Here is a 196,100-nt window from a genome sequence, read left to right on the forward strand (position 1 = left end):
CAGCGAGTAGCGGAGGCGACGCTCCGCTCCGTCGGCGTCGGGCACGGGTGCGGCGTCGACCAGGCCCCACCGGACCAGGACACCCAGCCGGGCGTGGAACGATTTGCGCGGCTGGGACAGGGCGTCCTCCAGGTCGTCGACGCCGACACCACGCTCGCCCGCCCGAGCGATCACACCGATCAGCTCGCGCGCCGTGAGCCACTGCTCCGGCACCGCCCGGGAGAGGCTGATCGGCCTCTCCCGGACGCGTCGCAGCGGGCTGCCCTCGAGAGTCCGCAGCCGGGCCAGCGAGGCCGACATCTCCGCGGACGTCCCGTCGCGGGAGGCCGGCACCCGCCCGAGCACGCCTGCGAGGACGGCGAGCTCCCGCCGGTAGGCCGGCTCGTCGACGTCGTCGACGCCGGCGAGATCGCCGAGCAGCTGCCGTACCTGCGCCGGCACGCGGTACGGCCGGTCGCCCGGCCCGTGGCGAGCGAGCAGCCCCGCCTCGTGGAGAACCCTGATGACCGCCGGGGCGACACCGCTCGCGTCGTCGGCCCCCACACCCGACGGCGTGGCCGCGAGGGTGTGCAGCGCGTCCAGGTAGGTCTGCGCACCACGGTCGACCAGACCGGGCACGGGCAGCCGGGCGAGCAGGCCCAGCAGCGGGCGCACCCGCTCGAGGAGCTGCCCTTCCCAGAGCCCGGGATGCGTCGTCAGCACCCCGTCCAGCACCGCCCGCACGTCGCCGGGCATCTCCTCGCGGGGGACCGACAGCGCGGTCACCCGCTGGACCGGCGCGACAGCGTCCCCGTCGCGTCCGACCCGGACCAGCCCGGACCCGGCCAACACATGCACGACGGCCCGAGCCTGCTCGGCCGGTACGGACAGCACCGCTGCCCGCAACTGCTCGAGCGTGATGCCGGGGTTTCGCGCCACCTGCGCCAGCAGTGCCCGGAGGCTGCCCGTCCCGGCCGCCGTCGGCGCGTCCCGCTCACGCCGCCGCGCGATCTCGTCCCGGCGGATCCGAGCGACGGTCAGCAGGGCCTCGACGGCCGCCTGCCGGGCCGGGTCGGCGCCCGCGGACTCGAGGAGCCGGTCGAAGTCCTCGGTCAGGAGGTTCGCGTGGATCAGGCCGTCCAGCTCGGCGCGGGTGTGGCGGAACATCGCGGTCCAGCGGCGGCCGTGCACGTCGACGACCGTGAACGTGATCATGTCGGTGCGCAGGCGGTCCAGGCCGAGCTGCTCGAACCTGCTCCAGGAGCGCCAGTCGATCGCCACCTTCCCGCCCTCCTGGGAGTCGGGCAGGCGGCCGAGGCCACCGGCGAACAGGACGGCGGCCCGCCGATGGTCCGCCTCGGGCATCGAGCCGACCACCAGCCCCGCGCCGAGTTCGGGCCGCACGAGCGCGTGCAGCGCCGCCGACGGCGGCAGGGGCATCCGCTGGACCCGGTCCTCGTCGACGTCGCGGAGCCGGGCCAGCTCCCGCTCCGCCAGCTGCGCGCGCTGCCGTTCGGTCAGCAGCGGCATCCGCACCAGCACCCGGGCGTCGACGAACACCGCGAGCCGCCCGGGCCGGTCTGGGTCCGGGGCCGTGTACAGCACCACCGCGAACGGCTCGTCACGCAGGTGCCCGTTCAGGCCGGTGACGGCGTGCAGGGTCGGCCGGTACTCGTGCTCCGCCCACACCGCGTGCGGGTCGACGAGCCCGTGGGCCCGCGAGGCGACCGGCACCGGCTGCCGGGGCAGCGTCCTCAGCAGGTCCTGCACGTGACGGTTCTGCGCGTCGGAGAGGCGGGCCCCCTCGCCCCCGTCCCGCAGCACCGCGACGGCTCCGCCGCGTGGCCTGCGCGCGTGGCGTTTCTGCGCCTCCCACACCTCGCCGGTGATCGCGCCGCGGCGGCGGATCTCCTCCAGCCGCTCCACCGCCATCTCGACCTCGTCGTCGCCCAGGCCACTCGAGGCCGCCGCCCGGGTGGCGATCGTCTGCAGGTCCGCCGCGCGGAACAGCTCGAGCGCGTCGGCCTCCCACGTCACCCCGCGATGAGCACGCACGAACGGTGAGCGGATGTCGACGGGCGCCCCCGTCGCCAACTCCCGGCGGCCGGGGAAGGCGTCGCCGTTGTCGTACAACCGCGGCCGCAGCTCGCCCCCGGCCCCGGCCCCGGTGGCGAAGAAGTTCGTGTAGGTGGCGGTGGCGCGATCGGTCGCGGCGATGCCGTAGTCCAGACCGGCGGCCACCTGCTGGACGACGAGGCGGAAGTCCTGGACCGACGGGTTGCGCACCGACGGGGCGACCCAGCGCTGTGCCGAGCCACCACGCCACCGGATCGTCACCGGGACCAGCCCCGTGCCGAGCCCGTCGGAGAACACGTACGCGGCGATCTCCCGGGCCGGTTCGTTCGGCAGCAGCGGGGTCGCCAGCTTGTGGATCGCGACGATCCGGCCGTCGGCCTCGACCTGGTACATGGCGCCCCTGAGGTCGAGCCGCGGCATCGCGTGGAGTCGCGGCTCGACGTCGAGCTCTCGCAGCAGGGCGAGGCCGTCCGGGCCGGCGTGCGCCCACGACCGCAGGTCCGCCAGCTCGGTCAGGAGGGCGGCGGCGTCCTCGTCGTGCCGCCTCCCGCTCCCCGTGCCCCACGCGAACGTGAGGTGGCCGCGTTCGTGGTCGGCCACCCCGCGCCACCACCACTCGACCGGCAACCCGCGGGCGTCCAGATCCCGGAGCTCGAGGAGGACGTGCCGGAACACCACGGCCACGCTGCCGCCGCGCTCGAGGCTCCACCGGGGGAACGTGACCATCCGGTCGGGGAGGTCCTCCAGCCCCGCCCGCCTCAGCCACGGCAGTGCCCGGTCGCGGTCGAGGACCATCAGCGGCAGGTCGTCGGACAGGTAGGGCAGCGGGAGGTCGCCGTCCACGACCGCGTTCTCCTCCAGATCGGGCAGGATCGACCGGAAGCTCGACGCGTCCGACCTGCAGATCCCGCACTCGTCCGGGGTGTTCACCGCCGGCCTGCCGAGCGGGGGGAGGAGGATCGCGGCACCGCCGGACGACGCGGCAAGGGCCGCCTCCACCGCGGTTCCGAAGCCGTGCACGGCCGTGAGCACGGCAGCCGCGACGACCAGCACGCCGATCGTGAGCAGGGCCCACGCCCGGCCGCGCGGCGTGCGCGGGTCATTCCGCGCCGTTCGCTCGGGCGCGGCTGCGGAGCGCCCGCGCGCTTCTGCGGTGCTCCCGGCAGCAGTAGCGGACCGTGACCTCGTTCCCGGGGTGATCGGGAAGGGGCGCGTCGCATCCGGGGAGCTCGCAGCGGGCCCGGGCGTGCCCGGGTGCCTGGAAGACCGGCCGGACGGGAAGCGGGCGCGATTCACCCATTCGTTTCCTCCTGTGGACGGGTGGCCGTCGGCGACGGGCCACGACGAGGCAGGCGGGACCACCCCGCGCTGCCGGCTTGCGGGGGTCCCTGAGGCCGGGCCACTGCCCGGTGGGGGAGCCCGGGCACGGGTCTCGGCGCGAGCGGCGGGACGTTCCCGGTCCGGCGCGATCGCGGCCGGGTCCGGGCCGCCGTCGCGCCGGATCACGCCGAAGGCGAGGACCCCGGCCACTCCGGCGGCGGCGTCCAGGCCGGCCACCGCTACCGCGACGACGACCCCCAGCAGCACGACGCCGGCCCACAGGCGATGACCACCGAGAGCCCGGTGCCACCACCTCGCGGCGCGAGCGGATCCCGCGACAGCCGGGTCGTCACCGATCGCGGCGCGCCAGTCGTCGCCGAGGGCCAGCGCGCGCGCGACCACGGACCGCACCGCAGCGATCTCGTCCGGCGTCGCCACGCGGAGCAGGTCGTCGACGTCGCGCATGTCCTCCTGGCGCGCGCTCAGGAGCTTGCTGACGATGAGGCCCGGCACCGTGGCCACCGGCACGGGCACACCGGCGGCCCCGGCGGGGGCCGCGCCCCGGACCAGCAGCGCTTCGATTCCCAGCTCGTCGAAGGCGACGTCGAAGGTCACCGGCCGTCCACCCGGGGCGGAGGTCCGGAAACCCGCACCGGTCAGGGGCTTCGCGGGATCGGGACCGCTGATCTCCTCGAACTCCGCACCATCGGCGCCGGGGTGGAACCGCCCCGTCACCGTCGAGACGACGACGAATCCTGCCGCCTCCAGCGCACCCACGAGGCGCCAGCGGTCAGCGGGCTCCAGCAGGACGGCGACGTCGACGTCCTTCGGTCTGCGCGGTGCACCCGTACGCGCCCGCACCGCCAGGCCGCCGATGATCGCGAAACGCGATTCGTCCACGCCCGTCTGGCGCAGCGCGGTGACGAACCGGAGCAGGGCGGCCTCGGCCCGGACCTCCCGCAGCGCTCCATGGACCGGGGTGAACGCTTCCTGCGGGCCGAAGCCGGTGGCAGCAGCCCGCTCCGCTGCGTCGAGCAGCGCGTCCGCTGCGGCGGGATCGCCTGCCTGGAGCTCGGCACGCGCGGCCGCGATGGTGCGGGCGATCTCTGCGTCCCGGGGCTCATCGCGCCGGTACCGGGCCGGGAAGGCGCCGTGGAGGTACGCCAGCTGCGGTGCATCCGCATCTGCCGCCGAGACGGCTCCGCGCAGGTGTCCCGGCACCTCATCGAGCAGGATCTGCCGGGCGCGCTCCCTGACGTGCTGCAGTGCCCCGGCCAGGTCGCCCGGGTAGTGGCCCGGCCGCGTCACCGACGCCCAGAGGCTGTTGCGCAGCGCCCACCCGTCACCCAGCTCCGGCTGCTCGGGCCCCATCAGCGCCGCGACGACGCTCGCCAGGACGTGCCGATCCACGTCCATGCGCCGCAAGACGGCCACGACCCCGGCCCGCTCGCGAACGGTCAGCGTTCCGGCGGACTCGATCACCCTGGTCAGCTCGTCCAGCAGTGCCCGGACGGTGCGCCGGTCGACCAGGCCCCGCCCTCGGCCCAGGAGCGCCGTCCCGGCTCGCGGGTCTGCCGTGCTCGTCGCCTTGCGCACCGCGAGGACGGCCACCACCGACGCGGTGAGCGTCACGGCGCCGAGCGCCACCCAGACCGGCGCCCCCGGCACGGAGACCGCCAAGCCGGACCCACCACCGGGTACGGCCGCGGCGGCCGAACCGACCGTCGCGAAGTGGATCGCGACGAGCACGGCGACCACGACGCCGGCCCTGATCACCATGCGGGCCCAGGGCGGGCCGTGCGTCCACACCTGGTGCGCCAGCAGCGCCAGGACCGGGCTCACCAGCACGGCCATGACGGCCGCCGGCACGGTTCCGGTCAGGACGCCCTGCCCGAACACGGCAGCCCAGGCGAGGACGGCGGCGCCGAACCCGACAGCGATCCGGCCCCACTTCCGCGCCGGACGTCCGGTCCCGTGGCCGGGAGCGGGGTTCGCGGGCAGCGCCCGGTGCACCATCCACAGCGCCACCACCGTGACGTGGGCCGCGACAGCCGTGATCGTGCCGGCTGTTCCCAGGTCGAGGCCCGCCAGGAAGCGGGCCCCGAGCCAGGCGGCGAGAAGGCCCGGTACGCCCACGTTGATCAGCACCGGGGTCCACGACGGGTCCCCGGGCGGACCGCGGATCATCCTGGCCCGCCAGGCGGCGTCCTTCGTCAGGCCCCACACCAACCCGGCGACCACTCCCGGGCCCACCAACACCGCCCACTGAGCGGGCCAGATCGCCAGCACCCCCCAGTACAACAAGGTGATGCTGCCGACGGCACCCATCGCCCGCAGGTACGTCCCGGTGAACCGGTGCGGCCGCAGCGTGGCCGCGATCCCCAGCACAGCCGCGTGGGCGAACGCGACCCCCAGCACCACCGTCACCGCGAGCATCACGGGGTCGAACGCCACCCAGCCGTACTTGATCGTGAGCAACACGTTGCCGACGTTCGAGGTGATCGGGTAGGCGACCCAGGTCACCAGCCCCTGCACCACGCGGTGCACCGGCTCGCTGCGGCCGCGCGCCAGGTCGTACGCCACGGTCACCGCGCTCATCCCGAAGATCGCGACCGTCACGGCGTACAACCCGGAGACCACGCGGTCCAACCAGGGACCGGTGGTAGCCGCGGGCACCAGCGTGAGGACGCCCACCACGAACGTGCCGATCAGCGGCGCAGCCAGCAGTGCACCCAGCGGGCCCGGCCTGGGCTCGGCCAAGGTCAGCATGCCGCGCAGCGCGAACGCCGCGTTGCCCTCCACCGCACGCCAGGCCGGGAACGCCACCACCAGCACGACCGGTCCGACCACCGCGACCAGCACACCGATCACGCCGACCGCCACCCACTGCCCGCGGTTGCCGAACGCCCCGACGATCGCGCCGCCGACCGCGACCGCCGCGAGGAGCGCCGCGCCCCCCGGGACCGCCACCTCGACCGGAGCGGCCGCCACCCCGACCGCCAGCCCTGCGGCACCCGCGAGCAGCCACCGCGCGCCACGGCCTGCTCGGCCGGTCGGCAGGAACCGGTCGTCCAACTGGGCGGTCGGGGGCGCCGCCCGCGCCCCGCCGGTCCGCAGCGCCGTCAGCGCAGCGCCCGCAGCCCGGACCAACAGGCTCACGATGCGCCGTGGCGGAGCCCGCGGCCGTGCATCGTGGCGGCCGTCCGACCTCCGCGAGGGGTCGACCTCGGGAGCCCGGTCGGCACCGGCCTCGGGCCCACCGTCGCGTCGGGAAGGGTTCTCCCCGTCCGAGCCGTTCGGGCCGGACCCGGTTCCCCGCCCGCCGCCGGCCGCCCGCCCCGCACGGAGCGCCTTCCACGCCCGGCCGAGCAGCACCGCCGTCAGCCCGGGCGCCACCAGGGCTGCGACCACGCCGAGCGCCACGAGGATCGCCGGCCCGACGCCGCCGAGCGCGACCGCCAGCACGGATACCAGGGCCACCAACGCGGCGAAGACCGCCGCGGGCGCCGTGTGGAGACCGCCTGCGGAGCCCTTCGGCGCGCCGTCACCAGGCTGGTGATCGCCGGTGTTCTCGGGTCCGTCGAGCGCCACCACCACGGTGGTCCGGTCGTCCGCTGCGCCCCGGGACGCCGCCGCGTCGTCCACCTGACGGGCCGCGGTGAACGGCTCGTTCAGGCCCGAGTCGAAGTCGACGGCAGCGGCGAGGTCCTCCGGGGTGGCGAAGCGGTCCGACACCCCATCGGTCACGAGCACCAGCAACGCCGGTTCGTGGACCGTCCGCTCCACCACGTGGGGCTCGGGTGCCGGACGTGCACCCAGCCACCGGGTGCTCGCGGAATGGGGGTCCGAGTGGACCGGGCCTTCCGCCGACTCCTCGGTCGCCATGCTGTCGTCGATCGTCAGCAACTCGGCGCCGGTGCGGCGGATCAGGTAGGCCCTGCCGTCGCCGACCCCGACGAGCACGACCTCGGTGCCCGAGTCGGTGTGGGTGACGACGGCACCCAGCAGGGCGGTCGAGGGGGCGTCGAGGGCGTCGGCGGCGGGTGTGGTCGCCTCGGCCGCGCTGTCGTACATCGCCCGCGCCAGTTGCGCACCCGTCGTCGACGACGGCCGCTTCGTCGCCGCGTCCTTCGCTGCTCCGACCGCCTTCGCCGACGCCGGCGTGGCGGAGCCGAAGCCGCCCTGCTCGTCGGCGATCACAGCCACCACCCGGGCCTGCGAGGCGGCCGCCCACGCGGAGTCCCCGTTCGCTCCCGACCGTCCCGGCTCGCTGATCGCACCGAGCACGCCTGTCATCCGCATCTGCGACCCCACCGCGGAGCGCGTGCTGCCCTGGGTGGCAGACCCGTCGACGTCCCACAGCACGGTCAGCGACTCCTGGATCGCCCTGATCGACTGCTGGTCCGTGCGGATCGCATCGATGAGCTTCGACCGCAGCTTCTCCAGGCGATCCCGTCGGGCGGCGATCAGGTCGTCCACCCTCACCGGTGCACCGGTGAGGGTGAAGAAGGCGACGTCCCGCGGCCGCGGACCCGGTGACCTCACGCCGTCACCGAGTTGCTCCAGCGCCTTCTCGACCTCACCCAGCAGGTCTCGCTTCCGACCCAGGTCGGCGTTGATCCGCGTCAGCCCTCGCCGCTTGATCTTCAGCTCGTAGTGGACCCGACGCGTCCGGAACCGCGCCGGGACTGCCGCGAGGCGCCGCAGGAACGCGGCCGGCAGGATCCGGCCGACCGCCCGTGCCGACGCCAGGACGACGGCGCGTACCGCCTTCGCCGGAGCAGCGATGAGACTGATCGTCCGCACGACCTTGCCGTCGCGGACGACCTCCACCTTGAGCGGCGCGAATCGCAGTTCCGCCCAGGCCGGCTGGTAGGGGTCCGGCGGGCCGACGCCGATCAGGAAGTGCACCTGCGAGATGTAGGAGAAGACCTGCCACGTCACCAGCGCCCAGTCATGGCCTGCCACCCAGTTGACGAGGCGCCGGACCGGGTGGAACCCGACGACGGCCGGGCTCGGCACCTTGCGCTCGATCTTCTTCCCCGGAACCTCGAAGTGCACCAACCCCACCCTGAGGGCGAACAGCCGTGCGACCACGAGAACGGCGTCGAGGCGCAGCAGCGGGAACATCCCGACGACGCGATTCCTCATCTTCGTCCGGAAGTTGAGGTTGTCGGCCTGGTCCAGCACGCTGACGACGCCGTAGTTCCCACCGCTGCCGCCGAGCCAGAGCTCGAAGAGCTCGTCCCACCAGCGCGGCAGGGGGACCTGCGCGTACAGGCTCTCCCTGAACTGCGGGCCGACCGTCGCGGCGCGGTTCCACACCTTCGACTTCACGAGCTGCCAGAGCCCCCGGACACACTCCCGGAACGTCTGCGGCTTCGAACCCGGCACCTTCTTCTTCAGCGCGAGCTTCACGTGCAGCAGCTGGAACACCCAGTCGCCGACCGGTCCGAGGAGGGGCTGCAGCCCCGTCGGGTAGAGGCGGCCCTCACCCGACGGCTTCAGCGTCCGCAGGAACGTCGCCGCCCCGGACAGGATCCGCGCCGGCCAGGCCAATGGTGCCTTCGCCCAGTCGCCCCCCCACAGCAGCCACAGCTGGATGCCGGGCGGCCAGGCCGCCACCCGGGACCGCAGTGCTCCCCAGGCCCGAGCGGGTGACGAGAGAGCTGCCCGGACCGCATCGCGTCCCCACAGCAGCCACACCTGCACCTCGACCGGCAGGTTCCGCGCCCACCAGTGCACGCGGGGGGCGAGCCGCCGCTGCCACAGTGCGAACACCGCCAGCGCGACGACCGCGCCGCCGAGGATCTTCCTGGCGACGTCGATGGTGATCCGGACGTAGGCCGGTGGCTGCGGGCCCTCATCGACCGGCGGCGTGGTGTCGGCCGGGCCGGGTCCACCATCGGGCGAGACGTGGCTGCTCCGGGGCGGCAGCGGTGCCTCTTCCGTGCCCGGTCCGGGGCCCTGCGCAGGCGGCAACAGGATCCGCAGCTGCTCACCTGCGAAGATCAGGTCTGGGTTCGCCTCGATCTCCGCAGCACGCACCGGGTCGTCGGACGTGACCCGGTCGTAGCCGGACAACCCGTACCGGCGCGTGAGGCCGAAGATCGTGTCGCCGGGCACTACCCGCACGACCACCGAGTCGTCCCGCGCGGCCTCAGGGGCGACCGCGCCCACGGGCCCGCGCTCGGGTACGACCGACTCGATCGCGGCGTCCCCGCGTCCCGGCTCGATCGCCGCTGCGGCGGCCGTCGCCGGTCCGCCCAGCATCGCGCCCAGGAGAGCACCGGCCAGCGCGGTTCCGGCAGCCGCCGCGCCCAGCCGGACGCCCAGCACCCGGACCCGCAGCGCCGTGAGTGCGCGCACGAGCCGTGAAAGCACCTCCGTCGCGCGCGGTGGCCCGCGCGCACGCACGTCCCGAACGAGCTTCACCCCGGCGAACACGACCGCCGCCGCCGCGCGGCCCAGTAGGCCGAACCAGGCCACGCCCTCCACGAACGGCGGAACGCCGTCCGCACCGGAACCGCGCCCGCCCGGGAGGCTCCCGAGCGTCGTCCCCGACGGGGGCCCGCCGGCCGGGCCGACGGGACTGCCGCCCGCTCCTCGGTCCGCACCCTCGACCGGCGGCAGGACCGCCTCGCGCCGGTCGGAGTCGATCTGCGCGTGGCGGGCGAGCACCTCCTTGATCGCCTCGCGCTCGAGCGCCTTGCGGATCGCCGTGGTGGCCGAGCCCCCCAGCCCCATCGCGGCCAGGGCGCCGTCGTCCAGGGCCGCCACCTGCGTGATGGTGGTGATCCCGTTGTCGAGGAAGGCGCGATAGGCCGGGGCCCGGTGGCGTCCGTCGCCGTTGCCCGGGTTGCGGATGTGTGCGATCAGCTCCTCGACCCGGTTGTCGCCGTCCCAGTCCACCTGCTCGGCGGGGTGCAGGCCGGACTGGACGGCGCGCAGGTGGTTGCGCACGAACCACCACTGCTTGTCACCGTTCCCGCCGGAGCGATCGGCGAGGGCCTGCGCCCGGACGTCGGCCTCGGTGACCACGGGGCGGGAAGCAGGGCCGGCGAGCCAGTCGATCGCCATGTCGAGCCACTCGTCGACCTGCGTGGTGCCGATCCCGAGCTCCGCCGCGATGTCCTCGACGGCAGCACCGCGCGCCCACGCCACGAAGACGTGCAGCTCGCGGGTCACCATGAGCTCCAGAGCCGACGGTTCGTCCCCGCCCTCGGACCAGTTGCCGCCGAGCCGTTCGTCGAGCAGGCGCACCCCGACCCGGACCGTGGCCGCCACCTGGCCCGGGCTCGTCCCCAGGCGGTCCGCGAGCTCGGCCTCCCGGGTGAGGCGGCGCAGCTGCCGCATGAGCTCGGCTTCCAACTCGCGCGCGGTGACGTCCACGGCGACGTCGCCGGGAAGCTTCGCGACGAGGGCGAGCAGGTGGGCGAACACGACGTGCACGTCGGCGCCGGTCTCATCGGCCCGCCGCACCGTGATCGCGGCGAGGTGTGCGGCCTGGGCGGTGGGCCCGGCCCCCACCCAGGTGCCACCGTTGCGGTGGACCGTGAGCGCGGCCTCGGCCGCAGCAGCGGTCAGGATCGCTGCGGCCTCGTCGTGCTTGCCGTCCAGGGCCAGCGAGTATGCCCGCCCGACCTCCTCCAGGGTGAGCGTGGCCGCCGGCGCCGTGACCCGGTCGCTGTCGTCCTCGGTGGCGGGGGTCGCACCCAGCAGCTCGCGGTAGCGCTGCAAGGCTCCGGCCATCGCGATCTCCGCCCGGATGAAGTCCACCGTGGCCTGGAACACCGGGTGTGCGGTGGCGTCGCCCTGCCATGGGGCGCGCCATGCCTCGGCGAGAGCGGCGCGGGCCCGGGCCGCCGCGGTGCCGGCGGTGGCAACCTCAGCACCAGCAGCCCCCCGCTGGGCCGCCACGGCCGGGTCGAGGTCGGTGGCCCGCGCGGTCGTCGGGTGCGGATCGGCAGCCGGCTCGGCTGCGTGGACGAGCGAGTCGGGCCCGTCCTCGCCGTCGAACACGCGGTCCAGCGCGACGCGGTGCCTCTGCTCGGCGGTGCGCACGGCCTGCTCGAACAAGGCGTCGACAGCCGGGTCGACGATCCGGCCGGAGTGCCCCCGGTACTTCTCGCGCAGCTCGCGCAGGCGACGCGGGTTGGCGTACTCGTCGAGGGCGGGGTCCCCGAGCGATCTGACCACGAAGACGAAGCCCGGGTCACCGTGCCTGCCCACGCGCGTCTTCAGCTGGCTTCCCGAGGCTTGCGAGGGGTTGGTGACGCGCACCACGAGCACGGCGCCGCCCCGCTCGTTGATCGCATCGTGCTGTGCCTTGTCGCCGGCACCGAGCCTGACGTCGATACCCAGGCCGAAGCCCGGGTCGTGGACGCTGCCCACCCCGGCCTCGCCCGCGTGACCGAGCACCTCCGTCTCCCAGTGCGGCAACGACTCGCCGTTGACGACGAACGGGGTGCCGTACCGCTCGCCGCCGGCCTCGGACTCGGCGATCCCGCGCTCGGCGACGAACACGGGCCGGACGTCCGCGATCCCGTGGGCGTACACGTGGGCGGCGAACTCGTCGGCCTGCGACTCCGTGGCGAACGTGTGCGTCGACTCCTCCAGGAACGAGGTCTTCGACCTGGGGACCTCCACCACACGCATCCCGTAGTGCTTCTCGAACACGCGCGCCGCATAGCGCGCGGTCCCGGTGGTACCGCTCCTGCGCTCGTAGAGCCCGTAGAACTCACGGGCGTCGGTCGAGGCGACGGTCCTCTGCTCGGGGCGGACCGGGACCCCTTCCTTCGCCTCCACGAAGTGGTGGAACGCCCACCGGTGACCGGGTTGGGGCCGCTTGCTGAACTTGCCGAGGATGACGACTTCACCGTTGTCGACGATGTAGTGCCTGCGCCTGCTGGCCTGCAGCGCAGCCAGCGCCTTCTCGATGTCGACGGCGGTCCAGTCGTCGACGTGGCCGCTCAGTGCGTCGGCGACCAGGCGTTCGCCCTCGCGGGTCAGCTCGAACTGCTTGCGCAGTCGGTTGCGCGGCCGGTAGTGCTTCCTGTCGAGCGTCGCGGCGGCTTCGAGGATCTTGCCGAGCGCCTCGGCGTCGGGAGCCGGACCCGGAACGGGCACAGCGATGATCTTCCGAGAAGCCGCCTCCTCGTAGCCGAGGCGGTCGGCCTCGGTCACGTGCAGTGCCCTCCGGCGCGGAGCAAGCTCGCGGTGACCCTCGTCGAGGGACGAACGCCGGTGCTTCTCGTGGGCGTAGTGGTGCTGGAACTGGCTGTCGGTGCCGAGCGTGATCCCCGGGCCCTCGCTGAGCCGGTACGTGGCGAGCGCGCTGCCGGCATCGCCGCTGTGGGAGGGCAGCTCGTGGACGGGCACGCCCAGCTCGCCGGCGAGCCGGTGCAGCACATCGCGGGTGCCGGCGAGGAGCTTCGGGGTGGCGAACAGCATGTCCACCGGTCGGCCTTCGAGCGCGTTGACCAGGCCCGCGAGCGCATCGACCAACGTCTTGCCCTCGCTCTGGGCGAGCTGCACCACGTGGTTGCCGCTCAACGCGAGCCGCAGAGCCGCCTGCTGACTCGTCGTCAGCACGATCGGCTGCCCGTCGCTCTCCTCCGTGCGGTGCACGAGCTCGATGAGCAGCGGGAAACGCTCGTCCCTGCCGGCTGCCTCCTGGATCTTCCGCGCGAGCTCGCTGTTGCTCAGCCCCGCGAAGCCCGCTGTCCGCTGCCTGGCCCACTCCTCGTTGTCGTCGATCGCTTCCCGCAGTGCGGCGTCGACGATGCGCCGTTCCCGCGCAGGGAGGTGAGCGGTGTCCGGAACCGCGTTCGGCCCGGCCGGCAGTGCCCCGGCCGCTGCCTCCTGCAGCTTGGCCTCCTGGAGCTTGCGGGATTCCAGGTACGCGACTTCGGCTGCCTCGGCGATCCAGTTCGCCTCGGTGTCGGGAACCGGGGCCTGCTGACCGTGGTGCGCAGGCGCGGCGGCGCCACCGGGCGGCGGCAGCGCGCTCTCCCAGTTCGACGTCGCCGTCTGCGGTGCGTGACCCTCGGGGTCGGGACGCGTCGTCGCGGCCGGACCGCTGGGTGCCGGCAGGCCGGTGGCGATCGTCGCGCTGTCCGGCGTGCCTGGCCCGGCCCCGCCGGATCCACCAGCGGCCGGCCCCGCACCGCGTGCGCCGCCGGAGGGAGGCAACGGGTGCCCCGCGGGACCGGTGCCGCGGTCGGGGCCCGGCTCGTGCCGCTCCGGGACCGCGCTTCCGTCGATCGCACCGACCGGCGCCACACCCCTCACGTCGAGGTCGCGCCCGCTCCCGGGGAAGCCCCGCCGGAGCACGAGCCTGGTGTCGGCCAGTTCGGCGCGCGCCTCCTCGTCGGTGAGCCGGCCGCGCTGGTCGTAGAACTCCATCTGGCCGCCGGCGGCGCGCCCGTAGACCATGTGCGAGGTTGAGCCGCCGTCCTCCCACGTCCACATCACGTACTCGGCGCCGTCCGGAGCCCCGGCGAACTCCCATTCGAGCTGCTCGTACGAGCCCGGGACGAACCGGCCGCGGAACACGCCCTGCACCCCGTCCCGGGCCGCGGTCGGGTCCGTCAGCGTCCCCTTCGGCAACGCGGTCAGGTCGACCGCGTCCGGGCTCGGCAGAGCACCGTAGGCGCACATCGCCTCGAAACAGCCGCCCACGGGCCTGGTCGGCGCTGCCGAAGGCGGCGTCTGCGGACTTCTCGTCCCACCGCTCGGCGGGTTCGGCCTCGGCCGGCGGACGCTGTTGGGGACCTTCCACGCAGCGTGCTCGGGGCCCTGATCGAGAGAGGGGCTGACGCGGGTGAGATCCACGCCCCGTTCTTGCAGCACCCGCTCCAGTTGGTCGCGGTTCCCGAAATCGGACTTCCCCCGATGCCGGTCGGGGAACCCGCCGCTGTGGGTGTTCATGTGGGCCACCTGGCCCGGCCTGCCCGGCACGATCGCCAGGAGTCCAGCGGCGGCTACGCGCCCGTTGTCACCGAGCACACCTCGATGGCCGACAACGGGCTCGACGACGTAGATGTTGCCGTGCTCGTCCAGCACGTAGGACCAGATCGAACTCGGCTCTTCGAGGAGTTGCCGGGTGCCGGCCCGGTAGAACAGGCCGTCCCGCACGTACAGCCGTTCCGACTCCGGCGGAACCCGGGTCGAGCGGGCCTTCTCGGGATCCAGGTGCGGCGCCAGGGGCAACGGCTGGTCACGGTGCAACGGCCGATCCGGGTCTTCGTGACGGGCGCCGAACAGTTCGCCGACGATCGGGAAGAGCCCGGTGCCGGCGCCGTCCAGGTTCTCGCCGTCGATCGGCACGACGCCGACGATGTTCTTGACCTCGGGGCTGTCCGGCGCGAGGTTCCCCTGCTTGTCCCGGAAGGCGGCCTCGCCGTCCTCGACGACGAGGGTGAACATGTGGTCCCGGCTTCCGTCGCTCCGATGGGACCAGACCAGGTAGAACCCGTCCTCCAGCTGCGGGATCTGGTCGGCGGACATCACCTGCGGCTGCCGCCCGTACCGCTGCTCGAGCTCCGCGAGCACATCGCCGGCCGCCCGCTCCGGGAAGAACGTGGCGGGCCCTGGTACTCCGGGAACCGGCTTGCCGGCCCGCCACAGGTGGTCGTCCGCGGCGCGGACGCACCACTGCACGCAGTCGTTGAGGTCCGGGGCGTACGAGGGGTCGATCCGAATGTCCGCCACGGCGTCGTGCTGCTGCCGCTCGAGCGGGAGATCCCGTCGCTCGGGGAGGTCCAGCGCTTCGCGCAGCCATCGAGCCGGTCCCCCGGTCGGGATCAGCTCCAGCACCGAACCGACCGGATGGCTCGGGATCGCCACCGCGTCGGCGTAGCGGTTGAGATCGAGGGCTCGGCCGGCCGCGACCTCGACCTGGTGGTCCAGGTCCGCGATGCGCCACGAGTCCCACTGGCGGTAGGACCCCAGCCCTCCCGCGTCGGAGAGATCGAACTCCTTCCCGTGGATCCGGATCTTCGTCAGCCCACGCGCCGCGAGGCGCCCGACCTGCGAGGACTCCGCGCGGGCGACCATCGCGACCCGGGCTGCCGCCCGCGCGGCGGACGTCGCCGCCACGGCGGGGATCCGCAGGCCGAGGGACGCGGCACCACCGAGCACCGTGAAGGGGGTCAAATCCTCCATGAGGCTGAGGACCGGGTGCTCGCGGTAGCCCATCACCCCGTTCTCCGGATCACCGTTGATCACGGTGGAGAAGTCCTGCTTGATCACCGCAGGTCCCCACCTGCGGACCATGTTCATCGTCGGCGTGACGAACAGGTTCCCCAGGAACGGGTCCTTGCGGGTGTAGGCCTTGTCCCAGGTGTCACCGGGCCGGGTCCGGATCCGCCCGGACGTCGCGGCGTCGAAGTGGCGGCCACCGGGGAGGACCACCTCCCGCCACGCGCCCACGGAGTACTGCACGGACTCGATGCCCCACTCCACGGCCTGCGCCGCACCGACTGGCGCATTGATGACGATCGTCCCGATGTCCCGCACCGCGTTGCCGGCGACCTCCGCACCCTCATCCGACGCACCGACGACGGCGAGTACGTATCGGGCTCCCTCCGCGATGTTGTCGAGCTTGTTGGTCGCGGCCCTGTTGAAGATCAGCGTTCCTTGCATGCCGGGAGCGGGTCGGGCGTCGTCGAGCTGCGCTCGGACCTCGTCCGACAGGAACCTGGTGACGCGGTCGAAGTCATCGATGTCGACCTCGCCGCTCTCCACCGCCTGCACGAAGGCGTCGAAACGCGCAGCCCTCTCCGCCGGTGTCGCGGTCTCCGGCAGCTCCTCGATGTACATGTCCATGAACGTCTCGGCGTCGCGGATGTGCTCCCGCTCGAACCTGGCCGGCGTGAAGTGAGCGGCGAAGCCCGCCTGCTCCTCGGCGCTCATGTCCTCGAAGATCTCGCGGACCCGGTTGCCCGGATCCGAGGAGATCCCACCGGCGTACGTGGGAAGCCGGACGACCGACGTCGCCGCCAACCGGGCGTCCGGGGCACCGCTCGACGGCAGCAGCATTCCACCGAGCAGGCCGACCGTGGCCGAGGAGTCCCGGACGTCGGCGTAACCGCGCTCGGCGAGCGAGTACAGCTTGTTCACGAGGCTCGTGACCTCGTTGCGCTCCTCCGAGGTGGCAGTCCGCGGCAACGCGGGGTCAACCGAGAGGATCTTGTCCAGGTTCGCGCTCGCCGCCCGCAGGTTCTGCGCCGCCGTGGTGTTCCCGATCGCCTCCGTGATGGCGATGTCGACGGGGATCAGGCGGTCCATCTGCTCGACGACAGCCGTTTGCCTCTTGCCGATCTCGCTGTTGAGCCGATCCTCCTCCGCGAGGATCTGCCGGTACTGGACCCCCAGCAGGAGTTCCTCCTGCCGGCTCAGCGGCCGGCCCTCGGTCGCCTCGAACTTCTCGGTGTAGTCGCCCACGAACGCGGCGAGGTCGTCGATCTCGGGTTCGAGGGCCTGCTGGTGCGCCCGTGCGCCGTCGAGGCGCTGCTCGCGGGTACGGAGCTCGTCGAGGGCGTGCTCCGGTCGCAGGACGACGAAGCCCGCCGCGTTGACGTCCTCCTCCGGGACGAGGGTCTCGACGACCCGGGAGTCCGCCATCGCGTCGGCGCGCTGATCTGCGTGACGAGCCACCGGACCGCGCGGGATGTGGGGCGCCAGCGCCGCGAGCGGGTTCGACGCCCCGGCCAGGCTGTCCGACGCCGCCTCGTAGGCCTCGCTGAGAGCGTCCACCTCGTCCGGGCTCACCTTGCCGTCGGCGAGCGCGGGGTGGGCGGCGACCGCGGCCATCCCGGGTTCGACCGCGCCCGTTCCGCTGAGCTCGTCGACCACGTAACCCGGAGCCGTACCGTCCTTGCCGATCTCGGTGCCCAGGGCCGCCAGGTACTCCTCGGCTGCCTGGAATCGCGCGTTCTCGACCTCGTCGGCGTTCTTGCCGCGAAGCCGTGCCTCCTGAGCGGCGAGGTCGCCCGCTCGGTCCATCCCGTCAGCGACGAGCCCGGGCGCTTCCCGCGCAGCGTCGCCTGCGAGGTTCTCGAGCTGGTTGTCGAGGAGGCCGGGCTCGAAGCCGACCCCGGCACCGCGCCACACGTCGGCCGCGGCCGCCGCGATCTCGCGCTTGTTCCGCGTCTGCCCCTCCTCGATCCCGAGGACCGTGGTGAGGTGCCCCGCCGGCGTGCTCGGGTCGCCCGGTTCGAGCAGGTACCCCGGCAGCCCCGTCTCCGAGTGCGTCGGACCGGGCACACCGTGCTCCCGCACCGTCGCACCGATGTCCTGGCTGTAGTCGTACTTCGCGTCCGCCCGGGTCTTCGCGATCACGTCGGGCCGAGAACCCCAGGTGGCGCGGGACGTCCACGCGCCGGGGCCGCCCTTCCTGAGCTTCAGGGGATCGCCGGCGAAGCGGATGCCGAACTCGGCGGCGTCGGCGGCCGCGTCCTGTCCCTCGGCGATGGCCGGGCTGCGCCGCCAGTGCCCGTACGCCGCTTTCAGGACGTTGTCCGGTGCGCCGTTGGCGGCGGCGCGGGCCGGTGCCAGCGCGTCCCGGGCAGCCTGGGGGAGCGCGGACTTCGCGCGCTGGTTCGCATCCCACTGCCCCCGCACCGCCGCCGGCATCCCGTTGACCACCGTGAGGTAGTCGGTCCGGAGCTGGTTCCCGGCCTTGGCGGCGAGGTCCTTGGACGCGCCGTGGCGCGCGGCGTTCTCGCGTCCCAGCTTCTGCGCCTCGGCCGCGAGATCCAACGCGGCCTGCATGCGGGCGTCCGCGTGCGCGTTCGCACTGGCGACCGTCGGGGCCGACCTGTCCTCGCTCAGCCCGGCCCGGAGCTTGCTGCGGAGAGCTTCAGCAGCTTGGTCGGCGGCCTCGTGGAGCGCATCGAACCGGGCCTTGTGGTCCGCCGCGGCCTTGAGCTCGCTCATCGGCCCGCCCGTGGCGCCGGCGACGGGAGCAGGAGGCTTCCGGCCGTAGGCCGTGAGGGCTCCGGCAACGGCGTCGAAGTAGCTGGCCCGGTAGTTCTGGGCGATGCTCTTCGCCTCGGCCGCGCTGGCCCCCTCGGCCACGGCGTCCTCGTAGGCGGTGTCCGCGGTCTGGTCGGCCTCGGCCGCCAGCTGCTCCTTGTCCTCCTTCTCGTTCGCGTACGCACGCGCGATGTGGTTGTCCGTGGCGCCCTGCTTCACGAGCCGGTCGCCCAGACCCGCGTCCTGCAGGTCGCGGCCGGTCTGTTCGGCCTTGCGCTGCGTCTCGGGATCGAGCTCGGCCTGGACGTACACGGCGGTCTTCTTGAGAGCCGGCGCGAGCATCGTGAAGGTCGGCGTGGACATGCTCTGGCGGAAGTTCGAGCAGTCGCCCGTGCACTCGACGTCGTTCCCGTTGCGGTAGAGGCCGCAACCGGCTCCCGACGATCCCGAGCAGTCGCCGAACCGGCGGGCGTTCCAGATGCCACCGTCCTGATCCCAGTTCTGTTGCTGGGCCCAGCTGATGTCGAACTCGACGTGCGCGGCGTACGACTTCGTGCACCGGGCCTCGTTCGAGCAGGCGACGCTGGTCATGGCGTACCCGTCGCCTGCATCGGCCTGCACGAACACCCAGCCGCCGCCGGAGCCCGCACCCCCGGAACCGGCGTCGCGGGCGGATGCCCGTGCCCACGAGCCGGACGGGTGCGACTGGTGCACCGACGCGTGCACCGACCAGCTGTGGCGACAGCTCGAGCCCGCCGACGCCGTGCACGACGCGCCGGCCAGGGCGTACCCCGCGCTCGCCCCGACCTGGCTCGAGCCCGCGCACCGGCCGTTGTCCGCTGCGGTGCAGTCGGACCGGGCGACGGCGGTGCCGTGCCCGCCGGGGAACGCGGCCCGCGCCTCTCCTGCGGTGTGCGTCCGGCAGCCGGTGCCGTCGCAGCTCGCGGTGGCCTCGGCGAGCGCCTCTCCGGCCGAACCGCCGGTGGCGACGGTGCAGCCTCCGGCGGCTGCGCAGGTGGCACTCGCAGTGGCACGGACCTGAGCACCGCCCGTCGCCGTGGTGCTCGACGCCGCGCGCGTCCCGCAGCCACCGGCGCTACCGTCGTCGCACGCGACCGCGATCATGGCGTTCGTCCGCGGAGCGGTGGCGGCGGTCGAGGTCGTGGTCGAGACACTGATCTGGGCCCGGCACGCGGCTGTCCCGGCGCAGCGGGTGTCCCCGCTCGCGGTGCTGGTGCTGCGCAGGCCGCTCGCGCTCGCGGTGGCGGACGCGCTCGCGGTCACCGCGCCCGTGCAGCCGGCATCGGGGCAGACGATGCTGGAGCCGGCCCGCCCGCTCCCGGAGATCCCCGCGATCGGTGCGCCGTCCGTTCCGGTCTCGCCGGAGTCGCGCCTGGTGGAGGTGCCCGCGTCGCTCGCGGTCACGCATCCCGCGGCGGCCGCGGTGCAAGTGGCGTTCGTGGTGGACGTGCCCGGCACGCCGGAGGTGGCACCTGTCGTGCCTGCCGTGCAGCCGGGGCCTGCGCACTGCGCGATGGCGGACGAATCCGCCACGGTGGCCGGGGCGCCGGTCACCGGCTTGCTCGCCAGCGCTGCGGCCCCGGTGGCGGCGGCGCGCGCCTGCTTCGCGGCCGTCGCCGCGGCGCTCGCGGCCTTCTTCTGTTCTGCGGTCGCCCCCTCGCGGGCGGCGATCTCCGCTGCCTGCGCGGCGAGCTGCTCGGCCTCAACAGCCTGCTGCTCAGCCTGCTCGGCGGCGTCGTTGTTCTGTTCGGCGACGATGTCGGCCACGACCTGGCCGCTCGCCGCGGTGGAGCTGGTCTGCGCCCGGCAGCCGGACTCACTGGTGGTGCACGTGGCGCTGGTGCCTGCCCGGCCCTCCGGTGGCCCGCGGGCCCCGTTCGCCCCCTTCACGGCGATCGGGCCGTCGCTGCCTGCGGCGGAGGTCCGCGCCGTGCCGGAGCAGGCGACGCCGTCCGCGCAGTCCAGCGTCGCGCTCGCCATCGTCCAGCTCGATGCGCCGGGCACCGTGGGGGCGCCGGAGTTCGCGCTCGAGCCCGGCGCGGTGGGCGCAGGCAGGGTCGCCGGCTGCTGCTCGTCGGACGGCTGCCCGGCCGGAGGTTCGTCGCCGGTGGTGCCCGAGGTGACGGTCGCGTTCGCCGTGGACCGCTCCGCCACCAGCGGCGTGATCACGTTCGCGTCCGGGCCGGACGAGGCGCCGGAGTTCGTCACCGCCTGGCACACCCCGCCCGGCACGCCCTCGCACGACCCCTCGGAGTGCGAACCGCGCGGGTCCGGCGACACCACTGGGTCGGTGGCGGTCGCGGCGCTCGTGACCTTGCCGGTGCACGGGGTGTCACCCGCGCACGTCATCGCCGCGCCGGCCGCGGACGCCGCCGACGGGCCCGTAGGCAGCCGGGCCGCGTTCACCGGCTGCCCGTCGCCTGCCAGGGCCAGCGCGGCACCGGGGCCGCTGGACGCGGTCGAGACCGAACGGACCTCGCAGCCCCCGGTCGCGCCCGTGCACGACGCCTTGCCCTCCGAGGTACGCGGCGTTCCGTTCGCCACCGCGCCGTCCCACGCCGTGGTGCTCGTGCGCACCGAACCGGAGCACGTCGTGCCCGCCTCGCACACCAGGCCCGCGGTCGACGACGCGGTCGACGACGGCCCCGCCGCGGCCTGACCCGCCACCGGCAGTCCGGTCGCCGGGTCGGTCACCACGAAATCGGGAGCGCTGGAGGCGGCGGAGCTCGTCTCGCCGGAGCACCCGCCACCGGTCACCGTGCACTCCGCCGTGGCTGACGTGCCCCGGGCGGGCGGGGTGACCCCGGTGTCGCGCGCGCTCGTCGACGACGCCGCCGTGCCGCCGCACCCGCCGGCACCACCGGCGCACTCCACGGACGCACCCACGGTCGACACGCTCACCGGGCCGGACACGGCGGCGTCCGTTCCGTCCTGCGCACGGTCGGCGACCCTCGTGCCGGACCCGCCCGAGCAGGTGCCGCCCGCGCCGTGCACCGTGCAGGACGACGCGCCCGTGCTGCTGCGTACGCCGGCGACGTCACCCGATGCGGCGCCCGAGGTCGTGTTCCACCCGCGGCCGGTGCAGCCTGCGATCGCGCACACGGTTTGCGAGGAGGCCTCGCTGACGGCCGTGAGCACCCGGTCGACGGCGCCCACCAGGGACACGTCACGGGAGGACGCCTCGTCGTCCGCCCGGGAGGACGCGTTGCTCACGCAGTCGCCGTCGGTGGCGGCGCAGGTCGACGCCGCGCTGGTCTCCCGCACCGGCGCTGCCGCGCCCGCGACCGCCGGAACCCCGGTCACCTTGCCGTCCGCCTTCGCGCCGGCCTCACCCGAGCAGCCCGGGACGTCGTCGCAGCGCACGCTCGCGGCCACCGTGCTGACGGCCTGCCCCTCGTCGTCGACGCGGGTCTCGCTGGAGCCCCCGCACGCCCCGCCGCGGGCCACGCAGCTCGCCGCGCCATCGCTCGTGCGCTGCGCGCCGCCGGTGCCGCTGGTGATAGCGGTGCCCTTGCCTTCGCAGGCACCGGTGCAGTCGACCTCGACCGCGGCGTCCGCCGACTCCTCATCGGCCTCGCTGCGCGCCGCGCAGCTCCCACCGGTCACCGTGCAGCCCGCCTTGCCGTCGGTGGCCGACTCGGTGGCGGCGCCACGCTCGACGGTGCGGCTGCTCGCCTCACCGGTGGTGCTCGCAGACCCGGAGCACCCGTCCTCGCAGTCGACCTCCGCCTCGGCGACGACGGTCTCGTCGACCTCCACATCGCTCGACGTGCGGCAGCTGCCCGTGCACACGGACGCGCCGCCGCCCTCGACCCGGCGCTCGTCCTCGGCCGTTCCCGCCTTGCGCACACCGGACCGGTCGGCGCCCGAACCCTTGCTGCGGCTGTCGCACGACCCACCCGCGGCGTCACAGGACGCCTCAGCGCCGTCCTCGTCCGCGCGGGTGCGCACCTCGCACTCCCCGGTGCACCGCGCCGACGCGTTCTTCGCCGTGCCGTCGGCGCCGCGACTGGACGCGCTGCTGCGGCAGCCGGAGTCGTCGCACGACGCCTCGGACTTCGATCCACCCGACTTCGACGACGCCCCGCACCCGGACGTCACCCCGGACAGGCACAGCTTCCGCTCGGAGTCCCGCTCGCCGTCCGCGGACTCGCTCACCGACCCGCAGGCCGTGAACGCACCGTCCGAGTCACAGCCGGCGGTCGACCCCTCACCGTCGAGGTCGTCCTCGGACACCTCCCGCACCTCGCGATCGGAGGCCTCCATTAGCTCGTCGGTGGCCTCGTAGACCTCTTCACGCCGCTCCTCGAACTCGGCGACGTTCTCCTCGTGCGTGTCGCGGTCGACCGCGCCCGAGGCGACCCGCTTCTCCTCGGCGTCGAGCTCCTTCTCCCGCTCGCTCAACTCCCGGTGGCCGTCCACGACCTCGTCGACCAGCTCGACCTCGTCGTCCGAAACCTTCTCGCGGTTCTCCCGCGCCCGCTTCTCCAGCTCCGCGTGCTTCGCGGCCTTCTCGGCGTACTCGGCCTGCGACGTGCTGCCGGCCGCGGCGTTCTTCTTCTCGCGCTCCAGCTCGTCCTTGCGCTCGTCGGACTCGATCCGGTCCTCGAGCACCCGCTCGATCCGCTCGGCCGAGTCCTCGTCGTCGTCCTCGTCGTCCTCGTCGGACTTGCGGCTCGTGTCCTCGTCCGGAGGACCGCGCTCGCTGAACAAGGAGACCTGCTGCTGTTCCTCCGACTCCGAGCCGTCGCAGCCCTCGCCGTCGTCGCACAGCTGCTCCTCGCGGTCGGACGCATCCGGCGCCCCGCTGAGCTGCTTCGCCTCGCCGCCGTCCGAGTCGAGCTTCCGGCTCGCGGCCTCGACGAGGCGCTCGAGGTCGTCCTCGGACACCTCGTCCTCGTCGGCCACCGACCGCACCGCGTCCTCGACGAGGTCCCGGACGTCCTCGCTCACGTCCTCGCGATCGCGGTCGCGATCGTCCTCGGAGTCGGAGTCGGAGTCGGAGTCGGCGCGCTTCCGATCGTCGGCGTCGAGCCCGTCGAGCGCCGCGCGCACGGCCTTCTCGGCCCGGTCCCGATCATCGTCGCCCTCGCCGGAGGACCGCAGGGCGCTGAGCGACTTCCTGTCCTCGGCCCGCTCCCCGTCCTTCGCGTCGTCCTCCTCGTCGTCCGCGGCGGTCGCGCGCAGGCTCACCGCGTCCTCGTCGCGCCCTTCGGCGTCGTCGTCCCGCTCGCGCGCCTTCTTCTTCTCGGCGTCGCGGTCGGCGGTCGTCACGCGGGCGCGCCCGGAGTTGTCGTCGGCGTTGTCGTCGGAGTCGTCGTCCGCGTCGGCGCCGTCCCGGCTGCGCGTGGTCGTCGCCGACTCGTCGTCGTCCTCTTCCGAGACGGCCGAGCCCTGCTCGTCACCGTCACGGTCACGGGACCCGCCGCTCACGGCCCGGACCCGGTCGGCGCGCTCGGCGTCCTCGTCGGAGTCGTCCTCGTGCCGCTGCGTCTTCTTCCCGGCCTCGTCGGCGGGGGTCGGGCGGTCGTCGCCGGCGTCGTCCGCCGACGCCGTCTTCCTGGAGTCGGCCTTCGCCTTCTTCCGGTCGGCGTCCTTCTTCACGGGCTTCTCGTCGGACTCCTTCTCGGCGCCGTCCTTCTCGGCCGAGTCCTTCTTGCCGGGGTCCTTCTTGCCGGACTCCTTCCCGCTCGAGCCCTTCTCCGCAGCGGCCTTCTCGGCGGGCTCCGACTCGTCGTCGGTCTTCTTCTCCGACTTCTCGTCGTCGGAATCCTTCTTCTCGGACTTCTTCTCGGACTTCTTCTCGTCGGCTTCCTTCTTGCCGGACTTCTCCTTATCGGACTTCTTCTTGTCCGACTCCTTCTTGTCCGACTTCTTGTCGTCCGTCTTCTTGTCGTCCGAGTCCTTCTTCTTCGACTTCTTCTCGTCGGACCCCTTCGACTCCTTCTTGTCGGAGTCCTTCTTCCTCGAGTCCTTCTTGTCCTTCTTGTCAGAGTCCTTCTTGTCGGACTTCTTCTCGCCGTCCGACTCCTTCTTGTCGGACTTCCTGCCGTCCGACTCGCCGTCGTCGCCGCCACCACTCGCGGGCCTGATGACACCTCCCTTCGCCAGGCCCTGTTGCGCCGCCACCGGAACGACGACCGCTGCGGCCGCCGGCGCGGCGGCGAGGAACGCCGTCCCCAGCCACAGCACCACGACGACGCCGGCCAGGCCGAGCGTCCACCGCAGCACTCCCAGGACCCGGTCCCGCAGCGACAGCCGCAACCGCACGGAGGCACCAGCGCACGCGGGGAGGCGCGAGGCCTCACCGTCGTGAGCAGACCGGTGCCACATGTCGGACCAACTTCCTGGATCGGAGAGCATCAACAGCTGGGGGAATCCCGCGCATCGCGGGAAGGGAGATCCGCCGTGCGAACGACATCGCACAGGCCGGAATCGAACGCGCCGTGAAGGCGCCGTTCCGTCGCGACTGGGTCGAGCAACGGAAGGTGCTCCCCCCACTCACGTTGCGACCGAGTCAGCAACGCTTCGAGTGGAGCTGACAGCGAAGCTACCCGCGGGCCGGGCGCACGTGAAGCCAGGATCTTGACACGCAGCGCCTGATTACGGACACCGCGCCGGCCCGTCCCACGCCGTGATGCACCCGGATCTCCGCGGCGGAGCGGCTGTTCGGGGCCCGCGACGCCGAACTCGCGAGAACACCAACACTTTCGGCAACAGCGCGTCGGCCGGATGTCGTGGCTCGAATGATGTCGTCGTATGCGGAACGTCGCCGGATGGTCCGGGTAGCGGCTGCCGCGCGCGCCGCCGTGCCGATGCGGCGCTGTACCGGCCGTTTCCCGCGGACGCTCACCACCCGCGCCAGGTGGCCGGTGCGCACCGCCTCCGGAGGCCGCAGCCCGGTCCCGTGGAGGTGCGCGACGGCGGCGATGTGACGATGTCGCCATGACCACCGATCCCGAGGCTCGTACCGTCGCGGGGAGCGTCCGCGGAATCCGGCAGGACACCGTCGCAGCGTTTCGCGGCATCCCCTACGCCCAGCCCCCCGTCGGAGCGTTGCGGTTCCGGGCCCCGGTTCCGGCCCAGCCCTGGGACGGGATTCGCGAGGCCTCCGCGTTCGGCCCGCCGGTTCCGCAGCCGTCGTCCCCGCCCGACGCCTCGGACGAATGGCTGACGCTCAACGTCTGGACCCCGGATCCCGGCGGGCGTGGCCTCCCGGTCATGGTCTGGATCCACGGGGGCGCATATCTGCACGGCAGCTCCGCCAACCCGCATTACGACGGGGCCGCGATCGCCGCCGGGGGTGCGGTCGTCGTCAGCCTGAATTACCGCATGGGCGTGGAGGGTTTCGCCCATCTCGCGGATGCGCCGGACAATCGCGGGATCCTCGACCAGGTTCTCGCCCTGCGGTGGGTGCAGGACAACGTCGCGGCGTTCGGCGGCGACCCCGGCAACGTCACGGTGTTCGGCCAGTCGGCCGGGGCGGGCTCGGTCGCGGCGCTGCTCGCCATGCCGGACGCGGCGGGTCTGTTCCGGCGGGCGGTCGCGCAGAGCGTGCCGGGCACGTTCTTCACCACACGGCTGGCGGGTGACGTCTCGGCGGCGATCGCGTCGAGCGTGGGCGCCGAGCCCACCGCGGCGGGTCTGGCTCGCATCCCGTCGTACGAGCTGGTGCGGGCGACCCAGTCCGTGGTCCGTTCGCTGCCGCGCCGGGTCCGGACCTGGGGGCCCATGGCGACGACTCCCACCCCGTTCTCCCCGGTGGTCGACGGCGACGTGCTGCCGCGGGCGCCGTGGGCGGCCCTCGCCGACGGCGCCGCGCGCGACGTCGATCTGATCGTGGGGCACACGCGCGACGAGTACCGGTTGATCGCGGCGGAGCGCGGCCGTGAGGTCACCGACGAGCAGGCGACGGCCACGCTCGACAAGCTGCTGCCCGGCGGCAACGCCGCGTACCGGGCCGCCTACCCGGACGCGGGGCCGGCGCTGCTGCACGAGCTGGCCAACGCCGACTGGCTGATGCGCATGCCCAGCCTGCAACTCGCCGACGCCCAGCACGCCGGCGGCGGCCGCACCTGGACCTACGAGCTCTGCTGGGGCCCGGGCCCCAACGGCGCCTCCCACGGCCTGGACGTCCTGCTCGTCTTCGGCTCGATCGACGTCGAGGCGCTCCGCGCGGCGTTCGGCCCCGCCGTCGCCGACGAGGCGGTGCACCTGTCCGGCGTGATGCGCACCGAGTGGCTCCGCTTCGCGGCCACCGGGGACCCGGGCTGGCCGCACTACGGCCCGGCGGACCGGCTCACCCGCGTGTACGACGCCGAGCCCACCGTCCAGCCGTACCCGGAGGAGCGGTCCCGCCAGATCTGGGAGGAGCACCGCGTCGACACGCAGGACCTCGTGGCGTCGAGGAGCCCGCTGCTCAGGTGAGCACCCGCCGAGATCAGCCGGTCAGCGATTCCGGGTCGAACCACGTGGGCTGGTGCCCGGCCTTCGTGCACTCGACGGCGAGCCCGGTGAACGCCGTGAGCAGCGACGTGACCTCCGCGTGCGCGTAGAGGTCGAATGCGCCGGCTGATCTCGCGGTCTGCTCGGCCTCGTCCTGGACCGCCTGACTGGCCCGGCCCCGGGCCGTCCCGCCGACGTCGACCAGCGACCCGACGGCGTTCTCCATCGCCACGATGTCGACATCGATCGACTTCCGGCCGCTCGGGCCGGGGCCGAGCATCGGGACCACGACCGTCGTGTAGAACCCGCCTCCCTTCGCGTCGAGGTCCCGGCAGACCTCGCGATCGGCCCCGATCGACGGATCCTCGGCGGGAAGCGGCCTGCCCGGGGGCTGCACGACCGTCGTGCAGGACACGACGACGGGCAGGACGAGCGCGAGGAGGGCGAGCGTGATCCTCACCGGTACTCCGATCTCCGACGGTGGCTCAGGGCGGAGCCGACCACCGGCGATCGCGCTGCGGGTCTGCTCGGGTGACCACGTCGTACAGCGGCGCCGGCGTGTTAATGGGTGTCCCGCTGGTCGCGCCGCCTGCGGGCGTTGTGGTGCTTGCGCACGGCGAACGCGTGGGCCGCGTCGAGGAGCTCGCGGACGGCGGGCCACGTCGAGTCCGGGTTGAGCACGCAGACCCAGTGGTAGCCGGCGTAGACCGGGTGCGGCATCACGACGTCGAACGCCGTGGGGTCGGGTGCCTCGTCGGTGGCGAACAGTTCGGCGAACCGGGCCTTCGGCAGGCCGATGTTGAGCTGGAACACCCCGGGCCGGTCGAGGTCGGAGGCGGTGTCGTTGACGTCGGAGTTGACGATCGTGGCCCAGCCCTGCCGGTGCCGCTGCTCGTAGTCGCCGTCGGGGTCGTAGATCGCGAACACGTCCCCGTTGCCCTCGACGAGGCGGGTGGCGGGATACGCGGCGAGAACCGCTCGAACCTGATCAGAACGCATGGATTCAACAGAGCAGATTTCCATGATCGCTCGCCCAAGACAAGTGGCGCACATCACTCATGCGTGAGGGCAAAAAAGAACTGGCAGGCTGGGCGGGTCAGCCGCGGATCGCCTCGATCGCACTGATGATGGCGAGGACCACGAGCAGTGCCGCCGTGGCCCGCGTGACCCAGTGGACCGGCACCACCCGGCGAAGGCGGTAGCCGAGGAAGACCGCGAGTGCGGACACCAGCCACAACGCGACGATCGCGCCGATCGCGACGGCGAGGGGTTCCTGGTACCGCGCGGTGAGCGTGACGACGACGATCTGCGTCGGGTCGCCCAGCTCGGAGAGCATCGTGACCCCGAAGCTGGTGGCCACCACCCGCCAGCGGGTCGGTGTCGTCGGTACGGCCACCTCGTCGTCGTCATCGTCGTCGTCCTCGCGCAGCAGCAGCACCGCGCCGACGAGGAAGATCACGGCGACGAGGGCCGAGAGGGGCCGCTCCGGGAGCAGCGCGACGACGCTCCCGAGGGCGACCGCGACCCCCACCTGCACGAGGAAGGCGGCGCAGACGCCCACGAGCACCAGGGGCGCGGAGAAGCGGACGGCGAGGGCGAACGTCGCAAGAGCGCTGGTGTCCGCCAGCTCGGCGAGGGCGACGATGCCGAAGGTGACGGCGAGCGCTACGAGCACCCCGATCGACTACTCCCTGTGCGTGCCGCCCACAACCCCGCTGCGCCGAAAGGGCGGGTGAACCTGTGCGAGAGCAGAGGTCGGCTGGGCCCGGACACCGTTGGGAGCTCCTACGGGCACGGCCGGAGCAGGGCAGCCCGGAGGGCCGAGCCGATGTCGGGGTGGTCGAAGGTGAAGCCGGCCTTCACGAGGCGTTCGGGGAGGACGCGGAGACTGCCGAGCACCTCGGGGGCGATCTGGCCCATGGCGATGTGCAGTGGCCAGACGGGGAGGCGGAGAAGGGCCGGCCGGTCTGTGCGCGGCCCGCCGGACCAGGCGTGTGACGGCGTGACCGTCGCCCTCCAGGCTGCGGCGCAGGGCGGTGCCGATCAGGCCGCTCGCGCCGGCGATCACCACGATCATCCGACGCTCGCGACCGACGTCGTCAGGAAGGCGGCACCGACGAGCGCCGTCATCGTCCACGCGATCCGCCGGAGGCGGCGTTGGAACCCCGGCAGCTCCTCGGGTAGGGCGAACACCCGCGCCGGCCAGTGCCGCCAGGACACGTGGACGAACAGTGCACCGGCGAGCAGGTACGCCACCAGGGCGATCGTGTAGCCGAGCCGCAGCTCCGGTCGGAACAGCAGCACGACGAGGTCGGTGAGCAGCAGCGCCGCGATCAACGCGACCACCGGACGGCGGTTGCCCTGCGCCAGTGCCAGGAGGAACTCCTCCCGGCGTTCCGGGTCGGGGAAGAACCGGTCGACCCGGGGCTGCACGACCGCGAGGCTGTAGACCATCGAGCCGAGCCATACCGCTGCCAGCGCCAGGTGTGCGACCACGGCGAGCCGTGCGACACCGGCCAGATCGCTCATGCACCCATGATCGAACCGATGGGCATGCACTCGGCGAGCAGGTCGACGACGTCACGCCAGGCCCGCTCGGCGTGGCGCGGGTGGTAACCGACGCCGGGGAGCAGCTTCTGGTCGGTCCGCGTGATCGGGTGGTGGAAGGCGTGCAGCGCGCCGCCGTAGGTCACGAGGCGCCAGTCGACGCCTGCGGCCTGCATCTCGGCGGTGAACGCCTCCCGTTGCGCGGGCGGCTGGATCGGGTCCTCCGACCCGACCCCGGCCCACACCGGGCAGTGGATGTTCTTCGCCTCGCCCGGCCGGCCCGTGAACAGACCGTTGACCGTCGCGATCGCACGCAGCTCGACGCCGGCGCGCCCGAGCTCCACCGCGATCGCGCCGCCGGTGCCGTAGCCGATGGCGGCGATCCGGTCGGGGTCGGTGCGCGGTTCGGCGCGCAGCACGTCGAGCGCTGCGAAGCCGATGTCCCGCATCCGGTCGGGGTCGGCGAGCAGCGGCATGCAGCGCGCCAGCATCTCCTCCGGGTCGGTGAACCAGCGACCGCCGTGGATGTCGAACGCCAGCGCCACGTAGCCCAGCTCGGCGAGGGCGTCGGCCCGCCGGCGCGGGACGTCGTCGACCCCCGGCCCCTCGGGCCCGATCAGGACCGCCGGCCTGCGGTCGGCGCCCGCGGGGAGCGCGAGGTGCCCGACCATCGTCAGGCCGTCTGCCGGGTATTCGACCGTGCGCGTCGTGACCGCCGTCATGGAACCGGACGCTAGTGAGCGTCGGGCCCGGCCGGGCCCGTGTTCACGGCCGGCAGAACGGTGACGGTCCAGCTGATCGCGTGTGGTTCGAGGAAGGTGAGGAAGCCGGCCGGGTCGAATGCCTGGGCCGGAGCGAGGACGCCCGGTTCGGTGCCGTCGGCGACCAGCCGGCGGGCGGCCTCGACGGCGATCACCGCGGTGGTGCCGTAGCTGTCGCGGCCCCGCACGACGCCGCGGGCCGCCCGGCCGTCGGGGCCGACTGCGTCGAGGAGGCAGGTGAACCGTTGGGCACGGCGTTCCTCCTCGGTCGGCCCCTCGGGCAGGCCGTCGATGATCTGCGGGGTGAGCGGGGTGCTCAGCCGGGCGCCGATCGCCGCGTCGACGAGGCCCTCGACGTGCCGGACCGGCACGTGGCGGGGGATGGTGACCACCTCCGACAACGGGAGTTTCACCACCTCGGTCGGATGCGGGGCGTCGGGAAGGGTGACGGAGGTATGACGGGCGGGCACCCCGGTACGCCAGTCGCCCTCGTCGTAGCTGAGGCCGCCTGCCGTGAGCGCGTCGAACGTGTCGGCCGCCGAGCGGAGTGTGCCGCGGGAGATTCCGCCGCCGACGACGAAGTGGCTGACGGTGATCTCCTCGATCGGCTCGACGTGCTCGGCGAGCAGATGGGCGACCAGGTCTCCGGGCACGCACCCGTCGTTCGTGGCCGGCACGACGGTGACCCCGGCGCGCGTCGCCTCGTCGGCGAAGGTGTCGAAGACCCCCTTGACGTAGAGCTGCTCACCGGAGGTGTCGACGTAGTGGCAGCCGGCGGCGAGGGCCGCCACCGACGCCGACCTGGTCTCGATCAACGCCCGGGCCCGGCAGCTGCTGGCCGAGATGCCGCCCAGCGGCCGGGCTCCCCACCCGGTTCGGCATCGACGTGCCCGCACGGGTTTGAGCACCGCCCTGTCGGCCCGGACGTCGGCGGACTCCCGCATCCGGGTCCGCTCACGGACCGGTGGCTGGCTGATCTGCCACGGAACGTGCCTGCGCGACCCGGACGGCCGGGTCACCTCGACGGGGATGGTGATCGAACCCGCCAAGGCGTCGGAGATCGCGACGCTCGTGATCGCCGCCTACGAACTGTCCCCGCGCGAGGCCGACATCACGCGGCTGATCGCAGGCGGCCTCGCCACCGGCGACAAGGTCGGTGTCACCAGCCGCGGTGAGCTCGTGGCCAAGCTCTTCGTCGAGTACACCGAACCCGCGACGGCCGAGAACACGGTTCGCGTCCTCGGTTAGCCGGGGTCGGGGCGGGCGAGGTCGCGCAGGAGGGCCCGGAACCGGGCCACTTCCGCACCGGCCTCGGCCTGACCGCGCTGCAGGCAGGGCTCGCGTTCCTCCTCCCCACCGGTGCGTCACGATCGGCAACCTCGCCGGTGAGCGGCTCCTGGAGCGTCACGGGCCGAGGGTCGTGCTCACCGCCGGCCCGGTCGTCGGCGCCGCCGGAGCCGCCGTGCTCGTCCCGGCCGTCGCGACCGGTGCCGGCTTCCTCGCCATGACTCCCGGCCTCATCGTGGCCGGTCTCGGCATGGGCCTGGTGTTCCCCGCGATGTTCACCGCCGCGACCAGCGGCGTCCCCGCCGAGCACAGCGGCGTCGCCTCCGGTGCCGCGTCCAGCGCGCTCCAGTTCGGCACCGCGATCGGCCTCGCCGTCGTCAGCGGGCTCCTCGCCCGTCCGGCAGCCGGGCTCGCCGTCATCGCGGTCGGCGCTCTGGCCGCGATCGCTCCCGCCGTGCTCGTTCCGCGGGTTGCCACGGAGGAACGGCCGTAGAGCAGCCGGAGGTTCAGCAGTTCACTTCACGTCGACCTGCCGCACCACGCCCGTCTGGCGACGAGTCGGGGCGGCGGTCGGGTTGCCGGTCTCGCAGCTTCCGCACCGCACGCTGGTACTGCGGATTCGCTTCGATCGTGGACAGTTCGTCGGCGCTGGGCAGTCGCAATCGGAGCCCGGCCGGGCCGTTCTCGTAGACGGCGGGGCGGAAGCAGCCTATGCAGAGCGACACGTTCCCCGGCGTCGGTGGGCCGGCGCCGGCGCGGACAGCCATGTGGTGGCGGTTGCGGCGGCCGCAGTGCGGGCAGGTCGTCTCGAGCATCACGGCTGCTCGAAGTCGATGGCGTGCCCGTTACCCGGCCGCCGCGTGTCGCGGGGCGGTCCTGCACCGCGTGTTCGAAGATCACCAGGTACGTGACGACCGCGGTCGGCGCGTCACGCAGGGGCGGCGAGCGGCGGGTGCTCGAGCACGCGCGGCTTGTACTCGACCATCAGGATGCGGCCGTCGAAGGTGCGCTGGTCGATCATCTCGAGGGCGACGTCCGGGTAGCCGTCGTAGATGCGCTCTGCGCCCGTGGCCCCGGTGATCACCGGGAACATTCCCACCCGGAAGCGGTCGACGAGTCCCGCCCGCAGCAGGGACCGGCACAGGGTGAGGCTGCCGACCGTGGTGAGGATCCCCGACTCGTTCTCCTTCATGGCGCGGACCGCCTCCACCGGGTCGTCGCGCACGAGCGTGGAGTTGGCCCACGTCAGCGGATCCTCGAGCGTGGAGGAGAACACCACCTTGGACGCTCGCGTGAGCTCGTCGACGGACTCCTCTTCCTCGGCCCGGAGCTCGGCCTCGCCATCCGGGACCTGGCCGGCGGCGAAGCCCGACATCAGGCGGTAGGTCTTCGCTCCCATCAGGTAGGTGACCTTGGGCTGCTCCCCGAGCCACGCGAGGTACTCCGGGCCCTCGAGGCCCCAGAACCCGGGCCAGCCCTCTCCCGATGCGTAGCCGTCCAGGGAGGTGATGAAGTCGACGAGCAGCTCTGCCATGGCGCGGTCCTTTCCTTCGGTTGTCACGAGCTTGGACCGGCCGCGGGTCAGGAACTCATCGGTTCCGTTGACGGGAGGGAGTCCCACCGTCGCGCGGCTGCTTCCGGTTCCGCTGAACCGCGGCCGCGGGGAGCCGAAGCCTTCTGCTGCACGCGGACCTGTCGGGCCGCGTCGGCGAGCGTCCACATCGGGCTAGCAGGCGCACGCAGCCTGGCGTCCGAGCCGCAGGGGGATCGCGGTGTCGGTGTCCGCGCCCCTGCACGCCCGCCTGCATGGCGTCGACGAACGGAGTTGACTGTCGCCGACACCGGAATCGGAGGGATGTTCACGTGAGCACCGACTACGTCGCCGTGGTCACAGGGGCGGCGAGCGGGATCGGCCGAGCCCTCGCCGACGCACTCCACGCGAGGGGTGCCCGGCTGCTGCTGGCCGACATCGACGCGGACGCCCTCACCACCACCGCCGACCGGCTCGGTGCAACCGCCGTCACGGCCGACGTCGCCGACCCCGCCGCCATGGAGACGCTCGCGGCACGAGCCCAGGGAGTCAGCCTCGTCTGCCTCAACGCGGGCATCGTCGGCCCGTCCTTGGGTGCTGTGTGGGACGTGCCGCCCGACGAGTGGGACCGCGTGTTCGCCGTGAACGTCAACGGCATCGTCAACGGGTTGCGCGCGTTCGTCCCCCGCCTGCTCGCCGCGAACGCGCGAGCCCACGTGCTGATCACCGCGTCCCTCGCCGGGCTGGCGGTCTTCCCCGCTGGTGGCGCGTACGGACCGTCGAAGCACGCGGTCACCGCGATCGCCCAGCACGCCGCCATGGCGCTCGCGGACACACCGGTCACGGTGAGCATGATCTGCCCAGCACTGGTCGCGACCGGGATGTCGAACGAAGGGATCCCGCCGTCCGTGGTCGCCGAGGATGCGCTCAAGGCGGTCGACGACGGCAACTTCGCGCTCGTCCCCCACGAGTGGCACCGAGCGGTGACCGCGCAGGCCGAACGCATCGTGTCCGGCCGGGCACCGACGCCCCCGATGCCGGCCTGACGCGGTGGCCATTCAGAGGCGACTGGGAGCGGGCCGGACCCGGGCCTCGCACGAGGTATACGAAGCGCGGCCTGTGAGAGCTACGCCCGGGGGGCAGGGTCCAAAGTGCGCCACGAGCCCGTCGATACCGACTAGAACAAGAAGCCTGAACACGTTGAACAGGCCATCCAGTCGGCTGTGGCGGCCTACCGTGAGGTGGTGCCCGACGGACCAGCCCCGAAGGGGCTGTGGACCACCGCCCGGGTAGCGGCCTACCTGGGTGTCTCGGCGCGCCTGATCCAGCGGTACCGGGCAGAGGGGCACCCTGACCCCCACGTGGGAGACCTCGAAGGGTCATGCCCGCTGGGACATCGAGGATGTGCAGCGACAGCTCAGGGAGCTTCGGAAGCGCGACCGGTAGACGCACCCTCCTCGACGGCCACTTCCCCCGGCCCGCGACGTACGAGACGGTCAGGAGGCAGTTGGCGTCTGACCACGAGGGGGATCGCGGTGGCGGTGTGGAACCCGTTTCTCGGAACGCGCACGGCTGAGGCGTACGCCCGTGCGCGACCCGACTACCACCCGGCCGCCGTGGCAGCCATGGTTCGTCTCCTTCACCTGTCGTCGCCCGTCGGGCTCGCGCTCGACCTGGGCTGCGGGACGGGCATGTCGACCCGGGCGGTGAAGTCGATCGCCGAGCAGGTCGTCGCGGTGGACGCGTCGCGTCCGATGCTGGAGCAGGCTGCTCCATCGCCGGGTGTGGCCTACATCCAGGCAAAGGCCGAGCGGCTGCCGGTGCGCGGCGACGTTGCCGAGCTCGTCGTGACCGCCGCCGCGTTCCACTGGTTCGACCAGGACGCCGTGCTCGCCGAGGTCGGGCGGGTCCTCCGACCCGGGGGCGCGTTCGTGACCTACACCGACTTCTTCAGCGGGAACCCGCGAGATGCGACCGCGTGCACGGAGTGGCTCGCCGAGACCTACCGGGCGCGGTTCCCCGCGCCTGCTAGGCGGAGCCACTTCGACCAGCGGGCCTCCGAGGCAGCAGGTCTCGGGTTCGTCGGGCACGAGGAACTGGGGCACGACGTGCCGATGACGGCGGCCGGGTTGACGGATTACCTGATGACCCAGAGCAACGCGACCAGCGCGATCGACGCGGGCCGCGTGAGCCACGAGGAACTGAGGCGATGGCTCGTGGACGAGATCGGGAGCAGGCTCCCGGAGCCGTCGGTCATGGCCGAGTTCACGGGCGACGTGTGGTGCTGCCGGAAGCAGATTCCGTGATGGTGGGCAGGATCGGTCGCTCCGCGTGCGCAGTCAGGCGCGCGCCACGCCGTTCAGCGGTCCCATATCTGTTCCAGGCTGGCGGCGAGCTCTCGCACCGCCGCGTCGGCGTGCAACCGGACGCGGCTCATCGCCAACTCGAACGCCTCGTTGTCGGCGCGCTTCGCGATCACCCAGACCACGACCACGGTGCCGTCCGGCTCGATCCGATAGATGATCCGGTAGTCGCGGTTGCCGACGACGAGCTTCCGAAAGGTCGTCAGGTCCCCACCTGCGCGGTTCCCCAACGGCTGACCGCGCACGTGGGGGTCGGTCCTCAGCTTGCCCAGCGCCTTGGCGACGACCCGTCGAGAGGCCCCGTCAAGATCGAGGAAATCCTCGCGGGCCTCTTCGGTCAGCTTCACCTCGGCCATGACGGCGTTCGTGTCCTACTCGTCGTCCAGGCTGTCGGGATCGATCCCGGCCTCCGCCAGGACCTCGTCGAGGTCGTAGCGACGACCACTGTCCGCGGCAGCACGGACGAGCGCGATGCTCAGGAGTCTCAGGTCGTCCTCCAGTTCGTCGAGCCGCTGGAGACGTTCGATACTGCTGATGTCGACGACGGCCGCGACTGCCTTGTTGTTGCGCAGCAGCACCTGCGGACGGCCGGCCTCGGCGTCCGTCACCAGCTTCGAGACGCCCTTGCTGCTCGCTTCGGTGATGCTGATCAGGTCTCTGGTGTCTACCTTCATGAGCGCACTCCTCGTCCGCTGCTAGGTAGAATCCTACCCAGGAGCTGCATCGGTGCGCCAGCTCGATGTCCCGGCTGCGCAAACCAGTCGTGGACCGGAATCCCGGTGATCATTGCTTTCGTCGGCCATGACAGGTGACCGAGACGCGGTCTGACCCTGTGGTGAAGCGTGGAGCCGCCTTGGGGAGTCGAACCCCAGACCTACGCATTACGAGTGCGTCGCTCTAACCGACTGAGCTAAGGCGGCGGGTGGTGCGCGCCCAGTGTAGCGACCCGCTCGGGGCGCCCCGCCGCCCGGGCCGGTGGGGCGCTGACCGGCGGTTACAGTGGCCCGGCCCGTCCCGAGCGCTGGAGGCCGTCCCTTGGAGAAGATCGACCTCGCGTACGTCTGCGCGCTGTACCGCGAGTACGCGGGCGATCTGGCCGCGGTGGGGAAGCAGCAGCGGGCGTTCGCGGAGTCGATGGGGTCGCGGATGACCCCGCAGCTCGACGACCTCGAAGCGGAGATCACGTACCTGCTGCTGCGGGCCACCCGGCCCGCGGTGGTGATGGAGCTGGGGACGTTCCACGGGTGGTCGACGTCGTGGATCCTCAGCGCCCTGCGCGACAACGGGACGGGGGAGCTGCACAGCTTCGACCGGATCGACAACGTCGTGCGCAACGTCCCCGACGACCTGGCGCGCGGGCGGTGGACGTTCGTGCGGGGGGACATCCAGGAGACGCTGGACCGGGTGCCCGCCGACACCGGCTACCTGTTCGTCGACGCCGCGCACAGCGGCCGGTTCGCCCGCTGGTACCTGGAGCACCTGTTCCCGCGCGTGCCGTCCGGGATCCCGGTGAGCGTGCACGACGTCTACCACTTCCGCGTCACGCTGCCGCTGCACGAGGGCCGCGTGGTGGTGCGCTGGCTGGGCGAACGCGGCGTGCCGTTCTTCACCCCGGCACGCGCGAGAGCCCGGGACGTCTACACGACGCTCACCGGGCTGCGCGAGGAGCTGGGGTTGTCGCCGGTGCGCGGGCCCGGCGACAACCCCATGATCTTCTTCCGGATGCCTCAGGAGTAGAAGGCGCGGATCTCCTCGACGAGGTCCTGCGGCACCTCCATCGAGGCGAAGTGGCCGCCGCGCGGGCGCTCGGTCCAGGACACGATGTTCGTGTTGTCCCGCTCGGCGAACGGGCGGATCGACTTGAAGTCGTCCGCGAACACCGTGACGCCGATCGGGCCGTCGTTGACCACGGGATCCGCGTTCCGCTCGGCGTGGTGGTAGCGCACGGCCGTCGCCGAGGTGTTCGTGAGCCAGTAGAGCGTCACCTGCGTCAGCACCTGGTCCCGGCTGACCAGGCTGGTGCCGTTGCCGAAGTTCTCGAACAGCTCGTTGTAGGCGAGCTGACCCACCGGCGAGTCCGACAGCGCGGCCGCGATCGTCTGCGGGCGGGAGGCGTTCATCTGCGCGTACCCGTTGACGGTCTGGAACCAGCCCGCGAACTGCAGCGCCGCGTAGTCGGCGGGGCTCATCTTCTCGAACTCCGCGGGGTCACCCGACGGGAACGAGAACAGCTGGAGGACGTGGGCACCGAGGAACCCGGGCGGGTTCAGGATCGCGAGCTCGCGGGAGACCATCGCGCCGCCGTCGCTCCCGTGGGCGCCGTACGACTCGTACCCGAGCCCACGCATGAGCGCGTCCCAGGTGCGGGCGACCCGCGCCATCGTCCAGTCGCCCTCGGAGAGCGGGGTGCTGAACCCGAAGCCTGGGATCGAGGGGATCACCACGTGGAAGGCGTCCTCGGCGCGGCCGCCGTGCGCCACCGGGTCGGTGAGGGGGCCGATCACGTCGAGGAAGTCGGCGAACGAGCCCGGGTAGGTGTGGGTGAGCACGATCGGGGTCGCGCCCTCGACGGCCGACCGGACGTGCACGAAGTGGACGGTCTGGCCGTCGATCTCGGTGAGGAAGTGCGGGAACTCGTTCATCCGCTCCTCCTGCGCCCGCCAGTCGAACGCGGTACGCCAGTGCTCCACCGTCTCCCGCAGGTAGGAGACCGGGGTGCCGTAGCTCCAGTCGTCGCCGGGTGCCGGCTCCGGGAACCGCGTGATCTCGAGCCGGTGCTGCAGGTCGTCGAGGTCGGCCTGGGGGACCGCGATCTCGAAGGGGCGGACGGAGAGCGTCTGGGTGCTGGTCATGGTGGCTACGCTAGAGGCAGTACCGGCACAGTTCGTTCCTGTATTCGGAGGAGATGTGCTCGAAACTTCGCGCCGTCTGCTGGCGCTGCTCGGGCTGCTCCAGAAACCCGGCACGTGGCCGGGTGAGGTGCTGGCCGCGCGGCTCGGCGTGGGCGAGCGGACGGTGCGCAAGGACGTCGAGCGGCTCCGGGAGCTCGACTACCCGATCGACACGATCCGCGGGCCACGCGGCGGGTACCGGCTCGGCGACCAGGGCAAGCTGCCGCCCCTCCTGCTCGACGACGACGAGGCCGTGGCGATCGCGGTGGGGTTGCAGGCGGTGACGGCCGTGCGCGGCATCGAGGAGTCGAGCGCCCTCGCGCTGGCGAAGCTCGAGCACGTGCTGCCGTCCCGGCTGCGTCGCCGCGTCCGCGCCCTGCACGACAGCACGTCCACCGGCCCGGCGAACACCGCGACGAACGTGGACGACCCTCCGGTCGACCCGGCACTGCTCACCGAGCTCGCGGTGGCGGTGCGCGACCACACGGGCATCCGGTTCGTCTACCGCGACGACGAGCACGTGGAGGCCGAGCCCTACCGGCTCGTGAGCTGGCAGCAGCGGTGGTACGCCGTGGCGCGGGAACGGCGCACGCGCGAGTGGCGCAGCTACCGCGTCGACTGGATGCGCCTCAAGGTGCCCGGCGGCCCTCGGTTCACCCCCGACCCGCTGCCCGGCGGGGACTACACCGCGTTCGTGCTGCGCGAGGTGGCGTTCACCGGCTGGGCGGTGCACGCCCGCATCGAGGTCGACGCACCCGCCGACGAGGTGCTCGCCCGCATCAACCCGACGGTCGGCGTGGTCGAGACCGTGGACGAGCACCGCAGCGTGCTCGTGACCGGCGGCGACAGCCTCGAGATGGTGGCCGTCTGGATCGGGATGCTCGGCCTCGACTTCCACGTGGCCGAACCCCCCGAGCTCGTCGACCACGTCCGCACGCTCGCGACGCGCTACGCAGGTGCGCTGCCGCAGGTCTGAACGCGCTGAGCGCGACGCAGCCGCAGGAACGGGAGCCAGGCGCGCCGGGCGTGGCGAGCGGGCCGGGCCACGCGGGCGAGCCGGTGGGCATCGGCCTCCGCCAGCAGGGTGCGGCGGTGGTCGGCGGCGATGTCAGCGGCGGTGTGGAGCTGGTTCAGCATGGGGAGAACGATCGTCCGCCGCGGCCCCCGTGCCATCCGTGCGGAGCACGGAACCACCACGGAACCGCGCTCCGTGGTGAGCACTCAGACGACCACGGCACCCATCGCTGCCAGCGCGGACGCGCCCCGCTCCCGCTCCGGGCCGCCCGCGAGGAGCAGGCTGCGGGCCCACTGGTAGCGACACCCCGCCGCCTCCAGCGCCTCCGCCGCCGCCAGGACGCCGGCGCGCTGGCCCGATGCGAGCGCGGCGGCCCGGTCGACGAGCGCCGCGGTGACGGCGTTCTCCGCGGTGGTGGCCCGCACGGCGGCGATGCGCTCGCCGGCGTCCGGCTCCCCGGCGAGCACCCCCGCCTCGGCCCACGCCGCGGCGTACCAGGGGCGCCAGATGCCCTCGTACCAGCGGCGCAGCTCGTGGGGGTGGATCGACAAACAGTCGACCGCCTCGCGGTGCCGCCCGAGGTGCAGCAGCAGGAGCGACTCGAGGTACGCGCTGCTGTGCCGGTCGTGCGTCTGGCGCAGGGACGGCACGAGCGCGCTGAAGATGCGCATCCACTCAGCGCGGGCGGCCTCGTCGCCCCGCATGCCGTGGACCGTGGCCATCGCCCGGGCCGCCCGGCGCAGGGTGGGCACCCGCGGGTTGCCTGCGCGCTCCCAGCCCTCGCGGAACTGGTCGCCCGCGGCGATGGCGCGCTCCCAGTCGCCCTCCAGGGCGCAGACCAGGATCAGCCGCGCCACCCGGACGTGGCCGTCCTCGCGGTGCAACGGGAGGTCGAGGATGCCCTCCGCGAGCCGGCGCGCCTCGGGGAGCCGGCCCGCCGCGATCGCCGACTCGACGGCCATCACGTGCGCGTCGGACAGGTCGAAGCCCACGCCGGGATCGAGGGCGAGCGGCGTGAGCAGCTCGATCCGGTACCGCGCCCCGGCCAGGGCCGCCCGGCACTCTCCCCGCGAGAGCTGAATGGTGGTGAGCCGGTCGAGGGCCGTGCTCTCCGCCATCGGGTCGCCCGCACGCCGCGCGGCCTCCAGCGCGACGCGCACGGCCTCGGCGCAGGCCTCCTCCGTCTCCGGCACGGCGAACGACTCAGCAGCGGCGACGCGCGCCTGCGCGACCGGGTCGTCGCCCGCCAGCTCCCGCGCCTCCTCGATCAGGACGCTCGGCGCGAGTTCGTCCGGACGCGCCGCGATGGTGCCGGACGCGCGGTTCCACAGCTCCGCCGCCCGCGCGAGGTTGCGGGCCGCTGCGGCGGGATCACCGGCGCGGCGGTGGTGCTCGGCCGCCGCCCGGTGCAGCCGGATCGCGTCGTCGCCCGCCAGCCGGCTTGCGGCCACGTCGGCGGCGAGGCGCAGTGCCCCGGCAGCACCCGACTCGTCGGGCGCCACGGCGGCCGCCTGCTCGAAACGCCACTGCGCCTCGCTCGCGATGCCGCGGCGGTGGCACAGCGTGGCCAGCAGCACCTTGCCGTCGTAGGCGTGCTTCGACCCGGCGCCTTCGGCCCAACCGAGCCCGGCCCGCAGCTCGTCGGCGAGCCGGTCGAATCGGGACCGCCACCCCGGGGAGTCGACCTCGTCGTCGGCGAGCAGGTCGGCCGCCGTGCGCAGCGCCCACTCCAGGTGGCGCGTGCGGCAGTCGGCGAGCTCGCCGTCCTGCTCCAGCAGCTCCACACCGTACTGGCGGACGGTCTCCAGCGCCCGGTAGCGCGTGCCGTCGGACGCCGCGACGGACACCAGGAGGCTGTGGTCGGTGAGCGCCGCGAGGTGGGCGGCCACCTCCCGCTCGGCCACCGGCTGCGCCCCCGCCACCGCCACCGCGCTCTCCACGCGGAACGGCCCCGCGAACACCGCAACCCGCCGCAGCACCGCTCTGACCTGCGGATCCAGTAGCGCGTAGCTCCAGTCGAGCGTGGAGCGCAGCGAGCGGTGCCTGCTGTCGACGCGCCGCGCACCGGTGAGCAGCTGCAACCGGTCGGCCAGCCCGGCCTCCAGCCCGTCGAGGCCGAGCGCGGGCAGCCGGGCGGCCGCCAGCTCGATGGCGAGCGGGACGCCGTCGAGCCCGCGGCAGACCCGGGCGATGCGGGGCCGGTCGTCCGGCTGCAGCGCCACACCAGCGGCCGCGGCGCGTTCCTCGAACAGCGCGACGGCGTCGCCCTCCGTGCGGTCGACCGACATCCCGGCCACCGGGAACACCCGCTCGAACGGCAGCAGCAGCCGGGCCCTGCTGGTGGCCAGCACGGTGGTGCCGGGGCTGTGGGCGAGCAGCCGCTCCACCAGGTCGGCGACGCCGTCGACGAGGTGCTCGCAGTTGTCGAGCAGGAGCAGGGCGCTGCGGTGGCCGGCCCAGTCGAGCACGGTCTGCAGCCGGGTGCGGCCCTGCTGCTCACCGAGCCCCAGCGCGGCGGCCACGGTGGGAGCGATCATCGAGGCGTCGGTGACGGGGACGAGGTCGACGTACCGCACGCCGTCGGCGAACCGGTCGGCGACGTCGGCGGCCACCGCCAGCGCGAGGCGCGTCTTGCCCACGCCACCCGGCCCGACCGCGGTGACGAGGCGCTGGCTCTGCAGCGCCGCCGCCAGCTCGGCCCGCTCCCGGGCCCGGCCCACGAACGGGGTGAGCGCGGGCGGCAACGCGGGGGTGGACGCCGGTGCGGGTGCGGCCGCCCGCTCGCCCGCGATGAGGGTGAGCGCCCTGCGGTCCTCCGCCCCGAGCTTGCGCAGCAGCGAGGAGACGTGGCTCTCCACGGTGCGGACGGAGATGAACAGCCGCGTGGCGATCTCGGAATTCGTGAGGTGCTCGCCGACGGCCGCCAGCACCTCGGCCTCCCGCGCCGAGATCAGCGTGTGCGCCGTGTCCCCCACACCAGTGGATTCTGCCCGACGACTCCGACGAGCAAATGGAGTTCGCCGTCGGCTGACCTCTAGGCCGTGTTGAGGAAGTCCGGGTCGATGGGCTTCGTGATCCAGGCGGCGCTAGCCGCGCTGCAGCGCTGTCATCATCGCCTCGACGGCGATGTCGGGCTTGACGTTCTGGTCGAGCGCGGTGCGGCACGCCAGCACCGCCTCCAGCCTGCGCAGCACCGACTCGGGCGACCAGTCCGTGGCGGCCCGCCGCACGTCGGACTCGCGGTCGGGGTGGGTGAGGGGCACCTGCGCGCCGCTGCCCACCACCAGCGCGTCGCGGAGGAACCCGGCGAGGTCGGTGAGCGCCCGGTCGAGCGCGTCGCGCTGGGTGCGCGTGTTGCGCGACTTCTGCTGCCGCTCCAGGTCGCGCTCGGCGGCCTTGGCGCCGCGGGCGGCCGCAGCGGCCCCCTTGCCGGTGCCGCCCGCCCCCATCGCGACGGCGAGCTCCTCGCGCTCGGCGGCGTCGCGGCTCTCGCTGAGCTCGGTGGCCTCGGCCTTGGCGTCGCGCACCAGGTCGCTCGCGTAGGTGAATGCGTCGCCGAGGTTGCGCACGCGCAGCGGCAGGCCCAGCACCAGCTCCCGGTGGGCCCGGGCGGCCGGGTCGCGGGCGAGCCTGCGCGCCCGCCCGACGTGCCCGGCCGCCACGGACGCCGCCCAGCTCGCGGTCTCCTGGTCGATGCCGTCGCGGCGCACCAGCACGTCGGCGATGGCCGGGGCCGACGGCGTGCGCAGCGGGATCGGCCGGCACCGCGACCGGATGGTGACGGCGACGTCCTCCGGGTGGTCCGACGGCGCGCAGAGCAGGAAGATCGTCTGGTCGGGTGGTTCCTCGACGGCCTTGAGCAGCGCGTTGGCGGCGTTCTCGGTGAGCCGGTCGGCGTCGGTGATGATGAGGATCTGGTAGCGCCCGGTGGCCGGGCGGCGGGCGGCGGACTGCACGAGCTGGCGCATCGAGCGCACCGAGATCGACAACCCCTCCGGCACCACCTCGCGCACGTCGGAGTGGGTGCCCGCGAGGACGGTGTGGCAGGCCGTGCACTCGCCGCACCCGTGCCGCGGGCACTGCAGCGCGGCCGCGAACGCGCGCGCCGCCACCGACCGCCCGGATCCGGGCGGGCCGGTGAAGAGCCACGCGTGGGTCATGGCGGTGGGATCGGACGCCGCGGCGGACAGCTCGGCCACGGCGGCCGGCTGCCCGACCACCTCGTCCCAGACCGTCATCGCCCGATCACCGCCGTGTCCTCCTCCCGGGACGGTGCGGGGGGCAGCAGCGGCTCCACCCCGCGGAAGACTCGCTCCGCCACCTCGTCGCGCGTGCCGTCGGCGTCGACCACCACGTAGCGGTGCGGCTCCGCTGCGGCCATCCGCGTGAGCAGGCGCTGGACGCGCACGTGCTCCTCACCGGCCACGCCACCGGCCGGCGGCGGCGCCTCCACCGGCGCGCGGTCGAGCAGCACCGACGCGTCGGGCCGCAGCCGGCCGGTGGCCCAGGCGGCGATGCTCTCCAGCTCGTGCGGGTCGAGCTGGGGCTCGCCGGACCCGTGGTGGGCGGCCACCCCGAACTGCACCAGCGGGCTCACGAGGAACCGGTCGACGACCACCACGGCACCCTGCGCCAGCGCCGGGCGGATCACGCGTTCCACCTGGTCGGCCCGTACGGCGGCCGCGGCGAGCGCCCGGGCCCGCGCCCCGGACAGGGCCGCCTCGCGCGTGGCGGCGCTCCACCGCTCCCGGTCGCGCTCGCCGCCGTCGGGCTCCACGACGAAGTGGCCCGCCGCCCGCAGCCGCTGGGCCAGCCGCGCCGCCTGCTCGGTGGTCTCCTCGGCCGGAGCCCCCTCCACGGCTATCAGCACGCCACCGCCGTGGCGCGGCTCGCCGCGGCGCAGGGCCGCCAGCAGGTCGGGCAGGATCGGCTCGGTGCGCCGGTCGTCCATCTGCCGGTACGCGAGCATGCCGACCACGGCGGCCACCAGGCCGCCCGCGAGCATCACCACGCGGGTGCCGTCGACGAGGAACGGGTAGCCGAACAGCTCGACCCGCCGGGCGCTGACGAGGCCGACGATCACCGGGACCAGCGCCATGGAGCCGAGCAGCGTGAGCCGCACGATCGACTGCACGAACGCGACGATGCGCCCGCGCACCTCGTCGGCCACCTGCGAGCCGATGATCGTGAGCCCGGTGAGGAACGCGATGCCCGCGAAACCCCCCACCAGCATGACGGCCCCGATCGCCACGAACAGGTGCGGGGCGAGCGACACCAGCACCAGCGCGATCCCGGCCGCGACGATCGCGGCGCCGAAGAGCCGGTTGTGCGGGATGCGGCGCGCCATCCGCGGCGCGGCACCCATGCCGAGGGCCAGCCCGACGAACACCGACGCGAACAGCACGCCGTACGCGGCGTTGCCACCCCCGAGGCTGGCGGCGTAGAGGGTGGCCGACCCCACCACCGTGCCGCCCGCCGCGAAGGCTCCGACGATGCCGGTGACGAGCCCGCGGATCAGCGGCGTGCGCACGACGAACGACGCGCCGTCGCGCAGCATGCCGACGACGCTGGGACCCGCCGCCCTGCGCTCGGTGGCGCGCCCGGAGATCTCCGGGATGCGGAACCAGACCGTGAGCGCGATGACGAGGTAGGCGGCACCGCTCAGGAAGAGCGCGACGAACACCGTGTGCAGTGCCGAGCCAGTCCCGCCGAGCATCCCGCCCACGCGGTTGATCACGGCGAACAGGCTGGCCGCGGTGATGACGGCGACCCCGTAGGTCATCACCAGGTTGAGCTGGTTGGCCGTCTCCACCTGGTCGGGGCGGCGCAGCAGGTTGGGCACCGACGCGTCCTTGGCCGGGATCCAGAACAGCGCGCAGATCTCGATCAGGAACGTGGCGAGGAACAGCCACCACAGCGACCCGACCAGCGGGATGGACACGAAGAGGGCGAACCGCAGCAGGTCGCACACCACCATCACGCGGCGGCGGTCGAACTTGTCGGCGAGCGCCCCGGCGAGCGGCCCCAGCACCAGCGCCGGGAACAGCTTGGTGGCCACCACGCCGCCGAGCGCGAAGCTCTGCGCCGTGTAGCCGCTGGTGAGCTGGGTGGCGAGGGCGGACAGGGCGAGCAGGCTCATCCAGTCGCACATGCCCGCGACGGACGTGACCAGCCACAACCTGCGGAACGCCGGGATGGCGAGCACGCTGCGGACGCGGTGCGATGTGGGGGCCGACAGCTGCGGCGCAGGGCCGGGCGGACGTGGCGGTACGGACTCGGTGGCGATCGCCGCTCACCTCCTCCGCGTGCCGGCCGCATTCCCCGCCCAGGGTAGCCGGGACACCCCGCGTGCCCCGCTCGGAGCGGCGGCCCATCAGGCCCTACCAGGGGTGTTCGAGGATCGCCGAGACCATCTGCACCAGGATCACCACGAACACCAGCACGAAGAACAGGTTGAACAGCCGCGAGCCGAACCGCCCGCGCGTCAACCGCGAGAGCCCGAGGATCCCGGGCTCGTCGACGATCCGCGGCCGCGGCGGCGGGCCGGGCGGCCACCCGGGAGGCCGTGGCCGGGGGATCTCCTCGTGCAGCCTGCGCTCCGCGGGCGTCCCGTCGGGGGGCACGTCCCGCGCGGACGAACCCTCATCCGAACAGGCACTCACGTGGGCGGATGGTAGGCGCGCACCTTTCCCCGATCGAGGAACCCGGACGTGGCGGCGCGGCGGTGACCCGAACAGGTGAGGTCAGTCGCCGTCCCCTTCGTCGTCATCGTCGTCATCGTCGCCGGGGGCGTCGGGTGGTGGGGGTGCCTCGCCGCTGGAGATGCTGAGCTCCACGGTCTCGCCCGGCAGTGCCGACCCCCGCGGGTTCTGGCCCACCACGGTGCCCCGGTCGGCGGCGTTGTCGACCTCTCGCACCGACACCGACCAGCCCGCGTCCTCCAGCTCCTCGCGCGCCTCGTTCTCGGAGTCGCCCACCACGTCGGGGATGCGCGACTCGGCACCACCTTCGAGGAAGCGGTCGTCGACGGTGGGGAGCGGGAGCACCGGGAGCGGGTCGGTGAGCGGCTTCATCGCGCCGAACCACGTCTCGGCGGGCGTCTTGCCGCCGAAGATGTTGCCGCTGCGGCACGGGAACGGCGACCCGGCGCCGTCGCACAGCGGGCGGGGCGAGCGCGAGTTGTCGAACGTGATGACCGCCCCGGCCATCTGCGGCACGAACCCGACGAACGCCGCCGACTTGTGCTGCTGGGTGGTGCCGGTCTTGCCCGCCATCGGCCGGTTCCAGCCCACCTGGCTCGCGGCGCCCGCCGCCGTGCCGCCCGGCACGTCGTCCTTGCTGAGCGCGTTGAACATGGCGTTGGCCAGGCCCGGCTCGACGGCCTGCTCGCACGGCGCCTCGGTGACCGGCACCGGGTTGCCCGCGGCGTCGGTGATCGACTCGATGGGGCTGGGCGGGCACCAGGTGCCCGCGCTGGCCAGGGTGGCGCCGACGTTCGAGAGTTCGAGCACGCTGGTGGGGCTGACGCCCAGGGTGAACGAGGCCAGGTTCTGCGCCTTCGTGACCTCGGCGATCGAGCGGTCGGTGGGGCGGCCGGTGCCCGGGTCGACGAATGGGGTCTTGGCCAGGGAGCGCATGCCGAGCCGGACCGCCATGTCGACGACCGGCGGCACGCCGGTGAACTCCTCGAGCTTGATGAACGCGGTGTTGGGCGACTGCGCCAGCGCGTCGGTGAGCGACATGCGCGGCGGCAGGTTGTCGCTGGAGTTGCGGACCGGGAGCGGCCGGCCCGCCCCGTCGATGTAGATCGGCGAGGCGTAGCCGCTCGGGGGCACCGTGAGCTGGTAGTTGATGCCCAGGCCCTTCTCCAGGGCCGTGGCGGCGGTGAAGATCTTGTAGACCGAGCCCGCACCCAGGTTGACCGGCTCGTACGGCAGCCCGTAGCTCGTCTCGAGCTCCTCGGCGTCGAGCCCGAACGTGCGGCTGGAGGCCATCCCGAGCACGCGGTGCTTGTCGCGGCCCGGCTGCACGACCGACATCACGTTGGCGACGTTGGGCTGCTTCGGCGGCACCTCGGCGTCGAGCGAGGCCTTCATGGTGTTGAGCACGTTGCGGTCGAGCGTGCTCTTGATCGTGTAGCCGCCGCGGTTGAGCTGGTCGAGGGAGAAGCCGGCCTCGGTGAGGTAGTCCACCACGTACTTGCAGAAGAACCCGGCGTCGCCCGCGCCGATGCAGCCGTTGGGCTGGGTGTTGAGCGGGCTGACCACGCCGAGCGGGGTGGCGAGCGCCGCCTCCGCCTGCGCGCTGTCGATCATCTGCTGGTCGCGCATCTGGTGGATCACCAGGTTGCGCCGCTCCAGCGCCGCCTCCGGGTTGGTGACCGGGTCGAACGCCGAGGTGCTGTTGACCATGCCGGCCAGCAGTGCGGCCTGCGGGACCGTGAGCTGGTCGGGGGTGGTGCCGAAGTAGGTGCGCGCCGCCGCCGCGATGCCCGCCGCCCCGTTGCCGAAGGAGACGATGTTGAGGTAGCGGGTGAGGATCTCGTCCTTGGAGAGCCGCTGCTCCATCTGCAGGGCGATCTGCGCTTCCTTGAGCTTGCGCGCTGGGGTCTGCTCGGTGGCCTTGAGCCGCTCCGTCTCCGTCTCCGCGGCCACGTAGAGCATGTAGTTCTTGACGTACTGCTGGGTGAGCGTGGACGCGCCCTGCACCACCTCACCGGACGCGGAGTTGGCGGCGAGCGCGCGCAGCGTGCCCTGCCAGTCGACGCCCTGGTGCTGGTAGAACCGCCGGTCCTCGATGGCCACGATGGCCGCCTTCATGGCGGGCGAGATCTGGTCGGCCGTGACGGATCGCCGGTTCTGGCCCTGCTCGAAGAACCGCGCGATCGGCACGCCCGCCGAGTCGGTGACCGTGGTGGACTGGGGCAGCGGGCCGTCCACCAGGTCGGCGGACACCGTGTTGACGCTGTCGCCGGTGTCGCTGGCGATCAGCCCCAGACCTGCGGTGACGGGGAAGGCCATCCCCGCGACGACCACGCCTGCGAGGAGCCCGAGCCCGAGCAGCAGGCCGATCGGCCGGGCGAGATGGCGCGGGAAGCTCACGGGGCGCCAGGTTACGCCGACCGCCGGATGGAGTAGGGGAGATCGCCCGACCGCGATTGAGTAATTTTGCTCGGTTACCGGTGGAACCCCGGCCTCTGAGAATTCGTCTGTGCTGGTCATGACGAGCACGGGATCCGGGGAGGGGCGACCATGACGGGCCGGTGGAACTGGCGGGTTGCTGCACGGTGCCGCACGACCGACGCGGAAGGCCTCTTCGTCACGGGGGCACGGCAGCGGGAGGCGAAGCTGTTCTGCCGGGCCTGCCCGGTACGCACGGAGTGCCTCGCCCACGCCCTCGACCAGCGCATCGAGTTCGGGGTGTGGGGCGGCATGACCGAGCGCGAGCGCCGCGCGCTGCTGCGGGCCCGGCCGGACGTCACGTCGTGGGCCGACCTCCTGCACGACGCCCGCACGGCCCACTACGAGTCGGTGGCGGAGGAGACGGCCGAGCAGCTGGCGCGGGCGGCCGAACGAGAGCAGCGCCGCCGCCACCACGGGCTGGACGAGACGGCGTGACGCGGCGGCGCCCGCCGCTCAGGCGCGCATGGCCGCCAGCATGCGGAACAGAGCCGTGAGCACGGCGTCGAGGTCGGCGGGGTCGCCGCTCTCGGCGAGCCAGAGCGCCGCCTCGTTCATCGCGCCCGACAGCAGCCGGGCCAGCGGCGCCACCGGCTGGGGCACCACCACGCCCGCCTCCACGAGCGTGGTCAGCGCGTCGGCGAGGTGGCGGGCCGACCCGCCCTCGTCCATCGCACGCCACTCGCTCCACCCGAGCACGGCGGGCCCGTCCAGGAGCATGATCCGGCGGACGGCGTGGTCGGTGCTCGCCGTGAGGAAGGCGCGGCACCCCGCCAGCAGCCGATCCCACGGGTCGGTCTCCGCACCTGCCGTCGTCGCCACCGTGCGCCCGACCTCGTCCTGCACCTGGGCCAGCACCGCGCGGAACAGGTCGGTCTTGCCGCCCTCGAAGTGGTGGTAGAGCGCCCCTTTCGTCACCCCCGCCTCGCGCACGATCTCCGCCAGGCCCACCGCGGCGTACCCGCGCGTCGCGAACAGCCGCCTGCTCACGGCCAGCAGCTCGGCGCGCGTCCGCTCCCGCTGCTCCACCCGTCCCATCTCGCCCGCCTCCGTTGACATACCGTTGGTATGTGAACTACCGTCTTCACATACCAACGGTACGCGAATCAGGGGGAACCGTGCAGCTGACCAGCTTCTACCCGGTGATCGGCACGTCCCGGCTGCGGGAGGCGCACGAGTTCTACACGCGCTTCTTCGGCTTCGATACCACGTTCGAGGCGGACTGGTACGTCAGCCTGCGCCGGGCCGGCCCGCCCGCCTACGAGCTCGCCCTCCTCGACCACACCCACCCCACCCTCCCGGAGGGCCACCGCCGCCCGGTGCAGGGGCTGCTGCTCAACTTCGAGGTGGCCGACGTCGACGCCGAGTGGGAGCGCCTCGTCGTGCGCGGCGGGCTGAGCCCGCTGCTGGAACTGCGCAGCGAGCCGTTCGGGCAGCGCCACTTCATCGTCGCCGACCCGTGCGGGGTGCTGATCGACGTGATCACGAACATCGCGCCGGCCCCGGAGTACGCCTCAGCCTTCGTCGAACCCGGCGGACCCACGGTGGGCTGACGGGTCTCGATGGCAAGAACCGGGCGTAGGACGTCCGTTCTCGATCTCGTGCTGTGCCGGCAACACCCCTAGCGTCCCGCTTGTTGAGGCCCGCCGACACGAAGGAGAACAACGTTCGTGAAACCGCAGAACGCCAAGGGACTCGCCACTCAGCTCGTCGCCCGGCTCGCCGTCAGCACGCTTCTCGCCGCTGCCGTCGTGCTCCCCGCTGCAGTCGTCCAGGAATCACCTGACGGCGTCTCGACGCGACAGGTCGAGCCCGTGATGTACGTCGACTGCAGCTTCTGGGCCACCCTGCTCTGGGGCTGCCACCCCCGCACCGGCTGACCCCGCCAGGCCCCCGGCAACAGGTCGCGTCAGCGGACCGAACGCAGGGCCGGGGCGCCGGCCTCCGCGGTGCCCGCGAGCCGCTCGCCGACCTCGCGCAGCCCGTCGAGGTCGGCGATGTCGCCCGCCACCACCGGTACCCGCGCCACCGCCACGCCCGGGTGGGCGGCGGTGAAGCGGGAGAGCAGGCGCTCCTCCCGGTCGGCGAGGTCCACGCGGTCGGCGTGCAGCCGCAGCACGGCCGCCGCGAGCGGCGCCGACCGCATCTCCTCGGCCACGGCACGGGCCCGGGTGGCGGAGAGGTCGGCCAGCACCGGGTGGGTGCGGTTGAGCACCAGACCGGCCAGCGGCATGTCGTCGGCGGCGAGCCGGTCGACGAAGTAGGCGGCCTCGCGCAGCGCGTCCGGCTCCGGCGCGGCCACCACGAGGAACGCGGTGCCCGGCGAGCGCAGCAGGGCGTAGGTGGCCGTGGCCCGCTCCCGGAACCCGCCGAACATCGTGTCGAAGGCCTGCACGAACGCCGACGCGTCGGCCAGCATCTGGCCGCCGATGATCGTCGAGACGGCCTTGGCGAACAGCGAGAAGCCCGCGCCCACGAGCTTGCGCAGCCCGCGCCCGCCCGCCCGCGCGGGGGCGGACAGCAGGCGGATCATCCGGCCGTCGAGGAACGTGGACATGCGCTGCGGCGCGTCCAGGAAGTCCAGCGCGGAGCGCGACGGCGGCGTGTCGACCACGATGAGGTCCCACTCGCCGGTGGCCGCGAGCTGACCCAGCTTCTCCATCGCCATGTACTCCTGCGTGCCGGAGAACGACGAGGAGATCGTCTGGTAGAAGGGGTTGGCGATGATCGCCTCGGCCCGGTCGGGCTCGGCGTGGGCGTGGACCATCTCGTCGAAGGTCCGGCGCATGTCCAGCATCATCGCGTGCAGGTCGCCCCGTGCGGCGGCCACGCGGCCGGGCTCGTTGCCGAGGGCCTGCATGCCGAGGGCCTGGGCGAGGCGGCGCGCGGGGTCGATGGTGAGCACCACGGTGCGCCTGCCCCGCTCGGCGGCGCGGATCGCCAGCGCGGCCGACGTGGTGGTCTTGCCGACCCCACCGGACCCGCAGCACACCACGATCCGGGTGCCCGGGTCGTCCAGCAACGCGTCCACGTCGAGCTCCGGAGTGGTGCGCGGGCTCACGATCCGACCCCGCTCGCCACCGGCCGGCCCACGCCCTGCTCCACGAGCGACTCGGCCAGCTCGTACAGCGAGCCGAGGTCCACCCCCTCCACGAGCTGGGGCAGCTCCAGCCGGGGCAGCGCCACCGCCTCCTCGAGCCGGGTGAGCGCCGCGGCCTCGCCGTGCACGCGCACGGCATGCTCCACGGTCTCGGCCACGAGCCCGTCGATGACGTCGGAGGGCAGGTCGAGCCCGGCGGAGGCCAGGCCCGCGCGGATGCGGCCGGAATCGACCCGGCCACCCGCCGCGGCGGTCACCGACCGGTCGGGCAACCACTGCGGCCGCACCCGGTTGACGATCACCGCACCCACCGGGAACCCCGCAGCGGTGAGCTCGTCCACCGTCTCGAGCGTCTCGGTGACGGGCAGGTCCTCCAGCAGCGTGACCAGGTGCACCGCGGTGAGCGGCGAGTGCAGCACCTGCACCACGCCCGCGGCCTGGCTGTGGATCGGGCCGGTGCGCGCGAGGTCGGCCATCGCCTTCGTGACGTCGAGGAAGCTCACCACGCGGCCGGTGGGCGGCGCGTCGAGCACCACGGCGTCGTACACCGGCTGCCCGGCGGCGTCGCGCCGGTTGACGCACTCCTTGACCTTGCCGGTGAGCAGCACGTCACGCAGCCCCGGGGCGAGCGTGGTGGCGAACTCCACAGCTCCCATCCGGCGCAGCGTGCGGCCGGCCATCCCGAGCCGGTAGAAGAGCTCGAAGTACTCCAGCAGCGCCGCCTCCGCGTCGACGGCGAGGGCCTTGACCTCGCCGCCACCGGGCGCGATCGCGATCCGGCGCTCCTCGTACGGGAGCGGGGGAGTGTCGAACAGCTGGGCGATGCCCTGCCGGCCCTCCACCTCGACGAGCAGCGTGCGCCGGCCGCCCGAGGCCAGCGCCAGCGCCAGCGCCGCGGCCACGGTGGTCTTGCCGGTGCCACCCTTGCCGGACACGACGTGCAGGCGGGCCGCCGACAACTCTGCTGGCCAACCGGATGAGCTCACCGCTCCAGGTTACGGAGCCGCGCCGCGACCGGCCGTCCGAGCGGGTGAGGCGCTTACTACAGTGACCAGTCATGACCTCCCCCGGTTCGTCGGACGTCAGGTGGGAATACCTCACCGCTCCCGTGCTCATCCACAACACGCAGGCGATCCTCAACAACTTCGGCCGGGACGGCTGGGAACTCGTCACCGTCACCACCGGCGCCAACCCCGAGCAGCTCGTGGCGTGGTTCAAGCGCCCGGTGCGGAGCTGACGCCGTGACCAAGCCGACCGAGCGCCTCGAGAAGCTGGGCATCACGCTGCCCGCCGTGCCCGCACCCGCGGGCTCCTACATCCCGGCCCGCCGATCCGGCTCGCTGGTGTTCACCTCCGGCCAGGTGCCGTTCGTCGACGGGAAGCCGGCCGCCCTGGGCAAGGTCGGTGCCGAGATCGACACCGGCCAGGCCGCCGACCTCGCGCGCATCTGCGCGCTCAACGCACTCGCCGCGGTCGACGCCCTGGTGGGCATCGACTCCGTCGCGGGCGTCGTCAAGGTCGTCGGGTTCGTCGCCTCGGCCCCAGGGTTCACCGAACAGCCGAAGGTGATCAACGGAGCGTCGGACGTGCTCGCCGAGATCTTCGGCGACGCGGGCAGGCACGCCCGGTCCGCCGTGGGCGTGGCCGAGCTGCCGTTGGGCGTCCCGGTCGAGGTCGAGCTGGTCGTCGAGCTCACCGAATCGTGAGCAGCCCCGACCACGCCTGCCACGAGCTGCTGCTGCGGCTCGCGGGCCGGCTCCCCGACGGGATCCTGTGGCGGATGCGCGACTGGCTCGCCGACGGCGGGCGGGAGGTGCTCGGCTCCACACTGCCGCGCGAGCTCCTGCGCCACCGGGTGGCCGTCACCGACGCCGAGCGCGACCTGCTCGAGCAGGCCGTCGGTTCGGCGCACCCGCTGCTGGACGCGGTGCTGCCCGCCGCGGAGCCGCCCGCCGTCGACGCCGTGTTCGAGCCCGGCGACGGCGCGGTCGACACCGCTGCTCTGTCCGTGCTCGCGGTGGTCCGCGGGCACCCCGGGTGCATCGAGCTGCGGCAGGGGATGCGCGGCGCGCAGCGCGTGGTCGTGGTGCTGGGCGCCGAACGGCCGTGGGAGCTCGCGGGCACGCTCCAGCGCGTGTTGCGCGCCCACGGCGACCGCACACCGTGCGTGGAGGTGCTCCCACCGCACGGAGAGCGCTCCCCCTACCACCACGCAGCCATCATCGGTTCCAGGCCGCTGTGGCGATCCGCCACCGCGCTGGTCGGCGCGTGAGGGGGGCGGCCGGCCCGAGGGGAGGAGGCCACGTGGAGGACACGACGTCGCGCGACACGACGCACGACCTGCTGCTGGCGCTGGCCGGACGGGTCGACGACGACCTGCTGCGATGGGCGCGCGAGCTCGTCGCGCTGGGTGAGGACGCGCGGGCGGTCGAGATGATCACCGCGAGCCTGGTGGCCGCCCGGGTCGTGCTGCCGCCGCCGGTGCACTCCGCGCTGGTGGCCGCCGCTCACAGCGCCCGCACCGACCTCGCCCCCGCCGCGGCGCTCCCGCCGCCCCAGCCGTCCACCGGCACCGAGCACCGGTTCACGGCCCCGGCGGGCGACGACCCGGTGGCCGGTGCCCTCCTCGACTTCCCGGCGCGCCCACTCACCGGGTGCACCGTGCTGCTGGCCCGCAGGCTCACTCCCGCGGGCTCGGCCCCCGGTCCGCTCCCGCACCCCGTGGTGCTGGTGCGGGTGCACGACCACACCCGGCACGCCGAGGTGCTCGCCTACCAGCTCGGCGCGGCCCTCGACCGGGCAGGCGCGCCCGCGTCGGTCGAGGTGCTGCCCGCCGACGGGCCGGTGCCGCGCTACCACGCCGCGGCCCTCGACGCCGCCGTGGAGCTGCGCCACGAGGTGGGCGACGACCGGCCATGGCGTCCGTCGCCGCAGGCCGCCGTCAGGCCCGCCCCGGCCCCGCAGCCGCCGCCCGCGCCGGAGCGCCACGCGTTCGCCCCGGCGCCCCACCCGCTCGCGGCCGATCCGCCCAGGCCGGCCCCCCGGCCGCCGGCGCGGGCCCCCGAGCCCCTGCCCGACGACCCGGCCGCAGCCACCGTGCGACTGCAGCCCGCGGGTGCGCCGCGGGAGGACCCCGAGCCGGAGCCCGAGCGGCTGCTCGAGGAGCACGACGACTTCGACGAGGACACCGCCGAGGACGAGGCCCGCGAGGACGAGGCGCGCGGCGACGAGGGCTCCGAATACGACGGCTCCGACGACGCCGACTCCGACGACGAGGACACCGACGAGCGCCCGTACGACCTCGAGGACGAGGACGACCGGCACGAGGAGGACGACGAGCCGGAGGACGTGGAGGACGACTTCGCGGACCTCCCCTCGCCCCACCCGCTCGCCCCACCCCGGCCGCTCCCGGTGCGGGACGAGGCGCGTCCCGCACCGCCCACGCCGCTGACGCCGCGCGCGGCCCGGCCCCAGCCCTCCGTCACCCCGATCTCCCGGAACGTGCCGAACCCGATCCCGCTCGTGCGCCGCTCGGGGCCGAACCCGATCGCGCGGCCGGTTCCGCTGAACGAGTCGCGGCCGAACCTGCGCCGCGTGGAGACCGACGCCGACGCACCGGAGCGCCCGACCGACGACGGCACGCCGGAGGAGCGGCCGGCCCGGCGCGAGACGTCCGCCCTCGACTCCCTGAGCGACCCGTTGAACGGGCCGTTGCACCAGCCCCTGCTGGCCCCGCTGCTGGACCCCACCGAGGACCCGCTCGGCCTGGGCTCCCGGCGCGCGCGGCCGGCCCCGCCCCAGCCGGCCCCGTCGCCGCCTGCCGCCGCGCTACCCGATGACGAGTGGTCGGAGGAGTGGCTCTCGGGCACCTGGGCGATGGCCCCGTCGGTGCTCGAGGAGCGGGCGGAGCCGAAGGCCGAGCCGGAGCCCGAGCCCGGGCCCGTCGAGGAGTCCGGCTTCGACCGCCCCGCTCCCCGGCCCGTGCCGCGCACGCCGGCCCGGCACCGTTTCCCGGACGAGCCTGCCGCCGAACACGAGGCGGCCGAGAACGAGCCGGAGGAGCAGGACGAGGAGAGCCGCTCGGAGCTCGGGCCGCGCACCGAGTCCGTGGCCCGGTTGAGCGACGCCGACCGCCAACTGCTGGCCCGCCTGCAGGCCGAGCTCCTGGAGGGCCACCGGCAGCGGATCGGGCGCCGGATCACCAACGGCAGCCACCGCGGCTCGCCGCCCGACCTTGGCGCTTAGACGAGCGATTCCCCACTCGATCGTTGCTCAGCACGGAGCGGCGCCCGGACCTCGCGGGCTCGAGCAGCACGAGGCTGTCGCCGTGCCCGCTGGGACGTGCTTCCCGGTTCGACCAACCCGCCCGAGCAGGACCTCACGGCGGCTGTGACAGCCCCGGTGTGCGGCTCGCGCCGATCACACGCGGCGTGGGCCGCCCGCCCGGGGGCATGATCGTCGTTCCGGCGCGAAACCCGACGCATCCCGTCGGGAAACGGGCCGGTTCACCGATCATGGGCTGGGGAGCCCTCGTTGATCGCCGCATGGATGCGCGGGCTGGCACCGGCGGTGCCGGATGCAACCCCCTCCAGCCCTCGGGAGCCGAGACACCGGAAGCCGACCCCAGGGCACGGGCGCCCGGTTGCCTTGCTCCGGGGCACCGCTCACCCAGCGACACCGGCGGCCCGTTCGAGGAGCGGTTGGAGGAGCTGAGGCTCCCGTCCGCGGCCGCCGGTCGGTGGATTCCCCGATCTCGACCACTGTTCGCCCAGGCGCTCGCACGGCAGTCAGGCCGCGGCGAACCGCACGGCCTCCACAAGCTCCTGCAGGTGCAACCCGCGCCGGACGTCGAGGGCGGGCGCCGGCCCCGACCCGTCCACGGCGGCCACGAGCTCGTCGAGCAGTGCCGCGTAGCAGGTGGGGGCGTCGGCGCCGCGGCCGGCGAGCCGGTGGCGTCCGGCGCCGCCGAACACGGTGAACTCGATCTCGGGCGGTTCGACGGGCACCTGCGTGCACAGCGTCACGGTGCTGCGTGCGCCCCCGGAGTGCAGGAGCCCGAAGCGCCAGAGGTCGGGCTCCTCGTGCCGCGCCCACGGCACGTCCGTGACCGGGCCGACGGCCGCGTCGAGGAGGTCGAGCACATGGGGACCGAGGTCGCGGAGCGCGCCGTGCCCGGCCCGCCGGGGTGAGGCGCAGAGCCAGCGGGCCGAGGCGACGGTGTCAGGCCCGGCGGGCTCGGCGGGGATCTCGTCGAGCCACTCGCGCACCCCGGGCACGTGCCGCATCGTCAGCACGAGCGTGGAGTGCACACCGGTCTGCTCGACGGCGTCCACCACCGCCCTGGCCTCACCCACCGTGGCCGCGAGCGGCTCCTCGCAGATCAGGTGCTTGCCCGCGGCCGCGGCGAAGAGCGCCAGCCTGCTCTGCACCGGGGGCGGCACGGCGAACGCCACGACGTCCACGGCGTCGAAGAGGATCTCGAGGTCGGGGTAGCAGCGCGCGCCGTGCTCCGCGGCGAGCTCGGCCGCCACCTCCGGGCGGCGTGTCCACACCGCCGCGAGCTCGGTGCCTGGATGGGCCGCGAGACCCGGCGCGTGGACGGTTCTGGCCCACGGGCCCCCGCCCACCAGACCCACGCGCAGCCGATCCATGCCGCACATCCTCTCCTCCCACCGGGCTAGCCTCGGCGTATGTCCCCCGCACCGGTGGTTCCGCGCCCGGCCGCCACCGTGTTGCTGCTGCGCGACCACCCCCACCCGGTGCCCGGACGCAGCCCGCTGCAGGTCTTCCTACAGCGCCGGGTCACCGGGATGGCGTTCGCGGCCGGGATGACCGTGTTCCCCGGCGGGGGCGTGGACGCGGGCGACCGGCCCGATCCGGACCACTGGGCGGGCCCCGGCCCCGGGTGGTGGGCCGGGCGGCTCGGCGTCGACCCCGATCTCGCCGGCGCCTTCGTGCAGGCCGCCGTCCGGGAGACCTTCGAGGAGTGCGGCGTGCTGCTGGCCGGACCGGGCGTCCCGCCGGACGTGCGGCGGCACCGGGCCGACGTCGTCGCCAGGCGGCGGACGTTCACGGACGTCCTGGCGGCCAACGGGCTGGTGCTGCGCGCCGATCTCCTGCACGCCTGGGCGCGGTGGATCACCCCGGTCGGGTCGCCCCGGCGCTACGACACCGCGTTCTTCGTGGCGCGGGTGCCGGCCGGGCAGGAGGCCGACGCGCACACCACGGAGGCGGTCGACGCCCAGTGGTGGAACCCCGACGAGGCGCTGGAGCGCTGGCAGGAGGACGAGATGCAGTTGATGGCGCCGACGGCGCGCACCCTCCAGGAGATCGCCGGGTTCGCGGAGAGCAGCGCCGTGCTCGCCGCGGCGGGTCACCGGGTGATCCGGCCGATCACACCGACCGTGCGCTGCGAGGGTGGCAGGCTCGTGTCCGTGCTCCCCGACGACACCACGATCCCCGCCGACGGCTTCCAGGGCCGCCCCGCGTGAGCGCCCCCGCGTACGGCGTGCTGCGCCCGGTCACCCCGCTCGCCTCGGTGCTCCTCGCCGAGAATCCCTCCCCCATGACCCTCGACGGCACCAACACCTGGGTGCTGCGGGCACCCGGCGAGGCCGGGTGCGTGGTGGTCGACCCCGGGGAGGAGGACGACGAGCATCTGCGGCGGGTGGCCGAGCAGGGGCCCGTCGCGCTCGTGCTGCTCACCCACCGCCACCACGACCACGCCGGCGGCGCACGCCGGTTCGCCGAGCTCACGGGGGCGCCGGTGCGCGCGCTGGACCCGTCCCTCGTGCTCGGCTCCGAGGCGCTCGGGGACGGCGACGTCGTCGCGGCGGCGGGCGTCGAGCTGCGGGTGGTGGCCACGCCCGGCCACACGTCCGACTCGCTGTCGTTCCTGCTCGACGGGCCGGGCGCAGACCAGGCCGTGCTCACCGGCGACACGATCCTCGGCCGCGGCACCACCGTGATCGCCCACCCGGACGGTGCGCTCGGGCCCTACCTCCACTCGCTGCACCGGCTCGCCGAGCTCGCCCCCGGCACCGCCGTGCTGCCCGGCCACGGGCCGGAGCTCCCCGACGCGCCCGCCGTGGCGGCCGCCTACCTCGCCCACCGCGAGGAGCGGCTGGAGCAGGTGCGCGGCGCGCTGGCCCGGCTCGGTCCGGACGCCACCCCGCGCCAGGTGGTGGAGCTCGTCTACGCCGACGTCGACGAGGTGCTGTGGCCGGCTGCGGAGCTGTCGGTCCGAGCGCAGCTGGACCACCTGCGCACATAATCTGCACAGCGATGAAAAAAATCGACGCGGTGTAGAGTTCTCGGATGGCGGAGCGATCCTGCTCGCGCCGAGCCATCCGCGGAGGAACGATGCAGAGTCAGAAGTGGCTCATCACCGGTGTCAGCTCGGGCCTCGGACGTGCGTTCGCGCGGTCCGCCCTCGCCGCGGGCCACACGGTCGTGGGAACGGTCCGCTCCGAGGAGGACCGGCAGGCCTTCGAGGACCTCGAGCCCGGGCGCGCCCACGGCCGCCTGCTCGACGTCACCGACGCCGCGGCCGCCGTGGACGTCGTCGCCGAGGTGGAGCGGACCGTCGGCCCGCTGGACGTGGTGATCGCCAACGCCGGCTACGGACTGGAGGGCGTCTTCGAGGAGACGCCGCTGGCCGAGGTGCGGCGGCAGTTCGAGGTCAACGTGTTCGGCGCGATGGCCACCCTCCAGGCGGCGCTGCCCCACATGCGCGGGCGCCGCCGCGGGCACCTGATGGCCGTCACGTCCATGGGTGGGCTCATGGCGGTGCCGGGCATGTCCGCCTACTGCGGCAGCAAGTTCGCACTGGAGGGCATCCTCGAGGCGCTGGGCAAGGAGGTCGCACAGTTCGGGATCCACGTCACGGCGATCGAACCCGGCTCCTTCCGCACCGACTGGGCAGCCCGCTCCATGACCCGTGCCGCGCGCTCCATCGCCGACTACGACGAGCTGTTCGCCCCCATCCGGGAGGCGCGGCAGAAGGCCAGCGGCAACCAGCTGGGCAACCCGGCCAAGGCCGGGGAGGCCGTGGTGCACATCGCGTCGGTCGAGCAGCCGCCCGCCCACCTCGTGCTGGGGTCGGACGCGCTGCGGCTCGTCACCACGGCCCGCGCCGCCGTCGACGAGGACATCCGCACCTGGGAGGCGCTGTCGCGCACCACCGACTTCCCGGAGGGTGCTCAGCTCTGATGCCCGACCACCGAGCTGCGCGGAGCCGGCGCGTCACCGAACGCAAGGGCGACCTCCGGGAGCGGGCGATCCTGGACACCTGCGAGGCCCTGCTGGCGCAGAAGGGCTACGACGCCATGACCGTCGGCGACATCGCCCAGGGCGCCGGCATCACCCGCGGTGCCCTGTACTTCTACTTCGGCTCCAAGCAGGAGGTGGTCACGGCGCTCGTGGCGCGCACCGTCGAGCACCTTTGGGAGCGCTCGCGCGCCACCGCGGAAACGGACGACCCGCGCCGGGCCATCGCCGCCGCGATGCAGCGCACCGTCGAGCTGTGGAACGAGCACGGCCTCGTGATGCGCACGGCGATCGACCTCTCGTTGACCGTGCCGGAGATCGGAGCGCTCTGGAGCCACACGGCCGACCTGTTCATCGGCGCCATCGCCGCCGTCCTGGAACGGGCCGGGGTGCCGCCCGGCACCGAACCGGACCAGGCGTCGGCGATGGCGCGCGCCCTGTGCTGGATGATCGAGCGGAGCTTCTACCACGCCTCGCAGGAGTCCCGGGAGGCGTTGCAGCGGGCGTCGTCGACCTGCGAGCACATCTGGCTGATCAGCGCCGGGCTCACGGCCTGAGCCGGGTCAGGCCACCGCGGCGGACGGCTGCGCGGGCCGCGGCAGCAGGGTGGCCCGCCGCAGCCACAGCACCGCCGCCAGCACCACCCCGGCCGTCCCACCGGACACGAAGGCCGCGGCCGGGCCGAACTGCTCCACCACGATCCCCGCGCTCGACTGGCCCGTGGCGATGCCCAGCGTGGCCGCCGTGATCACCCACCCGAACGCCTCGGCCGCCGCCCCGGGCGGCGCCGCGATGTCGACGGCGAGGGAGTGGCCGGTGACCTGCGGGGTGATCAGCGCGCCCGAGAAGACCATCGTGATCACGAGCACCGCCAGCGAACCGGTGGGCCCGACGAGCGCCATTGCGGCCACCAGCACCGCGAAGCCGCCGAGCAGCGCCGGCATCCGCAGGTGCAGCGGGCGGGGCCACGGGCGCATGCCGTAGAGCACACCGGCGAGCACCGAAGAGATCGACCACGCCGACAGGAGCACCCCGCCGAGGGTGGGCGAGCCGACCGCCGCGGTGACCGCGGGCACTCCGACCTCAACCGACCCGATGACCAGCCCGAATCCGAGCGCGGCCACCGCCACCGTGCGCATCCCGGGCCGGGCGAGCGCACCCAGGAGCGACACGCCCTCGCGGGCCGGCGCGTGCCCGATGCCGCGGGCCGGGCGGCTCAGAGCGAACGCGCCCGCGCCGAGCGACATCGCGGTGCAGGCCACCGCCAGGCCGAGCCCCGGCCACGGCGCCGCCACGAGGAACGCGGCGATGGCCGGGCCGAGGATGAAGAAGACCTCGAGGCTGATCGCCTCGTACGTCAGTGCAGCCGCGCGCGTGGGGCCCGGGGGCACGAGCGTGGTCCACAAGGAGCGGGACGCGCCCTCCAGCGCCGGCCGGACGGCCCCGGCCACCGTGGCCAGCACCACCACCACGGGCAGCGGCTGCGCGCTCTCGACGGCGGCCACCAGAGCTCCGACCGCCAGCACGAACAGCACCACGATCACCTGCAACGGCCGGCTCGGCCCCAGCCGGTCGACCACGCGCCCCTGGGCCACCGAACCGGCGGCAACCCCGATCATCTGCCCGGCGGACACCAGACCCGCCGCGGCGAACGACCCGGTCGCCCGCTGGACGTAGAGCAGCGTCGCCAGAGGCAGCATCGCGATCGGGAACCGGCCGACGGCCGAGGCGAGCACCGGCACCGCCGCACCCGGAGCGGTGAGGGCGGCGCGGTAGTCGGCGAGCGACGCTGAGGACGACATGGCCACCAGCGTCGCACGATTTGGTACGGCCGTACCACTATTTTTCGCCGACGGAGATCGAGCAGCACCTCACCGCGGTCCCGAGGACCGCGGCGCGCGGCTCGGTGCGGTCGATGGGGCGAGTGAGCACCTGGCCGCCGGGGCCGGCGTGGCCCGCACATCGGTTGTGGTGCCGACACACCAGTTGCAGTCGATGTGCGACCACCACAGGTGGTGTGCCAGCACCGGCCGCCCAACGTGGCGAGGCCGACACACCGATCGTGGTGCCGACACACCGATTGCAGTCGATGCGCGACCACCAGAGGTGGTGTGCCAGCACCCGGCGGGCCCGAGCAGCACAGGACTGCCGCGGCACCCGCCGCGAGGTACTTCCCAGACGGACCACCCGGCCCGAGCCGTACCTCAGCGCCTCCTCGGGAGCCCTCTTGTGCGGCTCGCCGCGACGATCAGGCGCCGCGGGCGGTCAGCGGGCGCGGCGGACGCCGACACACCGACTGCGGTGCCGACACACCGATTGCAGTCGGTGTGTGAGCACCAGAGGTCGTGTGCGAGCACCCACCCGGGCCCGAGCCGCACCTCAGCGCCCCCTCGAGAGCCCCCTTGTGCCGCTCGCCGCGACGACCAGGCGCCGCGCGCGGTCAGCGGACACGGCGGACGCCGACACACCGACTTCGGTGCCGACACACCGATTGCAGTCGATGCGCGACCACCAGAGGTGGTGTGCCAGCACCGGCCGCCCATCACCGCGGACGCCGACACACCGATCGTGGCGCCGACACACCGATTGCAGTCGGTGTGTGAGCACCAGAGGTTGTGTGCGAGCACCCACCCGGGCCCGAGCAGCACAGGACTGCCGCGGCGCCCACCGCGAGGTACTTCCCAGGCGGGCCACCGGGCCCGAGCCGTACCTCAGCGCCTCCTCGGGAGCCCCCTTGTGCGGCTCTCCGCGACGATCAGGCGCCGCGGGCGGTCAGCGGGCGCGGCGGGCGAGGCGCTCCGGCTCGAGGATCAGCACGCTCTTGCCCTCCAGGCGCAGCCAGCCGCGGTGGGCGAAGTCGGCGAGGGCCTTGTTGACGGTCTCCCGGCTGGCCCCGACGAGCTGGGCGATCTCCTCCTGCGTGAGGTCGTGCGTGACGCGCAGCAGCCCGGACTCCTGGGAGCCGAACTGGCGCGCGAGCTGCAGCAGCGCCTTCGCGACGCGCCCGGGGACGTCGGTGAAGATGAGGTCGGCGAGTGCGTTGTTGGTGCGCCGCAGACGACGGGCGAGCACGCGCAGCAGCTGCTCCGCGATCTCGGGGCGCTTGCCGATCCACTCCCGCAGAGCGGGGCGGTCCATCGTGAAGGTGCGGACCTCGGTGACCGCGGTGGCCGAGGACGTGCGCGGGCCCGGGTCGAAGATGGACAGCTCGCCGAACATGTCCGACGGCCCGGCCACCATGAGCAGGTTCTCGCGGCCGTCGGGCGACTTGCGCCCGATCTTCACCTTGCCGCTGCCCACGATGTACAGCCGGTCGCCCGGCTCACCTTCCGCGAAGATCACGTGCCCGCGCGGGAAGTCCGCGGGCTCGAGCGCCTGGGCCAGCGCCTCGGCCGCGTGCGGCTCAACACCCTGGAAGATCCCTGCGCGGATCAGCACCTCGTCCACTGCGTCGCTCCTCGTCCCAGGTCGCGGCCCCGCGACCGGATCACCGGCCGGTCAGTCTAGGGGTTGCTCGCACCCTGTGTGACGCCGTCGCCGTCGAATTCGTTGCCCGACCGGGCAGTTTCACCCGGTCTCGCCCGCGCAGCCGGTCAAGCCGCCTTGTTGCGCCGGGCGGATTTGCGCCCCCGCAGCCCGCGGTTGCGCAGCCGGAAGAGCTCCAGTGCTCGGCCGGATCCCTGCCGGAAGAGTGCACGAACCTCGTCGGGCCGGGGCCGCTCGAGCAGCTCCTCGACCTCTTCGGGACGCACAGTGGTCTCCCGCAGCCGGGATTCGACGCGCTCCATCCCGAGGGCGAAGAACATCACCAGCAGCGGCACGAGGACGGACAACCAGGCAGTCATGTCGCGTCAGATGGTCTCGCACCGCGGGCAGCGACTCGCCACGGGGGTCGACGAGTTCCCATCCCGTTATGATTTCGTGACCGTCGGGTCCGGCGCCGTCACAGGCTGTCGGGACGGTTCCGTAGTCTCGACGACGTGACCACCGCCTCCCGCAGCGCACCTCAGCGGGGTGCCACGCCCGCCGCTCCCGAGGCCGCCACCCCGGTGCCGATCGCCACGCCGCGCAGCGCCGCCCGGCTCGCCAAGCGGGTCGCCGCGGGGGAGCCCGCGCTCGGGCGGTCCCGGCGCGTCGCGCGGATGCTGCGCATGCTCGCCGCCACCCATCCCGACGCCCACTGCGAGCTCGACTTCACCACGCCCCTCGAGCTCGCCGTGGCCACGATCCTGTCCGCGCAGTCCACCGACAAGCTGGTCAACTCCGTCACACCGGCGCTGTTCAAGCGGTACCCCACCGCGCTCGACTACGCGCAGGCCGATCGCGCGGAGCTCGAGGAGATGATCCACAGCACCGGGTTCTTCCGGAACAAGGCCAACTCGCTCATCGGGATGGGCACCGCCGTCGTCGAGAAGCACGACGGCGTGCTGCCGCACACGCTCGAGGAGCTCGTGGCGCTGCCCGGGATCGGTCGCAAGACCGCCAACGTGATCCTCGGCAACGCCTTCGGCATCCCGGGCATCACCGTCGACACCCACTTCGGCCGCCTGGTCCGGCGCTGGGGCTGGACCACCGAGGAGGACCCGGTCAAGGTCGAGCACGCGATCGGCGAGCTCGTGCCGAAGCGCGACTGGACGATGGTGTCCCACTATGTGATCTTCCATGGGCGGCGCGTCTGCCACGCGCGCAAACCGGCGTGCGGGGCGTGTTCGCTGGGCACCGACTGCCCCGCCTTCGGCACCGGCCCCACCGACCAGGTCCAGGCCGCAAAGCTGGTGAAGGGCCCCTCGCGCCCGCACCTGCTCGCCATGGTCGGCATCCCCGACGACGAAGCGCCTCCCGCGGCCGGCGGTGAGGACGCCGACGCCCCGTGACCGATCCTCGCGGCACCGGCGTGCGGCGCTCGGAGGTCGTCACCACGGTGGTCGTCGCGGTGCTCGCCGCAGCCGCCGTGTTCGCGCTGTGGCCGCGCGCGGCCACGGAGCCCGCGGCCGGTCCCGTGCCCCCGGAGCAGGTTCAGGTCTCCGACGCCGAGCTGGCGGCACCGCGCGCGGCGGCCGGGTCGGTGCCGTGCCCGTCCCCCACCGGCGCGCCGCCTGCCGGCCCGCTCGCGGGCGTCACGGCCCCGTGCCTGGGCGTGCCCGGTCCGGTCGACGTCGGGGCGGCGCTCGCCGGCCGCCCGGCGCTCGTCAACGTCTGGGCGTCCTGGTGCGTGCCCTGCCGGGAGGAGCTGCCCGCGCTCGCCGCGTACGCGCAGCGTCCGGGCGCGGTGCCGGTGCTCGGCGTCGACGTGCGCGACGACCCGCGCGCCGCGCTCACGCTGCTCGCCGAGCTCGGGGTGGCGCTGCCGTCGGTCACCGATCCGGACGGCACCCTGCGCGCGGCGCTCGACGTGCCGCCCGCGCTGCCCGCGTCGTACGTTGTGCGTGCCGACGGCACGGTCACCCGGGTCGACCCGCCCACCCCGTTCCGCACGGCCGACGAGGTGGCCGCCGCCGTGGAGCGGCTCTCGTGAGCGCATCGCTGCAGCCCGAGCAGGCCCCGGAGTGGCTGCGGCCGCTGCTGTCGCGCGTCGAGGGCGTCGACGCGTCGGAGCTGATGCGCCACCGGATGCCGCCGCCCACCCCCGGGCGGCGCGCCGCCGTGCTCGTGCTCTTCGGCGAGAACGCCCACCACGGCCCGGACGTGCTCCTCGTCGAGCGGGCCAGCACGCTGCGGCAGCACGCCGGGCAGGTGGCCTTCCCCGGCGGGGGAGCCGACCCCGGCGACACCGACGCGGTGGCCACGGCCCTGCGGGAGGCAGAGGAGGAGGCAGGCGTCGAGCCCCGGGGGGTGGTGCCGCTCGCGTTGCTGCCCGACCTGTTCGTGCCGCCGTCCGGGTTCGTCGTCACGCCGGTGCTCGCCCACTGGGCGCGGCCGGTGGCGGTGCACGCCGTCGATCCGGGAGAGACCGCCGACGTCGTGCGCGTTCCGCTCGCCACGCTCGCCGACCCGGCCCACCGGATCCGCGTACGTCACCCGTCCGGGCTCACCGGACCCGCTTTCGTCACGGCGGGGTTGCTCGTATGGGGTTTCACGGGGGGCCTATTGTCCGCGCTGTTGGATCGGGGCGGATGGGCGCGACCGTGGGACACCACTCGGGTGATGGACCTCGACGCAGCGTGGTCGGCAGCCCGTGCCGGCCGGCAGGAGATCGCAGGATCGTGAGGGTGGGGGCAGGGGCGACGTGAGCTGGGTTGATCTCGTCGTCGTCCTCCTCGCGCTGATCGCAGCCGTGTCGGGGTGGCGCCACGGCATGGCCGTCGCGCTGCTGTCGTTCGTCGGCGTGCTCACGGGCGCGGTGCTCGGTGTGCGGCTGGCGCCGCTGCTCGCCGCGGGCGTCGAGGCGCCCACCACGCGCGTGATCGTCAGCATCGTGGTGGTGGTGCTGCTGGTGGCGCTCGGCGAGACCACCGGCGTGTTCTTCGGCAGGCGCATCCGCGACCGCATCACGGGGCAGCGGTCCCTGCAGGTCGACTCCACGCTGGGCTCGGTGCTGCAGGCGATCACGGTGGTCGTGGCGGCGTGGCTCGTCGCGCTGCCGCTCGCCTCCGCCAGCTTCCCCGGCCTCGCCGCGGGGGTGCGCGGCTCCGAGGTGCTGCGCGCCGTCGACAACGTGATGCCCGACGCGGCCAAGGCGCTGCCCGAGGAGCTGCGGCAGCTGCTCAACAACTCCGGCTTCCCGGACGTGCTGAGCCCGTTCGCCGAGACCCCGATCACCGAGGTCGGCGCGCCCGACGCCCGGCTCGCCCAGAGCCCGATCGTCGAGGACGTCGCGAGCAGCGTGCTCAAGGTCCGCGGCCGCGCGCCGTCCTGCGCCCGCCAGCTCGAGGGCACCGGCTTCGTGATCGCGCCGGAGCTGGTGATGACCAACGCGCACGTGGTGGCGGGCACCGCCGAGACGGGGGTGGAGGTCGTCGGGCGGCGCGGGCGCGTGCGCGAGCTCGACGCCGAGGTGGTGCTGTACGACCCGGCTGTGGACATCGCCGTGCTCCGCGTGCCCGATCTCGACGCCGAGCCGCTGCCGTTCGACACCACGGCCGCCTCCGCGGGCGACGACGCGATCATCGTCGGCTATCCGCTCGACGGCCCGTACACGGCCACCGCCGCGAAGGTCCGCTCGCTGATCCGGCTCAAGGGCCCGGACATCTACGACGACGGCGAGGTCACGCGCGAGGTGTACACCGTGCGGGCCGTCGTCCGCTCCGGCAACTCCGGCGGACCGATGATCGCACCGGACGGCCGCGTGATCGGCGTGGTGTTCGGCGCCGCGCTCGACGACCAGGAGACCGGGTTCGTGCTCACCGTCGACCAGGTGTCGGGCGCGGTGCAGGCGGCGGGCAACCTGCGGCGCGAGGTCGACACGGGCAGCTGCGCCGCCTGACGCCCCCCGGAACGCGCACCTCGCCCCCCCCCCCCGGAACGCGCAACTCAGCCGGCGAAACGGGAGACTCGCGCGGAGTGGGGCGAGTCTCCCGTTCTGGGGGCCGAGATGCGCATCCGGTCACGACGCTCACCCCGGGCCCTCACGCACCGCCGATCGGTGCAACGCCCGGAGGTGTTCGGTCGAGTCAAACACCGTGACCTGCGCGAGATCTCGATCACTCGCGGCGCTGATGGCGACCGCACCCGTGCTGGCGGGGGCGATCGCCACGGCGTCGGGCGTCATGCTGCTGGGCTGGCCGCACCGGCCACCGCTGCCCACACCCGCAGGCGTGGTGGCCGCCGGGCTGCTCGTCGTGGTGGCGGTACTGCTCGTGTTCGCCCCGGCCCTGCCCCGGCGAAGACCCTCAGACGTCGCGCGTGATCGTCTCTTCCCGCCCGGGCCCGACGCCGATGGCGCTCACCGGCGCCCCGGTGAGCTCCTCGATCCGCTCCACGTAGGCGCGGGCGTTGGCCGGGAGGTCGTCGAAGCTGCGGCAGTCCGAGATGTCCTCGAACCAGCCCGGCAGTTCCTCGTAGACCGGCAGGGCGTGGTGCACGTCGGTCTGGGTCATCGGCATGTCGTCGACCCGCCGGCCGTCCACCTCGTAGCCGACGCAGATCGGCACCGTCTCCAGGCCGGAGAGGACGTCGAGCTTGGTGAGGAAGAAGTCGGTGATGCCGTTGACGCGGGCGGCGTAGCGGCCGATCACGGCGTCGAACCAGCCGCACCGGCGCGGACGGCCGGTGGTGACCCCGACCTCGCCGCCCGCCTTGCGCAGGTGGTCTCCCATCGCGTCGAGCAGCTCGGTGGGGAACGGTCCGGAGCCGACGCGGGTGGTGTAGGCCTTGAGGATCCCGATCACGCGCGTGATCCGGTTCGGCCCGATGCCCGAGCCGACGGCCGCGCCGCCCGCCGTCGGGTTCGAGCTGGTGACGAACGGGTAGGTGCCGTGGTCGACGTCGAGGAGCGTGCCCTGCGATCCCTCGAGTAGCACGGTCTCGTCGGCCTCGAGGGCCTTGTTGAGCAGCAGCCGGGTGTCGGCGATCCGGTCGGCGAACTTGCGCCCGTGCGCGAGCACGGTGTCGACGACCTGGTCGACCTGCAGCGCGCGCCGGTTGTAGACCTTCACCAGCACCTGGTTCTTGTAGTCGAGGGCGGCCTCGACCTTCTGGTGCAGGATCTTCTCGTCGAGCACGTCGGCCACGCGCACGCCGACGCGGGCCACCTTGTCCTGATAGGCCGGGCCGATGCCGCGCCCGGTGGTGCCGATCTTGGCCTTGCCCAGGAAGCGTTCCGTGACCTTGTCGATGGCCACGTGGTACGGCATGATCAAGTGTGCATCCGCGCTGATCAGAAGGTTGCTCGTGTCCACGTCGCGGGCCTCGAGGCCGGAGAGCTCCTCGAGCAGCACGCCGGGGTCCACCACGACACCGTTGCCGATCACGTTCTTCACGCCGGGCGTGAGGATCCCGGACGGGATCAGGTGCAGGGCGAAGTCCTGACCGTCGGGCAGCACCACGGTGTGTCCCGCGTTGTTGCCGCCCTGGTAACGGACCACCCACTGGACCTGGCTACCGAGAATGTCGGTGGCCTTGCCCTTGCCCTCGTCGCCCCATTGGGCGCCGATCAGCACGATCGCCGGCATGTGAAACTCCAGTCCTGGCCGCGCCTCGTCCGCGGCGGGGAAGGGTAACCGATCAGTGAGCCCGATCGATTCGGACGTGGTGCTGCTGACCTGCTCCGATCAGGGGCAGGCCCGGCGGCTCCCCGTGCACGGTAGTCGCCCCGGTGGTCCTCTCGCTGCCCTGGAGTCGGTGGCGTTGCCCGCCCGGCCCGGACGCACCGACCTCGACCCCGTTCTCGCCGAGCGCGCGCCGCGCCGCGTGGTCGTCGCGGGCACCGACGCCGACCTCGCCGCGGTGCTGCTGCGGCTGCTGCGCACCGAGCGGCTGGACGTCGAGGTGGCGTACCTGCCGGACGCGCGCTCGCCCGTCACCGTGGCGTGGGGCCTGCCCACCGGCGACGCCGCGGCGCGGCTCGCGGTGGCCGGGTCGGCGGAGCCCGTGCCGCTCGTGCGCGACGACACCGGCGGCGTGCTCGTCGGCCGCGGTGAGATCCACGACGTCCGCGGCGAGTGCTACTGCGACGAGACGCTCGTGCTGCGCGGGCGGGCGCGCCGGCTCGTCGTCGCCCCCGGGCCCCGCGGGATCGCCGTGCGGGCGGGATGGAGCGGCCGCACCCCGGACGGGCGGGTGCGGGCCGTGCCTGCGCGGGCGCCCCGGGGCACCGGCTCGGCACTGGGCCGGGCCGTGCAGGTCGGCTGCGAGCCCGCGATCGTGGTGGCCGACGGGGTTCCGCACCCGCGCCCGGTGCCGCGGAGGACCTGGTACCGGCACACCTCCGACTGGTTGCTCGTCCGCCCCGGCGGCGACGGTCGGTGAAGCCGGGACACATCGTGTTCACCTGAACTGATCACGGGCGAAACATCGCGTTCCTACGTTCGGCCGAGGCCATCGTTCTCGGAAGGAACCGCCCGTGACCGTTTCCCGCTCTCGCCGAGCCATCCGGGCCGCCGCCCTGTTGACCGTCGGCCTCGTGCTGTCCGCCTGCGGGGCCCGGGTGGACACCCCCGGTGGCGGTGGCGCGGCCGCCGCTCCGTCCTGCGTCGACACGTCGGGCAGCGAGGTGAAGGTCGGGTTCCTCAACTCGCGGTCGGGCACGATGGCGATCAGCGAGAACACCGTCTTCGACGCGCTCTCCCTGGCCGCCGAGCAGATCAACGCCGCGGGCGGGGTGCTGGGCAAGCAGCTGTCGATCGTGGCGGAGGACGGTTCGTCGGAGCCCACGATCTTCGCCGAGAAGGCCCAGAAGCTGATCCGCAGCGACTGCGTAGCCGCGGTGTTCGGCGGCTGGACGTCCTCGTCGCGCAAGGCGATGCTGCCGGTGTTCGAGAGCAACAACTCGCTGCTGTTCTACCCGGTGCAGTACGAGGGCCTGGAGTCGTCGAAGAACATCTTCTACACCGGCGCCACCACGAACCAGCAGATCATCCCGGCCCTGGACTACCTGAAGGAGCAGGGCGTCACGAGCCTGTTCCTCGTGGGCAGCGACTACGTCTTCCCGCAGACCGCCAACAAGATCATCAAGGCGTACGCGGCGGCGAACGGCATCGAGATCCGGGGTGAGGAGTACGCCCCGCTCGGCCACACCGACTTCGCCACGATCGTCGCCAAGGTGCGCGACGCCGGCGCGGGCGCGGTGTTCAACACCCTGAACGGCGACTCCAACGTCGCGTTCTTCAAGGAGTACAAGAACCTGGGGCTCACCCCGGACGCGATGCCCGTGCTCAGCGTGTCGATCGCCGAGGAGGAGGTCGGCGGCATCGGCGTGGACAACATCGTGGGCCAGCCGGTGGCGTGGAACTACTACCAGACGATCGACACCCCCACGAACCAGCAGTTCGTCGAGGCCTTCAAGGCGGCGTACGGCGCCAACCGGGTGACGTCCGACCCGATGGAGGCCGCGTACACCTCGCTGTTCCTCTGGAAGGGCATGGTCGAGAAGGCGGGCTCGTTCGACGTCGCCGCCGTGCAGGCCGCCGCAGGCGGCGTGAGCCACGACGCCCCCGAGGGCACCGTCACGGTGAACGGCGAGAACCACCACATCGCCAAGACCGCGCTGATCGGCAAGATCGGCGCCGACGGCCTCATCCACACCGAGTGGACCTCGGGCGCGCCTATCGAGCCCGACCCGTACCTCGCCACCTACCCGTGGGCGTCCGGGCTGGCGAGCTGACGTGGACACGCTCGTCACGCAGGTCTTCAACGGCCTGTCCGGCGGCTCGATCCTCCTGCTGGCGGCGCTGGGCCTCGCGCTCACGTTCGGCCAGATGGGCGTGATCAACATGGCGCACGGCGAGTTCATCATGGCGGGCGCCTACACCGCGTACGTCACGCAGAACCTGCTCGGCGCGGCCGGGCTGTCGCTGCTGGTGTCGCTGCCGATCGCGTTCGCGGTGGGCGGCGTGCTCGGGGTGGTGCTGGAGGCCCTGTTGCTGCGCCGCATGTACCACCGGCCGCTGGACACCCTGCTCGTCACGTGGGGTGTGTCGCTGGTGCTGCAGCAGCTCGCCCGCGACGTCTTCGGCACGGCGGGCGTGGACGTGCCCGCTCCGGAGTGGCTGTCCGGGCCGGTCGAGGTGCTCGGGTTCTCGTTCCCGCGCACGCGGCTGTTCATCCTGCTGCTCGCGGTGGCGGCGTTCCTCGCGCTCGCCGCGGCGCTGCGTTACACCGCGCTCGGGCGCCGGATCCGCGCCACCGTGCAGAACCGCCCGCTCGCGGAGACCTCCGGGATCTCCACCCGCGCCACCGACCGGCTGACCTTCTTCATCGGGTCCGGCCTGGCCGGCGTCGCGGGGGTCGCCCTCACGCTGATGGGCTCCATCTCGCCCAACCTCGGCACGTCGTACATCGTCGACGCGTTCCTCGTGGTCGTGGTGGGCGGCATCGGCCAGATCAAGGGGGCTGTGATCGCCGCGTTCCTGCTCGGCGTGGCGCAGAGCTGGATCGAGTACTCCACGACCGCGTCCATCGCGAAGGTGCTGGTGTTCGCGCTGATCGTCGCATTCCTGCAGGTCCGGCCGCAGGGCATCTTCACGGTGCGGACGAGGAGCCTCGCATGAGCAGGCGGTGGGCGGTGCCCGCGGCGTTCGCGGGCACCGCGCTGCTGTTGTTCGTCGTGGCGCCGCTCGCCCTGTCCCCGTTCCGGCTCGACCAGCTCGGCCGATACCTGTGCTTCGCGATCGTCGCGGTCGGGATCGGGCTGGCGTGGGGTCGCGGCGGGATGCTGACGCTCGGCCAGGGCGTGTTCTTCGGGATGGGCGCCTACCTGATGGCGATGCACCTCAAGCTCGCCGACGCGGGCCCGGGCGGCACCCCGGACTTCATGGCGCTGATCTCGTCGGACGGCGTGCCGTGGTGGTGGGAACCGTTCCGCTCCGAGGTCGTCACGCTGCTCGCGATCCTGCTGCTGCCCGCGGCCGTCGCCGCCGTGCTGGGGCTGGCCACGTTCCGGCGCCGGGTGCGGGGCGCGTACTTCGCGATCCTGTCGCAGGCCCTCGCCGCGGCGTTCGCGATCCTGCTCATCGGCAACCCCACCGGCACCGGCGGCTCCACGGGCCTGTCGGGCTTCCGCGGGTTCTTCGGCTTCGCGCTCGCCGACCCCGCCAACCGCCTCGTGCTGTTCTTCACGGCGGCGGGCGTGCTGCTGGTGCTGCTGGCGCTGGCCCGTCAGCTCATGGTGAGCCGCTACGGCGAGCTGCTCGTGGCCTGCCGCGATGCCGAGGAACGCGTGCGCTTCCTCGGCTACGACCCGGCCACCGTCAAGACGGCCGCGTTCGTCGTGGCCGCGTTCACCGCGGGCATCGCCGGTGCGCTGTTCGTGCCGATCGTCGGCATCGTCTCGCCCAACGACGTCGGGATCGTGCCCTCGATCGGGATGCTCATCGGCGTCGCCATCGGGGGCCGCACCACGCTCTTCGGCCCGGTGCTGGGTGCGATCGCGGTGGCGTGGGCGGGCAGCACGCTGTCCGAGCAGTTCCCGTCGGGCTGGACCTACGCCCAGGGCCTGCTGTTCATGCTCGTGATCGCGTTCCTGCCCGGCGGCCTGGCGTCGCTGGCATGGCGGCGGACGCGGCCGGCGCGCCCCGCGGCGGCCGCGCAACCCGTTCCGGCGCCGTCGGGAGGCAGTTGATGCAACGCGACTACCTCGAGGTCTCCGATCTCACCGTCAGCTTCGACGGGTTCGTGGCGGTCGACGGCGTGGACCTCTCCGTGCTGCCCGGTGACCTGCGGTTCCTCATCGGACCCAACGGCGCGGGCAAGACCACGCTCATCGACGCCGTGTCGGGGCTGGTGCCCGCCACCGGCTCGGTCCGCTACGGCGGGCACGAGCTCACCGGGCTCAAGGTCCACCGGATCGCCCGGCTCGGCGTGGGCCGCACGTTCCAGACGGCCACCGTGTTCGAGGAGCTCACGGTCCTGCAGAACCTCGACATCGCCGCAGGCCACCGGCGTGGCCCGGGCACGCTCCTGCGGCGCCGCAAGGGGGTGCCGGAGGAGGTCGAGCAGGCCCTCGAGACGATCGGCCTCACCGACCTGGTCGACGCCCCCGCCGGGGTGCTCGCCCACGGCCAGAAGCAGTGGCTCGAGATCGGGATGCTGCTCGTGCAGGACGCCCGGCTACTCATGCTCGACGAACCCGTGGCCGGCATGAGCGCCGAGGAGAAGGACGAGACCGGGCGGCTGCTGCGGCGCGTCGGCGCCGACCGCACGGTCGTGGTGGTGGAGCACGACATGGACTTCATGCGCTCCTTCGCCAACTCCGTCACCGTGCTGCACGCCGGGAAGGTGCTCGCAGAGGGCAGCGTGCGCGAGGTGCAGGCCGACCCCCGCGTGCAGGAGGTCTACCTCGGGCCCGGGCACCACTCGCGGGCCGAGGTAGAGACCGTGCTCGGGGAGGTGCAGTAGATGCTCACCATGACCGACGTCGACGTCGGCTACGGCCGCACCTCGGTGATCCACGGCGTCACCGTCGCGGTGCCGGCCGACGGGGTGGTCGCCGTGCTGGGCCACAACGGCGCGGGCAAGACCACCCTGCTGCGCGCCGCCGTCGGGCTGCTGCCCACCCGGTCGGGCCGCATCCTGCTCGACGGCGAGGACGTCACGGGTATCCCCGCCCACCAGCGGGTACGCCGCGGCCTGGCGTACGTGCCACAGGGCCAGCAGTCGTTCGGGCAGCTGACCACGCTGGAGAACCTGCAGGTCGTCGCCGACACCAAGCGGGACGGCAGAGCCCGCATCGACGAGGCACTCGACCTGTTCCCGGCGCTGAAGGACCTGCTGGGCCGGCGGGCCGGCCTGCTGTCGGGCGGGCAGCGCCAGCAGCTCGCGATCGCCCGCGCGCTGATCACACAGCCCCGGATGCTGATCCTCGACGAGCCCACCGAGGGCATCCAGCCCTCCGTGGTGGCCGAGATCGAGGAGGCGATCCTGGCGCTCACCCGCCGCGGCGGGCTGTCGGTGCTGCTGGTGGAGCAGCACGTCGGCTTCGCCCTGGACGCCGCGGGCCACTACTACGTGCTCGCCTCCGGGCGCGTGAGCGCCGAGGGCCGGGGCGGCACCGACTCGGTCACCGACGTGCGCTCCGCGATGGCGATCTAGGAGCGTGATCGGCGGTACCGGGTGATCGGAGGACCTACCCCACCGCGGACGTGATCAGGTCGCGCAGCGGCCCGGCGTCGATCCCGCGGTTCTCCAGCTCGTCCACGATGGCGTCGGCCGCCGCGGCCGCGCCCTGCGCCGCGATCTCCGGACCGGCCTGCGCGATGTCGCTCTCGACGTTCTGCCGCAGCACCGAGCCGCCGTACCAGAGGCCGAGCACGAGCGCGCCGACCGGCAGCAGCAGCGAGGCGGCGAGCCCGAGGCCTGCGATCGCCTTGGGGCGGGCGATCACGAGCGCGATCACGGCGAGGACGAACACCACGAGCGCGCCGAACATCACCCCGACCAGGCTCGCCGCCTGGCTCCCCACACTTGCGAGCGGGTCGGACGACACGATGTCGACCGAGGCCAGCGTCTGGTAGGTCAGGTAGTACATCAGCGCGGACACGACCAGCGCGAGGAGCAGCACCAGGCCGGCGAAGATCTGCCCGCGCGTGCGCGGGCGGCTGGGTTCGCGCCTGGCGGGGCGGTCGTCGCGGGGATCGTCGTACCGGTCGTCGTAGTCGCTGTCGCCGTACCCGTCGTGGTACTCGTCGGCGAGGGGAGCTCTGCGGGTGGGGGCCGGGGGCACCTCGGCGCGCACCGTGGGGATCGGCGTGGTGGGCAGGAACGCCGTGCGGTCCGGCGCCGCCGGGGGCGGCGGGCGCATCGGCGCGGGGCCGGTCGGGTGGGGAGCGGTCGGGTGCGGTGGCGCGCCGTGGCCCGGCGGACCCCACCGGGTCGGCTCGCTCAACGCCCTGCCCCCAAGCTCGCGTGCCGGGCGCGGGCCGGGTGCCCATGGTTCGCTCGTTGGCGCTCGCTCATCGCCGCACCATCTCACGATCGGGTGATCGGCGCCCGACCCGGTCGGATGCGGCGCGTCACGCGCGGGTAGGGCGCGCCTGCGGCGGAAACATGATCGCAGCACCCGAGTAACAATTCGCGGTGAGGATGGCGGGCATGCACCTGAGCCCCCAGGAGCGCGACAAGCTGCTCGTCCACGTGGCCGCCGACGTCGCACGGGCCCGCCGCGCACGCGGGTTGCGGATGAACCACCCCGAGGCCGTCGCCCTGATCACCGAGCACGTGCTGGAGGGCGCGCGCGACGGGCGCACCGTCGGAGAGCTCATGTCGAGCGGACGAGAAGTGCTCTCGAAGGACGACGTGCTCGAAGGCGTGGGTGAGATGCTCGACTCGGTTCAGGTCGAGGCCACCTTCCCGGACGGCACCAAGCTCGTCACCGTCCACAGCCCGATCGTCTGATGGTTCCCGGCGAGGTGCTCCCCGGCGACGAGCCGGTCGAGCTGAACCCGGGCCGCGAGCGCACGGCACTCGTGGTCACGAACACCGCAGACCGCCCCGTGCAGGTGGGCTCGCACTTCCACTTCGCCGCGGTGAACCCCGGCCTGGAGTTCGACCGCGCGGCCGCGTGGGGCAAGCACCTCGACATCCCGGCAGGCACGTCGGTGCGGTTCGAGCCGGGCGTCGAGCGCGAGGTCGTGCTCGTGCCGCTGGCGGGCGCCCGGCAGGTGCCGGGCCTGCGCACCGAGTACGCGGGCGCACTCGACGAGAGGGGTCCGGAGTGACGTCGATCGAACGCGACCGCTACGTCGACCTGTTCGGCCCCACCGTGGGCGACCGGGTGCGCCTCGCCGACACCGACCTGCTGATCGAGATCACCGAGGACCGCAGCCGTGGCGCGGCGTCCGGCGACGAGGTGCTGTTCGGCGGCGGCAAGGTCATCCGCGAGTCGATGGGCCAGTCGGCCCGCACCAGCGCCGACGGCGTGCCGGACCTCGTGATCACCGGCGCCGTCGTGCTCGACCACTGGGGCGTGGTCAAGGCCGACGTCGGGGTGCGCGACGGGCGGATCGTCGGCATCGGCAAGGCCGGCAACCCCGACACGATGGACGGCGTCGACCCCGATCTGGTGATCGGCCCGTCCACCGAGGTGATCGCCGGGAACGGCCGCATCCTCACGGCGGGCGGCATCGACTGCCACGTCCACTTCATCACCCCGGGCCTGGTCGACACCGCGCTCGCCGCGGGGATCACCACCCTCGCCGGCGGCGGCACCGGCCCGGCGGAGGGCACCAAGGCCACCACCGTCACGCCCGGGCCGCGCGCGATCGGGCGGATGCTGCAGGCCCTGGACCACCTGCCGATCAACGTGCTGCTCATGGGCAAGGGCAACACCACGAGCGCCGACGCGCTGTGGGAGCAGCTGCGGGCCGGTGCGGGCGGGTTCAAGCTGCACGAGGACTGGGGCACCACGCCCGCGGCGATCGACGCCTGCCTGCGGGTGGCCGACGCGTCCGGTGTGCAGGTGGCGATCCACACCGACACCCTCAACGAGGCCGGCTTCCTCTCCTCCACCCTCGCCGCGATCGCGGGCCGCTCCATCAACGCCTTCCACACCGAGGGTGCAGGTGGCGGGCACGCCCCGGACATCATCGAGGTGGTGGCCGCGGCGAACGTGCTGCCGTCGTCCACCAACCCCACGCGACCGCACACCGTCAACACGATCGACGAGCACCTCGACATGCTGATGGTCTGCCACCACCTCAACCCCGGGGTGCCCGAGGACCTCGCCTTCGCCGAGAGCCGCATCCGGCCCAGCACGATCGCGGCCGAGGACCACCTCCACGACCTGGGCGCGATCTCCATGATGAGCTCCGACTCCCAGGCCATGGGCCGGATCGGCGAGGTGATCATCCGGACCTGGCAGACCGCGCACGTCATGAAGGCCGCGCGCGGTGCGCTGCCCGGCGACGGGCGCGCCGACAACCTGCGGGCCCGCCGGTACGTCGCGAAGTACACGATCAACCCGGCGGTCGCCCACGGCATGGCGGGCGAGATCGGCTCCGTGGAGGTCGGCAAGCTCGCCGACCTCGTGCTGTGGGAGCCGAAGTTCTTCGGGGTGCGCCCGGAGCTGGTGCTCAAGGGCGGCTTCATCGCGTGGGCGCAGATGGGCGACGCCAACGCGTCGATCCCCACCCCACAGCCGGTGTTCCCGCGGCCGATGTTCGGGGCGGCGCCCCTGGTGGCCGCCGAGACCAGCCGCAACTTCGTGGCCGCCGCCGCCCTCGACGCCGGTCTCGACCACCTGCGCCTGTCCAAGCCCGCGCTCGCGGTGGCCGACACCCGGTCCGTGGGAAAGGCGGACATGGTCGCCAACGACGCCACCCCCGACGTCCGGGTCGACCCCGACTCGTTCGCCGTGCGCATCGACGGCGAGCTGGTGGAACCCGCGCCCGTCGACGTGCTGCCGATGGCCCAGCGCTACTTCCTCTTCTGATGCCCTCGCTCGCCGCGCTCACCCTCGCCGACGCCCGGTTCCCCGGTGGCGGGCACGTCCACTCGGGCGGGCTGGAGGAGGCGGTGGCCCGCGGGCTCGTCACGGGCACCGCCGACCTGGCGCCGTTCCTGCTCGGGCGGCTGCGCACGGCCGGGCTCACGGCAGCGGCGTTCGCCGCGGCGGCCGCCGTGCCCGATGCCCCCTTCGGCCTGCTCGACGCGGAGCTGGACGCCCGCACGCCCGCGGTGGCGCAGCGGGAGGCGTCCCGGGCCCAGGGCCGGGCGGCCCTGCGTGCGGCCCGGGTGGCCTGGCCGTCGCCGGTGCTGGACGTGCTGGTGGCCGTGCACCCCCGGCCGCACCACCCGCTCCTGGTCGGGGCGGTGGTCGGGCTCAGTGGCGGCCCGCCGGCCGAGGCGGCGCACTGCGCGGCCTACCTGTCCGTGAGCGGACCGGCGTCGGCCGCCGTGCGGCTGCTCGGCCTCGACCCGTTCGCCGTGAACGCCGCGGTGGTGGCGCTGGGCCCCGTGCTCGACGCGGTGGTCGCCGAGGCCACCGTCCCCCGCAGGCCCGAGCGGCTCCCCGCACCCGGCGCGCCGGTGCTCGACCTCATGGCCCAGGCCCACGTCCACCACCACCGGGAGCAGGTGCGTCTCTTTGTCAGCTGACCACGGACACGGCCACGGCCACCTCGTGAGCTTCGACCCCACCGAGTCCGAGCCGGACCTGCACGTCCCCGTGGAACCCCGGGGCCGCGCCGTGCGCATCGGCATCGGCGGGCCGGTCGGCAGCGGCAAGACGGCGCTGGTGGCGGCGCTGGCCCGCGCGCTGGGCGAACGGCTGCGCCTCGCCGTGGTGACCAACGACATCTACACCACGGAGGACGCCGACTTCCTGCGCCGCAGCGCCGTGCTCGCGCCCGAGCGGGTGGAGGCCGTGCAGACCGGCTGTTGCCCGCACACCGCGATCCGCGACGACATCACCGCCAACCTCGACGCGATCGAGCTGCTCGAGGAGCGGTTCGGCGACCTCGACCTGGTGCTCGTCGAGAGCGGCGGCGACAACCTCACCGCCGTGTTCAGCCGCGGCCTGGTGGACCGGCAGATCTTCGTGGTGGACGTGGCGGGTGGCGACAAGGTGCCGCGCAAGGGCGGTCCGGGCGTCACCACCGCCGACCTGCTCGTCATCAACAAGATCGATCTCGCGCCGCTCGTCGGCGCCGACCTGGACGTGATGACCGCCGACGCGCACCGCATGCGGGGCGAACTGCCCGTGATCGCGCAGTCGCTGGTGGCCGACCCCGCGGCCACCGCCGTAGCCGAGTGGGTGCTCGCGCAGGTCGCGGCCGTCCGCGCGCTCGTCTGATCGATGCGGGCACGGGCACGGGTCGTCGTCGAACGCGGTCCCGACGGACGCAGCGTGGTGCGGGAGCTGCGCTCGCAGCCGCCGCTCACGCTGCTGCCCCAGCGCGGCGCCGCCGCCGCGCGCTCGGCAGCGGCCACCGTGCACATGATCGGCTCGGCCTCGAGCCCGCTGGGTGGCGACGACGTGGCGCTCGACGTGGAGATCGGGCCGGGCGCCGACCTGGAGCTCACCGGCGTGGCGGCCACGCTGGCCCTGCCGGGGCAGGCGGGCCGGCCCAGCAGGCTCGTGGTGCGGCTGCGGGTGGCCGAGGGCGCCGGCCTGCAGTTCCTGCCCGAGCCGACCGTGGTCACGGCCCGCGCCGACCACCACACCGAGCTGCACGCCGAGCTCGGCGACGGGGCCCGGCTGCGCTGCCGCGACGTGCTGGTGGCCGGCCGCAACGGGGAGCCGTCCGGCCGGTACCGCGGGCTCGTCCACGTGCGGGACGGCACGCGGCCGCTGCTCGTGCAGGAGCAGGAGCTGGGCGACGCCGGGTTGCAGGGCTCGGCCGCCCACCTGGCCGGCCGGCGGGTGCTCGGCACCGAGGTCCTCGTGTGGGGTGAGGATCCGGCCGACGCCGTGGCCGGGGACTGGTGGTCGCTGTGCCCGCTCCCGGGCCGCGGCTGCCTGGCCTCGGCCGTCGGCCCGGACGCGGTGGCGGCCCGGCGCGCGCTGGCCGCCGCCGCGGCCGCCCACCCGGGGTGGTCGACAACGGCGCTGCGCACCTCCGCGGCCCTACGGTGAGCCCATGAGCCGGCGCAGGCTGCCCGAGGACGCCACCACGTTCGTCGCCTCGCTCGCCCGCTCCCGCCGGGCAGGCGCGCCGGAGGCGGTGCTGGGCGAGCTGCGCCGCGTGATCCTCGCCGGTGACGCCCCGCCCGGTCTCGCTATCCCGTGCGACGAGGTGGCCGCGCTGTTCGAGGTGAGCGTCATCCCGGTGCGCGAGGCGCTGAAGACGCTCGTCGGGGAGGGCCTGGTCGAGCACCGGCCGCGGGCCGGCTACACGGTCGCCCGGCTGACCAGCACCGAGCTCGACGAGCTGTACGTCGTGCGCGGGGTGCTGGAGCAGGCCGCGCTCTCCGCCGCCGTGGCCCGCGCGGGCCCCGACGACCACGACCGGGCCCGCAGCGCCCACGCCGCCACCGCCGCGGCGATCGACGACGGTGACGGCCGCGCGTACCACCGGGAGAGCCGGCGGTTCCACCTCGCGCTCGTGGTGCCCGCCGGGATGGGCAGGCTGCAGGCGATGCTCGAGTCGGCGTGGAACCTCACCGAGCCGCACCGCCCGATGGCGCAGGTGCCGCCGCAGGAACGGCGCAGCCTGCACGCCGAGCACGAGCGGATGCTCGCGGCGTTCGTGGCCGCGGACGCCGTTGCGCTCGGCGAGGAGGCGACGCGGCACCACGCGCACCTGCGCCACACGGTCTCCGCGCACGCCACCAGGACCGACGCGGCGGAGCCCGGTCACCCGACCGCCGTGTCCCCCTGATCGCCGCTCGCGGAGATCCGGTCCACCAGCTCGACCACCGCGCGCGTGCCGTCCTCGTCGGCGAGCCGCCGGGCCATCGCCTGCGCGGCCTCGCGGTGGCGCGGCTCCAGCACCGCGCGCAGCGCGGCGGTCAGGCGTTCCTCCCCCAGCTTGCGGAAGGGGATCACCTCGGACGCGCAACCCAGCTCGACGAGCCGCTTCGACCACAGCGGCTGGTCGGCGAACACCGGGGTGGGCACAGACGGCACGCCCGCCCGCAGCGTGGCCCCGGTGGTGCCGGCCCCCGCGTGGTGCACGACCGCGGCCACCCGCGGGAGCAGCCACTCGTGCGGGGCGTCCCCGATCGCGAGGACGTCCGGCCCGAAGCCGGAAGCGTCTGCTCCCAGGCCCGCGCGACCGGCCTGGAGGATCCCCCGCGCCCCGGCCGCGCGCAGAGCGGCCACCACGAGCGGCAGCAACCGGGCGCCGTGACCACCCGCCATGCTGCCGAACCCGACGAGGACCGGCGGTGGCCCGGCGGCGAGGAACTCGGTGAGCTCCGCGGGCGGCTCCCACGCCACCGGCTCGGGCCACCAGTAGCCGACCACCTCGAGGCCGGGACGCCAGTCGTCGGGACGGGGGAGCACCGCGGGGCTGTAGCCGTGCAGGATCGGCCAGCCCTCGCGGGCCTGACGCGCGGCGGTGGCCCCCACGGAGCGGGGCGGGAGCCCCAACTCCCGGCGCAGCCGGTCACCGGCCCGGTGGAACGGGATCATGCTGCGCAGGCCGAGCTCGCCGAGCAGCCGGTTCCCCCGCGCGCCCCACGACCGGGCGGAGTGCAGCACGATCGGCGGGAACGCGCTGGTGGGCGTCATGGGCTGGTTGTAGAGCCCTGCGCTGGGGATGCCCAGCGCCTCGGCGATGTCGTAGCCGAACGGGGCCGAGCCGTTCATCAGCAGCAGGTCCGCGTCGGCGGCGGCCTCGAGCGTGGCGTGCGCCGCGCGGTGCAGCAGTTCGGTGAGCCGCGGCACCCGGCCCGCCTGGTAGGCGGGGGTCGACCGCTCCGGCAGGTCGAGCAGGACCCCGAGATCACCGGGCATCGGGTGGGCCTGCAAGCCCACCCCGGTGACCATCGACGCGTACGAGGGGTGCGCCGCGATCGTGACGGTGTGCCCGGCCCGGCGCAGCGCCGTGCCGACACCCGTGAACGGGACGACATCGCCGCGGGACCCGACGGCGCAGATGAGGACGCGCACTCCGCTGCTTTCGACGACGAGGGAAGAACACCTTATCGCGCGCTAGGTTGCCGACGTGGCCTCCACGCGCATCCTCGTCGTCAACCCCAACACCACCGCGGCGATGACCGCCACCATCGAGTCCTGCGCCGCGGCCGCGGCCGGACCAGGCACCACGGTCACCGCGGTGACGCCGTCGATGGGGCCGGTCTCGATCGAGAGCCACTACGACGAGGCGCTCGCCGTGCCCGGCCTGCTCGCCGAGATCGCCCGGGCCGAGGAGGAGGGATCCGCCGACGGCTACGTGATCGCCTGCTTCGGCGACCCGGGCCTGGACGCCGCCCGGGAGCTGGCCCGTGGCCCGGTGGTCGGCATCGCCGAGGCCGCCATGCGCACCGCCGCCTACCTGGGGCGGGGGTTCAGCGTGGTGACCACGCTGGAGCGGACCACGGGTCGCGCCGAGGACCTCGCCGCGCACTACGGGCTCGCGCGGTTCTGCCGCCGGGTGCGGGCCTGCGACATCGGCGTGCTCGCGCTGGAGGAGCCGGGCGCGCGCGACGCCGTGCTCGCCGAATGTGCTCGCGCGGTGGCCGAGGACGGCTGCGACGCCGTGGTGCTGGGCTGCGCGGGCATGGCCGACCTGTGCCGGGAGATCAGCGCGAAGATCGGGGTGCCCGTGGTGGACGGGGTGGCGGCCGCCACCCGCACCGTGGAGACGCTGGTGGCGCTCGGGCTGCGCACCGGCGACCGGGGCGAGTTCGCCCGCCCGCCGGCCAAGCCTTACACCGGCCTCCTGCGTGATTTCCAGGTCCGGTAGCCAATTATAAGTTGAGATTTGTTTCCTCCCGCGCAATACGGCGTGAATCATCGTCACGAGGCCCACCGACGCGCCGGGATGTCGCTTAGCGTCCGAGGTGCGGCCGGATCCGGACCACTGCTGCGGGAGGCGCGATGACCGAGTCCCTCACCAACTCCGACGCGGAAGTGCGCCACTACGACGACCGGCTCACCAACGAGGACCTCGCACCGTTGCGCGAGCAGCGCTGGGGTTCGTACAACTTCTTCGCGTTCTGGATGTCCGACGTGCACAGCGTCGGCGGGTACGTCACGGCCGGGAGCCTGTTCGCCCTCGGGCTCGCGGCGTGGCAGGTGCTGGTGGCGCTGCTGATCGGCATCACGATCGTCTACTGGCTGTGCAACCTCGTGGCGCGGCCGAGCCAGGCCACCGGCACCCCGTACCCGGTGATCTCCCGGGTGGCGTTCGGCGTGCTCGGCGCCAACATCCCGGCGATCATCCGCGGCCTCATCGCCGTGGCCTGGTACGGGATCCAGACCTACCTCGCCTCGGCCTCCCTCGTGGTGGTCGCGCTGAAGCTGTGGCCGGGGCTCGCCCCGTACGCCGAGGTCGACGAGTACGGGTTCGTGGGCCTCTCGCTGCTCGGCTGGGCGGCGTTCCTCGCGATGTGGGTGGCCCAGGCGGCGGTGTTCTGGAACGGCATGGAGGCGATCCGCAAGTTCATCGACTTCTGCGGCCCCGCCGTCTACGTGGTGATGTTCCTGCTCGCCGGCTACCTCGTGCTGCAGGCGGGCTGGGGAGCCATCGACCTGAACCTCGTCGAGGTCAGCATCACCGGGTGGGCCGCGGTGCCGGTGATGCTCACCGCCATCGCGCTCGTGGTGTCCTACTTCTCCGGCCCGATGCTCAACTACGGCGACTTCGCCCGCTACGGCCGCACGTTCGCCGCCGTCAAGCGGGGCAACTTCCTCGGGCTGCCGATCAACTTCCTCGCGTTCGCGCTGCTCGTGGTGATCACCACGGCCGCCACGATGCCGGTCTTCGGCGAGCTGATCACCGACCCGGTCGAGACCGTGGCCCGCCTCGACAACACCTACGCCGTGGTGCTGGGCGCCCTGACCTTCATGATCGCGACGGTCGGGATCAACATCGTGGCGAACTTCGTCTCGCCCGCGTTCGACTTCTCCAACGTCGCGCCGCAGCGGATCAGCTGGCGGGCCGGCGGGATGATCGCCGCGGTGGGCTCGGTGCTCATCACGCCGTGGAACCTCTACTCCAGCCCCGACGTCATCCACTACACGCTCGACACGCTCGGAGCCTTCATCGGCCCGCTGTACGGCGTGCTCATCGCCGACTACTACCTGGTGAAGCGGCGCGACGTCGTGGTCGACGACCTCTACACCCTGCGCCCCGACGGCACCTACCACTACCGCGGCGGCTACAACCCGGCGGCGATCGCCGCCACCGCGGTGGGCGCCACGGTGGCCATGCTCGTGGTGCTGCTCGGCTCCTCCGACGCGGCCGCGTTCAGCTGGTTCATCGGTGCCGGCCTCGCGTTCGCCGTGCACATGGCGGTGTCGCGCCGGGCGCCTCAGGCCGCTGGGCGCTCGTGATACGTGTCGACGTACTCCTGGTGTGAGAGCCGCGCGATCGCGTCCATCACCTCGTCGGTGACGGCGCGGCGGATCGCGCTGGAGCCCTCGAGGCCCTCGTAGCGGCTGAAATCGAGCGGCTGGCCGAACCGCACGACCACCTTGTAAGGGCGGGGGAACTTCTTGCCCACCGGCTGCACCAGCTCGGTGCCGATCAGCCCGACCGGCACGACGGGTGCACCGGTGGACAGGGCCAGGCTCGCCACGCCGGTGTGCCCGCGGTGCAGCCGCCCGTCGAGGGACCGGGTGCCCTCCGGGTAGATCGCGAAGGCGCCACCGGCCTCGAGCACCCCGCGCGCCGCCTGCAGGGCCGCCAGCCCCGCCTTCGCGTTGGCGCGGTCGACGGGCACGTACCCCAGCGCCGAGAGGAACGACGCCAGCGCGCGGCCCTTCAACCCCTTGCCGACGAAGTACTCCGCCTTCGCGAGGTACGACACGGGACGGCCGGCCGTCAGCGCGATCACCGCGGTGTCGACGGCGGCGCGGTGGTTGGCCGCGAGGATCACCGGCCCGTCCTTGGGCACCCACTCCGCACCGTGCACCACCGGGCGGTAGATGAACCGGGCGAGCGGGGCGAGCAACCAGCGGACGAGCAGATGCACGGGCAGGGAACGTCGATCAGGTCCCGGAGGTTCCCGATCGTGGCGGATTCGGCGCCCGACCACCCGGACGGCGGCATCGGGCGGCCGGCGCTCAGTCCTCCTCGGGGTCGCCACGCATCGCGCGGAGGGCGTCCTGCCGGCTCATCCCGGTGGCCTGCAGCAGGTCCAGCGCGATCGAGCGCACCTGCGCCACGATCACGACCTCCGACGGCCCCGGGGTGAACGTGCCCGCGAGCTGCCGGGCGTGCTGCACCACCTCGATCACCGGCTCCCGCGCCAGCTCCCGGTCCCCGTCGCGCCCCAGCTGCGCGGTGAGCGCCCGCACCGCGACGGCCAGCTCGTTCAGCACGTCGGCGAGCTCCGGAGCGGCGGGCTCGTCGTCGCAGAGCGCCGTGTACGTGCGGCGGATGAGCACGCGGGTGTTGCGCATGGCGTAGTCGGCGCGCTCCGCCAGCTCGGCGAACCGCCCGAGCTCGCGACGGCGCCGGCGCAACGGCGGGGAGACCCGCGTGACCTCGTGGCCGCCCAGCAACGCCGACCGCATCTCGTCGATCAACGGCTGGGTGGCCCGGGCCCGGGCCAGCGCCTTCGACGCGGCCTCGGGGTCCCGGTCGCGCAGCGCGCCCGCGGTGGCGTCGAGCACGGCGGCCAACTCGTCGAGCAACGCGCGTGCCTCCCGCCGCACCGGCCCGACCGGGTCGGCGGGCAGCACCGCGGCCACGAGCAGCCCGGCGCCGCCCCCGATCAGGGCGTCGATGCAGCGGTCGAACCCGCCGGCGTCACCCGGTGGCAGGAGGGTGGCCACCAGCACCGCCGACGCCCCGGCCTGCCCGACGAGGAGGGTTGCCCCGTCGGCGAACACCGCGGCCGCCATCGCGAGCGCGACGACGAGCACGATCTGCCACGGCCCGCTGCCGATCACCGAGATCAGCGCGTCGCCCACGAGCACACCGAGGCTCACGCCCACCACCAGTTCGGCGGTGCGGCGCAGCCTGCTGCCCAGCGAGATCCCCAAGCTGATCACGGCGGCGATCGGCGCGAAGAACGGCCGGGCGTGCCCGACCAGGTCGTTCGCGACGAACCACGCACCGCCCGCAGCGAGGGCGCACTGCCCGATCGGCAGGGCCGACATCTGCAGCCTGAGCCAGCCGGCAGCGAGCCGGGTGCGCAGCCGGCCGGCTGCTGCGGCCACGGGTCAGCCGAGACCGAGCGCCGCGGCCGCCTCCGGATCGGAGTCGGTGAGGAACACCCGGCAGCGTTCGGCCTCGTCGGCCTCCCCGATCGCCTCGGCGGCCTTGTGGAGCGCGCCCAGCGCCCGCAGGAAGCCCCGGTTGGGCTCGTGCGACCACGGCACCGGGCCGAAGCCCTTCCAGCCCGAGCGGCGCAGCTGGTCGAGCCCGCGGTGGTAGCCGGTGCGCGCGTAGGCGTACCCGGTGATCGTCTCCCCCCGGTCGAGGGCGCTCTCGGCGAGCACCGCCCACGCCAGGCTCGACGTGGGGTGGCTCGCCGCGACCTCGGCCGCATCGGTGCCCCGGTCGAGCTCGGCGGCGGCCGGGTCGACCGGCAGCAGGGTGGGGTCCGGCCCCAGCAGATTGCCCTGAAGACTCATCGGAGAGAGGTGCCCGTCGACTTGAGGTTCTCGCACGCCAGCGTGACCCGCTTCGCCATCGCCGCCTCGGCCACCTTCATGTACGAGCGCGGGTCGTAGACCTTCTTGTTGCCCACCTCACCGTCGACCTTGAGCACGCCGTCGTAGTTGGTGAACATGTGCCCCGCGATCGGGCGGGTGAAGGCGTACTGCGTGTCGGTGTCGATGTTCATCTTGACGACGCCGTAGCTCACGGCCTCGTGGATCTCCTCGAGCAGCGAGCCGGACCCGCCGTGGAAGACCAGGTCGAGCGGCTTCGAGCCCTCGGCCAGCCCCAGCTTGGCGGTGGCGACCTCCTGGCCCGTCTTGAGGATCTCCGGGCGGAGCTTGACGTTGCCCGGCTTGTAGACGCCGTGCACGTTTCCGAAGGTGGCCGCGAGCAGGTAGCGGCCCTTCTCGCCGCCGCCGAGCGCCTCCACCGTGGCCTCGTAGTCACCCGGGGCGGTGTAGAGCTTCTCGTTGATGTCGTTGGCGACGCCGTCCTCCTCGCCGCCGACGACCCCGATCTCGACCTCGAGGATGATCTTCGCCTTCACGGCGCTGTCGAGGAGCTCCGCCGCGATCCGCAGGTTCTCGTGCAGCTCGGTGGCCGAGCCGTCCCACATGTGCGACTGGAACAGCGGGTTCTCACCGCGGTCGACCCGCTCCCGGCTGATCGCGATCAGCGGCCGGACGTAGCTGTCGAGCTTGTCCTTCGGGCAGTGGTCGGTGTGCAGCGCGATGTTGACCGGGTACTTCTTCGCGACCACGTGCGCGAACTCGGCGAGCGCGACGGCGCCCGTGACCATGTCCTTGACCCCGCCGCCGGAGGCGAACTCCGCGCCGCCGGTGGAGAACTGCACGATCCCGTCGCTCTCCGCCTCGGCGAAGCCGCGCAGCGCGGCGTTCAGGGTCTCCGAGCTCGTGACGTTGATGGCCGGGTAGGCGAACTCACCGCTCTTCGCCTTGTCCAGCATCTCGTTGTAGATCTCGGGGGTGGCGATCGGCACGGCTGACCCTCCTCGACGTTCGCGGCTTTCGCCCCGAGTATCCCGCACGGGCGGGGCGACGTCCCCGTCGGCGGCTCGGCGCCGCCTACTAGGCTCAGCAGGGTGCTGGGGGACGGTGCGGGCAACGCGGTCGAGGCCACGCTTTCCCGCCTGCGGCGGCTCGACGACCGGCCCGGGCACGCCCATGCCCCGGGCGCGCCCCTCACCATCTCGGACCTCTACCGCGACCACCGCATGCGGATGGTGCGCCTGGCCATCCTGCTCGTCGACGATCCGAGCACGGCGGAGGACGTCGTGCAGGAGGCGTTCGCCGGGCTGCACCGGCACTGGTCGGGGCTGCGCGACGAGGCCGCCGCCGTCGGCTACCTGCGCACCGCGGTGGTGAACGGCTCGCGCTCGGTGCTGCGGCGCAGGCGCACGGCGCGCGACTACGTGCCCCCGCACCAGGTCAACGCCCGCTCGGCCGAGTCGCTCGCGATGCTCTCCGCCGAGCACCAGGCCGTGGTCGACGCGCTGTCCACGCTGCCGCCCCGCCAGCGCGAGGTCCTGGTGCTGCGCTACTACGGCGGGCTATCCGAGGCCGAGATCGCCGAGGCCACCGGCATCAGCAGGGGCACCGTCAAGTCCACTGCCAGCCGCGCGCTCGACGCCGTCGCCAAGGTCATGGGCTCGCGCACCTGAGCCCCGGATCCCCCGGACGGCGCGGCGATACGGCACCATGGGCCCGTGACCACGACCGACGAGTCCGAACGGCGGCTCGCCGAGGCGCTGCAGGCGAGGGCCAGCGGCGCACCCGGACGGGCCACCTGGCGCCCGGCGCGCGGGGTCCCCGGGCGCTCGGGCACACCCACCGCCACCGCCCTGCTGCTCGCCCTGCTCGGCGGCGGAGCGCTGGGCACGGTGCTGGCACTCGTGTCGCTGCTCGCCCCGGGTGTGCTGCCGCCCCTCGGGTGACCGGTACCGTCTTCCCCCGTGACGCTCGCACTCGGCCCGGAATGGCTGCAGCCCGACACGATCATCTCGTGGCTCGGGCCGTGGGCGCTCGTCGGGCTCGCCCTGATCATCTTCGCCGAGTGCGGCCTGCTGCTCGGCTTCTTCCTCCCGGGTGACTCGCTGCTGTTCACCGCGGGCCTGTTCGTGGCGCAGGGCGCGATCGACGCCCCGCTGTGGCTGGTGTGCACGATCCTCGTGGCCGCTGCCGTCATCGGCAACGCCACCGGCTACTGGGTGGGACGCGCGGCCGGGCCCGCGATCTTCGACAAGCCGCAGTCGCGGCTGTTCAAGCCCGCCCACGTCGTGAAGACCCAGGGCTTCTTCGACAAGTACGGCAACCGGGCCATCGTGCTCGCGCGGTTCGTGCCGATCGTGCGCACGTTCATCACGGTCATGGCGGGCGTGGGCCGGATGGACCCACGGCGCTACCTCACCTACTCGCTGATCGGCGGCGTCGCGTGGGCCGCCGGGGTCACCGTGCTCGGGTTCTGGCTCGGCCAGTTCGCGTTCGTGCGCGAGAACATCGAGCTGATCCTGATCCTCATCGTGCTGGTATCGGTGCTGCCGATCCTGGTCGAGCTGGTACGCGCCCGGCGCAAGCCGGGGCGGCAGGCGGCGTAACGCCCGTCGACCCGGCCACGAGCCTCCGGGAAACCCTACGCTGGAGACCCGTGACCGCCCCCGCCGCGCAGCTCGCCCTCGCCGGGCCGCTCGACCAGGCGGGGCCGCTCACCGTGTGGGCGGTCGTCCTCGTCTTCGTCTTCCTCGAGTGCGCCTTCATCATCGGGATGTTCCTGCCCGGTGACTCCCTGCTCATCGCCGCCGGTGTCGTGCTCGCCCACGGCGCACACGAGATGAGCGCGTGGACGCTCGGGTTCGTCGCGGCGGGCGTCGCCGTCACGGGCAACCAGGTGGGCTACCTCGTGGGGCGCTTCGCGGGCACCCGCATGCTCGCCCGCCGGGAGGGGCGCATCCTCAACCGCGCCAACCTCGAACGGGCCGCCGCGTTCTTCGCACGGTGGGGCTTCTGGGCCATCGTGGTGGCCCGCTGGCTGCCGTGGGTGCGCACGCTGGCCCCGATGATCGCGGGCGCCGCCCGCATGGACAACGCCCGCTACATCGTGGCCAACGCCGTCGGCGCGCTCCTGTGGGTCCCCACTCTGATCATGCTCGGCTACTACGGGGCCGGCCTGCTCGACACGCTCCCGTGGCTCATGGAGGCGGCCACGATCCTCGCCGTCGGCTTCTTCGTCGTCGGCAGCGGCTACGGGCTCTACCGGTACCTGCAGGACGTGCGCAGGCCGGTCGACGAGACCGCGCACCACCCCGAGGACGACCGCGACGACGACCTGCGCGACGCCGCCTGACGCCCGGGCGCCCCGGGTCAGGCCTCCTGCAGCCGCGCCGCCGCCTCGAGGAGCATCCAGCCCGACAGCTGCACCGACAGGTCGGCCTCGGGCGTGCCCGGCCGCGGTTCCTGCGCCAGGTCGCGCCACTCGGCCGAGAACACCGGGCCGCGGGCCAGCTCCACGCGGCCCTTCCACACCGCGTCGGCGTTGACGAACACCAGCTCGCGCGCGGCGTCGGCGAGCTCGGGCAGGCGCAGCGCGGCGTCGGCGAGGTAGCGGGCCGTGATGCCGGCGAACAGGCCACCGTCACCCCCGCCGGAGCCGGGCAGCACCCCGTCCGGCCCGGCGAGCCGGTGGCGCACCGCGTCGACGAGCGCGAGCGCCCGGTCGGTCCAGCGCTGGTGGCCGTCCCGGGCGGCGAGCTCGACGCAGGCGCCCAGGTAGGCGCCCTGGTTGTAGGTGTAGACGTACGGCTCGACGGCCCGGATGCTCCCGTCCGGCGCGATCCGCACGCCGTCGCGCACCAGGCCGGTGTCCGGGTCCACGAGCGTCTCGGCCATCCAGTCGACGATGGCCGCGGCGAACGCGGACTGCCCGTCGCGGGCCAGCAGGATGGCGGCCGGGCCGTTGGCGGGGGCCGCCTTGACGTCGTCGTCGCGGCGCCACCAGATCCCGCCGCCACCGCCCTCGGTCCAGCCGTCGTGCAGCCGGTGCAGGATCCTGGGCAGCGCCGAGGGCCCGGAGCGCCCCACCAGGGTGCCCGCGCGCTGCAGCGCGAGCCCGAGCCACGCGATGTCGTCGAAGTAGCGGTTCAGCCAGGCACCACCGTTGCGCAGCCGCACGCTGCGGGCGAGCGCGGCGATCGCCTTCGCCCGCGACCGCTGGGGCGCGCGCAGCTGGGCGTCGATCAGGCAGTCGAGCAGGTGCGCCTGCCACCAGTAGTGCCACGGCGCGAACAGGGACGGGGTCCGGCGGGGCCAGCGGACCCGGCCGATCCGGGTGGAGGGCAGGACGCCACCGATCCGGCGCACGTGCCGGCGAACGACGGCGCGCTCGGCGACACCCGCCCGTTCCCTCCAGTCGACGTCCGCGGCATCCACCCGGCCAGTCTGCACGATGGCCGGAAACGAGGGATGCCCGTCGTTGACGCCATGAACAGGCCGGGCGACGCTGGTCCGGTGCCCCTCCACGAGGTCCTGATCCCGCTGTTCGACGGGGTGCAGCCGCTCGACGTGGCGGGGCCGCACGAGGTGTTCGCGGGGGCCACGGAGGTGCTGGAGCACCGTGACTGCGGCCCGGGCTACCGCGTGTCGCTCGTGGCCGCGCAGCCCGGCCCCGTGCGCACCCCCAGCGGCATGCAGCTGGTCGCGGACGGCCCGCTGCCCGAGTCGGGGCAGATCGGAACCCTGCTCGTGCCGGGCGGCAGGGGCCCGCTCGAACTCGCCGCGGACGACCCGTTCGTCCACTGGCTGCGCCGGGCGGCACCACGGGCCGACCGGGTGGTGTCGGTGTGCACCGGTTCCTTCGTGCTCGCCGCCGCCGGCCTGCTCGACGGGCTGCGCGCCACCACCCACTGGCACTACGCCGCCCGGCTCGCCGACGCCCACCCGGCCGTCGACGTCCGGCCGGACGCCATCTACCTGAGGCAGGGCCGGATCTGGACGGCCGCGGGCGTCACCGCGGGCATCGACCTCGCCCTCGCACTCGTGGAGGCCGACCACGGCGTCGAGCTCGCCCAGCAGGTCGCCCGCCACCTCGTGGTGTTCCTGCGCAGACCGGGCGGGCAGAGCCAGTTCGCCGGCCCGGTCTGGACCCCGCCCGCGCGCCGGCCCGGCGTCCGCGAGGCCCAGGACCTCATCCACGCCGACCCCACCGCCGACCTGCGCGTCCCGGTGCTCGCCGCCCGCGTCGGGATGAGCGAGCGGCACTTCAGCCGGGAGTTCACCCGCGCGCTGGGCTGCCCGCCCGGCGACTACGTGGAGCAGGTGCGCGTCGACGCCGCCCGCAGGCTCCTGGAGTCCGAACCCGTGCTGGTCTCCGTGGCCGCCGCCCGCGCGGGCTTCGGGTCCGCGGAGACCATGCGCCGCGCCTTCCTGCGCCGCCTCGGCGTGCCACCAGACCACTACCGGCGGCACTTCGCCGTCCGGTGACCGACTTCGAGAGGAGCCTGCCGTGCAGGTCGCCGTCGTGCTGTTCCCCCGCGTCACCGCGCTCGACGCCATCGGCCCCTACGAGGTGCTGCAGCACCTCCCCGAGGTGGACGTCGTGTTCACCGGCGCGCACCGTGGGGAGGTCCGCACCGACAACGGGTACCTCGGCCTCACCGTCGACAGGTCCCTCGACGAGGTCACCGCGCCCGACGTCGTCGTGGTGCCCGGCGGCCCGGGCACCCGCGACCTGCTCGGCGACACCCCGTACCGCGACTGGCTGCGCGCGGTGCACCCCGGCACCCGGTTCACCACCTCCGTGTGCACGGGCTCGCTCGTCCTCGGCGCCGCCGGGCTGCTCGAAGGGCTCACCGCCACCACCCACTGGGGCGCCTACGAGCTCCTGCGCGAGTTCGGCGCCGAGCCGGTCCAGCAGCGCGTGGTGGAGCACCTCGACCGGCGGGTGATCACCGCAGCGGGCGTCTCCTCCGGGATCGACATGGCCATCCGGCTCGTCGAGCTCCTCCTCGACGAGGTGTCGGCCAAGGCCGCCCAGGTGTTCATCGAGTACGACCCGCAGCCGCCGTTCGACGCGGGGCACCCGAGCAAGGTGGGCGAGGACGTCATGAAGCGGATCTCCGGATTCGCGCTGGCCCGGTCGACGTCCTAGGGCCACGGGGCGCTCACACACCGGCAGTGGGGCCCACACACCGACTGCAACCGATGTGCCAGCACCCCAACGAACCACCCCGACGCGCTCACACACCGGGTGTGGGCCTCACACACCGACTGCAACCGATGTGCGAGCACCACAACCGGTGTGCGAGTCACCGAGGCCCCACCCCGGCCGCCGCCGGCACGGCACCACCACCACCAACCGACGGGCGAACGCACCACCAGCCGCCGCTGCTCGCCCACACACCACCTGTGGTGCCGACACACCGACTGCAACCGGTGTGCCGGCACCACACCCGATGTGCCAGCACCCCAACGAGCCACCCCGGCGCGCTCACACACCGGCAGTGGGGCCCACACACCGACTGCAACCGGTGTGCCGACTCCACGACCGGTGTGCGAGCACCCGGCCGCGTCAGAAGTGGGCGGTGAGCTCGCGGAAGTGCCGCAGGTGCAGCACGCCGGGGTCCGCGGGGTCGAGCTCGTCCTCCTCCAGCGCCCAGGTGTGCGGGTTCGGCACGAACACGGCGTTCAGGCCTGCCGCGCGGGCCGGGAGGATGTCCGAGCGCGGCGAGTTGCCGATCATCCAGGTGGCGCCGGGCTCGAGCCCCTGCTCGGCGACGAGCGACCGGTAGGTGCCGACGTGCTTCTCCGCCACGATGTGCACGCCCGCGAAGTGGTGCGCGAGGTTCGAGGCGTCGATCTTGCGCTGCTGCTCGGCCTGCCGGCCCTTCGTGAGGAGCAGCAGGTCGTGCCGTCCGCCGAGCTCGGCGAGGGTCTCGTCCACGCCGGGCACGAGCTCCACCTCGTCGAACACGAGCGCCGCCGCCAGCTCCTCGATCTCGCGCGCCTCCGCGGGGGTGGCGGGGCGCTCGCTCAGCCGCTCGAAGCAGTCGTGCAGGCTGCGCAGGAAGCTCGCGCTGCCGTACCCGTGCACCACGACGTTGGCGCGCTCCACCTCGTCGAGCACGGCGCGGGTGGCGGCGCGGTCGAGGGTGGGGTGGGCGAGCCAGTCGAGGTAGGCGTCGACCACCCGCTCGAAGAGGACGTTGTTCTCCCAGAGGGTGTCGTCGGCGTCGAACACGAGGGTCTGACGATCGATCCGCACGGAGCGGGAGAGTACGTACTCCTTCCGCGCGTTCCCCACTGCTTTTGTCGGTGTTCGAATGTATGTTCGAGCCATGGAGCACAGCGCACCCACCCACAACGCCGAGCAGTACGAGGCCTGGCAGCGCGACACCATCCGGCGCCACGGCTGGGCGCTGCAGGCGGTGCCCGGCGACGAGGACGGCCCGCCCTACGTCCACACCGTCGGTCTCGCGGGCTTCGGCCACCCCGAGCTCATCCTGTTCGCCACCGCACCGGCCATCGCGGCCACCGTGCTCAACGACCTCGGCGAACTGGTGCGGCTGGGCCGCCACCTCGCCGCGGGCGACCGGGTCCGCCTGCGCAGCGGCGACGTCCACCTGCTCACGTTCCCCCGGTCGGCTGAGTGGCTGTTCGCGGTCGACGAGCTCTACCGGGTGCCCGGTGGCCCGCCGGTCCCCGCGCTGCTGGTGGTGCCGGCCGACGAGCTGGCGGCGGTCTGAGACCCGCCCGCCGGGCCGGGCGTCACCAGGCGGTGTCGAGGTCCGCGTGCTGGCGGATCCAGGTGTGCATGGCGATGCCCGCCGCCACCCCGGCGTTGATGGAGCGGGTCGAGCCGAACTGCGCGATCGACACGGTGAGCCCAGCCGCCGCCCGGGCCTCGCCGGTCACGCCCGGGCCCTCCTGCCCGAAGAGCAGGAGGCACTCCCGGGGGAGCCGGGCCGTCTCGATCCGGGCGGCGCCGGGGGTGTTGTCCACGGCCACCACCGCCAGGCCGGCGTCCGCGGCGAACGCGGCGAGGGCGGCCACGTCGTCGTGGTGGTGCACCTGCAGGTAGCGGTCGGTCACCATCGCCCCGCGCCGGTTCCAGCGCCTGCGCCCCACGATGTGCACACCCGCGGCGGCGAACGCGTTGGCGGTGCGCACCACCGTGCCGATGTTGTGGTCGTGCCCGAAGTTCTCGATGGCCACGTGGAACGGGTGGGCCCGGCGGGCGAGGTCGGCGGCCACGGCGTCCCGGCGCCAGTAGCGGTAGGCGTCCACCACGTTGCGGGCGTCGCCGTGCTCGAGCAGTTCCGGGTCGTACCGCTCGTCGCGCGGCCAGGCCGGCCGGCCACCCGGCCACGGCCCCACGCCCACCTGCCCGGGCACGGACCACTCGCTGGGCCCCGCGCCGCCGTCCTCGTCACGCACCCGGCGATGATGCCCCGGCGGGCCGCCGCGATCAGCCGCGGCCCGGGATCCGGATCCCGTACTGCGCGATCTTGCGGTAGATCGTGGCCCGGCTCATGCCCAGCTCCGCCGCCGCCCGCGCGGCCGTCGCGCCCGGCTCCACCAGGCAGCGCACGATCTCGTCGCGCTCGATCGTCTCGATCCGGGTGAGCCGCCGGGTGGCGCCGGTGAACACCTCGGGGGCGAGGTGGCGCCCGTCCACCACGTCGACGCGGGTGGCGGCGTCGCGCACCACGCGCTGCAGCTGGGCGGCGTTGCCGGGCCAGTGGTAGGTCGAGAGCGCCCGGGCGGCGTCGGGGGTGAACCGCACCTCGCGGCCACGGGCGCGGCGGGCGAACCAGCGGGCGAGCGGCAGCACGTCGTCGGTCCGGTAGCGCAGCGCGGGCACCTCCACCACCTCGTCCACCAGCCGCAGCAGCGGATCGGGGATCGCGGCCGGGTCCTCGGCGGTGAGCGCGAAGGCGCGGCGCCCCACCTGTTCGAAGATCGCGCCCAGCTCGGCGGCCACCCACGACGGCAGCGTGTCGACGCGGCCGACCACCACGCTGGTGCGCTCCTTGCCCAGCTCGGGCGTCCACAGCGCGAGCCACGACTCCGCGTCGTCCGGAGCAGGGGGGCGTGCGGTCAGCAGCCGGTCGTGCGGGCGCACCCGCCGGTGGGCCGCGGCGAGCAGCGCGGCCTTCCCGACGCCCGGCTCGCCGACCACCGCGACCCCGCGGCCCGCGTCGAACGCGTCCGCCACGGCGTCGAGCGGGCCACGCCAGGCCGCCGACAGCGCGGGCGGCGCCTCGTCCGGCTCGGCCGGGGCCACCCGGAACACCTCACCCCGCGGCGCGGGCCGCGACCGGGCGCCGCGCGAACGGGCCTGCATCAGGGCCGTGGTGTGGCCGGCCGCCGTCCGGGCCAGCGCGAGGAGCAGGGCGTCGGCCTGCCGCGACCACGTCGTGAGGTTGACGCTGCCGAGCAGGGCGCCCGTGGCGGGGTCGGCCACCGGCACCGCGGCGCACGTGTAGCCCCACAGGCCGGTGCAGTAGTGCTCGTCGGCCCGCACGAGCGACGGGGAACGGTCGGCGAGGGCGAGCCCGAGCCCGTTCGTGCCCGCCTCCCGCTCGGAGAACGCGAAGCCGGGCGCGAGATACACGCGGTCGAGGGCCCGCAGGAGCGTGGTGTCGTTGCACATCCGGCTCAGCACCAGGCCCGTGCTGTCGGTGAGCATGAGGCTCACCGGCTCGCCCGCCAGGGTGTCGTGCAGGCCCGTGAGCACCTCCTGCCCGCACTCGAAGAAGAGCGAGCCGTCGTCGACCTGGCCCGTGAAGACCGGGTTCACCGCGTCGAGCGGCACCCCGTAGTCCGCGCTGCGGCGCCAGGACGCGGTGAGCCGGGACGAGACCGGGACCACTCCGCCGCGCTGCCGCGCGATGAGCTCGCGCTCGGCGAGCTGCGCCTCTCCGTCCATCGAGAACCTCTCCTCGGACGCTTCGCTGCGTCCTCGAACTGTGACACAACGCTGTCGCGACGTCGCTGTGACGTGGTCTCAGATTGAGACGCTGCCGGGCCCGCAGCGGGCCGGCGGCTGTCTAGCGTCCCGGGCCATCCCGCGAGACGAGGAGACAACGATGTACTCGAAGGACGGCGAGAGCTACTTCATCGTCGACGCGCACGTGGCGCTCTGGGACGCGCGCCCGGAGAACCAGCGCAACATCCACGGCAAGCAGTTCATCGACTGCTTCTACGACTACCACCGCAACCTCAGCCCCGAGTCCGAGGTCTGGCCCTACGAGGAGTACCTCTACCAGGGCGGCGAGCGGCTGATGAAGGACCTGTTCGACGACGGGTACGTCGACCACGCGATCTTCCAGCCGGCCCACCTCGGCGAGTTCTACGAGACCGGCTTCGGCCAGACCGAGGAGGCGGCGGCGCTGGCCGCGGCCCACCCGGACAAGCTGACCTACAACCACCACTGGGATCCGCGCCGCGGCGAGGAGGGGCTCAAACAGCTCCGCGAGGACGCGAAGCGGTTCGGTCTGAAGGGCGTGAAGCTCTACACGGCCGAGTGGTACGGCCAGTCGCGCGGCTGGAAGCTCGACGACCCCTGGTCCTACCGCTACCTGGAGGCCGCCCAGGAGCTGGGGATCCGCAACATCCACATCCACAAGGGCCCGACGATCCGGCCGCTGGACCGCGACGCGTTCGACGTCGCCGACGTGGACAAGGTCGCCACGGACTTCACGGAAATGAACTTCGTGATCGAGCACTGCGGGCTGCCGCGGCTGGAGGACTTCTGCTGGATCGCCACGCAGGAGCCGAACGTGCACGCCGGTCTGGCGGTGGCGATCCCGTTCATCCACACGCGCCCGGAGTACTTCGCCAAGATCATCGGAGAGCTGCTGTACTGGCTGGACGAGGACCGGATCCAGTTCTCCAGCGACTACGCGATCTGGACGCCGCGGTGGCTCGTCGAGCGGTTCGTGGACTTCCAGATCCCCGAGAACCTGACCGAGTACGCGCCGCTCACCACGGCGCAGAAGAAGAAGATCCTCGGGCTGAACGCCGCGGCGATGTACGACATCCCGGTGCCGGAGCACCTGCAGCTCCCCCGCGAGGAGCCGCAGGCCGTGGCGGTGGCCTGAGCATGTCCACCCCCGAACGGGACGCGTTCGCAGCACTCGCCACGGTGGTCGACCCCGAGCTGGACGAGCCGATCACCGACCTCGGCTTCGTCCGCTCCCTGGACGTCGACGGCGGTCGGGTCGAGGTGCACCTGCGGCTGCCCACCAGCTTCTGCGCGCCGAACTTCGCCTACCTGATGGCGTCGGACGCGAAGGACGCGCTGACGGCGCTGCCGTGGACCGGCGAGGTGGTGGTGGAGCTCGACGACCACCACGACTCCGACCTGATCAACCGCGGTCTCGCGGCGGACGCCGGCTACCGCGGCACGTTCGTCCACGAGGCGCGCGACAGCCTCGACGAGCTGCGGGTGACGTTCAAGCGCAAGGCGCACACCGCCGCGGTGGAACGGGTGCTGACCCGGCTGCTCCGGGCCGACCGCGGCCTGGCGGAGACGGACCTGCACCTCGTCACACTCGGCGACCTCCCCGCCGACGACGCCACCACCGCGCTGCTGCGCCGCCGGGCAGCGATCGGGCTGGGCACCGACCCCGCCCTGCCCGTGCTGGTCGACGCCGACGGCACCCCGTGCCCGCCCGACGAGGTGCCGCTGCGGCTGCGGCTGGCCCGGTCCACGCGGATATCGATCGAAGGCAACGCCCACTTCTGCCGTGGCCTGCTGGCCACCCGGTACGACCTGGAGGAGAACGCATCGTGAAGGCCGTGCAGGTGGTCGGGTACCACCGCGCCCTGGAGATGACCGACGTGCCGGAGCCCTCGCCCGAGGGGCCGTTCGACGTGGTGGTGCGGATCGGCGGGGCGGGCGTCTGCCGCACCGACCTGCACATCCTCGAAGGGCAGTGGGCGGAGAAGTCCGGCGTCACGCTGCCGTACACGATCGGCCACGAGAACGCCGGCTGGGTGCACGCGGTCGGCAGCGCGGTGACCAACGTCCGCGAGGGCGACAAGGTCATCGTGCACCCGCTGATCACCTGCGGCCTGTGCCGCGCCTGCCGCTCGGGCGACGACGTGCACTGCACGGATTCGGCGTTCCCGGGCATCGACACCCACGGCGGGTACGCCGAGTACCTGCGGACATCGGCGCGCAGCGTCGTCAAGCTGGACGACGGGCTGGAGCCCGCCGACGTCGCGGCGCTCGCCGACGCCGGTCTCACCGCGTACCACGCGGCTGCCAAGGCGGCCCGGCGCCTGGGCCCCCGCGACACGTGCGTGGTGATCGGCGCCGGGGGACTGGGCCACATCGGGATCCAGGTGCTCAAGGCGTTGACGCCGGCCCGGATCGTGGTGGTCGACCGCAACCCGGCGGCGGTGGAGCTGGCCGGGTCGATCGGCGCGGACCAGGGCGTGGTGGCCGACGGCGGGCACGTCGACCACGTCCTCGACCTCACGAAGGGCGCGGGCGCCGAGGTGGTGGTCGACTTCGTCGGCGAGGGCGGCAGCACGGCCGAGGGCCTGCGGATGACGAAGCGCGCGGGCGACTACCACGTGGTCGGGTACGGCGAGAACGTCGACGTCCCGACGATCGATCTGATCTCCGCGGAGAAGAACGTGGTCGGGAACCTGGTGGGCAGCTACGACGACCTGTGCGACCTGATGGAGCTGGCGGCGCGCGGCCTGGTCACGCTGCACACCGCGCGGTACGCGTTGGACGACTTCCAGCAGGCGATCGACGACCTCGACGCGGGCCGGGTGCGCGGGCGGGCGATCCTCGTGCCCTGACGCTCGGGCCCTGACGCCGATCGCCGGGTCCCGGCCGCAGCGGCCGGTACCCGGCGCGTTCAGGGCAGGAAGCTCGCGGCGTTGGCCAGCGCCCACTGCGCGAACGTGGTGGCGGGCGCGCCGGTCACCCGCTCCACGGTGGGCTGCACCTCGGCGGGCCAGTCCACCGAGCCGGCCAGGATCGTGTCGACGTACCACTCGGCGGTGTCGCCCATCTCCGGTGCCAGCACCGCCACCGCCTCGTCCCGCGTGACGGTCTCGAAGCGCACCGGCTTGCCGCGCGCGGCGCCGATCCGGTCGGCGAGGTCGACGCGGGTGAGGATCTCCGGTCCGCTGAGCGGCAGCGACTCCCCCTCGTGCCCGAGGGTGGTCAACACCGTGGCCGCGACGCGCGCGATGTCGTCCATGGCGATCGGCGTGCTGCGCCCGTGCGGGTAGGGCTCGCGGACGGTGTCGGTGGCGATGATCTGCGGCGCCCACGACAGCGCGTTCTCCATGAAGTCGCCGGGGGACAGGTGCGTCCACACCAGCCCGCTCGCCTCCACCGCCTTCGCGACGCCGCCCCACCAGCTCTCGTGCTCGCCGGACAGGTCGACGACCCGCCGCACCCCGGCCTCGCGCGCCAGCCGCAGCACCTCCTCGACCGTGTCGGGGGTCGGCGCGAGGTACATCGCCTCGACCCCGTCGAACGCCGCGGGCAGCGTCGCGGGCTTGCGCAGGGAGCCGACGGCGACCTCGAGGCTGTCCGGCAGCGCGGCCTTCGCCGGGTTCACCGTGAGCGCGCGGACCGCGCCCGCCCCGCGGGCGAGCAGGTGGTCGACGACCTTCCGGCCGATGTTCCCCGTTCCGCCCGTCACCAGGATCGTCATCGAACCCCCTTCTCAACACACTGTACGCAGAATTTAGCGTACGCCGTATGGAGATCGGCACCGGGGGTTGCCCGGCACCGCTCGCGGGTGACCCGATTGTGATCTTCTGACATCCGTGTGTCCCCGGCCTGCGAACGGGTCGTCGACCACCGCCGCAATTCGTCTCGAAAGGATCACGGCTCGCCCGGTCGGCGCCCCGCCCGTCGCGTCACCCGGCGCATCGACCCGCCGTGACGTCCCCCTGCGGTACGCGGTTGTCGGCGAGCGGCACGAAGCATGCGAATCGGAAGAATGATCGGCCGCTGCCTGAAGACCCTGTGTCGCGTTCGGGCCAACGATTACGTCGTCCGGCGCAATCGACCACCACTCGTCGCGCCTGTGAACGCATCCGGCCCACTGCCCTCTCAGGATCGCAACCCGGATGTGAGGGCACCTCATACGGTCACGCCCCATGGACCACCGGCTACTGCGCGCAACCTGGCTGGGCGGACTCGGAGCGATCATAGGCGCTCCGACGTTCGCCTTCCTCGCGCTGCCGTCGGTCGCCCACCTCGGCCTGCCGACGACCGGCGGCCTCTGGCAGAAGCTCTCCACCATCACGGGGCTGCTCGCCCTCTCGGCGCTCGTGTGCGCGGCGGTCCTGCCCTCCCGGCTGCGCTCGCTCAACCGCGCGTTCGGCATCGAGTCGGTCATCGACGTGCACCGGTTCCTCGGCATCGTCACCGCCTCGCTGATCTTCGCCCACCTCGCCTGCGTGGTCGCCGCCGACCCGGCGAACATCACCCTGCTCGACCTCACCACCGCCCCGGGGCGGGCGAGGGCGGCCACAGTCTCCACGCTCGCGCTCATCGCGCTGGCCGTGCTGACCGTGCTGCGCAACCAGGCCCGCCTGTCCTACGAGCTGTGGAAGCTGTCGCACGTCACGCTCGCCGCCACCGCGCTGCTCGCCGCGGGCCTGCACGTGTGGCTGCTGGACCAGCTCGTGCGCGACGCCGTGATCGGCACGATGTTCATGCTCTTCGCCGTGCTGCTCGTGCTGGTGCTCGGCCACCGCTGGGTGTGGCGGCCCCTGTGCGACCCGTCGACGGAGTTCGTCGTGCGCGACGTCCGGCGCGAGAACCGCACCGTGAGCACCCTCGTGCTCGAGCCGTGCGCCCGCGTCGGCCGCCCCGCCACGTCCTGGGCGTTCGCGCCCGGTCAGTTCGCCTGGATCCGCCTCGACCGCTCGGTGATGGCGGAGGAGCACCCGTTCACGATCGCCTCCAGCGCCCACTCCGACGCCACCGAGTTCACGATCCGCCACACCGGCGACTTCACCAGGGCGCTGCGCCGACTGCCGGTGGGCGCCACGGTGTGGGTGGACGGACCGCACGGCGCGTTCACCAACGACGCGGAGGCGTCCGCAGGGTTCGTCATGATCGCCGGCGGCGTCGGCATCACCCCGATGATGAGCATGCTGCGGACCGCCGCCCACCGGAACGACCCGCGCCCCTACCGCCTCGTCGTCGTCGCGAGCGCCCCGGAGGACCTGCTGTTCCGCGGCGAGCTCGCCGAGCTGCGGCAGCTGATCGACCTCGAGGTCACCGAGGTCCTGCGCAGGCCGGTCGAGGGGTGGTCGGGACACACCGGCGACATCAACGTCGATCTCCTCTCCGCCGTGCTCGGCGGCGCGCACAACGCCGCGGAGGTGGACTACTTCATCTGCGGCCCACCAGCCCTCGTCACCGACGCCCTCGGCGCCCTCGACGTGCTCGGAGCCCCCCTGGACCGGATCCACACCGAACAGTTCGACCTCGCTTGAGCGGCGCTCCCCCCGCTCGTCCCCCCTCGCTCCCCAAGAGGAAGGCACCAATGCTCCGCCGGATCCCCCGTCTACTCCGCGGCGCCGTGATCGTCGCCGTGCTCGTGGCCGTGTCGGCCTCGGTGTACCAGTCCTGGGCCACCGGGGCCCCGGGCACGCTCGGCTGGCAGCAGACCCAGTGGGGCCCACTCGGCCCCGCCGACCGGGACCTGATCGAGAAGGTCCGGATGGCCAACCTGTGGGAGGGACCCACCTCGCAGCAGGCCGAGCAGATGGCCAGCGGCGCCGACGTGCGCGAGGTCGGCCGCAAGCTCGCCACCGAGCACGCCCAGCTCGACGAGCAGACGCGCCAGATCGCCGGTCAGCTCGGTGTGCAGCTGCCGAACGGGCCCAGCTCCCAGCAGATGGGCTGGATGGCCGAGATCTCGTCGAAGACCGGCTCTGACTACGACCGGACCTTCGTCCAGCGGGTGCGCGAGGCGCACGCCCAGGTCCTCCCGGTGATCTCCGAGGTGCGGGCCACCACCCAGAACGACCTGGTCCGCCAGTTCGCCATCACCTCGGCGGAGTTCGTCAACCGCCACCACGAGTACCTGGAGAGCACCGGCCTCGTCGACTACTCGGCGCTGCCCCACCACGGCCCCGGCCTGCTCGGCGGCGGCACCCGGACGAGCGACCTGCTCGTGCCGTTCCTCGTGTTCGTCGCCGCGCTGCTCGCCGCCGTCGCGCTGTTCTGGGGGCTTCGCAACCGCTCGGCGGCCGGCCGCGAGCGCGTCACGCTTCCGCGGCCCACGCCGGCGCGGCGCGCGACCCCCGCGACCCGCTTCCCGGAGCTCGCAACCGTGGCCGCGATCCCCGCGCCCCGCGCCGCGCGCCTCGACGACACCGGGCCGATCTCCGCGATCGACGAGGTCCCCCTGGCCACGGTCACCGACAGCGGCGCCTACCGCCTGGCCCCGGACGTCCCGACCGACATCGACGAACGAACCGACACCGGATCCCACCGGCTCACCGACTCCGGCTCCCACCGAGCCGTCTCCTCGTCCGGTTCCCACCGGATGCCGCGCTCCCGACGAGCCCGGCACTCGATGCGGCGCTAGCTCCCCACTCCCGCCGCAACACCGGCGGCCCGACCGCCGGTACGTCCGTCCCCGACCCCGAACGGAGGACCATGTCCCCGACCAGCACCACCCGATACCGCTCGACCCTCCGCAAGATCGCTCTCTGCGGCGCCGCCCTCGCGGTGACGCTCGCCCCCGCGGCCTGCAGCACCGCCTACGCCGACGACGGGCACGCAGGCCACACCGAGGTCGTCGAGGTCGGCGGCGTGGACGCCGCCGAACCGGATTCCGAGGACGCCGCCGCGGAGGGCGGTGACCAGAACGCCGACGAGAACCCCGACCAGAACGCCGGCCAGGAGGAGGAGCAGAACGCCGACGCCGGTGCGGGCGACGCCGCGGGCGGCAACGAGGAGGACGCCGCCCAGGAAGGCGAGAACGCCGATGTCAACGTCCAGGACAAGGGCCGGGGCGAGAAGGGCAACGGCAAGGGCAACAACGGCCAGGGCAATGGCAACAACGGGAACGGGAACAACGGGAACGGGAACGGCGGGAACGAGGACAACAACGGTCTCGACGTCCTCGGCCGGGACTGCTCGAACAGCCAGCTCGAGCCGCACGACGGCTTCCAGGAGGCCCCCCGCTGCGTCGACACGGCGTTCGGCGAGGTCGCCTCGGAGGACAAGAGCCCGTCGCTGCTGATCACCGATTCCCCGCAGAACGTGCAGGCGGGCGAGGAGTTCAAGATCTCGGTGAGCACCCGCAACCTGATCCGCGACCGCTTCCTCGGCGCCGCGGCGGGTGGCTACTACCTGGAGAGCTCGTTCCTCGACGAGGAGGGCATCCAGCGCGGCCACTTCCACACCGCCTGCCGGATGCTCGAGAGCACCGGCGAGGCGCCGGACGCCGCGCCGGAGCCGGAGTTCTTCCTCGCCACGCAGGACAACGGCGGCGGCGCGGCCCCGGACACCGTCGAGATCACCGTCTCGGGCATGCCGACCGCGGGCACCGCGCAGTGCGCGGTGTGGGCCGGTGACGGGTCGCACCGCATCCCGATGATGCAGCGGGCCGACCAGACCCCGGCCTTCGACGCCGTCCGGATCACCGTGCAGTAGCGGACGATCAGGCGAGGCCGAGGTCGGCCAGACCGAGCAACGCCCGGTAACGGACGCCCTCGGCCTCGATGGCCTCCCGAGCGCCGGTGTCGCGATCGACCACGGTCACGACACCGGCGATCTCGGCTCCGGCCTCCCGCACGGCGCGCACCGCGGTGAGCACCGACGAGCCGGTCGTCGAGGTGTCCTCCACGACGAGCACCCGGCGGCCGGCCACGTCCGGTCCCTCGATGAGCCGCTGCATGCCGTGCTGCTTCGCCGACTTGCGGACGACGAAGGCGTCCACCGGGGGTGTGCTCGGATCGACGGCCCGCTCGGCGGCCGCAGCGTGCAGCACGGCGTCGGCCACCGGGTCGGCGCCCAGGGTGAGACCACCGACCGCCGAGTACTCCCAGTCGGCCGTGAGCACCCGCAGGAGCCGCCCGACGAGCGGCGCCGCCCGGTGCTCGAGCGTGACCCGGCGCAGGTCCACGTAGTAGTCGGCCTCCGCCCCCGAGGAGAGGGTGACCCGCTCGTGCACGACGCCCAGCTCGCGCACCAGCGCCGCCAGCTCCTCCCGCTCCGCGTCGGGGTTCATCGACGACGCTCCGCCGCGGCGACGAGCCGCCGCAGCACCGGCCGCGGCAACAGGTCCATCAACACGGCCAGCACCTTGTACTGCGGGCTCGGCACGGACACCACCTTTCCCCTCGCCAGGTCGGCGAGACACTCCTCGACGACGCGCTCCGCGTCCAGCCACGCCGGACCGCTCCGCGCGCCCACGTCCAGCCCGGCGCGCTCGTGGAACTCGGTGCGCACGAACCCGGGGCACAGCACGAGCGCCCGCACGCCGGTGTCGGCGAGCGAAGCGGCCATGCCTTCGGTGAAGACCGTGACCCACGCCTTCTCGGCGGTGTAGGTCGAGCGGCTGCCGGTGGCGAAGCCCAGCATGCTCGCCACGTTGACCACGGCCCCCCGGCCCCGCTGCACCATCCCCGGCAGGGCCGCCCTCGTCAGCTGCAGCACCGCGGTGACGTTCAGGTCGTGCTGTGCGAGCAGCGCGGCAGGCTCGGCCCGCAGGAACGGCTGCCGCTGCGTGGCGCCCGCGTTGTTGACCAGGAGGTCCACCGGCGCCGCCGGGTCGGCCAGCCGGTCCGCGACGCGCTCGCGGCCCTCGGCCGTGGTGAGGTCGGCCGGCAGCACCTGCACGGGCACCCCGCGCTCCCGGTACCCGGCGGCCGCCGCCTCGAGCCGATCACCGTCGCGGGCGACGAGCACGAGATCACGGCCGTCACGGGCGAGCCGTGCGGCGAAAGCGGCACCGATCCCCGCCGTCGCCCCGGTCACCAGCGCCGTGCTCACGCCACGACCCTACTTGCGGGGCTCAGGACTCCTTGCGCAGGCGGACCCCGAGGCCCTGCTCGAGCGCCGTGGCGAACTCGGCGAGGTCGGCCAGCAGGTCCTGCACGCGATCGGCGTCGGAGCTCAGCGGGGCGGTGGCGAGCACCCACGACTCCTCGGCCCACAGCAGCTCGACGTCGTCACCGAGCGCGTCGGCCGCGGTGGCGAGCCGGGGCGTCAGCAGCGGGCGCACCGCGCCGGCGTCCGAGACGAACGCATAGCGCTCACCGACCGGCTGGAGCAGGTCGAGCCCCGCGTCGTCGGGCAGCGGAGCCGACGGGAGCCGCAGCTCCACGGCCGCGGGCAGCGGCTCCTGCAGCTGCACCGCCACCAGGATGGAGGTCAGCCGCCCCGCCTGCTCGTGGTCGAACACGTACGCCATCCGCGGACCGTCCGGCGTGGGCACGTCGCCGCTGATCAGGTTGCGGGCCACGCCGGGCCCGCCCTGGTGGATGGTGCCGTAGCGCCAGCGGCTGGGGAGCACCGGATCGCTGTCCAGGAACTCCCAGCCGCGCAGCGCCGCCCAGCGCTTGCGGTCCTTCGCCCCCGACCCGCGCCGGCTGTCCGCGAGCAGCAGGGCAGCGCCCAGCAGCAGCGCGATCACGGCGATGACGAACCACACCGTCGACGAAAGACCCACGGTGGGGCAGCCTAGCGGCGCGACGCCTCCCCGCACGTCAACGCCACGGATCTCAACTCGTGGTGATCGGAAGTCCCTTCCCCACGATCAGCGCACCGAGGCCGCCGTCGGCCGCGGGATCCAGGTCGACCCGCACCGTGTCGCCCTCGCGGATCTCGCCCGCGAGCAGCTCCCTGGCCAGCTGGTCGCCGATGGAGGACTGCACCAGCCTGCGCAGCGGGCGGGCACCGTAGACCGGGTCGAACCCGTTCATGGCGAGCCACTCCCGACCGGCGTCGGTGACCTCGAGGCTGAGCCTGCGCTTCGCCAGCCGCTCCCGCAGCCGGTCGAGCTGGATGTCGACGATCGCGGTGAGCTCCTCGGTGGACAGCGCGTGGAAGACCACGACGTCGTCGAGGCGGTTGAGGAACTCCGGCTTGAAGTGCTGCCGCACGATCGTCATCACGGCGTCCTTGCGCCCCTGGTCGTCGAGCATCGGGTCGGCGATGGCCTGCGAGCCGAGGTTCGAGGTGAGCACCAGGATCGTGTTGCGGAAGTCGACCGTGCGGCCCTGGCCGTCGGTGAGCCTGCCGTCGTCGAGCACCTGCAGCAGGGTGTCGAACACGTCCGAGTGCGCCTTCTCGACCTCGTCGAACAGCACCACCGAGTACGGGCGCCTGCGGACCGCCTCGGTGAGCTGGCCACCCTGGTCGTAGCCGACGTAGCCGGGAGGGGCACCGACGAGCCGCGCCACCGAGTGCTTCTCGGAGTACTCGCTCATGTCGATGCGGACCATCGCGCGCTCGTCGTCGAACAGGAACTCGGCGAGCGCCTTGGCCAGCTCGGTCTTGCCGACACCGGTTGGGCCGAGGAACAGGAACGAGCCGGTGGGCCGGTTCTCGTCGGAGATGCCCGCCCGGGCGCGGCGCACGGCGTCGGACACCGCGCGCACGGCCTCGGCCTGGCCGACGACGCGCTTGCCCAGCTCGTCCTCCATGCGCAGCAGCTTGGCCGTCTCGCCCTCGAGCAGCCGCCCGGCCGGGATTCCCGTCCAGGCGGACACGACGTCGGCCACGTCGTCCGGGCCGACCTCCTCCTTGAGCATCAGGTCGGCGTCGGGTGCCGTGACCGCGGTGGCCTCCGCCAGCTGCTTCTCCAGAGCGGGGATGCGGCCGTAGCGCAGCTCGGCGGCCTTGCCGAGGTCGCCGTCGCGCTCGGCGCGCTCCGACTCCCCGCGCAGCGCCTCCAGCTGCTCCTTCAGGGTGCGGACGCTCTCGATCGCGCCCTTCTCGTTCTGCCACCGGGCGGTGAGGGCGGACAGCTCCTCGCGCTTCTCCGCCAGCTCGGCGCGCAGCGCGGCCAGCCGGTCGCGGGAGGCGGGGTCGTCCTCCTTCTCCAGCGCCATCTCCTCGATCTCCAGCCGGCGCACGGCGCGCTCGACCGTGTCGATCTCGACGGGCCGCGAGTCGATCTCCATCCGCAGCCGCGACGCCGCCTCGTCGACGAGGTCGATCGCCTTGTCCGGCAGGAACCGCGCGGTGATGTAGCGGTCGGACAGCGTGGCCGCCGCCACCAGCGCGGCGTCGGTGATCCGGACGCCGTGGTGCACCTCGTAGCGCTCCTTGAGGCCGCGCAGGATGCCGACGGTGTCCTCCACCGACGGCTCGCCGACCAGCACCTGCTGGAACCGGCGCTCCAGCGCCGGGTCCTTCTCGATGCGCTGGCGGTACTCGTCGAGCGTGGTGGCGCCGACCATGCGCAGCTCGCCGCGGGCGAGCATCGGCTTGATCATGTTGCCGGCGTCCATCGCGCCCTCGCCGGTGGCCCCGGCGCCGACGATCGTGTGCAGCTCGTCGATGAAGGTGATGACCTCGCCCGCGCTGTCGGTGATCTCCTTGAGGACGGCCTTGAGCCGCTCCTCGAACTCACCGCGGTACTTCGCGCCCGCGACCATGGCACCCAGGTCGAGCGCCACCACCCGCTTGCCGCGCAGCGACTCGGGGACGTCGCCCGCCACGATGCGCTGGGCCAGGCCCTCGACGATGGCCGTCTTGCCGACGCCGGGCTCGCCGATCAGCACCGGGTTGTTCTTGGTGCGCCGCGACAGCACCTGCACGACGCGACGGATCTCGGTGTCACGCCCGATCACCGGGTCGAGCTCGCCGTTGCGCGCCCGCTCGGTGAGGTCGACGCCGTACTTCTCGAGTGCCTGGTAGGTGCTCTCCGGGTCGGGACTGGTGACCCGGCTCGACCCGCGGACCTTCGCGAAGGCCTCCCGCAGGGCCTCCGGGCCCGCGCCGTGGCGGCGCAGCAGATCGGCCACCTGGCTGCGGGCGGTGGCGAGCCCGACCAGCAGGTGCTCGGTGGAGACGTACTCGTCGCCCATCTCCGTGGCGAGCTCCTGGGCCGCCTTGATCGCCGCGAGCGCCTCGCGCGACAGCTGGGGCGCGCTCACCGTGGAGCCGGACGCCGACGGCAGCCGGTTGCCGAGCTGGGTGACCTCGCTGCGCACCGCGGCCGGGTCGGCGCCGACGGCGGCCAGCAGCGGGCCGGCGATCCCGTCGGTCTGGGCCAGCAGCGCGCCGAGCAGGTGCGTGGGCCCCACGTCCGGGTTGCCGGCGAGGGCCGCCGCCTGCGCCGCGGCCGAGATGGCCTGCTGCGTCTTGGTGGTGGGGTTGAAGGAATCCATTCCTCCGGTTCCTCCTGCACGTGGGTCGGTCGGGCACCATCGTGCCCGTCGACAGTGACAACGTCAGGAAAGTTGAGCGTGTTCCGCTCAAGGCCCACCCATTCGAGAGCTCGCGCCGGCTCAGGCGAGCACCGAGTTCAGCATCGCCGTGTCGCCGACGGACTCGTGCCGCACGATGCGACCCTGCCGGAAGTGGTAGACGTGCACGAACCGGGCGGTGACGGCCTTGCCGGTGGACCGGTAGGTGCCCCGGTAGGTGCCGACCACGGCGACGGCGTCCCCGGAGGCGATGTACTCCTCTGGTTCCACGTGAAACTCCGCCCACTCGGCGGCGAGCCGGCCGAACACGCCCTGCGACACGTCCTCGGGGCCCACGTAGGTGCCGGCGAACGGTCCCCCCGCGGCCTCGACCCAGCGGACGTCCGGGTCGAGGAGCGCGAGCACCACGGGCACGTCGCGCGAGGCGAACGCCGCATAACCCGTGCGCAGCGCGGTGACGTTGTGCGCGGCGGTCGCGTCGGTGGTGGCGTGGTCCGTCATCGTGGCGTTCCTCCTCGTCCGGCGGACAGGCCAGCCGAGGGTCGGGCCCCGCACCCCGCGAGGGACAGTCGGAGAACTGCGTACTCAGCGCGGCCGGAGCACGCGCGAGCTCCCGCCGCCGAGGTGCGTGGTGCTCGGGAACCGCCTGCGCCCCGAGTGCGGGCGCGGCCGCCACCGCGGGGTGGCCTTGGCACCGAAGTAGTCGCCGCCCTTGCGGCCGGGGTCGTCGGTGCCCCACTCGCGCTTCTCCGCCACCCGCGCCATGCGCGGGATGTGCTTGCGGCAGTGGATGTAGGCCTCCTCGACCTCCACCACGACCCAGCGCTCCGGGCGCCTGCCGCCATCGGCGTCCACCGGCACCGCCGGGAACGCCGCGGCGAAGTCGGCGGCCTCCACGATCCGCGCCGTGCCGTTGACGTGCAGCCCGATGAGGTCCTCCACGAAGTCCACCATCAGCAGGCCCACGTGCGCGTTCTCCACGATGTTGCCGAGGCTCGCGTGCACCCCGTTGCCCCGGTACTCCGGGTAGGCGAGGGTGCGGGCGTCGAGCACGCGGATGAATCCGGGAGGGCCGGCCCGCAGCGACGCGTCGCACTCACCCCGGCTGTCGGCCGACGCGACGAACACCATCTCCATCCGCTGGACGAACGCCATCATGGTGGGCAGCAACCGGTCCCGCACCTGGTCGGCGTAGAAGCGCTGAGCGCGCACCTCCGTGCCGTAAGCGCACTGCAGGGCGTGCTCGCCCGCCGATCCCGGGGCGGGGTCGCACTCCTCGGACGGCGACGGCACCTCCACGGTGCGCTGGACGGTCATCGGGCGGGCGTGCACGAGGGGCTGGGTTCGGGGAGCCACGCCCCCACCGTGCCATCTGCGCGCTGAAGAGTCACCGGAAGCGGTTCACCGCGTTAAGCTGCAGCCCGGGAACCCCGGTTCCGCGCTCCCCGCCCCGACGAGCAGGAAGAAGCCGGCCTTCATGACCGCTGAACAGTTGCTCACCGCCGACCTGCCGAACTTCGGTGAGCCCCGCGGTGGTGCACAAGAGCGGGCACAGCTCATCCGCGACAGCTGGGCTGAGGTGGAGGAGCGTACCGAGGAGATGGGGCGGCTGTTCTACGCCACCCTGTTCCGCATCGCCCCCGAGGCGCGCGACCTGTTCCCGGTGAACATGGAGGTGCAGCGCAGCCGGCTCATGCGCGCCCTCGTGCACGTCGTGCAGATGATCGACCAGCCCGACGAACTCGCCCCCTTCCTCGAGCAGCTCGGCCGCGACCACCGCAAGTTCGGCGTGGTCGCCGAGCACTACGAGGCCGTCGGCGAGGCGCTGTTCACGGCGATCGGCACCACGGCGGGCCCCACGGTCTGGACCCCCGAGGTCCGCGACGCGTGGGTCGAGGCCTACACCAGCGTCTCCACCCACATGCGCACCGCGGCCCAGGCCGAACGCGGCCCGGCATCCTGGCTCGGCCGCGTGGTGGGCCACGAGCGCCTCGGCTGGGATCTCGCGATCCTCACCGTCCAGACCAGCGAACCGATCCCGTACCGCGCCGGCCAGTACGTCAGCGTCGAGACTCCGCAGCGCCCGCGCCTGTGGCGCTACCTCTCGCCCGCCAACGCGCCACGCGAGGACGGCACCCTCGAGTTCCACGTGCGTGCCGTCGACGGCGGCTGGGTGAGCCGCGCCATCGTCGCCCACTCCAACATCGGCGACACCTGGCGCATCGGCCCCCCGATGGGCCGCATGCACGTCGACCCCTCCACCGGCCGCGAGCTGCTGATGGTCACCGGCGGCACCGGCATGGCGCCCATCAAGGCCCTGCTCGAGGACATCGCCGAGCGGCCCGAACAGCCCCGCACCCAGGTGTTCGTCGGCGGGCGCACCTGGGACGACCTCTACGACTTCACCAGCCTCCGCAAGTTCTCCTACTCCAACCCCTGGCTCGACGTCGTCCCCGTCGTCGAGGAGGACGAGGAGGGCACCTCCGGGGCCGAGCGCGGCACCCTCGCCGACGTCGTCACCCGGTACGGCGCGTGGTCCGACCACGACGTGCTGGTCTGCGGTTCGCCCGCGATGATCCGCGCCACGGTCTCGCGGATGCTCGTGGCGGGCACCCCGCTCGACCGGATCAAGTACGACCCGTTCACGATGGACTGAACCGGGCCCTGCCCGACCACACGGCCCGCGCCCTGTAGCACCCGTAGCGGTGGGTTCGCACACCGGTCGTAGCGCTGGCACACCGGTTGCAGTCGGTGTGCGAGCACGGATGTCGGTGTGCGAGCAGCGGGGTGGTGCACGGCGGTGGCTCGCACATCGGTTGTGGTGCTGACACATCGACTGCAGTCGGTGTGTCAGCACACTGGGTGGTGTGTGAGCACACTGGGTGGCGTGTGAGCGCGCTGGCCCTACCAGGCGTCCACCGAGCGCACCGCGAGGACGTGCAGCTCTCTGGTGCCGCGGAAGCCGTCGCGCCCGTGCAGGAAGCGGTAGTTGTCCAACGCCATGAGGTCGCCGGCCTCCAGGCGGAAGCGGGGCGCGCAGTCGAACGCGGTGGCGAGCACGTCGGCGTACTCGTCGAGGAACGCCGCGTGCTCGTCCCACCGCGGCTCGCGGGGCACCGGGGCGGCGTAGTCGCTCGCCCGCACCACCCGGCGCCCCCCGCGCGTCCACTCCACGAGCCTGCGGACGAGCGGGGTCGCCGGCACCCCCCGGGCCGGCGTGCGCCACCCGCCGAAGTAGTCGACGTCGCACCGCGTGAGGAAGGCGTGCAGCTCCGGCGCCACCTCGGCGAGCCGGTCGACCAGGGCGTAGCCGTCGATCAGCACGGAGTCGCCGCCCTCGGGGGCGGGTGCGGAGCACAGCATGTAGAGGTGGTCCTCGTCGGGCTCGCGCAGCGGCACGCGGCGGCCGTTCACGTCGACCACGACGTTCGCGCCGTCGGAGTGCAGGCCGAGTGCCGGGCTGTCGGTGCCGCCCTGCGGCCGGATCCCGGTGAGCGCACGAAGCCGGCCGCCGAGGGTGCGGGCGGCGGCCACCACCAGCTCGTCGGGGTCGGTGGGCATGCCGGGCACGATCACGACGCCGTCGCGTTCGAACACGGCCCGGCTCTCGCGCACGTCGACCCGCGCCGGCACCACGCCGACCGCGTCGAGCGCCTCCTTGAGTTCCGGCCGGACCGTGCCGGACCGCCTGCCGCTCGCGTCTGTCGTCGCCACCCGCACTCCCTGTCGCCACTGATGTGCAACAGCAGCTTAGGTGCTACTCCAGCGGCGCTCCAGCCCTCGCCCGAGGACGGTGATGATCGTCGCAGCGCCGACGACGGCCACCGCGGGCACCAGCACCAGCTGTGGCGCCGCGAACAGGAACTGCCTTCCCTCCGCGAGCATCACTCCCCACTCCGGCGTCGGAGGCTGCACGCCGAGCCCGAGGAACGACAACCCCGCGATCGACAGCAGCACGTTCGCGAAGCGCAGGCACGCGTGCGCCACCAGGGGGCGCAACGCGTTGGGCAGGACGTGGCGCACCGCGATGCGCACCGGCCCGGCGCCGATCGCCACCGCGCCCTCCACGTACTCGCGCGCCCGCTCCCGCACGGTGAGGTGGTGCGCGAGCCGGGCGAACGGCGTCCAGCCGGTGACCAGCACGGCGATCAGCACGGTGGCCGTGCCGGGCTCGCGCACGGCGGCGACGATCAGGCCCACGATGATCGTCGGCACCGCGACCAGGACGTCCACGAGCCGCTGCACGATCCCGCCGGCCACGCCACCGGCGTAACCCGACAGCAGGCCGGCCGCGGTACCCAGCACCGCGCAGCCCGCCGTGGCCACGAGGGTGAGCCCCATCGAGATCCGCAGGCCGCCGACGAGACGGGCGAGCACGTCGCGACCGAGGTGGTCGGTGCCCAGCGGGTGGGCGGCCGACGGCGGCGCGAGCCGGTCGGTCAGGTCCGTGGCCACGGCGTCCAGCGGGAGCACCGCAAGCACCGCGAGCGCCACCAGCACCAGCGCGGGCACCGCCCGTCTCACGCCCTCGCCGCCGTCCGCGCGACGGGGTCGAGCGCCAACTGCACGGCGTCGGCCACCAGGCTCGCCACCACCGCGACGACCACCACCGCGAGCAACCCGGCCTGCAGCACGGGCAGGTCCTGGCCGACCACCGCATCGTGGAGGAGCCGGCCGAGCCCCGGCACCGCGAACACCACCTCGACGACGACGGCCCCGCTGAGCAGGCCGGCGAAGAACAGGCCGGAGAGCGAGGTCACGGCCGTCAGCGCCAGCCGGGCGCCGTGGCGCCACAGCACCACGCCGTCGCGCAGCCCCTTCGCCCGCGCGAGCACGACGTGCGGGCGGCCGAGCACGTCGGCCGTCTCGGCCCGGGTGACCTGCGCGGCCAACGCCGCGGGGAACGCCGCGAGCGTGATCGCGGGGAGTACGACGTGGGCGGGCCCGCCCCAGCCCAGGGCGGGCAGCAGCGGCACCGCCACCGCGAGCAGCAGCACGAGCACCGGGGCGAGGATGAACTCCGGCACCGCGACCCCCAGCACGGACGCCACCCCCACGAGCCGGTCCACGACCCCGCCGGGCCGGCGTGCCGCGTGCACGCCCGCCGGGATCCCGACCGCGGCGGCCAACGCCAGCGCCACCGCTGTGAGCAGCGCGGACACCCCGATCGCGGACAGCAGCTGCGGCGCCACGGGGGTGCGGGTGGCGTACGACAGGCCGAGGTCACCGGTGAGGACGTCGCTCAGCCAGCGGAGGAACTGCTCGGGCAGCGGCCGGTCGAGCCCGAGCTCGGCGGACACGCGGGCCGCGACCGCCGGGTCCGGCTCCGCCTCGGCGACGCGGCTGCGCAGCACCGCCCGGACCGGGTCGCCGCCGGCGAGCCGGGGCAGCAGGAAGATCAGCACGGCCGCCCCGAGCGCGACCGCGGGCAGCGGGAGGAGCCTGCGGAGGATCATCCGGCGGTCACGGCGAGCTGCGGGGTGACCAGCCGCTTGGCGAACGGGTCGAGCACGAACCCGGCGACGCCGCTGGTCACGACGTTCTCCTGCGAGTGCACCAGCGGCACGCCCACGACGTCCTCGGTGAGCATCCGGGCGGCCGCGCGGAAGACCTCCTGCCGCGCGGCCGTGTCGGTGGTGGTGTCCAGCGTGGCGATCAGCGCGTCGTACGCGGGCGAGCAGTAGTGGTTGAGGTTGTACGAGCCGTCGCAGGTGTAGTCGCTGCGCAGCGTGGCGCCCGCGTCCGGGACGTCGGTGAGGTAGCTGCGGGAGAGCAGGAACATGTCGTAGCGGCCGGCGATCAGCTCCGGTTCCTGGGTGCCGTAGTCGCCGACCCGGATCTCCGCCTCGACGCCGGCGTCGCGCAGCATCGCCTGCACCGCCGTGGCGAGCGTGGGCAGCTCCGCGCGCACCGGGTAGGTCCACAGCCGCACCCGCAGCGGGTTGTCCGGACCGTGCCCGGCCTGGGCGAGCAGGGCCCGCGCGCCCTCGACGTCCGGCGCGGGCGGCGGGTCCGTAGCACCCCATGCGACCGCGGGCCCGAAGAGCTCGGAGGCCGGCAACGCTGACCCCGCGAGCGCCTGCTCGGCGAGCGCCCGCCGGTCGAGGGACCGCGCCACCGCCTGCCGGATCCGCGGGTCCGCGAACGGGGCCGCCGACTGGTTCAGCAGCAGCGACACCGTGCGGGGCGCCGGCGCCGTCTGCTCGTCGAACCCGGAACCCGCCGAGAACTCCAGCAGCGACGACTCCGGGAGCCCCTGCGCGATGTCGACGTCACCCGCCCGCAGCGCGAGCGCCCGGGCCGCCGGGTCGCTCACGAACGTCGCGGTGACCCGCGCCAGCGCGGGGCGCCCGCCCCAGTACGCGTCGAAGCGCTCCAGGACCGCGCGCTGCGCCCCCTCCGCCGAGACGAGCCGCATCGGGCCGGTTCCGGTGCCGAACACGGACGGGGTGGCGCCCCCGTAGGCCGACGGGGCGAGGATCACGGCGTTCGGGCTGCTCAGGCGCAGCGGCAGGATCGGGTCGGGCTGCGCCGTCGACACCCGCACGGCGTCCGCGCCGTCCTCCGCGACGACCAGGCCGAGCCCGCGCAACGCCCGGGGCGGCGCCGCCACCCCGACCACGTACCGGAGCGCGGTGGCCACCGCGGCGGGCGTCACCGGGCTGCCGTCGTGGAACGTCACGCCAGGCCGCAGCACGAAGCGCCAGGTGAGCGGGTCGAGCTGGGTCCACGACTCGGCGAGCGCCGCGCGCACCTGACCGTCCGCCGCCGCGGCGGTCAACGCCTCCGTCGCGCCGAGCTGGGTGAGGACGAACGCGTCGTCGGTGTCGACGGCGTACCCCGCACGCGGGGCGAACTGGGCGGCGATCCGCAGCTCGCCGTCCGGCACCGGAGCGCCCCCTTCGCCGCCACCGCCGGGACCGCAGGCGGCGAGGAGCGCGACCACGACGATCACGGTCACGAGTGCGGAGCGCCGGTGCCGGCCGTGGCGGGGCATCGTCAACCTTTCGGGGGAGGCGGGGAGCGACCGGATCATCTGCAGGTCTGCTCAACCTGTCAATGATGTGCACGGATGCGCATGCCGAGATCCAGAGGGCAGACTTTCGCCATCGCATCGCAGATGCTAGAAGTTGGCGATAATGATGACCACCGGAGAGACCACCGCGCGACGGCGGCTCGGCGTGCTGCGCGACTTCGGCCGGCTCCCCCGCGTGATGCAGCTGCTGGTGCTCACCCAGCTCGCCTTCAACATCGGCTTCTACATGGTGCTGCCGTACCTCGCCACGCACCTCGCCGAGGACCTCGCGCTCGCCGGTGCGCTGGTCGGGCTGGTGCTCGGGCTGCGGACGTTCAGCCAGCAGGGCCTGTTCATCGTCGGGGGCACGCTCACCGACCGGTTCGGGGCCAAGCCGGTCGTCCTCACGGGCTGCGCGCTGCGCGTGGCCGGCTTCGTGCTGCTCGGGCTCGCCGGGAGCCTGCCCGCGGTGCTCGCCGGCGCCATGCTCACCGGGTTCGCCGCGGCCCTGTTCTCACCCGCCGTGGAGTCCTCGCTCGCCCGGGAGGCCGGTGAGCACGCCGGGCGCGGGGGACCGGCGCGCGCGGACGTCTTCGCCATGTTCGCGATCAGCGGCCAGGTCGGCACGGTGGTGGGTCCCCTCGTCGGCACGGCGCTCCTCGCCGCCGGGTTCCGCCTCGCCTGCCTCGTGGCCGCCGCGGCGTTCGTGCTGATCGGCCTCGCCCACCTGCGCTGGCTGCCCCGACGGGAGCCGCAGCACGCGGACGACCCCGTGCTCGCCGGGTGGACCGAGGTGGTGCACAACCGGCGCTTCCTCGCGTTCGCCGCGGGCTACTCCGGCTACCTGCTCTGCTACAACCAGCTCTACCTGGCACTCCCCGCTGAGCTGCGGCGGGCCACCGGCGACCAGGCCGCGCTCGGCTGGCTCTTCGCCCTCGCCTCCGTGATGATGATCACGGGCCAGCTGCGCACCACCCGCTGGAGCCGGCGGCTCGGCTCGGCCCGCGCGATCGTGCTGGGCTTCGGACTCATGACCGCGTCGTTCCTCGCGGTGGCGCTGGCGGTGCTCGCCCCGGCCACCACCGCGGCGATGCCGCTCTGGCCCGCCGTGGCGATGGTCGCGCTGCTCACGGCGGGGCAGATGCTCGCCGTGCCCATGGCCCAGGACCTCGTGCCGCGGCTGGCGGGCGAACGGCGGCTCGGCGTCCACTACGGCGTGCTGTCCTCGGCCGGCGGCGTCGCGGTGCTCGCCGGCAGCACCGTGGTGGGCGCGCTGCTGGACCCGGCCGTGGCCGCCCCCGTGGTGCCGTGGCTGGTGCTCGCGGCCGTGCCGGCCGCGAGCGCGGTGGTCATCGGCCTGCTCGCCCGGTGCGGCGCGCTGGCCTGACGGTCACGACCGCGGCTGTCACGACCGTGGCTTGGGCCGCCAGACGACGAGGGCCTGCCTGCGGTCGACCGGGACCAGGTCGCGCCGGTACGAGGCGTGCACCGCCGCCGCGGCCTGCTCCGCGGCGGCGTGCGCGGCCGCCAGCTCCCGCTCCAGCTCCTCCAGGCGGGACTTCAGCTCGTCGACCACCTGCTCGAGCTCGATGATCCGCTTGATGCCCGCCAGGTTGACACCCTCCTCCTGGGAGAGGCGCTGCACCTCGCGGAGCAGCGCGATGTCACGCGGCGAGTAGCGGCGGCCGCCACCCGCCGCCCGGCCCGGGCGCACCAGCCCGAGCCGGTCGTAGCTGCGCAGCGTCTGCGCGTGCAGCCCGGCGAGCTCGGCCGCCACCGAGATCACGAAGATCGGACTGTCCATGCTGGCGCCAGGTGGCAGGCCCTGGCCACCGATCGTCATCGCACACCTCCGAGCAGGTCGGCCCGCGGGTCGAACTCCTTCGTGGCTTCCGCGTAGGCCTGCAGCGCCGCCGTGGCCTCGTCGCTCAGCCGCGACGGCACCGCCACCTCGACGGTGACCAGCAGGTCGCCCGTCTTGCCCTTGCGCTGCACCCCGCGCCCGCGCACCCGGAACGTGCGCCCGCTCGCGGTGCCCGGCGGGATGCGCAGCGACACCGTGGAGTCGAGCGTGGGCACGGTGACCGTGCTCCCCAGCGCCAGCTCGGGGAAGGTGACCGGCACGGTGAGCGTGAGGTCGTCCGGGTTGCGCTCCGACCGGCCGAAGAGCCGGTGCGGGGTGACGTGCACCTTGACGTACAGGTCGCCCGCCGGAGCACCACCCCGGCCCGGCTCGCCCTGCCCCTTGAGCCGGATCTGCTGCCCGTCGGCCACCCCGGCCGGGATGCGGACGGTGATCGTGCGGGTGCGGGTGCTCACGCCGTCGCCGCCGCACTCCGGGCACGGGTCGTCGATGAGCCGGCCGGTGCCCCGGCAATCGCGGCACGGCTCGGAGAACGCGAACGCGCCCTGGCTGCGGCTCACCAGGCCGACCCCACCGCACGTGGGGCACGCGCGCGGCGTGCTCCCCGGGCGGGCGCCGGTGCCGCCGCAGCGCTCGCACCGGCCGGGCGAGGTGAGCCGCAGCTGCACCTCGGCGCCGCGCACCGCGTCGACGAAGTCGATGCGCAGCTCGCTCTCCACGTCGGCACCCCGGCGGCTGCCGGTCGTGGTGGTGGGGCCGGCGCCTCCCCGGCCGCCGAACAGGCCGCCGAAGAGGTCACCGAGCCCACCGGCGCCGGGGCTTCCCCCGGCGCCGGCCCTGGCGAACAGGTCGTTCAGGTCGAAGCCCTGACCGGCCGCGCCGGATCCGAAGCCGCCGGGGAAGCCCCCGGCTCCGCCGTACCCGCCGCCGCCGGCGAAGAGCGCACGAGTCTCGTCGTACTCGCGACGCTTCTTCTCGTCGGAGAGCACCCCGTACGCCTCGGAGACCGCTTTGAAACGGGCTTCCGCCTTGGCGTCGCCGGGGTTGGCGTCCGGGTGCAGCTCACGCGCGAGCTTCCGGTACGCCTTCTTGATCTCGTCCGCAGAAGCGTCGGAGGCGACGCCCAGCTCGCGGTAGAAGTCCTTCTCGATCCAGTCCCGCTGGGTCACTCCGCCTCCTTCACTCCTGTCAGGGCTCTACGGCCGGATCGGACTCGGTGGATCCGGGCTCGGTGGCCGGTTCGGTGGTGGTGCCGTCGTCGGCGCGATCCGTGACCGTGACCATCGCCGGCCGCAGCACGCGGTCGGCGATGCGGTAGCCGCGCCGCAGCACCGCGGACACCACGGTGACCGTGGGCCCCTCGACGTCGGAAGCCTCGTGCTGCACGGCCTCGTGGACCGACGGGTCGAAGGGCTCGCCCTCCAACCCGAACGGCTCGAGGCCGAGCTTCTGCGTGACGGCCACCACCTTGTCGGCGACGGACTTGAACGGGCCGGTGAGGTCACCGTGGGCCTCGGCGCGGTCGATGTCGTCGAGGACGGTGAGCAGCTCGGACACGAACTGCACCCGCGCCCCGACCATGACGCCCTCCCGGTCGCGCTCCACGCGCCGCCGGTAGTTGGCGTACTCCGCGCTCACCCGCTGCAGGTCGGCCGTGCGTTCGGCCAGCTGGGCGGCGAGCTCGGCGGCCGCGACGGAATCGGGCCCCCCGACCTGCTCGGTGGCCTGCTCGGCGGGCTGCTCCGGTGCATCGGGGCCGGCCCCGGCCGACTGCTCGGCCGGGGCTCGCACCTCGCCGGTGACCGGGTCGATCCGGCGCCGGTCCCGGACCACGACCCGCTCCCCGTCGCCGCGCTCGGCGGACTCGTTGCGGTCGTGATCGGTCACTTCTTGTCCTTCTCCTCGTCGACGATCTCGGCGTCCACGACGTCGTCAGCGCCGTCCTGCTGGGCCTGCGGGCCGGGCTCGGCACCCGGTGCGGCACCCTCGGCGCCCGGCTGCTGGTACAGCGCGGAGCCCATCTTCTGGGACTCGGTGGCGAGCTTCTCCATCGCCGCCTTGATGGCGTCGGTGTCGGTTCCCTTCAGCGCGGTCTGCGCCTCGCCGAGCGCGGCGTTCACCGAGTCCTTGACGTCGGCCGGGAGCTTCTCGTCGTTCTCCTTGACGAACTTCTCCGTCTGGTAGACGAGCGACTCGGCCTGGTTGCGGACCTCGGCGTCCTCGCGGCGCTTGCGGTCCTCCTCGGCGTGCTGCTCGGCCTCGCGCATCATCCGGTCGATCTCTTCCTTCGGAAGCGACGAACCACCGGTGATCGTCATGGCCTGGCTCTTGCCGGTGCCCAGGTCCTTCGCCGAGACGTTCACGATGCCGTTGGCGTCGATGTCGAAGGAGACCTCGATCTGCGGCACGCCGCGCGGGGCCGGCGGGAGGCCCGTCAGCTCGAACATGCCGAGCTTCTTGTTGTAGGCCGCGATCTCGCGCTCGCCCTGGAACACCTGGATCTGCACCGACGGCTGGTTGTCGTCGGCCGTGGTGAAGATCTCCGAGCGCTTGGTGGGGATCGTGGTGTTGCGCTCGATGAGCTTGGTCATCACGCCGCCCTTGGTCTCGATGCCGAGAGACAGCGGGGTGACGTCGAGCAGCAGGACGTCCTTGACCTCACCGCGCAGCACACCGGCCTGCAGGGCGGCGCCCACGGCGACGACCTCGTCCGGGTTGACGCCCTTGTTGGGCTCCTTGCCGCCGGTGAGCTCCTTCACCAGCTCGGTGACGGCCGGCATGCGGGTGGAACCGCCGACGAGCACCACGTGGTCGATCTGGCCCACCGAGATGCCGGCGTCCTTGACCACCTGGTTGAACGGGGCCCGGGTGCGGTCGAGCAGGTCCGACGTGATCCGCTGGAACTCGGCGCGCGACAGCGTCTCGTCCAGGAACAGCGGGTTCTTGTCGGCGTCGACCGTGATGTAGGGCAGGTTGATCGTGGCCGTCGACTGGCTCGACAGCTCGATCTTGGCCTTCTCCGCGGCCTCGCGCAGCCGCTGCATCGCCATCTTGTCCTTGGTGAGGTCGATGCCGTGGCTGTTCTTGAACTTCTCGACGAGCCAGCTGATGATCCGCTCGTCCCAGTCGTCGCCACCGAGGTGGTTGTCGCCGTTGGTGGCCTTGACCTCGACCACGCCCTCGCCGATCTCCAGCAGCGACACGTCGAAGGTGCCGCCACCGAGGTCGAAGACGAGGATCGTCTGCTCCTTCTCGCCCTTGTCCAGCCCGTAGGCCAGCGCGGCCGCGGTGGGCTCGTTGACGATGCGGAGCACGTTGAGGCCCGCGATCTGGCCGGCTTCCTTCGTGGCCTGCCGCTGCGCGTCCTCGAAGTAGGCAGGCACCGTGATCACGGCGTCGGTGACCTCCTCGCCCAGGTACGCCTCGGCGTCGCGCTTGAGCTTCTGGAGCACGCGGGCGCTGATCTCCTGCGCCTTGTACTTCTTGCCGTCGATGTCGGGCGTGGTCCAGTCGCTGCCGATGTGCCGCTTGACCGACCGGATGGTGCGGTCCACGTTGGTGACGGCCTGGTTCTTCGCCGACTGCCCGACGAGCACCTCGCCGTTGCGGGCGAACGCGACGACCGACGGCGTGGTGCGCGACCCCTCCGAGTTGGCAATGACCGTCGGCTCGCCACCTTCGAGGACGGCGACGACGGAGTTGGTGGTCCCGAGGTCGATGCCGACCGCACGAGCCATGGTGTGTGCCTCCGATGATGGGTTGAGCTGGGTCCACTCAAGTCTGCCACGGGCCCGGCTCGCCGCTTCATCCGCGTCTTGAGCCAGGCACGCTCAACTTGCTCGTCCCCTCCAACGCGGGGAGGTGCGCTCGTGTTCCCGGGCCGCCGGATCAGGGGATGGGATCCTGCACGGACACGGCGTGGATCCTGGTCGTCCCGTCGTCGAACGACCGGAACGAGCCGACGTACACCTGGTTGGTGGCCACCGCGTACGTGACCTCGTCGTGCTCGGCCGGGAGCGGCACCGTCCACAGCGTGGTCCCGTCCTGCGCCGACCGGACGGAGACCCGGAAGTCGTACTGGGGGGTCGGGAGCTCGTACCGGGCCGCCTCGGTCCGGGGCCGGATGTAGGAGAGGCCGAGCTCCGCGACGAAGACGAGATCGGCGGTGCACGCCGGGGCGCTCCGGAACTCCCACTCCACGTCCCCGGAGCCCGGGGCGACGACGGGCTGTTCGACCCGCCACCGCGGTTGGCCGGTGCCGGCGTCCCGGGCCTCGAGCGACTTCGCGCCGGCGACGTACACGCTGTGGTCGTCACAGGCGATCCCGATGTCCCTCCCCGGGTCGGTCGGGAAGCTCTCGGACCAGGTGGTGGTCCCGGTCCTCGGGTTGAGCGCCTCCACCCTGCCGCCGCTCACGAGGAACAGCGCGGCGGACGAGGCGCCCCAGGAGGGGGCGGCGGGTTTCGGCTGCTCCCACAGCCGCTTCCCGGACGTGTCGATGGCGAAGATGCGGCTCTCCCCCATCAGGTGGATGTAGTCCCCGCTCGAGACGGCGGAGGAGATCCGCTCGGGGATGTCGGCATTCGTCCACCAGATCGTCCCGGTGGACGGTAGAACCGAGGAGAGGATGCCGCGCTGTTCGCTGCTCGAGTACAGCTCGCACAGCGTCACGGCGTTGCTCGCGAGGACGAACGAGCCGTACCGCTGCGACCAGATCTCGGCGCCGGTGTCGATGTCGAGCGCGGCGACGCCGGACCAGTCGTCGAGGAAGAAGCCCTCCCCGTTCACCCCGAACGCCCCGGACTCCCGCTCCCGCGAGTAGGACCACGTCGTCTCGCCGGAGTCGGGGTCGAGGGCGACGAAGCGGTCCTTCGCCGCGACGAAGAGCCGGTCCTGCGGGTCGTCGGCGATGACCCGAAGATCGTTGCCCCCGGTGGAAGGTCCGGTGACGCTCCACCGGGGTTCGCGCACCGGCGGCGGCTGGGTGGCCGCGCGCACCACGAGCCAGCCCGCGGCCCCGACCGCCGTGAGACCGGCGGCCGCGCCGCCGAGCAGCACCGCGCGGCGGCTGATCCGGCGTGGACCGCCGGGGTCGGGGGGAGGCGCCGGCTGCACCGCGGTGGGCGGGGGCAGGACCGCGGTGCCCGGCACGGCAGCGAGCGACCGGAGCCGGTCGGCCACCTCCGGCGCGGTCGGGCGGTCGGCCGGGTTCTTCGCGAAGCACGGCGCGATCGCCACGAGCAGCCGGTCGGGGACGCCGGTGGTGTCGGGCTGGTCGTCGATCACCCGGCGCAGGAGCGCCAATGGGCTCCCGGTCGTCCCGAACGGCCCGCGCCCGGTGGCCGCGAACACCACGACGGAGGCGAAGGAGAACACGTCCGAGGCCGGGCCGACGTCCTCGCCCGCGGCCTGCTCCGGCGACATGAACCCAGGAGGGCCGAGCACGCCGCCCGTGTGGGTCAGGGCGGTGTCGTCGACGGCGCGCGCGATCCCGAAGTCGATGAGCTTCGGCCCGTCCAGCGCCATCAGCACGTTCGACGGCTTCAGGTCGCGGTGCACGACACCGCGGTCGTGGAGCGCGCCGAGCGCCTCCGCCAGCCCGACGGCCACGTCCAGGACCGCGGGCTCCGGGAGCGCGCCGGACCCGCCGACGGTCTGCTCCAGCGACGGTCCCGGGACGTACTCGGCGGCCAGCCACGGGACACGGGCATCGGGGTCGGCGTCGAGGAGCTCGACGACGCGGGGGCCGCGCACGGCGCGGGCCGTGGCGATCTCGCGGGCGAAGCGCTCCCGGAACCGGCTGTCGGCGGCGTACGGCTCGTGGACGACCTTCACCGCCACGAGCGGTGCGTCGGCCCCGTCCTCGGCGGAACCGGCTCTCGCCAGGTACACCTGCCCCATCGCCCCGGCGCCGAGCCTCCCCACCACCCGGTAGGGCCCGATGGTGGACGGGTCCCACTCGCGCAACGGGCTCCACCCGGGTGCGGGCGGTCGCCCCTCGCCGAGCTTCCCCGCCAGCTCGGCGGCGCTCGGCCGGTCCGCCGGGACCTTCGCGAGGCACGGGAGGAGCACCTCTCGCAGCTCGGGGGGCACTCCGGTGAGGTCGGGCTCGTCGTCGCTGATGCGGCGCAGCATCGCCAGCCCGTTCGTCGTGCGCCCGAAGGGACCGCGGCCGGTGGCGGCGTACACGAGCGTCGACGCGAGCGAGAACACGTCGGACTCCGGCCCGGCCTCGGCGGCAGCGGCCTGTTCGGGGGACATGAACGCCGGGGTGCCGATCACCATCCCGGTCTGGGTGAGGGCGGTGGCGTCGGCCGCCCGCGCCACCCCGAAGTCGATCAGCCGGGGGCCGTCGTCGCCGACGAGGACGTTGGACGGCTTCAGGTCGCGGTGCACGACCCCCTGCGAGTGGAGGTGGGCGAGCGCGTCGGCGAGCCCGCGGGCGAGCGTCCCGACCACCGGGAGCGGGAGCGGCCCGCCGCCCTCCACCACGGCGTCCAGCGTCGGGTGGTCGACGTACTCCGTGGCGAGCCACGGCTGCTGCGCGTCCGCGTCACCGTCGAGCAGCCTGGCGAACCACGGTCCGGTGACCGACCGCGCGACGGCGATCTCGCGCGCGAAGCGCCGCCGGAAGCCGGCGTCGGCGGCCAGTCGGCCGTGCACCACCTTGACCGCGGCACGCGCACCGTCGGGACCGCGCCCCAGGTAGACCACACCCATGCCGCCCGCGCCGAGCACGCCCTCCATGCGGTACGGCCCGATCTGCGCAGGATCGTTCGACGTCAACGGCTCCACGGACCGCCCCCCGGCATCCTCCCGAATGGCGGAAGCCTACGTCCACCATTCGGGTGTGGGCGAGACCGGCAGCGCTCCTACAGCGCGGTCCCTACAGCGGCGCCGCGGGCCGCGGCTCCACCCGGCCCGCGGAGGCGGGCGGCAGCGGGTCCTCCACCGGGGCCAGCACCCGGTGCCGTTCGGGGTCGGCCACGACGTTCTCGTCGGCGTCGAGGTACTCCAGCTGCCCCTCCGCGCCCAGGTCGGCGTGGTACCCCGCGGCGGCGAGCTGCTCCTCGTCGAGGTCGACCAGGAGCTCCCAGCGGCTCGGCACCACCTTGTAGTCGGGCCACGGCAGGTGCCCGTACGCGTCGTGCAGGTCGGCGAGCAGCCCGACGAACACCTGCTGCCAGCGCAGGGGCATGGACTGCGCGAGGGAACGCGGCACCACGAGGTGGTCCGGGGTGGCGCCGGGCGCGGGCCGGTCGAGGTAGTCCTGCACCGGCGTGGTGGACGCCGGGACCGAGCTGTCGGAGGGCATGTGTGACTCACTGACTCCTGGTCGTGCTGGTGGCCTGTACCGACAGTAGCGACCCGGTGCCGCGGCCCCGCGCTATGCCGTGTTCGGCGTGGTGCCGGGTCGCGTGGCCAGCGGCACGAGCTCGTCGAAGTTCCACGGCACCGGCCGCACCCGCACCTGCTCCCCGGTGTAGGGCGCCTCCACCATCTGGTCGTCACCCAGGTAGATCGTGACGTGGTGGATGGTGGCGGGGTCGGACGGGTCGGTTGCGTAGAACAGCAGATCGCCCGGCTGCGCCTGCGAGATCGGCACATGACCGCCCGCGTAGAACTGCTGGCGCGACACCCGGGGCAGGTTGACCCCCGCCGCCTGGAACGCGCGCAGCACGAGCCCGGAGCAGTCGTAGGTGTTCGGGCCGGTGGCGCCCCACACGTACGGCTTGCCGACCTCCCCGAGCGCGAACGCGATCGCCGCGCCGGCCACACCCTCCGGCAGCACGGCGGTGCGCCCGCAGCCGGTGGGGTCCGCGACGTCCGCGAGCTGCTGCACGAGTTCCGCCGCGAGGCCCTCCCACTTCGCGTAGGCGTCCGGGAACGCCGAGCGCTGCACGGTCTGCGCCGCGACCGTGACCGGCATGGTCTCCCACGACGGGACCGCGAGCAGGCGCTCGATGAAGATCCGGGTGGCGTAGACGGGGTCGGTCACCTCGGCGGGCGAGCCCCAGCCCTGGGAAGGGCGCTGCTGGAAGAGCCCGAGGGAGTCCCGGTCGCCGTAGTTGATGTTGCGCAGCGTCGACTCCTGCATGGCGGTGGCCAGCGCCACCAGCCACGCCCGCGGCGGTGCCCCCATGTCCCGGGCGACCCCGATGATCGTGGCCGCGTTGCGCCGCTGCTCCTCGCTCAGGTCACCGATCCGGGTGCCCGCCCGGCTGCCGGCCAGCGGGCCGACCGGCGCGCGCAGGCTCGGGTCGCAGGCCCCGTAGGACGGGGTGCCGCCACCGAGGCCCCCGGTGCTCACGGTGAAGGCCACGAAGCCGACGCCGAGGAACAGGCCGAGCGCCGCCGCGAGGGCGACGACCGGGATGAGCAGCCGCAGCGGGCGCAGGGGACGCGTCAGCGACATCGCCGCCTCACGCCCGGTCGTAGCCGTTGACCCGCCAGCCGTCCTCGGTGCGCACGACCAGCACCAGCAGCTTCAGCGCGTCGGTCGGCACCTCCACCTGCACCGATCGGGGTGCCACGCGGACGGGGCGGGGTTCGCCGATGACCCGCGTCGCCGGGATGTTGCCGGGGTCGACCCGCGCGAGCACCCCGAGGTACTCGTCCGTGGTGGTGCTGCGCAGACCCTCCAGCCACTCCTCCGCGGTGGTGTCCACCCGCGGTCGCACCCAGGCCGCCGCCCAGCGCGCGGCCACCTCGACGGCCGCGTCGGGAGCCGCCGACAGCGGCAGCTGTGTGGGCGTGAGCTCCGGGACCGGTGGGAGCGCGGTCGGCGTGGGCGTGGTAGGGACGCCGGGCCTGCGCTCCGCCGACGTCGCGGGTCCCGCAGCGGTGCCGGCGGGCCCGGCAGCGGGCCGCAGTCCGAGCGCCCCGATCGCGAAGGTCGCACCGGCCACGACGACGACCACGACGAGGGTGGTGATCGCGAGCCGCAGCGGCGAGCGCAGCGGCCACGCCCAGATCGCCCGGTACGCCGCCGACCGGCCGTGCGGCGTTCTAATCGGCACGACCGCCGCCGGGGGAGAACGCGGTGCGGTCCGACATCGGCCGGTAGATCCGGTAGACGGGGACACCGTCGACGATCTCCGCCTGCACCGGGCGGGCGCCGCCCGGGCGCAACGGCACGGCGTCGGGCCTGCGGTAGATCACCCGGTCGTCCACCTCGCCGGAGTCGCCCCAGCGCGGCAGCTCGCCGGTGGCCGCGGCGTCGTCGGGCGGCGCGGGCAGCGCCGCGCGCCGAGCAGTGGGCACGAACTCGGGCGGCGTCGGATCCGGCCGGGGCCGCCGGGGTGCGGGGACGTCGGCCGCGGGGGCGGACACGCGCGCACCGGGCTCCGACTCCGGCCGAGCGCCGCCGGCCGGGCCTGCCGCCTCCATCGTGCCCCGCCGCTCCTCCCACCAGCGGCTCTGGCGGTCGTCGACGTCGGAGGTGACGCCGCGCACGCGCTGCCACACCCGCGAGAACGGGCCCGTGCCGGCACCCGGGACGATCCCGCCGAACTGCTCCCGGGTGAGCGACACCATCGACACCAGCCGCCGGAACGGCCGCGCGACGGCCCACAGCACGACCGTGACCACGCCCGTGACGAGCAACGCCAGCCACAGGTCGATGCCGGAACCCGGCCGGAAGAGCGACACGACCAGCAGCGCGTGCAGGCCGGCGAGCGCGCCGACCACGAGCGTGTTGACGATGGCCGCTCCCGCGACGCGCAGCAGCGCGGGCATGATGTCCGGCTTGAGGATCGCGATCACGGCCACGGCGGGGGCGGTCATCACCATCAGCCGCAGCACCAGCATCGCGACCAGCACCAGCACCTTCGACAGCAGCTGGAACAGCGCGATGCACATCGCCTGGACGACCGCGAGCACGCCCGCGCCGATGCGGCTGCCGGACTCGCCCTGGAAGTAGGGGTACCGATCGCCCATCCGGCCCGCGATCGCGGCGAACTCGGCCTTCTTCTGCTCGGCGAGTTGCAGGGTGTCCTGGCCCTCTGCGACCTCGGTCTTCGTGAAGGTCTGGGCACGGAGCAGATCGCGACCCAGCTCCTGGGCCTGTGGCACGTCGGGCGAGCCGAACTCCCCGCGCAGCCAGTTCCGGTAGACGACCTCGTCGACGAGCACCGTGGGCAGCGTGTCCCGCGTGCCGAGGCCGACCTGGCCGAGGAAGCCCTCCTGCATCTGGGTCACGCCGTCGAGCAGCAGGGGGTCGGCCGCCTTGGCCCAGTCGACCGGCGCGAGGTAGGCCGCCGACCCGACCACGAGCGCCACCACCGCGAGGGCGGCGCGCTGGGTCTGGCGGGCCAGGTCGCCGCGCAGCGCGAGCACCAGCAGGATCACTGCGAGCAGGAGCAGCACGGGGCCGACGAAGGTGGTGAACACCGCGTCGTACATCGCCCGCGTGCCGTTGCCGATCAGCGCGTCGAGCGGCGACAGCAGCTCCCCGCCCCCGGCGATGAGGTAGTGCGCCCAGTTGACCCCGCCGACCACGAACTTCGCGACGTTCAGGGCCTGGTTGCCCAGCCAGGTGTCGGTGGTGGTGGCCGGGTTGAGCGCCGCCCCGGCACACCCGATGTCGTAGTTGTGCCAGACCAGACCGGCGTAGCCGACCTCGCGGTAGACGCTCCCCAGCTCACCGTGGCTGGCCCGGGGTGGGTCGAGCGACCCGACGAGACCGGTGCCGGGACGGTCGGGCTCGGGCGACTCCCGGCAGTCGAACCCCTGTGCGAACGCGGGCTGCCCGAGCAGCACCGAACCGCCGACGAGCCCGGCGACGACCAGCATCGCCGCCCGCCTGCGCGGACGCGTACCGGCGGCACGGCGGCGCCGGGCCCGGCCGCGGACCAGCGCGACGGCGACCGCCGCCACGACCACCAGGGCGACCGGCAGCCAACCCGCGGCTGCCGGGGTGCCTGCGGGCATCACCGACGGGCCTCCCCGGCCGCACGCACCCGGCCATCGGCGGAACGGTCGGCTGGCTCGGGGACGGGCTCGTCGTCCAGGTCGGAACCCGGGTCGACGTCGCCCAGCAGGTCGATGTCCTCGTCGTGGCGCAGGTGCGGGCCCGGCCCGGCGTGCCCGGCAGCCGGGCCGGCGAGCAGGCCGCCCGCGTGGTCGAGGTCGTGGAACTCGTCGTCCCCGTCCAGCTCGGCGGGCAGCGGCGCCAGGTCGTCGCCGAGGTCGCTGCCCATGTCGACGGCGGCGGGCACCGGCTTGCCCAGCACGACGGGGCGCTGCGCCACCCGCTCGTCGGGCGCGGGCACCGCGGTCCGGTCGGCGACGGGCGCGCCGCTCACAGAGATCCGGCTGGCGTCGGGGTTGGTGTCCAGCGCCTCGCGGACGTGCTCCAGGTGCGGCGCCTCGAGGTCGATCCGGATCTTCTCCACCCCGCCGTGGCCGTCGGCGAAGATGAACTGTCGCGGCGTGTCGTCCGGGCGGTCGTCGTGCTGCGGCCGCGGCGACAGCGTGCCGAGCATCTGCTCGTACCCCACCCCGATCGGCACCTTCAGCAGGCGTAGCGCCTCCCGCTGGGCCTCCTCGTCGTCGGTGCGGCCGACGAACACCGCGTTGACGAGCGATGCGAATCCGGACACGCGCAGCAGGTCGCCCGCCAGCTGCGAGGCGAACAGCGCCCGCACGTTGAACTTGCGGGAGTCGCGGGCCAGCCGGTCGATCAGCACCTTGCCGGTGGGCACCTGCGACAGGAAGTGCGTCTCGTCCAGCGCCACGCCCTTGCGCAGGTTGCGGTCGGCGTCGTAGATCGTGCGCTGGGTGAGCCAGGACGCGAGGTTGAGCAGCTCGACGGCGAGCGCCTCGGCGTCGGTCCACTCCTCGCGCGGGCTACCCGGCCGGGGCAGCGTCATCCCCTGCATCGTGAGCACGGTGAGCCGGTAGTCGCGGTCGGCCTGCCACGGGTCGTCGCGGGACGTGTCCGGGAACAGCAGCGCGGCCTGGGGCAGCTCCCGCCGCTCGGAGAGGAAGTCGGCGACGACGCCCGCGTGGTCCTCGCCGTCGCGCGCGTGGCGGCGCAGCGCGTCGATGACCTGGCCGGGGTGCCGGTCGGGGGAACCGCCGACCTCGCGGACGGCGCGCAGCAGGACGATCCGGGTGTGGGGGATCCGGGCGACGTCGTAGGGCAGCAGCCCGGTGAGGACGTCGAGCACGAGTCTGCGGCGCGTGGCCGCGGCCAGCGAGCGTTCCCGGCGCCACGCCCGCTCCGGGTCCTCCTCGTCGGCGAAGTGCTCGGGGCGCGGTTCGGCCACCACCCGGTAGGGGTTGAGGATGCCCGGGTCGGCGCGCAGCAGGTTGATGTGCCGGGAGAACGGCGCCAGCTCGGGCAGGCGGGTGAGCTGGGCGAGCGGACCGGACGGGTCCAGCAGCGTCCAGCGCGCGCCGGCCCGCAGGGTCTTGTACGTGATCAGGCCGGTGAGGAACGACTTGCCGGATCCGAGGCCGCCGACCACCGCGGTGAGCCCGGACGCCCGGCGCACCTCCTGCGCGAGCCACGGATCCCACGCCACCGGTCGCCGGGTGGCGGTGCAGGTCTCACCGATCATGATCCCGCGCCGGTCGCCGACGGAGGCGGTGGCCGCGGGCACCGCCGACGCGGCCCACATCACCGAGCCGCGCCTGCGGTAGGCGGTGGACGCGAGCGGCTCGCCGGGGATGAACTCGCGCGCGTAGCGGTACTGGGCCTCGGGGTGCTCGATCTGCACCTTCGGCCGGTAGACGTCGAGCACCTGCTGCGCCCGGCTCACGGCCTCCGCCTCGTCCTTGCCCGAGACCGCGATCCGCCACCAGCCGTAGAGCCGCGTGTTGAGCTGGGTGAGACCGCTCGTGAGCTCGTCCTCGACCTCGAGTACCCGGTCGGCCTGCCGGGCCAGCGACATCGGCGGGTCGAGGTCGTGGTCGTGGGTGTAGTGCCGGATCTGGCTGCGCACCTTGCCCATCTGGCGCTGCAGCTCTCCCGCGACCTCCTCGGGTTTGCGCACGTAGATGCGCGCCGACCACTCCACCGGGAACGGCAGGCGATCGGAGTGCTGCATCCACGGGTCGTCGACCTCGGGGATGCGCAGCCCCTCCATCAGCCCGAGCGAGAGCACGGCGACGTTGCGGCTCACCGTCTGGGCGCGCAGCCTGCCGACCACCTGCACGGTGGGGGCGTAGGGCTCCTGGTGCATCTCGACGCCGTCGGTGAAGGCGGCGAGGTCCTCGGTCTCCCACCGGTGCGCCCCGCCCGGCACGACGGAGAGGGTGCGCGGCGCGGGCAGGCCGAGCGCGCACGAGCGGTGCATCAGCCACGCGATGTCGTCGGAGGTCGCGGGCACCGCGTCGAGCCCCGGACCGGCGACCAGTGCGTCCAGGTGGGCCACCTCGGAGGACAGCGCCGCGATCTCGGCCCGCACCGCGGCGGGCGCGACCTTGCCCAGCACCGGCGCCGCGCGCTCCACCCAGCGGTCCAGGGTGCGCCGCCCGGACACCTCGATGCCGAGGAACACCTCCTTGTCGGACATGGACAGGCCCATGAGGTGGCGCTGCTCGCCCTCGAGGAAGCCGTCCCAGCCGAGGGCGCCCGCCACGTCCGGCATCCGCCCGAGCGCGTTGTGGTCGAACGACTCGGCCCACATGTGCACCGGGTAGGGCCGCGTGGTGACGCGCAGGTGCAGCCACCGGCCCTGCAGCCCGCCGAGCTGCGCGGCGATCTGGCGGATGAGCACCTCGCGCTGCGAGTCGCTGCGGAAGCTCCAGGCCTGCGCCGCCAGCCGGTACCAGGCCATGACCTGGGTGCCCGTACGGGTCAGGTGCCCTTCGATGGAGCGCAGCGCGATGTTCGGCTCGTAGGTCGGGAGCCCGCCGTCGCCCGCGAGCGCGCGGCCCCGACGGCGGCCGGCACGCTCCATGGGTCTCCGATCCCGGCCCGCGTCACCTCGTGACACGCGTACGCCCCTCCCGACGGCCGGGCTGCACCCGGTGTGGCGACTGCTGCGGCGCGGTGCGGCGGCGTGCCGCCCGCGGCCCGACCACCGGGCCGATGCGCACATGGCTCGACCGGACCACCCCGCCCGCGCCCGCGGTGCGCCGCCGCGGCCCGGTGACCTCGTGGCGGAAGAGCGCGAGGACCTGGCCGAGCGGCCGCTCGTAGTCGATGCGCTGGCCGACGAAGCGCGTGATCGCCACGGTGAGCACGAGCGCCCACGCGACCGAGAAGAAGTCCAGGCCGATCCCGACCCGGCGCTGCACGAACATGATCAAGATCATGACAAGGAGGCCGAGGCCGTAGCTCACGTACCTCGCCCGCCAGGGGAAGGTGGCTCGTGGCGGGCCGAGCCAGACGGAGTCGACGCGGTAGATCTCGTCGTCGGTGCGGACGAGCACTGGTCACTACCCGACGAGGAGACCGGCCAGGAAGTTGCCGATCTCCGGGCCGTTGCCGGACACCGCGATGCCGAGCGCGACGAGACCGACGATCAGGCCGACGCTGCGGCGCGCCACGCCCGCGTTGTCACCCTTCCCGCCGATCCACAGGAGGATGATCGCGATCCCGAGCAGGATGAGCGGAATCACGTTGTCCTGGATCCACCCTTGGAGACCGCTGGTGCTCAGCGCCTGGGCGTGCAGTTCGAGCACCTGTGGTCCGGTCATGACGGCTCCTCCTCGTGGCGCTGCCAACCCGAGTTCGCCGCGTACCCGACCACTCGGGCTGCTGGTCGCCCGACCTGGTCATCCCGGGCACCGCCGACGAGTAGACCATGTTGACCACCGGGAGCATAGCGAGTCGCCCGGCCGTCAGAGCCCAGTGACACGGACAGCGATTCGACGGGTCTGAGGGGTGAATCACGCCCGCCGTGAAGCCGGATCTGGACCGGTTGAGTGACGAACAACCGGTGCGGACCCGGCAGCGCGACCCCCGACGGCGGGTTAGGGTCACATCGCGCTCTGCTGTTACCGGTGAGTAGGTTGCGGACTGATCAGCCGGAACGACGCCGCCGGCCGGCGGGGAGCACCGGTCTACCCTGCTCCGCAACGGCCCGCGGCCCACCACCCGCGGTGCCAGCCCTGGGAGGAAAGCCGTGGTTGTCAGACTCGTCATCGGACTGGCGATGACCGTGATCGCCCTGGCCGTGTCCGGCCGCCGTGCATGGTGGCTCTACACGCTGATCCGGTCCGGTCAGCCGGCGCACGACCGGCTGCAGCAGATGAACGAGCGGATCAAGGCGCAGTTCGTCGAGGTGTTCGGGCAGCGGAAGCTGCTGCGGTGGTCGGTGCCCGGTCTGGCCCACTTCTTCACGTTCTGGGCCTTCGTGATCCTGATCACCGTCTACCTCGAGGCGTACGGCGCGCTGTTCGACCACGACTTCCACATCCCGCTGATCGGCCGCTGGCCCGTGCTCGGGTTCCTGCAGGACCTGATCGCCACCCTCGCGTTGATCTCGCTCGGGGTGTTCTCCGTGATCCGCATCCGCAACGCGCCGGAGCGGCTGGAGCGGGCGTCGCGGTTCTACGGCTCGCACACCGGCGGGGCGTGGCTGATCCTGTTCATGATCTTCAACGTGCTGTGGACGATGTTCTTCTTCCGCGGCGCGTCGGCGGCGCTGGGCGTGTTCCCCTACGAGTCGGGCGCCTTCGTCTCGCTCGCGGTGGGGAACCTGTTCTCCGGGCTGTCGGAGAGCACCCTGTTCGTGCTGGAGAGCGTGGGCCTGCTGCTGCACATCGGCGTGATGCTGGTGTTCACCGTGATCATCGCCTACTCCAAGCACCTGCACATCTTCACCGCCCCGCTCAACGTGTCGGCCAAGCGGCTGCCCAAGGCCCTGGGCCCGCTGCAGCCGATCGAGCACGAGGGCAAGCCGATCGACTTCGAGGATCCGCCGGACGAGGCGGCGTTCGGGCGCGGCAAGGTCGAGGACTTCACCTGGAAGGGCATGCTCGACTTCGCGACCTGCACCGAGTGCGGTCGCTGCCAGTCACAGTGCCCGGCCTGGAACACCGGCAAGCCGCTGTCGCCCAAGCTCGTGATCATGGACCTGCGCGACCACCTGCTCGCCAAGGCCCCGTACATCATCGGCGGCAAGGAGGCCCCCGAGGAGGGCGCGATCGACTTCTCCGCAGGGCTCACCGACCACCCCGGGCACGGCGTGCCCGAGTCCGGGTTCGGCCGGGTGCACGGCTCCGGCCCGGAGCAGGCGGCCCGTCCGCTGGTGGGCACCGCCGAGGCGGGCGGCGTGATCGACCCGGACGTCCTGTGGTCCTGCACCACCTGCGGGGCCTGCGTGGAGCAGTGCCCGGTGGACATCGAGCACGTCGACCACATCGTCGACATGCGCCGCCACCAGGTGCTCATCGAGTCCGAGTTCCCCTCCGAGCTCGGCGTGCTGTTCCGCAACCTGGAGAACAAGGGCAACCCTTGGGGCCAGAACGCCAAGGACCGCCTCGAGTGGACCAAGAACCTCGACTTCGAGGTCCCCGTCTTCGACGGCGAGCTGTCGGCGGACACCGAGTACCTGTTCTGGGTCGGCTGCGCGGGCGCGTTCGACGACAACGCCAAGAAGACCGTCCGCGCCACGGCCGAGCTGCTGCACTGCGCCGGCGTCGACTACGTCGTGCTCGGCTCCGAGGAGGGCTGCACCGGTGACCCGGCGCGGCGCTCGGGCAACGAGTTCCTCTTCCAGATGCTCGCGCAGCAGAACGTCGAGGTGCTCAACACGGTCTTCGAGGGCCGCGAACCGGGCACGCGCAAGATCGTCACCACCTGCCCGCACTGCCTCAACACCCTCGGCCGGGAGTACCCGCAGCTCGACGGGCACTACGAGGTGGTGCACCACACCCAGCTGCTCAACAGGCTGGTGCGCGAGGGCAAGCTCGTGCCGGTGGCCGCGCCCGACGCGATGACTGACGTGACCTACCACGACCCGTGCTACCTGGGCCGCCACAACGAGGTGTACGCCGAGCCGCGCGAGCTCGTCGGCGCCGCGGGCGTGAAGCTGGCCGAGATGCCCCGCCACGCCGACCGCTCCTTCTGCTGCGGCGCGGGCGGCGCCCGCATGTGGATGGAGGAGAAGATCGGCAAGCGGGTCAACCTCGAGCGCGTCGACGAGGCGCTCGGCACCGGCGCCGAGAAGATCGCCACCGGCTGCCCGTTCTGCCGCGTGATGTTCTCCGACGGCCTCACCCAGCGCCAGAGCGAGGACAAGGGGTCGAACGTCGAGATCCTGGACGTCTCGCAGATGCTGCTCGCCGCGGTCCAGCGCGGGGACTCGTCCGGCAACGGACGCGTCCCGGAGGAGGTCGACGCGCTCGGCGCCGGGTCGCCGCACACCGCGGACACGACGCCGACGAGCGGCACGCAGGCGAGCGGCCCTGGCGACGACTCCGCTGCTCAGGCCGACCCCTCGGGTGACGTCTCGGTCGGCGGTGCGAGCACGGGTGGCGCCGAGCCGAAGGGCGCACGTCCCGAGGACGCCAACTCCGAGCAGGAGCGCCCGACGGGTCAGTGAGGCGCCCCGGCGCTCAACGCGCGCAGGGAGCGAAGCCGGTGACGAGGTAGGTGCGCTGGTTCGGATCGATCAGCTGCACCTGCACCCGCCCCAGGGCGGGGCCGGCGGCCTCCGCCCAGTGCGTGGCACAGGCGTCGAGCACGAGCTCAGCGGGAGGCGGCCCCTTCGGGTCCGCTGCGGCCGGCATGCCCGCGTCCGTGGGCGCCACGGTCGGGCGCCGCTGGAACAGGACCGGGGCGGCCGCGCGGCAGTCGGGGACACCCAGCCCACGCGCCAGCTGGTCCTCCGCCGCCGGGTTGAGCAATGAACAGAGCAGGTCGGGGTCGGGCGCCGACTGCGTGATCGCCAGCACGAGCGTCGGCACGATGTCGCCGCTCTCCTCCGCGATGCCCGCCTGGGACAGGTCCCCCGCCCTGGCCTGGATCTGTTCGAGCTCGATCCGGTCCTGGTGCATCGACAGGCCGAAGCCGACCCCGCTGATCACGCACAACACCGCGCCCACCGCCGCGAGCCGCCACCACGGCAGCTGGGCGAGGCCGGCCAGCAGCACCCCGAGGCTCCCCGCGAGCGCCCAGGCCCACGGGCCGGTGCTCACCATCAGCCCGATGGCGACGGCGAGGCAGGCGAGCGGGATGTCCCAGCCGCGGAGGGGACCGTCGAGCCGCAGCAGCCGCAGCACCACGAGGGCCGCGAGCCCGATCAGCCAGGGGATCCAGGAGAAGCCCGCGAACGGCCACAGCAGCAGGGCCGCCGCCAGCGCACCGAGCGCGACGGCGCCGCGGGGCGACCGGGTGAGCCGCCTCAGGTCGAACCGCGGTCGGGGCGGGCGCGGGTCACCACCCGGCGGCGGGCCGGGCACGGTCGGCACGGGCGGCGGGGGCGCCGGCCGCGCCTGGGGCAGCCACGGGGGCCCGGGTTCGCCTCGCGGTTCCATCGACGCCGGAGCGTACCGGTGGCACGCACCGCATCCCAGTGGTCGCCGAGGGTGAGCCCGGCTCAGCGGGCCCGTCCGGCGCGCCGCCACTCGAGCGGCGGGACACCGTGGGCGGCCCGGAACCGGCGGGCGAAGTAGCCCGGGTCGCGGTAGCCCACGCGCGCGCCCACGGCCTCGACGGTGAGGTCCGTCTCGGCGAGGAGCCGTCGCGCCTCCACCATCCGCCGCTCGGTGATCCACTGCTGCACGGTGCGCCCGGTCCGGCGCCGCACCACGGTGGTGAGGTGACCGGGGGTCAGGCCGACCCGGGTGGCCACCTCCGCGAGGCCCAGCGGAGCGCGGAAGCCGGCCTCGATCGCGTCGAACACGGCGGCGAGCAGCGGTTCGTCACGCAGCACGAGGTCGGCGCTGCCTGCGGCGAGCCGCGAGACCGCCACGAGCAACAGCGTGAGGTGGGCGATCGCCGCCTCGGAGCAGCCGTCCCGCCGCTCGCGCACCTCGCGTTCGAGCGCGGTGATGTGCTCGCCGAACGCGGCGCGCTGCCCGGGCGGCACGTGGAGCCGCTGCGCACCGCCCGCCACGCCGCGCACGAACGGGAAGAGCAGCGGGTGGGCCCGCCAGGACAGGAACGAGCCGCGGTCGCCCGGCTGCATCACGTCCGGGGGGAAGTACACCGACCAGCCGTCCGATGTGTGCAGGTCGGGCTCGAGGAACGTCACCACCTCGCCGGGCGCCACGAGCAGCACGTCGCCCGCTTCGGCCTGCCACTCCCGGTCGTCGAGGCGCAGCCGGCCGCCACCGCGCTCGACGTAGACGAGCACCAGGAAGTCGTGGGCGTGCGGGCGGGGTTGGACGACGCCGAGCCCGGCGTGGCGCGCCCCCATGCGGACGACGCCCACCGGGGGCACGCCGGGCACGCGCCGGTAGCCGTAGACCGGCGCGCCGTCCCGGGTGGCCGACCGCAGCAGAACCGAAGATGGTCCGGGTACCTCCGAGGAACGTCCCTGGGAAGCAGGTGGCAGCGGCTCCACGCTGGAGAGCGACACCGCAACATCGTCGCACCGCCGGAAGGACTCCGCCATGGCCCACCACCCCCAGGACCACGACTACGTGCCCGCGATGGGCAAGGACCGGCTGCTGCCGTTCTACGACCTGTGCACCTGGCTGTTGGGCGTCGGCCGGATCCACCGGCGCCTCGTCGAGCTCGCGGCGATCGAGCCGGGGCAGCGGGTGCTCGAGATCGGCTGCGGCCCGGGCGGTCTCGTGATCCGGGTGCAGCGCACGCACCCCGACGCCGAGGTGGTGGGCCTCGACCCCGACCCGCTCGCCCTCGCGAAGGCCCGGCGCAAGGCCGCGCGCGCAGGCCTGACCGTGCGCTTCGACCAGGGCAAGGCCGGGGACCTGCCCTACCCGGACGAGAGCTTCGACCGCGTGCTCTCCTCGTTCATGCTCCACCACCTGGACGGCGAGGAGAAGCGCCGCGCCATGGCCGAGGTCCGGCGGGTCCTGCGGCCGGGAGGGCAGCTGCACGTGGTGGACGTCGCCGGGCACCACCACGGCCGGTTCGCCCACAAGATGCAGCGCAGCGAGCTCCTACGGGACAACGCGGGCGACGGCATCCCGGACCTGGTGCGCGAGGCGGGGTTCACCGACGTCCGCACCGGGGAGCGCGGCCGCCTCCACACGACCTTCTACCGGGCGACCCGCTAGGACTGACGCCGCGTGTCGGCCCGGTGGAAGCTGCGGAACGCGCGCGACGGGGTGGGCCCCCGCTGGCCCTGGTAGCGGGAGCCGACGCCCTCGCTGCCGTAAGGCCGCTCCGCGGGGCTGGACAGCCGGAACAGGCACAGCTGCCCGATCTTCATGCCCGGCCACAGCGTGATCGGCAGGTTCGCGACGTTGGAGAACTCCAGCGTGATGTGCCCGCTGAAGCCGGGGTCGATGAACCCGGCCGTCGAGTGGGTGAGCAGGCCGAGCCGGCCCAGCGAGCTCTTGCCCTCGAGCCGGCCCGCGAGGTCGTCGGGCAGCGACACCACCTCGAACGTCGAGCCGAGCACGAACTCGCCGGGGTGCAGCACGAAGGGGTCGTCGCCCGCCGGCTCCACGAGGCTGGTCAGCTCGTCCTGTTGCTGGGACGGGTCGATGTGCGTGTAGCGGGAGTTCTGGAACACGCGGAAGAAGCGGTCGAGGCGCACGTCGATGCTCGAAGGCTGGAGCATCGCCTCGTCCCACGGATCGAGCACCAGCCGACCGGCGTCGATCTCCTTGCGCAGGTCACCGTCGGACAGCAGCACCGGGCAAGGGTAGCCAGCGCCGCGAAGCGGTCAGACCTGGGTGTTCGTCGGGGACGGCGAGCCGAGCAGCGGCGAGGGGCACAGCCCGAACATCCAGGCGACGGCCTGCTCCACGCGGGCCGCCGCGAGCCCGTCCGACGGGGTGACCGGGATGATGCCCGCGGTGGCGAGGATCTGGCGCACGGTGGTCATGACGGCCGGGCTCGTGATGCTGCGGATGGAGTCGCCCGGCTGCGGGACGTGCGGCCCGTCGACGAGCACCGCGGGTGTGCCCAGCCCCGGCGCGTCGGCGACCAGGTCCGGGTCGTCGGTGACGAGCACGGCGCTGGCCGCGAGGAGCTGCACCAGCTCGGTGAGCGGCATGCCGCGCACGACCCTGGCCCGCTCGTGCTCGAGCAGCGGGTACGCGGCGCCGTGGTTGGCGAGCTGCCCGAACAGCACGATCTCGATCTCCGGCTCGTGCTCCAGCAGGTCGGGGAGCCCGGCGAGGACCCCCAGCGAGTCGGGGCGGTCCAAGCCGACGAGTACGAGGCGCGGGCCGCCCGCCCGCACGCGGCGCACGAGCCGCGCGAACCACAGGTCCGCGGGCTGCGGGTTGGCCGTCATGGTCTCGCCGACCGGTATGGCGTTCGGCCCCACCGGGCTGCCGTGCCCCGACTGCTCGGCCACGAGGAACAGCGACGCCAGCTGGCCGATGATGCGCCGGTTCGCCTCCTGCGGGAACGGGCACAGCAGGTCGTCGGTGGCCACCCCGCTCTGCAGGTGCACCACCGGGATCTGCCGCCAGAACGCCACCTGCGCGGCCACCGCCGCCGTCATCCCGCCGCCGTAGACCATCACGGCCGACGGGTCGAGGTCGACCAGCACCTCGTCCAGACGCGTCATGAGCGTGGCTGCCACGGCCGCGGGCTGCGGAGCGGGCGGCTCCCGCAGCAGCACGGTGACGTCCGCGGGCACCCCGAGCGCCTCGAACGCCTCGTGCACGGCCATCGGATCCGGGCCGGTCGCGACCGTGAGTGCGCGGATCCGATCGGCCTGGGCGAACGCGGTGGAAACCGGCGCGAGCCGCGCCACCTCGGGAAGGCTCCCGGCGACCAGCAGGACGTCGTGGTCGTGCTCGGGGTCGGGGAGCGCGTCGAACTCGGTCATCCTGGATCCTTCGGCCGGGGGAGCTGGCCTGTCGGGTTCCTGGGAGTGTGACCCGGCACGGACCGGTCGTCGAGAGGTGATGCGCAGCACCGGTTCCGAAAGGGTGAGAACCACTCGGTTGGCCGTACGGAGACAGCCTTGCCGGTGACGGAGCGTGAGATGCTAGAGTTCGGGCAAGCCACGCGGATGTAGTTCAATGGTAGAACATCAGCTTCCCAAGCTGAGAACGCGGGTTCGATTCCCGTCATCCGCTCTGCACACGAAGGCCCAGCTCAGACGGTGTCCACACCGGAGCTGGGCCTTCGTCGTCCCGGGCTCGGAGGGCCGTCCGCACGTGGGGGGACGTGGGTGGACGACGACGTGATGGACCGGGTGACCGCTGCGGTCCGGAGCGGGCAGGCGGGTGAGCGGACGGCGGCCCGAGCCGATCTCGAAGCGCTCTGGGCCGAGGTCGAGCGGCGCGGCGGGGACGCCTTCCACCGCTGCGTGATCGCGCACTTCCTGGCCGGTCCAGGACGACCTGCGGGACGAGCTGGCGTGGGACGAGCGGGCGCTGGCGGCCGCCGCCGGCGTGACCGACGCGCGGGCGCAGGAGTACGACGCATCCCTGCGGGTGCGCGGGTTCCTGCCGTCGCTGTACCTCAGCCTCGCGGACGACCACCGGCGGCTCGGCGCGGCGGACCGCGCCCGCGGATTCCTCGGCGAGGCGCGGGACGTGATCGACGCGCTCGGTGACGAGGCGTACGGCGCGCTGGTGCGCAGCGGCATGGAGAAGATCGGTCGGGCGCTGGCCGACGGGTCGACGGAGCCGCTCCCCGGCGACTGAGGCCGCGGTCACCGCCTTACCCGCGACGTCATCGACCGGGGGCACCCGGCCCGGGAGGCTCGGTCCTGTCAGCACGAACAGCAGGAACGAGCAGGAGGACCCCGATGACCACGACCGGCCCCGTCACCACCGATCTCGTCACCACCGATCTCGTCGCCGACTACCTCGACGCCTGGAACGCGGGCGACCCGGCGGAGCGGCGGGCACGGCTCGAGCGGCTGTGCGCGCCCGGCGTCCGCTACGTCGACCCGCTCGCCGACGTCACCGGCGTCGAGGCGCTCGACGCCCTGATCTCCGGGGTGCAGGAGCAGTTCGCGGGCCTGCGGTTCACCCCCGTCGGCGCGGTGGACGCCCACCACGACGTCTGCCGCTTCCGCTGGGGCCTCGGCCCGGAGGGGGCGGAGCCGGTGGTCATCGGCTTCGACGTTGCCGTCCTGGACGCCGACGGCCGGATCACCGCGGTGCACGGGTTCCTCGACCGGGTGCCCGAGGGTGCCTGAGCCGACCCCCGGAGTTCAGGAAAGCCACATTGCAGGCCTCTCCGGCCCTGAATGTGGCTTTCCTGAACTTGCCGAGGCGCGCCTACCGCGGCTCCGGCAGCTCGACGAGCCGGTGCCGGTAGGCCAGTGCCACCAGCTGGGCGCGGTCGCGGGCCCCGAGCTTGGTCATCGCCCGGCTGACATGGGTCTTGGCCGTGGCCTCGCTGATGGTGAGGGTGGCGGCGATGTCCGCGTTGGAGAGGCCGTGGGCGACGAGCCCGACGATCTCCGCCTCGCGCGCGGTGAGGCTCGCGAGCGCGGCGGGGTCGACCCGTGGGGCGCCGGTGCGGGTGGTGAGCCGCGCGATCAGCCTGCGAGTCAGGCCCGGGGACAGCAGGGCCTCCCCGCCGGCGACGACGCGGATGCCCCGCAGGAGCTGGGCGGGTTCGGTGTTCTTGACCAGGAACCCGGCGGCGCCCGCGCCGAGCGCCTCGATCACGTGCTCGTCGTGGTCGAAGGTGGTGAGGACGAGCACGTGGACGTCGGCGAGCTCCGGGTCGGCCACGATCCGACGGGTGGCCTCCAGCCCGTCGACCCCGGGCATCCTGATGTCCATCAGCACGACGTGCGGGCGGGTGCGGCGGGCCAGGTCCACCGCGGCGGCGCCGTCGCCCGCCTCGCCGACGACGACCATGCCGGGCTCGGTCTCGACGAGCACCCGGAAGCCGCCGCGGACGAGGGCCTCGTCGTCGGCGATGAGCACGCGCAGCGGTTCGGTCACGGTGTCACGACATCATCCCGTGGCCGGAACGGGTAGCTCGGCGCGCACCTCGAAGCCGCCGTCCGGGTGCGCCTGCGCGGAGAACCGGCCGGACAGCGCGTGCGCGCGCTCGCGCATCCCGTCGATGCCGTGGCCGCTGCGCACCTCGTCCGCCGTGTGCCGCGCGGTGCCGTCGTCGCGCACCTGGACGCGCAGCCGCTCCGGCTCGTGGGCCAGCACGATCCGCACGGTCGTGGCGCCGGCGTGGCGCACCACGTTGGTGAGGGCCTCCTGGAGGATCCGGTAGGCCGCCAGGTCGACCGCCGCCGGCACGGGGCGCGGATCACCGACGACGTCGAGCTCGACCTGCAGGCCCGCGGCCTCCGCGGTGCCGATCAGCTCCGGGAGCCGGTCGAGCCGGCCCCCGGGCGCCTCGGCCTGCGCGTCGGATCGCAGGGCGCCGAGGATCGCCTTGATGTCGGTGAGGCCCTCGTCGCAGATCTTCTTGATCGTGGTGAGCGCCTCGCGCGCGTGCCCCGGCCGCTGGTCGACCACGTGCAGGCCCACCCCGGCCTGCACGCTGATCGTGGCCATCGTGTGGCCGAGGACGTCGTGGAGTTCGCGGGCGATGCGCAGGCGCTCCTCGAGCGCGTGCCTGCGCGCCCGCTCCTCGCGGCTGCGGGTCTCGCGGGCGAGCTGGGCGCGGGTGGCCGCGAGCAGCGCCCGGTAGTAGCCGACGGCGGTGCCTGCGCTGCCCGCGGTGGCCACCGACAGCACCGTGTCGGGGACGACGCCGACGGTGGCGGTGTCGCCGAGCACCAGCCGGATCGCGACGATCTGGGCGAGCGCCGTGACGACGGCACCGGCGAGGCCCCACCGCCAGCCCCGGAGGCTCGCGAGGGTGTAGCAGCCGATCAGCGGTGCGAGCGTGACCACGCGGCCGGCGTACGGGGCGAGGAACCAGACGACGGGCACCGCGTTGAGCACGACCAGCGCCGCGACGGGGTGGCGACGGCGCACCGCGACCGCGGCGGCGGCCACGAGGGCCAGCGCCACCGCCCCGGCGTCCAGCGGCCGCGGATCCGTCACCGCGAGGGGAGCGATCCCGGCCGCGGTGGCGACGAGGAGCACCGCGGCCACGCAGACACCCCCGGCCGCGTCGGCCACGACCCGCGTCGCCTCGCGCATGGTGATCCCTCCCGCCCTCGGTGCCCATGCTGGCGGGCGCCGGCTCGGGAGCGCATCCACCCGACGCGGTGACCCGCGCGTACCACCGGCGGCGGACGGTACGCCGGCGGCGGTAGCCGCGATTTACCGCCGTGACCCGACGCGCGCGGCAGGCACCGGGATCCACCCTCTCCACCACGTGTCCACGTCGGGAGGAGACCCGTCATGTCCGTCCTGCACCTGATCGCCGCTCCGCTGGCCGAGCAGCTCGCCGCCGCGCCGGCGGGGATCACCTCCGGTCGCCTCGGGTCCCTCGTGGCCGGGGCGGTGGGGCTCGTCGGTGTGGTCGCCGGCGGGCTCGCCCTGTCCGGGCGCGGGCGCACCACGGCCGTCACCGCCCTCGTGGCCGGGCTGCTCGGCGCTGCGCTCGCGGTGCTGCACCTGGCGACGTCCACCGGCGGCTTCGGCACCGGCAGCGGGCGGGCCGGGGCGATCGTGGCCCTGGTCGTCGGCCTGGTCGGGGTGGCCCTCGGGGGGCTGGCGACGGCCCGGGCCCGCCGCGTCCACTGACCGCTACTGCAGGCGCTTCGACATCTGCATCGTCGAGACCACGTACCCGTGCTTGCCGTACAGGGCGATCGCCGCGACGTTCGAGCCGACGACGTTGAGGCCGAGGGTCGTCATGCCGTTGCGCCGGACCAGCGCCTCGACCTCCGCGAGGATCGCCGAGCCGTAGCCGCGGCGGCGCACGTGCGGGTGGACGTTGATGTCGTAGAGCCACGCGGCGCCGGACCCCTCGGCACGCTGAGGGTCGGGCCCGATCCACGCGTTGCCCACGGGGGCGCCCGTGGCGTCCTCGGCCACCACGAGCGTGTGGTGCGGGGTGGCGAGGCCATCGGGGAGGTACTGGGCGATGCCACCGGCCGCCTTCGCGCGGGCCTCCTCCTCGGGCATGCTCGCCACGAGCTCGCGGACGACCGTGGCCTGCACCTCGTGCACGTAGGTGCGGTACTCGTCCTCGGTCATCCCGCGTAGCGTCACGCCCGGTTGGTCCATACCCCCCATGGTGTGCGGCGTCCGCCCGGAGATCAACGACGTTCCCACCGCGCGACGGCCGTCAGTCGGGGAGCAGGGGAACCTCGAGGCCCCGGTCGCGGCCCAGCAGCACCGCCCGGGTGACGGCCGAGTGGCCGAACCGGCGGTGCACCTCGTCGAGGGTGGTGTCGAGGGCGTCGGCGTCGCCCTCGTCGAAGGGCAGCTCGAGCTGCACGGTGGCGTCGTCGCGGAGGTCGGCCACCGCGATGCCGATCAGCGTGCACCCGCGCTCGCGGATGAGCGGCTGCGCCCTCGCCACGAGCGCCCGCACCGCCGCGAGCACCTCCGCCGTGCCGGACGTGGGCTCGGGGAGGGTGTGGGAACGCGAGATGCGGGAGAAGTCGGCGAACCGCAGCCGAAGCACCACCGTGCGGCCCACGCGGTGGGCCTTGCGCATGCGATTGGTGACGCGGTCGGCGAGGCCGACCACCACGGCGTCGAGCCCTTCGGGGGTGTGCGGCCCGCGGCCGATGGCCCGCTGGGACCCGATCGACCCACGACGGCGCCCGACCACCACGGGCCGCGGGTCGCGGTTCTGGGCGAGCGCGTGCAGGTGGCGCCCCAGCGCCCGCCCGAGCGTGGACACCAGCACGGACTCGGGCAGCGCCGCGACCTCGCCGACGCTGGAGATGCCGTACTCGTGCAGCTTGGCGGCCGTGACGCGCCCGACCCCCCACAACCGCTCGACCGCGAGCGGGTGGAGGAACGCGAGCTCGCCGTCGGGCGGGACGACCAGCAGGCCGTCGGGCTTGGCGACCCCGCTGGCCACCTTGGCGAGGAACTTGGTGCGGGCGACGCCGACCGTGATCGGCAGCCCGACGCGCTCGCGCACCTCCCTGCGCAGCCGCACCGCGATGTCGACCGGCGGGCCGGCGATCCGGCGCAGCCCGCCGACGTCGAGGAAGGCCTCGTCGATGGAGATGCCCTCCACCAGCGGCGTGGTGTCGCGGAACACCTCGAACACCGCCTTGCTCGCCGCCGAGTACACCGACATCCGCGGCGGCACCACGACGGCGTGCGGGCACAGCGCGAGGGCCTGCCGACCGCCCATGGCGGTGGCCACGCCGCAGGCCTTGGCCTCGTAGCTGGCCGCGAGCACCACACCACCGCCGACGATGACGGGCCGGCCGCGCAGCCGCGGGTCGTCGCGCTGCTCGACGGAGGCGTAGAACGCGTCGAGGTCGGCGTGGAGGATCGAGGCCTCACCGGACACGAACATATGTTCGCATCAGCCCCCGACAACGGGAACCGGCTTGCCACCACCGGGAGTATCGGTCGCGTGGAGACCACGGGACGCCGGGTGCGCGCGCTCGTCGTCCACGATGGGGCGTTGCTGGGCACGCTGACCCCGTTCGAGGTGCGCAGTGCGTGGTGGGCCGACGTCGAACCGGTCGTGGCCGAGCTCGAGCGGCGGCTCGGCACCCGCACCGCCGTGCTGCGGATGGTGACGACCACCGGGCGGTCCCCCGCGGGTGGCGAGGTCACCTACCTGGTCGAGGCGTTCGACGCGCCGGCCGGGGACCCGGGCTGGGACGGGGAGGCCGACCCGGCCGTCCTCGCCGGGCACCCGCACCGGATGCCCTGGGCACGGCCGGGCGGACCGGCCCGGGTGCTCGCCTGGGCCGCGGAGGAGCTGCGCGCGCTCGGCCGCCCGGTGACCGGCGCGCCGGTGCAGGTCAGGTCGTGGAACCTGTCGTGCCTGTACCGGCTGCCCACGGCCGCGGGGCCCGTGTGGGTCAAGTGCACGCCGCCGTTCCTCGCGCCGGAGGCCGTCGCCATCGGGTACGTGGCCGCGCAAGCCCCTGACCTCGTCCCCGAGGTGCTCGCCGCCTCCGCCGACGGCACCTGCGTCCTCATGGCCGACGTGCCCGGCACCGACTGCTGGGATCCGGACGCGGCCACCGTCCGTGACGTGTTCGAGAGGTACACCGCCGTGCAGGCCGCGCTCGCGGGCCAGGAGCTGCCGGGCCTGCCCGACCACCGGACCGCCACGCTGGCGGAGCGGGCCGAGCGGGTGCTCGCCCCGGACGTGGCCGGCCTGCTCCACCCCGGCGAGCGGGAGGCGCTCGACCGGCTGGTGGCCGACCTGCCCCGGCGCGCGGGGGCGATCGCGGGCACGGGGCTGCCCGAGACCCTCGTGCACGGCGACTTCCACCCGGGCAACTGGCGCTCCGACGGCCGCGGGCGCGTGGTCGTCGACTGGTGCGAGACGAGCCGCTCCCACCCCGTGCGCAACCTGCTGCGGCTCACCGAGTGGCTCGCGGCCCCGCTCGCCGCGCTCGCCACGGCCACCTGGGTGGCCGCGTGGCGTGCCGCCGTGCCGGGCTGCGACCCCGTGCGGGCCGTGGAGCTGGTGCGCCCCGTGCACCACCTCGAGGCCGCCCTGACCTATCGGGGTTTTCTCGACGGCATCGAGCCCGACGAGCGGCCCTACCACGAGAGCGACCCGGTCGACGAGGTCCGCCTCGCGCTGGGCCGGGGCCAGGCGTAGCACTCAGCCGCGCGCGGCGTCGTACGCCTTGCGGACGCGCACCGGCGCCCGCTCCCGCCACGCCTCCTCGACGAGCTCCTCGAGCTGGTCGCGCTCCACACGCTCCAGGTCGACGAGGATCGCGCCGTACCCGTCGTAGTGCGGTGTGGTGTAGAAGGCCGGGTCGCCGGACGCGAGCAGCGCCTCTTTCTCGTCCATCCGACACATCAGGACGAGCCCTCCTTCGGCCTCGGTGCGCAGGCGCGCGAAGCCCTTGCCCTTCACTTTCAGCGCGGGCGTGCCGTAGGAGGTGGACACCTCCACCTCGGGGAGCCTGCTCGCGATCGCCACGACGTCGTCCCAGGTCATCCCGCCATCGTCCCGCTTCGAGCGGCCGGTGTCTGGTACAGAACGGAACCGCTACCGCGTGCGGCGGGGCCGCAACGGAGGTGCCTTCGCGATCACGACAGTGCCCGCGAGCGCGGCGGCGAGCCCGAGCGTGAGCACCCATCCCCAGCCGGGGCGCACCGGGTCGCCGAGCAGCCAGATGCCGACCATCCCGGGCACGAGCACCTCGGTGACGGTGAACACCGCCGTGACGGCCCCGACGTCGCCGCGGGACAGCGCCGCCGTGTACCCCACCATCCCGACCAGCCAGAACCCGACCACGAGGTACGTGGACGGCTGACCGAGCAGCAGGGCGATGTCGAGACCCTCACCGGTCTGCACGTGCGCGGCCCGCACCGAGACGGCTCCACCACCGAAGCCGAGCCCCGACACCACGGCCAGCGGCCAGGCGTGCTTGCCCTGCCGGAGGACGAGCACGGCCACGGCCAGCAGGAGCAGGGACGCCAGGAGCACCACGTCGACGCCCGCGCGGTGCAGCGGAGGTTGCTCGCTGCCCGCGCTCGCCGCCACGAGCACGAGACCGGCGAGGCACGCCGTGACGGCCAGCCGCGTGGCCATCGGCAGCCGGGCGCCGATCATCCGTGCGCTCACCAGCGCGGTGAGCGCGATCGTGCCCCCGATCACCGCCTGCACGGCGAACACCGGCAGGACCCGCAGCGCCATCACGGCGCATCCCCACGCCACCAGGTCCAGCAACATCCCGGCGAGGTAGCGCGGCTGGACGGCCGCGGGCCGCGTGCGGGTGGCCCGGCGGGCGCCCGCCGCCTGCAGCAGAGCCCCGCAGCTGTTGAGGACCATCGCAACAGCGGCGAACAGGGACCCCACCAGCACGCCGTTCAGCATGCCTGACGGGGGTACGACCGCTTGCGGTCAGGGCTGCGCGCGCCGCCGCGGCACCTCGAAGAAGCCGCTCATCAGTCCCCCGGGCAGCGCGGCGTCCGGGTCCCAGCGGGACGCGCGGTGCTCCTGGAGCATACGGCGCGGCACCTCCGAGGCCCGGACGACCAGGAGTGCGATGACCGTGAGGACGATCACGGGCACCCCGAAGACCAGGATCGGCCATCCGAAGTACCCGTACGCCACGAGCACGGCCGCCAGTTCGAGCGCGACGACCATCGCTCCCATGCGCAGCACGGCGGTATTCCCTTCCAGCGTTCGGTGGGTGGGGGCTCTAGACACCCGGCACCGCGGGCGCGGTGCCGGACTCCACCTGGTCCAGATCGCTCGCGGGGCCCGCGGCGTTGCTGTCGCCTTCGCTGCCGCCCGATTCGCTGCCGCTGTCGGCGTCGCCCCCGGACTCGCTCCCGGAGTCGCTGCCCGAGTCGCTGTCGGACTCCGAGTCGGCGTCGTCGCTGGGCTCGGCCGACTTCGTGGTGGTCTTGGACGAGGACGGCGGCTTCTCCGCCGAGGTGGCGGGCGCGCTCGTCGGCGCGTCGGCCGGAGGCTCGGCGGGGGCGGGCTCGCTGCCACCGCCGGATCCGCCGCTGCCACCGCTCCCGCCGCCGCTGCCACCGGACTCGGACGGGGCCTCGTTCGTGAGCGAGCTCTCACTGCCCGTGCTGTCGGTGGGCGCGACGGACCCGGTGGGCCACAGGATGACGGCCGCGACCACGGCGCCGACCGCCAGCAGCGCACCGAGGCCGATGGCCATCATGTTCGGGCCGCGCCGCTGCGGGAGGTCCGGCTCGCGGTCGTCGTACTCGTAGTCGCGGTCGTCGTAGTCCCAGTCGGGCTCCGGATGCTGCTGGGTGTGCCGCGCGTGGCGCTGCGCCGGCTGGGTCATCATCGCGGCCGCGGGTTCGGGAGCCGGTCGGGCCGGCGGGGGGTAGTGGCCGGGCGGCGCGGCGTGGGTGGGGCCCGTGGGCTCGCCGTGGCGCGGTCCGTCCTGGTAGGGGCCCTCGTTGTAGGCGGCCTCGTTGTAGGGGCCGCTGTAGGGCATTCCCGGCGGGGCGGGCGGCGGCGGCGCCATGCGGGGCGGGCGGGCAGGCGGGGGGCCCTGCTGCACCGGGGCGGCGGACGGGGCCGGCTGGGGCACCAGGGACAGCGCGGCGCCCTTGGCGATGGCGTTCTTCGGGTCGGCGTCGACCGCGACCGGCCGGCCGAGCTGCTCGGACACCAGCTGCGCGACGAGCGGGATCCGCGAGGAACCCCCGACGAGCAGCACGGCGGTGAGCTGGTCGGGCGCGAAGCCCGCCGAGATCACCGCGGACCGCAGCGCCGCGACGGTGTCCTCCACCTGCGGGCCGATCATCGCCTCGAACTCGCTGCGGTGCAGGCGCACCGAACCGCGCGCCGACGGCAGCAGCACCGGGATCGACACCTCGGTGTCGCTGCTCAGCGCCTCCTTGGCCTCGGTGCACTCGCGCCGGATGCGCGCCACGGCCGACAGCACGGCCGGGTCGGTGTCGTCGAGCTCGGCGAAGGCGTCGGGCATGCCCTCCAGCACGTGCTCGAACACCGCCTGGTCGAAGTCGATTCCGCCGAGCCGCTCGAGACCCTCGGGCCTGCCGACCAGCCGGAAGTCGACGTCGCCCTTGCGCACCACCGCGGCGTCGAAGGTGCCGCCACCGAAGTCGTAGACGGCGATCGTGGAGCCGGCGCTCACCCGCTCGTTGGCGGCGTAGCTCATCGCGGCCGCCTGGGGCTCGGCCAGGAAGGTGACGGTGAGGCCCTGGGTGGCGAGAGCGCCGCCCAGCAGCTCCTTCTTGTGCTGCCCCCACGCGGCCGGGTGCGTGACGGCGATCCGGTCGGCCGGCCCGCCCTCGCGCTCGGCCACGCGGTCGACCACCCAGCGCACGAGCCGCGCGGAGAGGTCCTGGGGCGCCCACGGCCGGTTGGCCACCATGAGCGGTGTCGGGTCACCGATGCGGCGCTTGAACTCGCGCACCACGCGGTCCGGGTCGGTCAGCGCGCGGCGCTCCGCCGCCTCGCCGACCACCATCGATCCGTCCGGGCCCACGAAGACGACCGAGGGGATAGTGGCCCCGCGGCTACCCAGGGTGACGACTTCGGGCTCTCCCCAGCGGCGGTCCGCGGAACGGCACACCGCTGCGCAGGTGAACGTCGTCCCGAGGTCGATCCCGAGCTGGTATGCCATGCCTTTCCCCTCACCCCGACAACCGGCCGGTAGACCGGTACCACGATCGCATCGCGGGTTCACGGGCCGCCGTCTGCCCCCTCCAACGGCCCTATTGGACCAAGCTGCACCCCCCTGTCCCCCTATCGGGGGGTGCCCCTAATCCCCCGAACGGGGGCTTCCCACGACTCTGGGGGATCCCCGATGGCCGAACAAGCCCCCAGCCCTACCTTTCTCCTCAACGCGGCCCACCCAGCCGCAGTCACGCAACCAACGAGGGGAAATCGACATGACGCTGCTGGAGTTCCTGCGCTCGCTGATCTTCGACGAGGAGGCCCGCCAGGACTTCGCGGACAACCCGGAGCAGGCCCTCGACGAGGCCGGCCTCGGTCACCTGAGCGCCGACGACGTCCGCGACGCGCTGGAGATCATGCAGGACGACAGCCAGGACGCCGACTTCAGCCGTGAGTACAACACCGGCGGCAACGAGGTGAACATCGCCGCTCCGTCCCCCGTGGAGCACGGCGACGGCGGCGGCTCGGAGTCGGCTGCGGAGTACATCACCAAGTACATCCAGAACAACTACATCACCAACGAGGGTGACACGATCACCGACAACTCGATCAACCAGCAGATCGACACCGGTGGCGGCGACTTCGACCAGAACATCGACGTGGACTCGACCGTCGCCTCCGGTGACGGCGCGGTGGCCGCGGGCGACGACATCGAGGACTCGCAGATCGCCACCGGTGACAACAACACCATCGGTGACGGCAACAGCAGCGTGGACGTCGGCGACGGCGGCACCGCGATCGTCGGTGACGGCAACCAGGCCGTGGTCGGCAACGGCAACACGGCCGGCTTCGGCGAGGGCGACGTCTCGAACACCGAGATCGACGGCAACGTGAGCGTGGACGACGGCAGCTCCTTCGCCATCGGCGGCAGCTCCAGCGTCGACAGCTCGGACCACTCCGACGACGACGTCAACATCGACAACAGCGACAACTCGACGAACGACTCGAACAACACCACCACCGACTGGCACGACGAGTCGGACAACTCGAGCCACAGCTCGTTCGAGGACAACAGCGAGTACAGCAACTACGAGGACTCGTCCGACAACAGCACCTACGAGGACAACGACGTCACCGAGACCGACAGCCACGACAGCTCGGACTCGGACTACTCGATCCAGGCCTGATCGCGCTGGACCCTCGCGACCCCGTCGCCGGCACTGCCGGTGGCGGGGTCGCGTCGTGCGGCACCCGCCCCCGTGGGCCGGATCCCCTAACGGCGGCCCGGCGGACGGTGGCGCATCCCCGATGGCCACGGGCTGTCCCGGACCTACCGTTCCCTCCGATCCCACGAACACCGGAGAGCAGTCGAGATGGCCCAGCCGCTGTCCCTGATGGAGTTCCTGCAGGCGCTCCTCACCGACGCAGACCTGCGCGGTGACTTCGGGGACGACCCGCAGGGCACGCTCGCGGCCCACGGCCTGGCCGACCTCACCCCCGCGGACGTGCACGACGCACTCGTGCTCGTGCAGGACACCCAGACCGTCGACTACTCCCTCGACGCCGCGGTAGCCGCGCCACCCCCGCTCCCCGCGGACGACGGCCACGAGGCCGCGGTGGAGTACCTCGCCCGCTACCTCTCGGGCCCGCAGGAGCCCGACCCCGGCGCCGGGTGGACCGACCCGGACCCCGACCTCGCCCCTGCTCCCCTGGACGGCTTCGGTGCGGGTGACGACACCGCGTCCCGGTACGCGCCCGAACACGCGTGGGAGGGCGTCGCCGAGCCCGCGTGGGTCGAGGCGGACCCGGCCCCCGCCGACGCCGACCCCTACGACCTGCCCGACCCGCACGCCGTCGGGCCGCTCGACGACCTCGCCGGATTCACCGGGTTCACCGACCTCCACGAGGACGTGCCGGACTTCCACGACGGCGACGCCACGCTGCCCGGTGGGGCATGATCCCCACCTAGGGGGTCCCCATCCCCGAACCCCCTACGGGGCCGGGTCCGCGATCCCCGTACAGGTGCGCATCCCAGACTGTGGACGATCCCCGATGGCCCGGTCGGCGCATCGCCATAGCGTTCGGCTCAACGCCGGGACACCCCGACCCGGCACCTCCCAGCCATGGAGTGAGCCACGATGTCGACGACCAACCTGCTCGAACTGCTCCTCAGCCTGCTCCGCGACCCGAGCGCCTACCGCGAGGACCCGGACGGCTTCCTCGCCTCCTGCGGGGACGTCTCCCCAGAGGACATCCGCGAGGCGCTGCTCCTCCTGCAGGACCGTCAGGACGCCGACTTCAGCCGGGAGTACAACACCGGCGGCAACGCCGTCCACGTGCCCCCGCCGCCGCCCGCCCCGAAGCCCGAGCCGGGCGAGAGCGACCACGAGGCCGCCGTCCGCTACCTGGACACCTACATCACGAACAACTACATCACCAACGAAGGCGACACGATCACCGACAACTCGATCAACCAGCAGATCGACACCGGTGGCGGCGACTTCGACCAGGACATCGACGTCGACTCGGTCGTGGCGTCCGGCGACGGCTCGGTGGCCGCGGGCGACGACATCGAGGACTCGGAGATCGCCACCGGCGACGACAACACCATCGGCGACGACAACACCGAGGTCGAGGTCGACGAGGACGGCACCGCGGTCGTCGGCGACGACAACGAGCTCGTGAGCGGCGACGACAACACGGTGGGCTTCGGCGACGGCGACACCTCGTCCACGGAGATCGACGGCGACCTCTCCGTCGACGACGGCAGCTCCGCCTCCATCGGCGGCGACTCGTCGGTGGACAGCTCGGACCACTCCGACGACGACCTCACGGTGGACAACAGCGACAACTCCACGAACGACTCCGGGAACACCACCACCGACTGGCACGACGAGTCGGACAACTCGAGCCACACCTCGGTCGAGAACAACAGCGAGTACGACAGCTACTCCGACAGCTCGGACAACAGCAGCTACCAGGACAACGACACGACCAGCACGGACAGCCACGACAGCACCTCGGACTCCTACAGCGCCGAGGTCGTCTGATCACTGCTCGCAGCGCCCGGTGACGGCGGATGTAGCCTGCCGGGTGATGTAGCGCCGGCCCCGCCACTCCACGGGAGTACCCGAGGGGTGGCGGGGCCGGTGTCGTAGCGGCCGATCCGGTGAGTCAGTATCGGACGAACGGTCAGCAGGCCCGACGACGAGGGAGGAAGGACCGGCGTGGCGGTTCCCGCAGCGGTCGAGTTGGTCGACCTCGCGCTGAAAGCAACCACCGCCTACGAGCGTCCCGATCTCGGTGGGCGGCTGCAGCAGACCCGCAAGCGCCTCGTCGACCCGGACGTGCGCGTCCTGATCGTCGGCGAGTTCAAGCAGGGCAAGAGCCAGCTGGTCAACGCGCTGGTGAACGCGCCCGTGTGCCCGGTGGACGACGACATCGCCACCGCTGTGCCCACGGTCGTGAAGTACGCCGAGACCACGGCAGCGGAGCTCGTGCGCGAGGGCGAGTCGGAGGACTCGGCGGAACGCACCGCGGTGCCGGCCAACCAGCTGGTGCAGCACGTCTCGGAGGCGGGCAACCCGGGCAACAAGGCACTGCTCAGCTACGCCGAGGTGGGCCTGCCGCGCAAGCTGCTGTCCGGCGGGCTCGTGCTCGTGGACACGCCGGGCGTCGGCGGGCTCGGGTCCGCCCACGGCGCGGCCACGATGTCCGCCCTGCCCAGCGCCGACGCGGTGCTGCTCGTCTCCGACGCGGCGCAGGAGTACACCGGCCCCGAGCTGGAGTTCCTGGACGCGGCGATGAAGCTGTGCCCCAACGTGGCGTGCGTGCTCACCAAGACCGACCTCTACCCGCACTGGCGGCGGATCGAGGAGCTCGACCGCGGCCACCTGAAGCGGGCCGGCGTCGACGCCGAGATCTTCCCGGTGTCGTCGGTGCTGCGGCTGCACGCGGCCAAGGAGCAGGACACCCAGCTGATGGACGAGTCCGGCTTCAAGCCGCTCGTCGACTACCTCCTGCACAAGGTCGTGGCGCAGTCCGACGAGCTCGACCGCCGCTCCACGAGCCACGACGTGCTCTCGATCTCCGAGCAGCTCTCGTCGGGCATGAAGGCCGAGCTCGCGATCCTCGAGGACCCGGAGCGCGTCAACGCGCTCGTCGAGGACCTCACCAAGGCGAAGGCGCGGGCCGACGAGCTGAAGCAGCGCTCGTCGCGCTGGCAGATCACCCTGAACGACGGGGTCGCCGACCTGCAGTCCGACATCGGCTACGACCTGCGCGACCGGCTGCGCACGATCGGGCGCGAGGCCGAGCAGCTGATCGACGACTCCGACCCGGCCGAGGTGTGGGACCAGTTCTCCGACTGGTTCCACCAGCAGATCTCCTCCGCCGCGTCGGCGAACTTCGTCTGGGCCGCGGAGCGCGCGCGCTGGCTCGCCGCGCAGGTGGCCGAGCACTTCGCCGAGGGCGCGGACATCGCGATGCCCGAGCTGAGGTTCGACGACGAGGGCATCGCGGGCAAGGTCGACCCGCTCGTGAAGCCCGAGGTCGAGCAGATGGGCCGCGGCGGCCAGCTCCTCAAGGGCATGCAGGGCGGCTACGGCGGCATGCTGATGTTCGGCATGCTCGGCACGCTGGCCGGGCTCCCGATCTTCGCGGGCGCCCCGGCGGGTGTGCTGCTGGGCATCAAGGCCGTGCGCGACGAGAAGAAGCGGATGCTGCAGAAGCGCCGGGCGGACGCCAAGAACGGCGTGCGCAAGCACATCGACGAGGTCACGTTCCAGGTGGGCAAGGACTCCACGGACATGCTCCGGCGCACCCAGCGCCAGCTGCGCGACCACTTCAGCGCGCTCGCCGAGGAGATGAGCACGTCGATCGCCTCGTCCGTGCAGTCGGCGCAGAACGCGCTGAAGACGAACACCTCGGGCCGGGAGAAGCGGATCAAGGACCTGAAGGCCGAGCTCGCCCGCATCGACGGGCTGGCGCAGCGCGCGAAGGCCCTCGTGAACGACAGACGACCGGCCGCGGTCTCGGGAGGTGGAGCATGAGCACCCCCGCGCCCCCGCTCGGCGCCGCCGTGCGGATCCTGCTGCGCCAGGCCATCGAGGTCTACCAGGACAGCCCGCAGGCGCACGGCTGGCTCACGCACAACCTCCAGCGGTTCGACGAGCCGCTGCGCGTCGCCATCGCGGGCAAGGTCAAGGCGGGCAAGTCGACCCTGCTGAACGCACTCGTCGGGGAGCACATCGCCCCCACCGACGCCGGGGAGTGCACGCGGGTCGTCACCTGGTACGTCGACGCCCAGTTCCCGCGCGTCCGCATGTACCCGCGCGGTTCCGAGCCGCAGCAGCTCACGATCAACCGCTCCGGCGGAGGGCTCTCGTTCGACCTGCAGGGCTTCCCCGTCGAGAAGGTCGACAAGCTCGAGGTCGAGTGGCCGTCCCAGAGCCTGCGCACGCAGACGCTGATCGACACCCCGGGCATCGCGTCGCTGTCGGCCGACACGTCGTCACGGGCGGGGGCGTTCCTCGCACCCGAGGACGCACCCACCCAGGCCGACGCGGTCATCTACCTGATGCGCCACCTGCACAACACCGACGTGCGGTTCCTGGAGTCGTTCTTCGACCAGGGCGTCGCCCGCGCCACCCCGGTGAACACCATCGGCGTGCTGTCGCGGGCCGACGAGATCGGCGCGGGCCGGCTCAACGCGCTCACCTCGGCGCGCAAGATCGCGCGGCGCTACCGGGCGGACGACAAGATCCGCGGGCTGTGCCAGACCGTGGTGGCCGTCGCCGGCCTGCTCGCCCAGACCGGCCGCACGATGCGCCAGGGCGAGTTCGCCGCGCTCACCGCGCTCGCGGCGATGCCCCGCGGGGACATCGAGGCGATGCTGCTGTCGGCCGACCGCTTCTCCCGCACCGAGCTCGACGCGCCCGACGCCCCCGACTCCCAGACCCGCGCCCACCTGATGGAGCGGTTCGGGATGTTCGGCGTGCGCCTGGCCACCACGCTCATCCGCCAGGGCATGACCGACCCGACCGCCATCTCGGCCGAGCTCGTCAAGCGCAGCGGCCTCGACGAGCTGCGCAGCGTGCTCTCCACCCAGTTCAGCGAGCGGCGCGACCTGCTCAAGGCGCGGTCGGCGCTGCTGGCGGTGGACCTGGTGCTCACGCGCGAGGAGCCGCGATCGGCCACCCCCGCCCTCGCGGGCGAGGTGGAACGCATCCTCGCCGGTGCGCACGAGTTCGCCGAGCTGCGGCTGCTCTCCGCGCTGCGCGCCGGGGCGATCAAGCTGCCCAAGGAGACGCTCCAGGAGGCCGAGCAGCTCCTCGGCGGCGACGGCGGCGCACCGTACGCCCGGCTGGGCCTGGAACCGGACGCGGGCGCGCAGGAGATCTGGGACGCCGCCATCGACGCGGCCACCCGCTGGCGCAGGCGCGGGGAGAGCCCGCTGTCGAGCCGGGCGATCGCCGACGTGTCCCGCCAGGTGGTGCGCAGCTGCGAGGGCATCCTGGCGAGCATGCAGCAGCAGTAGGAGCGCCTCCCGGGAAGGGGGCCGGGCGGGGCCTCAGGCCTCGGTGCCGGGACCCACGATCTGGCGCAGGTGGGCGAAGAGCTCACCCCGGCTGCCCGAGCCGAGGCGCTGGCGCATGCGCGCGACGTGGTGCTCCACGGTCTTGGCGGAGATGAACAGGCGCTCGCCGATCTGCCGGTAGGTGAGGCCTTCCAGCACGAGCTCCGCCACCTCCCGCTCCCGATCGCTCAGCGGGCCGTCGGACGCCTCCGCCGCCGGGTCGAGCACGGACTGCTGCTCCACCTCGGCGATGGTGACGGGGGAGCGGGTGTCGCAGTCGGTGTCGGCGTCGACCGCGACGGTGCGGGCCGCCGGGCCGGTGCTCTGCAGCGCGCGGGCGCACCCGAGCAGTGCGGTCATCGCCTTGCGGTCACGGGTGCGGATCGCGGCCTGCCCGGCGAGCTTGCCGCCCTCCCAGGCCATCCCGACGGCGTGCAGGCCGCGCGCGGCCGCCTCGACGCCCGCGGCGTCGACCTCGGAGTCGAGCAGGCGCACCCAGTGTGGTGCGGCCGCCGCCATCGCGGCCGCGTACCGGCTGCCGTCGGCCGCGGTCTCGAGGGCGGCCGCGTGCCGGGCCGCGGAGTCGCGGTCCTCGGAGAGGATCGCCGCCTGCAGGCCCGACCAGTGCAGGGGCGCCGCCCACAGCGCGGGGTCGCCGAGGCGGGACAGCAGGTCGGTGGCCTCGTCGAGGTGGGGGCGCACCCAGCTCGACTCGCGCAGCCGGGTGGCGGCCACCCACAGCTCGCCGAGCTGCTGCAGCACGAACAGGTCCACCGGGTGGCGCACGATCGCCTCCCGCGCCCGGCCCCACGCCGTCATGAGCACGGCGAGATCACCGGCCCGGCGGGCGAGCGCGACGTCCAGTGCCGCGGCCAGCAGCTCGTCACGCGGTTCGAGCACGGCCCCGGGCGGCGACGCGACGGTGAGCGCCGAGCGCGCCGTGCCCGTGGCGCCGCGGAACAGCGCGATCCAGCCGAGCAGCAGGCGGTGGCGGGTGACCGACCCGCGCCCGCCCAGCCCGACGCGCAACGCGCGCTCCAGCACGGACTGCGCCACGTCGAGCTCACCGCAGTGCACGGCCACCAGCGCCGCCAGCGCGGCCGGCGTGTCGGGCAGCAGCGCGGCTCGCTGCGAAGCCTCGAGCAGGGATGCCGCGCGGGTGAGCTGCGAGAGCGCCGCGGTGGGCGATCCGGCCACCGACTCGTAGACGCCCTGCGCCATCAGTTCCTCGGCGCCGGCGAGCAGGGTGGGCGGGCGCAGCGGCGCACCGCCACCGGACGCGGGGGCGTGCAGCATCTTGCCGGCCTCGTGGAGCGCGCCGGTGCCGATGAGTGCGGGGACGGCCAGCACGGCCGTGGTGCCCATGGAGGGCTCCAGGGCAGTGCCCATCCAGCGGTACAGCTCGGCGCTGCGTTCGAGCAGCCCGCGGTGGGCGAGCACGGCGGCCGCCACGGTGCCGGCCCGCACGGCCTCGGCGGGCGGCACCCGCTCGGGGTCGGACAGCACCTGGTCGGCCTGGGTGAGCGCGAGGTCGAGGTCGCCGGTGAGCACGGCGGCCTCGGCGCGGCCCGCCGCGAGCGTCAGCGCGGGGCTCCCGGCCCGCACGGCGGCGTCGAACAGTTCGCCCGCCGTGGACGACCCGGCGCGCAGCGCCTCCTCGGCGGCCGTGGTGAACACCGCCGCCACGCGGGAGCCGCTCGCGCCCGTGCCGAGCAGGCCGCGGGCCGCGGCGAGGACGTTGCCCCCGCGGTCGAGCTCGATCTCCGCGAGCGTGCGCCGCAGCGCCACCCGGGACGCCCGCGGGGTGCGCGCGAGCACCGCGGCCGAGACGAGCGGGACGGCCCGGCCCTCGACGGTGAGCATGCCCGCGGCACGCGCGGTCTCGAGCAGCTCGTCGACCTTCGCGGTGCCGTCGGGGGCCGAGAGCCCCATCAGGGGGACGAGCACCTCCGGCTCCAGCGGGGCGCCGAGCGCGCGGGCGAGCAGCAGCCCGCCGACCTCCTCACCGAGGCCCTGCACCAGGTAGCCGAGCTGCACCAGCAGCCCGGCCGGTGGTTCCGCGGGCAGCGGCACCCCGCGGGCGCGGTCGGGTCCGGCCTGCTCGACGAGCGCCGCCAGCAGGCGGTCGACCAGGGCGGGCAGGCCCGCCGTCTGCTCGAGCACGTGGTCGACCAGGGAGGCGGGCGCGGCCTCACCGCCCAGCAGCAGCGCCGCGCGGGCCGCGACCCCGGTGCGGTCGAGCGCGTCCAGCACGACCGGCGGGCGGGTGGCGGCGAGGGCGCTCCCGAGAGCCGCAGTGCCCGGCGGGCGCGGCCACGGCCGGTGCGCGACGACCAGGTGCCCGCCGGGTGCCGTCGCGATGTTCGCGAGCCGCTCCAGGTCGCGGGAGGGGAGCAGGTGGGCGTCGTCGAGCAGGAGCGCGTCGTCGACACCGAGCTGGTCGATGCCGTCGAGCTCGCGGTGGACGACGAGGCCCGCGGCGCTGAACGCGGAGGCGAGCGCGTCGAGCAGGACGGTCTTGCCGTGCCCGCCCGGACCGATCACGTCGACCCTGCGCACCGACGCGCCGCGCGCGGCTGCCTCGTGCACGAGTCGACGCGCCGCGGGTGAGCCCGCGAGCAGCCTCTCCGGAGCCCGCGGCGCCGGCTGGGTACGCGTCGACACTGATCGCACAGTACTCAGCGGGGTGCGCCGTTCAGCAGCAGGCGGGCCGCGGGGTCGGCCCAGCGGTCCCCCTCGAGCAGGTGAGTGGCACGATGTCGCCCCGAGGGCCGGCGAGCGCATCGATGCGGAACGGAGGCACATGAGCACCGTCTGGGCGATCGTGCTCGCCGGTGGCGCGTCGCGGCGGTTCGGCGCGCGGGCCAAGCAGTTCGAGACCGTCGGCGGCGTGCCGATGGTGGCCCGCACCGTGGCGGCGGCCCGCCGCACCTGCGACGGTGTGGTGGTCGTGCTGCCGCCCGGGCGGGCGTGGACGGGTGAACCGGTCGACGCGGTCGCCGAGGGCGGTGACCACCAGTCGGAGTCGCTGCGGGCGGGTCTCGCCGAGGTGCCGGCCGACGCGGCGATCGTGGCGGTCGCCGACCCGGCCCACCCCCTCGCCACGGACGCCCTGTTCCGCTCGGTGATCGCGGCCGTGCGGGGTGGCGCGGACGGTGCCGTCCCGGTGATCCCGGTGCTCGAGGTCGTGCAGCGGGTGCGGGACGGTCAGGTGCTCGAGACGCTCCCCAAGGACGACCTCGTGCTCACCCAGACCCCGCAGGCGTTCCGCGCGGACGTGCTGCGCGCCGTGCACACCGATCGCCCGCGCCCGGTGGAGAACTCGTCGCTCCTCGTGGAGCGCGGCTACCGGGTGGTCACCGTTTCGGGTGACGTGGGCAACGTCCATGTGACGACCCCGGACGAACGTGCGATAGCAGAGTGTCTCGCCTCGGGCGGGATTTGCGCTGCGACCACCGAGTGCACTACGACATCGGGCGGACCGACCGCCCCCGCCGTCACCGGCGGGTAGTACTCCCCACAGCGGAGGGACACGCTTCTTGATGGACCACGACACCCCGGTTGTCATCCTGTGCGGCGGGCAGGGCACCCGTATCCGCGAGGTGAGCGAACGGCTGCCGAAGGCCATGGTGGACATCGGCGGGCGGCCGATCCTGTGGCACATCATGAAGCTGTACAGCCACTTCGGGTACCGCCGCTTCATCCTCTGCCTCGGCTACAAGGGCTGGGAGATCAAGCAGTTCTTCCTCGACTACCGGGCCCACATGTCGGACTTCACGCTCTCGCTGTCCGAGGGTGACCACCAGCCGTGGTTCCGCAACGCGGTGGCCGACGAGAACTGGGAGATCACCTTCGCCGAGACCGGGCTCGAGGCCGGCACGGGGGCGCGGCTGCGCCGCATCCGCCAGTACATCGACACCCCGCAGTTCATGATGACCTACGGTGACGGCGTCAGCGCCGTGGACATCGAGAACCTGGCGAAGGTCCACGCCGACGGCGGGCGCATCGGCACCGTCACGGGCGTGCACCCCACCTCGAAGTTCGGCGAGATGCAGGTCGACGGCAGCGTGGTGGCGGAGTTCAACGAGAAGCCCACGCAGGTCACCGGTTGGGTGAGCGGCGGGTACTTCGTGTTCGAGCGGTCCTTCCTCGACGACTACCTCGACGACGAGGAGGACCTGTTCCTCGAGGCGGAGCCGCTCCAGCGGCTGGCCCGGGACAAGCAGCTCACCGTGAACAAGCACGAGGGCTTCTGGGCCGCGATGGACACCTACAAGGACTACCAGGCCCTCAACTCGCTCTGGGCCGCGGGCGACGCCCCGTGGAAGGTGTGGGGGGACGAGCCGCGCGCCTGGTGACGTCCCGCGTCACCTCGCCGCGGCTCACGACCGGCGGCCGGCGTTCAGCATCCGCTTCCACTCCTCCTCGCCGGGGATGGCCGAGGCGCGCACCGCGCCGGCGGGGGTGAGCGCGCGCACGGCGAGCGCCACCTCCTGGCGGTCGGTGCCGCGGGCGGTCACGAGGAGTGGCCACGTCTCGCCGCCGATCAGCCCGTTGATCTCCTCGGTGCGGTGGATCCGCTGGTAGTCCCGCACGGCGGCCGTCGTGCGCTCGTCGAAGCGGCCGTGCGGCTGCACGGTGAGTCCGGCCGCCCGCAGGAGGTGCTGGGCGGCCTGCACCTCGGGCCCGGAGCTGTCGGTGCGCAGCAGCGGCCACGAGGCGCGCCGGGCCGCTCGGTCGGAGAGCGGTTCCCCGAGCAGGTCTGCCACCTCGGTGCGCAGCTGCGGCAGCATCCCGTAGAACCGGTCGCCGGGGCAGAGGGTGTCCTTGAAGTCGCGGTGCCCGCCGATCTCGGTGGGCGGGATGCCGTACTGGTGGCAGATGTAGGCGCACATGTCGCGCAGCCGGTCCCAGAGCTGGTCGGGCGGCGCGTTCGAGCTGTAGGTCCCCTCGTTCTCGATGCCGACGGCCTCGACGTTCTGCCCGGTGCAGTGCGCCCCCTCGACGTGCCGGCTGCCGGTGCGCAGCACCTCGAGGCTGCGGTGGCGCCCCTCGAGGACGTACCCGCCGCGACTGATCGTGAAGTTCTGCCCGGTGTCGATCCACCGGCGCCGGTCCATGTGGAACTCCTGGATCTTGCGCGCCACGAACTCCGCCGCGCCGCGGCTCAGGTCCGTCACGTTGGCCGTCGCGGTGTGGTGCACGATGATCCGCACCGGCCGCCGGTCCCAGACCGGCACCGGAGTTGACGGCGGGCGGGCCCGCCACGCGCCGCACCCGATGATCGGCGGGCTCTTCACCGGGGGTGCGGCCGCACTCGCCTCGGCAGGCCGGATCAGGCCTCCGACCGTCCCGGTGAGGACGAGGCCGAGGAGGACGCTGCGGCGGGACGCGTTCGGAACCCCCACGTCGCCTCCCGTCCCGATCCCCTCCCGGCTCGCACACCGGCCACCTGTTGATCTCCGAACGGTGCGGCACGCAAACGCCCCGCACAACGCTGCTGCTCGAAGGTGTGATCACCCGGAAGGCGGGCGCAGCACTGCAGCTTGTCGAAGTTACCGATGAGTAATACCCTGTTGGTTACCGACGAGTAGGCCGTTCCACCCCGCCGAGGAGCGATGCACGATGGGCCACTTCAGGAGCAACCTGCGCGACCTCGAGTTCAACCTGTTCGAGGTCTTCCGGGTTCAGGACCGGCTGGGCGACGCCCCGTTCGACGGCATCGACACCGACACCGTGCGCGGTGTGCTCACCGAGCTCAACGCCGTGGCCACCGGACCGCTCGCGGAGTCGTTCGCCGACGCCGACCGCAACCCGCCGGTCTTCGACCCGGCCACCCACTCGGTCACGCTCCCGCAGTCGCTCAAGGACAGCTACCGCACGCTCTGGGAGGGCGAGTGGTGGCGGATCAGCCTCCCGGCCGAGCTCGGCGGCTACGGCATCCCGGCCACCGTGCAGTGGGCGGCCTCCGAGCTGATCCTCGGCTCCAACCCGGCCGCCTTCATGTACATGGCAGGCCCCAACTTCGCGGCCGTGGTGCACCGCAACGGCACCGAGCAGCAGAAGCGCTGGGCCGAGATCATGATCGAGCGCGCGTGGGGCGCCACGATGGTGCTCACCGAGCCCGACGCCGGGTCCGACGTCGGCGCGGGGCGCACCAAGGCCGTGCAACAGCCCGACGGAACCTGGCACATCGAGGGCGTCAAGCGGTTCATCACGTCGGCGGAGCACGACCTGACCGAGAACATCATGCACCTGGTGCTGGCCCGTCCCGAGGGAGCGGGACCGGGCACCAAGGGCCTGTCGCTGTTCCTCGTGCCGAAGTTCCACTTCGACCCGGAGACCGGTGAGCCGGGCGAGCGCAACGGCGCCTTCGTCACCGGCGTCGAGCACAAGATGGGCCTCAAGGCGTCCACCACCTGCGAGCTGACGTTCGGGCAGCACGGCGTGCCCGCCGTCGGGTGGCTGCTCGGCGACGTGCACGACGGCATCCGGCAGATGTTCCAGGTGATCGAGTACGCGCGGATGATGGTGGGCACCAAGGCGATCGGCACGCTGTCGGCCGGCTACCTGGCCGCCCTCGAGTACGCCAAGGAGCGCGTGCAGGGCCCCGACCTCACCCGGCAGTTCGACAAGGCCGCCCCCCGGGTGACCATCACCCACCACCCCGACGTGCGCCGCATGCTGATGCAGCAGAAGGCCTACGCCGAGGGCCTGCGCGCGCTGTACACCTACACAGCGACGTTCCAGGACGAGATCAGGATCGGCGCGGCCACCGGCGCCGACACCACGATCGCCGCGCGGGTGAACGACCTGCTGCTGCCGATCGTCAAGGGCGTGGGGTCCGAGCGGGCCAGCGAGCAGCTGCTGCTCTCGCTGCAGACCCTCGGCGGGTCCGGGTACCTGCAGGACTACCCCATCGAGCAGTACATCCGCGACGCCAAGATCGACTCGCTCTACGAGGGCACCACGGCGATCCAGTCGATGGACCTCCTGTTCCGCAAGATCATGCGCGACAACGGGCAGGCACTCGGGCACGTGGCGGGGGAGATCAAGGCCTTCCTCGACGCCGAGTCGGGCAACGGGCGGCTCAAGGAGGAGCGGGCGCTGCTCGCCACCGCGCTCGGCGACGTCCAGGGCATGCTGGGCACCCTCACCGGCTTCCTGATGGCCTCGGGCGAGGACCCGTCGAGCCTGTACAAGGTGGGGCAGAACAGCGTCCGGCTGCTGATGGCGATGGGCGACCTGCTGATCGGCTGGCTGCTGCTGCGCCAGGCCGAGATGGCGCTCACCGCGCTCGGCGGCGACCCGGCGCCGCGCGACGTGCCGTTCTACGAGGGCAAGGTGGGCGCGGCGCGCTTCTTCGCCAGGACGGTGTTGCCGCAGCTGACGGCCCAGCGCGCGGTGGTGGAGGCCACGGACAACAGCCTGATGGAGCTGCCCGAAGCCGCGTTCTGACCGTACGAACGGCACCCTCGTCCGATAGAGCGGTACGGGGGTGCCGTTCGTACGGGTGTGAGCGCTCACACAGTCCGATTCCGACCGTCCCGGCCCTATCGTGTGAGCGTTCACAGGCGACGGCGGGAGGCGGCATGCCCGAAGGGCACGGTGCCCCCGTGCTGGTGGACGTCGCGGCGCTCGCGGGCGTGTCGCACCAGACCGTGTCGCGCGTGATCAACGAGCAGCCGGGCGTGCGCGACTCCACGCGGGAGCGGGTGCTCGCCGCGATGCACGAGCTCGGCTACCGGCCCACCACCGTGGCCCGCTCCCACGCCCCGGGCCGCTCCCGCACGATCGGCGTGGTGGCGATCGGCTCCGCGCTCTACGGGCCCTCCACCATGCTGCGCAGCGTCGAGGCCGCGGTGCGCGACGCCGGCTACACGGTGAGCACCGAGAGCCTCTCGCGCTTCGACCGCGCCACGGCCCTGGCCTCCGTGGAGCGGATGACGGCGCAGGGCGTCGAGGGCATCGTCGCGATCGACCCCGAGGTGGACGCCGCCACGGCGCTGCAGTCGCTGCCCGGCGCCGTCCCGATCATGGTGCTGTGCGGCGGCCTCGACGCGATCGCCCCCGGCGTGCAGATCGACGGCACCGAGGGTGCGCAGGGCGCCGTCCGCCACCTCCTGGACCTGGGCCACCCCACCGTCCGGCACCTCGCCGGGCCGCTGCGGTGGGAGGCGGCCCGCTGCCGGATGGAGGGGTGGCGCACCGCCCTCGAGGCGGCCGGCGCACCGGTGCACGAACCGCTGCAGGGTGACTGGAGCGCGCGCTCGGGCTTCGCCGCGGGCCGGGTGTTCGCCGCCGACCCCGACGTGAGCGCCGTGTTCGCCGCCAACGACCAGATGGCGATCGGTCTCCTGCTCGCGCTGCACGAGGCCGGGCGGGCGGTGCCCGGCGACGTCAGCGTGATCGGTTTCGACGACATCCCCGAGGCCGCCTACCTCATCCCGCCCCTCACCACGCTGCGCCAGGACCTCGCCGACGAGGGCCGCCGGGCCGTCGCGATGCTGCTCTCGCAGGTCGAGCGCCCGGCCACCGAGCCGATCCCCGTGCGGGTGGTGCCCGACCTCATCGTGCGGGCCAGCACCGGCCGGTACACGCCCAGGAGGGACCCGTAGGTGACGTCCGCCCGCTACGTCGAGGACCCGCGCCCGGACGTTCGCGTCCTGCCACCGCGCGCCGCGATGCGGTCGGACGCGCCCCGGATCGACCTCTGCGGGCGGTGGCGGTTCGACCTGGCGCCCAGGGTCGAGGCGGCCCCGGCGGGGTTCGCCGACCCCGGCTTCGACGACAGCGCCTGGGCGCAGCTCCCGGTGCCCGCGCACTGGCAGCTGCACGGCTACGGTGCCCCGGCATACACGAACACGCGCTACCCCTTCCCGATCGACCCGCCGCACGTGCCCACCGAGAACCCGACGGGCAGCTACCGCCGCACCGTCGCGGTGCCGGAGGACTGGGCGGGCGCGCGGATCGTACTGCGCTTCGAGGGCGTCGACTCCTGCTTCGCCGTGTGGGTCAACGGGCACGAGGTCGGCACCGCGCAGGGCAGCAGGCTTCCCTCCGAGTTCGACGTCACCGAGGCGGTCCGCCCCGGCGCCGACAACGTGGTGGCGGTGCGGGTGCACCAGTGGTCGGCGGGCAGCTACCTCGAGGACCAGGACATGTGGTGGCTGTCCGGGATCTTCCGCGACGTCGCGCTCCTCGCGCGGCCCGCGGGCGGGGTCGACGACGTGTTCGTGCACGCCGGGTACGACGGCGGCACCGGCACGCTGCGCGTCGACGCCCCTCGCGGCGCCCGGGTGCGGGTGCCGGAGCTGGGGGTCGACGTCGCCGCGGGCGACGAGGTGCGCATCGAGGGCGTGCAGCCGTGGAGCGCCGAGGTGCCCAGGCTCTACGACCTGGAGGTCGTCACCCCGGGCGAGCGTGTCGACCTGCGGGTCGGGTTCCGCACGGTGCGGATCGCCGACGGGGTGCTCACGGTCAACGGCAGCCGGGTGCTGCTGCGCGGGGTGAACCGGCACGAGTTCCACCCCGACCGCGGCCGCGCCCTCACCGAGCAGGACATGCTCGACGACGTGCTGCTGATGAAGCGGCACAACGTCAACGCGGTGCGCACCAGCCACTACCCGCCGCACCCGCGCTTCCTGGAGCTCTGCGACGAGTACGGCCTGTACGTCGTGGACGAGTGCGACCTGGAGACCCACGGCTTCGTGCACGTGGGCTGGCGCGGCAACCCCACCGACGACCCGGCGTGGGGCGACGCGTTCGAGGATCGCATGCGCCGGATGGTGGAGCGGGACAAGAACCACGCCTGCGTGATCATGTGGTCGCTCGGCAACGAGTCCTGGGCCGGCCGCAACCTCGAGCGCATGTACCGATACGCCCACGACCGCGATCCCGGGCGGCCGGTGCACTACGAGCACTGCCCGGACGGGCGCTGGTCCGACGTCTACAGCCGCATGTACGCGTCGCACGCGGAAGTCGAGCTGATCGGCAGGCGGGAGGAGCCCGCCCGCGGCGTCGACCCGGTGCAGGACGCCGCCCGTCGCGCGGCCCCGTTCGTGCTGTGCGAGTACGCCCACGCCATGGGCAACGGCCCCGGCGGGCTCACCGAGTACCAGGAGCTGTTCGAGGCGCACCCGCGCTGCCAGGGCGGCTTCGTGTGGGAGTGGATCGACCACGGCATCCGCACGCGCGACGCGCAGGGCCGCGAGTTCTTCGGCTACGGCGGCGACTTCGGCGAGGAGCTGCACGACGGCAACTTCGTGGCCGACGGGCTGCTCTTCCCGGACCGGACGCCCTCGCCGGGGCTGCACGAGTTCGCCAAGGTGGTGGAGCCCGTGCGGATCGCGGGCATCCCGGACGGCCGGCTTCGCATCACCAACCTGTACGAGGTGCTCGACCTCGGCCACCTGCGGTTCTCCTGGACCGTGGAGGAGGAGGGCGTCGAGGTCGGGTCCGGCGAGCTGGCCGTGCCTGCCGTGGCGCCCGGCCGGTCCGTCGAGCTCGACCCGCCGGCCGCGGCGCGCGGCACCGCCGAGACGTGGCTGACCGTGCGCGCCGACCTCGCCGCCGGCACGCCGTGGGCACCCGCGGGTCACCGGATCGCGTGGGGCCAGGTGCAGCTCGCCCAGCGGCCGCGCGTGCCGGTGGTGCGGGGCACGGGAACACCGGCGCTCGACCGGGTGGGAGGGGTGCTCACCGGGCTCGCCGGCGTCGCCGTGGACGGGCCGCGCCTCGACGCGTGGCGGGCGCCCACCGACAACGACCGGATCCCGCACGACTCCGCCGCCGACGCGTGGCGCGCCCTCGGCCTGCACCGGCTGCGGCACCGGGTCGTCGAGGTGCGGGACTCCGACGGCGACGTCGTCGTGCACACCCGCACGGCCCCTGCCGCCCTCGACGCCTGCTTCCACACCACCGCGCGCTGGACCCCGCTCGACGGCGGCGGCGTGCTGCTCGACGTGTCCGTGCGACCGGAGGGCGAGTGGCCGGGGCCGCTCCCGCGGCTGGGCCTGGTCTGGTCGCTCCCGGCCGGGCTCGACCGCGTCACCTGGTTCGGCCGCGGGCCCGGCGAGGCGTACCCGGACACCCACCGCGCCTCCCGGGTGGGCCGGTTCACCAGCTCCGTGGACGGGCTGCAGACCCCCTACGTCATGCCGCAGGAGAACGGGCGGCGCGCGGGGGTGCGCTGGGCCGAGCTCACCGGCACGGGCACCGGGCTGCGGATCGAGGCCATGCCTTCCGGGGAGGGCGACCCGGAGACGTTCGGGCTCACCGTGCGCCGCTGGACCAGCGCCGATCTCGACGCCGCCCGGCACCCCGTGGACCTCGAGCCCGGCGACCGGGTGTGGCTCACCGTCGACCTGGCCCACCGCGGGGTCGGCACCGCGAGCTGCGGGCCCGACGTGCTGCCCCGGCACGAGCTGCACGCGGCACCCGCCCGCCTGCGGCTGGCCCTCCGGCCGGTGTGACCGGGCTCAGCCTGCGATGTAGTTCTGCAGCTGGGCCCGCTCCGACTCCAGCAGGTCGATCCGGGCCTTCACCAGGTCACCGATGCTGACGATCCCGGCGAGCCGGCCGTCCACCAGCACGGGGAGGTGGCGGAACCGGCGCGACGTCATGATGGCGGCGAGATCGGTGACGTCGTCGTTCGGGCTGCAGGTGGTGACCTCGGTGGTCATGATGTCGCCCACCTTGGCCCCGAGCAGGTCGGCGCCGCCGGCGTGCAGCCTGCGCACGACGTCCCGTTCGGAGACGATCCCGATCAGGCGCCCGCCCTCGACGACGGGCAGCGCGCCCACGTTGTGGGAGGCCAGCTCGCCGAGGAGGTCGGCGACCGTGACATCGGGCCCCACCGTGGCGACGGCAGAACCCTTCTTGCGCAATACGTCCGCGATCCGCATCGTGCCCCCGATCTCGTCGCCGCTGACGGATCGAGGGTACGAACCGGACACCCGTTTTCGGAACCCCCGGCGCAGGTGAGAGCGCCGGTGGCCTAATCCTCGCAAACCACCCGGGGGGCCGGGTTGTAGCGCGTGGTGATGGTCTCCCGGGTGACCTCGCCCGTGTCGACGTCACGCCGGGTGCGGGTGTCGGTGATCGTGAACCCGGGCGCGCCGTTGCTGGGGTGGCAGTCCTCGCCCGACGGGATCGTCACCTCGTTGGGCTGGGTCGGGTTGGTGCGCGGCCCGAACTCGCCGGTGACCTCGTACTTGCGCTGCCCGTAGATCTGCACCGTGACCGACGTCGGGGTCCACCGCGTGCGGATCATGATCGGGGTCGGGTTGTCGTTGCGGAACTTGTTGTCGATCGCGCCGGTGGCGATGGTGGCCTCGCGGCCCGCCGGGTAGCGGCTGATGTAGTAGCTGTGCGCCTTGTGCTCGAGCAGCGTCATGCCGGCGAAGTAGGCCGCGTTGTAGAGCGTGGTGGACACCTGCGATGCGCCGCCCGCGATCCCGCGCGACGCCCGGCCGTTGTCGATCACGCCGGCTTCGACGTACCCGTTGGCCGCGGTGCGCGGCCCGGTGACGGCGTCGAGGCTGAAGACCTCGCCCGGCTGCACCACCGTGCCGTTGACGAGCTCGGCCGCCCGGCGGATGTTCTGGCCCGAGTCGGGAGCGAAGCCGCCCGTGGTGAACTCACCGATGATCTCGGGGTTGCCCAGCGCCTGGAGCTCCTCGGTGGTGACCTCGGCCGGCTTCTCGGCGTACACCGCGGTGACCTCGCGCGGCGCCGGGCTGCCGAGCACGCCGACCATCGCCGCGACGGTGGCCTCGTAGTCCACGCCCCGCCCGTCCTGGGACGGCACGACCACCGCGCGCCCGCCGGAGAAGTCGAACGTGGCGTCCCGGCCGGGCTTCTCCGACTCCGCCATCTGCGACGAGAGCGCGTCCTGGATCGACTGCTGGTTCAGCTCCGGCGTGAGGGCGCCGTTCTCGGCCACGAAGCTCAACGACGCCGCCACGACCTCAGGGGTGACCGTGCCCTGCACGTCGTTCTCGCCGTTCACCGTGATCGGGGCGGCGACGGCCGGCCGCGCCACCTGCTTGATGGCCGTGGCGACGTCCTCGGCCGTGGTGGTGGGCGGCAGCTCGGTGATCGGGAGGGCGACCACGCCGCCGTTGGCCCAGTCGCGCTGCAGGACCTCGGTGGCCGCGGCCAGGTCGAGCCGCTGGCCGGGACGCGGGTCGACCGGCTGCGGGTCGGTGCCCTCGAACCGCACCGATCCCTCGACCGGCTCCCGGTCGACGACCGGGCCGAGCTGCTCGAGCGCCTGCCCCAGCGCGGTGGGCTCGGCGATCGAGACGACACCTACCTCGCGCTGCGAGAAGAACGAGGTGATCCGCGTGATCGGGTTGAGCGGCTGGGCAGCTGCCCGGTCGAGGGTGCCGGCCCAGTCGACGGACAGGCCCGCGGCCGTCGGGTCGATCTCACCGCGCGCGTCGCCGACCGTGACCGGGATTGGCCCGCTCGTGCGGGCACCGATCTCCGAGCGGAGCTGCTCCTCGGCGTCGGCCCGCGACATGGCGCCGATGTCGATCCCCGCCACCGTGACCCCGCGGGGCATCGACCCGGAGCTCAGCAGCAGGTCGGCCCCGTAGAGCAGCCCGAGGGCGCCGACCACCGCGGAGACCACCAGGATGCGCCGCCGCCCCCGGCTCGGCCTGCGGCCGCCGTCGATGCCTCCCGGGCCGCCCGGACCTCCCGGGTCGTCGGGCCCGCCGAGGCCGATGCGGGTGGGCATCTCGGGCGGCGGCAGCGGAGCGGCGGGGATCCGCTCGAGCCGCTCGGTGGCCGGCTCGTCGCCCACCTGCGGCGATCCGGCGGAGGTGCTGCGCGGCAGCATCTGGGTGGCCGCTCCGTCGCCGCCGAAAGGGCGCGCCGCCCCCGGCACGGCGGCCGGGACCATCACGGTGGCGGCCTCGCCGGACCGCTGCTCACCCGCGGGGCGCGGGGCGGCGGGCGGCTGGGGCTGCGGCGCCGGGCGCGCGCCCGGAGAGGGCCGCTGGACCGCGGCGCGCACGGTGGTGGACTCGTCGACGGACGGCTTCCCGGCCGCCTGCTCGCCCGGCGTGGGCCGGCTCGTGCGCACCGTGGGGCTCTCGTCGGCCGGCGGCGGTGCGGCCGGCCCGGGGCGCGGGCTCGGCGCGGGCCGGCCGTTCTGGTGCGCCTCGGCGCGCGCGGCGTCGCCCGACGCGGCCTGCCCGCTGTCCCCCGTGCTGCGCACGTTGTCCGTCGTCCCCGGCTCCGGAGGAGCCGTCGCCTCCCCAGGCGATGACTGCCGCTCGGGCATGAAGTCCGTTTCCCCTCGACGATCGAGCCGGGCCGACGCCCGGCCCGTCACAGGTACAACCCCGTACCGTGCTCGGTGCGCTCGGTGGCGACTGCGTGCACTTCCCGTTCCCGCAGGACCAGGTAGGTGGCGCCCTGCACGTCGACCTCGTACTGGTCGTCGCGCGCGAACAACACGCGGTCACCCACCTTGACGGTGCGCACGTGCGCTCCGGTGCCGAGCACCTCCCCCCAGACAAGACGCCTGGCGACCTCCGCGGTTGCCGGGATGACGATTCCGGCACCGCTACGCCGCTCCCCGGCCGAGTCCGGCTTCACGAGGACCCGGTCGTGCAGCATCTGGATCTCGAGCTTGGCGTCCTGCATCGCACCGATGCTACGAGGGGCGGTCGGCAGCCTCCTGACCGGCCCGAAGATGAGAAAGCCCCGCGGTGCTGTCAGGTCGGGGGTCCGACAGCGCCGCGGGGCTGTACCTGGAATCGGACATCGGGCCCGGACCGTTACCTCCGGTCGCTCCACAGACGATTTTCACTCGTTCGGAGCAGCGTCATCCGGGCTGGGTGAGCAGGTAGCGACCGAAGTGGGGCACGGTGAACGCGATCTGCCCCCGCTGGGCCGAGAACACGAGGCCCTTCTTCAGCAGACTGTCACGGGCCGGGGAGAGCGAGGAGGCCTTCCGGCCCAGGTGGTCGGCGATCCCGGCGGTGCCGACCGGCTCGTCCCGGCCCTCCGACAGCTCGGCCATCGCACGCAGGTACTCCCGCTCCGCAGGCGTAGCCCGCTCGTAGCGGGAGCCGAAGAAGCCCACGGCGAGCTCCACCTCGGCCTCGGGCGCCGCCAGCTTGACGTCCGGAGCGCCGATCGGGCTGCGCGGCGCCGCGTCCCACGCCGCCTTCCCGTACGCCTGCACGAAGTACGGGTAGCCGCCGGAGGCCTCGTACAGCGCGTCGAGGGCGTCGACGTCGAAGGTGGCGTCCTCCCGCTCGGCGGGCGCGATCAGCGCGAAGTCGGCATCGGCGCGGTCGAGCTTGTCGATGCGGGCGTACTTGAACAGCCGCTCCGAGTAGGACTTGGACGCCGAGAGCACGGCGGGCAGGTGCGGCAGCCCGGCGCCGACCACCACGAGCGGGGCGCGCGACTGCGACAGCTCGTGACAGGCGGCGCAGAGCGCCGACACGTCGTCGGGACGCAGGTCCTGCATCTCGTCGATGAGGAGCGCCACGCCCGCCCCCACCTCCTGGGCGAGGCACGCCACCTCGGTGAACAGCTCGACGAGGTCGATCTCGATGTCTCCGGAGTCGGCCCGGCCGTGGGTCACCGGCACGTCGATGCCCGGCTGCCAGCGTTCCCGCATCTTGGCCCCGTCGGGCGCCGCCCGCATCGCGAACGCCTTGAGCACCCCGAGCACCTCGTCGGCGCGGTCCGGGTCGATCGGCACGTCGCCGGCCCGCTCCGGGTCGCGGTGGCGCACGGCGAGGTCGCGGATCGCGCGGTGCAGCGCCGCGGCGAGCGGACGGCGCAGGTCCGCGTCGGGCCGCGCCTCGATCTTGCCCGCACCCCAGCCGGCCCGCATCGCCATCGACCGCAGCTCGCCGAGGAGCACCGTCTTGCCGACGCCGCGCAGCCCGGTGAGCACGAGGCTGCGCTCCGGGCGCCCGCGGGCCACCCGCTCGAGCACGATCTCGAAGGCGTCGAGCTCCTTGTCGCGACCGGCCAGCTCGGGGGGCCGCTGGCCCGCGCCGGGCGCGAACGGGTTGCGCACGGGGTCCACGGATCGGACGGTATCGGCGAATCTTGCCCGTGCCGTAGAAGCGGCTAGCGAACACGATGGCGTGTCGCCGATCGCCTCCTCTACGAACTTCTAGGACACACCCTATAGATCGCGATAAAGACCGATCAGGCGCGCCGGGTGGCGGCGTCGGCCACGCAGAACAGGCCGAAGGCCGCGAACCCCGCGGCCACCACCACCAGCAACCACGCCCCGGCCACCGTGGAGCCCAGCGCCCGCAGCGCGGTGTCCAGGCCGCCCGCCCACGCCGGGTCGGCGAACAGCGCAGCCGCGCCGATCAGGCCGCCCACCACGCCGATCGCGAGTGCGCGGGCGAGGTGGCCGGCGGCCCCCACCACCTCGATGGTGTGGCGCACCCCGGGGGAGAGCCCGCGGGTGTCGAGGTCGCCCATGAAGGTGCGGCGCACACCGGTGTATGTCATCGCAGCCGCCATCCCGATCAGCACGGCAGCGGCCACCCCGAGCAGCACCCGGCCTGCGGGGAGCGCCAGCACCTGCGCCGCCGTCTGCTGGATCGTGCCCGAGCCCGGCGACGAGAGCCCGGCCAGGTAGTCGATGACGATCACGGCGAGGGCGGTGACCGCGATCGACTTCGCGATCGCGCCCACCCGCTTGCGCATCCGTTCCCCGCCGTGCACCCAGCGGAACCCGACCGCGGCGGCCGACACCTGCCACAGCGCGAAGGCGAGCAGGCCCACCGCGGCGAGCCCGAGCGCCAGGACCCCGCCGGGCGTGGCGGCGATCGTGCCGACCGCGCCGACGGCGTCCGGAGGCGCGTCCGGCACCCCGAACGCCACCTGCAGCGCGAGCCAGGCCACGACGAGGTGCACCGCGCCGTATCCGACGAGCCCGATGCGGCCGAGGACGTCCACGACGCGGCCCGGGGCGTCGGAGTGCCCCCGGCGCACGAGCCGCCGCAGGCGGGTCAGGGGCCGAGCCATGTCTTCCCCTCCACGCCCATCGCGCTGTCTCGGGCTTTCTCGGTTGTGCCCTAGACAACCGGATACATCGCGATCCGGCCTTCCGGGACACTCGGATTGTGACGGAGATCGTGACCGAGGGAAGCGGCTGGCACGAGCAACCCGGCGATCGGGCCGAGCTCGACGTGAGCTTCAGCGCCGTGGCCCGCACGCGCTCGGACGCCGTGCAGGACCTCGGCCGGCACATGGCGGCGGCAGAAGCGGCGCTCTCCCGGCCCGGCCTGCAGGTCCGCCACCGCAGGCTGCGGGTGCACAACGAGTGGCGCGGCGACCGCATGATCGGCTGCCGCGCGGCCGAGGACGTCGCGCTCCTCGTCACCGACGTCGCCGAGCTCGACGCCGTGCTGTCGGCGCTGGTGGCGGCCGAGCCGGCAGACCTGCACGGCCCGCGGTGGGTGCTCGCCGACCCCGCCGCGGCACTGCGTGAGGCGCAGCGGCGCGCGGTGGCCGACGCGCGCACCCGGGCCGAGGGCTACGCGGCCGCGGTGGGCGGCACCCTCGGCCCGCTGCTGCGGCTGTCCGAGGCGGCCGAGCACGCCGCCCCGGTGGCCTACCGGACGGCCGCCGCCGAGAGCACCGGTCCCGACGTGCGCTCGCTCGGCCTGGAGCCGGAGCCGGTGCGCGTCACGGCGCGGTGCACCACCACCTGGACGCTGGAGCCCTGAGCGCGCCTCAGGGCGTGTCTGGTGGATCGTGGTCGATGGGCTTCGGGATCCAGATCGTCCCTGGCAAGGCGGAGGTGCGAGCCGTTGTACCGGGTGTACCCGGTCGTGCCGACAACGCAGCCAGGGGCGATCTGGGCCCGAAGCCCGCGATCATGATCCGCCAGACGCGCCCTAGGACCGCGGTTCGCCCGGCACGACCGTGCCCTCGATCTCCAGGGCGCCGGGCCGCGGGGCGTCGGGCTCCACCACATCGCCGTCGACCACCTCGCCGTCGACCACCGGCGCCTGGCTGCGGATCCGCGCGGTGCGCAGGTCGGGGGAGCGCTCCTCGGCGGCGCGCACCAGCCGCCGCCGCACCAGCGCCCGGGTGGGCGGGAACACGAGCAGCAGCCCGGCGAGGTCGGTGACCAGGCCGGGCACGAACATCAGCACGCCACCCGCCGCCACGAGCATGCCGTCGGTGAGCTCGGCGGTGGGCACCCGCCGGTTGTTGACCGCCTCGGCGAGGGCCTGCGCGGCTCGCACACCCTCCCGGCGCGCCAGCCACATCCCGAGGACCGAGCCGGCCAGGAGCACGAGCAGCGTCCAGCCCAGACCGATCGCAGACCCGAGCGCGACCAGCGCGACGATCTCGACCACGAGGTACAGGAGCACGAACGCCATGCCCCCAGTAACGCACGAGACGCCGTCCGTGCTCCCGTGAATCAGTCACGGATCGGTCACCACGTGAGCGCGAGCCCCGGATCCGTGAGCAACGCGCCGACGTCGGCGAGGAACCGGGAGCCCTGCTCGCCGTCGACGAGCCGGTGGTCGAACGACAACGCGAGCTGGCACACCGTGCGCACGGCCAGCTCGCCGTCCACCACCCACGGCGCCGGTTTGATCGCGCCGACGGCCAGGATCGCCGCCTCCCCCGGGTTGATGATGGGGGTGCCGGTGTCCACGCCGAACACGCCGACGTTGGTGATGGTGAACGTGCCGCCCACCAGGTCTGCCGGGGGTGTCTTCCCGGCGCGCGCGGTCTCGGTGAGCTCGGCCAGCGCGCCCGCGATCTCCCGGAGCGAGAGCGTGTCGGCGTCGCGCACCTTCGGCACGATCAGCCCCCGGGGCGTGGCCGCGGCGATCCCGAGCTGCACGCGGTCGTAGAAGACGATCTCGCCGGCCTGCTCGTCCCACGAGGCGTTCACCTCGGGAGTGCGCTTCGCCGCCAGGCACACCGCCTTCGCCACGAACGCCAGCGGCGTGAGCTTCACGTCGGCGTACTCGCGGGTGGCGCGCAGCCGATCGCGCAGCGCGAGCGTGGCCGTGACGTCGACGGTGAGGAACTCGGTGACGTGCGGCGCCGTGAACGCGCTCCCGGCGACGGCGGCGGCCGTGGCCTTGCGCACGCCGCGGATCGGCTCCCGGCGCACCCCTCCCGCACGAGGGGCCGGCCCAGCGGCGACGGGCGCGGCGGCTGCCTCGACGTCAGCCCGGGTGATCACACCCCCCGCACCGCTGCCGGTGATGCTGCCCAGGTCCACCCCGAGGTCCTTGGCGAGCTTGCGCACGGGCGGCTTCGCCAGCGGAACCGCGGTACGAACGGCACTCTCGTCCGATAGAGCGGTACGGGTGGGCCGTTCGTCCGGTGGGGGTGCGGTGTCCCGGCGCCGGGGGCGGCGGGTGGCCGAGGCCTGGCGCGGGCCGTAGCCCACCAGGTTGGGTACCGCCTCGTCCTCGGCCGGGGCGTCCGCCACGGGCACAGCGCCGCCGGTGTCGATCGTGATGATCGGCGTGCCGACCGCGATCGTCCGGCCGGGCTCGGCGAGCAGCTCGCCCACCGTGCCCGCCCACGGCGACGGCAGCTCGACCGCGGCCTTCGCCGTCTCGATCTCGCAGATGACCTGGTTGACGGTGACCGTGTCCCCGGGCCGGACCCGCCAGCTCACGATCTCGGCCTCGGTGAGGCCCTCGCCGACGTCGGGCAGGGTGAACTCGCGCTGCACCGCCGTCACCACGCCAGCGATCGGTCGACGGCGTCGAGGACCCGGTCGAGGTCGGGGAGGTAGTCCTCCTCGCACTTCGACGGCGGGTAGGGCGTGTCGAAGCCCGTGATGCGCAGCACCGGTGCCTCCAGCGAGTAGAAGGCCTCCTGCTGGACGCGGGCGGCCACCTCGGACGCGATCGACGACTCGGACGGGGCCTCGGACACGACGACGAGGTGCCCGGTGCGCCGCACCGACTCCAGCACCGGGTCGAGGTCGAGCGGCGACAGGGTGCGCAGATCGATCACCTCGAGGTCGTGGCCGTCGCTCTCGGCCGCGGCCGCGGCGTCGAGGCAGGTGCGCACCATCGGCCCGTAGGTGGCCACCGTGAGCGTGCTGCCGGGGCGCACCACCCGGGACGCGAAGACCGGGGGCGGGTCGGCGTCCGGGTCGACCTCGCCCTTCTCCCAGTACCGCCGCTTCGGCTCGAAGAAGATCACCGGATCGTCGCTCGCGATGACCTGCTGGATCATCCAGTAGGCATCGCTGGCGTTCGAGCAGGCCACGACCCGCAGCCCCGCGGTGTGCGCGAAGTACGACTCGGGCGACTCGCTGTGGTGCTCGACCGCACCGATGCCCCCGCCGAACGGGATGCGCACGACCACCGGCACCTTGACCTTGCCCTGCGAGCGGTAGTGCAGCTTGGCCAGCTGGGAGACGATCTGGTCGAAGCCGGGGAAGACGAACCCGTCGAACTGGATCTCGCACACCGGCCGGAAGCCGCGGATCGCGAGGCCCACGGCCGTGCCGATGATCCCGGACTCGGCGAGCGGGGTGTCGAGCACGCGCTGCTCGCCGAAGTCCTTCTGCAGCCCGTCGGTGACGCGGTAGACGCCGCCGAGCTTGCCGACGTCCTCGCCCATCACGATGACCTTCGGGTCGCGCTCCATCGCCGCGCGCAGGCCGTTGTTCAGCGCCTTGGCCAAGGTCGTCTGCGTCATCTCACACCCCCTCGAACGAGGCGTGGTACTCCAGGTAGGCGGCGCGCTGCGCCTCCAGCACGGGCGAGGGTTCCGCGTAGACCTGCGAGAACATCCGGTCCGGCGCGGACGGGGGCATGTTCACGCAGAACTCGCGGAACCGGGCGGCGAGCTCATCGGACTCGGCCTGCACCTCGTCGAAGAACTCCTGCCCGACGTGGTGCTCGCGCACCAGGTTGACCCGCACCCGCTCGATCGGGTCCTTGAGCTTCCACAGCTCCAGCTCGTCGGCGAGGCGGTAGCGCGACGGGTCGTCGGAGGTGGTGTGCGCGTCCATCCGGTACGTGAACGCCTCGATGAGCACCGGCCCGTTGCCGGTGCGGCACTCCTCCAGCGCCCACCGGGTGACGGCGAGGCAGGCCAGCACGTCGTTGCCGTCTACGCGGATGCCGGGGAAGCCGTAGCCCTCGGCGCGCTTGTAGAGCGGCACGCGCGACTGGCGCTCGGTGGGCTCGGAGATCGCCCACTGGTTGTTCTGGCAGTAGAAGACGACCGGGGCGTCGTAGACGGCGGCCCACACGAAGCCCTCGTGCACGTCGCCCTGGCTGGTGGCACCGTCGCCGAAGAAGCAGATGGTGGCCTCGCTGTCCGGGCTCTCCCCGACCTTGCCCTCGAACCGCTGGCCCATGGCGTAGCCGGTGGCGTTGAGGACCTGGTTGCCGATGACGATCGTGTAGAGGTGGAAGCGGGCGACCTTCGGGTCCCAGCTGCCGTGGTCGGTGCCGCGGAAGATGCCGAGCAGGTCGGTGGGGTCGATCCCGCGCGTCCACGCCACCCCGTGCTCGCGGTACGACGGGAAGGCCATGTCCTGGGGTGCCATCGCCCGCCCGGCGCCGATCTGGGCGGCCTCCTGGCCCAGCAGCGGCACCCAGATCCCCAGCTGCCCCTGCCGCTGCAGCGCGTTGCCCTCGCGGTCGAAGCGGCGCACCAGCACCAGGTCGCGGTAGAGGCTGCGCAGCGCGTCGACGTCGAGGTCGGTGGCGTAGCCGTCGAACCGCGGGTCCGACACGCGCTCACCCTCCGGGGTGAGCAGCTGCACGAGCTCCGGGTCGCCCTCGTCGGTGGCCTTCAGGCCGGCGACCACCTGCTCCCGACTCGGCCGCGCCCCCTGCGCTGCCGCTGTGGGTGGGACCCACTCCTGCGGAACGGTCACGGTGCCTCCTCGTGCTCGACGACCTGGTCCCGTTCGTGGCGGGACCCAGGACGGACGCGTCCGGCCGGGCACTCCGGTGCGGGTCCACGACCGGCTCTGATGAGCAATCCTGACACGCGGGACGACCACGGGGCAGGACGCACCGGAGATGGCGAAGGGCACGTCCCGGTGGTACCGGGACGTGCCCTTCGGCGGTTGCTGCTAGCTCTTCGGCGGCTCGCTGAAGCCCGCCGTGCCGGGCTGTGCCGGCGGCGGCTCGCTGAAGCCGGCCTTGCCGGGCTGGGTCTGCTGCGGCGACTGGGGCGCCGAGTAGTCGGCGGTCTTGCCGAAGCCCGCGTTCTGCTCGTAACCCTGCGTGTGCCCGTTGCCCGCGGCACCGAAGCCGGGGGCCTGCCGGATCCCGGCGAGGCCCTTCGCCTTGTCGGCCACGCCCCGGATCTGGCCCGAGTACTTGCCCTTCGTCTGCTTGTCGACGAACTCCGCAGCCTGGTCGAGGTACTTGGCCGCCTTGTCCGGGTTGCTCTTCGCGTAGCGGCGAGCTGCCTCGGCCGCAGTGGCCAGCAGTGCCAGGCGTTTGATCAGGGCCATTGCGTCCTCCGTTGGGGTTCTCTCACCGCGCACAACGCGCTCGCGGTGCCTGCCGGTTCCGGGAGTACCCAACCTAGCCCCGTACATCACTGGACATCTCCAGCGAATCACTCTCGGTGATGTCACACAACAGTGACCACCAGCGAGGTGTCGAGAGGGCGTACGAGTGGCAGCATCCCCGCGTACAAACCGCCCACGAGGAGGTCATCGTGTCCGCGATCCACCGTTCGTTCCCGGTTGCGCTCGGCGCTGCCGCGCTAGCCGTCGCCCTCGCCGGGTGCGGCGGGGGTGGAGGAGGAAGCGATGCCGCGGCCCCGGCCGCGGGCGGCGTCGAACTCGTGAGCGACGGGGTGCTCACCACCTGCACGCACCTGCCCTACGAGCCGTTCCAGTTCCAGGACGGCGCGGAGATCGTCGGGTTCGACGTGGACATGGTCGACCTCGTCGCCGCGAAGCTCGGTGTCGAGCAGCAGATCATCGACATGCCGTTCGACGGCATCCAGTCCGGCGCCGCGTTCGACTCCGGCCAGTGCGACATCGGCGCCGCCGCGATGACGATCACGGAGGAGCGCAAGCAGAACATCGACTTCTCCGACCCCTACTTCGAGGCCACGCAGGCCCTGCTCGTGCAGGAGGCCTCCGGGATCAGCGACCCCGCCGGGCTCGCGGGCAAGAAGGTCGGGGTGCAGAACAGCACCACCGGCCAGGAGTACGCCGAGAACAACATCACCGGTTCCGAGATCGTCGTCTTCGAGGACCTGGGGCTGCTGACCACCGCGGTGCAGACCGGCACGGTGGACGCGGGGATCGCCGACAACGGCCCGCTGCTCGACTTCGCGAAGAAGAACCCCGGCCTCGCCGTCACGGCCGAGTTCCGCACCGACGAGCAGTACGGGTTCGGCGTCCGCAAGGGCAACACAGCCCTCCTGCAGGTGGTCAACGAGAGCATCGCGGCCTCCAAGGCGGACGGCACGTACAACCAGATCTACGAGAAGTGGTTCGGCCAGGCCCCGACCCAGGGCTGACCCGACGACGCATGGCACTCACCCGACGCCAACGCGCCCGGGCGTGGCGCGGCGTCCAGTACGCGATCGCGATCGCGATCGTGCTGGTCGTCGCGTTCACCGCCGACTGGGCGACCATCGGCCGCGCCTTCTTCGACCTCGAAGTGGCCGCGAGCCTGTTCCCCGACGTCCTCACCATCGCATTGCGCAACACGGTGGTCTTCACCGCGCTCGGTTTCCTCCTCGCGCTCGCCCTCGGTCTCGTGCTGGCCCTGATGCGGTTGTCGTCCGTGGGGGTCTACCGGGCGGTGGCGGGGGCCTACGTCGAGTTCTTCCGCGGGCTGCCCGCCCTGCTGGTGGTCATCGCCATCGGGTTCGGCATCCCGCTCGCGTTCGGCACGATCCTCGACCGCACGCTCGCCATCACGATCGCGCTGGGCATGGTCGGCTCCGCCTACATCGCCGAGACGATCCGGGCCGGCATCCAGGCGGTGCCGCCCGGCCAGGTGGAGGCCGCCCGCTCGCTGGGCATGTCGCCCGCCCGGACGATGGTGTTCATCGTGATCCCGCAGGCGTTCCGCATCGTCCTGCCGCCGCTCACCAACGAGCTCATCCTGCTGACGAAGGACTCGTCGCTGGCGTTCCTGCTCGGCACCGCCCTCACCCAGCAGGAGCTGGCCCAGTTCGGCCGCGCGGCGCTGAACGAGGTGCGCAGCCTCACCCCGATCCTCGTCGTCGGCCTCTGCTACCTGATCATCACGATCCCGTTGTCGTTCCTGGCGCGCCGCCTCGAGCGCCGCTTCGGGAGCGCGGGCATGCCGAAGGGCGCCGAGGTATGACCGAGACCGCGGTCCGCATCACGGACCTGCACAAGTCGTTCGGCAGCCACGAGGTCCTGCGCGGGATCGACCTCGACGTCGTGCGCGGCGACGTGGTGTGCATCATCGGCCCGTCCGGGTCGGGCAAGTCCACGCTGCTGCGGTGCGTGAACCTGCTCGAGATGCCCACGCGCGGCACGGTGGTGGTGGGCGACCACGAGATGACCGACCCGGACGTCGACATCGACGCCGCCCGGCGCACCACCGGCATGGTGTTCCAGCAGTTCAACCTGTTCGCGCACCTCAGCGTGCTGTCCAACCTCACGATCGCGCAGCGCCGCGTGCTCGGGCGCAGCCGGGAGGAGTCGGAGCGGGTGGCCCGGGCCAACCTGGAGCGGGTGGGCCTCGCGGGGCGCGAGAACGCCATGCCGCGCCAGCTCTCGGGTGGCCAGCAGCAACGCGTGGCGATCGCGCGTGCGCTGTCGATGGACCCCACCGTGATGCTCTTCGACGAGCCGACCTCGTCGCTGGACCCGGAGCTGGTGGGGGACGTCCTCGACGTCATGCGCGGGCTCGCCCGGGAGGGAATGACGATGCTCGTGGTGACGCACGAGATCCAGTTCGCCCGCGAGGTGGCCGACCGCGTGCTGTTCATCGACGGCGGCGTGATCGTGGAGGAGGGCACACCCGCCGAGGTGATCGGCGCGCCCAAGCAGGAACGCACGCGCACGTTCCTCGCGCGGGTGCTGCACGGCACGGCCGAGGTCTGAGCCGGGCGGCGGGGTTCAGCGCTTCGGCCAGTGCCACGAGGGCCGCTCCAGCAGGGACTGGCCGGCGAGCACGGTGGCGCCGAACTCCTTCCCCAGCTCCAGCAGCGCCGTGCCGTCCTCGACCGCGGCGAGGGCACGCACCAGCGGCTGGGCGTGCGTGACGACCACGACCTGGGCGCGCGCGGCGGCCGTGGCGATCAGCGCCGCGAGGGCCGGCAGCAGATCGGGGTGCAGGCTCGTCTCCGGCTCGTTCAGCACCAGCAGCTCCGGCGGGCGGGGGCTCAGCAGCGCCGCGACCCACAGCAGGTAGCGCAGCGTGCCGTCGGACAGCTCGCCCGCCGACAACGGCCGCAGCAGCCCGTGCTGGTGGAAGCTCAGCCCGAACCGGCCGTCCTCGGCCACCTCCACCCGAACACGGGAACCCGGGAAGGCGTTGTCGACGGCGGCGCGCAGCTCGTCGGCGTCGCCCACCTCCTCGATCGTCTGCAACGCGGCCGCCAGGTCGGCGCCGTCGTGGTCGAGCACCGGGGTGCGCGTGCCGACCCGGGCCTGGCGGGCGGGGGCGTCGGCGTCGGTGCGGAAGTGGTCGTAGAACCGCCACGAGCGGATGCGCTCCCGCACCACGAGCACCTCGGGCGAGATCCGCGGGTCGGCGAACGCGGTGAGCATGCTGTCGGCGATCCCGATGGGGTGCGGGTCCTGGCCCCACGACCCGCCCGCCGCGCGGGTGCGGACCACCGGCCCGGCGCGGTCGGCCAACAACGTGGCGGGCCGCAGCACCGGGCCGCGCCACACACACTCCCGCTTGAACTCGGGATCGCGGTTGAACGCCGTGCGCGTGGGGATGGGCATGCCCAGGTCGAGGGCGTAGCCGAACTCGTCGCCGGAGAACCCGAGCCGCAGCCCCACGGCCTTCGTGCGCCGCGTGCCCTGCACCGCCGAGCGGCCCTCGCGCACCGCCCGGCCGGTGGCCTCCGGGCCCGCCCACAGCGCCGAGGGCAACCCGCCCTCCCGCGCGAGCGCGGCCACCGCCCCGTCGCGCGCGGCGTCGGCCAGCAGCCGCAACGCCCGGTACAGACTGGACTTCCCGCTCCCGTTCGGCCCCGTGACCACCGTGAGCCGCGACAGCGGCAGCACGAGGTCGCGCAGCGAACGGTAGTTCTCCACGGCCAACGTCGTCAGCACCGCGCAGACGCTAGAGCGCGGTGCTGACAGACTCGACGGGTGGCCGTCACCGACGAGGCGATCCTCAAGATCAAGGCGATGATCCGCTCCGGCGAGCTGCGACCCGGCGACCGGCTGCCGCCGGAGAAGGAGCTCTCCGAGGCGCTGGGGCTCTCGCGCAGCTCGCTGCGCGAGGCCGTGAAGGCGCTCGAGGTGATCCGGGTGCTCGACGTGCGGCGCGGCGACGGCACCTACGTCACGAGCCTCACCCCGGACATCCTGCTCGACGCGATGTCCTTCGTGGCGGACATCCACCAGGACGCGTCCGTGCTGGAGCTGTTCGAGGTGCGGCGGATCCTGGAGCCGGCCGCGGCCACGCTCGCCGCCGCGCGCACCACCCCGGCCGATGTGGAGCACCTGCAGGACCTGCTCTCCCAGGTGCACAGCACCACCTCGGTGGACGACCTCGTGGCCCACGACCAGGTGTTCCACCGCTACATCGCCGAGCTGGCCGGCAACAGCTACCTCACGAGCCTGCTCGAGACGCTCTCCAGCAGCACCCTGCGCGCCCGGATCTGGCGCGGGCTGTCCGAGGAGGGTGCGGTGGAGCGCACGCTCACCGAGCACCGGGCCATCGTCGACGCGCTGGCGCGGGGGGACGCCACGCTGGCGGCCGCCCACGCCACCGTGCACATCAACGGTGTGGCGGAGTGGTTGCGCCAGGCGTTGGGCTGAGGCCCCGCCCCCGGAGTGCAGGAAAGCCACATTCAGGGCCGCTGCGGCCCTGAATGTGGCTTTCCTGAACCGGCGGGCGGCCTACTGGTAGAGCAGCGGCTCGATCTCCGGGCTGTCGATGTTGCTCTTGTCGTACCAGTAGAACCCGGTGTCGATCACCTTCGGCAGCTGCTCGCCGTTCAGCGCCTTGACGGAGGCGTCGACGAGCGCCCGGCCCATGCCGATCGGGTCCTGGGTGACCGCGCCGAGCATCTGCCCGTTGCGGATCGCCTCGATCTGGCCGGTGCCGGAGTCGAACCCGATGACGGTGAGCCCGGTCGTGCCGCTCTCGGCGACGCCGCGCAGGACGCCGATCGCCGAGCCCTCGTTGGCGGCGTAGATGCCGCGCAGGTCCGGGTTGGCGGCGATGATCGCCTTGGTGATGTCGGCCGACTTGGCCTGGTCGCCACCGCCGTACTGCGGTTCGAGGACCTCGATGCCCGGTGCGTTGGCACCCATCCACTCGAGGAAGCCGTCGCGGCGGTCCTGCCCGGTCTGGCTGGTCTGGTCGTGCACGACGAGGCCGACCTTGCCGGTGCCGCCCAGCGCCTCGGCCATGTGCTTGGCGGCCTCGGCGGCGGCGGCCTTGTTGTCGGTGGCCGCCGTGGTGAGCGGGATGTCGCTGTCGACGCCCGAGTCGAACGCGATCACCGGGATGTTGCTGGTGCGGGCCTGCTGCAGCAGCGGCGCGGCGGCGCGGGAGTCGAGCGCGGCGAAGCCGAGGACGTCGGGCTGGCGGCCGAGGGCGTTCTGCAGCATGGTCACCTGCGCCTCGACCTCGGACTCGCTGGCCGGGCCCTCGAAGCTGATGCGCACGCCCTGCTCGGCGGCCTCCGCCTCGGCACCCTGCTTCACCGCCTGCCAGAACTGGTGCTGGAACCCCTTGGAGACGATGGCGATGTAGGGCTGGTCGCCGCCGCCACCCTCGTCGGACGATCCGCCGCACGCAGCGGCCGTCAGGGCGAAGGCGGCCGCCGCGACGGCCGCTCCGATCCGGTGGATCCGCATGTCGATCGAGCTCCCTTGCGTCGAGCGTGGATGTGGGGTCAGGCGGTGGTGCTCTTGCGGGCCCGGTCGGCGTACACGGCGAGCAGGATCACGCAGCCGAGGATGACGTTCTGCCATTCCTGCGGGATCGACATGATCTGCAACCCGTTGTTCAGCACCGAGATGATCAGGGCGCCGATGACCGTACCGACGATCGATCCCTTGCCACCTGAGAGGGAGGTGCCACCGATCACGACGGCGGCGATCGCCTGGAGCTCGTAGCCCATCCCGGTGGCGGGCTGGGCGGAACCGAGGCGCGCCGAGATCATCACGCCGGCGAGCCCGGTGAAGAGCCCCGCGAGCGTGTAGATCACGATCTTCCAGCGGCGCACGTCGATCCCGGAGAGCGCCGTGGCCTCCTCGTTGCTGCCGATCGAGTAGGTGTAGCGGCCGAGAACCGTCTTGTTGAGCAGCACGCCCGCGATCACCGCGGCCACCGCCAGGATGAGGACGGCGTTGGGGAAGTTCGTGCCGGGGATGATGCTGCCGATCGAGATGTCGATGTAGGACGGGGTCTGGTCGAAGTAGATCGGCGTGCTGTTCGAGACGACCAGCGCGAGCCCCTGCGCCACCAGCATCATCGCGAGCGTCGCGATGAACGGCGGCAACCCGAGCACGGCCACGTTCAAGCCGTTGATCAGGCCGATCAGCCCCCCGAAGAGGATCGCGCCGAGCACGCCGACCGGCAGCGGGAGCCCGGCGTTCACGATGAACACCCCGGACATCACGGCGCACAGCGCCATCCCGGTACCGATCGACAGGTCGATACCGCCCGTGATGATCACGAACGTGGTGCCGAGCGCGAGCGTGCCGATCACCACGGTGGAGAACAGGATGTTCGTGATGTTGCCGTAGTTGAAGAAGTTCGGGCTGAGGATCGAGAAGAACACGAAGATCACGAGCAGGCTCGCGAAGGCGAGGAACTGCTGCAGCCCCGCCCGGAGCACGGTGAGCACGCCGGTGGGCGCGTCCTTGCGCTGCTCCTCCTCGGTGGCGGTGGGGGATGTCAACTGACGGCCTCCGTCTCCGGACGCAGGGTGGCGAGGTGCATGACGCTCTCCTGGGTGGCTTCGGCTGCATCGAGCTGGCCGGTGACCCGGCCCTCGCTCATCACGACGACCCGGTGCGACATCCGCAGCACCTCCGGCAGCTCGGAGGAGATCATGATGATCGACTTGCCCTGGGCGGCCAGCTCGTTGAGCAGCCGGTAGATCTCTTCCTTGGCACCGACGTCGATGCCGCGCGTCGGCTCGTCGAAGATCAGGATGTCGCAGTCCTTGACCAGCCACTTCCCGATGACGACCTTCTGCTGGTTGCCACCGGAGAGGAACTTGGCGGTCTGGTCGACCGACGGGGTGCGGATCCGCAGCGTGTCCACGATCTCGCGCGAGCGCGCGCGCATCGCGCGGTCGCGCACGAACCCCCACTGCTGGAACCGCTCGCGGATCGAGCTGAGCCCGATGTTGGCGTTGACGTCCTGCTCGAGCAGCAGCCCGAGGTGCTTGCGGTCCTCGGACAGGTAGCCGATGCGGTGCTTGGCGGCCTCGGCCGGGGTCGTGATCCGCACCGGCTGCCCGCGCAGCTCGACAGTGCCCGACTCGACCGGGTCGGCGCCGACGAGCGCGCGGGCGACCTCGGTGCGGCCGGCGCCCATCAGCCCGGCGAAGCCGAGGATCTCGCCCTCCCGCAGCTCGAACGAGACGTCGCGCAGCAGGTCCTTGGTGGTGAGCCCGCGCACCGAGAGCACCACCTCGCGGTCCTCGCGCACGCCTTCGGGCCCGAGCCCGGCCGCGATCTCCCGGCCCACCATCCGTGAGATGACCTCGGGCATGGTGGTGCCCTCCGTGTCGAGCGTGTCGACGTAGCGGCCGTCGCGGATCACGGTGATCCGGTCGGTGATCGCCTTCAGCTCGTCCATCCGGTGCGAGATGTAGATGACGCCGGTGTCGGGGGTGCGGAACCGCCGGATGAGGTCGTGCAGCACCCGCACCTCGGCGTCGTTCAGCGCAGCGGTGGGCTCATCCATGATCAGGACGCGGGGCTCGTAGGAGAGCGCCTTGGCGATCTCGACCATCTGCTGCTTCGCGACGGTCAGCTCGCCCACCCGCTCCTTCGGGTCGAGCGGCAGGTGCAGCCGGTCGATCAGCTCGGCGGCCTTCGCCTCCAGCGCGCGCTCGCCGAGGAACACCCGCCCCGTACGCGGCTCGCGGCCGATGAAGATGTTCTGCGCGACCGTGAGGTCGGGCATCAGGTTGAACTCCTGGTGGATGATGCTGATGCCCAGCTCCAGCGCGTGCCGCGGGCCCGTCGCGCGCAGCGGCTCGCCGTCGAGGAAGAACTCGCCCTCATCCGGGGTGTAGATGCCCGACAGCAGCTTCATCAGCGTCGACTTGCCGGCCCCGTTCTCGCCGACCAGCGCGAGCACCTCGCCGCGGCGGAGCTCGATGTGCATGTCCTGCAGGGCACGGACGCCGGGGAAGCTCTTCCCGACGCCCCGCGCCTCCAGGAGGAGCGGCTCGCTCATGTCACGACGCCCTTCCGCAGGATCGCGTTGCCGTACACGCGGGTCTCTCCGGTGCGCACGATCAGGTACGCGGGCGCGGCGGCCTCGTAGAACGCGTACCGGTCGAGGAAGCGCACGTCGGTGGTGCCCGCGGCGGTGATCAGGTCCTCCTGAACGGGGAGCCGGTCGCCGTCCGGGGTGGCCATCAGGTCGACGGCGGGCGCGTCGTCCAGCGGCACGACCGTGCGGATCGCCGCCATGAGGTCGGGGGTCGCGACGCCGGGCAGGTCGAGCACGCGGCTCCCGAGCCGGTGGGCCGGGAAGTGCGCGTCGGCCAGCACGACGGCGTCCGAGTGCCCCATGGCGTCGAGGTGGGCGAGCAGCGGCCCCGTCAGGAGCGGGTGGATGCCGGACAGCACTTACGCCTCCTCGGGGTTCGGCGCGAGCCCGTACACGCGCTGCGCGTTGCGTGTGAGGATCTTGCACTGCTCCTCGTCGGTGAGCTCCCCGAGGAGCTCCGCCATGACTTCCCAGGTGCCGGCGTAGCCGGCGGTGAGCAGCGTCATCGGCCAGTCGCTTCCCCACAGCAGCCGGTCGGGGCCGAACAGCTCCAGGGCGGCCTCCCAGGCCGGGCGCAGGCCAGCCGCCGTGAACGGCTCGCCGCGCACCTGCAGCCCCGAGATCTTCGCGACCGTGTTGGGGCGGGCGGCCACCGCCGTGAACGCCTCCCGCCACGCCCGGAAGTCGGGCCTGCCGTGCGGCGGCTTGCCCAGGTGGTCGAGCACGACCGTGAGCTCGGGCAGCGCACCGGCGAGCTCCGCGGTAGGCCCGAGGTGGCGCGGCCACGCGTCGGGCACGTCGTAGGGCAGGCCCCGCTGCGCGAGCAGCCCCAGCGACTCGCGCACGGTGGGCAGCGCGAGGAAGTCGTCGCGCGGGTCGTCGTGCACGAGGTGGCGCACCCCGCGGAAAGCCGGGTCGGCGGTGAAGCGCTCGAGCTGCTCCGCGGCGACCTCCGGGTCGTCCAGCTGCACCCAGCCGACGACGCCGGCCACCCAATCGCGCTCGGCCGCGACCTCGAGCATGAACTCGGTGTCGGCGACCGAGTCCTCGGCCTGCACGAGCACCGCGCGCTCGACGCCCACCGCGGTCAGCTCCGCCTCGGCCCGGTCGGCCGTGATCGTGGTGTGCAGCGGCCCGAGCTCGGGCGTGATCCACGAGTACCGGCTGCGTTGCAGGTCCCAGAGGTGCAGGTGGGCGTCGATCACGGGAGGAGACCTTCCGCCACCAGCTGCTTCCACAGTTCGTCGGGCACCGGCTCGGCCAGCCTGCGGACGTTCTGCTCGACGTGCGCGGGCTCGGTGGCACCGAGCGCGATCGCGCGCACCGCGGGCTCGCGCAGCGGGAACTGCAACGCGGCCGTGGGGAGGTCCACCCCGTAGCCGGCGCACACGGCTGCGAGCCGCTGCGCCTTCGCCACGACGTCGGCCGGTGCCTCGCCGTACTCGTAGTGGGCCCCGGGCCCGGGCGTCGACGTCGACAGCAGGCCGGAGTTGAAGGCGCCCGCGACGACGATGCCGATGCCGCGGTCGCGGCACTCCGGGATCAGCGCGGGCGCTGCGGGCTGTTCGAGCAACGTGTAGCGGCCCGCGACCATCAGCAGGTCGAGGTCACCGACGCGCAGGCCGGCGAGGTGCGCCGCCACCGACTTCGACCCGATGCCGACGGCGCGCACGAGGCCTTCCTCGCGCAGCCCGACGAGGGCGGGGACGGCGCTGCGGACCGACCCCTCCATGTCCTCGTACTCGTCGGGGTCGTGCAGGAACAGCACGTCGACGCGGTCGAGACCGAGGCGCTCCAGCGAGTCGTCGAGGCTGCGCCGCACGCCGTCGGCGGAGGCGTCCCAGACCCGGCGCGGGTCGGCGGGCACCACGAACCCGCCTTCCTCGTCCCACTCATCTGATGTTTCGGGGCTCGGGACCAGCAGCCGTCCCACCTTCGTGGAGACCACGAACTCGTCGCGCGGCTTGCCTGCCAGGAACCGGCCCAGCCGGCGTTCTGCGAGGCCGAGGCCGTAGTGGGGAGCCGTGTCGAAGTAGCGGATGCCCTGCTCCCAGGCCGCCTCCAGCACGGCGTTCGCCTGCTCGTCGGACATCGCGGTGAACAGGTTGCCGAGGTTGGCACCGCCGAACCCGAGCGTCCCCAGGGACGGCACGCGGTCAGCCATCGTGCGACACCGTGTGCCCCGCGAGGGACGCTGCGCGCATCTCGGTGCCCGCCCCGGGGTCCGTCGGCGCCAGGTAGCGACCGCCGGTCACCCGGACCGGTGTGACGAAGTGCTCGTGAAGGTGGTCCACGTACTCGATCATGCGCCCTTCGGCCGTCCCGGACACGGCGACGTAGTCGAACATCGCCAGGTGCTGCACGGCCTCGCAGAGTCCCACGCCACCGGCGTGCGGGCAGACCGGCACGCCGAACTTGGCCGCGAGCAGCAGCATCGCGACGTTCTCGTTGACGCCGGCCACGCGGGTGGCGTCGATCTGGAGCACCTGCAGCGCGTCGTGCGCGAGGAACTGCTTGGCCAGCACCCGGTTGGCCATGTGCTCGCCGGTGGCCACCGGGATCGGCGCGATGCCCCGGGCGATGGCGGCGTGGCCGAGCACGTCGTCCGGGCTGGTGGGCTCCTCCACCCACGCCAGGTCGAAGCTCGCCAGCTCCTTGATCCACGCGATCGCGTCGGCCACGTCCCAGCGCTGGTTGGCGTCCACCGCGATGCGCACGTCGGGCCCGACCACCTCGCGGGCGATCCGCATCCTGCGCACGTCGTCGGCCAGGTCGCCGCCGACCTTCAGCTTGATCTGCCCGAACCCCTCGTCGACCGCCTCCCGGCACAGCCGCGCGAGCTTCTCGTCGTCGTAGCCGAGCCAGCCGGGGGTGGTGGTGTAAGCGGGGTAGCCGTCGCTCAGCAGCCGGGCCTCCCGCTCGGCCCTCCCGGGTGCGGCGGCCCGCAGGATCTGCAGCGCCTCGTCGCGGGTGAGCGCGTCGGTGAGGTAGCGGAAGTCGACGAGGTCCACCAGCTGCTCGGGAGTGAGCGCCGCGAGCACCTGCCACAGCGGACGGCCCTCCCGCTTGGCGCGCAGGTCCCACAGGGCGTTGACGACCGCGCCGATCGCCATGTGCATGACGCCCTTCTCCGGGCCCAGCCAGCGCAGCTGCGAGTCGTGCACCAGCTCACGCCAGGTGCCTCCCATGTCGGCGAGCAGCGGCTCGACGTCCCGGCCCACGAGGTGGCCCGCGAGCGCCTCGATCGCGGCCACCTGGACGTCGTTGCCGCGGCCGATCGTGAAGACGAACCCGTGGCCGGAGTCGCCCGCGTCGGTGACGACCCGGACGTAGGCGGCCGAGTAGTCGGGGTCGGGGTTCATCGCGTCCGAGCCGTCGAGCTGGAGCGAGGTCGGGAACCGCACGTCCGCGGTCTCGAGAGCGGTGATGCGGCTCACACGCAGTCCTTTCTGCCGATGCGCGGCTCACCGTAGACATCGGATGTCTAGCGGTCAAGGCGGCTTCGCCCTGCCGCCGTGAACGCCGCGGCGGCGAGCACGAACACCGCGCCGAGCGGGCCGACCGCACTTCCACCCCAGTCGTCCACCGCGACGGCGCCGACCACCCCCGACGCGGAGACGGCGGAGTAGGCCGCGGACTGGTGCAAGGCCGTGAGCACCGGCCCCGCCCCCGGGGCGAGCGTGACGAGCAGTTGCTGTGCAGGCGCTGTGACGCCGAACGACAGCACCCCGCTCACCGCTGCCGCCGCGACGGCCGCCGGCAGCGACCCCTGCAGCAGCGGGAGGGCGGTGAACACCACGGCCAGGGCAACCGTGACCGACACGATCACCCGCCGCGCACCGAACCGGTCGGCGAACACCCCGGAGGACAGGTTGCCCACGGTGCCGCCCACCCCGAACACCAGCAGCAGGCCCGCGAGGTGCGCGCCGTCACCGCCGGTGGTCGGCTCGTAGGCGGCACTGAAATGGGTGTAGGGGATGAAGATCCCGAGGAACGCGACGAACGTGCAGGTCAAGAGGCCACGCACCCGCCGGTCGGACAGCGGGGCGAACAGGGAGCCCGCAGGCGCGGCATCCCGGCGCAGCAGCGGCAGGCGCACCAGGACCACCGCGGCGGACGTCGCGCTCGCGGTGTAGAGCGCCGCACCGGCCGCCGCGACGACCCGGCCGCCGAGCACGAGCGGGTACGTCGGAGCGAGCGCGGTGAGCGCGTTGCCCGCGCCGAGCGCCGCGAGCACCGTGGTGCGCAGCGGCCACCCGGCGGTGAGCGCGCCCAGCAGCGGGGCCGAGATGCCTTCTCCTCGAGTTGGTACCGATCGGTTCGATTCGGACGGTACTGATCGATACCAACTTGGTCCAGGGCCGCTACGGTGTGGCCATGCCGACACACGCCCGCGAACGCCTGGTCGCGGCCGCGGAGCAGCTGTTCTACGAGGAGGGGATCCGGGCCGTCGGCGTCGAGCGCCTGCTCGCCGTCTCCGGCGTCGGCCGGGCGTCGTTCTACCGGCACTTCCCCAGCAAGGACGACCTGGTCCTCGCCATGCTCTCCGGCTACGACGAGCGCTTCCGCGAGTGGCTCGCCCACGCGCTCCGGGAGGCGGGCGACGACCCGGCCGCCCTGTTCGACGCCCTCGCCGAGCGCTTCGGCACCTCTGCGCTGCGGGGCTGCGCCTCCATCCGCACGATGATCGAGTTCGTCGACCCGGACCATCCGCTGCACCGCGCGGCGGCGGCGCACAAGGAGGCGGTGGTCGCCGACCTCGACCGCTGGCTCGCCGGCCTCGGCCGCGCCGACCACGCCGAGCTCGCCGCGCAGTTCCTGCTGCTCATCGACGGCGCCGTCGTCAGCGCCATCCGCGAGCGCGGCCCGGGACCCGCGCACCGGGCGAAGCGGATCGCCCGCGCGCTGCTGGCCGCGCAGCCGTGACCCGCGGGGTCGATCATCAGGCATCCGGGAGGTAGGTTCCCTCCAGGACATCAGATCTTTCGCCGACTCGACCGTCTTGGAGCCGCGATGAAGCTCGCTCGCCTCGGACCCGCCGGAGCCGAGATCCCCGCACTCGTCACCGACACCGCCACCTACGACCTGCGCGGCCTTGCCCGCGACATCGACGGCGACTTCCTCGCCCGGGGCGGCGTGGCCGACGTGCGGGCCGCGGCCGAGGCCGGCTCGCTGCCCGAGCTGTCCGGCGCGGCGGACCTGCGGGTCGGCTCGCCGGTGGCCCGCCCCGGCGCCGTGATCTGCATCGGGATGAACTACGCCGCCCACGCCGCCGAGTCCGGCGCGGCGCCGCCCGAGCACCCGGTGGTCTTCTTCAAGACGCCGAACACGGTCGGCGGCCCGGACGACGACGTCGCGATGCCCCGCAGCGAGAACGCCAAGGTCGACTGGGAGGTCGAGCTCGGGCTCGTCATCGGCAGCACCGCCGCCTACCTCGACTCCCCCGAGCAGAGCCTGTCCCACGTGGCCGGCTTCGTGGTGGCCGACGACCTCTCGGAGCGCTACGCCCAGATCGAGGTCTCCGGCGGGCAGTGGAGCAAGGGCAAGTGCGCCCGCGGGTTCTGCCCCACCGGCCCGTGGCTCGTCACGCCGGACGAGGTGGACCACCGCGACCTGCGCCTGCGCAGCTGGGTCAACGGCGAGCCGCGCCAGGACTCCACCACCAAGGACATGATCTTCGACGTCGAGTTCCTCGTCTGGCACCTGTCCCAGCACATGACGCTGGAGCCCGGCGACCTCGTGATCACCGGAACCCCGCAGGGGGTCGCCCTCTCCGGGCGCTTCCCGTTCCTCGAGGCCGGTGACGTCGTCGAGATCGAGGTCGAGGGCCTCGGCCGGCAGCGGCACACGCTCGTGGACGGCCGCTGATGGCGGGGGAGTTCGACGGGCTCGTCGCCGTCGTCACCGGTGGGGCGTCGGGGATCGGGGCGGCCATCGCGCGCCGCCTCACCGCGGGCGGGGCCCGCGTCGCCGTGCTCGACCGGGACGTGAGCACGCCGCCCGAGGGCGTCCTCGCCGTGCAGGCCGACGTCACCGACGACGCCTCGGTGAGCGCGGCGGTCGACCGGGTGCTCGAGGAGTGGGGCCGGCTCGATGTGCTGGTCAACAACGCCGGGATCGGTTCGCAGGGCACCGTGGCGGACAACCCGGACGACGAGTGGCACCGCGTCTTCGACGTCAACGTGCTCGGGATCGTCCGCACCACCCGCGCGGCGCTCCCGGCGCTGCGGCGCTCCCCGTCCGCGGCGATCGTCAACACCGGCTCGATCGCGGCCACGGCCGGCATCCCGCAACGCGCCGCCTACAGCGCCAGCAAGGGCGCGGTGCACGCGCTCACCCGCGCGATGGCGGCCGACCACCTCGCCGAGGGCATCCGGGTGTGCGCGGTGGCGCCGGGCACCGCGGACACCCCGTGGGTGGGCCGGCTGCTGGACAGCGCCGACGACCCGGCCGCCGAGCGGGCCGCGCTGGAGGCGCGCCAGCCGCACGGACGGCTCGTGTCAGCCGACGAGGTGGCGGGCGCGGTGGCCTACCTGGCCGCCCCGAGCTCGAGTTCGACCACCGGCATCGTGCTCGCCGTGGACGGCGGGATGCAGGAGCTGCGGCTGCGCCCGAGGAGCTGACGGCCGGGGCGCTCACACATCGACCGCTGTCGGTGCGGGAGCGCGCAGGTCGGGGTGCCGGACGACGAGCGGCTGCAGGAGCGCCTGGAGCCTGCCGGCCAGCGCGTCGAGCCCGAAGTGCTCCTCGGCCACCCGCTCGTTGTGGTCGAGGAGCGCCAGGTCCGGGTCGGCGAGCCACGCGCCCAGCCGCCCCGGGTCGTCCACCGGGAACCAGCGGAAGCCGAAGGCGCGCAGCTCGGCGGCCACCGGGAAGTCGTTCACCACGATCGGCTTGCGGTGCAGCGCCGCCTCGATCAGCGGGAGCCCGAACCCCTCCCAGGACGAGGGCAGCACCACCGCGTCGCACGCGGCGTAGGCGGCCGCCACGGACACCCCGTCCGGCAGCCTGCGCCGCACCGGCACCCTGGCCCGCGCCAGCAGCCGGGCGAGCTCGTCGCCGTACCCGTCCTCGGCCGGGCCGGTGAGCCAGAAAGTGGCGCCCAGCGCCTCTGCGATCCCCAGCCCGACGTCGACGTTCTTGCGCGGGATCGCCCGCGTGGGCTGCAGGACCAGCAGCTCGGTGTCCACCCCGATCGCCTCCCGGGTGCGCTCCCGATCCTGCGGGCGGCGCTCCTCGGAGAAGCCGTGGTAGATCGTGGTGGCCGCGATCCCGCGGCGGGCGGCGAGCTCGCGCCGGGCGAGCTCGTTGACCGTGACGTGCCGCCACGCGGGGTCGTCCGGCGGCCAGGAGACGAGGTGGGCGCACCGCTCGCGTTCCCACGGCAGGTCGTGGTGGCGCAGCACCGCGGGGCGCCCGCGCAGGTACCGCGCAAGCGCCTCGCCCGCCTCGACGTTCAGCGGCAGCGAGCAGATGTTGTCGGCGATCACGACGTCGAGGCCGTCCAGCGCGGCCGCCAGATCGAGCGGCGACGGGGGATGCGTGGCGTCCAGAGCGAGACCGGGCACGCGCACGTCCGGATCACCGTCACCCGCCACCGTGCGCACCCGCATCCCGATCCGCTCCAGCGCGGCCGCCCACTGCGCCGCGGTGACGGACACGCCGTCAGCCATGCCCAGGCGGTAGGAGACGATCGCCGCCTGCATCCCGAACAGGTTCGCCATCATCCGATCGTCTCCGCTCTCCGTCACGATCACGTGTACGGGCCGTTGCGCGCGGGGGAGATCACCCGCGGGGCAGCCGGCCCATCAGGAAGAACTCGGGGTTCGGCCGCAGGGCCGTGAGGTGGGCCAGCCGATTCGACATCGCGAACAGCGCGGTGATCGCCCCGACGTCCCAGATCTCCTCGTCGGTGAGCCCGGCGTCGCGCGCGGCGTCGAGGTCGGCCTCGGTGAGCGCGGCCGAGTCGGTGGCCACGATCAGGGCCAGGTCGACGATCGCCCGCTCGCGCTCGCTCAGCTCCACGCCCCACGGATTGGTGGCCACGCGGTCGGCGATCTCCGGGTCCTTCGTGCGGACCCGCAGGATGGCGCCGTGGGCCACCACGCAGTAGGTGCAGTGGTTCGCCCCCGACGTCGCCACGACCACCAGCTCCCGCTCGGCGCGGCTCAGCCCGTCGTCGGAGTTCATCAGCGCGTCGTGGTAGTCGAGGAACGCCCGAAGCTCCGCGGGCCTGCGGGCGAGCGCCCGGAACACGTTCGGCACGAAGCCCGACTTCTCGGCCACGGCCCCGATCCGGGCGCGCAGGTCCTCCGGCATGTCGTCGAGGTCGACGTGCCCGAACCTGCTCACCGGCGCTGCTTCCGTCATGCCCCGACGCTAACCCCCGCACGCAATCGCCCATACCGCTCGACGAAGGGTCGCCGACCGGGGACGATGCGGACATGGCCGTGCCCGACGAGATCCGCTCGCGGCTGTCGCAGTGGTGTGCCGCGCGCGTCCCCGCGGCCGAGCGCGATCAGCGCCAGATCGGGTACACGATCCACGGGGACGCGGTCACCATCCTGGAGCGCAGACCACCTGCGTACCCGGAGCTGGGACCGGCGTGGTCGGCCACTCCGGTGGCACGGCTGGTGCGGCTGCGCGACGGCTGGGTGCTCGAGCGGCCGGCCGGCCGGGGCACGTGGCAGCGCGACGCCACCGGGAGCGACCCCATCGCGCTGCTGGACGCCGTGCGCGCCTGACCTGCCTAGGGAGTGTCTGACGGATCTTGGCTGGGTTGTCGGTCAGGATGGGGTCGTGGCCGAGCGTCGGGTTCTGTCGGATGAGGCGTGGACGTGGCTGGAACCACGGCTGCCGGATCGCACGCCGCGTCG

The 196,100-nt window shown here is 73.3% G+C and carries 172 protein-coding genes and 2 tRNA genes (1 of these 174 only partly in view); 78 read left to right on the forward strand and 96 right to left on the reverse strand.

Annotated features, from left to right (window positions below; all coding sequences use genetic code 11):
- Positions 1 to 24,648, reverse strand: the 5' portion of a protein-coding gene (locus tag ACFPL3_RS16785) for an MFS transporter (protein ID WP_343939352.1). Its footprint begins 2,442 nt before the window's first position; only the first 24,648 of its 27,090 coding nucleotides appear in the window; the start codon lies at positions 24,646 to 24,648; its stop codon lies off the left edge, out of view.
- A 675-nt stretch (positions 24,649 to 25,323) separates the two neighbouring features.
- On the opposite strand from ACFPL3_RS16785, the gene ACFPL3_RS16790 reads away from it, so the two are divergent.
- Positions 25,324 to 26,805, forward strand: a complete 1,482-nt coding sequence (locus ACFPL3_RS16790; RefSeq protein WP_343939354.1) for a carboxylesterase/lipase family protein — start codon at positions 25,324 to 25,326, stop codon at positions 26,803 to 26,805.
- 13 nt (positions 26,806 to 26,818) lie between these two features.
- Here ACFPL3_RS16790 and ACFPL3_RS16795 read toward each other — a convergent pair whose 3' ends face one another.
- The 7 genes from ACFPL3_RS16795 to ACFPL3_RS16825 form a co-directional block, all read right to left on the reverse strand.
- Complete coding sequence (locus ACFPL3_RS16795; protein ID WP_343939356.1) at positions 26,819 to 27,283, reverse strand: hypothetical protein; 465 nt, start codon at positions 27,281 to 27,283, stop codon at positions 26,819 to 26,821.
- A 101-nt stretch (positions 27,284 to 27,384) separates the two neighbouring features.
- Positions 27,385 to 27,822 (reverse strand): DUF6194 family protein, encoded by a 438-nt coding sequence (locus ACFPL3_RS16800; protein WP_343939358.1) that lies wholly within the window; start codon positions 27,820 to 27,822, stop codon positions 27,385 to 27,387.
- A gap of 97 nt (positions 27,823 to 27,919) precedes the next feature.
- Entirely contained in the window at positions 27,920 to 28,498 is a 579-nt protein-coding gene (locus ACFPL3_RS16805) for a TMEM165/GDT1 family protein (RefSeq protein ID WP_343939360.1), read from the reverse strand.
- Between the two features lie 110 nt (positions 28,499 to 28,608).
- A complete protein-coding gene (locus ACFPL3_RS16810; RefSeq protein ID WP_343939421.1) occupies positions 28,609 to 28,755 on the reverse strand; it encodes a DUF1731 domain-containing protein in 147 nt (48 codons plus the stop codon).
- A gap of 141 nt (positions 28,756 to 28,896) precedes the next feature.
- Positions 28,897 to 29,352, reverse strand: a complete 456-nt coding sequence (locus ACFPL3_RS16815) for a hypothetical protein (protein WP_343939362.1) — start codon at positions 29,350 to 29,352, stop codon at positions 28,897 to 28,899.
- The gene (locus ACFPL3_RS16820; RefSeq protein ID WP_343939364.1) at positions 29,349 to 30,092 is read right to left on the reverse strand and encodes a dienelactone hydrolase family protein; all 744 of its coding nucleotides are present in this window, start codon (positions 30,090 to 30,092) and stop codon (positions 29,349 to 29,351) included. The genes ACFPL3_RS16815 and ACFPL3_RS16820 overlap by 4 nt, the downstream gene beginning before the upstream one ends.
- A gap of 11 nt (positions 30,093 to 30,103) precedes the next feature.
- On the reverse strand, positions 30,104 to 30,922 hold the full coding sequence (locus tag ACFPL3_RS16825) for a saccharopine dehydrogenase family protein (RefSeq protein ID WP_343939366.1): 819 nt from the start codon (positions 30,920 to 30,922) through the stop codon (positions 30,104 to 30,106).
- 109 nt (positions 30,923 to 31,031) lie between these two features.
- On the opposite strand from ACFPL3_RS16825, the gene ACFPL3_RS16830 reads away from it, so the two are divergent.
- Both ACFPL3_RS16830 and ACFPL3_RS16835 read left to right on the forward strand, forming a co-directional pair.
- Complete coding sequence (locus ACFPL3_RS16830) at positions 31,032 to 31,379, forward strand: hypothetical protein (RefSeq protein ID WP_343939368.1); 348 nt, start codon at positions 31,032 to 31,034, stop codon at positions 31,377 to 31,379.
- Entirely contained in the window at positions 31,303 to 31,911 is a 609-nt protein-coding gene (locus ACFPL3_RS16835) for an MFS transporter (RefSeq protein ID WP_343939370.1), read from the forward strand. Before ACFPL3_RS16830 ends, ACFPL3_RS16835 begins: the two co-directional genes overlap by 77 nt.
- Before the next feature lie 13 nt (positions 31,912 to 31,924).
- On the opposite strand, the gene ACFPL3_RS16840 is transcribed toward ACFPL3_RS16835, so the two are convergent.
- On the reverse strand, positions 31,925 to 32,233 hold the full coding sequence (locus ACFPL3_RS16840; protein WP_343939372.1) for a hypothetical protein: 309 nt from the start codon (positions 32,231 to 32,233) through the stop codon (positions 31,925 to 31,927).
- A 113-nt stretch (positions 32,234 to 32,346) separates the two neighbouring features.
- On the reverse strand, positions 32,347 to 32,952 hold the full coding sequence (locus ACFPL3_RS16845; protein WP_343939374.1) for a dihydrofolate reductase family protein: 606 nt from the start codon (positions 32,950 to 32,952) through the stop codon (positions 32,347 to 32,349).
- Positions 32,953 to 33,281: 329 nt separating this feature from the next.
- On the opposite strand from ACFPL3_RS16845, the gene ACFPL3_RS16850 reads away from it, so the two are divergent.
- Entirely contained in the window at positions 33,282 to 33,995 is a 714-nt protein-coding gene (locus ACFPL3_RS16850; RefSeq protein ID WP_343939376.1) for an SDR family oxidoreductase, read from the forward strand.
- Between the two features lie 579 nt (positions 33,996 to 34,574).
- Positions 34,575 to 35,255 (forward strand): class I SAM-dependent methyltransferase, encoded by a 681-nt coding sequence (locus ACFPL3_RS16855; protein ID WP_343939378.1) that lies wholly within the window; start codon positions 34,575 to 34,577, stop codon positions 35,253 to 35,255.
- Between the two features lie 53 nt (positions 35,256 to 35,308).
- Here the strand turns inward: ACFPL3_RS16855 and ACFPL3_RS16860 are convergent, their stop codons facing one another.
- The 3 genes from ACFPL3_RS16860 to ACFPL3_RS16870 form a co-directional block, all read right to left on the reverse strand.
- Positions 35,309 to 35,668, reverse strand: a complete 360-nt coding sequence (locus ACFPL3_RS16860) for a type II toxin-antitoxin system RelE family toxin (RefSeq protein WP_343939380.1) — start codon at positions 35,666 to 35,668, stop codon at positions 35,309 to 35,311.
- 15 nt (positions 35,669 to 35,683) lie between these two features.
- On the reverse strand, positions 35,684 to 35,986 hold the full coding sequence (locus ACFPL3_RS16865) for a type II toxin-antitoxin system Phd/YefM family antitoxin (RefSeq protein WP_343939382.1): 303 nt from the start codon (positions 35,984 to 35,986) through the stop codon (positions 35,684 to 35,686).
- A gap of 169 nt (positions 35,987 to 36,155) precedes the next feature.
- Positions 36,156 to 36,232 (reverse strand) — tRNA-Thr (locus ACFPL3_RS16870).
- Between the two features lie 115 nt (positions 36,233 to 36,347).
- Here ACFPL3_RS16870 and ACFPL3_RS16875 point away from each other — a divergent pair.
- Positions 36,348 to 37,049, forward strand: coding sequence for a class I SAM-dependent methyltransferase (locus tag ACFPL3_RS16875; protein ID WP_343939384.1), 702 nt, complete (start codon positions 36,348 to 36,350; stop codon positions 37,047 to 37,049).
- Here ACFPL3_RS16875 and ACFPL3_RS16880 read toward each other — a convergent pair.
- The gene (locus ACFPL3_RS16880; RefSeq protein ID WP_343939386.1) at positions 37,040 to 38,164 is read right to left on the reverse strand and encodes an epoxide hydrolase family protein; all 1,125 of its coding nucleotides are present in this window, start codon (positions 38,162 to 38,164) and stop codon (positions 37,040 to 37,042) included. The genes ACFPL3_RS16875 and ACFPL3_RS16880 overlap by 10 nt on opposite strands.
- 55 nt (positions 38,165 to 38,219) lie before the next feature.
- Here ACFPL3_RS16880 and ACFPL3_RS16885 point away from each other — a divergent pair, with 55 nt between their 5' ends.
- On the forward strand, positions 38,220 to 39,179 hold the full coding sequence (locus ACFPL3_RS16885) for a helix-turn-helix transcriptional regulator (RefSeq protein WP_343939388.1): 960 nt from the start codon (positions 38,220 to 38,222) through the stop codon (positions 39,177 to 39,179).
- On the opposite strand, the gene ACFPL3_RS16890 is transcribed toward ACFPL3_RS16885, so the two are convergent.
- The 6 genes from ACFPL3_RS16890 to ACFPL3_RS16915 form a co-directional block, all read right to left on the reverse strand.
- Positions 39,152 to 39,340 carry a hypothetical protein gene (locus ACFPL3_RS16890; RefSeq protein WP_343939390.1) on the reverse strand — a complete coding sequence of 63 codons (189 nt, stop codon included), beginning with the start codon at positions 39,338 to 39,340 and terminating at the stop codon, positions 39,152 to 39,154. The genes ACFPL3_RS16885 and ACFPL3_RS16890 overlap by 28 nt on opposite strands.
- Before the next feature lie 84 nt (positions 39,341 to 39,424).
- Positions 39,425 to 42,193: an ATP-binding protein gene (locus ACFPL3_RS16895; protein ID WP_343939392.1), complete on the reverse strand. Its 2,769-nt coding sequence runs from the start codon at positions 42,191 to 42,193 to the stop codon at positions 39,425 to 39,427.
- Positions 42,194 to 42,304: 111 nt separating this feature from the next.
- Positions 42,305 to 43,456: a DNA polymerase III subunit delta' gene (locus ACFPL3_RS16900; RefSeq protein ID WP_343939395.1), complete on the reverse strand. Its 1,152-nt coding sequence runs from the start codon at positions 43,454 to 43,456 to the stop codon at positions 42,305 to 42,307.
- A complete protein-coding gene (locus ACFPL3_RS16905; protein WP_379589291.1) occupies positions 43,453 to 45,423 on the reverse strand; it encodes a bifunctional MFS transporter/dTMP kinase in 1,971 nt (656 codons plus the stop codon). Before ACFPL3_RS16905 ends, ACFPL3_RS16900 begins: the two co-directional genes overlap by 4 nt.
- Positions 45,424 to 45,598: 175 nt before the next feature.
- Positions 45,599 to 45,880 (reverse strand): hypothetical protein, encoded by a 282-nt coding sequence (locus ACFPL3_RS16910; protein ID WP_343939399.1) that lies wholly within the window; start codon positions 45,878 to 45,880, stop codon positions 45,599 to 45,601.
- A gap of 81 nt (positions 45,881 to 45,961) precedes the next feature.
- On the reverse strand, positions 45,962 to 48,319 hold the full coding sequence (locus tag ACFPL3_RS16915) for a transglycosylase domain-containing protein (protein ID WP_343939401.1): 2,358 nt from the start codon (positions 48,317 to 48,319) through the stop codon (positions 45,962 to 45,964).
- Between the two features lie 150 nt (positions 48,320 to 48,469).
- Between ACFPL3_RS16915 and ACFPL3_RS16920 the strand changes: the two genes are divergently transcribed.
- Entirely contained in the window at positions 48,470 to 48,835 is a 366-nt protein-coding gene (locus ACFPL3_RS16920; RefSeq protein WP_343939403.1) for a WhiB family transcriptional regulator, read from the forward strand.
- Positions 48,836 to 48,853: 18 nt separating this feature from the next.
- On the opposite strand, the gene ACFPL3_RS16925 is transcribed toward ACFPL3_RS16920, so the two are convergent.
- Positions 48,854 to 49,435, reverse strand: coding sequence for a TetR/AcrR family transcriptional regulator (locus ACFPL3_RS16925; RefSeq protein WP_343939404.1), 582 nt, complete (start codon positions 49,433 to 49,435; stop codon positions 48,854 to 48,856).
- Between the two features lie 80 nt (positions 49,436 to 49,515).
- Between ACFPL3_RS16925 and ACFPL3_RS16930 the strand changes: the two genes are divergently transcribed.
- Together ACFPL3_RS16930 and ACFPL3_RS16935 are read left to right on the forward strand one after the other, a co-directional pair.
- Complete coding sequence (locus tag ACFPL3_RS16930; protein WP_343939406.1) at positions 49,516 to 49,950, forward strand: VOC family protein; 435 nt, start codon at positions 49,516 to 49,518, stop codon at positions 49,948 to 49,950.
- A gap of 117 nt (positions 49,951 to 50,067) precedes the next feature.
- A complete protein-coding gene (locus ACFPL3_RS16935) occupies positions 50,068 to 50,277 on the forward strand; it encodes a hypothetical protein (protein ID WP_343939408.1) in 210 nt (69 codons plus the stop codon).
- A gap of 29 nt (positions 50,278 to 50,306) precedes the next feature.
- On the opposite strand, the gene bagB is transcribed toward ACFPL3_RS16935, so the two are convergent.
- On the reverse strand, positions 50,307 to 51,458 hold the full coding sequence (bagB, locus tag ACFPL3_RS16940) for an ATPase BagB (protein ID WP_343939410.1): 1,152 nt from the start codon (positions 51,456 to 51,458) through the stop codon (positions 50,307 to 50,309).
- Positions 51,455 to 52,483: an ATPase BagA gene (bagA, locus tag ACFPL3_RS16945; protein ID WP_343939412.1), complete on the reverse strand. Its 1,029-nt coding sequence runs from the start codon at positions 52,481 to 52,483 to the stop codon at positions 51,455 to 51,457. Before bagA ends, bagB begins: the two co-directional genes overlap by 4 nt.
- A 71-nt stretch (positions 52,484 to 52,554) precedes the next feature.
- Between bagA and ACFPL3_RS16950 the strand changes: the two genes are divergently transcribed.
- Genes ACFPL3_RS16950 through ACFPL3_RS16965 form a run of 4 tightly spaced genes read left to right on the forward strand, consistent with a single transcriptional unit; the run spans position 52,555 to position 55,742 of the window.
- Positions 52,555 to 52,734 carry a DUF4177 domain-containing protein gene (locus tag ACFPL3_RS16950; protein ID WP_324244201.1) on the forward strand — a complete coding sequence of 60 codons (180 nt, stop codon included), beginning with the start codon at positions 52,555 to 52,557 and terminating at the stop codon, positions 52,732 to 52,734.
- 4 nt (positions 52,735 to 52,738) lie between these two features.
- Positions 52,739 to 53,203, forward strand: a complete 465-nt coding sequence (locus ACFPL3_RS16955; protein WP_343939417.1) for a RidA family protein — start codon at positions 52,739 to 52,741, stop codon at positions 53,201 to 53,203.
- The gene (locus ACFPL3_RS16960) at positions 53,200 to 53,769 is read left to right on the forward strand and encodes a hypothetical protein (protein WP_343939419.1); all 570 of its coding nucleotides are present in this window, start codon (positions 53,200 to 53,202) and stop codon (positions 53,767 to 53,769) included. The genes ACFPL3_RS16955 and ACFPL3_RS16960 overlap by 4 nt, the downstream gene beginning before the upstream one ends.
- Before the next feature lie 32 nt (positions 53,770 to 53,801).
- Positions 53,802 to 55,742: a hypothetical protein gene (locus ACFPL3_RS16965; protein WP_379589297.1), complete on the forward strand. Its 1,941-nt coding sequence runs from the start codon at positions 53,802 to 53,804 to the stop codon at positions 55,740 to 55,742.
- Between the two features lie 542 nt (positions 55,743 to 56,284).
- Here the strand turns inward: ACFPL3_RS16965 and ACFPL3_RS16970 are convergent.
- Positions 56,285 to 57,148, reverse strand: coding sequence for a Gfo/Idh/MocA family protein (locus ACFPL3_RS16970; RefSeq protein WP_343946297.1), 864 nt, complete (start codon positions 57,146 to 57,148; stop codon positions 56,285 to 56,287).
- Between the two features lie 39 nt (positions 57,149 to 57,187).
- Between ACFPL3_RS16970 and ACFPL3_RS16975 the strand changes: the two genes are divergently transcribed.
- The 4 genes from ACFPL3_RS16975 (at position 57,188) to ACFPL3_RS16990 (ending at position 60,322) form a co-directional block, all read left to right on the forward strand.
- Positions 57,188 to 57,988, forward strand: coding sequence for an NUDIX hydrolase (locus tag ACFPL3_RS16975; protein WP_343946298.1), 801 nt, complete (start codon positions 57,188 to 57,190; stop codon positions 57,986 to 57,988).
- Positions 57,985 to 58,770, forward strand: a complete 786-nt coding sequence (locus ACFPL3_RS16980) for an MBL fold metallo-hydrolase (RefSeq protein ID WP_343946299.1) — start codon at positions 57,985 to 57,987, stop codon at positions 58,768 to 58,770. The genes ACFPL3_RS16975 and ACFPL3_RS16980 overlap by 4 nt, the downstream gene beginning before the upstream one ends.
- An 89-nt stretch (positions 58,771 to 58,859) precedes the next feature.
- A complete protein-coding gene (locus tag ACFPL3_RS16985) occupies positions 58,860 to 59,708 on the forward strand; it encodes an oxidoreductase (RefSeq protein WP_343946300.1) in 849 nt (282 codons plus the stop codon).
- Positions 59,708 to 60,322 (forward strand): TetR/AcrR family transcriptional regulator, encoded by a 615-nt coding sequence (locus tag ACFPL3_RS16990; protein WP_343946301.1) that lies wholly within the window; start codon positions 59,708 to 59,710, stop codon positions 60,320 to 60,322. The genes ACFPL3_RS16985 and ACFPL3_RS16990 overlap by 1 nt, the downstream gene beginning before the upstream one ends.
- A 6-nt stretch (positions 60,323 to 60,328) precedes the next feature.
- On the opposite strand, the gene ACFPL3_RS16995 is transcribed toward ACFPL3_RS16990, so the two are convergent.
- The 3 genes from ACFPL3_RS16995 to ACFPL3_RS17005 form a co-directional block, all read right to left on the reverse strand.
- Entirely contained in the window at positions 60,329 to 61,567 is a 1,239-nt protein-coding gene (locus ACFPL3_RS16995) for an MFS transporter (RefSeq protein WP_343946302.1), read from the reverse strand.
- Positions 61,568 to 62,537: 970 nt separating this feature from the next.
- Positions 62,538 to 63,212, reverse strand: a complete 675-nt coding sequence (locus ACFPL3_RS17000; protein ID WP_343946303.1) for a Crp/Fnr family transcriptional regulator — start codon at positions 63,210 to 63,212, stop codon at positions 62,538 to 62,540.
- A gap of 146 nt (positions 63,213 to 63,358) precedes the next feature.
- The gene (locus ACFPL3_RS17005; protein ID WP_343946304.1) at positions 63,359 to 63,610 is read right to left on the reverse strand and encodes a hypothetical protein; all 252 of its coding nucleotides are present in this window, start codon (positions 63,608 to 63,610) and stop codon (positions 63,359 to 63,361) included.
- Between the two features lie 297 nt (positions 63,611 to 63,907).
- On the opposite strand from ACFPL3_RS17005, the gene nth reads away from it, so the two are divergent.
- From nth to ACFPL3_RS17025, 4 genes are read left to right on the forward strand one after another with little or no spacing between them, the layout of a single operon-like run.
- On the forward strand, positions 63,908 to 64,639 hold the full coding sequence (gene nth / locus ACFPL3_RS17010; RefSeq protein ID WP_343946306.1) for an endonuclease III: 732 nt from the start codon (positions 63,908 to 63,910) through the stop codon (positions 64,637 to 64,639).
- Positions 64,636 to 65,280 carry a TlpA family protein disulfide reductase gene (locus tag ACFPL3_RS17015; RefSeq protein WP_379589302.1) on the forward strand — a complete coding sequence of 215 codons (645 nt, stop codon included), beginning with the start codon at positions 64,636 to 64,638 and terminating at the stop codon, positions 65,278 to 65,280. The genes nth and ACFPL3_RS17015 overlap by 4 nt, the downstream gene beginning before the upstream one ends.
- On the forward strand, positions 65,277 to 65,972 hold the full coding sequence (locus ACFPL3_RS17020; protein WP_343947117.1) for an NUDIX hydrolase: 696 nt from the start codon (positions 65,277 to 65,279) through the stop codon (positions 65,970 to 65,972). Before ACFPL3_RS17015 ends, ACFPL3_RS17020 begins: the two co-directional genes overlap by 4 nt.
- 19 nt (positions 65,973 to 65,991) lie before the next feature.
- On the forward strand, positions 65,992 to 67,188 hold the full coding sequence (locus ACFPL3_RS17025) for a MarP family serine protease (protein WP_343947118.1): 1,197 nt from the start codon (positions 65,992 to 65,994) through the stop codon (positions 67,186 to 67,188).
- A 406-nt stretch (positions 67,189 to 67,594) separates the two neighbouring features.
- Here ACFPL3_RS17025 and ACFPL3_RS17030 read toward each other — a convergent pair whose 3' ends face one another.
- Entirely contained in the window at positions 67,595 to 68,875 is a 1,281-nt protein-coding gene (locus ACFPL3_RS17030; protein WP_343947119.1) for an adenylosuccinate synthase, read from the reverse strand.
- Between the two features lie 55 nt (positions 68,876 to 68,930).
- Here ACFPL3_RS17030 and ACFPL3_RS17035 point away from each other — a divergent pair, with 55 nt between their 5' ends.
- From ACFPL3_RS17035 to urtE, 6 genes are all read left to right on the forward strand, one after another.
- Positions 68,931 to 69,671 (forward strand): hypothetical protein, encoded by a 741-nt coding sequence (locus ACFPL3_RS17035; protein WP_343947120.1) that lies wholly within the window; start codon positions 68,931 to 68,933, stop codon positions 69,669 to 69,671.
- A gap of 94 nt (positions 69,672 to 69,765) precedes the next feature.
- On the forward strand, positions 69,766 to 71,025 hold the full coding sequence (gene urtA / locus ACFPL3_RS17040; protein ID WP_343947121.1) for an urea ABC transporter substrate-binding protein: 1,260 nt from the start codon (positions 69,766 to 69,768) through the stop codon (positions 71,023 to 71,025).
- Between the two features lies 1 nt (position 71,026).
- Entirely contained in the window at positions 71,027 to 71,911 is an 885-nt protein-coding gene (urtB, locus tag ACFPL3_RS17045; protein WP_343947122.1) for an urea ABC transporter permease subunit UrtB, read from the forward strand.
- Positions 71,908 to 72,981 carry an urea ABC transporter permease subunit UrtC gene (gene urtC, locus ACFPL3_RS17050; RefSeq protein WP_343947123.1) on the forward strand — a complete coding sequence of 358 codons (1,074 nt, stop codon included), beginning with the start codon at positions 71,908 to 71,910 and terminating at the stop codon, positions 72,979 to 72,981. Before urtB ends, urtC begins: the two co-directional genes overlap by 4 nt.
- Positions 72,981 to 73,757: an urea ABC transporter ATP-binding protein UrtD gene (urtD, locus tag ACFPL3_RS17055; protein WP_343947124.1), complete on the forward strand. Its 777-nt coding sequence runs from the start codon at positions 72,981 to 72,983 to the stop codon at positions 73,755 to 73,757. The genes urtC and urtD overlap by 1 nt, the downstream gene beginning before the upstream one ends.
- A complete protein-coding gene (gene urtE / locus ACFPL3_RS17060) occupies positions 73,758 to 74,450 on the forward strand; it encodes an urea ABC transporter ATP-binding subunit UrtE (RefSeq protein ID WP_343947125.1) in 693 nt (230 codons plus the stop codon).
- A 34-nt stretch (positions 74,451 to 74,484) separates the two neighbouring features.
- Here urtE and ACFPL3_RS17065 read toward each other — a convergent pair whose 3' ends face one another.
- Complete coding sequence (locus ACFPL3_RS17065) at positions 74,485 to 75,243, reverse strand: hypothetical protein (protein WP_379589307.1); 759 nt, start codon at positions 75,241 to 75,243, stop codon at positions 74,485 to 74,487.
- Positions 75,244 to 75,449: 206 nt separating this feature from the next.
- On the opposite strand from ACFPL3_RS17065, the gene ACFPL3_RS17070 reads away from it, so the two are divergent.
- The 7 genes from ACFPL3_RS17070 to ACFPL3_RS17100 are packed head-to-tail and all read left to right on the forward strand — an operon-like array spanning position 75,450 to position 80,677.
- Positions 75,450 to 75,752, forward strand: a complete 303-nt coding sequence (locus ACFPL3_RS17070; protein ID WP_343947127.1) for an urease subunit gamma — start codon at positions 75,450 to 75,452, stop codon at positions 75,750 to 75,752.
- Positions 75,752 to 76,075: an urease subunit beta gene (locus ACFPL3_RS17075; RefSeq protein ID WP_343947128.1), complete on the forward strand. Its 324-nt coding sequence runs from the start codon at positions 75,752 to 75,754 to the stop codon at positions 76,073 to 76,075. The genes ACFPL3_RS17070 and ACFPL3_RS17075 overlap by 1 nt, the downstream gene beginning before the upstream one ends.
- Entirely contained in the window at positions 76,072 to 77,787 is a 1,716-nt protein-coding gene (locus ACFPL3_RS17080; protein WP_343947129.1) for an urease subunit alpha, read from the forward strand. The genes ACFPL3_RS17075 and ACFPL3_RS17080 overlap by 4 nt, the downstream gene beginning before the upstream one ends.
- Positions 77,787 to 78,452, forward strand: coding sequence for an urease accessory protein UreF (locus ACFPL3_RS17085; RefSeq protein ID WP_343947130.1), 666 nt, complete (start codon positions 77,787 to 77,789; stop codon positions 78,450 to 78,452). The genes ACFPL3_RS17080 and ACFPL3_RS17085 overlap by 1 nt, the downstream gene beginning before the upstream one ends.
- Positions 78,442 to 79,149 (forward strand): urease accessory protein UreG, encoded by a 708-nt coding sequence (gene ureG, locus ACFPL3_RS17090; protein WP_343947131.1) that lies wholly within the window; start codon positions 78,442 to 78,444, stop codon positions 79,147 to 79,149. Before ACFPL3_RS17085 ends, ureG begins: the two co-directional genes overlap by 11 nt.
- A 3-nt stretch (positions 79,150 to 79,152) precedes the next feature.
- Positions 79,153 to 79,932, forward strand: a complete 780-nt coding sequence (locus tag ACFPL3_RS17095) for an urease accessory protein UreD (protein ID WP_379589311.1) — start codon at positions 79,153 to 79,155, stop codon at positions 79,930 to 79,932.
- A gap of 4 nt (positions 79,933 to 79,936) precedes the next feature.
- A complete protein-coding gene (locus ACFPL3_RS17100) occupies positions 79,937 to 80,677 on the forward strand; it encodes a GntR family transcriptional regulator (protein WP_343944031.1) in 741 nt (246 codons plus the stop codon).
- Here ACFPL3_RS17100 and ACFPL3_RS17105 read toward each other — a convergent pair.
- The gene (locus tag ACFPL3_RS17105) at positions 80,653 to 81,912 is read right to left on the reverse strand and encodes a glycosyltransferase (RefSeq protein WP_343944030.1); all 1,260 of its coding nucleotides are present in this window, start codon (positions 81,910 to 81,912) and stop codon (positions 80,653 to 80,655) included. The genes ACFPL3_RS17100 and ACFPL3_RS17105 overlap by 25 nt on opposite strands.
- A gap of 55 nt (positions 81,913 to 81,967) precedes the next feature.
- On the opposite strand from ACFPL3_RS17105, the gene ACFPL3_RS17110 reads away from it, so the two are divergent.
- On the forward strand, positions 81,968 to 82,708 hold the full coding sequence (locus ACFPL3_RS17110; RefSeq protein ID WP_343944029.1) for an aspartate/glutamate racemase family protein: 741 nt from the start codon (positions 81,968 to 81,970) through the stop codon (positions 82,706 to 82,708).
- Between the two features lie 134 nt (positions 82,709 to 82,842).
- On the forward strand, positions 82,843 to 84,300 hold the full coding sequence (locus ACFPL3_RS17115) for an NCS1 family nucleobase:cation symporter-1 (RefSeq protein ID WP_343944028.1): 1,458 nt from the start codon (positions 82,843 to 82,845) through the stop codon (positions 84,298 to 84,300).
- On the opposite strand, the gene ACFPL3_RS17120 is transcribed toward ACFPL3_RS17115, so the two are convergent.
- The 4 genes from ACFPL3_RS17120 to fbaA form a co-directional block, all read right to left on the reverse strand.
- On the reverse strand, positions 84,279 to 84,941 hold the full coding sequence (locus ACFPL3_RS17120) for a lysophospholipid acyltransferase family protein (protein WP_343944027.1): 663 nt from the start codon (positions 84,939 to 84,941) through the stop codon (positions 84,279 to 84,281). The genes ACFPL3_RS17115 and ACFPL3_RS17120 overlap by 22 nt on opposite strands.
- Positions 84,942 to 85,032: 91 nt before the next feature.
- Positions 85,033 to 86,133, reverse strand: a complete 1,101-nt coding sequence (locus ACFPL3_RS17125) for an FUSC family protein (protein WP_343944026.1) — start codon at positions 86,131 to 86,133, stop codon at positions 85,033 to 85,035.
- A 3-nt stretch (positions 86,134 to 86,136) separates the two neighbouring features.
- The gene (locus tag ACFPL3_RS17130) at positions 86,137 to 86,550 is read right to left on the reverse strand and encodes a DUF3151 domain-containing protein (RefSeq protein ID WP_343944025.1); all 414 of its coding nucleotides are present in this window, start codon (positions 86,548 to 86,550) and stop codon (positions 86,137 to 86,139) included.
- Positions 86,547 to 87,578 (reverse strand): class II fructose-bisphosphate aldolase, encoded by a 1,032-nt coding sequence (fbaA, locus tag ACFPL3_RS17135; protein WP_343944024.1) that lies wholly within the window; start codon positions 87,576 to 87,578, stop codon positions 86,547 to 86,549. Before fbaA ends, ACFPL3_RS17130 begins: the two co-directional genes overlap by 4 nt.
- Positions 87,579 to 87,680: 102 nt before the next feature.
- On the opposite strand from fbaA, the gene ACFPL3_RS17140 reads away from it, so the two are divergent.
- From ACFPL3_RS17140 to ACFPL3_RS17155, 4 genes are read left to right on the forward strand one after another with little or no spacing between them, the layout of a single operon-like run.
- Positions 87,681 to 88,259: a SigE family RNA polymerase sigma factor gene (locus ACFPL3_RS17140; protein WP_379589315.1), complete on the forward strand. Its 579-nt coding sequence runs from the start codon at positions 87,681 to 87,683 to the stop codon at positions 88,257 to 88,259.
- Positions 88,260 to 88,304: 45 nt separating this feature from the next.
- Positions 88,305 to 88,532, forward strand: coding sequence for a hypothetical protein (locus ACFPL3_RS17145; RefSeq protein ID WP_343944023.1), 228 nt, complete (start codon positions 88,305 to 88,307; stop codon positions 88,530 to 88,532).
- Between the two features lie 18 nt (positions 88,533 to 88,550).
- Positions 88,551 to 89,192: a DedA family protein gene (locus tag ACFPL3_RS17150; RefSeq protein WP_343944022.1), complete on the forward strand. Its 642-nt coding sequence runs from the start codon at positions 88,551 to 88,553 to the stop codon at positions 89,190 to 89,192.
- 50 nt (positions 89,193 to 89,242) lie between these two features.
- On the forward strand, positions 89,243 to 89,938 hold the full coding sequence (locus ACFPL3_RS17155; protein WP_343944021.1) for a DedA family protein: 696 nt from the start codon (positions 89,243 to 89,245) through the stop codon (positions 89,936 to 89,938).
- A gap of 17 nt (positions 89,939 to 89,955) precedes the next feature.
- Here ACFPL3_RS17155 and ACFPL3_RS17160 read toward each other — a convergent pair whose 3' ends face one another.
- Positions 89,956 to 91,020, reverse strand: coding sequence for a glycoside hydrolase family 76 protein (locus ACFPL3_RS17160; RefSeq protein WP_343944020.1), 1,065 nt, complete (start codon positions 91,018 to 91,020; stop codon positions 89,956 to 89,958).
- A gap of 78 nt (positions 91,021 to 91,098) precedes the next feature.
- Between ACFPL3_RS17160 and ACFPL3_RS17165 the strand changes: the two genes are divergently transcribed.
- Together ACFPL3_RS17165 and ACFPL3_RS17170 are read left to right on the forward strand one after the other, a co-directional pair.
- The gene (locus ACFPL3_RS17165) at positions 91,099 to 92,070 is read left to right on the forward strand and encodes a GlxA family transcriptional regulator (RefSeq protein WP_343944019.1); all 972 of its coding nucleotides are present in this window, start codon (positions 91,099 to 91,101) and stop codon (positions 92,068 to 92,070) included.
- 22 nt (positions 92,071 to 92,092) lie between these two features.
- Positions 92,093 to 92,737 carry a DJ-1/PfpI family protein gene (locus ACFPL3_RS17170; RefSeq protein WP_343944018.1) on the forward strand — a complete coding sequence of 215 codons (645 nt, stop codon included), beginning with the start codon at positions 92,093 to 92,095 and terminating at the stop codon, positions 92,735 to 92,737.
- Between the two features lie 420 nt (positions 92,738 to 93,157).
- Here the strand turns inward: ACFPL3_RS17170 and ACFPL3_RS17175 are convergent, their stop codons facing one another.
- Complete coding sequence (locus ACFPL3_RS17175; RefSeq protein ID WP_343944017.1) at positions 93,158 to 93,850, reverse strand: HAD family hydrolase; 693 nt, start codon at positions 93,848 to 93,850, stop codon at positions 93,158 to 93,160.
- 73 nt (positions 93,851 to 93,923) lie between these two features.
- Here ACFPL3_RS17175 and ACFPL3_RS17180 point away from each other — a divergent pair, with 73 nt between their 5' ends.
- Positions 93,924 to 94,331, forward strand: coding sequence for a DUF4262 domain-containing protein (locus ACFPL3_RS17180; RefSeq protein ID WP_343944016.1), 408 nt, complete (start codon positions 93,924 to 93,926; stop codon positions 94,329 to 94,331).
- A 22-nt stretch (positions 94,332 to 94,353) separates the two neighbouring features.
- Here ACFPL3_RS17180 and ACFPL3_RS17185 read toward each other — a convergent pair whose 3' ends face one another.
- Together ACFPL3_RS17185 and ACFPL3_RS17190 are read right to left on the reverse strand one after the other, a co-directional pair.
- Positions 94,354 to 95,022 carry a TrmH family RNA methyltransferase gene (locus ACFPL3_RS17185; protein WP_343944015.1) on the reverse strand — a complete coding sequence of 223 codons (669 nt, stop codon included), beginning with the start codon at positions 95,020 to 95,022 and terminating at the stop codon, positions 94,354 to 94,356.
- A 31-nt stretch (positions 95,023 to 95,053) separates the two neighbouring features.
- On the reverse strand, positions 95,054 to 96,517 hold the full coding sequence (locus tag ACFPL3_RS17190) for an AAA-type ATPase lid domain-containing protein (protein ID WP_379589321.1): 1,464 nt from the start codon (positions 96,515 to 96,517) through the stop codon (positions 95,054 to 95,056).
- 160 nt (positions 96,518 to 96,677) lie between these two features.
- On the opposite strand from ACFPL3_RS17190, the gene ACFPL3_RS17195 reads away from it, so the two are divergent.
- Genes ACFPL3_RS17195 through ACFPL3_RS17205 form a run of 3 tightly spaced genes read left to right on the forward strand, consistent with a single transcriptional unit; the run spans position 96,678 to position 99,408 of the window.
- Positions 96,678 to 97,691, forward strand: coding sequence for an amidohydrolase family protein (locus ACFPL3_RS17195; protein WP_343944013.1), 1,014 nt, complete (start codon positions 96,678 to 96,680; stop codon positions 97,689 to 97,691).
- A gap of 2 nt (positions 97,692 to 97,693) precedes the next feature.
- On the forward strand, positions 97,694 to 98,386 hold the full coding sequence (locus ACFPL3_RS17200; protein ID WP_343944012.1) for an iron-sulfur cluster assembly protein: 693 nt from the start codon (positions 97,694 to 97,696) through the stop codon (positions 98,384 to 98,386).
- Positions 98,383 to 99,408, forward strand: a complete 1,026-nt coding sequence (locus tag ACFPL3_RS17205) for an NAD(P)-dependent alcohol dehydrogenase (RefSeq protein ID WP_343944011.1) — start codon at positions 98,383 to 98,385, stop codon at positions 99,406 to 99,408. Before ACFPL3_RS17200 ends, ACFPL3_RS17205 begins: the two co-directional genes overlap by 4 nt.
- Before the next feature lie 59 nt (positions 99,409 to 99,467).
- On the opposite strand, the gene ACFPL3_RS17210 is transcribed toward ACFPL3_RS17205, so the two are convergent.
- Complete coding sequence (locus tag ACFPL3_RS17210; RefSeq protein ID WP_343944010.1) at positions 99,468 to 100,277, reverse strand: NAD(P)H-binding protein; 810 nt, start codon at positions 100,275 to 100,277, stop codon at positions 99,468 to 99,470.
- Between the two features lie 451 nt (positions 100,278 to 100,728).
- Here ACFPL3_RS17210 and ACFPL3_RS17215 point away from each other — a divergent pair, with 451 nt between their 5' ends.
- The 3 genes from ACFPL3_RS17215 to ACFPL3_RS17225 all read left to right on the forward strand — a co-directional run bounded on the left by ACFPL3_RS17215 (position 100,729) and on the right by ACFPL3_RS17225 (position 104,251).
- Complete coding sequence (locus ACFPL3_RS17215; RefSeq protein WP_343944009.1) at positions 100,729 to 102,078, forward strand: ferredoxin reductase family protein; 1,350 nt, start codon at positions 100,729 to 100,731, stop codon at positions 102,076 to 102,078.
- A 50-nt stretch (positions 102,079 to 102,128) separates the two neighbouring features.
- A complete protein-coding gene (locus ACFPL3_RS17220; protein WP_343944008.1) occupies positions 102,129 to 103,178 on the forward strand; it encodes a DUF4142 domain-containing protein in 1,050 nt (349 codons plus the stop codon).
- Positions 103,179 to 103,249: 71 nt separating this feature from the next.
- On the forward strand, positions 103,250 to 104,251 hold the full coding sequence (locus tag ACFPL3_RS17225) for a hypothetical protein (RefSeq protein ID WP_343944007.1): 1,002 nt from the start codon (positions 103,250 to 103,252) through the stop codon (positions 104,249 to 104,251).
- Between the two features lie 7 nt (positions 104,252 to 104,258).
- Here the strand turns inward: ACFPL3_RS17225 and pyrE are convergent, their stop codons facing one another.
- The 6 genes from pyrE to ACFPL3_RS17255 all read right to left on the reverse strand — a co-directional run bounded on the left by pyrE (position 104,259) and on the right by ACFPL3_RS17255 (position 110,334).
- Positions 104,259 to 104,828 (reverse strand): orotate phosphoribosyltransferase, encoded by a 570-nt coding sequence (gene pyrE, locus ACFPL3_RS17230; protein ID WP_343944006.1) that lies wholly within the window; start codon positions 104,826 to 104,828, stop codon positions 104,259 to 104,261.
- Positions 104,825 to 105,592 carry an SDR family NAD(P)-dependent oxidoreductase gene (locus ACFPL3_RS17235; protein ID WP_343944005.1) on the reverse strand — a complete coding sequence of 256 codons (768 nt, stop codon included), beginning with the start codon at positions 105,590 to 105,592 and terminating at the stop codon, positions 104,825 to 104,827. The genes pyrE and ACFPL3_RS17235 overlap by 4 nt, the downstream gene beginning before the upstream one ends.
- A 22-nt stretch (positions 105,593 to 105,614) precedes the next feature.
- On the reverse strand, positions 105,615 to 106,271 hold the full coding sequence (locus ACFPL3_RS17240) for a type III secretion system chaperone family protein (protein ID WP_343944004.1): 657 nt from the start codon (positions 106,269 to 106,271) through the stop codon (positions 105,615 to 105,617).
- A gap of 52 nt (positions 106,272 to 106,323) precedes the next feature.
- Positions 106,324 to 108,939, reverse strand: a complete 2,616-nt coding sequence (clpB, locus tag ACFPL3_RS17245) for an ATP-dependent chaperone ClpB (protein WP_343944003.1) — start codon at positions 108,937 to 108,939, stop codon at positions 106,324 to 106,326.
- A gap of 120 nt (positions 108,940 to 109,059) precedes the next feature.
- Positions 109,060 to 109,479 carry a nuclear transport factor 2 family protein gene (locus ACFPL3_RS17250; RefSeq protein ID WP_343944002.1) on the reverse strand — a complete coding sequence of 140 codons (420 nt, stop codon included), beginning with the start codon at positions 109,477 to 109,479 and terminating at the stop codon, positions 109,060 to 109,062.
- 84 nt (positions 109,480 to 109,563) lie between these two features.
- Positions 109,564 to 110,334 carry a pyridoxamine 5'-phosphate oxidase family protein gene (locus tag ACFPL3_RS17255; RefSeq protein ID WP_379589329.1) on the reverse strand — a complete coding sequence of 257 codons (771 nt, stop codon included), beginning with the start codon at positions 110,332 to 110,334 and terminating at the stop codon, positions 109,564 to 109,566.
- Between the two features lie 121 nt (positions 110,335 to 110,455).
- On the opposite strand from ACFPL3_RS17255, the gene ACFPL3_RS17260 reads away from it, so the two are divergent.
- Positions 110,456 to 111,634 carry a globin domain-containing protein gene (locus ACFPL3_RS17260; RefSeq protein WP_379589331.1) on the forward strand — a complete coding sequence of 393 codons (1,179 nt, stop codon included), beginning with the start codon at positions 110,456 to 110,458 and terminating at the stop codon, positions 111,632 to 111,634.
- Positions 111,635 to 111,882: 248 nt separating this feature from the next.
- Here the strand turns inward: ACFPL3_RS17260 and ACFPL3_RS17265 are convergent, their stop codons facing one another.
- From ACFPL3_RS17265 to ACFPL3_RS17280, 4 genes are read right to left on the reverse strand one after another with little or no spacing between them, the layout of a single operon-like run.
- Entirely contained in the window at positions 111,883 to 112,692 is an 810-nt protein-coding gene (locus ACFPL3_RS17265; protein ID WP_343944001.1) for a TauD/TfdA family dioxygenase, read from the reverse strand.
- Positions 112,693 to 112,728: 36 nt separating this feature from the next.
- On the reverse strand, positions 112,729 to 113,502 hold the full coding sequence (locus ACFPL3_RS17270; protein ID WP_343944000.1) for an ABC transporter permease: 774 nt from the start codon (positions 113,500 to 113,502) through the stop codon (positions 112,729 to 112,731).
- Positions 113,499 to 114,434 carry an ABC transporter permease gene (locus tag ACFPL3_RS17275; RefSeq protein WP_343943999.1) on the reverse strand — a complete coding sequence of 312 codons (936 nt, stop codon included), beginning with the start codon at positions 114,432 to 114,434 and terminating at the stop codon, positions 113,499 to 113,501. Before ACFPL3_RS17275 ends, ACFPL3_RS17270 begins: the two co-directional genes overlap by 4 nt.
- Positions 114,431 to 115,975, reverse strand: coding sequence for an ABC transporter substrate-binding protein (locus ACFPL3_RS17280; protein WP_343943998.1), 1,545 nt, complete (start codon positions 115,973 to 115,975; stop codon positions 114,431 to 114,433). Before ACFPL3_RS17280 ends, ACFPL3_RS17275 begins: the two co-directional genes overlap by 4 nt.
- 142 nt (positions 115,976 to 116,117) lie before the next feature.
- Here ACFPL3_RS17280 and ACFPL3_RS17285 point away from each other — a divergent pair, with 142 nt between their 5' ends.
- Positions 116,118 to 117,380, forward strand: coding sequence for an MDR family MFS transporter (locus ACFPL3_RS17285; protein ID WP_343943997.1), 1,263 nt, complete (start codon positions 116,118 to 116,120; stop codon positions 117,378 to 117,380).
- An 18-nt stretch (positions 117,381 to 117,398) separates the two neighbouring features.
- On the opposite strand, the gene ACFPL3_RS17290 is transcribed toward ACFPL3_RS17285, so the two are convergent.
- The 12 genes from ACFPL3_RS17290 to ACFPL3_RS17345 form a co-directional block, all read right to left on the reverse strand.
- Entirely contained in the window at positions 117,399 to 117,836 is a 438-nt protein-coding gene (locus ACFPL3_RS17290) for a heat shock protein transcriptional repressor HspR (protein WP_343943996.1), read from the reverse strand.
- Positions 117,833 to 119,026, reverse strand: a complete 1,194-nt coding sequence (gene dnaJ, locus ACFPL3_RS17295) for a molecular chaperone DnaJ (protein ID WP_343943995.1) — start codon at positions 119,024 to 119,026, stop codon at positions 117,833 to 117,835. Before dnaJ ends, ACFPL3_RS17290 begins: the two co-directional genes overlap by 4 nt.
- A gap of 19 nt (positions 119,027 to 119,045) precedes the next feature.
- Positions 119,046 to 119,744, reverse strand: a complete 699-nt coding sequence (grpE, locus tag ACFPL3_RS17300) for a nucleotide exchange factor GrpE (protein WP_343943994.1) — start codon at positions 119,742 to 119,744, stop codon at positions 119,046 to 119,048.
- A complete protein-coding gene (gene dnaK, locus ACFPL3_RS17305) occupies positions 119,741 to 121,594 on the reverse strand; it encodes a molecular chaperone DnaK (RefSeq protein WP_343943993.1) in 1,854 nt (617 codons plus the stop codon). Before dnaK ends, grpE begins: the two co-directional genes overlap by 4 nt.
- A 151-nt stretch (positions 121,595 to 121,745) precedes the next feature.
- A complete protein-coding gene (locus ACFPL3_RS17310) occupies positions 121,746 to 124,643 on the reverse strand; it encodes a serine/threonine-protein kinase (protein ID WP_343943992.1) in 2,898 nt (965 codons plus the stop codon).
- A gap of 100 nt (positions 124,644 to 124,743) precedes the next feature.
- On the reverse strand, positions 124,744 to 125,172 hold the full coding sequence (locus tag ACFPL3_RS17315; protein WP_343943991.1) for a hypothetical protein: 429 nt from the start codon (positions 125,170 to 125,172) through the stop codon (positions 124,744 to 124,746).
- Positions 125,173 to 125,244: 72 nt separating this feature from the next.
- Positions 125,245 to 126,273, reverse strand: coding sequence for a C40 family peptidase (locus tag ACFPL3_RS17320; RefSeq protein WP_343943990.1), 1,029 nt, complete (start codon positions 126,271 to 126,273; stop codon positions 125,245 to 125,247).
- 7 nt (positions 126,274 to 126,280) lie between these two features.
- Positions 126,281 to 126,877, reverse strand: coding sequence for a hypothetical protein (locus ACFPL3_RS17325; protein ID WP_343943989.1), 597 nt, complete (start codon positions 126,875 to 126,877; stop codon positions 126,281 to 126,283).
- Positions 126,867 to 128,789: a hypothetical protein gene (locus tag ACFPL3_RS17330; RefSeq protein WP_343943988.1), complete on the reverse strand. Its 1,923-nt coding sequence runs from the start codon at positions 128,787 to 128,789 to the stop codon at positions 126,867 to 126,869. The genes ACFPL3_RS17325 and ACFPL3_RS17330 overlap by 11 nt, the downstream gene beginning before the upstream one ends.
- Entirely contained in the window at positions 128,789 to 131,767 is a 2,979-nt protein-coding gene (locus tag ACFPL3_RS17335) for an ATP-binding protein (protein WP_343943987.1), read from the reverse strand. The genes ACFPL3_RS17330 and ACFPL3_RS17335 overlap by 1 nt, the downstream gene beginning before the upstream one ends.
- Positions 131,768 to 131,789: 22 nt before the next feature.
- Entirely contained in the window at positions 131,790 to 132,242 is a 453-nt protein-coding gene (locus tag ACFPL3_RS17340; RefSeq protein ID WP_343943986.1) for a hypothetical protein, read from the reverse strand.
- A gap of 6 nt (positions 132,243 to 132,248) precedes the next feature.
- The gene (locus tag ACFPL3_RS17345) at positions 132,249 to 132,509 is read right to left on the reverse strand and encodes a hypothetical protein (RefSeq protein ID WP_343943985.1); all 261 of its coding nucleotides are present in this window, start codon (positions 132,507 to 132,509) and stop codon (positions 132,249 to 132,251) included.
- Between the two features lie 428 nt (positions 132,510 to 132,937).
- Between ACFPL3_RS17345 and ACFPL3_RS17350 the strand changes: the two genes are divergently transcribed.
- Positions 132,938 to 135,361: a 4Fe-4S dicluster domain-containing protein gene (locus ACFPL3_RS17350; RefSeq protein ID WP_343943984.1), complete on the forward strand. Its 2,424-nt coding sequence runs from the start codon at positions 132,938 to 132,940 to the stop codon at positions 135,359 to 135,361.
- A 13-nt stretch (positions 135,362 to 135,374) separates the two neighbouring features.
- Here the strand turns inward: ACFPL3_RS17350 and ACFPL3_RS17355 are convergent, their stop codons facing one another.
- Together ACFPL3_RS17355 and ACFPL3_RS17360 are read right to left on the reverse strand one after the other, a co-directional pair.
- Positions 135,375 to 136,295 (reverse strand): hypothetical protein, encoded by a 921-nt coding sequence (locus ACFPL3_RS17355; protein WP_343943983.1) that lies wholly within the window; start codon positions 136,293 to 136,295, stop codon positions 135,375 to 135,377.
- Between the two features lie 62 nt (positions 136,296 to 136,357).
- A complete protein-coding gene (locus tag ACFPL3_RS17360; RefSeq protein WP_343943982.1) occupies positions 136,358 to 137,341 on the reverse strand; it encodes an AraC family transcriptional regulator in 984 nt (327 codons plus the stop codon).
- A gap of 34 nt (positions 137,342 to 137,375) precedes the next feature.
- Between ACFPL3_RS17360 and ACFPL3_RS17365 the strand changes: the two genes are divergently transcribed.
- On the forward strand, positions 137,376 to 138,005 hold the full coding sequence (locus ACFPL3_RS17365) for a class I SAM-dependent methyltransferase (RefSeq protein ID WP_343943981.1): 630 nt from the start codon (positions 137,376 to 137,378) through the stop codon (positions 138,003 to 138,005).
- Here ACFPL3_RS17365 and dcd read toward each other — a convergent pair.
- Complete coding sequence (gene dcd / locus ACFPL3_RS17370; RefSeq protein WP_343943980.1) at positions 138,002 to 138,589, reverse strand: dCTP deaminase; 588 nt, start codon at positions 138,587 to 138,589, stop codon at positions 138,002 to 138,004. The genes ACFPL3_RS17365 and dcd overlap by 4 nt on opposite strands.
- Before the next feature lie 30 nt (positions 138,590 to 138,619).
- The gene (locus ACFPL3_RS17375; protein WP_343943979.1) at positions 138,620 to 139,738 is read right to left on the reverse strand and encodes a UDP-N-acetylglucosamine 2-epimerase; all 1,119 of its coding nucleotides are present in this window, start codon (positions 139,736 to 139,738) and stop codon (positions 138,620 to 138,622) included.
- 182 nt (positions 139,739 to 139,920) lie between these two features.
- Here ACFPL3_RS17375 and ACFPL3_RS17380 point away from each other — a divergent pair.
- The 3 genes from ACFPL3_RS17380 (at position 139,921) to ACFPL3_RS17390 (ending at position 141,064) form a co-directional block, all read left to right on the forward strand.
- A tRNA-Gly gene (locus ACFPL3_RS17380) sits at positions 139,921 to 139,991 on the forward strand.
- A gap of 318 nt (positions 139,992 to 140,309) precedes the next feature.
- Positions 140,310 to 140,564 (forward strand): hypothetical protein, encoded by a 255-nt coding sequence (locus ACFPL3_RS17385; RefSeq protein WP_343943978.1) that lies wholly within the window; start codon positions 140,310 to 140,312, stop codon positions 140,562 to 140,564.
- A gap of 104 nt (positions 140,565 to 140,668) precedes the next feature.
- Positions 140,669 to 141,064: a nuclear transport factor 2 family protein gene (locus tag ACFPL3_RS17390; protein ID WP_343943977.1), complete on the forward strand. Its 396-nt coding sequence runs from the start codon at positions 140,669 to 140,671 to the stop codon at positions 141,062 to 141,064.
- A gap of 82 nt (positions 141,065 to 141,146) precedes the next feature.
- Here the strand turns inward: ACFPL3_RS17390 and ACFPL3_RS17395 are convergent, their stop codons facing one another.
- Entirely contained in the window at positions 141,147 to 141,824 is a 678-nt protein-coding gene (locus tag ACFPL3_RS17395; protein WP_343943976.1) for a response regulator transcription factor, read from the reverse strand.
- A 12-nt stretch (positions 141,825 to 141,836) separates the two neighbouring features.
- Positions 141,837 to 142,991 (reverse strand): sensor histidine kinase, encoded by a 1,155-nt coding sequence (locus ACFPL3_RS17400; RefSeq protein WP_343943975.1) that lies wholly within the window; start codon positions 142,989 to 142,991, stop codon positions 141,837 to 141,839.
- A 204-nt stretch (positions 142,992 to 143,195) separates the two neighbouring features.
- On the opposite strand from ACFPL3_RS17400, the gene ACFPL3_RS17405 reads away from it, so the two are divergent.
- Complete coding sequence (locus tag ACFPL3_RS17405) at positions 143,196 to 143,540, forward strand: DUF6223 family protein (RefSeq protein WP_343943974.1); 345 nt, start codon at positions 143,196 to 143,198, stop codon at positions 143,538 to 143,540.
- 3 nt (positions 143,541 to 143,543) lie between these two features.
- On the opposite strand, the gene ACFPL3_RS17410 is transcribed toward ACFPL3_RS17405, so the two are convergent.
- Both ACFPL3_RS17410 and dinB read right to left on the reverse strand, forming a co-directional pair.
- Positions 143,544 to 143,996: a GNAT family N-acetyltransferase gene (locus ACFPL3_RS17410; protein WP_343943973.1), complete on the reverse strand. Its 453-nt coding sequence runs from the start codon at positions 143,994 to 143,996 to the stop codon at positions 143,544 to 143,546.
- Positions 143,997 to 144,087: 91 nt separating this feature from the next.
- Positions 144,088 to 145,284: a DNA polymerase IV gene (gene dinB / locus ACFPL3_RS17415; RefSeq protein ID WP_343943972.1), complete on the reverse strand. Its 1,197-nt coding sequence runs from the start codon at positions 145,282 to 145,284 to the stop codon at positions 144,088 to 144,090.
- Positions 145,285 to 145,344: 60 nt separating this feature from the next.
- On the opposite strand from dinB, the gene ACFPL3_RS17420 reads away from it, so the two are divergent.
- A complete protein-coding gene (locus ACFPL3_RS17420; protein WP_343943971.1) occupies positions 145,345 to 146,556 on the forward strand; it encodes an aminoglycoside phosphotransferase family protein in 1,212 nt (403 codons plus the stop codon).
- Between the two features lie 3 nt (positions 146,557 to 146,559).
- On the opposite strand, the gene ACFPL3_RS17425 is transcribed toward ACFPL3_RS17420, so the two are convergent.
- Genes ACFPL3_RS17425 through ACFPL3_RS17440 form a run of 4 tightly spaced genes read right to left on the reverse strand, consistent with a single transcriptional unit; the run spans position 146,560 to position 150,040 of the window.
- The gene (locus ACFPL3_RS17425) at positions 146,560 to 146,904 is read right to left on the reverse strand and encodes an MmcQ/YjbR family DNA-binding protein (protein ID WP_343943970.1); all 345 of its coding nucleotides are present in this window, start codon (positions 146,902 to 146,904) and stop codon (positions 146,560 to 146,562) included.
- 51 nt (positions 146,905 to 146,955) lie between these two features.
- The gene (locus ACFPL3_RS17430; RefSeq protein ID WP_343943969.1) at positions 146,956 to 147,786 is read right to left on the reverse strand and encodes a hypothetical protein; all 831 of its coding nucleotides are present in this window, start codon (positions 147,784 to 147,786) and stop codon (positions 146,956 to 146,958) included.
- A 27-nt stretch (positions 147,787 to 147,813) separates the two neighbouring features.
- Positions 147,814 to 148,077, reverse strand: a complete 264-nt coding sequence (locus tag ACFPL3_RS17435) for a hypothetical protein (protein WP_343943968.1) — start codon at positions 148,075 to 148,077, stop codon at positions 147,814 to 147,816.
- 37 nt (positions 148,078 to 148,114) lie between these two features.
- Complete coding sequence (locus ACFPL3_RS17440) at positions 148,115 to 150,040, reverse strand: Hsp70 family protein (protein ID WP_343943967.1); 1,926 nt, start codon at positions 150,038 to 150,040, stop codon at positions 148,115 to 148,117.
- A gap of 268 nt (positions 150,041 to 150,308) precedes the next feature.
- Between ACFPL3_RS17440 and ACFPL3_RS17445 the strand changes: the two genes are divergently transcribed.
- From ACFPL3_RS17445 to ACFPL3_RS17465, 5 genes are all read left to right on the forward strand, one after another.
- The gene (locus ACFPL3_RS17445; protein WP_343943966.1) at positions 150,309 to 151,220 is read left to right on the forward strand and encodes an IniB N-terminal domain-containing protein; all 912 of its coding nucleotides are present in this window, start codon (positions 150,309 to 150,311) and stop codon (positions 151,218 to 151,220) included.
- Positions 151,221 to 151,406: 186 nt separating this feature from the next.
- Positions 151,407 to 151,991: an IniB N-terminal domain-containing protein gene (locus tag ACFPL3_RS17450; protein ID WP_343943965.1), complete on the forward strand. Its 585-nt coding sequence runs from the start codon at positions 151,407 to 151,409 to the stop codon at positions 151,989 to 151,991.
- A 180-nt stretch (positions 151,992 to 152,171) separates the two neighbouring features.
- Positions 152,172 to 153,083, forward strand: a complete 912-nt coding sequence (locus ACFPL3_RS17455; protein ID WP_343943964.1) for a hypothetical protein — start codon at positions 152,172 to 152,174, stop codon at positions 153,081 to 153,083.
- Between the two features lie 177 nt (positions 153,084 to 153,260).
- Positions 153,261 to 155,084 (forward strand): dynamin family protein, encoded by a 1,824-nt coding sequence (locus ACFPL3_RS17460; protein WP_343943963.1) that lies wholly within the window; start codon positions 153,261 to 153,263, stop codon positions 155,082 to 155,084.
- On the forward strand, positions 155,081 to 156,571 hold the full coding sequence (locus ACFPL3_RS17465; RefSeq protein WP_343943962.1) for a dynamin family protein: 1,491 nt from the start codon (positions 155,081 to 155,083) through the stop codon (positions 156,569 to 156,571). Before ACFPL3_RS17460 ends, ACFPL3_RS17465 begins: the two co-directional genes overlap by 4 nt.
- A gap of 33 nt (positions 156,572 to 156,604) precedes the next feature.
- On the opposite strand, the gene ACFPL3_RS17470 is transcribed toward ACFPL3_RS17465, so the two are convergent.
- Positions 156,605 to 159,274, reverse strand: coding sequence for a LuxR C-terminal-related transcriptional regulator (locus ACFPL3_RS17470; protein WP_379589346.1), 2,670 nt, complete (start codon positions 159,272 to 159,274; stop codon positions 156,605 to 156,607).
- A gap of 139 nt (positions 159,275 to 159,413) precedes the next feature.
- On the opposite strand from ACFPL3_RS17470, the gene ACFPL3_RS17475 reads away from it, so the two are divergent.
- Complete coding sequence (locus tag ACFPL3_RS17475) at positions 159,414 to 160,121, forward strand: IspD/TarI family cytidylyltransferase (protein WP_343943960.1); 708 nt, start codon at positions 159,414 to 159,416, stop codon at positions 160,119 to 160,121.
- 31 nt (positions 160,122 to 160,152) lie between these two features.
- Positions 160,153 to 160,968: a glucose-1-phosphate cytidylyltransferase gene (locus tag ACFPL3_RS17480; RefSeq protein ID WP_343943959.1), complete on the forward strand. Its 816-nt coding sequence runs from the start codon at positions 160,153 to 160,155 to the stop codon at positions 160,966 to 160,968.
- Between the two features lie 24 nt (positions 160,969 to 160,992).
- Here the strand turns inward: ACFPL3_RS17480 and ACFPL3_RS17485 are convergent, their stop codons facing one another.
- A complete protein-coding gene (locus tag ACFPL3_RS17485) occupies positions 160,993 to 162,018 on the reverse strand; it encodes a peptidoglycan recognition protein family protein (RefSeq protein WP_343943958.1) in 1,026 nt (341 codons plus the stop codon).
- A 217-nt stretch (positions 162,019 to 162,235) separates the two neighbouring features.
- Here ACFPL3_RS17485 and ACFPL3_RS17490 point away from each other — a divergent pair, with 217 nt between their 5' ends.
- From ACFPL3_RS17490 to ACFPL3_RS17500, 3 genes are all read left to right on the forward strand, one after another.
- Complete coding sequence (locus ACFPL3_RS17490; protein ID WP_343943957.1) at positions 162,236 to 164,068, forward strand: acyl-CoA dehydrogenase; 1,833 nt, start codon at positions 162,236 to 162,238, stop codon at positions 164,066 to 164,068.
- 134 nt (positions 164,069 to 164,202) lie between these two features.
- A complete protein-coding gene (locus ACFPL3_RS17495; protein ID WP_343943956.1) occupies positions 164,203 to 165,228 on the forward strand; it encodes a LacI family DNA-binding transcriptional regulator in 1,026 nt (341 codons plus the stop codon).
- On the forward strand, positions 165,229 to 168,084 hold the full coding sequence (locus ACFPL3_RS17500; RefSeq protein WP_343943955.1) for a glycoside hydrolase family 2 TIM barrel-domain containing protein: 2,856 nt from the start codon (positions 165,229 to 165,231) through the stop codon (positions 168,082 to 168,084). It begins immediately after the preceding gene.
- Between the two features lie 6 nt (positions 168,085 to 168,090).
- Here ACFPL3_RS17500 and ACFPL3_RS17505 read toward each other — a convergent pair whose 3' ends face one another.
- The 5 genes from ACFPL3_RS17505 to ACFPL3_RS17525 all read right to left on the reverse strand — a co-directional run bounded on the left by ACFPL3_RS17505 (position 168,091) and on the right by ACFPL3_RS17525 (position 173,635).
- Entirely contained in the window at positions 168,091 to 168,516 is a 426-nt protein-coding gene (locus tag ACFPL3_RS17505) for a CBS domain-containing protein (protein WP_343944032.1), read from the reverse strand.
- Between the two features lie 92 nt (positions 168,517 to 168,608).
- Positions 168,609 to 170,840 carry a VanW family protein gene (locus tag ACFPL3_RS17510; RefSeq protein WP_379589349.1) on the reverse strand — a complete coding sequence of 744 codons (2,232 nt, stop codon included), beginning with the start codon at positions 170,838 to 170,840 and terminating at the stop codon, positions 168,609 to 168,611.
- A 113-nt stretch (positions 170,841 to 170,953) separates the two neighbouring features.
- Positions 170,954 to 171,271, reverse strand: a complete 318-nt coding sequence (locus tag ACFPL3_RS17515) for a GroES family chaperonin (protein ID WP_147256761.1) — start codon at positions 171,269 to 171,271, stop codon at positions 170,954 to 170,956.
- A 181-nt stretch (positions 171,272 to 171,452) separates the two neighbouring features.
- Positions 171,453 to 172,676 (reverse strand): ATP-binding protein, encoded by a 1,224-nt coding sequence (locus ACFPL3_RS17520; RefSeq protein ID WP_343942779.1) that lies wholly within the window; start codon positions 172,674 to 172,676, stop codon positions 171,453 to 171,455.
- A gap of 125 nt (positions 172,677 to 172,801) precedes the next feature.
- Positions 172,802 to 173,635, reverse strand: a complete 834-nt coding sequence (locus tag ACFPL3_RS17525; protein ID WP_343942780.1) for a DUF1206 domain-containing protein — start codon at positions 173,633 to 173,635, stop codon at positions 172,802 to 172,804.
- Positions 173,636 to 173,733: 98 nt separating this feature from the next.
- Here ACFPL3_RS17525 and ACFPL3_RS17530 point away from each other — a divergent pair, with 98 nt between their 5' ends.
- Entirely contained in the window at positions 173,734 to 174,339 is a 606-nt protein-coding gene (locus ACFPL3_RS17530) for an SIMPL domain-containing protein (protein ID WP_379589352.1), read from the forward strand.
- A 171-nt stretch (positions 174,340 to 174,510) separates the two neighbouring features.
- Here the strand turns inward: ACFPL3_RS17530 and ACFPL3_RS17535 are convergent, their stop codons facing one another.
- The 5 genes from ACFPL3_RS17535 to ACFPL3_RS17555 all read right to left on the reverse strand — a co-directional run bounded on the left by ACFPL3_RS17535 (position 174,511) and on the right by ACFPL3_RS17555 (position 179,084).
- Entirely contained in the window at positions 174,511 to 175,002 is a 492-nt protein-coding gene (locus tag ACFPL3_RS17535; RefSeq protein ID WP_343942782.1) for an FxsA family protein, read from the reverse strand.
- Between the two features lie 56 nt (positions 175,003 to 175,058).
- The gene (locus ACFPL3_RS17540) at positions 175,059 to 176,333 is read right to left on the reverse strand and encodes a dihydrolipoamide acetyltransferase family protein (protein ID WP_343942783.1); all 1,275 of its coding nucleotides are present in this window, start codon (positions 176,331 to 176,333) and stop codon (positions 175,059 to 175,061) included.
- Positions 176,330 to 177,304, reverse strand: coding sequence for an alpha-ketoacid dehydrogenase subunit beta (locus tag ACFPL3_RS17545; RefSeq protein WP_343942784.1), 975 nt, complete (start codon positions 177,302 to 177,304; stop codon positions 176,330 to 176,332). The genes ACFPL3_RS17540 and ACFPL3_RS17545 overlap by 4 nt, the downstream gene beginning before the upstream one ends.
- A 1-nt stretch (position 177,305) precedes the next feature.
- Positions 177,306 to 178,496 carry a pyruvate dehydrogenase (acetyl-transferring) E1 component subunit alpha gene (gene pdhA, locus ACFPL3_RS17550; RefSeq protein WP_343942785.1) on the reverse strand — a complete coding sequence of 397 codons (1,191 nt, stop codon included), beginning with the start codon at positions 178,494 to 178,496 and terminating at the stop codon, positions 177,306 to 177,308.
- A gap of 201 nt (positions 178,497 to 178,697) precedes the next feature.
- The gene (locus tag ACFPL3_RS17555; RefSeq protein ID WP_343942786.1) at positions 178,698 to 179,084 is read right to left on the reverse strand and encodes an antitoxin; all 387 of its coding nucleotides are present in this window, start codon (positions 179,082 to 179,084) and stop codon (positions 178,698 to 178,700) included.
- A gap of 209 nt (positions 179,085 to 179,293) precedes the next feature.
- On the opposite strand from ACFPL3_RS17555, the gene ACFPL3_RS17560 reads away from it, so the two are divergent.
- The 3 genes from ACFPL3_RS17560 to ACFPL3_RS17570 are packed head-to-tail and all read left to right on the forward strand — an operon-like array spanning position 179,294 to position 181,676.
- Positions 179,294 to 180,109 (forward strand): basic amino acid ABC transporter substrate-binding protein, encoded by an 816-nt coding sequence (locus ACFPL3_RS17560; protein ID WP_379589353.1) that lies wholly within the window; start codon positions 179,294 to 179,296, stop codon positions 180,107 to 180,109.
- 11 nt (positions 180,110 to 180,120) lie between these two features.
- Positions 180,121 to 180,927 (forward strand): amino acid ABC transporter permease, encoded by an 807-nt coding sequence (locus ACFPL3_RS17565; protein WP_343942787.1) that lies wholly within the window; start codon positions 180,121 to 180,123, stop codon positions 180,925 to 180,927.
- Positions 180,924 to 181,676: an amino acid ABC transporter ATP-binding protein gene (locus ACFPL3_RS17570; protein ID WP_343942788.1), complete on the forward strand. Its 753-nt coding sequence runs from the start codon at positions 180,924 to 180,926 to the stop codon at positions 181,674 to 181,676. The genes ACFPL3_RS17565 and ACFPL3_RS17570 overlap by 4 nt, the downstream gene beginning before the upstream one ends.
- A gap of 15 nt (positions 181,677 to 181,691) precedes the next feature.
- Here the strand turns inward: ACFPL3_RS17570 and ACFPL3_RS17575 are convergent, their stop codons facing one another.
- Positions 181,692 to 182,861 carry an AAA family ATPase gene (locus ACFPL3_RS17575; protein ID WP_343942789.1) on the reverse strand — a complete coding sequence of 390 codons (1,170 nt, stop codon included), beginning with the start codon at positions 182,859 to 182,861 and terminating at the stop codon, positions 181,692 to 181,694.
- A 39-nt stretch (positions 182,862 to 182,900) separates the two neighbouring features.
- On the opposite strand from ACFPL3_RS17575, the gene ACFPL3_RS17580 reads away from it, so the two are divergent.
- Positions 182,901 to 183,575, forward strand: coding sequence for a FadR/GntR family transcriptional regulator (locus ACFPL3_RS17580; protein WP_343942790.1), 675 nt, complete (start codon positions 182,901 to 182,903; stop codon positions 183,573 to 183,575).
- An 81-nt stretch (positions 183,576 to 183,656) separates the two neighbouring features.
- Here the strand turns inward: ACFPL3_RS17580 and ACFPL3_RS17585 are convergent, their stop codons facing one another.
- From ACFPL3_RS17585 to ACFPL3_RS17620, 8 genes are read right to left on the reverse strand one after another with little or no spacing between them, the layout of a single operon-like run.
- Positions 183,657 to 184,622, reverse strand: coding sequence for an ABC transporter substrate-binding protein (locus tag ACFPL3_RS17585; RefSeq protein WP_343942791.1), 966 nt, complete (start codon positions 184,620 to 184,622; stop codon positions 183,657 to 183,659).
- Between the two features lie 38 nt (positions 184,623 to 184,660).
- The gene (locus ACFPL3_RS17590) at positions 184,661 to 185,617 is read right to left on the reverse strand and encodes an ABC transporter permease (RefSeq protein ID WP_343942806.1); all 957 of its coding nucleotides are present in this window, start codon (positions 185,615 to 185,617) and stop codon (positions 184,661 to 184,663) included.
- Positions 185,618 to 185,667: 50 nt separating this feature from the next.
- Positions 185,668 to 187,185 carry a sugar ABC transporter ATP-binding protein gene (locus ACFPL3_RS17595; protein WP_343942792.1) on the reverse strand — a complete coding sequence of 506 codons (1,518 nt, stop codon included), beginning with the start codon at positions 187,183 to 187,185 and terminating at the stop codon, positions 185,668 to 185,670.
- Entirely contained in the window at positions 187,182 to 187,583 is a 402-nt protein-coding gene (locus ACFPL3_RS17600; RefSeq protein WP_343942793.1) for an RbsD/FucU family protein, read from the reverse strand. The genes ACFPL3_RS17595 and ACFPL3_RS17600 overlap by 4 nt, the downstream gene beginning before the upstream one ends.
- Positions 187,584 to 188,429: an amidohydrolase family protein gene (locus tag ACFPL3_RS17605; RefSeq protein WP_343942794.1), complete on the reverse strand. Its 846-nt coding sequence runs from the start codon at positions 188,427 to 188,429 to the stop codon at positions 187,584 to 187,586.
- Positions 188,426 to 189,388, reverse strand: a complete 963-nt coding sequence (locus tag ACFPL3_RS17610) for an aldo/keto reductase (protein ID WP_343942795.1) — start codon at positions 189,386 to 189,388, stop codon at positions 188,426 to 188,428. Before ACFPL3_RS17610 ends, ACFPL3_RS17605 begins: the two co-directional genes overlap by 4 nt.
- A complete protein-coding gene (locus tag ACFPL3_RS17615; RefSeq protein ID WP_343942796.1) occupies positions 189,381 to 190,661 on the reverse strand; it encodes an L-fuconate dehydratase in 1,281 nt (426 codons plus the stop codon). The genes ACFPL3_RS17610 and ACFPL3_RS17615 overlap by 8 nt, the downstream gene beginning before the upstream one ends.
- Positions 190,662 to 190,708: 47 nt before the next feature.
- On the reverse strand, positions 190,709 to 191,461 hold the full coding sequence (locus ACFPL3_RS17620) for an MFS transporter (RefSeq protein WP_343942797.1): 753 nt from the start codon (positions 191,459 to 191,461) through the stop codon (positions 190,709 to 190,711).
- A 140-nt stretch (positions 191,462 to 191,601) separates the two neighbouring features.
- Between ACFPL3_RS17620 and ACFPL3_RS17625 the strand changes: the two genes are divergently transcribed.
- The 3 genes from ACFPL3_RS17625 (at position 191,602) to ACFPL3_RS17635 (ending at position 193,847) form a co-directional block, all read left to right on the forward strand.
- Complete coding sequence (locus ACFPL3_RS17625; RefSeq protein ID WP_343942798.1) at positions 191,602 to 192,150, forward strand: TetR/AcrR family transcriptional regulator; 549 nt, start codon at positions 191,602 to 191,604, stop codon at positions 192,148 to 192,150.
- A gap of 87 nt (positions 192,151 to 192,237) precedes the next feature.
- On the forward strand, positions 192,238 to 193,092 hold the full coding sequence (locus ACFPL3_RS17630) for a fumarylacetoacetate hydrolase family protein (protein ID WP_343942799.1): 855 nt from the start codon (positions 192,238 to 192,240) through the stop codon (positions 193,090 to 193,092).
- Positions 193,092 to 193,847 carry an SDR family NAD(P)-dependent oxidoreductase gene (locus tag ACFPL3_RS17635; protein ID WP_343942800.1) on the forward strand — a complete coding sequence of 252 codons (756 nt, stop codon included), beginning with the start codon at positions 193,092 to 193,094 and terminating at the stop codon, positions 193,845 to 193,847. Before ACFPL3_RS17630 ends, ACFPL3_RS17635 begins: the two co-directional genes overlap by 1 nt.
- Before the next feature lie 12 nt (positions 193,848 to 193,859).
- On the opposite strand, the gene ACFPL3_RS17640 is transcribed toward ACFPL3_RS17635, so the two are convergent.
- Positions 193,860 to 194,951: a glycosyltransferase gene (locus ACFPL3_RS17640; RefSeq protein WP_343942801.1), complete on the reverse strand. Its 1,092-nt coding sequence runs from the start codon at positions 194,949 to 194,951 to the stop codon at positions 193,860 to 193,862.
- A 58-nt stretch (positions 194,952 to 195,009) separates the two neighbouring features.
- Positions 195,010 to 195,594: a peroxidase-related enzyme gene (locus ACFPL3_RS17645; protein ID WP_343942802.1), complete on the reverse strand. Its 585-nt coding sequence runs from the start codon at positions 195,592 to 195,594 to the stop codon at positions 195,010 to 195,012.
- 74 nt (positions 195,595 to 195,668) lie between these two features.
- Between ACFPL3_RS17645 and ACFPL3_RS17650 the strand changes: the two genes are divergently transcribed.
- Positions 195,669 to 195,968: a DUF3024 domain-containing protein gene (locus ACFPL3_RS17650; RefSeq protein ID WP_343942803.1), complete on the forward strand. Its 300-nt coding sequence runs from the start codon at positions 195,669 to 195,671 to the stop codon at positions 195,966 to 195,968.
- Positions 195,969 to 196,100: the final 132 nt, after the last annotated feature.

The organism is Pseudonocardia zijingensis (assembly GCF_042657305.1).
GTDB lineage: Bacteria > Actinomycetota > Actinomycetes > Mycobacteriales > Pseudonocardiaceae > Pseudonocardia > Pseudonocardia zijingensis.

Coding starts and splice junctions, on each gene's coding strand:
- ACFPL3_RS16790 (WP_343939354.1), top strand. CDS start 25,324: ATGACCACCGATCCCGAGGCTCGTACCGTCGCGGGGAGCGTCCGCGGA.
- ACFPL3_RS16800 (WP_343939358.1), bottom strand. CDS start 27,822: ATGCGTTCTGATCAGGTTCGAGCGGTTCTCGCCGCGTATCCCGCCACC.
- ACFPL3_RS16815 (WP_343939362.1), bottom strand. CDS start 29,352: ATGAGCGATCTGGCCGGTGTCGCACGGCTCGCCGTGGTCGCACACCTG.
- ACFPL3_RS16820 (WP_343939364.1), bottom strand. CDS start 30,092: ATGACGGCGGTCACGACGCGCACGGTCGAATACCCGGCAGACGGCCTG.
- ACFPL3_RS16840 (WP_343939372.1), bottom strand. CDS start 32,233: ATGCTCGAGACGACCTGCCCGCACTGCGGCCGCCGCAACCGCCACCAC.
- ACFPL3_RS16845 (WP_343939374.1), bottom strand. CDS start 32,952: ATGGCAGAGCTGCTCGTCGACTTCATCACCTCCCTGGACGGCTACGCA.
- ACFPL3_RS16855 (WP_343939378.1), top strand. CDS start 34,575: ATGGTTCGTCTCCTTCACCTGTCGTCGCCCGTCGGGCTCGCGCTCGAC.
- ACFPL3_RS16860 (WP_343939380.1), bottom strand. CDS start 35,668: ATGGCCGAGGTGAAGCTGACCGAAGAGGCCCGCGAGGATTTCCTCGAT.
- ACFPL3_RS16865 (WP_343939382.1), bottom strand. CDS start 35,986: ATGAAGGTAGACACCAGAGACCTGATCAGCATCACCGAAGCGAGCAGC.
- ACFPL3_RS16880 (WP_343939386.1), bottom strand. CDS start 38,164: ATGACCAGCACCCAGACGCTCTCCGTCCGCCCCTTCGAGATCGCGGTC.
- ACFPL3_RS16890 (WP_343939390.1), bottom strand. CDS start 39,340: ATGCTGAACCAGCTCCACACCGCCGCTGACATCGCCGCCGACCACCGC.
- ACFPL3_RS16900 (WP_343939395.1), bottom strand. CDS start 43,456: ATGACGGTCTGGGACGAGGTGGTCGGGCAGCCGGCCGCCGTGGCCGAG.
- ACFPL3_RS16920 (WP_343939403.1), top strand. CDS start 48,470: ATGACGGGCCGGTGGAACTGGCGGGTTGCTGCACGGTGCCGCACGACC.
- ACFPL3_RS16925 (WP_343939404.1), bottom strand. CDS start 49,435: ATGGGACGGGTGGAGCAGCGGGAGCGGACGCGCGCCGAGCTGCTGGCC.
- ACFPL3_RS16950 (WP_324244201.1), top strand. CDS start 52,555: ATGACCTCCCCCGGTTCGTCGGACGTCAGGTGGGAATACCTCACCGCT.
- ACFPL3_RS16970 (WP_343946297.1), bottom strand. CDS start 57,148: ATGGATCGGCTGCGCGTGGGTCTGGTGGGCGGGGGCCCGTGGGCCAGA.
- ACFPL3_RS16975 (WP_343946298.1), top strand. CDS start 57,188: ATGTCCCCCGCACCGGTGGTTCCGCGCCCGGCCGCCACCGTGTTGCTG.
- ACFPL3_RS16985 (WP_343946300.1), top strand. CDS start 58,860: ATGCAGAGTCAGAAGTGGCTCATCACCGGTGTCAGCTCGGGCCTCGGA.
- ACFPL3_RS16990 (WP_343946301.1), top strand. CDS start 59,708: ATGCCCGACCACCGAGCTGCGCGGAGCCGGCGCGTCACCGAACGCAAG.
- ACFPL3_RS16995 (WP_343946302.1), bottom strand. CDS start 61,567: ATGTCGTCCTCAGCGTCGCTCGCCGACTACCGCGCCGCCCTCACCGCT.
- ACFPL3_RS17005 (WP_343946304.1), bottom strand. CDS start 63,610: ATGACTGCCTGGTTGTCCGTCCTCGTGCCGCTGCTGGTGATGTTCTTC.
- nth (WP_343946306.1), top strand. CDS start 63,908: ATGCTGCGCATGCTCGCCGCCACCCATCCCGACGCCCACTGCGAGCTC.
- ACFPL3_RS17030 (WP_343947119.1), bottom strand. CDS start 68,875: ATGCCGGCGATCGTGCTGATCGGCGCCCAATGGGGCGACGAGGGCAAG.
- urtC (WP_343947123.1), top strand. CDS start 71,908: ATGAGCAGGCGGTGGGCGGTGCCCGCGGCGTTCGCGGGCACCGCGCTG.
- urtD (WP_343947124.1), top strand. CDS start 72,981: ATGCAACGCGACTACCTCGAGGTCTCCGATCTCACCGTCAGCTTCGAC.
- urtE (WP_343947125.1), top strand. CDS start 73,758: ATGCTCACCATGACCGACGTCGACGTCGGCTACGGCCGCACCTCGGTG.
- ACFPL3_RS17070 (WP_343947127.1), top strand. CDS start 75,450: ATGCACCTGAGCCCCCAGGAGCGCGACAAGCTGCTCGTCCACGTGGCC.
- ACFPL3_RS17075 (WP_343947128.1), top strand. CDS start 75,752: ATGGTTCCCGGCGAGGTGCTCCCCGGCGACGAGCCGGTCGAGCTGAAC.
- ACFPL3_RS17085 (WP_343947130.1), top strand. CDS start 77,787: ATGCCCTCGCTCGCCGCGCTCACCCTCGCCGACGCCCGGTTCCCCGGT.
- ACFPL3_RS17095 (WP_379589311.1), top strand. CDS start 79,153: ATGCGGGCACGGGCACGGGTCGTCGTCGAACGCGGTCCCGACGGACGC.
- ACFPL3_RS17100 (WP_343944031.1), top strand. CDS start 79,937: ATGAGCCGGCGCAGGCTGCCCGAGGACGCCACCACGTTCGTCGCCTCG.
- ACFPL3_RS17115 (WP_343944028.1), top strand. CDS start 82,843: ATGACCGAGTCCCTCACCAACTCCGACGCGGAAGTGCGCCACTACGAC.
- ACFPL3_RS17130 (WP_343944025.1), bottom strand. CDS start 86,550: ATGAGTCTTCAGGGCAATCTGCTGGGGCCGGACCCCACCCTGCTGCCG.
- ACFPL3_RS17180 (WP_343944016.1), top strand. CDS start 93,924: ATGGAGCACAGCGCACCCACCCACAACGCCGAGCAGTACGAGGCCTGG.
- ACFPL3_RS17190 (WP_379589321.1), bottom strand. CDS start 96,517: ATGGACGGAGAGGCGCAGCTCGCCGAGCGCGAGCTCATCGCGCGGCAG.
- ACFPL3_RS17195 (WP_343944013.1), top strand. CDS start 96,678: ATGTACTCGAAGGACGGCGAGAGCTACTTCATCGTCGACGCGCACGTG.
- ACFPL3_RS17200 (WP_343944012.1), top strand. CDS start 97,694: ATGTCCACCCCCGAACGGGACGCGTTCGCAGCACTCGCCACGGTGGTC.
- ACFPL3_RS17210 (WP_343944010.1), bottom strand. CDS start 100,277: ATGACGATCCTGGTGACGGGCGGAACGGGGAACATCGGCCGGAAGGTC.
- ACFPL3_RS17215 (WP_343944009.1), top strand. CDS start 100,729: ATGGACCACCGGCTACTGCGCGCAACCTGGCTGGGCGGACTCGGAGCG.
- ACFPL3_RS17220 (WP_343944008.1), top strand. CDS start 102,129: ATGCTCCGCCGGATCCCCCGTCTACTCCGCGGCGCCGTGATCGTCGCC.
- ACFPL3_RS17225 (WP_343944007.1), top strand. CDS start 103,250: ATGTCCCCGACCAGCACCACCCGATACCGCTCGACCCTCCGCAAGATC.
- pyrE (WP_343944006.1), bottom strand. CDS start 104,828: ATGAACCCCGACGCGGAGCGGGAGGAGCTGGCGGCGCTGGTGCGCGAG.
- clpB (WP_343944003.1), bottom strand. CDS start 108,939: ATGGATTCCTTCAACCCCACCACCAAGACGCAGCAGGCCATCTCGGCC.
- ACFPL3_RS17250 (WP_343944002.1), bottom strand. CDS start 109,479: ATGACGGACCACGCCACCACCGACGCGACCGCCGCGCACAACGTCACC.
- ACFPL3_RS17260 (WP_379589331.1), top strand. CDS start 110,456: ATGACCGCTGAACAGTTGCTCACCGCCGACCTGCCGAACTTCGGTGAG.
- ACFPL3_RS17275 (WP_343943999.1), bottom strand. CDS start 114,434: ATGATCCTCCGCAGGCTCCTCCCGCTGCCCGCGGTCGCGCTCGGGGCG.
- ACFPL3_RS17280 (WP_343943998.1), bottom strand. CDS start 115,975: ATGCCCCGCCACGGCCGGCACCGGCGCTCCGCACTCGTGACCGTGATC.
- ACFPL3_RS17285 (WP_343943997.1), top strand. CDS start 116,118: ATGATGACCACCGGAGAGACCACCGCGCGACGGCGGCTCGGCGTGCTG.
- ACFPL3_RS17290 (WP_343943996.1), bottom strand. CDS start 117,836: ATGACGATCGGTGGCCAGGGCCTGCCACCTGGCGCCAGCATGGACAGT.
- dnaK (WP_343943993.1), bottom strand. CDS start 121,594: ATGGCTCGTGCGGTCGGCATCGACCTCGGGACCACCAACTCCGTCGTC.
- ACFPL3_RS17315 (WP_343943991.1), bottom strand. CDS start 125,172: ATGCCCTCCGACAGCTCGGTCCCGGCGTCCACCACGCCGGTGCAGGAC.
- ACFPL3_RS17320 (WP_343943990.1), bottom strand. CDS start 126,273: ATGTCGCTGACGCGTCCCCTGCGCCCGCTGCGGCTGCTCATCCCGGTC.
- ACFPL3_RS17330 (WP_343943988.1), bottom strand. CDS start 128,789: ATGCCCGCAGGCACCCCGGCAGCCGCGGGTTGGCTGCCGGTCGCCCTG.
- ACFPL3_RS17335 (WP_343943987.1), bottom strand. CDS start 131,767: ATGGAGCGTGCCGGCCGCCGTCGGGGCCGCGCGCTCGCGGGCGACGGC.
- ACFPL3_RS17345 (WP_343943985.1), bottom strand. CDS start 132,509: ATGACCGGACCACAGGTGCTCGAACTGCACGCCCAGGCGCTGAGCACC.
- ACFPL3_RS17355 (WP_343943983.1), bottom strand. CDS start 136,295: ATGGAACCGCGAGGCGAACCCGGGCCCCCGTGGCTGCCCCAGGCGCGG.
- ACFPL3_RS17365 (WP_343943981.1), top strand. CDS start 137,376: ATGGCCCACCACCCCCAGGACCACGACTACGTGCCCGCGATGGGCAAG.
- ACFPL3_RS17375 (WP_343943979.1), bottom strand. CDS start 139,738: ATGACCGAGTTCGACGCGCTCCCCGACCCCGAGCACGACCACGACGTC.
- ACFPL3_RS17390 (WP_343943977.1), top strand. CDS start 140,669: ATGACCACGACCGGCCCCGTCACCACCGATCTCGTCACCACCGATCTC.
- ACFPL3_RS17400 (WP_343943975.1), bottom strand. CDS start 142,991: ATGCGCGAGGCGACGCGGGTCGTGGCCGACGCGGCCGGGGGTGTCTGC.
- ACFPL3_RS17405 (WP_343943974.1), top strand. CDS start 143,196: ATGTCCGTCCTGCACCTGATCGCCGCTCCGCTGGCCGAGCAGCTCGCC.
- ACFPL3_RS17410 (WP_343943973.1), bottom strand. CDS start 143,996: ATGACCGAGGACGAGTACCGCACCTACGTGCACGAGGTGCAGGCCACG.
- dinB (WP_343943972.1), bottom strand. CDS start 145,284: ATGTTCGTGTCCGGTGAGGCCTCGATCCTCCACGCCGACCTCGACGCG.
- ACFPL3_RS17425 (WP_343943970.1), bottom strand. CDS start 146,904: ATGACCTGGGACGACGTCGTGGCGATCGCGAGCAGGCTCCCCGAGGTG.
- ACFPL3_RS17430 (WP_343943969.1), bottom strand. CDS start 147,786: ATGCTGAACGGCGTGCTGGTGGGGTCCCTGTTCGCCGCTGTTGCGATG.
- ACFPL3_RS17440 (WP_343943967.1), bottom strand. CDS start 150,040: ATGGCATACCAGCTCGGGATCGACCTCGGGACGACGTTCACCTGCGCA.
- ACFPL3_RS17445 (WP_343943966.1), top strand. CDS start 150,309: ATGACGCTGCTGGAGTTCCTGCGCTCGCTGATCTTCGACGAGGAGGCC.
- ACFPL3_RS17450 (WP_343943965.1), top strand. CDS start 151,407: ATGGCCCAGCCGCTGTCCCTGATGGAGTTCCTGCAGGCGCTCCTCACC.
- ACFPL3_RS17455 (WP_343943964.1), top strand. CDS start 152,172: ATGTCGACGACCAACCTGCTCGAACTGCTCCTCAGCCTGCTCCGCGAC.
- ACFPL3_RS17465 (WP_343943962.1), top strand. CDS start 155,081: ATGAGCACCCCCGCGCCCCCGCTCGGCGCCGCCGTGCGGATCCTGCTG.
- ACFPL3_RS17475 (WP_343943960.1), top strand. CDS start 159,414: ATGAGCACCGTCTGGGCGATCGTGCTCGCCGGTGGCGCGTCGCGGCGG.
- ACFPL3_RS17480 (WP_343943959.1), top strand. CDS start 160,153: ATGGACCACGACACCCCGGTTGTCATCCTGTGCGGCGGGCAGGGCACC.
- ACFPL3_RS17490 (WP_343943957.1), top strand. CDS start 162,236: ATGGGCCACTTCAGGAGCAACCTGCGCGACCTCGAGTTCAACCTGTTC.
- ACFPL3_RS17495 (WP_343943956.1), top strand. CDS start 164,203: ATGCCCGAAGGGCACGGTGCCCCCGTGCTGGTGGACGTCGCGGCGCTC.
- ACFPL3_RS17505 (WP_343944032.1), bottom strand. CDS start 168,516: ATGCGGATCGCGGACGTATTGCGCAAGAAGGGTTCTGCCGTCGCCACG.
- ACFPL3_RS17515 (WP_147256761.1), bottom strand. CDS start 171,271: ATGCAGGACGCCAAGCTCGAGATCCAGATGCTGCACGACCGGGTCCTC.
- ACFPL3_RS17525 (WP_343942780.1), bottom strand. CDS start 173,635: ATGGCTCGGCCCCTGACCCGCCTGCGGCGGCTCGTGCGCCGGGGGCAC.
- ACFPL3_RS17535 (WP_343942782.1), bottom strand. CDS start 175,002: ATGGCGTTCGTGCTCCTGTACCTCGTGGTCGAGATCGTCGCGCTGGTC.
- ACFPL3_RS17545 (WP_343942784.1), bottom strand. CDS start 177,304: ATGACGCAGACGACCTTGGCCAAGGCGCTGAACAACGGCCTGCGCGCG.
- ACFPL3_RS17555 (WP_343942786.1), bottom strand. CDS start 179,084: ATGGCCCTGATCAAACGCCTGGCACTGCTGGCCACTGCGGCCGAGGCA.
- ACFPL3_RS17565 (WP_343942787.1), top strand. CDS start 180,121: ATGGCACTCACCCGACGCCAACGCGCCCGGGCGTGGCGCGGCGTCCAG.
- ACFPL3_RS17570 (WP_343942788.1), top strand. CDS start 180,924: ATGACCGAGACCGCGGTCCGCATCACGGACCTGCACAAGTCGTTCGGC.
- ACFPL3_RS17585 (WP_343942791.1), bottom strand. CDS start 184,622: ATGCGGATCCACCGGATCGGAGCGGCCGTCGCGGCGGCCGCCTTCGCC.
- ACFPL3_RS17595 (WP_343942792.1), bottom strand. CDS start 187,185: ATGAGCGAGCCGCTCCTCCTGGAGGCGCGGGGCGTCGGGAAGAGCTTC.
- ACFPL3_RS17610 (WP_343942795.1), bottom strand. CDS start 189,388: ATGGCTGACCGCGTGCCGTCCCTGGGGACGCTCGGGTTCGGCGGTGCC.
- ACFPL3_RS17625 (WP_343942798.1), top strand. CDS start 191,602: ATGCCGACACACGCCCGCGAACGCCTGGTCGCGGCCGCGGAGCAGCTG.
- ACFPL3_RS17630 (WP_343942799.1), top strand. CDS start 192,238: ATGAAGCTCGCTCGCCTCGGACCCGCCGGAGCCGAGATCCCCGCACTC.
- ACFPL3_RS17635 (WP_343942800.1), top strand. CDS start 193,092: ATGGCGGGGGAGTTCGACGGGCTCGTCGCCGTCGTCACCGGTGGGGCG.
- ACFPL3_RS17640 (WP_343942801.1), bottom strand. CDS start 194,951: ATGATGGCGAACCTGTTCGGGATGCAGGCGGCGATCGTCTCCTACCGC.
- ACFPL3_RS17645 (WP_343942802.1), bottom strand. CDS start 195,594: ATGACGGAAGCAGCGCCGGTGAGCAGGTTCGGGCACGTCGACCTCGAC.
- ACFPL3_RS17650 (WP_343942803.1), top strand. CDS start 195,669: ATGGCCGTGCCCGACGAGATCCGCTCGCGGCTGTCGCAGTGGTGTGCC.